Source organism: Geobacillus sp. FSL K6-3411 (assembly GCF_037965715.1).
GTDB classification, from domain to species: domain Bacteria; phylum Bacillota; class Bacilli; order Bacillales; family Anoxybacillaceae; genus Geobacillus; species Geobacillus thermodenitrificans.
In genome coordinates, this window is the sequence record NZ_CP150187.1 from 2,646,518 (window position 1) to 2,877,203 (window position 230,686).

At 50.5% G+C, this 230,686-nt stretch carries 213 protein-coding genes, 8 pseudogenes, 1 riboswitch and 7 other annotated features (1 of these 229 only partly in view); of the genes and pseudogenes, 40 read left to right on the forward strand and 181 right to left on the reverse strand.

Translation table 11 applies throughout. The annotated features are described in order from the left end of the window. On the reverse strand, nt 1-1,965 hold the 5' portion of the coding sequence (secDF, locus tag NSQ22_RS13495; protein WP_171355459.1) for a protein translocase subunit SecDF. 288 nt of this gene lie to the left of the window's left edge; the window shows 1,965 of its 2,253 coding nt (coding positions 1-1,965); it begins with the start codon at nt 1,963-1,965; its stop codon lies off the left edge, out of view. 119 nt (nt 1,966-2,084) lie between these two features. After that, complete coding sequence (locus NSQ22_RS13500) at nt 2,085-2,375, reverse strand: post-transcriptional regulator (protein ID WP_011887891.1); 291 nt, start codon at nt 2,373-2,375, stop codon at nt 2,085-2,087. A 107-nt stretch (nt 2,376-2,482) separates the two neighbouring features. Here NSQ22_RS13500 and spoVB point away from each other — a divergent pair, with 107 nt between their 5' ends. Then, complete coding sequence (gene spoVB / locus NSQ22_RS13505; protein WP_008881042.1) at nt 2,483-4,045, forward strand: stage V sporulation protein B; 1,563 nt, start codon at nt 2,483-2,485, stop codon at nt 4,043-4,045. Nucleotides 4,046-4,112: 67 nt separating this feature from the next. After that, the gene (locus NSQ22_RS13510) at nt 4,113-4,496 is read left to right on the forward strand and encodes a TIGR04086 family membrane protein (RefSeq protein ID WP_008881043.1); all 384 of its coding nucleotides are present in this window, start codon (nt 4,113-4,115) and stop codon (nt 4,494-4,496) included. Nucleotides 4,497-4,613: 117 nt separating this feature from the next. Here the strand turns inward: NSQ22_RS13510 and yajC are convergent, their stop codons facing one another. The 15 genes from yajC to nadB form a co-directional block, all read right to left on the reverse strand. Then, on the reverse strand, nt 4,614-4,889 hold the full coding sequence (gene yajC / locus NSQ22_RS13515; protein WP_008881044.1) for a preprotein translocase subunit YajC: 276 nt from the start codon (nt 4,887-4,889) through the stop codon (nt 4,614-4,616). A gap of 23 nt (nt 4,890-4,912) precedes the next feature. After that, the gene (gene tgt / locus NSQ22_RS13520; protein ID WP_008881045.1) at nt 4,913-6,055 is read right to left on the reverse strand and encodes a tRNA guanosine(34) transglycosylase Tgt; all 1,143 of its coding nucleotides are present in this window, start codon (nt 6,053-6,055) and stop codon (nt 4,913-4,915) included. Nucleotides 6,056-6,072: 17 nt separating this feature from the next. Further along, nucleotides 6,073-7,101, reverse strand: coding sequence for a tRNA preQ1(34) S-adenosylmethionine ribosyltransferase-isomerase QueA (gene queA, locus NSQ22_RS13525; RefSeq protein WP_008881046.1), 1,029 nt, complete (start codon nt 7,099-7,101; stop codon nt 6,073-6,075). A gap of 15 nt (nt 7,102-7,116) precedes the next feature. Beyond that, nucleotides 7,117-7,323: a DUF2905 domain-containing protein gene (locus tag NSQ22_RS13530; RefSeq protein WP_008881047.1), complete on the reverse strand. Its 207-nt coding sequence runs from the start codon at nt 7,321-7,323 to the stop codon at nt 7,117-7,119. Continuing rightward, nucleotides 7,320-8,321, reverse strand: a complete 1,002-nt coding sequence (ruvB, locus tag NSQ22_RS13535; RefSeq protein ID WP_011887894.1) for a Holliday junction branch migration DNA helicase RuvB — start codon at nt 8,319-8,321, stop codon at nt 7,320-7,322. Before ruvB ends, NSQ22_RS13530 begins: the two co-directional genes overlap by 4 nt. 37 nt (nt 8,322-8,358) lie before the next feature. Then, on the reverse strand, nt 8,359-8,943 hold the full coding sequence (ruvA, locus tag NSQ22_RS13540) for a Holliday junction branch migration protein RuvA (protein ID WP_011887895.1): 585 nt from the start codon (nt 8,941-8,943) through the stop codon (nt 8,359-8,361). Nucleotides 8,944-9,043: 100 nt separating this feature from the next. Continuing rightward, complete coding sequence (locus NSQ22_RS13545) at nt 9,044-9,526, reverse strand: intercompartmental signaling factor BofC (RefSeq protein ID WP_008881050.1); 483 nt, start codon at nt 9,524-9,526, stop codon at nt 9,044-9,046. 279 nt (nt 9,527-9,805) lie between these two features. Then, nucleotides 9,806-10,549 (reverse strand): YebC/PmpR family DNA-binding transcriptional regulator, encoded by a 744-nt coding sequence (locus tag NSQ22_RS13550; protein WP_029760665.1) that lies wholly within the window; start codon nt 10,547-10,549, stop codon nt 9,806-9,808. Between the two features lie 130 nt (nt 10,550-10,679). Beyond that, nucleotides 10,680-11,414 carry a YhcN/YlaJ family sporulation lipoprotein gene (locus NSQ22_RS13555; RefSeq protein WP_029760664.1) on the reverse strand — a complete coding sequence of 245 codons (735 nt, stop codon included), beginning with the start codon at nt 11,412-11,414 and terminating at the stop codon, nt 10,680-10,682. Nucleotides 11,415-11,530: 116 nt separating this feature from the next. Further along, on the reverse strand, nt 11,531-12,271 hold the full coding sequence (gene nadE / locus NSQ22_RS13560) for an NAD(+) synthase (RefSeq protein WP_029760663.1): 741 nt from the start codon (nt 12,269-12,271) through the stop codon (nt 11,531-11,533). A gap of 35 nt (nt 12,272-12,306) precedes the next feature. Further along, nucleotides 12,307-13,251, reverse strand: coding sequence for a phosphotransferase (locus tag NSQ22_RS13565; RefSeq protein ID WP_011887896.1), 945 nt, complete (start codon nt 13,249-13,251; stop codon nt 12,307-12,309). Further along, nucleotides 13,235-14,851, reverse strand: a complete 1,617-nt coding sequence (gene safA, locus NSQ22_RS13570) for a SafA/ExsA family spore coat assembly protein (RefSeq protein ID WP_339263633.1) — start codon at nt 14,849-14,851, stop codon at nt 13,235-13,237. The genes NSQ22_RS13565 and safA overlap by 17 nt, the downstream gene beginning before the upstream one ends. A 158-nt stretch (nt 14,852-15,009) precedes the next feature. Continuing rightward, on the reverse strand, nt 15,010-16,113 hold the full coding sequence (gene nadA / locus NSQ22_RS13575) for a quinolinate synthase NadA (RefSeq protein ID WP_029760660.1): 1,104 nt from the start codon (nt 16,111-16,113) through the stop codon (nt 15,010-15,012). Between the two features lie 14 nt (nt 16,114-16,127). Further along, on the reverse strand, nt 16,128-16,958 hold the full coding sequence (gene nadC, locus NSQ22_RS13580) for a carboxylating nicotinate-nucleotide diphosphorylase (protein ID WP_029760659.1): 831 nt from the start codon (nt 16,956-16,958) through the stop codon (nt 16,128-16,130). 32 nt (nt 16,959-16,990) lie between these two features. Then, the gene (nadB, locus tag NSQ22_RS13585) at nt 16,991-18,553 is read right to left on the reverse strand and encodes an L-aspartate oxidase (protein ID WP_029760658.1); all 1,563 of its coding nucleotides are present in this window, start codon (nt 18,551-18,553) and stop codon (nt 16,991-16,993) included. Between the two features lie 104 nt (nt 18,554-18,657). On the opposite strand from nadB, the gene NSQ22_RS13590 reads away from it, so the two are divergent. Together NSQ22_RS13590 and NSQ22_RS13595 are read left to right on the forward strand one after the other, a co-directional pair. Next, on the forward strand, nt 18,658-19,803 hold the full coding sequence (locus tag NSQ22_RS13590; protein WP_008881059.1) for an IscS subfamily cysteine desulfurase: 1,146 nt from the start codon (nt 18,658-18,660) through the stop codon (nt 19,801-19,803). After that, the gene (locus tag NSQ22_RS13595; protein ID WP_011887901.1) at nt 19,791-20,339 is read left to right on the forward strand and encodes a transcription repressor NadR; all 549 of its coding nucleotides are present in this window, start codon (nt 19,791-19,793) and stop codon (nt 20,337-20,339) included. Before NSQ22_RS13590 ends, NSQ22_RS13595 begins: the two co-directional genes overlap by 13 nt. 278 nt (nt 20,340-20,617) lie before the next feature. Here NSQ22_RS13595 and pheA read toward each other — a convergent pair whose 3' ends face one another. From pheA to NSQ22_RS13735, 28 genes are all read right to left on the reverse strand, one after another. After that, complete coding sequence (gene pheA, locus NSQ22_RS13600; RefSeq protein ID WP_011887902.1) at nt 20,618-21,466, reverse strand: prephenate dehydratase; 849 nt, start codon at nt 21,464-21,466, stop codon at nt 20,618-20,620. Between the two features lie 21 nt (nt 21,467-21,487). Next, nucleotides 21,488-21,931 (reverse strand): ACT domain-containing protein, encoded by a 444-nt coding sequence (locus tag NSQ22_RS13605; RefSeq protein ID WP_008881062.1) that lies wholly within the window; start codon nt 21,929-21,931, stop codon nt 21,488-21,490. A gap of 17 nt (nt 21,932-21,948) precedes the next feature. Next, complete coding sequence (obgE, locus tag NSQ22_RS13610; protein ID WP_011887904.1) at nt 21,949-23,250, reverse strand: GTPase ObgE; 1,302 nt, start codon at nt 23,248-23,250, stop codon at nt 21,949-21,951. 94 nt (nt 23,251-23,344) lie between these two features. After that, nucleotides 23,345-23,905: a sporulation initiation phosphotransferase B gene (locus NSQ22_RS13615; protein ID WP_008881064.1), complete on the reverse strand. Its 561-nt coding sequence runs from the start codon at nt 23,903-23,905 to the stop codon at nt 23,345-23,347. Nucleotides 23,906-24,082: 177 nt separating this feature from the next. Further along, the gene (rpmA, locus tag NSQ22_RS13620) at nt 24,083-24,373 is read right to left on the reverse strand and encodes a 50S ribosomal protein L27 (protein ID WP_008881065.1); all 291 of its coding nucleotides are present in this window, start codon (nt 24,371-24,373) and stop codon (nt 24,083-24,085) included. Between the two features lie 15 nt (nt 24,374-24,388). Then, complete coding sequence (locus NSQ22_RS13625; protein WP_011887906.1) at nt 24,389-24,721, reverse strand: ribosomal-processing cysteine protease Prp; 333 nt, start codon at nt 24,719-24,721, stop codon at nt 24,389-24,391. 3 nt (nt 24,722-24,724) lie between these two features. Next, complete coding sequence (gene rplU / locus NSQ22_RS13630; RefSeq protein ID WP_008881067.1) at nt 24,725-25,033, reverse strand: 50S ribosomal protein L21; 309 nt, start codon at nt 25,031-25,033, stop codon at nt 24,725-24,727. Between the two features lie 14 nt (nt 25,034-25,047). Continuing rightward, nucleotides 25,048-25,127: a sequence feature (ribosomal protein L21 leader region), on the reverse strand. A 151-nt stretch (nt 25,128-25,278) separates the two neighbouring features. Beyond that, entirely contained in the window at nt 25,279-26,139 is an 861-nt protein-coding gene (locus NSQ22_RS13635; protein WP_029760656.1) for a M50 family metallopeptidase, read from the reverse strand. Further along, nucleotides 26,132-26,899 carry a M23 family metallopeptidase gene (locus NSQ22_RS13640; protein ID WP_011887908.1) on the reverse strand — a complete coding sequence of 256 codons (768 nt, stop codon included), beginning with the start codon at nt 26,897-26,899 and terminating at the stop codon, nt 26,132-26,134. Before NSQ22_RS13640 ends, NSQ22_RS13635 begins: the two co-directional genes overlap by 8 nt. Before the next feature lie 434 nt (nt 26,900-27,333). Next, entirely contained in the window at nt 27,334-28,137 is an 804-nt protein-coding gene (gene minD, locus NSQ22_RS13645; protein ID WP_008881070.1) for a septum site-determining protein MinD, read from the reverse strand. Nucleotides 28,138-28,139: 2 nt separating this feature from the next. After that, a complete protein-coding gene (gene minC, locus NSQ22_RS13650; protein ID WP_008881071.1) occupies nt 28,140-28,832 on the reverse strand; it encodes a septum site-determining protein MinC in 693 nt (230 codons plus the stop codon). A gap of 40 nt (nt 28,833-28,872) precedes the next feature. Continuing rightward, entirely contained in the window at nt 28,873-29,391 is a 519-nt protein-coding gene (gene mreD / locus NSQ22_RS13655; protein ID WP_011887910.1) for a rod shape-determining protein MreD, read from the reverse strand. After that, on the reverse strand, nt 29,388-30,254 hold the full coding sequence (gene mreC / locus NSQ22_RS13660) for a rod shape-determining protein MreC (RefSeq protein WP_008881074.1): 867 nt from the start codon (nt 30,252-30,254) through the stop codon (nt 29,388-29,390). Before mreC ends, mreD begins: the two co-directional genes overlap by 4 nt. A gap of 20 nt (nt 30,255-30,274) precedes the next feature. Further along, complete coding sequence (locus tag NSQ22_RS13665) at nt 30,275-31,297, reverse strand: rod shape-determining protein (protein WP_008881075.1); 1,023 nt, start codon at nt 31,295-31,297, stop codon at nt 30,275-30,277. A 157-nt stretch (nt 31,298-31,454) separates the two neighbouring features. Then, nucleotides 31,455-32,135 (reverse strand): DNA repair protein RadC, encoded by a 681-nt coding sequence (radC, locus tag NSQ22_RS13670; RefSeq protein ID WP_008881076.1) that lies wholly within the window; start codon nt 32,133-32,135, stop codon nt 31,455-31,457. Between the two features lie 115 nt (nt 32,136-32,250). Beyond that, on the reverse strand, nt 32,251-32,832 hold the full coding sequence (locus NSQ22_RS13675; RefSeq protein WP_008881078.1) for a Maf family protein: 582 nt from the start codon (nt 32,830-32,832) through the stop codon (nt 32,251-32,253). A gap of 118 nt (nt 32,833-32,950) precedes the next feature. After that, entirely contained in the window at nt 32,951-34,117 is a 1,167-nt protein-coding gene (locus tag NSQ22_RS13680; protein WP_339263639.1) for a stage II sporulation protein D, read from the reverse strand. Between the two features lie 74 nt (nt 34,118-34,191). After that, nucleotides 34,192-34,626 carry a prepilin-type N-terminal cleavage/methylation domain-containing protein gene (locus NSQ22_RS13685; RefSeq protein WP_029760654.1) on the reverse strand — a complete coding sequence of 145 codons (435 nt, stop codon included), beginning with the start codon at nt 34,624-34,626 and terminating at the stop codon, nt 34,192-34,194. 18 nt (nt 34,627-34,644) lie between these two features. Next, nucleotides 34,645-35,313, reverse strand: a complete 669-nt coding sequence (locus tag NSQ22_RS13690; RefSeq protein WP_011887912.1) for a pilus assembly protein PilO — start codon at nt 35,311-35,313, stop codon at nt 34,645-34,647. Continuing rightward, nucleotides 35,310-35,885, reverse strand: a complete 576-nt coding sequence (locus NSQ22_RS13695) for a fimbrial protein (RefSeq protein WP_008881082.1) — start codon at nt 35,883-35,885, stop codon at nt 35,310-35,312. Before NSQ22_RS13695 ends, NSQ22_RS13690 begins: the two co-directional genes overlap by 4 nt. Then, entirely contained in the window at nt 35,875-36,807 is a 933-nt protein-coding gene (gene pilM, locus NSQ22_RS13700; RefSeq protein WP_008881083.1) for a pilus assembly protein PilM, read from the reverse strand. Before pilM ends, NSQ22_RS13695 begins: the two co-directional genes overlap by 11 nt. 25 nt (nt 36,808-36,832) lie before the next feature. Beyond that, complete coding sequence (locus NSQ22_RS13705) at nt 36,833-37,579, reverse strand: A24 family peptidase (RefSeq protein WP_011887913.1); 747 nt, start codon at nt 37,577-37,579, stop codon at nt 36,833-36,835. A 5-nt stretch (nt 37,580-37,584) separates the two neighbouring features. Further along, entirely contained in the window at nt 37,585-38,067 is a 483-nt protein-coding gene (locus NSQ22_RS13710) for a type II secretion system protein (RefSeq protein ID WP_171355523.1), read from the reverse strand. Nucleotides 38,068-38,153: 86 nt separating this feature from the next. Then, complete coding sequence (locus NSQ22_RS13715) at nt 38,154-39,365, reverse strand: type II secretion system F family protein (RefSeq protein ID WP_081156941.1); 1,212 nt, start codon at nt 39,363-39,365, stop codon at nt 38,154-38,156. Beyond that, nucleotides 39,352-40,407 (reverse strand): type IV pilus twitching motility protein PilT, encoded by a 1,056-nt coding sequence (locus NSQ22_RS13720; RefSeq protein WP_008881087.1) that lies wholly within the window; start codon nt 40,405-40,407, stop codon nt 39,352-39,354. The genes NSQ22_RS13715 and NSQ22_RS13720 overlap by 14 nt, the downstream gene beginning before the upstream one ends. Nucleotides 40,408-40,419: 12 nt before the next feature. Next, nucleotides 40,420-42,084 carry an ATPase, T2SS/T4P/T4SS family gene (locus tag NSQ22_RS13725; protein ID WP_008881088.1) on the reverse strand — a complete coding sequence of 555 codons (1,665 nt, stop codon included), beginning with the start codon at nt 42,082-42,084 and terminating at the stop codon, nt 40,420-40,422. Beyond that, nucleotides 42,081-43,448, reverse strand: a complete 1,368-nt coding sequence (locus tag NSQ22_RS13730) for a VanW family protein (protein WP_008881089.1) — start codon at nt 43,446-43,448, stop codon at nt 42,081-42,083. Before NSQ22_RS13730 ends, NSQ22_RS13725 begins: the two co-directional genes overlap by 4 nt. 369 nt (nt 43,449-43,817) lie before the next feature. Then, the gene (locus NSQ22_RS13735) at nt 43,818-45,164 is read right to left on the reverse strand and encodes a hypothetical protein (protein ID WP_011887916.1); all 1,347 of its coding nucleotides are present in this window, start codon (nt 45,162-45,164) and stop codon (nt 43,818-43,820) included. A 124-nt stretch (nt 45,165-45,288) separates the two neighbouring features. Here NSQ22_RS13735 and NSQ22_RS13740 point away from each other — a divergent pair, with 124 nt between their 5' ends. The 3 genes from NSQ22_RS13740 to NSQ22_RS13750 are packed head-to-tail and all read left to right on the forward strand — an operon-like array spanning nt 45,289 to nt 48,051. Then, nucleotides 45,289-45,900, forward strand: a complete 612-nt coding sequence (locus NSQ22_RS13740) for a hypothetical protein (RefSeq protein WP_008881091.1) — start codon at nt 45,289-45,291, stop codon at nt 45,898-45,900. Further along, on the forward strand, nt 45,884-46,459 hold the full coding sequence (locus NSQ22_RS13745; protein ID WP_008881092.1) for a prepilin-type N-terminal cleavage/methylation domain-containing protein: 576 nt from the start codon (nt 45,884-45,886) through the stop codon (nt 46,457-46,459). Before NSQ22_RS13740 ends, NSQ22_RS13745 begins: the two co-directional genes overlap by 17 nt. 14 nt (nt 46,460-46,473) lie before the next feature. Further along, the gene (locus NSQ22_RS13750) at nt 46,474-48,051 is read left to right on the forward strand and encodes a hypothetical protein (protein WP_008881093.1); all 1,578 of its coding nucleotides are present in this window, start codon (nt 46,474-46,476) and stop codon (nt 48,049-48,051) included. A 108-nt stretch (nt 48,052-48,159) separates the two neighbouring features. Here the strand turns inward: NSQ22_RS13750 and NSQ22_RS13755 are convergent, their stop codons facing one another. From NSQ22_RS13755 to NSQ22_RS13765, 3 genes are all read right to left on the reverse strand, one after another. After that, the gene (locus NSQ22_RS13755) at nt 48,160-50,166 is read right to left on the reverse strand and encodes a vWA domain-containing protein (protein WP_011887917.1); all 2,007 of its coding nucleotides are present in this window, start codon (nt 50,164-50,166) and stop codon (nt 48,160-48,162) included. 58 nt (nt 50,167-50,224) lie between these two features. Continuing rightward, nucleotides 50,225-51,529 (reverse strand): folylpolyglutamate synthase/dihydrofolate synthase family protein, encoded by a 1,305-nt coding sequence (locus tag NSQ22_RS13760; RefSeq protein WP_008881095.1) that lies wholly within the window; start codon nt 51,527-51,529, stop codon nt 50,225-50,227. A gap of 130 nt (nt 51,530-51,659) precedes the next feature. Beyond that, nucleotides 51,660-54,302 (reverse strand): valine--tRNA ligase, encoded by a 2,643-nt coding sequence (locus tag NSQ22_RS13765; protein ID WP_008881096.1) that lies wholly within the window; start codon nt 54,300-54,302, stop codon nt 51,660-51,662. Between the two features lie 89 nt (nt 54,303-54,391). Further along, nucleotides 54,392-54,746: a binding site (T-box leader), on the reverse strand. 136 nt (nt 54,747-54,882) lie between these two features. On the opposite strand from NSQ22_RS13765, the gene NSQ22_RS13770 reads away from it, so the two are divergent. Further along, on the forward strand, nt 54,883-55,071 hold the full coding sequence (locus tag NSQ22_RS13770; RefSeq protein ID WP_008881097.1) for a hypothetical protein: 189 nt from the start codon (nt 54,883-54,885) through the stop codon (nt 55,069-55,071). On the opposite strand, the gene ysxE is transcribed toward NSQ22_RS13770, so the two are convergent. The 8 genes from ysxE to hemA form a co-directional block, all read right to left on the reverse strand. Next, nucleotides 55,068-56,099 (reverse strand): spore coat protein YsxE, encoded by a 1,032-nt coding sequence (ysxE, locus tag NSQ22_RS13775; RefSeq protein WP_008881098.1) that lies wholly within the window; start codon nt 56,097-56,099, stop codon nt 55,068-55,070. The two genes, NSQ22_RS13770 and ysxE, sit on opposite strands and share 4 nt — an antisense overlap. A gap of 43 nt (nt 56,100-56,142) precedes the next feature. Beyond that, nucleotides 56,143-57,207 carry a stage VI sporulation protein D gene (gene spoVID / locus NSQ22_RS13780; RefSeq protein WP_008881099.1) on the reverse strand — a complete coding sequence of 355 codons (1,065 nt, stop codon included), beginning with the start codon at nt 57,205-57,207 and terminating at the stop codon, nt 56,143-56,145. A 118-nt stretch (nt 57,208-57,325) separates the two neighbouring features. Next, nucleotides 57,326-58,615, reverse strand: coding sequence for a glutamate-1-semialdehyde 2,1-aminomutase (gene hemL / locus NSQ22_RS13785; protein WP_008881100.1), 1,290 nt, complete (start codon nt 58,613-58,615; stop codon nt 57,326-57,328). A 15-nt stretch (nt 58,616-58,630) separates the two neighbouring features. Further along, nucleotides 58,631-59,605 (reverse strand): porphobilinogen synthase, encoded by a 975-nt coding sequence (gene hemB / locus NSQ22_RS13790; RefSeq protein WP_011887919.1) that lies wholly within the window; start codon nt 59,603-59,605, stop codon nt 58,631-58,633. Next, complete coding sequence (locus NSQ22_RS13795) at nt 59,606-60,376, reverse strand: uroporphyrinogen-III synthase (RefSeq protein ID WP_008881102.1); 771 nt, start codon at nt 60,374-60,376, stop codon at nt 59,606-59,608. Beyond that, nucleotides 60,376-61,305, reverse strand: a complete 930-nt coding sequence (gene hemC / locus NSQ22_RS13800) for a hydroxymethylbilane synthase (protein ID WP_008881103.1) — start codon at nt 61,303-61,305, stop codon at nt 60,376-60,378. Before hemC ends, NSQ22_RS13795 begins: the two co-directional genes overlap by 1 nt. Before the next feature lie 15 nt (nt 61,306-61,320). Continuing rightward, nucleotides 61,321-62,136: a cytochrome c biogenesis protein gene (locus tag NSQ22_RS13805; protein WP_008881104.1), complete on the reverse strand. Its 816-nt coding sequence runs from the start codon at nt 62,134-62,136 to the stop codon at nt 61,321-61,323. A 10-nt stretch (nt 62,137-62,146) separates the two neighbouring features. Continuing rightward, the gene (gene hemA / locus NSQ22_RS13810; RefSeq protein ID WP_011887920.1) at nt 62,147-63,514 is read right to left on the reverse strand and encodes a glutamyl-tRNA reductase; all 1,368 of its coding nucleotides are present in this window, start codon (nt 63,512-63,514) and stop codon (nt 62,147-62,149) included. Between the two features lie 164 nt (nt 63,515-63,678). On the opposite strand from hemA, the gene NSQ22_RS13815 reads away from it, so the two are divergent. After that, nucleotides 63,679-64,164 carry a hypothetical protein gene (locus tag NSQ22_RS13815; RefSeq protein ID WP_008881106.1) on the forward strand — a complete coding sequence of 162 codons (486 nt, stop codon included), beginning with the start codon at nt 63,679-63,681 and terminating at the stop codon, nt 64,162-64,164. A 73-nt stretch (nt 64,165-64,237) separates the two neighbouring features. Here NSQ22_RS13815 and yihA read toward each other — a convergent pair whose 3' ends face one another. From yihA to NSQ22_RS13940, 25 genes are all read right to left on the reverse strand, one after another. Next, entirely contained in the window at nt 64,238-64,825 is a 588-nt protein-coding gene (yihA, locus tag NSQ22_RS13820) for a ribosome biogenesis GTP-binding protein YihA/YsxC (protein WP_008881107.1), read from the reverse strand. Then, on the reverse strand, nt 64,822-67,164 hold the full coding sequence (lon, locus tag NSQ22_RS13825) for an endopeptidase La (protein ID WP_011887921.1): 2,343 nt from the start codon (nt 67,162-67,164) through the stop codon (nt 64,822-64,824). The genes yihA and lon overlap by 4 nt, the downstream gene beginning before the upstream one ends. 112 nt (nt 67,165-67,276) lie before the next feature. After that, nucleotides 67,277-67,420 carry a hypothetical protein gene (locus NSQ22_RS13830; RefSeq protein ID WP_158083257.1) on the reverse strand — a complete coding sequence of 48 codons (144 nt, stop codon included), beginning with the start codon at nt 67,418-67,420 and terminating at the stop codon, nt 67,277-67,279. Between the two features lie 13 nt (nt 67,421-67,433). After that, nucleotides 67,434-69,110 carry an ATP-dependent protease LonB gene (gene lonB, locus NSQ22_RS13835; protein ID WP_008881109.1) on the reverse strand — a complete coding sequence of 559 codons (1,677 nt, stop codon included), beginning with the start codon at nt 69,108-69,110 and terminating at the stop codon, nt 67,434-67,436. Between the two features lie 140 nt (nt 69,111-69,250). After that, complete coding sequence (gene clpX, locus NSQ22_RS13840; RefSeq protein ID WP_011887922.1) at nt 69,251-70,516, reverse strand: ATP-dependent protease ATP-binding subunit ClpX; 1,266 nt, start codon at nt 70,514-70,516, stop codon at nt 69,251-69,253. 229 nt (nt 70,517-70,745) lie between these two features. After that, nucleotides 70,746-72,032 (reverse strand): trigger factor, encoded by a 1,287-nt coding sequence (gene tig / locus NSQ22_RS13845; protein ID WP_008881112.1) that lies wholly within the window; start codon nt 72,030-72,032, stop codon nt 70,746-70,748. 165 nt (nt 72,033-72,197) lie between these two features. After that, nucleotides 72,198-73,181: a tetratricopeptide repeat protein gene (locus NSQ22_RS13850; protein ID WP_081156939.1), complete on the reverse strand. Its 984-nt coding sequence runs from the start codon at nt 73,179-73,181 to the stop codon at nt 72,198-72,200. Between the two features lie 354 nt (nt 73,182-73,535). Continuing rightward, nucleotides 73,536-74,129 carry a 3-isopropylmalate dehydratase small subunit gene (gene leuD / locus NSQ22_RS13855; protein ID WP_008881114.1) on the reverse strand — a complete coding sequence of 198 codons (594 nt, stop codon included), beginning with the start codon at nt 74,127-74,129 and terminating at the stop codon, nt 73,536-73,538. 88 nt (nt 74,130-74,217) lie between these two features. Next, on the reverse strand, nt 74,218-75,633 hold the full coding sequence (gene leuC, locus NSQ22_RS13860; RefSeq protein ID WP_008881115.1) for a 3-isopropylmalate dehydratase large subunit: 1,416 nt from the start codon (nt 75,631-75,633) through the stop codon (nt 74,218-74,220). Between the two features lie 19 nt (nt 75,634-75,652). Beyond that, nucleotides 75,653-76,768 (reverse strand): 3-isopropylmalate dehydrogenase, encoded by a 1,116-nt coding sequence (gene leuB / locus NSQ22_RS13865; RefSeq protein WP_008881116.1) that lies wholly within the window; start codon nt 76,766-76,768, stop codon nt 75,653-75,655. Nucleotides 76,769-76,784: 16 nt separating this feature from the next. Further along, a complete protein-coding gene (locus NSQ22_RS13870) occupies nt 76,785-78,332 on the reverse strand; it encodes a 2-isopropylmalate synthase (RefSeq protein ID WP_008881117.1) in 1,548 nt (515 codons plus the stop codon). Further along, a complete protein-coding gene (gene ilvC, locus NSQ22_RS13875) occupies nt 78,319-79,344 on the reverse strand; it encodes a ketol-acid reductoisomerase (protein WP_011887925.1) in 1,026 nt (341 codons plus the stop codon). The genes NSQ22_RS13870 and ilvC overlap by 14 nt, the downstream gene beginning before the upstream one ends. Before the next feature lie 33 nt (nt 79,345-79,377). After that, nucleotides 79,378-79,896, reverse strand: a complete 519-nt coding sequence (ilvN, locus tag NSQ22_RS13880) for an acetolactate synthase small subunit (protein ID WP_008881119.1) — start codon at nt 79,894-79,896, stop codon at nt 79,378-79,380. After that, complete coding sequence (ilvB, locus tag NSQ22_RS13885) at nt 79,875-81,608, reverse strand: acetolactate synthase large subunit (protein WP_029760640.1); 1,734 nt, start codon at nt 81,606-81,608, stop codon at nt 79,875-79,877. Before ilvB ends, ilvN begins: the two co-directional genes overlap by 22 nt. 72 nt (nt 81,609-81,680) lie before the next feature. Continuing rightward, nucleotides 81,681-81,947, reverse strand: a binding site (T-box leader). Nucleotides 81,948-81,969: 22 nt separating this feature from the next. Beyond that, nucleotides 81,970-82,869: a branched-chain-amino-acid transaminase gene (ilvE, locus tag NSQ22_RS13890; RefSeq protein WP_081156926.1), complete on the reverse strand. Its 900-nt coding sequence runs from the start codon at nt 82,867-82,869 to the stop codon at nt 81,970-81,972. 282 nt (nt 82,870-83,151) lie between these two features. Further along, a complete protein-coding gene (locus tag NSQ22_RS13895) occupies nt 83,152-83,661 on the reverse strand; it encodes a metallophosphoesterase (RefSeq protein WP_081156924.1) in 510 nt (169 codons plus the stop codon). Continuing rightward, nucleotides 83,658-84,272 carry an XTP/dITP diphosphatase gene (locus NSQ22_RS13900; RefSeq protein WP_060476089.1) on the reverse strand — a complete coding sequence of 205 codons (615 nt, stop codon included), beginning with the start codon at nt 84,270-84,272 and terminating at the stop codon, nt 83,658-83,660. The genes NSQ22_RS13895 and NSQ22_RS13900 overlap by 4 nt, the downstream gene beginning before the upstream one ends. Further along, a complete protein-coding gene (rph, locus tag NSQ22_RS13905; RefSeq protein ID WP_029760637.1) occupies nt 84,269-85,036 on the reverse strand; it encodes a ribonuclease PH in 768 nt (255 codons plus the stop codon). The genes NSQ22_RS13900 and rph overlap by 4 nt, the downstream gene beginning before the upstream one ends. A 228-nt stretch (nt 85,037-85,264) precedes the next feature. Beyond that, nucleotides 85,265-86,341, reverse strand: a complete 1,077-nt coding sequence (locus NSQ22_RS13910; RefSeq protein WP_011887928.1) for a GerMN domain-containing protein — start codon at nt 86,339-86,341, stop codon at nt 85,265-85,267. Between the two features lie 105 nt (nt 86,342-86,446). After that, the gene (racE, locus tag NSQ22_RS13915) at nt 86,447-87,241 is read right to left on the reverse strand and encodes a glutamate racemase (RefSeq protein ID WP_081156922.1); all 795 of its coding nucleotides are present in this window, start codon (nt 87,239-87,241) and stop codon (nt 86,447-86,449) included. Between the two features lie 9 nt (nt 87,242-87,250). Beyond that, a complete protein-coding gene (locus NSQ22_RS13920; RefSeq protein WP_008881128.1) occupies nt 87,251-87,694 on the reverse strand; it encodes a MarR family transcriptional regulator in 444 nt (147 codons plus the stop codon). Nucleotides 87,695-87,907: 213 nt separating this feature from the next. Further along, nucleotides 87,908-88,132, reverse strand: coding sequence for a response regulator transcription factor (locus NSQ22_RS13925; RefSeq protein WP_008881129.1), 225 nt, complete (start codon nt 88,130-88,132; stop codon nt 87,908-87,910). A gap of 259 nt (nt 88,133-88,391) precedes the next feature. Continuing rightward, entirely contained in the window at nt 88,392-89,153 is a 762-nt protein-coding gene (gene sdhB / locus NSQ22_RS13930; RefSeq protein WP_008881130.1) for a succinate dehydrogenase iron-sulfur subunit, read from the reverse strand. A 1-nt stretch (nt 89,154) separates the two neighbouring features. Next, complete coding sequence (gene sdhA, locus NSQ22_RS13935) at nt 89,155-90,912, reverse strand: succinate dehydrogenase flavoprotein subunit (RefSeq protein WP_008881131.1); 1,758 nt, start codon at nt 90,910-90,912, stop codon at nt 89,155-89,157. A 166-nt stretch (nt 90,913-91,078) separates the two neighbouring features. Beyond that, nucleotides 91,079-91,687: a succinate dehydrogenase cytochrome b558 subunit gene (locus NSQ22_RS13940; RefSeq protein ID WP_008881132.1), complete on the reverse strand. Its 609-nt coding sequence runs from the start codon at nt 91,685-91,687 to the stop codon at nt 91,079-91,081. A 245-nt stretch (nt 91,688-91,932) separates the two neighbouring features. Here NSQ22_RS13940 and NSQ22_RS13945 point away from each other — a divergent pair, with 245 nt between their 5' ends. Next, a complete protein-coding gene (locus NSQ22_RS13945; RefSeq protein ID WP_029760636.1) occupies nt 91,933-92,385 on the forward strand; it encodes a YslB family protein in 453 nt (150 codons plus the stop codon). Between the two features lie 99 nt (nt 92,386-92,484). Here the strand turns inward: NSQ22_RS13945 and uvrC are convergent, their stop codons facing one another. The 22 genes and pseudogenes from uvrC to zapA form a co-directional block, all read right to left on the reverse strand. Further along, nucleotides 92,485-94,257, reverse strand: coding sequence for an excinuclease ABC subunit UvrC (gene uvrC, locus NSQ22_RS13950; RefSeq protein ID WP_008881134.1), 1,773 nt, complete (start codon nt 94,255-94,257; stop codon nt 92,485-92,487). A 192-nt stretch (nt 94,258-94,449) separates the two neighbouring features. Further along, a complete protein-coding gene (locus NSQ22_RS13955; protein ID WP_157663127.1) occupies nt 94,450-94,590 on the reverse strand; it encodes a hypothetical protein in 141 nt (46 codons plus the stop codon). Nucleotides 94,591-94,666: 76 nt separating this feature from the next. Then, on the reverse strand, nt 94,667-94,819 hold the full coding sequence (locus tag NSQ22_RS13960; RefSeq protein ID WP_223812893.1) for a hypothetical protein: 153 nt from the start codon (nt 94,817-94,819) through the stop codon (nt 94,667-94,669). Nucleotides 94,820-94,830: 11 nt separating this feature from the next. Next, nucleotides 94,831-95,013 (reverse strand): hypothetical protein, encoded by a 183-nt coding sequence (locus NSQ22_RS13965; RefSeq protein WP_223812894.1) that lies wholly within the window; start codon nt 95,011-95,013, stop codon nt 94,831-94,833. A 205-nt stretch (nt 95,014-95,218) separates the two neighbouring features. Further along, nucleotides 95,219-96,343 (reverse strand): FMNH2-dependent alkanesulfonate monooxygenase, encoded by a 1,125-nt coding sequence (ssuD, locus tag NSQ22_RS13970; protein WP_029760634.1) that lies wholly within the window; start codon nt 96,341-96,343, stop codon nt 95,219-95,221. Nucleotides 96,344-96,385: 42 nt separating this feature from the next. Next, nucleotides 96,386-96,901 carry an NADPH-dependent FMN reductase gene (gene ssuE, locus NSQ22_RS13975; protein ID WP_008881136.1) on the reverse strand — a complete coding sequence of 172 codons (516 nt, stop codon included), beginning with the start codon at nt 96,899-96,901 and terminating at the stop codon, nt 96,386-96,388. Between the two features lie 22 nt (nt 96,902-96,923). Next, on the reverse strand, nt 96,924-97,904 hold the full coding sequence (locus NSQ22_RS13980; protein ID WP_081156920.1) for an aliphatic sulfonate ABC transporter substrate-binding protein: 981 nt from the start codon (nt 97,902-97,904) through the stop codon (nt 96,924-96,926). Nucleotides 97,905-97,907: 3 nt separating this feature from the next. Next, nucleotides 97,908-98,690 (reverse strand): ATP-binding cassette domain-containing protein, encoded by a 783-nt coding sequence (locus tag NSQ22_RS13985; protein WP_008881138.1) that lies wholly within the window; start codon nt 98,688-98,690, stop codon nt 97,908-97,910. Between the two features lie 34 nt (nt 98,691-98,724). Beyond that, the gene (ssuC, locus tag NSQ22_RS13990) at nt 98,725-99,510 is read right to left on the reverse strand and encodes an aliphatic sulfonate ABC transporter permease SsuC (protein ID WP_081156918.1); all 786 of its coding nucleotides are present in this window, start codon (nt 99,508-99,510) and stop codon (nt 98,725-98,727) included. Between the two features lie 286 nt (nt 99,511-99,796). After that, nucleotides 99,797-100,793, reverse strand: a pseudogene (locus NSQ22_RS13995) (sulfonate ABC transporter substrate-binding protein). 247 nt (nt 100,794-101,040) lie between these two features. After that, nucleotides 101,041-101,355 carry a thioredoxin gene (trxA, locus tag NSQ22_RS14000; protein WP_008881141.1) on the reverse strand — a complete coding sequence of 105 codons (315 nt, stop codon included), beginning with the start codon at nt 101,353-101,355 and terminating at the stop codon, nt 101,041-101,043. Nucleotides 101,356-101,512: 157 nt separating this feature from the next. Then, nucleotides 101,513-102,490, reverse strand: coding sequence for an electron transfer flavoprotein subunit alpha/FixB family protein (locus tag NSQ22_RS14005; protein ID WP_011887935.1), 978 nt, complete (start codon nt 102,488-102,490; stop codon nt 101,513-101,515). Nucleotides 102,491-102,564: 74 nt separating this feature from the next. Continuing rightward, nucleotides 102,565-103,341 (reverse strand): electron transfer flavoprotein subunit beta/FixA family protein, encoded by a 777-nt coding sequence (locus NSQ22_RS14010; RefSeq protein ID WP_008881143.1) that lies wholly within the window; start codon nt 103,339-103,341, stop codon nt 102,565-102,567. Between the two features lie 65 nt (nt 103,342-103,406). Continuing rightward, the gene (locus NSQ22_RS14015) at nt 103,407-104,180 is read right to left on the reverse strand and encodes an enoyl-CoA hydratase (protein ID WP_008881144.1); all 774 of its coding nucleotides are present in this window, start codon (nt 104,178-104,180) and stop codon (nt 103,407-103,409) included. A 26-nt stretch (nt 104,181-104,206) separates the two neighbouring features. Further along, nucleotides 104,207-104,794 carry a TetR/AcrR family transcriptional regulator gene (locus NSQ22_RS14020; RefSeq protein WP_008881145.1) on the reverse strand — a complete coding sequence of 196 codons (588 nt, stop codon included), beginning with the start codon at nt 104,792-104,794 and terminating at the stop codon, nt 104,207-104,209. A gap of 66 nt (nt 104,795-104,860) precedes the next feature. After that, nucleotides 104,861-106,555 carry a long-chain-fatty-acid--CoA ligase gene (locus tag NSQ22_RS14025; RefSeq protein WP_008881146.1) on the reverse strand — a complete coding sequence of 565 codons (1,695 nt, stop codon included), beginning with the start codon at nt 106,553-106,555 and terminating at the stop codon, nt 104,861-104,863. Between the two features lie 82 nt (nt 106,556-106,637). Next, complete coding sequence (locus NSQ22_RS14030; RefSeq protein ID WP_008881147.1) at nt 106,638-106,802, reverse strand: hypothetical protein; 165 nt, start codon at nt 106,800-106,802, stop codon at nt 106,638-106,640. A 15-nt stretch (nt 106,803-106,817) separates the two neighbouring features. Further along, a complete protein-coding gene (locus NSQ22_RS14035; protein WP_008881148.1) occupies nt 106,818-107,225 on the reverse strand; it encodes a DUF350 domain-containing protein in 408 nt (135 codons plus the stop codon). A 14-nt stretch (nt 107,226-107,239) separates the two neighbouring features. Beyond that, nucleotides 107,240-109,594, reverse strand: a complete 2,355-nt coding sequence (locus NSQ22_RS14040) for an endonuclease MutS2 (RefSeq protein WP_144038730.1) — start codon at nt 109,592-109,594, stop codon at nt 107,240-107,242. Between the two features lie 22 nt (nt 109,595-109,616). After that, on the reverse strand, nt 109,617-111,344 hold the full coding sequence (gene polX, locus NSQ22_RS14045) for a DNA polymerase/3'-5' exonuclease PolX (RefSeq protein WP_008881151.1): 1,728 nt from the start codon (nt 111,342-111,344) through the stop codon (nt 109,617-109,619). A 42-nt stretch (nt 111,345-111,386) separates the two neighbouring features. After that, the gene (locus tag NSQ22_RS14050) at nt 111,387-111,926 is read right to left on the reverse strand and encodes a CvpA family protein (protein WP_008881152.1); all 540 of its coding nucleotides are present in this window, start codon (nt 111,924-111,926) and stop codon (nt 111,387-111,389) included. After that, complete coding sequence (gene zapA, locus NSQ22_RS14055) at nt 111,919-112,194, reverse strand: cell division protein ZapA (RefSeq protein WP_008881153.1); 276 nt, start codon at nt 112,192-112,194, stop codon at nt 111,919-111,921. Before zapA ends, NSQ22_RS14050 begins: the two co-directional genes overlap by 8 nt. Before the next feature lie 102 nt (nt 112,195-112,296). On the opposite strand from zapA, the gene rnhC reads away from it, so the two are divergent. Beyond that, nucleotides 112,297-113,238, forward strand: a complete 942-nt coding sequence (gene rnhC / locus NSQ22_RS14060) for a ribonuclease HIII (protein WP_008881154.1) — start codon at nt 112,297-112,299, stop codon at nt 113,236-113,238. Nucleotides 113,239-114,130: 892 nt separating this feature from the next. Here the strand turns inward: rnhC and NSQ22_RS14065 are convergent. Both NSQ22_RS14065 and NSQ22_RS14070 read right to left on the reverse strand, forming a co-directional pair. After that, nucleotides 114,131-117,295: an MMPL family transporter gene (locus tag NSQ22_RS14065; protein WP_011887939.1), complete on the reverse strand. Its 3,165-nt coding sequence runs from the start codon at nt 117,293-117,295 to the stop codon at nt 114,131-114,133. After that, on the reverse strand, nt 117,292-117,744 hold the full coding sequence (locus tag NSQ22_RS14070) for a MarR family transcriptional regulator (RefSeq protein WP_008881156.1): 453 nt from the start codon (nt 117,742-117,744) through the stop codon (nt 117,292-117,294). Before NSQ22_RS14070 ends, NSQ22_RS14065 begins: the two co-directional genes overlap by 4 nt. A gap of 381 nt (nt 117,745-118,125) precedes the next feature. On the opposite strand from NSQ22_RS14070, the gene NSQ22_RS14075 reads away from it, so the two are divergent. Beyond that, nucleotides 118,126-119,400 (forward strand): alkaline phosphatase, encoded by a 1,275-nt coding sequence (locus tag NSQ22_RS14075; RefSeq protein ID WP_060476093.1) that lies wholly within the window; start codon nt 118,126-118,128, stop codon nt 119,398-119,400. Nucleotides 119,401-119,515: 115 nt separating this feature from the next. On the opposite strand, the gene crcB is transcribed toward NSQ22_RS14075, so the two are convergent. The 7 genes from crcB to msrA form a co-directional block, all read right to left on the reverse strand. After that, nucleotides 119,516-119,869 carry a fluoride efflux transporter CrcB gene (gene crcB, locus NSQ22_RS14080; protein ID WP_060476094.1) on the reverse strand — a complete coding sequence of 118 codons (354 nt, stop codon included), beginning with the start codon at nt 119,867-119,869 and terminating at the stop codon, nt 119,516-119,518. Further along, on the reverse strand, nt 119,866-120,267 hold the full coding sequence (locus tag NSQ22_RS14085) for a CrcB family protein (RefSeq protein WP_008881159.1): 402 nt from the start codon (nt 120,265-120,267) through the stop codon (nt 119,866-119,868). Before NSQ22_RS14085 ends, crcB begins: the two co-directional genes overlap by 4 nt. A 45-nt stretch (nt 120,268-120,312) precedes the next feature. Continuing rightward, nucleotides 120,313-120,375: riboswitch (Fluoride riboswitch) on the reverse strand. Between the two features lie 59 nt (nt 120,376-120,434). Continuing rightward, a complete protein-coding gene (gene modA, locus NSQ22_RS14090) occupies nt 120,435-121,214 on the reverse strand; it encodes a molybdate ABC transporter substrate-binding protein (RefSeq protein ID WP_081156916.1) in 780 nt (259 codons plus the stop codon). A gap of 81 nt (nt 121,215-121,295) precedes the next feature. Further along, nucleotides 121,296-123,710: a phenylalanine--tRNA ligase subunit beta gene (gene pheT, locus NSQ22_RS14095; RefSeq protein ID WP_060476096.1), complete on the reverse strand. Its 2,415-nt coding sequence runs from the start codon at nt 123,708-123,710 to the stop codon at nt 121,296-121,298. Nucleotides 123,711-123,731: 21 nt separating this feature from the next. Beyond that, a complete protein-coding gene (gene pheS / locus NSQ22_RS14100) occupies nt 123,732-124,766 on the reverse strand; it encodes a phenylalanine--tRNA ligase subunit alpha (RefSeq protein WP_008881162.1) in 1,035 nt (344 codons plus the stop codon). A gap of 40 nt (nt 124,767-124,806) precedes the next feature. Then, nucleotides 124,807-125,050, reverse strand: a binding site (T-box leader). Between the two features lie 69 nt (nt 125,051-125,119). Continuing rightward, nucleotides 125,120-125,875: an RNA methyltransferase gene (locus tag NSQ22_RS14105; RefSeq protein WP_029760623.1), complete on the reverse strand. Its 756-nt coding sequence runs from the start codon at nt 125,873-125,875 to the stop codon at nt 125,120-125,122. Continuing rightward, the gene (gene msrA / locus NSQ22_RS14110; protein ID WP_008881164.1) at nt 125,872-126,396 is read right to left on the reverse strand and encodes a peptide-methionine (S)-S-oxide reductase MsrA; all 525 of its coding nucleotides are present in this window, start codon (nt 126,394-126,396) and stop codon (nt 125,872-125,874) included. Before msrA ends, NSQ22_RS14105 begins: the two co-directional genes overlap by 4 nt. Before the next feature lie 141 nt (nt 126,397-126,537). On the opposite strand from msrA, the gene sspI reads away from it, so the two are divergent. After that, on the forward strand, nt 126,538-126,747 hold the full coding sequence (gene sspI, locus NSQ22_RS14115) for a small acid-soluble spore protein SspI (protein ID WP_008881165.1): 210 nt from the start codon (nt 126,538-126,540) through the stop codon (nt 126,745-126,747). Nucleotides 126,748-126,999: 252 nt separating this feature from the next. Next, nucleotides 127,000-127,182 carry a helix-turn-helix domain-containing protein gene (locus NSQ22_RS14120; RefSeq protein WP_223812937.1) on the forward strand — a complete coding sequence of 61 codons (183 nt, stop codon included), beginning with the start codon at nt 127,000-127,002 and terminating at the stop codon, nt 127,180-127,182. Between the two features lie 325 nt (nt 127,183-127,507). On the opposite strand, the gene NSQ22_RS14125 is transcribed toward NSQ22_RS14120, so the two are convergent. The 24 genes from NSQ22_RS14125 to NSQ22_RS14240 form a co-directional block, all read right to left on the reverse strand. Further along, nucleotides 127,508-128,593 carry a M42 family metallopeptidase gene (locus NSQ22_RS14125; protein ID WP_011887941.1) on the reverse strand — a complete coding sequence of 362 codons (1,086 nt, stop codon included), beginning with the start codon at nt 128,591-128,593 and terminating at the stop codon, nt 127,508-127,510. 92 nt (nt 128,594-128,685) lie between these two features. Then, nucleotides 128,686-129,171 (reverse strand): dUTP diphosphatase, encoded by a 486-nt coding sequence (locus NSQ22_RS14130; protein ID WP_011887942.1) that lies wholly within the window; start codon nt 129,169-129,171, stop codon nt 128,686-128,688. 15 nt (nt 129,172-129,186) lie between these two features. After that, nucleotides 129,187-129,438: a DUF1294 domain-containing protein gene (locus NSQ22_RS14135; RefSeq protein WP_011887943.1), complete on the reverse strand. Its 252-nt coding sequence runs from the start codon at nt 129,436-129,438 to the stop codon at nt 129,187-129,189. A gap of 70 nt (nt 129,439-129,508) precedes the next feature. After that, nucleotides 129,509-129,868 carry a 50S ribosomal protein L20 gene (gene rplT, locus NSQ22_RS14140; protein ID WP_011887944.1) on the reverse strand — a complete coding sequence of 120 codons (360 nt, stop codon included), beginning with the start codon at nt 129,866-129,868 and terminating at the stop codon, nt 129,509-129,511. A 26-nt stretch (nt 129,869-129,894) separates the two neighbouring features. Then, nucleotides 129,895-130,095 carry a 50S ribosomal protein L35 gene (gene rpmI / locus NSQ22_RS14145; protein WP_011887945.1) on the reverse strand — a complete coding sequence of 67 codons (201 nt, stop codon included), beginning with the start codon at nt 130,093-130,095 and terminating at the stop codon, nt 129,895-129,897. 12 nt (nt 130,096-130,107) lie between these two features. Continuing rightward, on the reverse strand, nt 130,108-130,629 hold the full coding sequence (gene infC / locus NSQ22_RS14150; RefSeq protein WP_078172646.1) for a translation initiation factor IF-3: 522 nt from the start codon (nt 130,627-130,629) through the stop codon (nt 130,108-130,110). Nucleotides 130,630-130,682: 53 nt separating this feature from the next. Next, nucleotides 130,683-130,814 (reverse strand) — a sequence feature (ribosomal protein L20 leader region). Nucleotides 130,815-131,058: 244 nt separating this feature from the next. Beyond that, on the reverse strand, nt 131,059-133,008 hold the full coding sequence (gene thrS / locus NSQ22_RS14155; protein ID WP_029760619.1) for a threonine--tRNA ligase: 1,950 nt from the start codon (nt 133,006-133,008) through the stop codon (nt 131,059-131,061). Between the two features lie 49 nt (nt 133,009-133,057). After that, nucleotides 133,058-133,284 (reverse strand) — a binding site (T-box leader). A 45-nt stretch (nt 133,285-133,329) separates the two neighbouring features. Then, a complete protein-coding gene (ytxC, locus tag NSQ22_RS14160; protein WP_060476097.1) occupies nt 133,330-134,205 on the reverse strand; it encodes a putative sporulation protein YtxC in 876 nt (291 codons plus the stop codon). 189 nt (nt 134,206-134,394) lie between these two features. After that, nucleotides 134,395-135,336, reverse strand: a complete 942-nt coding sequence (gene dnaI / locus NSQ22_RS14165) for a primosomal protein DnaI (RefSeq protein WP_008880842.1) — start codon at nt 135,334-135,336, stop codon at nt 134,395-134,397. Between the two features lie 11 nt (nt 135,337-135,347). After that, nucleotides 135,348-136,739 (reverse strand): replication initiation and membrane attachment family protein, encoded by a 1,392-nt coding sequence (locus NSQ22_RS14170; RefSeq protein ID WP_008880843.1) that lies wholly within the window; start codon nt 136,737-136,739, stop codon nt 135,348-135,350. A 104-nt stretch (nt 136,740-136,843) separates the two neighbouring features. Next, nucleotides 136,844-137,305: a transcriptional regulator NrdR gene (gene nrdR, locus NSQ22_RS14175; RefSeq protein ID WP_008880844.1), complete on the reverse strand. Its 462-nt coding sequence runs from the start codon at nt 137,303-137,305 to the stop codon at nt 136,844-136,846. Between the two features lie 67 nt (nt 137,306-137,372). Next, on the reverse strand, nt 137,373-137,771 hold the full coding sequence (locus NSQ22_RS14180; protein WP_008880845.1) for a hypothetical protein: 399 nt from the start codon (nt 137,769-137,771) through the stop codon (nt 137,373-137,375). Between the two features lie 123 nt (nt 137,772-137,894). Beyond that, nucleotides 137,895-138,269: an adenosylmethionine decarboxylase gene (gene speD, locus NSQ22_RS14185; protein ID WP_008880846.1), complete on the reverse strand. Its 375-nt coding sequence runs from the start codon at nt 138,267-138,269 to the stop codon at nt 137,895-137,897. 401 nt (nt 138,270-138,670) lie between these two features. Continuing rightward, nucleotides 138,671-139,699: a glyceraldehyde-3-phosphate dehydrogenase gene (locus NSQ22_RS14190; protein WP_008880847.1), complete on the reverse strand. Its 1,029-nt coding sequence runs from the start codon at nt 139,697-139,699 to the stop codon at nt 138,671-138,673. Nucleotides 139,700-139,815: 116 nt separating this feature from the next. Next, entirely contained in the window at nt 139,816-140,421 is a 606-nt protein-coding gene (gene coaE, locus NSQ22_RS14195; RefSeq protein ID WP_008880848.1) for a dephospho-CoA kinase, read from the reverse strand. A gap of 28 nt (nt 140,422-140,449) precedes the next feature. After that, a complete protein-coding gene (gene mutM / locus NSQ22_RS14200; RefSeq protein WP_008880849.1) occupies nt 140,450-141,274 on the reverse strand; it encodes a DNA-formamidopyrimidine glycosylase in 825 nt (274 codons plus the stop codon). Nucleotides 141,275-141,512: 238 nt separating this feature from the next. Then, nucleotides 141,513-144,149 carry a DNA polymerase I gene (gene polA / locus NSQ22_RS14205; protein ID WP_081156906.1) on the reverse strand — a complete coding sequence of 879 codons (2,637 nt, stop codon included), beginning with the start codon at nt 144,147-144,149 and terminating at the stop codon, nt 141,513-141,515. A 64-nt stretch (nt 144,150-144,213) separates the two neighbouring features. After that, entirely contained in the window at nt 144,214-145,965 is a 1,752-nt protein-coding gene (locus tag NSQ22_RS14210; RefSeq protein WP_011887955.1) for an ATP-binding protein, read from the reverse strand. Beyond that, nucleotides 145,962-146,666: a response regulator transcription factor gene (locus tag NSQ22_RS14215; protein WP_081156904.1), complete on the reverse strand. Its 705-nt coding sequence runs from the start codon at nt 146,664-146,666 to the stop codon at nt 145,962-145,964. The genes NSQ22_RS14210 and NSQ22_RS14215 overlap by 4 nt, the downstream gene beginning before the upstream one ends. Nucleotides 146,667-146,882: 216 nt before the next feature. Beyond that, on the reverse strand, nt 146,883-147,350 hold the full coding sequence (locus NSQ22_RS14220) for a MaoC/PaaZ C-terminal domain-containing protein (RefSeq protein ID WP_011887956.1): 468 nt from the start codon (nt 147,348-147,350) through the stop codon (nt 146,883-146,885). An 82-nt stretch (nt 147,351-147,432) separates the two neighbouring features. After that, nucleotides 147,433-148,371, reverse strand: coding sequence for a malate dehydrogenase (gene mdh, locus NSQ22_RS14225; protein WP_008880855.1), 939 nt, complete (start codon nt 148,369-148,371; stop codon nt 147,433-147,435). Nucleotides 148,372-148,396: 25 nt separating this feature from the next. Next, entirely contained in the window at nt 148,397-149,668 is a 1,272-nt protein-coding gene (gene icd / locus NSQ22_RS14230) for an NADP-dependent isocitrate dehydrogenase (RefSeq protein WP_008880856.1), read from the reverse strand. Between the two features lie 71 nt (nt 149,669-149,739). After that, on the reverse strand, nt 149,740-150,858 hold the full coding sequence (citZ, locus tag NSQ22_RS14235) for a citrate synthase (RefSeq protein WP_008880857.1): 1,119 nt from the start codon (nt 150,856-150,858) through the stop codon (nt 149,740-149,742). 266 nt (nt 150,859-151,124) lie between these two features. Beyond that, nucleotides 151,125-151,580 carry a DUF441 domain-containing protein gene (locus tag NSQ22_RS14240; protein WP_008880858.1) on the reverse strand — a complete coding sequence of 152 codons (456 nt, stop codon included), beginning with the start codon at nt 151,578-151,580 and terminating at the stop codon, nt 151,125-151,127. Nucleotides 151,581-151,673: 93 nt separating this feature from the next. Here NSQ22_RS14240 and ytvI point away from each other — a divergent pair, with 93 nt between their 5' ends. Together ytvI and NSQ22_RS14250 are read left to right on the forward strand one after the other, a co-directional pair. Continuing rightward, nucleotides 151,674-152,792: a sporulation integral membrane protein YtvI gene (ytvI, locus tag NSQ22_RS14245; protein WP_041264639.1), complete on the forward strand. Its 1,119-nt coding sequence runs from the start codon at nt 151,674-151,676 to the stop codon at nt 152,790-152,792. 101 nt (nt 152,793-152,893) lie between these two features. After that, nucleotides 152,894-154,230, forward strand: a pseudogene (locus tag NSQ22_RS14250) (IS1182 family transposase); the annotation flags it as partial. A 177-nt stretch (nt 154,231-154,407) separates the two neighbouring features. Here the strand turns inward: NSQ22_RS14250 and pyk are convergent. From pyk to dnaE, 6 genes are all read right to left on the reverse strand, one after another. Then, nucleotides 154,408-156,171, reverse strand: a complete 1,764-nt coding sequence (gene pyk / locus NSQ22_RS14255) for a pyruvate kinase (protein WP_060476099.1) — start codon at nt 156,169-156,171, stop codon at nt 154,408-154,410. 27 nt (nt 156,172-156,198) lie between these two features. Next, nucleotides 156,199-157,158, reverse strand: coding sequence for a 6-phosphofructokinase (gene pfkA, locus NSQ22_RS14260; protein WP_008880861.1), 960 nt, complete (start codon nt 157,156-157,158; stop codon nt 156,199-156,201). 185 nt (nt 157,159-157,343) lie between these two features. Then, entirely contained in the window at nt 157,344-158,321 is a 978-nt protein-coding gene (gene accA, locus NSQ22_RS14265; RefSeq protein WP_087960181.1) for an acetyl-CoA carboxylase carboxyl transferase subunit alpha, read from the reverse strand. After that, entirely contained in the window at nt 158,306-159,178 is an 873-nt protein-coding gene (gene accD, locus NSQ22_RS14270) for an acetyl-CoA carboxylase, carboxyltransferase subunit beta (protein WP_087960182.1), read from the reverse strand. The genes accA and accD overlap by 16 nt, the downstream gene beginning before the upstream one ends. A 75-nt stretch (nt 159,179-159,253) precedes the next feature. Beyond that, complete coding sequence (locus NSQ22_RS14275; protein ID WP_008880864.1) at nt 159,254-159,871, reverse strand: GntR family transcriptional regulator; 618 nt, start codon at nt 159,869-159,871, stop codon at nt 159,254-159,256. 183 nt (nt 159,872-160,054) lie between these two features. Next, nucleotides 160,055-163,336 carry a DNA polymerase III subunit alpha gene (gene dnaE / locus NSQ22_RS14280; protein WP_087960183.1) on the reverse strand — a complete coding sequence of 1,094 codons (3,282 nt, stop codon included), beginning with the start codon at nt 163,334-163,336 and terminating at the stop codon, nt 160,055-160,057. 113 nt (nt 163,337-163,449) lie between these two features. On the opposite strand from dnaE, the gene NSQ22_RS14285 reads away from it, so the two are divergent. Together NSQ22_RS14285 and ytrI are read left to right on the forward strand one after the other, a co-directional pair. Continuing rightward, entirely contained in the window at nt 163,450-163,791 is a 342-nt protein-coding gene (locus NSQ22_RS14285) for a YtrH family sporulation protein (protein ID WP_008880866.1), read from the forward strand. After that, entirely contained in the window at nt 163,788-164,291 is a 504-nt protein-coding gene (gene ytrI / locus NSQ22_RS14290; RefSeq protein ID WP_008880867.1) for a sporulation membrane protein YtrI, read from the forward strand. Before NSQ22_RS14285 ends, ytrI begins: the two co-directional genes overlap by 4 nt. A 125-nt stretch (nt 164,292-164,416) precedes the next feature. Here the strand turns inward: ytrI and NSQ22_RS14295 are convergent, their stop codons facing one another. Beyond that, nucleotides 164,417-165,364, reverse strand: a complete 948-nt coding sequence (locus tag NSQ22_RS14295; RefSeq protein ID WP_008880868.1) for a bifunctional oligoribonuclease/PAP phosphatase NrnA — start codon at nt 165,362-165,364, stop codon at nt 164,417-164,419. Between the two features lie 100 nt (nt 165,365-165,464). Between NSQ22_RS14295 and NSQ22_RS14300 the strand changes: the two genes are divergently transcribed. Continuing rightward, nucleotides 165,465-165,773 (forward strand): YtpI family protein, encoded by a 309-nt coding sequence (locus NSQ22_RS14300; protein ID WP_008880869.1) that lies wholly within the window; start codon nt 165,465-165,467, stop codon nt 165,771-165,773. Nucleotides 165,774-165,958: 185 nt separating this feature from the next. On the opposite strand, the gene NSQ22_RS14305 is transcribed toward NSQ22_RS14300, so the two are convergent. The 3 genes from NSQ22_RS14305 to NSQ22_RS14315 all read right to left on the reverse strand — a co-directional run bounded on the left by NSQ22_RS14305 (nt 165,959) and on the right by NSQ22_RS14315 (nt 168,771). Next, entirely contained in the window at nt 165,959-166,321 is a 363-nt protein-coding gene (locus NSQ22_RS14305; RefSeq protein WP_008880870.1) for a DUF4440 domain-containing protein, read from the reverse strand. A gap of 200 nt (nt 166,322-166,521) precedes the next feature. After that, complete coding sequence (locus NSQ22_RS14310; RefSeq protein ID WP_029760610.1) at nt 166,522-167,829, reverse strand: CBS domain-containing protein; 1,308 nt, start codon at nt 167,827-167,829, stop codon at nt 166,522-166,524. A 261-nt stretch (nt 167,830-168,090) separates the two neighbouring features. Next, nucleotides 168,091-168,771: a metal-dependent hydrolase gene (locus NSQ22_RS14315; RefSeq protein ID WP_008880872.1), complete on the reverse strand. Its 681-nt coding sequence runs from the start codon at nt 168,769-168,771 to the stop codon at nt 168,091-168,093. A 140-nt stretch (nt 168,772-168,911) separates the two neighbouring features. Here NSQ22_RS14315 and NSQ22_RS14320 point away from each other — a divergent pair, with 140 nt between their 5' ends. Continuing rightward, nucleotides 168,912-170,006 carry a Xaa-Pro peptidase family protein gene (locus NSQ22_RS14320; protein WP_060476103.1) on the forward strand — a complete coding sequence of 365 codons (1,095 nt, stop codon included), beginning with the start codon at nt 168,912-168,914 and terminating at the stop codon, nt 170,004-170,006. 152 nt (nt 170,007-170,158) lie between these two features. Here NSQ22_RS14320 and ald read toward each other — a convergent pair whose 3' ends face one another. The 3 genes from ald to NSQ22_RS14335 all read right to left on the reverse strand — a co-directional run bounded on the left by ald (nt 170,159) and on the right by NSQ22_RS14335 (nt 172,541). Further along, nucleotides 170,159-171,274: an alanine dehydrogenase gene (gene ald / locus NSQ22_RS14325; RefSeq protein WP_008880874.1), complete on the reverse strand. Its 1,116-nt coding sequence runs from the start codon at nt 171,272-171,274 to the stop codon at nt 170,159-170,161. 91 nt (nt 171,275-171,365) lie between these two features. After that, nucleotides 171,366-172,130 carry an SDR family oxidoreductase gene (locus NSQ22_RS14330; RefSeq protein WP_008880875.1) on the reverse strand — a complete coding sequence of 255 codons (765 nt, stop codon included), beginning with the start codon at nt 172,128-172,130 and terminating at the stop codon, nt 171,366-171,368. A 267-nt stretch (nt 172,131-172,397) separates the two neighbouring features. Next, on the reverse strand, nt 172,398-172,541 hold the full coding sequence (locus NSQ22_RS14335) for a hypothetical protein (protein ID WP_008880876.1): 144 nt from the start codon (nt 172,539-172,541) through the stop codon (nt 172,398-172,400). Nucleotides 172,542-172,652: 111 nt separating this feature from the next. Here NSQ22_RS14335 and NSQ22_RS14340 point away from each other — a divergent pair, with 111 nt between their 5' ends. After that, the gene (locus NSQ22_RS14340; protein WP_108438055.1) at nt 172,653-173,099 is read left to right on the forward strand and encodes a universal stress protein; all 447 of its coding nucleotides are present in this window, start codon (nt 172,653-172,655) and stop codon (nt 173,097-173,099) included. A 90-nt stretch (nt 173,100-173,189) separates the two neighbouring features. Here NSQ22_RS14340 and argH read toward each other — a convergent pair whose 3' ends face one another. Next, complete coding sequence (gene argH / locus NSQ22_RS14345; RefSeq protein WP_008880879.1) at nt 173,190-174,569, reverse strand: argininosuccinate lyase; 1,380 nt, start codon at nt 174,567-174,569, stop codon at nt 173,190-173,192. Nucleotides 174,570-174,618: 49 nt separating this feature from the next. Continuing rightward, complete coding sequence (locus tag NSQ22_RS14350) at nt 174,619-175,839, reverse strand: argininosuccinate synthase (protein WP_008880880.1); 1,221 nt, start codon at nt 175,837-175,839, stop codon at nt 174,619-174,621. Between the two features lie 177 nt (nt 175,840-176,016). Between NSQ22_RS14350 and NSQ22_RS14355 the strand changes: the two genes are divergently transcribed. Next, the gene (locus NSQ22_RS14355) at nt 176,017-176,349 is read left to right on the forward strand and encodes a hypothetical protein (protein WP_008880881.1); all 333 of its coding nucleotides are present in this window, start codon (nt 176,017-176,019) and stop codon (nt 176,347-176,349) included. Nucleotides 176,350-176,800: 451 nt separating this feature from the next. Next, complete coding sequence (locus NSQ22_RS14360; protein WP_015374614.1) at nt 176,801-177,934, forward strand: IS4-like element IS5377 family transposase; 1,134 nt, start codon at nt 176,801-176,803, stop codon at nt 177,932-177,934. A 300-nt stretch (nt 177,935-178,234) separates the two neighbouring features. Here NSQ22_RS14360 and NSQ22_RS14365 read toward each other — a convergent pair whose 3' ends face one another. After that, nucleotides 178,235-178,408: a hypothetical protein gene (locus tag NSQ22_RS14365; protein WP_011887970.1), complete on the reverse strand. Its 174-nt coding sequence runs from the start codon at nt 178,406-178,408 to the stop codon at nt 178,235-178,237. Between the two features lie 344 nt (nt 178,409-178,752). On the opposite strand from NSQ22_RS14365, the gene NSQ22_RS14370 reads away from it, so the two are divergent. Further along, nucleotides 178,753-180,414: an AMP-binding protein gene (locus tag NSQ22_RS14370; RefSeq protein ID WP_011887971.1), complete on the forward strand. Its 1,662-nt coding sequence runs from the start codon at nt 178,753-178,755 to the stop codon at nt 180,412-180,414. Nucleotides 180,415-180,456: 42 nt separating this feature from the next. On the opposite strand, the gene NSQ22_RS14375 is transcribed toward NSQ22_RS14370, so the two are convergent. The 8 genes from NSQ22_RS14375 to sppA form a co-directional block, all read right to left on the reverse strand. Then, complete coding sequence (locus NSQ22_RS14375; RefSeq protein ID WP_008880884.1) at nt 180,457-180,969, reverse strand: molybdenum cofactor biosynthesis protein B; 513 nt, start codon at nt 180,967-180,969, stop codon at nt 180,457-180,459. Nucleotides 180,970-181,119: 150 nt separating this feature from the next. Beyond that, nucleotides 181,120-182,310, reverse strand: a complete 1,191-nt coding sequence (locus NSQ22_RS14380) for an acetate kinase (RefSeq protein ID WP_008880885.1) — start codon at nt 182,308-182,310, stop codon at nt 181,120-181,122. A 196-nt stretch (nt 182,311-182,506) separates the two neighbouring features. Further along, nucleotides 182,507-183,496, reverse strand: a complete 990-nt coding sequence (locus NSQ22_RS14385) for a class I SAM-dependent methyltransferase (protein ID WP_008880886.1) — start codon at nt 183,494-183,496, stop codon at nt 182,507-182,509. Between the two features lie 120 nt (nt 183,497-183,616). Continuing rightward, entirely contained in the window at nt 183,617-184,117 is a 501-nt protein-coding gene (tpx, locus tag NSQ22_RS14390; RefSeq protein ID WP_087960185.1) for a thiol peroxidase, read from the reverse strand. Nucleotides 184,118-184,325: 208 nt separating this feature from the next. Beyond that, the gene (gene ytfJ, locus NSQ22_RS14395) at nt 184,326-184,814 is read right to left on the reverse strand and encodes a GerW family sporulation protein (protein WP_008880888.1); all 489 of its coding nucleotides are present in this window, start codon (nt 184,812-184,814) and stop codon (nt 184,326-184,328) included. A gap of 11 nt (nt 184,815-184,825) precedes the next feature. Then, complete coding sequence (locus tag NSQ22_RS14400) at nt 184,826-185,455, reverse strand: DUF2953 domain-containing protein (RefSeq protein ID WP_087960381.1); 630 nt, start codon at nt 185,453-185,455, stop codon at nt 184,826-184,828. Between the two features lie 169 nt (nt 185,456-185,624). Next, the gene (locus NSQ22_RS14405) at nt 185,625-186,077 is read right to left on the reverse strand and encodes an RDD family protein (RefSeq protein WP_253264525.1); all 453 of its coding nucleotides are present in this window, start codon (nt 186,075-186,077) and stop codon (nt 185,625-185,627) included. Between the two features lie 31 nt (nt 186,078-186,108). Further along, complete coding sequence (sppA, locus tag NSQ22_RS14410; protein WP_171355326.1) at nt 186,109-187,116, reverse strand: signal peptide peptidase SppA; 1,008 nt, start codon at nt 187,114-187,116, stop codon at nt 186,109-186,111. Between the two features lie 108 nt (nt 187,117-187,224). Here sppA and NSQ22_RS14415 point away from each other — a divergent pair, with 108 nt between their 5' ends. Then, a complete protein-coding gene (locus tag NSQ22_RS14415) occupies nt 187,225-188,028 on the forward strand; it encodes an NAD kinase (RefSeq protein ID WP_008880892.1) in 804 nt (267 codons plus the stop codon). Between the two features lie 201 nt (nt 188,029-188,229). On the opposite strand, the gene NSQ22_RS14420 is transcribed toward NSQ22_RS14415, so the two are convergent. The 5 genes from NSQ22_RS14420 to ezrA all read right to left on the reverse strand — a co-directional run bounded on the left by NSQ22_RS14420 (nt 188,230) and on the right by ezrA (nt 194,453). Beyond that, nucleotides 188,230-189,825 (reverse strand): acyl--CoA ligase, encoded by a 1,596-nt coding sequence (locus NSQ22_RS14420; RefSeq protein ID WP_008880893.1) that lies wholly within the window; start codon nt 189,823-189,825, stop codon nt 188,230-188,232. 135 nt (nt 189,826-189,960) lie between these two features. After that, nucleotides 189,961-190,167, reverse strand: coding sequence for an alpha/beta-type small acid-soluble spore protein (locus tag NSQ22_RS14425; RefSeq protein ID WP_008880894.1), 207 nt, complete (start codon nt 190,165-190,167; stop codon nt 189,961-189,963). Between the two features lie 81 nt (nt 190,168-190,248). Continuing rightward, entirely contained in the window at nt 190,249-191,454 is a 1,206-nt protein-coding gene (gene thiI / locus NSQ22_RS14430) for a tRNA uracil 4-sulfurtransferase ThiI (RefSeq protein ID WP_011887981.1), read from the reverse strand. A 7-nt stretch (nt 191,455-191,461) separates the two neighbouring features. Further along, nucleotides 191,462-192,607 (reverse strand): cysteine desulfurase family protein, encoded by a 1,146-nt coding sequence (locus NSQ22_RS14435; protein ID WP_008880896.1) that lies wholly within the window; start codon nt 192,605-192,607, stop codon nt 191,462-191,464. Nucleotides 192,608-192,749: 142 nt separating this feature from the next. Then, a complete protein-coding gene (ezrA, locus tag NSQ22_RS14440; RefSeq protein ID WP_008880897.1) occupies nt 192,750-194,453 on the reverse strand; it encodes a septation ring formation regulator EzrA in 1,704 nt (567 codons plus the stop codon). Between the two features lie 186 nt (nt 194,454-194,639). Between ezrA and hisJ the strand changes: the two genes are divergently transcribed. Together hisJ and NSQ22_RS14450 are read left to right on the forward strand one after the other, a co-directional pair. Continuing rightward, nucleotides 194,640-195,464, forward strand: coding sequence for a histidinol-phosphatase HisJ (hisJ, locus tag NSQ22_RS14445; RefSeq protein WP_081157357.1), 825 nt, complete (start codon nt 194,640-194,642; stop codon nt 195,462-195,464). 26 nt (nt 195,465-195,490) lie between these two features. After that, nucleotides 195,491-195,967, forward strand: coding sequence for a GAF domain-containing protein (locus NSQ22_RS14450; protein ID WP_008880899.1), 477 nt, complete (start codon nt 195,491-195,493; stop codon nt 195,965-195,967). Nucleotides 195,968-196,019: 52 nt separating this feature from the next. Here the strand turns inward: NSQ22_RS14450 and NSQ22_RS14455 are convergent, their stop codons facing one another. After that, nucleotides 196,020-197,855: a diguanylate cyclase gene (locus NSQ22_RS14455; protein ID WP_081157356.1), complete on the reverse strand. Its 1,836-nt coding sequence runs from the start codon at nt 197,853-197,855 to the stop codon at nt 196,020-196,022. A 332-nt stretch (nt 197,856-198,187) separates the two neighbouring features. Between NSQ22_RS14455 and rpsD the strand changes: the two genes are divergently transcribed. Together rpsD and NSQ22_RS14465 are read left to right on the forward strand one after the other, a co-directional pair. Continuing rightward, nucleotides 198,188-198,790 (forward strand): 30S ribosomal protein S4, encoded by a 603-nt coding sequence (rpsD, locus tag NSQ22_RS14460; protein WP_008880902.1) that lies wholly within the window; start codon nt 198,188-198,190, stop codon nt 198,788-198,790. Between the two features lie 348 nt (nt 198,791-199,138). Then, nucleotides 199,139-200,029 (forward strand): ISNCY family transposase, encoded by an 891-nt coding sequence (locus NSQ22_RS14465; RefSeq protein ID WP_011886641.1) that lies wholly within the window; start codon nt 199,139-199,141, stop codon nt 200,027-200,029. 52 nt (nt 200,030-200,081) lie between these two features. Here NSQ22_RS14465 and NSQ22_RS14470 read toward each other — a convergent pair whose 3' ends face one another. Beyond that, a complete protein-coding gene (locus NSQ22_RS14470) occupies nt 200,082-200,558 on the reverse strand; it encodes a DNA polymerase (RefSeq protein WP_223812939.1) in 477 nt (158 codons plus the stop codon). Between the two features lie 183 nt (nt 200,559-200,741). On the opposite strand from NSQ22_RS14470, the gene NSQ22_RS14475 reads away from it, so the two are divergent. Further along, the gene (locus NSQ22_RS14475; RefSeq protein ID WP_190300666.1) at nt 200,742-201,911 is read left to right on the forward strand and encodes an IS256 family transposase; all 1,170 of its coding nucleotides are present in this window, start codon (nt 200,742-200,744) and stop codon (nt 201,909-201,911) included. Nucleotides 201,912-202,135: 224 nt separating this feature from the next. Here the strand turns inward: NSQ22_RS14475 and NSQ22_RS14480 are convergent, their stop codons facing one another. The 3 genes from NSQ22_RS14480 to NSQ22_RS14490 are packed head-to-tail and all read right to left on the reverse strand — an operon-like array spanning nt 202,136 to nt 205,045. Next, complete coding sequence (locus NSQ22_RS14480) at nt 202,136-202,468, reverse strand: hypothetical protein (protein WP_087960191.1); 333 nt, start codon at nt 202,466-202,468, stop codon at nt 202,136-202,138. Between the two features lie 15 nt (nt 202,469-202,483). Beyond that, nucleotides 202,484-204,436, reverse strand: a complete 1,953-nt coding sequence (locus tag NSQ22_RS14485; protein WP_339263684.1) for a DUF6792 domain-containing protein — start codon at nt 204,434-204,436, stop codon at nt 202,484-202,486. A 24-nt stretch (nt 204,437-204,460) separates the two neighbouring features. Next, nucleotides 204,461-205,045: a hypothetical protein gene (locus NSQ22_RS14490; protein ID WP_171355772.1), complete on the reverse strand. Its 585-nt coding sequence runs from the start codon at nt 205,043-205,045 to the stop codon at nt 204,461-204,463. 510 nt (nt 205,046-205,555) lie between these two features. On the opposite strand from NSQ22_RS14490, the pseudogene NSQ22_RS14495 reads away from it, so the two are divergent. The 4 genes and pseudogenes from NSQ22_RS14495 to NSQ22_RS14510 all read left to right on the forward strand — a co-directional run bounded on the left by NSQ22_RS14495 (nt 205,556) and on the right by NSQ22_RS14510 (nt 209,816). Further along, a pseudogene (locus NSQ22_RS14495) lies at nt 205,556-206,433 on the forward strand (IS982 family transposase). Between the two features lie 311 nt (nt 206,434-206,744). Beyond that, complete coding sequence (locus NSQ22_RS14500; protein ID WP_013400931.1) at nt 206,745-207,980, forward strand: IS256 family transposase; 1,236 nt, start codon at nt 206,745-206,747, stop codon at nt 207,978-207,980. A 548-nt stretch (nt 207,981-208,528) separates the two neighbouring features. Beyond that, nucleotides 208,529-208,660 (forward strand): annotated as a pseudogene (locus NSQ22_RS14505) (transposase); the annotation flags it as partial. A 124-nt stretch (nt 208,661-208,784) separates the two neighbouring features. Further along, complete coding sequence (locus NSQ22_RS14510; RefSeq protein ID WP_339263687.1) at nt 208,785-209,816, forward strand: IS1182 family transposase; 1,032 nt, start codon at nt 208,785-208,787, stop codon at nt 209,814-209,816. Nucleotides 209,817-209,852: 36 nt separating this feature from the next. Here NSQ22_RS14510 and NSQ22_RS14515 read toward each other — a convergent pair whose 3' ends face one another. From NSQ22_RS14515 to NSQ22_RS14525, 3 genes and pseudogenes are all read right to left on the reverse strand, one after another. Further along, nucleotides 209,853-211,991: a heavy metal translocating P-type ATPase gene (locus tag NSQ22_RS14515; protein ID WP_011230089.1), complete on the reverse strand. Its 2,139-nt coding sequence runs from the start codon at nt 211,989-211,991 to the stop codon at nt 209,853-209,855. Next, nucleotides 211,984-212,352, reverse strand: coding sequence for a metalloregulator ArsR/SmtB family transcription factor (locus NSQ22_RS14520; RefSeq protein ID WP_011230088.1), 369 nt, complete (start codon nt 212,350-212,352; stop codon nt 211,984-211,986). Before NSQ22_RS14520 ends, NSQ22_RS14515 begins: the two co-directional genes overlap by 8 nt. A gap of 125 nt (nt 212,353-212,477) precedes the next feature. Next, nucleotides 212,478-213,038: pseudogene (locus NSQ22_RS14525) on the reverse strand (IS982 family transposase); the annotation flags it as partial. A 106-nt stretch (nt 213,039-213,144) separates the two neighbouring features. Between NSQ22_RS14525 and NSQ22_RS14530 the strand changes: the two are divergent. Next, nucleotides 213,145-213,789, forward strand: a pseudogene (locus NSQ22_RS14530) (transposase); the annotation flags it as partial. Between the two features lie 49 nt (nt 213,790-213,838). On the opposite strand, the gene istB reads toward NSQ22_RS14530, so the two are convergent. Both istB and istA read right to left on the reverse strand, forming a co-directional pair. Then, entirely contained in the window at nt 213,839-214,597 is a 759-nt protein-coding gene (istB, locus tag NSQ22_RS14535; RefSeq protein WP_060476369.1) for an IS21-like element helper ATPase IstB, read from the reverse strand. Next, nucleotides 214,590-215,879 (reverse strand): IS21 family transposase, encoded by a 1,290-nt coding sequence (gene istA, locus NSQ22_RS14540; protein ID WP_087960193.1) that lies wholly within the window; start codon nt 215,877-215,879, stop codon nt 214,590-214,592. The genes istB and istA overlap by 8 nt, the downstream gene beginning before the upstream one ends. Nucleotides 215,880-215,971: 92 nt before the next feature. On the opposite strand from istA, the pseudogene NSQ22_RS14545 reads away from it, so the two are divergent. Then, a pseudogene (locus NSQ22_RS14545) lies at nt 215,972-216,508 on the forward strand (transposase); the annotation flags it as partial. A 126-nt stretch (nt 216,509-216,634) separates the two neighbouring features. Here NSQ22_RS14545 and NSQ22_RS14550 read toward each other — a convergent pair. The 3 genes and pseudogenes from NSQ22_RS14550 to tyrS form a co-directional block, all read right to left on the reverse strand. After that, nucleotides 216,635-217,060, reverse strand: a complete 426-nt coding sequence (locus NSQ22_RS14550) for a PAS domain-containing protein (RefSeq protein ID WP_339263688.1) — start codon at nt 217,058-217,060, stop codon at nt 216,635-216,637. 186 nt (nt 217,061-217,246) lie between these two features. After that, a pseudogene (locus NSQ22_RS14555) lies at nt 217,247-218,046 on the reverse strand (IS982 family transposase). A gap of 87 nt (nt 218,047-218,133) precedes the next feature. Further along, a complete protein-coding gene (tyrS, locus tag NSQ22_RS14560; protein ID WP_081157600.1) occupies nt 218,134-219,393 on the reverse strand; it encodes a tyrosine--tRNA ligase in 1,260 nt (419 codons plus the stop codon). A 54-nt stretch (nt 219,394-219,447) separates the two neighbouring features. Further along, nucleotides 219,448-219,672 (reverse strand) — a binding site (T-box leader). 156 nt (nt 219,673-219,828) lie between these two features. On the opposite strand from tyrS, the gene NSQ22_RS14565 reads away from it, so the two are divergent. Further along, the gene (locus NSQ22_RS14565; RefSeq protein WP_081157601.1) at nt 219,829-222,588 is read left to right on the forward strand and encodes a transglycosylase domain-containing protein; all 2,760 of its coding nucleotides are present in this window, start codon (nt 219,829-219,831) and stop codon (nt 222,586-222,588) included. Nucleotides 222,589-222,886: 298 nt separating this feature from the next. Here the strand turns inward: NSQ22_RS14565 and acsA are convergent, their stop codons facing one another. Next, a complete protein-coding gene (acsA, locus tag NSQ22_RS14570) occupies nt 222,887-224,602 on the reverse strand; it encodes an acetate--CoA ligase (RefSeq protein ID WP_008880911.1) in 1,716 nt (571 codons plus the stop codon). Between the two features lie 175 nt (nt 224,603-224,777). Between acsA and NSQ22_RS14575 the strand changes: the two genes are divergently transcribed. Then, a complete protein-coding gene (locus tag NSQ22_RS14575; RefSeq protein WP_008880912.1) occupies nt 224,778-225,410 on the forward strand; it encodes a GNAT family N-acetyltransferase in 633 nt (210 codons plus the stop codon). A gap of 281 nt (nt 225,411-225,691) precedes the next feature. On the opposite strand, the gene NSQ22_RS14580 is transcribed toward NSQ22_RS14575, so the two are convergent. Then, complete coding sequence (locus NSQ22_RS14580) at nt 225,692-227,128, reverse strand: DDE-type integrase/transposase/recombinase (protein WP_081157677.1); 1,437 nt, start codon at nt 227,126-227,128, stop codon at nt 225,692-225,694. Nucleotides 227,129-227,296: 168 nt separating this feature from the next. On the opposite strand from NSQ22_RS14580, the gene NSQ22_RS14585 reads away from it, so the two are divergent. Both NSQ22_RS14585 and NSQ22_RS14590 read left to right on the forward strand, forming a co-directional pair. After that, nucleotides 227,297-227,941 carry an acetoin utilization AcuB family protein gene (locus NSQ22_RS14585; protein WP_008880913.1) on the forward strand — a complete coding sequence of 215 codons (645 nt, stop codon included), beginning with the start codon at nt 227,297-227,299 and terminating at the stop codon, nt 227,939-227,941. Beyond that, nucleotides 227,938-229,107 carry an acetoin utilization protein AcuC gene (locus NSQ22_RS14590; RefSeq protein ID WP_008880914.1) on the forward strand — a complete coding sequence of 390 codons (1,170 nt, stop codon included), beginning with the start codon at nt 227,938-227,940 and terminating at the stop codon, nt 229,105-229,107. Before NSQ22_RS14585 ends, NSQ22_RS14590 begins: the two co-directional genes overlap by 4 nt. A gap of 290 nt (nt 229,108-229,397) precedes the next feature. Here the strand turns inward: NSQ22_RS14590 and ccpA are convergent, their stop codons facing one another. After that, complete coding sequence (gene ccpA / locus NSQ22_RS14595; RefSeq protein ID WP_011887988.1) at nt 229,398-230,393, reverse strand: catabolite control protein A; 996 nt, start codon at nt 230,391-230,393, stop codon at nt 229,398-229,400. Nucleotides 230,394-230,686: the final 293 nt, after the last annotated feature.

The window sequence follows — 230,686 nt, forward strand, 5'->3', positions numbered from 1 at the left end:
TTTCCGTTTTTTCATGAGATCGCGAATGCGGTCAAACGTGACAATCGTATCATTGATCGAGTAACCAATGATCGTCAACACGGCGGCGATGAACGTCAAATCAACCTCAAGCCGCGTCAAGCTGAACACAGTAATGATGAAAAACGCATCGTGCAATAAGGCGATGATAGCAGCTAACGCCATCCGCCATTCAAAGCGGATCGTCACATAAAGAATGATCCCAATCGACGAAATGAGCACGGCAATGAGCGCGTTTCGCGCTAACTGCTTGCCGACAACGGGCGACACGGTGCTGATGTTGGGTTCATGCCCGTACGTCGTTTTCAGCTCACTTTTGATTTTCGCAATTTCCTGCTTGTCAAGCACTCCGATCAAGCGGACGACGCCTGTTTTCCCGTCCGTGCCAGATAAAACGACATCCTCCGGCTTGTGACCAAGCTGTTCAAAATAGTCGCTTAGCTCCTTGGCTTCAATCGGTTGACTGCTCGTCACCTCAATGCGCGTCCCGCTCGTGAAATCAATGCCGAGATTGAGCCCCATGGCAAAAAGTGAAATGACACCGGCAATCGTCAAGGCGATGGAGAACAGGAAAAACTTTTTGCTATGTTTGATAAAATCCCAACGGTCAAACTTCGTCGGCACTTCTGTCTCATCTGTCGTTTCGGCAATGTTTAAGATTTCCGATTTTTTCACGCCGAAATAACCCGGTTTCTTATCAAGCCAGCGGCTTGAGACGAGCAGCCCGAGCAAAAGGCGCGTGCCGTAGACAGCAGTGACAAAGCTGGCGACAATGCTGATAATGAGCATCGTCGCGAACCCTTTGACCGAGCTTGTTCCGTAAATGAACAGGACGACGCCGGCGATGATCGTCGTAATGTTGGCGTCAAAAATCGTTGCAAACGAACCTCGGTTGCCGGCGCGAAACGCCGACAGCATCGATTTGCCAAGCTTTAACTCTTCCTTGATTCGCTCATACGTAATAATGTTGGCGTCGACCGCCATCCCGACCCCTAAAATAAGGGCGGCAATGCCTGGCAACGTCAAGACGCCGTTCATCCAATCAAACAATAACAGAATCAAATAAATGTACACCGACAGTGTAATGACGGCAATCACGCCTGGCAATCGGTAAAACCAAATCATAAACAAGAAGATGGCAGCAACACCGATGATGCCAGCCAACATCGTTGTTTGCAGGGCGTTTTTCCCGAATTGGGCGCCAACAGACGTCGAGTAAATTTCATGCAATTCGACTGGAAGCGCGCCGGCGTTTAACAGATCAGCCAGCTGCTGTGCTTCTTTCACCGTAAAGTTGCCGACAATCGACACGTCTGTCTGATTGAAAACTTGGTTGACCGAAGCAGCGGAAATAAATTTCGGATCCGCTTTGCCCGCTTCTTTTTGGTACGAGTCAACCCCTTCTTCAAAATCAAGCCAAATGACCAAAATATTGTTCGGCGGCCCCATGTTGTACACTTTTTCCGTCACTTGGCGAAACTTATCGGCATCTTTCAATTTAATAGCGACACTCGGCTGGCCGTTCTCATCAAACGACAGCTTCGCTCCGCCTTGGACAAGATCGCTCCCGTCCATGAGCACGTTGTCATTGACGTCACGGAACGTCAACTTTGCCTGGGTGGCCAAAATTTCGCGTGCCTCGTTTTGATCCTTCACCCCGGCGAGCTGGACGCGAATACGGTTTTCGCCTTCGATGTCGACGCGCGGCTCGCTGACGCCGAGGACGTTAATCCGCTTGTTTAAGGCGCTGACCGTGCTTTGGAGCGTTTCCTGGTCAATTTTATCGCCTTTTTTCGCCGGCTTCACCTCATACAACACTTCAAAACCGCCTTGCAAATCAAGGCCGAGCTTGATATTATGTAAAATTCCTTGAATCGTCGGTCCGATCACTCCAGCCAATAGGAGCACGAGCAAAAAAAACGTGACGATGCGACTTCGTTTTACCATTCGTTGTAAAATCCTCCTTCGATTCATCTTGACGCCCGGCGGCTTCTACAGCACCATCGTTGAACACATCGGTTTCGACTTCCATTATGCGCCAGTCGGCCATTGGTGTCAATTTTTCGCTATAACAACTCTTTGAGAACGTTTTCTAAATCATCGCCGCCAGTTTCCCGCTGCTGTTCATACGAACGCATCGTCAAAAATGCCATGTATTCCCCCGGCGAAAGCGACAAAATGTCGCTGACAAGCTCATATAGTTTTTTTTCCGCCAGCGCGTTTTTCCACTTTCGAGCACACAAACATTCCCATAGCCCGTCGATCGTTACTTGTGTGTACCCGAGCAAACGAAACTCGTCATATTTGCATTCGAGCGCCGGCATGAGCTGTTCGCGCAGCCGTTTTTCCCCTTCCATCTCTCACCCTCCCGCGCCATGCCAGCTATGATCCTTGTCATGCTTGGCCATGTATCTAGCATATATTGTATAAAAGATTAAGGCATTTGAGAAGGCAGGGAAAGAAGATGTCTAAATTTTTGCAAGGGACGATCATTTTAATCGCCGCCGGTTTTATTACGAAAATTCTCGGTTTCATCAACCGTATCGTCGTCGCCCGGATGATCGGGGATGAAGGGGTCGGGCTGTACATGATGGCCGTACCGACGCTATCGTTAGCCATTACGGCGACCCAAATCGGGCTTCCTGTCGCCATTTCCAAACTCGTCGCTGAGGCGGAAGCGGCCGGCGACCGGCAGCGGGTGAAAAAAATTCTTGTCGTGTCGCTTACAACGACGGGAGTGCTGAGCACCGTATTTTTGCCAACGCTCATTGCTATTGCACCATGGCTTTCACAGACGATGTTCACCGACCCGCGCACATACTACCCGCTAATGGCCATCGCCCCGGTCGTGCCGATCGTGGCGATTTCCTCGGTGTTGCGCGGCTATTTTCAAGGGCGCCAACAAATGAAGCCGCACGCCTACTCGCTTTTGATTGAACAAATCGTCCGTATCAGCTTGATCGCTCTATGCACAAGGCCGCTCTTGCCGTATGGCGTTGAGTACGCCGCCGCCGGCGCCATGGCATCATCTGTCCTTGGTGAACTAGCCGCCTTATTGTATTTGTTGTTCTTATTTAAGTTTAAAAAGTCAATCCGTCTGCGGGCGAAATTTTTTCGCTACGTGCAAGCCGGTAAAGAGACGTTCATCCGTCTCATGCGGATCGCCTTGCCAACGACCGGCGGCCGCTTGATCGGCTCACTTTCTTGGTTTTTCGAACCGATCGTCGTCGCCAACAGCTTAGCTCTTGCCGGTGTAGCCTCCTCCGTCGCCACGAAGCAGTATGGCCAGCTCGTCGGTTACGCGCTGCCGTTGCTCACCTTGCCGTCATTCATTACATACGCGCTCTCGACAGCGCTTGTACCGGCCATTAGTGAGGCAATGGCGCAAAACAAGTTGGTTTTAGTTGAATACCGGATCGCCCAGGCAATGCGCCTATCGCTTGTCACTGGCGGTCTTTCCGCCGTCGTGCTATACATTTTTGCCGAACCGCTCATGTGGTGGATGTACGGCACAAGTGAAGCGGCCATCTTTATTCAAGTGATGGCTCCGTTCTTCTTATTTTATTATTTCCAAGGCCCGCTCCAAGCCGTATTGCAAGGACTCGACTTGGCGAACGCAGCCATGACGAACAGCTTGATCGGGGCAGTCGTCAAGCTCGCTTGTATCTTCACCCTCGCCTCACGTCCTAGTTTAGGCATTATGGGGGCGGCGCTTGCAACATCCATCGGCACGGTGCTTGTGACGTTTCTCCATTTCGCCACTGTCGTCAAAGCCGTCTCCTTTTCGATCCATGCGCGCGAGTATGCGAAAGCAACGATTGCCATCACTGTCACCGGTGTGGCCGGCTATGTGCTTTTCCACTATCCACCTATAGCCACACCTTCGTCATTATGGACACTGTTCGCCATGGTGGCGACGATCGTTTTATATATCACTGTCCTTCTGTTCTTTCGGCTCATCAAGCGCGAAGAGCTCGTCTATCTCCCGGGGCTTCATTGGCTAGCTGGGAAAAACGGACGAAAATAGACTTCTAAACATGTCCGGCAACGAATATATATGGTGGTAAAACGGTTGTGATCAGGGAGGGAACACGGTGTCACGACTTGGCAGCGCACTCGTATACGGGGTCTCCACCATTTTCGTTTTGGCAGCGCTCGTTAGCTTCATTTTTTCGTTGTTGCTTAAATGGACGGACATCCAGGAATCGTCGCTTACATGGATAATTTTTGCCGTCTCGGTCATTTCGATGTTCATCGGCGGCATCGTTGCTGGCGGAAAAAGTCAAGAAAAGGGATGGCTTGCCGGCGGACTGACCGGCTTCTTATTTACCGCGATCATCTTTTTGTTTCAATTTCTTGGCATCGAAAAGCCATTTACAGCCCAACAATGGCTGTATCATCTTCTCTTTTTTGTCTCTGCTGCCCTTGGCGGCATCGTCGGTGTCAACCTGTCACCGGCTCGCCGCGAGCGGACATAAGCGAGTGTCTCAATGTGAAAGCGGCTGTTTCCAAACGAAACAGCCGCTTTTTTGTCGTCAGTATTCATCTTTTCGATGACAGCTCCATTTCTAACGCTGTCAGCCGTTGCTTTCCATTTAGGTTATGCGTTGCTTTCCGACAACTTCACGCACCGCAGAACGGTCGTATGTAAGCCGCGTGCCGTCACCGGCGCGGATGATGATTTTATCTTCATCGACCGAGTCGATGATGCCATGCAAACCGCCAATCGTGACGATTTTATCGCCTTTTTTCAAATTCGCCTGCATTTGTTGGACGGCGCGCTGCCGCTTTTGCTGTGGGCGAATAAGCAAAAAGTAGAAAATGACGAAAAACAGCACGATCGGCAATAAATTCGCAATCGTCGCGTTCATTCAATCCCCCTCCTTTCTAATGACTAAAAGTTTTTCGCGTTTGGCTTGTTAAAGCCGTAACGCTCAAAAAATTCCTCACGGAAATCGGCGAGTCGATCTTCACGAATCGCTTGTCTCACCTGCTCCATTAATTTTATCAAAAAATAGACGTTATGGTAAGACGTGAGCCGGATACCAAATGTTTCATCACATTTAATGAGATGGCGAATATAGGCGCGCGTGTAGTTTCGACACGTATAGCAATCGCAGTTCGGATCAAGCGGTGTGAAGTCACGGGCGTACTGGGCGTTTTTAATGACAACCCGCCCCTCACTCGTCATAACCGTTCCGTTGCGGCCGATGCGCGTCGGCAAGACGCAGTCAAACATGTCGATGCCGCGGATCGCACCGTCAATGAGTGAATCGGGTGAACCGACGCCCATTAAATAGCGGGGCTTGTCCGTCGGCAAAAGTGGCGTTGTAAACTCAAGCACCCGATTCATCACATCTTTCGGCTCGCCGACCGACAACCCACCGACGGCATAGCCAGGAAAATCGAGCGACACTAAATCGCGCGCGCTTTGCCGGCGTAAGTCCTCATATTCACCGCCTTGGACGATGCCAAACAGCCCTTGTTCATTCGAGCGTCGATGGGCTTTCAGGCAGCGCTCCGCCCAGCGGCTCGTCCGCTCGACCGACCGTTTCATATAGTCATACGTCGCCGGATACGGCGGACATTCGTCAAACGCCATGATGATGTCAGCACCGAGCGCATTTTGGATTTCAGTCGCTTTTTCCGGCGATAAAAACAGCTTGTCGCCGTTTAAATGGTTGCGGAAATAGACACCTTCTTCCTCAATCCGGCGAAATTCGCTCAAGCTAAACACTTGGAATCCACCGGAATCCGTCAAAATGCCGCGATCCCAGTTCATAAAAGCGTGGAGGCCGCCCGCCTCAGCGACAATGTCATGGCCTGGGCGCAGCCAAAGATGGTACGTATTGCTTAAAATGACGCCTGCCCCCATTTCCTTCAACTCTTCTGGCGATAGCGTTTTGACCGTCGCAAGCGTCCCGACTGGCATAAACATCGGTGTTTCAAACGAGCCGTGCGGCGTGTGGAGAATGCCAAGGCGCGCTCCTGTCTGCCGACACGTTTTGATCAGTTCAAAGCGAATCGGTGTCGTCAACGTGCTGTTCTCCTTTCTTAAATGATGAGCATCGCATCGCCGAAGCTGAAAAAGCGGTACTGCTCTTTGACCGCCACTTCATACGCGTGCAAAATATGCTCGCGTCCGGCGAATGCACTCACTAACATAATGAGTGTCGATTTCGGCAAATGGAAGTTCGTCACGAGCCCATCAATGGCTTTAAACTCATAGCCTGGATAAATGAAAATGTCCGTCCAACCGCTCTCAGCGGCAAACCGGCCATCATGCCGATTGGCGATCGTCTCAAGTGTCCTCGTCGATGTCGTACCGACGGCGATAATGCGGCCGCCGTTCGCACGCACGCGGTTCAATATCGCCGCCGTTTCCTCACTCATTTGATAAAACTCAGCGTGCATATTGTGTTTTTCGACGTCATCCACTTGCACCGGCCGGAATGTACCGAGCCCAACATGAAGCGTAATAAAGGCGATATGTATCCCTTTTTCCCGAATGGCGTCAAGCAGCTCCTCAGTGAAATGAAGGCCGGCTGTTGGCGCTGCCGCTGAGCCGATTTCACGAGCGTACACCGTCTGATACCTCTCCGGATTATCGAGCTTTTCTTTAATATACGGCGGGAGCGGCATTTCGCCAAGTTCAGCCAATACTTGATAAAACAGCCCTTCGTACGAAAATTCAAGCACCCGGCCGCCATGCTCAAGCGTATCAAGACAAACGGCTTGAAGTTTCCCGCCGCCAAAGACGAGCTTCGTTCCCGGTCTGACCCGTTTGCCTGGCTTGACGAGCGTCTCCCAACGGTCGCCGTCTAACTGTTTTAACAAGAGCACCTCGACCATCCCGCCCGTTTCCGCTTTTTCCCCGTACAGACGCGCCGGCATGACACGGGTGTCGTTTAAGACGAGACAATCGCCAGGGTGTAAATACGAAATAATGTTGCGAAATGTTTCATGACGGATGGCCCCTGTTTGTTTATCGAGCACCATCAGCCGCGACGCCGCCCGATCCGGGAGCGGCGTTTGTGCAATGAGTTCCTCAGGCAAATGGAAATCAAACAAGTCAACTTTCATAAAGTTCTCCTTTCTTTAGCGAAATCGCCCGAGCACGTAAAAAATCAATGATAATACGACGCTTAGCAATATCGATGTGACGATCGGAAAATAAAAGGTCATGTTTCCTTTGCGGATGACGATATCCCCCGGCAAGCGGCCGAGTTTGACAAACTGCATAACAAACCCAACGATGATAAGCACAACGCCGATTATCATAATCAACTTAGGCAAGCTGTTCACCGCTTCGGAACCTCCATTCCTAAATGGGCATACGCCGCCGGCGTGGCGACACGCCCGCGCGGCGTTCGCTGCAATAAGCCGATTTGCAGCAAATACGGCTCATATACTTCCTCGATCGTTTGCGCTTCTTCTCCGATCACGGCTGCCATCGTTTCGAGTCCAACCGGACCGCCGGCAAACTTTTCAATGATCGCTAAAAGCAGCTTATGGTCAATGTGATCAAGCCCGAGTCGATCGACTTGCAGCCGCTCAAGTGCCTCGACGGCGAGCGGCAGCGTAATTTCCCCGTCCCCACGCACTTGAGCAAAGTCGCGAACACGGCGGAGCAGACGGTTGGCAATACGCGGCGTGCCACGCGCCCGGCGTGCCAGTTCAAGCGCCGCCTCATTGTTGATGATAATATGCAAAATAGCAGCCGCCCGCTCAATAATTTGCGCTAGTTGGTCCACTTGATAATATTCAAGCCGGCTGATGACACCAAATCGGTCGCGCAGCGGTGCGGACAGCGCTCCGGCCCTTGTTGTCGCTCCAACAAGCGTAAACGGCGGCAAATCTAGACGAAGCGAGCGCGCTTCAGGCCCTTTGCCGACCGTAATGTCCAAACAGTAATCTTCCATCGCGGGATAGAGAACTTCCTCAACCGTCCGCGGCAACCGATGAATTTCGTCAATAAACAACACATCCCCGGGCTCAAGCGATGTCAACAGCGCCGCTAAGTCACCGGGCCTCTCAAGTGCGGGCCCGGATGTCGCCCGCATCTTGACGCCCATTTCGTTCGCAATGATGGCGGCGAGCGTCGTTTTCCCGAGCCCCGGCGGGCCGTACAACAAGACGTGGTCAAGTGTTTCTTCACGCAGCTTGGCCGCTTCAATAAACACTTGCAAGTTTTCTTTTACCTTATCTTGCCCGATATATTCATGCAAATATTGCGGGCGCAAGGTTGGTTCGAACGCCGCCTCGCCGCCTAAAGCTGATCCAGATACAAGCCGTTCGTCCACCGTCGTCCCTCCCTTTTGGCTCGTTGCCAACAGCCATTTATTTCAGTAACATGGCCAACGCCCGCTTCACGTACTGTTCCGTCGACATCGTTTCTTCGCGGAGCGCCGGAATAATTTTTTCAATTTCTCGTTCCGCATAGCCAAGCGCCTTGAGCGCAGCAATCGCCTCAGCAAGCTCCCCAGACAGAGAAGCGGCCGGTCGTGGAGCCGTTGGCATTGAAAACATCGTAAGCTTTCCTTTTAAGTCTAAAATCATTTGCCGTGCCGTTTTTTTTCCAACACCCGGGAACTTACATAAAAATGCTTCATTTTCTTCCTCAATCGCCCGTGCCAGCTCATCCGGACGCCCCGCTGCCAAAATAGCGAGCCCCCCTTTTGGTCCAATGCCGGACACTTGGAGCAGCTTGGCGAACAAGTTCCGCTCTTCACGCGTTAGAAATCCGTATAAAGCGTGCACATCTTCACGCACGTATTCGTATGTATATACCGTTACCGCTGCCTCACGACTCTCCTCAAAGGCAAACGGGTTGGGAGTAAAAATTTCGTAGCCGATGCCGTTATGGTCGATCACAATATATTCGGGACAGATGTAATCGACATATCCGCGGATAAACTCGATCAATGCCTACTCCTCTCCTTTTCTCGTCCTTTCATTGTATCATACGATTTCATTATAGCAAAAAACAAATCCCGTGATGCGCTTCACACCACGGGATTCCGTTTTAATGCACGACCGCAAAATGGCGATACATTTCGATCACTTGTTCATATTGTTCTTTCGAGAGGACGCGGATGCCTTGTTTTAATTTCGCCTGCTGATGGCTTTCTAGTTTTTGTACATCGATTTGAAAAAACGACTGGATAATTTTCCCCGACTGATTCGGTTTACCGTTAAAAATAGATAATGTACCATCATCGGTGAGCCCGAAATAGCCGTTTGTTTTTAACAACGGGGAAATGTCGTTAATCGTTTTGCGAAAGACGATCGTCTGTCCATCGAGATCAATCAGCTGCCAGTCGCGGTACTTTTTCCATATTTCTGTTAACGAAACAACCGTTTCCGTTCTTTTCTCCTCGCTCATCTCTCCGTCTAAGTATTGCTGCTGCAATACAATCGTCATGTTCACCGGCGTTGGTGCGGCGAACGCCGAATGAGTCGGCAACACGACTGCAGCAACCAACAACATGATGGAAAGAATTCGCATTGTCCGTTCCTCTCTTCCAAAATGATAGTTTTCTTACATCATTAGTTTCGCCGCCAGTCGCCATTTTATTACTGTTTCGTTAGCTTTTTTTGTAAAAACAAGCTGCTGCCGAGCCAAAGTCAGCAAACAGGTGACGATGCTGTCATTGATAGATGCGCGCCAACGATTTGACACTTTGACGTTTGTTCGATGGAGCAACATTTCTATCTGTTGTTTCCCCCGTTATGATGTTTCGCCACCTCGATCTATAAAAAATCGCCAGCGTGCCGCCGACGATTGTTATTGTTCCTCAATCACTGATTCATCCAAGTTATGGTATACTTCTTGCACATCGTCATCATCTTCAAGCGTATCAATTAACTTCAACATCTTTTTCAATTCATCGCCTGATAACGTTGTATATGTTTGCGGAATCATCGTAATTTCCGCGCTCGCAAACGTTAATCCTTGCTGTTCAAGCTGTTCTTTTACCGTCTCAAACGACTCGGGCGTTGTATAAATTTCGAACGATTCGTCCGTCGTTTCCATCTCCTCCGCCCCTGCCTCAATCGCCAAAAGCAGCAACTCATCTTCCTCCATGTTGTGCTGCTCACGATCGATGACGAGCAATCCTTTGCGCTCAAACAAGTAAGAGACGCAACCTGTTTCCCCCAAGTTGCCGCCGTTTTTCGAAAATGCTGAACGCACGTTGGCAGCGGTCCGGTTTTTATTATCGGTCAAGCAGACAACCATGACAGCGACGCCGCCCGGTCCGTATCCTTCATAACGGATTTCCTCATAATTGGTATGTTCTTGGTTCCCCGTTGCCTTTTTAATCGCCCGTTCAATGTTTTCACCCGGCATATTAGCCGCCTTTGCCTTCTCAATGACAAGACGCAGGCTCGGGTTGGCCGCCGGGTCACCACCGCCGGTTTTTGCGGCAACATAAATTTCTTTCGCCAGTTTCATAAATAGTTTGCCGCGCTTAGCATCTTGAGCATTTTTCCGCCGTTGGATATTTTTCCACTTCGAATGTCCAGCCATCAAACTTTCTCCTCTCATCACAACGGAATGTTCCGATATTACTATAGCAAAAACCGCAGAAAATGTCAGCTGCGCCTAGCTGAAAGCGGAAAACGAGTAAAGGGGATGCCAATGGCACCCCCTTGCCGAACTACCGATTGTTTTCCGGCCGTTCTTGAATCGTACCGTCGATAAAAATAGTACGCAAATCGCGGCGAATTTCTTCCATGCTGATCGGCGCACCGCGACGAATTGTGTTGTCAATCGTGCGGATGCGGTTGTACATGCTCGGATTGGACGTGACACGTACCCGTTTGCCGTTGGCGTACGGAGCCACTGCTTTGGCAACACGCTCTTCCAGCCGACCTGGATGGCGGGTATCAGTCGCAATGGCGATGAGCGCTTGATCGCCGTAAACGACCGTACGAGCATCATCTACTCCACTTACCGCTGCAGCGCGGCGGGAAAGCTCTTCAACCAAAGCACCGTCATAGCTACGGTAGTACGATGGATGCGGAGCAACATTCAGCGAATGTAAATGCCCGTGGTAGTTGTAATCGCCGTTGCCAAAATCGACTCCGCGCGGAAGAGCTGGGACGTCCGCATCCAACCGGGGCGCCGCCGACCGACCAAGGCGGTCACCGTCCGTCAAAAAGTCAGTCACCGGTCCGCGGCGTGCCCACATATAGTTGTTATCGTAGTTGAGCGCATTCGTTCCGTAACGACCGTAGCGGAAATCATCGTTCCGTTCTGTTGAGTAATAGCCGATCGGTCTCTCCGCATTGTTATAGCGCTGGGCTCCTTCGTCATTGGTCCCATAATTGGTGCATGAAGCGAGCAAGCCGGCTACCGACAATACACCGATCCATTTGACCGCGTACCTCAATGGAAAACCCCCCCTTGGTTTCCTTCGCCCAAGGCTGGCGCAAAGCCAGCCTTACATTTAGCTTGCGGAAAAAGCAGGGGGGTTATCGCTGTTAGTTCAAACCAACAAGACGACGGTTAAAACTTTGGTGGCGCAATGGCCAGCTGCCGTTTATGGTGCGAACGTTCATGCAGCCGTTCAATAATTTTCCGGTCTTGCTCTGGAATGTCTTCACCTTTTAAATATTTATCAATCATATCATACGTCGTGCCCATTTCGCTTTCATCCGTCTGTCCTTCCCATAATCCGGCGCTCGGCGCTTTCGTGATAATTTCTTCCGGAACACCAAGCAGACGAGCCATTTCACGCACTTCGCCTTTTGTGAAATGAATGAGCGGCACTAAATCAACCCCGCCATCGCCATATTTCGTAAAGTAGCCGGTGTGCCACTCCGCCGCATTGTCCGTACCGACAACGAGGTAGCCATAGTTGTTGGCGACAGCGTACAACGTCGTCATGCGCAGACGCGCCCTCGTGTTCGCATCGCCAAGCCGCGCCTTTTCTTCATTCCACTCACCGATGGCTTTCAACTCGGCTTCCACCGCGCCGAACAACGATTTATGCACCTCGGTCAAATCAATGACAAGATATTGAATGCCGCAGCTTTCCACCACTTTGAGGGCATCTTCCATATCTTTTGCATGACTTTTGCACGGCATGATGAGGCCAAGCGAGTTATCTGGAAACGCCCGCTTGATCAAATGGGCGACAACGGCAGAGTCGATGCCACCGCTAATGCCGACTACTGCCCCGTTTAAGCCAGCCGACGCCACTTGTTCCCGCAGCCATTGGACAAGCTTGTCAATTTTTTCTTGCATCCGCCTTCGACTCCTTTTTCCAAAGATTTTACTCTTTATTTTAGCATAGCGAAAAGACGACGGACAAACCATTCCCGCTTCTTCCGATCCAATACGAGCGGGCGGCGTCGCGCGGCCGCCTGTCGCCACTCACGAAATACATCAGCAGGGAACAAAAGCGCATGCAAAAACCAACTTTTTTCCAGCCAACGACCAAGCGGAACAAAACGGGCGAGCGCCGAATACGACCAGCCGATATGCGGCAAAATACGGTTTGCGTATTGCCAATAATCAAGACCGGGCGAGGCGAGGGCGGCCGCATCGTAGTCGATCATATATACATCTCCACCGGCAGTGCGCAAAAAATTATGGGGCGCTACATCCCCATGAATGATGACGACAGGCTCCGCCGCTAACTCTTGGGCGTAATCGCCGCACGTTGCCAAGCAGTAATGCGCCCAGCGAAGCGTAAATAAAATATCCTCTTTTTCCATCGCTGTCTCAATGAACGGCAAATGTCGACAAAACTCATCGTAACAGCGCCGCCATTTTTCATACAGCTGCACAGACGGCAGCCGCATGGCTGCCCGTTTGTCACATACGATCCTTGCCGTTGCCACATGGTAGCTATGTAACGCTTGAAGCCCATCTTTGATGTCGCACTCGTTGACAAATACAAATGGGCGCGCACTAGCTACATATTCTGTCAGCAGCCAATGTCGCCCTCCGGCAGTGATGACACCTCCATGGCCGATCGGGACAACGGCTGGAGCGGCGAAAAAGCCGGAGCGGCGGAGAGCGGCAAGAAGCCAAGCTTGCCGTTCAGCCGCCACTAACGAATGGTACGCTTTCGCGACAAATGATCCGTGCGAAGTGGCGATGGCAATGACATTTGGTTTCAGCGCCACAGCCTGCCGAATAACAATCCGGTACTGGCGGCTAAGAAGAAAAAAGAGACGGCCAACGGCGTCTCTTTCTGTCAGGTTACTGTTCTTCCCCATGCTCGCTCTCCTCATCCGGCGGTCCGGCAAACAGGCGCGAACCGGCGGCGGGTGGGCTTACCGGGTAAACGGCACCGGGCCACGGGATCGCCTGCGCAGCTTGTTGCGGCGCGTACCCGTATGGAGCCGGCTGGGCGTACACTCCCGGAGGGGCATATCCCCCGTAGTACGGAGTCGGTGGATACACAGGCACATACCCAAAAGGCGGATATCCGGCTAGCGGCGCGTACACTCCAGATGGTGCATATCCCGGTGCGGCAGGACCGGACGCAGCGAAAGCGGCACCAGCTGGCGGTGCAAGCGGAGCAGCAGCCCCGTGTTTCCCCGGTTCAGAAAACTGCGGAGACTCTAAAGAATCATTGCTCCCTTCGCTAATGCCCGGAAATGGAGCCGGGTTATTTTCCGGGCCGCCCCCTAACGAACCCGGCGGCGGAGAATAAGATGGCATGGCTGGCGGCGGAGACATGTAAAACCCCGCTCCTGGCAAAATAGGCGTCACTGGCACACATCCTTGGTCAACACCGAAAACTGGTGCCGTCATCGGTGCAATTGGAACATGCGGAATGTTCGGCAACGGTGGCGGGGTTTCCTCGCTTTCGTCTGCTATTTCTGTTTGTTCCCCTTTCAGTTCAGTTGGGCTTTCATCCATCTCCTCTTTCATCATGCCAGGCAAAATGTTGCTCGGCTTCGGTGGAATCGGTGGCAGATTCGGCAACGATTTGGCAAACGAAACGTGAGGGGTCGGAACGACCGGCGGAATCGTATGTGTAAGCGGCGGTGTATAGGCTGTCGGTGCTTTCGGCGCCTCGTTCGCCGGTACGTTCGGTGTTTCATTCACCGGCACGTTCGGCGCTTCGTTCACTGGTACGTTCGGTGTCTCGTTCACCGGCACATTCGGGGCTTCGTTCACTGACACATTCGCCTTCTTGTTCTCCATTCCCTTCGATGTCCCGCTTATCGGCGCCTTTGCTGTTCCTTTCCCCTCTGCCTTTGGCGCTTCGACCGCCGGCGCCTTCGGTTTTTCTTTCACTTCCGCTTTCGGCGCTTTGGCCGCTGGTGCTTTCGGTTTTTCTTTCGCCTCCGCTTTCGGTGCTTCGACCGCTGGCGCTTTCGGTTTTTCTTTCACCTCCGCTTTCGGTGCTTCGACCGCTGGCGCTTTCGGTTTTTCTTTCGCCTCCGCTTTCGGTGCTTCGACCGCTGGTGCTTTCGGTTTTTCTTTCACTTCCGCTTTCGGCGCTTTGGCCGCTGGCGCCTTCGGTTTTTCTTTTTCCACTGCTTTCGGCGCCTCGTTCACTGGTATTTCATTTTCCAAGACGGAGCCGCTAGCTGTGTCCATCTCCGCATCAATATTGAATGAAACGAACGGTTTCGTCTCCGCGTACGGATGTTCTCCCACTTTCGGCTTTTTTGACGGTGCATACGTTTTTGTTTCTTTTTTTATTGGCACTCCTGCTGTCGGCACTTTAATTTTCATGCCAGGCATAATCATATTCGGATCGCTCAAATGCCCATTTATCTTTTTCAATTGTTCAAAATCAACCCCATATTTTTGGGCAATTTTCCAAAGGGTATCGCCCTTTTGAACAATATGGATTTTCACGCGGTTCCCCTCCTAAACCGAGACTGTTTGCGCTCTATCCAACCGATGCTTGTTTCTTGTTATCATCTTTCAACACAATGTATGACGATGGTTGTTGATTTATGATAAAAAAATCCCTGGCCGGACGGAAGCGATCCCGTCTTCGCCAGGGAGGAGAACTAGGCAAGGGCAAGCATGCGCTCGAGTGCTAGCTTTGCTTCGAACGCTACTTCCCTTGGAACGGTAATGCGGTTGACGACTGTTCCTTCACTGAGCGATTCCAACGCCCAAACGAAATGCGGCAAATCGATCCGGTTCATCGTCAAACACGGGCACATATACGGATTAAGAGAAATGATTTCTTTGTCCGGATGCTCATGCATAAGGCGATTCACCAAATTCATTTCTGTTCCGATCGCCCATCGGCTACCGGGTGAGGCGTTGCGAATCGTTTCGATAATGTATTTTGTTGAACCGGCGTAATCGGCTTGCTGGACGACGTCCCAGCTGCATTCCGGATGGACGATTACCTTTGTTTCCGGTTTCGTCTGCCGAATATGCTCGATTTGCCGGACATTGAAGTTTTCATGCACCGAGCAATGGCCCTTCCAAAGAATGACTTTCACCTTGTCAAGGTCACCGTTGCCTTGCAATGTTTCCTCATATGGATCCCAGACGGCCATCTCGTCAAGGCCAACGCCGAGTGCATAGGCCGTATTTCGGCCTAAATGCTGGTCCGGTAAAAAGAAGATCCGTTCTTTTTGTGAAAACGCCCACGCTACCATCTTTTGCGCGTTGGACGACGTAACCGTCGCCCCTCCATTTCGGCCGACAAACGCTTTAATCGCCGCTGTGGAATTGACGTATACAAGCGGCAGAATCGTCTCGCCAAATCGATCCGTCAATGCCGCCCATGCCCGCTCAACTTGAAAAATATCGGCCATATCGGCCATCGAACAGCCAGCGCGCAAGTCCGGCAAAATAACTGCCTGCTCCTCACTCGTTAAAATGTCCGCGGTTTCCGCCATGAAATGGACGCCGCAAAACACAATATATTCCGCTTCGTTGTTTTTCGCCGCCAGTTGGGCGAGCTGAAGCGAGTCGCCGGTGGCATCAGCGAACTGAATGACCTCATCTTTTTGGTAATGATGTCCAGGGATAAAAAGACGCCGCCCGAGCTGCTCCTTCACCGCGCGGGCGCGCGCTTCGAGCTCATCTCTGTCCATCGTTTTATACTGTTCCGGCATATTATCGAGCTGTTTGAACTGTTCGAGTACGTTCATCATTCTCTCCTCCGTCATTGTAAATAAAAACTAATGTCCAACGCTGCAGCTGAATGCGTTAAAAACCCAAGTGAAATGTAGTCGACTCCGGTCGCACCGTATGCTGCTACATTGGCGAGCGTAATACCGCCGGACGCCTCCGTGATGATCGGTTTCGGCACGAGCCGGACGAACGACCGCACTTCATCCGGCGTCCGATTGTCAAACATAATAATGTCAGCCCCGGCTTCGACCGCCTCGAGCACCTGAGCTTCCGTTTCCGTTTCGACTTCGATTTTCACCATATGGCCGAGCCGCTCTCTCACCGCTTTGACAGCGGCGGCAATCGACCCACAAAAGGCGATATGATTGTCTTTAATCATCACACCATCGTACAAGCCAAAGCGGTGATTGTAGCCGCCACCGCAAGTAACCGCATATTTTTCCAACATGCGCAAACCCGGTGTCGTTTTTCGCGTATCGCAAAGGCGAGTATGGCTGTCACCAAGCAGGTCAACCGCCTGCCGCGTCATAGTCGCAATGCCGCTCAAACGCTGAAGCAAATTCAAAATGACGCGCTCACCAGACAACAGTGGACGGACAGGCCCAGAAACGGCGGCGATCGTTTCACCAGCTGCAATCCGTTCGCCGTCCCGTTTCATGATCGATACCTCGATATGCGGATCAAGCAGTTGATAGCCAGTGGCAATAAGGTCGACGCCAGCCACAACCCCGTCCTCTTTCGCCGTAAACACCCCCGTCGCACGTTCGTTAGCCGGAAAAATCGTGTCGCTTGTCACATCCCCATCGCCGATATCTTCAAGAAAAAACTGCCTCAACAACTGTTCGAGTTTTAACCGATTCATCGCCTCATCCTCCTTTTGATCTTATTCCCGCTTTACCGTCCAACTGGTGCATGCTCCCACTCTTCTTTCGTCCGCACGAGGCGTCGGCCTTTCCAGTCCGGATGATCATACGGAAAATCACTTCGGTAGTGGCCGCCACGGCTTTCCGTGCGGCGAAGCGCAGACGAGGCGACAAGCCAACCGGTAAGGAGCATATACCCTGTTTCAATCTCCTCTGCCGACAAGCATTCAAGATCGCCATCCAACCAATCTGGCAAGGAAAATTGTTCGAACCAGCGAACCGCCTCACAAAGCCGCCCTTTTTCACGGACGATACCGACAAATGTGGACAATCGCTCACGGATGCACGACCGTTCCGGAAGCGGAGGCACCAAAAGACGACGCGAGTGGCCAAACGATCGGGCAGCGCGGTATACTGACGTCGGCCACTCCTCCCGGCGATTGATAGAGTGGGCCACACGGGCTCCAAAGACGATCGCTTCAAGCAACGAATTGCTTGCCAACCGGTTGGCACCGTGCACACCGGTGCACGCCACTTCCCCAACGGCATACAAGCCCGGCACGGTCGTCTGCCCCCATTCATTGACCATAATGCCGCCCATTAAAAAGTGGGCGCCTGGCACAACCGGGAGGCGGCCGGCCTCAAGATCAACGCCATGCGCCTCGCATAACGCCGCAATCGTCGGAAAACGGCGGTGGAAATGAGGAACGGCGGAAATATTTAAGTAGACGCGGCCGCCTCGCTCCGTTTCCGCGGCGATCGCGCGGGCGACAACATCACGCGGTGCCAAATCACGAAGTGGGTGAACGCCATTCATTAAGCGCCGCCCGTCTTCCGTCTCAAGCACCGCTCCTTCTCCGCGCACCGCTTCCGATACTAATCCGACCGCTTTTCCTCCGACAGCCAGCATCGTCGGATGAAATTGGATAAATTCCATGTCGGCGACTGCCGCGCCGGCGCGATACGCCATGGCAATGCCATCACCAGTCACGGTCGGCGCGTTGGAAGTGAACGTATACAGCCCGGCGCAGCCGCCGGTCGCTAGGACGACTGCCGCCGCCCGCCAAACGGAGACAGCACCGTCTTTTCGCTTCGTTTTCACCCCGACACAGCGGCCGTCTTCCATCAAAAGTTCGATGACTTGTTCACCTTCCACCACTGATACGCGCCCTTTCACCTGCTGAAGCAAAAATGTAACGATCTCCTTGCCCGTTTGGTCGCCGCCAGCGTGTAAAATGCGGCGGTGGCTATGCCCGCCTTCAAGGCCGAAGCAAAGCTGTCCATGTTCATCTGCATCGAACGCCATCCCAGCGTCCATCCATTCTTGCAGCCGCTTCGGCCCTTCACGAACGAGCAACTCAACCATTCGCACATCGTTATGATGGCAGCCGGCCGTAAGCGTGTCGTGGAAATGAACGCGCCAATCATCGTCGGGGGCTAACGCTGCCGCCACCCCACCTTGCGCCCGCCAAGAGTTGCAGTCCGTTTTCCCTTTTTTTGTGAAAACAATCACATTTTCTTGCACCTGTAAATAATAAGCCACTGTTAAAGCGGCCAATCCGCTACCAACAATAATGATGCCGTTTTCCCCCACAACCGCTCACCTCTCTTTTCACCTGTCTTGACATCTATATTTACACATATTTAAACTAATGACAAGAGGTTGATTGAAAAAAGTGAAAGAAAAGGCGGGAGAATATGATTTATTTGGACTACGCAGCGACGACACCAATGTGCAAAGAAGCCATCGAGGCTTATGCTGAGGCAGCGGCCGTTTATTTTGGCAATGAAAGTAGCCTGCACGACGTCGGCACGAAAGCGAAGCAATTGCTGACGCTATGCCGGCGTGAGCTTGCCGCTATGATCAACGGGGAAGCAGAAGGGATTTATTTCACAAGCGGCGGCACGGAGGCAAATGTGCTCGCCATTCGGTCGCTCATTGCCGCCCACCGCCACAAAGGGAATCATTTAATCACTACCGAAGTCGAACACGCCTCACTTTATCATTTGTTTCAACAGCTTGAAACGGAAGGATATGCGGTGACGTATTTGCCCGTCGATCGATTCGGTCGCATCCGTCTCGCTGATTTGGAACGGGCCATCACACCGCAGACGATCCTCGCTTCCATCCAGCATGCCAACTCGGAAATCGGCACCATCCAGCCGCTTGCTGACATCGGTCGCCTGTTGCGAGCGCGCGGCATCCTTTTTCATAGCGACTGCGTGCAAACTTTTGCTAAAATACAGCTAGACGTTAAGGCGATGGCGATTGACAGCGTATCGATTTCCGCTCATAAAGTGTACGGTCCAAAAGGCGTCGGAGCCGTCTACATCGACCCGCACCTTCATTGGAAACCCGTTTTTCCAGGGACGACACACGAATCCGGCTTCCGACCCGGAACAGTCAATGTGCCGGGGATCGTTGCCTTCCTCACTGCCGCTAAGCAGCTTTACGAACGGATGGAAGGTGAACAGACACGATTTGAACAGCTGCGCCGCCGGCTGCTTGACGCCATAGCAGCCAAACAGCTGCCGATTGCCGTTGAAGGCCATCCTAGCTGTCGACTTGCCCATATTGTCGGGTTGTCTGTTACCGGTTTTGAAGGGCAGCTCGTCATGCTGGAATGCAACCGTGCCGGTATTGCCATTTCAACTGGCAGCGCCTGCCAAGTCGGATTGCAGGCGCCGTCGCGCACCATGCTTGCCGTCGGCAAAACCCCAGAGGAGGCAAAGCAGTTCGTCCGTGTATCACTTGGTACGTCCACGCGGGAAATAGAGATCGATCAATTGATCTCCACATTAGAACAGTTTATCCGAACGCGAAAGGAGGTATGGACAAGGTGAAAGAAGAAAAGAAAATTTTAGGAGAAGCGCGGCGCCAGCTCATTTTGCAATGGCTGAAAGAAAGCGAGACACCGCTCACCGGGGCAGAATTGGCAGCAAAAACGAACGTCAGCCGCCAAGTAATCGTCCAAGATATTTCGCTGTTAAAGGCACGCAACGAACCTATTATCGCGACAAGCCAAGGATATTTGTATTTAAAGCCGGCCGAACCGACGCAAACGTATACGCGAACCATCGCCTGCTCCCATACACCGGAACAGACAAAAGAAGAACTGTATTTGCTTGTCGACTGTGGTGTAACGGTAAAAGATGTCAAAATTGAACATCCGGTCTATGGCGATTTAATTGCATCGGTCATGGTCAGCAACCGCTTCGAAGTCGACCAGTTTATCGCCAAAATTGAAGCGACAAAATCAGCATATTTATTGCAGCTGACCGATGGGACGCATTTGCATACGCTCGAAGCTGACTCACCAGAAAAGCTCGACGCCGCCTGCCGTGCCTTAAAACAAGCGGGATTTTTAATCGAGGCCTAACCCCTCTTCATTTGCACGCTCCTGTCCCGCCACCAAAACGGGCGTTCCACAGCAGCTAAACAGAACGTGCAGCATTTTTCACCTAAGCAAAGCGGGCAATAGGAGATAAGAGAGCGATGAAAAAAAGAAGTGTAGCAGCGGTGGAAGGCAAAAGAGGCTGATTCAAAAGGTATCGTTCTTTACGAGGGAGATAACATCTCGTCTCTCATAAAATGACCTAGTACACATATGCCATGATAGGAAAGGGTGTCCTCCTAGTTTTGGGACACCCTGGTGTTTTAGACAAAGTAATATGGATAGCTGCCTAACAGTTGCACCGTACAGCCGAGCGCTTCGATTTCGGCGATCGCTCCCGGGATGAGGACATCATCCATCGGTGCGTCAATATCAATGATAAAAAAGTAGTTGCCAAGCCCTGTTTTCGCTGGGCGCGACTCGATTTTCGTCAAGTTCAGCCGCCGCCAAGCAAACGCCGACAGCACTTGGTGGAGCGCACCAGGCTGATCTTGCGGCAACATGACAACAATGGTCGTTTTGTCGCCGGCATAAAGCGGCGAATCAGGCGAAAGCGGCTGCCTGCTTCGGCTGACGACGATAAAGCGCGTATGGTTGTAATCATAATCATGAATATTTTCCTGCACAATCGTCAAGCCGTATTCGCTCGCTGCGAGCCGATTGGCAATCGCCGCCACTGGCAAGTGCGGATGTTCGCTGACAAATTTGGCAGCGGCGCTCGTTGACGTCGTGGGCACTTGCTTTGCGCCTTTGAGCACCGTATGTAAAAATTTGCGGCACTGAGCAATGGCATGCGAATGTGAATACACTTCTTTAATCTCCCGCCAATGCGGTGCATAGTACGGATGCACCATGAAATGCTGCTCAATCGGAACAACGATTTCACCGATGATCGGCAACGGCTGTTCATGGATTAAATAATCGAGCGTTAAATTGACCGACCCTTCCAACGCATTCTCAAGCGGCACAACCGCTGCCTCAATTTCCCCAGCAGCGACAGCATCGATGCAGTCGGGAATCGTGGCGTACGGCTGTCGCGGCTCTGATGGAAATAGCGCCGCAACGGCCGCTTCAGTAAACGTCGCCTTCGGTCCTAAATAGCCGATTCTCATCTCGTTTGCCTCTCCCTTGCTTTAATACACTCCCGAGCCGACAATTTCAACTTTTTCGACAAATTCAAGCCCCCTAAGTTTTGCCAACAGTTCATCAATGTCTTCATGCATATCGTTTGTGCTGACGGAAAGCGTCACGTTCGCCCGTCCTTGCAGTGGGATCGTCTGGTGGATCGTCAGCACATTGCAGCCTGCCGCTGCTACGACGCTAAGCAGCTGTGACAACGTGCCCGAGCGGTCTTCCAAATGAAAAAACAACGTGACGATATTTTCTTTCGTCACCGCCTGAAACGGAAAAATGGCATCGCGGTATTTATAAAAGACGCCGCGGCTAATGTTGGCGAGCTGAGCCGCCTCGGCAACCGAGGCGGCTTTTTTCCGCTCAAGCAGCTGTTTCGCCAGCACGACTTTTTTCATCGCTTCCGGCAAGATGTCTTCGCGCACTAAATAAAATTTTTTCTCCACCGCACCTTCCTCCGCTTTTATCGTTCATCCCAGTCATCGACAAACTCAAATTCGTAATCGAGCAGCCGGACGGTGTCGCCGTCTTTCGCTCCGCGCTCGCGCAACGCGTCGTCGACTCCCATGGCACGCAGTTGGCGGGCGAAGCGGCGCACCGATTCTTCACGCGAGAAGTCGGTCATTTTAAACAGTTTCTCAATTTTTTCACCCGACAAAATGAACGCCCCATCGCTGCCGCGGGTAATGGTAAACGGCAGCTCCTCTTTTTCGTATTTGTACACGACGCGCTGCACTGCCGGCTCTTCCAGTTCATGGAGCGGAAACTCCGGCGTTGTTTCGAGCAAATCAGCAATGGCAAACAGCAACTCGCGCACCCCTTGCCTTGTCGCTGCTGAAATCGGAAAGACGGGCACTGCCTCGCCGACTTTCTCTTTAAAGCGGCGCAAATTTTCTTCGGCGTTTGGCATGTCCATTTTATTAGCTGCGACAATTTGCGGCCGTTCAGTCAAGCGCAAATTGTATTGCTTCAACTCCTCGTTGATGACGACATAGTCGTCATACGGATCACGCCCTTCCACCGCGGCCATATCGATGACATGGACGATCACGCGAGTCCGTTCAATATGCCGCAAAAACTGATGTCCTAAGCCGACCCCCTCATGGGCGCCTTCGATGAGCCCCGGCAAGTCAGCCATGACAAAGCTGCGGCCGTCTTCCGTTTCGACGACGCCCAAATTCGGCACGAGTGTCGTAAAGTGGTACTCAGCAATTTTCGGTCTTGCTGCTGAAACGACGGACAATAACGTCGATTTGCCGACACTTGGGAACCCGACAAGGCCAACATCAGCGAGCAGTTTTAATTCCAAAATGACGTTCCGCTCCTCGCCTGGCTCGCCGTTTTCCGCGATCTCTGGCGCCGGATTAGCCGCGGTCGCAAACCGGGTGTTTCCTCGCCCGCCTCGCCCTCCTTTGGCGACGACAAACCGCTGTCCTTGTTCGGTCAAATCGGCGAGCACTTCGTTTGTATCGGCATCGATGACAACCGTCCCCGGCGGCACTTTGACAAGCAAGTCTTCAGCATTTTTGCCGTGCTGATTTTTCGACATGCCGTTTTCGCCGCGCGGCGCTTTAAAATGGCGTTGGTAGCGGAAATCCATTAACGTCCGCAGCCCTTCGTCGACGACGAACACAACGTCGCCGCCTTTACCGCCGTCTCCGCCAGCCGGCCCGCCTTTTGGGACATATTTTTCACGGCGAAACGCGACCATACCGTTGCCGCCGTCCCCACCTTTGACGTAAATTTTCACTTGATCGACAAACATAGCTGTTCCTCCGATTCGCTTCCATCATGGCGAAATTAGTGTAACTAATACTTATTATTGTATACAGAGCCAATTCAATGCTGTCAATATGTGCTCAAGAATAAGTCATTTCAGAGCGGATCAGCAGCTCAAGCTCCACGGTCAACTCTTCCGCACCGACAGCAAACGATACAAGCCGAAGCGGCGGCGCCGGCTCGCATCGTTCCAACCAAGCACGAACCGCTTCCTCGTCCTGCCATGCGCCACGATAATCAAAAAACAACAAGGCCCGCCCGTAAGACAGCTCGATCGACAAGCACACATGGTTTTCCGTCCGTCTATCGGCCTGCATCTCAAGCAAGCGAAGAAACTCGCGACACCATTCGGTCAACCGTTTGTCATACAATGACAAATCCGCTTCGCCGCCCGTGATTTCATACTCAAGACTAACCGGGCGCGGCTCCCAATTGTAAGTCATGACAAGTTCGGCGAATCGCTCGGCCTTCAAGTTCGTCAGCCGGGTTTCCTGCTGCATCTCACCGATAATGCCATTAATGACTTCCTGCACCCGTTCGATTTTATTGAGCGCCAAATGACCTTTAATGAGCTGAATTTTATTCAGCCAGTCATGGCGGGCATGGCGCATCACTTCAACGACCGTCCATCGCTTTTCCATTCACTGCTCCCCTATTCATGCGGCGCAGTTTCCCACACCGTCTTTTCTTCAGCCTCTTCTTCATCAAGAGGCCATTCACTTTTACTATAACATTTTCTGACATTAAACGGGAACGATTTTTCAAGGACAAAAAGAAAAACCCTAACCGGAATGGTTAGAGTTTTTCTCCGAAACAAATTACGCTTCTTGGCTAACCGGGTAGACGCTGACACGTTTCCGGTCGCGGCCGAGCCGCTCGAAACGAACGATGCCGTCGATTTTCGCGTACAGCGTGTCATCGCCGCCGCGGCCAACGTTCAAGCCCGGATGAACTTTCGTTCCGCGTTGGCGGTACAAAATCGAGCCGCCAGTGACGAATTGACCGTCAGCGCGTTTCGCACCAAGACGTTTTGCGATCGAATCACGGCCGTTTTTTGTCGAACCGACCCCTTTTTTCGAAGCGAAAAATTGCAAGTCGAGTCTCAGCATAGCAGTCACCTCCTGCTAGATAGATGTCACGCGGATAAACTTCCCGTAATCGCGTTCGATCGTCTTTAACGAGACGACCATCGCTTCCAACAATAATTGCACTTTCTCTGCCGTCGCTGCTTCTTCCAACTTCGGAAGCTCACAGCGAAGATAGCCTCCGTCTTGGCCAAGCGAAACGTGCGGGCGAACGCCGGTGAGCGCCTCGATGGCATTGATGGTGCCAAACGAGACGGCCGAAGCGCCGGCACATACGATATCTTGCCCGCGCTTGGCAAACTCGGCGTGCCCATCCATCGTAAACGCGCGAATGCGGCCGTCCGCTTCCCGTTCAATCGTGACGCGGATCATCGCTTACGCGTTGATTTTTTCGATGACGACTTTCGTATATGGCTGACGGTGGCCTTGTTTGCGGCGATAGTTCTTTTTCGCTTTATATTTGAAGACGATAATTTTCTTTTGTCGGCCGTGCTTTTGCACTTTCGCCGTAACCGTCGCACCTTCGACTGTCGGATTTCCGATTTTCACCGTTTCCCCGCCGACGAACAGCACTTTGTCAAACGTCACCGTATCGCCTTCATTAGCATCCAATTTTTCAATGTAAATTTCTTGGCCTTCTTGTACTTTCAATTGTTTACCGCCAGTTTCGATAATTGCGTACATGCCTCGCACCTCCTTTATGAACTCAGACTCGCCAGCGTCAAGGCGGTTCCAACCGGAACACTTCACAACCCGCGCTGAGCGGTTGTAGTACGGGTGCGTCTTTTTGCGACAGCCGCCCTCTTTTGTCCCTGCTATTAAGGGACAAAAAGTCTACAACGTTAACTATAGTAACATACAAACGACCGGCCGTCAACCGCAATCTTCTCCCCAGAGGGGAATGAAACGGTTCAAACGGCCAGCCGTCATCAATAAATGAGAGCGCCAAGCGGCGCATCAGTCCGCTTTTCAGCAAAAAATGCGTGCAACAGTTCGTTTTCATCAAGCGCCGTCCGTTCGCGTCCATTGCGGACGACGACGATCGCATGTTTTTGGCCGCGATAAAAGCGTTGCAGCACAGCAGAGATGCGCTCGTCCGCTGGGGCGGTGATCGTCTGCAGCCTTGCGTAATCCCCCTTTTTCCCGTAATACCGCTCAAGCAAAAAGCGCATAACAATATATGGATGTTGTTTTTTCTCTTGCCAAAGCGCATACGCCAAAAAGACTGCAATCGTCCATAAATCAAGCTGACGTGGCATGAATACAAGCAAAAGGATGATACTGGCCGCCAGCACAGCCGCTGATATCGCAACCATCTTCCGGTGCGCCTCGCTGAACGGACGGTGATACGACAACAGCAAAAACAGCAGTTTACCGCCGTCAAGCGGCCAGATCGGCAGCAAATTTAAACTAAAAACAGCCACGTTATAACGGAAAAACAATTCCCAACTCCCGTCATCCATCCAGCCCGCCTTCCACAAAAAAAACGCAGCCGTTGTCAACCAAAGATGCTGTGCCGGTCCGGCGAGCGTGACAATCCATTCTTCGCGGAATGGACGGTTTCCATGCTCTTCTACTTCTGCCACTCCGCCGAACGGCAGCAACAAAATCCTCTTTATCCGCCAAGAAAAAAACGCCGCTGCCACCGCATGGCCAAGTTCATGGACAAGAACGATAAAAAACAGCAAACAAAGCTGCTTAAAATGGGCAGTCAATACCGCCATGCCGCCGATCAGCCATAATAACGGATGAACGTGCAACTTTCCAAGCAGCCCTAGATACTTATTCAAAGGAGATCACCTGGATCGGATCGATAAATTGCTCCCCTTGCTTAATGGCAAAATAAAACAACCCTTTCTGTTTTTCTTTATCACTCGCCTGGGCGGTACCGACTTCTTTTCCCATCTCGATAAAATCGTACAGCTTCACCGAAATGGTGCCTAAATGGCCATACCACGTCTCACTGCCATCCGCATGCTGAATGATGACCGTTTTTCCGAGCTTCTCCTTCGTGCCGGCAAACGTGACGATCCCTTCTTTCATCGCTTCGACTTTCGCCTCACTCTCTGTTTCGATCATCACCCCTTGACCATTTTCGTCAAAGCTTTCAAGCACTCGACCGGAAACTGGCACCGCGTATGAGGACGCTATTTCCGTTTTTGTCCCTTTTTTTGGCGCAAAAAAGGCGAGCGGCTCGCCGAACATGTTTTCATACCAAGCCGAAACAGCCGCAAACTGAAATTCTGTTTCCATCGTCCGCACGACAAACTGCCGTGCCGGTTCAAGCGAAGCGGATGGATGCCTGAACAAAATGGCGGTCACTAACACGAGACAGGCGGCGATGAGCGTTTTAAAAAGAAACCACTCTTTGCGGAACAGCGGATGGGACTCTGATTCAAACGAATAGCGGTCATACGTGACGACCGGCAGCCCGTACCGTTCCTCGTCCGCTATCCCCCACACCGGCTCCTTTCGCTTTTTTGATTGATATTGGCGCTCTTTTCGCCGCTTTTCAATTCGCTTTTTCATCTCTCGAATGCGTCGGTCCATATGTCCCCCCTCCACCTTTCTAACAACGTTTGTACTAATTTATGAGACAACCTCATTGAATATGAACAAGCGTTTTTCACCGAGCCCATCTCTATGGCCAAGGCTCCTCGCTTCCAAAGACGGACGTGTTTACATCCTAACTATTTTCTAAGAAGCCTTGTTTGCATCAGGTTCCCCATCCACCTTACTAAAATACTTGCAGCATTATAAAAAAGAGGGCGTCTCTAAAGCAACGAGACACCCTTTCTACCACCATATACACATATCAAACGAATCCGTCAGTCTATATCTGATGTTTTGTTGAGGGCAAACGGCCTTTTGGGTTTTCCTTTTACCCCCATATTCTCTCATGCTGAGCCGCTGTATGCCGGAGCCTTCCTCGAACGATGAGCAAAACAAAAAGGGCAATTTCCCCTCGGAATTGCCCCATTCCTCTATTTCAAACTAAAGATTTTCCGAATCTTAGAGAACAGTCCTTTCTCTTCTTCCTCAAGTGGCGGCAACGGCACTGACTCGCCAAGAATACGGCGCGCGATGTTGCGGTAAGCGATTGACGCTTTGCTGTTCGGGTCAAGGACGATCGGCTCGCCGCGGTTAGACGCTTTGATCACGTTTTCATCGTCGACGATAATGCCGAGCAGCTCAATCGATAAGTGCATGACAATTTCATCAACATCCAACATATCTCCGTTTTTCACCATATTGCTGCGAATGCGATTGATGATGAGGCGTGGCGGCTTGACGTGCTCTTCCGCTTCAAGCAGGCCGATGATGCGATCCGCATCGCGAACGGCCGATACTTCCGGTGTCGTGACGACGATCGCCTCATCCGCACCGGCGACGGCATTGCGGTAGCCTTGCTCAATGCCGGCTGGACAGTCGATGAGCACATAATCGTATTCTTGCTTCAGCTGCTCGATCATCTCTTTCATCTGTTCCGGATTGACCGCCGACTTATCGCTCGTTTGCGCCGCCGGCAGCAAATACAAATGGTTATCGAACCGCTTATCTTTGACAAGCGCTTTTTGTACCGTACAGCGTCCTTCAACGACATCCACTAAATCATAAATAATTCGGTTTTCAAGCCCCAACACGACATCAAGGTTGCGCAGCCCGATGTCCGTATCGACGAGGCACACCCGCTTCCCCAAAATGGCGAGGGCCGTCCCAAGGTTCGCGGTCGTCGTCGTTTTGCCGACACCGCCCTTCCCGGAAGTAATGACGATCGCTTCTCCCACGGTTACATTCTCCTTTCTAAGCGCGTCAAATTCGGCCGCAAATGCATGAGCAGCTGCAGGCGGTCAACAACAATTTGATTATGTTCATTAATATAAGCACATTCCATTTCATTTCTTTCGTCCGTTTTGTAATCGGGAGCACGATTCATGACATCGCCGATGCGCAGCTGCATCGGCTTCATCACTGACGCGGCAATGATCGCCTCTTTATTCCCAGCGTATCCAGCATGGGCGATGCCGCGCAAGGCGCCGAGGATGAAAATGTTGCCTCCGGCAATCACCGTTCCACCGGGGTTCACATCACCGAGCAGCAGCAAATCCCCCTCGACGTGAAGCACTTGCCCGGAACGAACAATGCGCGAGACAGTGACGATTTCCGTTTTCTGTACCCATTCGATCGCTTCTGCTTTCGATATCACATTGCTCTCGATCGAATCGACGACCAAGTTTTTCGAACGGCGGATGAGCGCTCGCAACTCCTCCTCTTGGGCGGGCGTTAAGTAGCGATTTCCAACTTTCAGATGAACGGAGACGAGCGGGCTGTTGGCCGCGACGCTGGAGCGTTTGACGAGACGCTCCTCAATTTCTTTCATTAAATCATCGTACGAGCAGCGGTCATCAAGATACAGCGTCAGCCCATCTTTCGTCCCTTTAATCGTCACGTACTGCTGCTTTTGTTTTGCCACAACGTTCACCCCAACGAATAATTCTACAGAACGGGCCGTTTTTCCTCTTTTATTCTTCCTGCTCCAATCGGCGAATTTTGGTCAGCCACCGTCCGAGCGGGTACGAGAAGATGAGCAAAAATGCGATGTTTAACAGCAGCGTCGGCCATAACCGGCGATCCCAAAAAACAGAAAACGACCAATCTGTCCGCCCGATCAACAGCTGAATGCCGTACACATAACTGTCAAGCAGGGCAATAGCCAACACCGATAACAAAAACGCAACCGCCCAGCTCTGGTGAAACCATTTTGTTGCTTTGCCCGCTATATAGGCGATGAGCGTATAGGCAAAGGCGTTAACACCGAGCAGTTCCGTATAGATGCAATCATATAGGAACCCGAAAATGAAGCCGTAGCCCATCGCCCGCGTCCCGCCAAGGTAAACAGCCATTAGCACTAAAAAAACGAGAAAAAAACGGGGCACAAAAAAATAGCGAATATATAAGTCACCCTTCGGCCATACATCAACAAAAATGCTTTCGCTGACAAAACATAACACCGCAAGGAAAGGGAGCTGCCACTTTTTCACTTTGCCTCCTCCTCTTCTTGCAGTGTCTTATCGATTTTTCGTTTCACAATCATTACATCGTCAATATCATACAAGTTGGCAAACGGTTTGACATAGACGATTTGCGTCAGTCCGTACTGATCTGGTTTGACCTCGGTCACTTCGCCGATCGGCAATCCTTTCGGAAACACACCACCGAGGCCGGAAGTCAACACTTTTTGCTTTTTTTTCACTTCGGCATCAATCGGAATTTCGCCGAGCACTAGTTCACGCCGCTTTTCATCGTACCCTTCGATTAACCCAAATACATTTTCATTCCCTTGGACGTAGGCGGAAATGCGGTTGTTTTGATCAAGCGCGCTTAACAGTTGCACCGTGGACGTAAATTGGGAAGCGTGCTGCACCTTGCCGACAAGCCCGGCCGGGGTAATGACCGCCATATCTTTTTTGACCCCATGCTGAATTCCTTTGTTGACAATGATCGTCTCCCGCCAACGCTCCGGGTTTCTCCCGATCACTGTTGCCTGAATCGGAATAAAGTCGCGCAAGCTCTCCTTTTTATCAAGCAGCTCGCGCAGCCGCTCATTTTCCTGGCGCAGCGCCTCGACCTCTGTCTGCAGTGCCGTATATTCCTCAAGCCTTGCTTTCAATACCTCGTTTTCCTCATATGTATGGCGGAGGTCGTTCACATTTTCAAAGAAGCCCGCGACAAACTGTGCGGGCTTCTCAAACAGAAGCTGAATACCCCCAGCAGTGTCTTTAATAAACTGCTCTGGCCATGTCAGTTCCTCACGGTTGCGCAACGAAAAACCGATCAACATGACAAGAATGACAATGCTGACAAGCAAAAAAATGAGGCGCTTATTTCCAAAAAACTGTGACATGCGTCAGCACCTTCTTACTGTCAGCGATGGTCTCTCGCCTTGTTTTTGAACAAGTCAATATGGTCAAGCGCTTTGCCGGTGCCTATCGCCACGCAATCCAATGGATTCTCAGCCACGATGACCGGCATGTCCGTTTCCTTGCTGATGACCTTGTCCAAATTGCGCAACAAAGCCCCACCGCCCGTCAATACAATGCCGCGATCCATAATGTCGGCAGCCAGCTCCGGCGGCGTTTTTTCAAGCGTATTTTTCACCGAATCGACGATCGCATAAACGGTATCATGCAACGCCTCTGCTACTTCTTCCGCGCTAATTTCAATCGTTTTCGGCAACCCAGTCAATAAGTCGCGGCCGCGAATTTCCATTTTGCCGATTCCTTCTACATCTCCAGCTGAACCGATTTCCATTTTGATCGCTTCCGCCGTCCGCTCGCCGATCATCAAATTGTACATTTTGCGGATATATTGGATGATCGCCTCATCCATTTCATCACCGGCAACGCGAATCGACTGGCTTGTCACGATGCCGCCGAGCGAAATAACCGCCACTTCGGTCGTGCCGCCGCCAATATCAACAACCATGCTGCCGGTCGGCTCCCATACCGGCAAGTTGGCACCGATTGCCGCCGCAAACGGTTCTTCAATCGTATACGCATCGCGCGCTCCAGCCTGGCGTGTCGCATCAACGACCGCCCGCTCTTCGACCGCTGTGATGCCATACGGTACACATACCATCACATACGGCTTGCTCGCAAATATCCCTTTCGTTTTGATGGCCTTGCGGATGTAGTACTTCATCATGGTCGCTGTCGTCTCATAATCAGCGATGACGCCGTCCTTCATCGGCCGCAGCGCCACAATGTTGCCCGGCGTGCGCCCGATCATGTTTTTCGCTTCATTGCCAACGGCGACAATTTGCTTTGTATCGCGCTGAATAGCAACGACTGACGGCTCTCTGAGCACGATGCCCTTTCCTTTTACGTAAACAAGTGTATTCGCTGTCCCTAAGTCGATTCCAAGATCTTTTGTTCCAAACCCAAGCATATTGTCGATCTTCCTTTCCGAAACGAAATGCGTATCATCTTTATATTGGCAAAATTGGTCGGATGTCAGTCATTTATAAGTTGTACAGCACCGCCCAAGCAGATTCAGAAAAACTCATAATTGATATTATACCTGATTCGACAAAAAATGAGAACCGTTAGACGTATCCTTTTTCTTTCAAACTGATGAATTTTTGGTCGCCGATAATGAGATGATCCAAGAGTTCGATGCCGATAATGCGTCCGCATTCAGCGAGCCGTTTTGTGACATCGATGTCTTCACGGCTTGGGGTCGGATCGCCAGAGGGGTGATTATGCACGCAAATGACCGAGGCGGCGGATCGTTTGATCGCCTCTTTAAACACTTCGCGTGGATGGACAATTGAGGCGTTTAAACTTCCGATGAATACCGTTTTGCGGTGGATGACTTGGTTTTTCGTATTCAAATAAATGGCAACAAAATGTTCTTGCGATAAAAAGCGCATATCTTCCATCACGTATTTGGCTCCGTCCTCCGGACAACGGATGACATAGCGGTCATTGTAGCCGGACTGGTGAATGCGCCGGCCAAGCTCAAGCGCGGCTAAAATTTGCACCGCTTTCGTCGGGCCAATTCCTTTAATGCTGGTCATTTCTTCAACCGTCGCGTCTTTCAGCAGCCTCAGCCCTTCAAAATGCTGGAGAACACGCTGGGCGAGCTGCACGACTGACTCGTCTTTCGTCCCGGTGCGCAGCAAAATCGCCAATAACTCATGATCGGATAAGCTTTCCGGCCCGGATGCCAGCAACCGTTCACGCGGCCGGCTGTCTTTCGGCACGTCACGAATCATCCACGTCATCGTATCTCCCCTTTTTTTGTGATCATCGTCTCCCCTTCAATTGAGGAGCAAACACCGCTTAGGGACGCTTTTTGGGCCTGCCCAAAGAGCGGCCAGCCGCCCACGTTTTGCACGCCTACGCTCCCGACGACGGCCACCCGAATCGGCGCAGTTCTCTTACCGTCCGCGACAGCGGCAGGCCAACGACATTGAAATAATCGCCTTCAATCCGTTTGACAAACAGGGCGGCCTGTCCTTGAATACCGTACGCCCCTGCCTTGTCCATCGGCTCCCCGGTCGCAATGTAGGCGGCGATCTCTTCTTCGCTTAACTCCCAAAACGTCACCGCCGTTTTTTCAGCGAACGACACCACTTCTCCATTCGGCGTTGCAATGGCGACACCAGTCCACACATCATGCGTCCGCCCAGACAAAAGGCGCAATATATCAAATGCTTCTTCGGCGGTATGCGGCTTCCCTAAAAAGCGATCACCGTACACAACCATCGTGTCAGCCCCGAGAATGTAAGCATCGGGTATCGACGGCATGACCGCCTCGACTTTCCGGCGGGCAAGCATTTGAACAGCTTCTTCAGGAGGTGTTCCAGGAGCGATCGTTTCATCGGCTTGGCTTTCTTGCACATCGAACGGCCAACCGGTCATCTCGAGGAGCTGTTTGCGGCGCGGGGAGCGGGAAGCAAGTACTAACCGTGGGGGCATGAACCATTCTCCTTTCCTTCGCTTCGGTTCGGAAGATTCATTTGTATCGTAGCAAATTTTTCACCGGAAGACAATTTTCCACAGTCAAGAAGCAAAAAAGAAAAAACGGAGCCTGTTTTTAGCTCCGCAACGGCACGAGTTCCATATACGTGCTTAGCGCCTCAAGCAGCTGTTGTTGGGCTTTGCTAAGCAGCGCTTCGTCTTGATTTTCTTTGTAGGCGGCAAGCGCCAAATACGCCTGCTTTAGCGCTTCGACATAGTTTTGAACCGTTTTGTCGTTTGATACTTTGCTTTTTTCCAACGAACCGTACGCCTTGCTCAACGCTTGCCATTCCTCTTTGCTTGCATCCTTGCCGGCAAGCAAAGCGGCAGAGAGCGCTGCCATATTTCCGTACAATTTCTCTCCTTTTTGTACGATATCCGACCGCGCCTTCGTTTCGGCAGCAAACGCCAGCTCCTTCACGTACGTGCTTGGCACAGCCTCACGATATTTGTTGTTGACCGCCCGCAACCCTTCCTTATCCGTGCCGACCGCAATATAGAGCGCCGCCGGCTTCTGGCCGGCAATGACGACCGGCACGCCCGCTTCTTGAATCGATTTGGCTGCTCGTGCGGCTGCCTTAGAGTCGGAATAAACCCCGGCTTGAATCACTGCGATCGAAAATGGCGCAGGTATCGTACTTTCCTCACGTTCTCCATCCGTCGCTGTTCCAGCTTCGGCGAGTTCCGTCATCGCTTCAGCTGCCGGCGACGGCTCTGCTTTTTCCTTCGGAATCAGGCGAAGCATCGTCATACCAAACGCCATGCCAACGAAAGCGGCAATCGCCGCCGCTAGAAACAGTGACTTGGCATGCGGAGGCAATCGCCACGCCCACCGCTTTTGGCCGGCTTTCTTCTTTTTTTGAATCGCTTCTGAAATCGAGATGGTTTGTTCGTCCACCTCTTCCAGGGCGGCCGCTTCTTCCTCTTTGACCGTTTCAAACGCCTGCTTTTCCGCCTTTTGTTCACCGATTTGCCGACCGTTTCTTTGATTTTCATCCGTTTGTCGACCGTCCGCTTGAGACGAACACGCTTGATGACGATCGGCCGGTTTTCCATCATTGGCGGGAGTTGCAGAAGGGCGCTCTTCAGATCGGTGCTCCCTAGGCTCGTCCGGCTGATTCCCTTCCGATGGGCGCCTGATCGTAAACGGCTGCGGATGTCCGTTAATGTTCACCGTAATGCCCGAGCGCTGCTTGTCCATTTTGTCACCACCCTTCTTCGTGCTTCGATTTCTTTCGCCCATCTTACCATAAATGAAAAAAAAAAGAACAAGACATTTGTCGTCTTGTTCCCGCTTCTTTTCTTCATTTTCCGACATTACCGGTCACGAATCGCTTCGCTTGTTAACGCCTCGACAGGAATCGGCTGTTCGCGTCCCCGGTAATCGCAAAGCTGCTTCGTCTCCTCTTTCAAACAAACGGCATAGTCGATCCCGTCGCCTTCCTGTTTCGTCACGAGCACGTACGACGGATTCGTCTCTATGGATAGTACGTTCCCGGTAAACGGATCTTGGATCGGGTGAAGCAAGCCGTGTTTCACCAGTTCACTATAGGACAATACCGCCGATGAACGAGCCGGCAAAAACTCGACGCTTTCTGCGCCGACATACAGCCGCGCCACCTCATACAAGCCATACGCATCGGAAACAAACGCCCGCTCGCGCGCCTTTTCAATCACAGCGACAATACCGACAATCGCCAACACAACAAGGAGCTCGATGAGCGTCATTCCACGCTTTACCCGCCCCAATATGGTCGCCCCTCCGACTAGCTACGGACTCACCGATGGCGCGATTTCTGTCAGCGGGTTATCCTTGTCGCCTGGCGGCGGAACATCCCGTGCCGGCAGGAGCTGTTTCCATTTTTCAAGCTTCGGTGCATAAAAGGCGCGAACTGTTAGCGAATACGTCAACGGATGGATATCCGTTGACGTTGAGGTCAACTCTGGCGGCCCGGTAAACGTGAGCGACTCAATGGCCATAATGCGCTCAGCCCGCTCTAACGTTTCTAAAAATCGTTCAAGCTGGTAATACGATGGCGACTGAACCGTCAGCTGCGCACTCACCGTCTCAATACTAGTTGGTGGAGCACCCGTTTCATCTCTGCTTACCTGCTCCTTTTCGGAAAAGCGAATATTTACCAATAAGCTGTCCGAGACGTACTCCGCCTTTTGAAACTCAAGCAACAGTTGGTCGATGAGCGGGCGGGTCGGCACTTTTTTTTGCAGCGCGGCGAGGCTTTCCAACGCCTCTCCTTCCTTTGGCGAAACGTTTTGCTCCATGGCAGCGAGCACTTTTTTCTCGCTTTGCACCATGGCGGCGAGCCGGTCAATTTCCTGGTAGCGCGGCGCTAACAAGAGAAAATAAAACGCGGTGCCGACAGCGGCAACAAGCAGCAATACAATGGAAACTGCTAGCCATTTGTTTACGCGACCGGTCATGGCGATGTCTCCTTTTTTTCGGCTTGGCCGATTTTTAGCTCATATTGCGCCATATAGCGCGGCACGATCATTTCCGTCTCAACTTCACCGCTTTGGCTGCTGGCAGAAACCTCTGTCAGCTTCACCTCTTTGACTATGTCCACCGCCTCTAACCGGGCTAAATAATAGGCCGCTTCTTCGGCGGTATCAAACTGAACCGTCATCGTCACCGTCTGCCGGTCGGCATAGGAAAATTTCATGATAAAGCCGCGCTCAGGCAACTCTTTTGTCAACGCGCGCAACAGTGGCACTGTTTTAAACGGATAGCGGTTCGCCCACTCCACCGCCTTGGACAGCTCTTGCCTCCCTTGCTGTTGCTCGGCATCCTTCTGTTTGGCGGCCGTCGCGGCCTGCAGGGCGCGCACTTGCTTCAATTCCGCTTCAAGCGCCGCTTGACGGCTGTTGGCACGTTCCATCAGCCAGTATCCCCCGGCGGCGCCGATGAGGAGAAGAAGGATGACCAAGACCGTCAACACGACGCCGAACGTATGGCGCGGCTCTTTCCGCGGCAATAAGTTGATGTCAACGATCATCGTCAGTCATTCCCTCTTTCAACGCCAGCCCCCAGGCGAGATGATACCGGTCCGGCAGCGGATCGAGTGAATAGGAAAGCCGCTCGGGCGGTACGTCAAGCCGCTCCGCCAAGGCAGCGAAGGCATCGGCAAGCTGCGGGTGATCACCGATGAGGAACAGGCGCGTAATTTGCTGTTTTCCTTGTTGGAGAGAAAATGAATAAAAGTTCATCATCCGCTCGATTTCCTTATACACATCCACAAACGGGTCAACGATCGGCACGGTTCGCTCCTCGAGCATCTCAAGCGGCAAATGGCGCATAAACAGCGGCAAATGGCGGTGAAAGGCACTTACATTCACCGCCGAGCGATCAAGCTGCACGAGCAAAATATGATCATCTGCCGCTGCTTGTCCGGCGGCATAAAACGGACGGTAAGCGCAAAGCGGCGACACGTCGGCCGCCACCGGCCGCAAATCAGCATCCTCAAGGAGCGCCGCATATTCCGCCACCGCTTCCTCCGGTGCAGCAAACAATAGCACGTTTAGCGCCTCTTCCGTCCGTTCGACCACCGCGTAGTCGAACACCGGATCGGCAAACGGAAGCGGGATCGATTCACCAAGTTCCATAAACAAATATCCGCGAATGTCATCGTCCGGCAAATGAGGAGGAAGCGACACGGTGCGGATCATGACAAACGGATCGGGGACGACAAAGCGGACGCGCCGCCCGCCAAGCTTCCATTCGTCGACGCATTCCTCTAAAATCATCGCCAATGTTTCCGCATCAACGATTTTTCCGTCGCGAATGAGGCCAGGCGGTAGTTCGCGCTCACCCCACCGCTTCGCCTCCGGCGGATTCCCCGGCTTCGCTTCCACACAACGGACGACATGGTCTTTAATGACAATATTCGCTTGTTTTGCCTTTCGCCGCCATAACGCCATGGTTGTCTGCTTCCTTTCTACCGTCCTACATCATAAGCGAAAGATACGCACGCACCATCGCCTCGCCAAAGAAAAACGCTGTCAGCGTCCCGAGCGCAATAGCCGGCGCAAACGGCATCGGCACGCCGCGTCGCACATGGCCGAGCGCCATGCCGACCAACCCGATCACTGTACCATACAATGCCGCCAAGAAAAACGCGAGCAACACCATTTTCCAGCCAAGCACAAATCCAAGCACGGCAAACAGTTTTACATCGCCGCCGCCCATCCCGCCTTTTGATAGCACGGCAATCAGCAGTAACAACAAAAACCCCACCGCCGCACCAATGAGCATGTCCATCCACGGCAAAAACGGAATGAAGAGCCGTTCTATCAAAAACAAGGCGGCAAATACCACAAGCACCCGGTCCGGGATGAGCATATAGCGAAGGTCAGAAACAACGATAATGGCAAAAAGCGCAATCAACGTCCAAACGATAATAAGCCGTCCACCCCAACCGACCCACGTTGGTGCAGCGGTAAACAAGATAGCCGTCGCGAGCTCCATCGCCGGGTAAAGGGGGGAAATGCGCCCCCCGCACCCTTTGCACCGCCCGCGCTGCACAACATACGACACAACCGGAACCAACTCCCTCGCCGACAACGTCCGCCCGCACGCCGGACAATGCGACCGCGGCCGGACGATCGACTTCCCGACCGGCACCCGCAGCCCGACGACGTTAAAAAAGGAGGCGAGGAGAAGGGAAATAATAAATAAATAGCTTAAGACCATGGTCCTCATAAGGAGTTATTTTCAGGATTTTGAGATGAATTGTTTCTAACTTGTTTACGATCTAATTTATTTTCATTGACAGCTTCTCCATTATCATTCTGAACGCCCCGTTTATCATTAATCAATTTAACGCTGTAAGACAATTTATTATTATCATTGCTAATCATGACATACGAGTCAGTTTTATTATAAGTTCCTCCATCTGGATCTTTTACTTTTTCTAGATATCCATTGCTCTCTAGTTTCTTCAGTTCAATTTTTACGGGCTTACTGCCATCAGGTATAAGACTTTTATCCGCCGTCACTGCAATTTTCGCTGCATTGATCATTTGCTGCGCATTGGCGACATGCGCATCCTTTTTCGAATTGTCAATCAATCCCCCAATCGATGGAACCGCAATCGCCGAGATAATCCCTAAAATGACGACGACGGCGAGCAGTTCGATGAGTGTCAAACCACGCTCGTTTTTGATGATTCGCTTCAACATCATTCCCTCTCCCTTTCTGTTAAATTAGAATGTTGCCCCTACTATTCTATAACGAGGAAATAAAAATAAGAATATATTCTTATTGACTATTGTTGGACACGACCGAAAATATCATACATCGGTATGATGATGGAGGTGACGATAGTCCCGACAACACCAGCAAGCAGCACGATCATGATCGGTTCGATGAGCGATTTGAGGCGATCGGTGCCGGCGTCGACTTCCGCTTCGTAAAAGTCGGCGACTTTGCCGAGCATGGCGTCAAGTGCCCCCGTCCGTTCGCCGATGGCGATCATTTGCGCCACAAGCGGCGGAAACGCCCAATGGCGACGGAGTGGCTCGGCGAGCGACTGGCCGCGCTCAAGGGCGGTGCGTGCTTCATCAAGGACGGAAGCGATCACTTCATTTTCAACGACGCGCCCGACGATGGCCAGCGCCTCTAAAATCGGCACCGAGCTCGAGACGAGCGAGCTAAGCGTTCGCGTCATACGGGCGAGCGCCGCCTTTTGCACAAGTTTGCCAAAAATCGGCAGCCGCATCGCTGCGTAATCGAAATAATACTTCACCTCCTTTCGCTGCCGGAGAGCGATGAACAATACGTATACGCCCATGATCAGCAGCACCATCGCCCACCAGTAATGTTGCATCACGTTGCTTGTTTTGAGCACAAACTTCGTAATCGCCGGCAGCTCGGCGTGAAAATCGGCAAACATCTCCACAAACGCCGGCACGACAGCCACAAGCAAAAAGATGACGACCGCCGTGGCGATGATGGCAATAGCGATCGGATAAGCGAGCGCCGAGACGATTTTTTGCCGCGTCCGGTGCATTTTTTCAAAATGATCAGCAAGACGGTCGAGCGTCTCGTCAAGCGTTCCGCTCGCCTCTCCAGCGCGCACCATGTTGACAAACAGCGACGGAAACAGGCGTGGATGGCGCGCCGCGGCCGTCGAGAGCGGATTCCCGCCGCGCAATGACTGTTCGATGTCCGAAAGCGCCCGAGCAAGCGACTTGCTCTCGGTCTGCTCGGCTAAAATATGAACCGAGTCAACAATCGTCACCCCTGCGCGCACGAGCGTCGCAAACTGGCGCAAAAAAATGACAAAGTGCTGCGGCTTCACAGCGCGGCCGAACGAAATTTCTTTGTTCCATATCGATGGCGGCACTTCAGTAAGCACCATCGGGCGAATCCCTTTTTCCCGCAGTTTGATGGCTGCCTCGCGCCGCGAGACGGCGGTGATCATCCCCGCCTTTTTTCGCCCGCTCCGATCGCGCCCCTCGTACTTAAATTGTGCCATGTTCGCCACGCTCCCCTACCAAATACGCCTCGGCTGCACGTGGATCGATGCGCCCGTCGGCCACAAGCTCTTTGATGCTCATTTCCATCGTCTGCATGCCAACGTTTTTGCTTGTTTGCATCACGTTAACGATTTGATGTTCTTTTTCATTACGAATTAAGTTGGCGACCGCGGAATTATTGATTAAAATTTCGAACGCTGCCACTCGTCCGTTCCCCCGGCTATTCGGAAACAGACGTTGGGCGATGACTGCGACAAGAACGGAAGCGAGCTGCAAGCGAATTTGCGTCTGCTGGGCCGACGGAAAAACGTCAATCATCCGCTCGATCGCCGCCGGCGCGCTTGCCGTATGCAGCGTGCCTAATACGAAATGCCCCGTTTCCGCGGCGGTGATCGCCGTTTGAATCGTCTCCAAATCGCGCATTTCCCCGACTAAAATGACATCCGGATCTTGGCGAAGTGCAGCGCGCAAACCAGCGGCAAAGCTGCCGGTGTCAAACCCGATTTCACGCTGGTCGATGATCGATTTTCCATGTTTATGTAAATATTCGATCGGATCTTCGAGCGTAATGATATGTTTGGACATCGTTTTGTTCATATAGTCGATCATGGCTGCCAATGTCGTCGATTTACCACTGCCGGTCGGCCCGGTGACAAGCACGAGCCCATGCGGCCTTTCGGCGATGCGTTTTAAGACGGCCGGCATGCCAAGCTCCTCAAGTGTCGGGATGCGCATCGGAATGAGGCGCACAGCTAAAGAAACACACGACCGCTGTTTAAACACATTTAAACGGAAGCGGGAAACTCCGGTTATGCCGTACGAAAAGTCGAGCTCCCCTGTTTCTTGAAACTGCTGCCAAAGCGGCGGTGGAATGATGGCTTTTGCCATTTGTTCGGTCTCTTCCGGACGAAGCCGCTCATGGCCGTATGCTTTCAGTTCCCCGTCTACACGAAAAATCGGCGGTGCGCCGACAGTTAAATGCACATCGGACGCACGGCATTCAAAGGCGGCACGTAATAACGCCTCAAGTTTTTCTTTCATGGATCTCACCTATCAATGCAAAATGGCTACTTTCAGCACTTCTTCGAGTGTCGTTATCCCTTGCTTCACTTTCAATAGCCCGTCATCAAGCAAAAAAATCATTTTGCTTTGAATAGCGAGCTCGCGCAATTTCGAAAACGGTTCATTATTTAAAATGACGCGCCGCATCTCATCGGTCACGACGAGCAGCTCATGAATCGCCAGCCGGCCGCGGTAACCAGTCATATTGCACATCGGACAGCCGCGACCGCGGGCGAGTGTTTGCACCTCGATTCCACGGCGGGCGAAAATTTCTTTCTCCCGCTTTGTCGGTTCATACGTTTCTTGACAGTCGCGACAGACGCGGCGCACGAGCCGCTGTGACACGACACCAACGAGTGATGTCGCCACTAAAAACGGTTCAATCCCCATGTCGATCAAGCGGGTGATCGTGCTTAACGCATCGTTCGTATGAAGCGTACTTAACACTAAATGCCCAGTGAGCGAGGCGCGAATCGCCACTTCGGCCGTCTCGCGGTCGCGAATTTCCCCGACCATGATGATGTTCGGGTCTTGACGTAAAATCGAGCGAAGCCCTTGAGCGAACGTCAAGCCGACGTTCGGGTTCACTTGAATTTGGTTAACCCCTTCAATTTGGTATTCGACCGGATCCTCAATCGTAATGATGTTCACTTCTTCTCGGTTTAAATGGTTTAAGGCGGCATATAACGTCGACGATTTTCCTGAACCGGTCGGCCCAGTGATCAGCACGATGCCGTTTGGCCGTTCAATTAAGCGGATGAAACGCTCCAAATTCACCGAATTAAAGCCGAGTTTATGAATGTCATTCAAGGCTGCCCCTAGATCGAGGACACGCATAACGATCTTCTCGCCGTACACCGTTGGCAGTGTGGAAACACGCAAATCGACGGGGTGGAAATCGATATCCATTTTCATCCGGCCGTCTTGCGGAATGCGATGTTCCGTGATATCCATATTGGCTAAAATTTTAATCCTCGCTGTTAACATGCTTTGCATATGTTTCGGCAACGCCCGCTCGGTGCGGAGGAGACCATCGATCCGGTAGCGAATGAGCACTTTCGTCTCCTGCGGATCGATATGAATATCGCTTGCCCGCTGCTCAACGGCAAGCTGCAAAATTTGATTCACCAACCGAACAATCGGGGAATCATCGTCATCGGCCTGTTCGTCTTCGCGCACCTCCAGCGGCGATGCCTGCACAAAATCAGCAAACACCTCATCAATGTCGTAATATTTATTAATGGCTCTTAAAATATCGTCTTTCGAGGCGATCGCCGTCTCGATTTGAAACCCGGTTGAAAGACGCAGATCGTCAATGACGAAAAAGTCCATCGGATCAGCCATAGCGACGAGCAGCCGCTCGCCTTCGACTTTGAGCGGCATCACCATATGGCGGCGGGCGAATTCTTTCGGCACAAGGCTTGTTGCTTTCGGATCGATCGGATAGCGGTATAAGCTGACATGGGGAATGCCAAGCTGGAACTCAAGCACTTCAATCAGCTGCTGCTCGGTAATGTAGCCGCGCTGCAACAAGGCATCGCCAAGCTTTTGTCCGGGCACCCTCTCACGTAGCGCTTCGGCGAGCTGCTCTTTCGTAATTAATCCCGCTTCGACAAGCAAATCGCCAAGCCGTTTCCGTTCTTGCTTTTTGCTCATTTTTCTCCCCCTCCGCTCGCTTCCGTCTCCCCTTTACCGCTGGCAGTAGGCGCATTTTCACGGCTGTCCGCTTCATCGCCTTCTTTTGGCACCGGTTTGTCCCTTGTATTCTCTTCGCTATTTTCTGTTGCTGTCGGGTTCGGTGATTCCATCGATTCACCGTTTTCGCTTTCCGTTGATTCGCCGCTTTCGCCTTCCTCATCACTGCTTGGCTCGACGCTGCTTTTCGGGATCTCGAGACCGCGCACTTCAATCGTGTATGTCGGTGGATAAAAATCTTCACTGACCGTTTCCTTGCGGACGAGACGCGGCCCGTCGCGCACCTCGCGCGTCACCTCGACAAACAGCCCCAAGCGGCCCATTTGTTTCGTTTGCTTATCCCCCGGCGCCAAGCGCGCATCATATTGAACAACTGTGCGCGGTTCGATGTTCACCGCTTCACCGGTGCGAATGATATATTGATAGACAAATGGCAAGCCGGAGATCTCAGCGTGTACGCTTTGCCCGTCATACCGAAGCCAAAGCGTGTAATCAGTTGTGTTTGGATTGAGCCATTCCAAATCGCGGCCATTGCTGATGGCCGCTTCAAAACCGGGCGTTACTCCGTCGGGCAGCGTGCGGCTCGTGTAGCGCTCGGCAATAGCAAAATTCGTTTTTAGCACCGCTTGATAAACCGCCGAAGCGATCAAATCGGCCGCTCCATCACTGAAATCCGCCTTTTCCTTTTTAAGCCAATCATCAAGCGAAAACAGCTGCCCCGCTTTGATCGTCGCACGCCGCTCCGTCGACAGCCAGAGGGCAGCCGCCGCATCAGACAACGGTACAGCTGCTTCACTGACAACCGGCTCGTTCCCGTCCGGAAACGATATGTAGCCTGCTAAGTCAATGGGGGAAGACGGCGACTGCAGCTGAGCCGCCCGTTTCTCTAAGTCCTCCCCAAGCCGCTTGACATCCAGCGCCTCGAGCGGCGCTAGCGGAACGACAGCTTCCACTGCTTTGAGACACTTTTCCAAATCCATGATGACAAAAAGCGGGGTGTGCTTCCCATCAATGAGCCGCTTCATACTTTCTTCGAGACGGAACGTAAAAACATCCGCCGACAGGTCGATCTGTTTTTCTTGATATCGCAACGGAATGGATGCGGTCGCCTTCCATTGGTTCACTCGGCTAGTCACCGCCTCATGGGCTTCGGGCACTGTCATATTCGCCAATGAAACCGGTCCGACTGCCGTTCCCGCACTTAAGCGGCCGTCATCCGGAATTAACGCATTATAGGCAAAGGTGCCGAAATGCGAAAAAGTAATAAAATAGATCGTACAAACGGCCATCACAGCGAACAATTTCCACGGGGTCGCTTTTTCCACTGCCGACCCTCCTCCTGTTATGCTTCCATATTCATTGAGATATTGACGATGACACCCGGACCTGCTTCTTGCAACTTGTGCACACCCTCTTTGTGAAGCGTTGTTCTGACAACGAATAATAGGCGTGCATCTGCATCATAACTTGTCGACCCGTCGTTCTATTACATAATGTTCCATTCACAAACGAGCCAATATGTAATAATCGCAATCGGAAAGCAGCGCGCTCAAGTGTCGATAAAGACAGCGAGCGTAGACGGCAGCATTAAAACAGCGGTAATTAAGACACCATTGCAAGATACCCAGCGGCACGCCTTCTGTGCGCACCGTTTTCCGGTTCAGCCGTCTGTCTTCTTCCTATTGCTCTTCAGGTTATTCGCTCCCTCTCTTCCTGCCGGTTCGCCTATCTTCCTCGAGCTCGCAGTATCCGACCCCAGCTTGTCGGTTCTGCTTTGTTTGTCGCTCTCCTTGTTGCTCAAACAGTGCGTTTTCCTCATCCGTTTCCCCTATTTGCTCAGTAACGCTACCCACTTCCGACAGCGAAACTTGTGTTATGTCCGGCGGCGCATCTTTCACAGACGTCCACTCAAGCAACGCTTCCTGCTCGGAAATGAGCTCGCTTTCATCGCCATAGTCGTTATCTGCTTCAAAAAAAGTCAACAGGGAAGCGGCGTCACTCCGATCGATTGCCTGCAACAAATCGCAGTCATCGTGATCATTCGCTAGGGAGCCAGCGGCTGCTTCCGCCTGCAACGCCGCTGCTTCGATATCTGGCGTCATAGCGACCGGCAGCTCATCGAGCCAGTCATGCGAGGGGCGTGCCGGCTCATCAGCTGCAATGACCGACTCAAAAGCGGAATCGGAAGGTTGCTCCTCATCGTCCACCTGCATCGGAAGCAAGGCAGGCGAAAAGGCGGAGCGCTCTTCTTCACGCTCAACCGCCCTGCGATCTTCCCCCAAGGCAATGGACTCCAAAGAGAAAGGCACACGTTGTTCCGCATGGCTTGCCAATTCCGACAGCAGCGCGGCAGAACGTTCCGTACGCTCTTTTTCCCGTTCGAAGTCCTCAGCATGTTTGACCGCTGCCCCTAGCTCACCTAAAGCTGTCCCTAGGTCATCTAACCTTAACATCGATTCATCTGAAGACAGCCTCGGCTCATCGACAGCGGTCGTCGGTTCGTTCAACGCTGAAGCCGAATCTTTCAGCGCTGGTTCAAGCCCGTCTGAAGCGGGTTCGTCCGCTTCCAAACCGTCATGAAGGCGCACCGCTGCATTTGGCAAAGCAACCTCAGGAGCGACATGTCCGTGTTCCTGCCTGAACGCTGTTTGCTGGCGTCCGTCGTTCAAGTCATTTGCCTCACGCTGATCCGCTTCTTTGTCGTTATGGTCTATCGGCTTCATCAAGCGCACCGTTTTTTCTATCCGAGCATCATTCGTCTCGTCATCTTCTTCCTTTTCCGTTACCGACCGATAGAGGACCGTGCCAAACCGGCGGTCGAATAAATACGAAACCGCAGCCAGCAAGAGCCCGAGCAACAGCACGATTTGCCAAAGCGGCACGACCGATTCGGCCAGTCGAGCTAATACCGCGATGAGAAACGCAACTGCGACAACTACTGCACCCCCGGCTCGACTGAACCCAAGCGGCAACAACCAAATCGCCAAAAGAGCCAGTATGAATGCCGCAAGATAAATAACCGCCTCTTTCCACATGCCCATCCGTTCCTTCCCGGCGCAACGATTACAAATGTATGACTTATCACCCTATTACCCTAAAAATCTACATAGTAATTTTAACTTATTGTATAATAAAATTACATATTTTGAAAGAAGGTTGTGACGAATGTATTGGTACAATTTTCGTACATTTTATCAAAAAGAGGGATTCACCCTCATCGAAACACTGCTCGCCATCACCCTATTATCAGGCGTGGTGATCGGCTTGTTCTACTTTTTTACGAACGCGATGACATATACGTCCTACAACCAAGGGCGCACGGTCGCGATCAATATCGCCCGCGGCGTCGCTGTATATATGGGAAAATTGAACTTCTCTGCGCTCGAACAACATGTCCGCCAATCGACCAACGAACAAACGCCATTTGTAAAACTGACGGGGGTCGATTGTGAACATGCGGCCATTTTCCCTGAGCCGGACGTATGCCGAGCCCAATTCTCCCCGATGATCAATAATGTCATTTACGATAACGGGCGGGTCGCTGTTTTTCTCATTCCGTATGAACGAACACTCTGGGAACAACTCACCTCATCCCCTCCTGAGGAGTTCCCACGTTCACTGCGCGAACGGATCAGCGAAGAAGCGGAAAAAGTGCGGCAGTCTGAACTTGGCTTGGAACAGTATGCGTTGAAAATGTATGTGATCGTCCGCTGGGGCGATCGGTCCGAAGAGGCGGAGTGGGTGGAAGGAGTAATCACTGATGAGACGATCCGCTAAAGCCCAAGCTGGGATGACGCTTGTTGAGCTGCTTGCTGCCGTCTCCATTTCGCTGCTCATCATCGGCGCCATTTATACCGTCTTTCTGACCGGCATTCGCGCCTATCAACGGATCGGCATCGAGAACGAACTGCGCAGTGAGGCGGACTATGCCGTCGCCATGATGATGAACAAGCTGTACGAACTCGCTCCCGATGGCGTTGATCTAAGCGTAAGCAATGAACAGACGTTAACCTTCATTGAGGACCGACAACAATGGATTGACACCTTGTCTGGATTTGTTGCTGAACAAAAAAAGGACGGTGCCGCACTGACGATTTCGATTGAAGACGGGGCGCTTGCGATCAATGGGGAAGCCATTTCCTCATCACGCCTGTCGCTGGCCGCCGATTCCACACTTTCGCTCCGTTGCCTGCGCGAAGAAAAAAAGGGGGAAGCGCATATTTGCCGCAGCGGTGTGGTCACGATGAAGCTCACCGTGCAAGACCGCAAACACGCCGATCCGGATAGCTGGCTGTATGTACAACCGTTTACATTAAAAACGGAGTTCGGCTTTTAAGGGGGGGAAGCTCGATGAACCGCCTGCGTCTAAACGAGGCCGGCTACAGTTTAGTGACAACGATGCTTGTCATCACCATCTTCTTTTTGCTCGGCTTAACGATTTTAGCGGTTGCCGCTCAACAGGCGCGATTTACTGACGTGCGCGTCGAAGATATCGAATCGTTTCACGAAGCCGCCAACGCCATCGACGAAACGGTCGCCTCCTTAAAAGCGACCATCGCCAAGCCGGATTTTGTCCTTTCTACGCCGGTGCGCTTTGACGATGATTTAAGCCGTTGGCTGTCCGCATTTGAACAGCGATATGGAGTCACTATCCACGATGCGACTGAGGAAGAAGGGATCGACCGGCAAAAGCTGTTTACCCGCGTTTTCTATATTTCGAAGCCGCATGGGAGCAAAACGGTCACGCGGCGCGTCATTATCTCCAACACGCCAAGTTTTTTAAAATACGCCCTCGGCTCGGCGGAGGACTTGGCTGTCAACGGCGGCGCATATATCGACGGACATGTGTATGCGGGCAACGATGCCTATGTCACGAACGCCGCCAACTATATCGACCATTCACAACGCCGGACCGAACCGACTTCTTTTCCTTCCCTTTCGGCCGACAATGCCTGGCTTGTTCAAGGAGAGATGTTCTCTTGCAAAAGCGGAGCTGACTGCTATCAAAGGGCGTCAGGAACGTTTCTTCGACAGTCAATTCACTTTTCCTTTGGTTTAGAGGGAGCGACCGTACAAAAAGAAACAGACGATTTTATTGACGTTGATTTTAACTGGACGGTGAAAGATAAGCTGCTTAATGCGGCAGGTATCGAAACGTTTAGCGATGAATACGAACAATGGATTGATAAGGGCATTCCAGACATGCTTTCGATGCTCGAAGACCGCCTAACGTTGGTGGATGACATTGAGCCACTGCTCGACGGTTCGTGGCATCAGTCTGTCCTGCTTTATCATCCAGAAGTTTCCTCGTTTTTTGTTGATCATGGGGAAATTGACCTAAAGAAACATTGGCTCATCGTCAACGGCGATTTGTTTTTAGGCAATACGGCACAGACGCCGACAAAAGTGCGCGGCAATTTGATCGTGCTCGGTGATTTAACGATTCAAGGAAATGTCGCGTTTGACGCCTCTGTATATGTCACCGGGCGCACGCTCATTTATGACGCTGACATTAGCGATTGGGACGGAAAAGAGCTTGTCCTGTTATCCGACGGTCCGCTTGAGCTGGCGCGCATTAATGAGTTTCATAATTCGTTTCCGCGGCAGCCGAACTTAAAAGGCTATTTTTACACGAGCAGCAATGCCACAGTCTATGCGGTTGGCTCGTACATTCATATTCAAGGCGGCTTGTTCGCACGCGGCGATGCATCCAAACACGCACCGGATGCTGACATATCCGGCCTTGTCGTCAACGCTTATCGCGGCCGGGCGGAAAACGGATTGTCGTTCATTCCAGCTCCGGATGACGACATCGGCCAGTCGCGTCTCGTCATCCGTCACGACCCGCAAGTGCTGATCGACCGCGGGGAAGGTCTTCCGTTTGTCAAACGGTTGTCCCTCGTTGTAGACCGGTTGAAAGTAGAATAAAGAAAAAGGCGGCTAGGTCGATCTGGCCGCCCTTTTTTACGGAAAAACCTCCACTAATTTGTCGATATCATTTGATCTCGTCAACAAGCTTAGTTGTGTTGATGTCGATTACCATCGGTTTCGCCCGTCGTTATCACCGTGATCTTCCGGTTCGCGAACAATCACCGTCACGCTCGCCCGAATCGGCTGATGATCGCTCGTTTTCGCATTAGCAGTCGCCGTCACCGTCGCATAACCGACATCGTTGGCAACCAAAACCCACTCGCCGTTTTCACGGACAACCTCGACATACTCCGGTGCGGACGATTCAACGGAGCGAAGCGTTTGATCGGTCGCATTGTCTGGAATGAAGCGAAGCTGCGGCATTACTTCAAGCCGTTCGCCAACTTCCATGTACAGCACCCGGGGAAACTCCATCCGTTCGAGCGGCACGTATGCATCTTTCACTATGACCGTCGCAGTTTTGGTCACTGCCGGCTGCAACTGCCCGTATACATCACGGTACGTTAGTTCGGCCGTAAACGTATATGTCCCTTTTTGCTTAAAGGAGACGGAAACCGGAATCGTAATCGGCGCCGGCGCTGGCTTCCCGACTTCATACGGAATCGAAAACGAAATATACGCGTTTTGTTTGTCTTCATCTAGCCATACTTGGCCGTTTTCTGTAATGGTCACATTGCCTCCAAAGGAAGCAAGCGGAATACGAACCGTTCCCGTTAAAGTCGGATCGGTGGGCATTTGTGAAAACCGTTGAAACAGCTCAGTCAAGTTTTGCGGTGTTCCTTGCCGCACTTCCCCTCCTGCTGTCGTCGACAGTGCTCGCAAATAGTCCATATCGACCTCGTGATTGTTGCCAAAACCGATCGAATACAGCGTGATGTTGTTCATGACAAGCGTTTTTGCCACATTGACGGCATCACCGTAAGCCTTCCCTTCACCCCAGGCATAAGTGAACGAATAGCCGTTATCGTTGGAAAACAGCCACCCATTCACATAATCGATATGATTGTTGTAAAATAGCCGGTCATAACCGTCCTTATCGGTAAAGCTGATGCTCGTCATTTTTCCGTCGCTGTACAATCCATATATGAGCGGTAGGGAAGCGGTGATTTTTTCACCATCATCTTTAAAACCTTTCTTAATTTCCTTATGTGTAATCGAACTCGTTGTGTTTAGCACAGTCGGCATTCCATCAGTCAAAAAGATAATGTACTTTTTCCGCTCTGGATCGTTAAAATACGACTGAGCCAACGACAAGGCAGCCGAGTAGTTCGTCCCGCCGTTGGCCGTCAAACGGTTTCCTTCATCAAGTATGGCGTCTAATTGACTGATAACATTTGATTTCGATCCGAACGGAACAACACTTGTTGCCTTCACGTCATCAGAAAACGGAATCAGAGCAAACCGATCATTTGGATGATAATTGGTTTTGAAATAATTCACCGCTGCCTGCAAAGCGGATTTGGCGCTTTGCAGCTTCATCGTCGTCATGGAGCCTGACACGTCCATCACAAACACGACATCGATCGGCGGGCGAACAGGCGCCGGAACCCCACCTTGCGGGATGAGCGTCACATCGAGTCGTCCTTGGGCATCGCCGTCTGGCGGCTTGGCGTATTCTGGCTGTGAAAATGAGAGGGAAAAATCCAATTTCGCCGTGCTCGTCTCCGTTTGCCTCGTATATTCATAAGGCGGCTGCGGAAATGAAAAATACACCTCTTCTTGTCCGTTTCCTAACACCCGGTAAGCATCGACAACGATTTCATAAGTGGCCGTTGTTCCCGGAGCCGATGGCCATTTGCCGCGCATATCGAGCGAAAATGTATACTTTTTCTCGCCGTTCCGATCCGGCTCTACTTCCACCGCTTCCGTCCGGTAGCTGACAGCAGTGCCGTTTTGTCCTTTCAGCTGAATGCGAACCTCAAAAAAGCGAATGCTGTTGCCTTTTCCATCACCTTCTCCCGGAGCGGTCGCCCATCCTTCAATTTTCTCCTCGGAAACGGAAGTGATCGCTCCCTTTTTTGGGTCGGCATAAACGACATCTGCGGTGTTCGGCCATATACTTGCCATCAGCCAGAACAACATCCCCCATAACAGCCATCTTCGTCGCCGCATGCGCCTCCCCTCCCGTGCCAAAAGAACTATTTTTCTTTCATTATATCAATTCTTTTCATCAATTGGCATCGGTTTTTAAAAGTTTCCGCACTTCCGATAGAAAATAAAGCGATCCGGTGACAAGCAGCAGCTCATCATCCCCTATTTGTTTTTTCTTCTCACGGATCCAGCCGGTCCAATCGTCCGTGACCGCTTTCTGTGGATGAGAAGAAAGGGCGGCAAGTGCATCAGCCGCTGCGGCGCGTGGGAAATCAAACGTCGTAAACGTAATTGTCTCAGCCAGCTCGTCAAGCAGACGGATCATTCGTTCAAGCGGCTTGTCGGCCAACGCAGCAAACAACACATGCACCCGCTTGTCCGAGTAATGGGTGCGCACCGTGTCAACAAGAGCGCGAATACCGGCTTCGTTATGGGCGCCGTCGATAATGACAAGCGGATCATCGCTCACCCGCTCAAACCGGCCCGGCCAAGCAGCCATAGCGAGTCCGTCGTGAATGTGCTCCGGTTCAATCAAAAACGAATAGTTCAGCCGAAGCAATTCAGCCGCCATGACGGCCGTCGCCGCGTTTTCAATTTGGTGGGCTCCCGGCATGTGAATGCGTAAGTCACGATACTCAGCAAACGGCGTTGTGATGGAAAATTGCTCCCCTTCAGCGGTCGTTTGCTGGTGGGAAACGGAAAAATCAACGCCAAGCCAGTATGTTTTCGCTTTCCGCTCCGCCGCCGTCTTAGCGATGACCTCCCGTGCTTCCGGCTCATTCACCGCTGTCACAAGCGGAACCCCCGATTTGATGATTCCTGCTTTTTCGGCCGCAATTTGCGCGAGCGTATCGCCTAAAATGTTCATATGGTCGTAGCTGACGTTCGTAATGACGGAAACGAGCGGATAAATCACATTCGTCGAGTCCAATCGTCCGCCAAGCCCGACTTCAATAAGTACAATATCTTGAATCCGTTTTTTGCCGAAGTAATAGAGCATCATAGCGGTGATCACTTCAAATTCGGTCGGTCCACCAAGTTCTGTTCGTTCGAGTTCGTCCGAGAGCGGTTGAATGACTTGCACAAGCTCAACGATTTCTTCATCGCGAATCGGTTCGCCGTTGATGCTGATCCGTTCGTTAAATTGCTCAACGTACGGTGAGGTGAACGTACCGACCGAATAACCGGCCGCCTGCAAAATCGAACGCAAATACGCCACTGTCGACCCTTTGCCGTTCGTTCCGCCGATATGGACAGCACGGACGCGGCGTTCCGGATGGCCGAGCTTTTCCATCATCCATTCCATCCGGGCCAACCCCGGCTTCATGCCAAGACGTAGCCGCTCATGAATCCAAGTGACGGCTTCTTCATATGTCCGGATCATGCTGATGACTCCTCCCTCGAGAAGATGGATATAAGAAATTAGCGATTGACTAGGTGTTTCGCTAGCGAAAAAGACGAACCCGCATGATAGCGGATTCGTCTTCATCATAATCAACAAAAGAATTGTTTGTCTACCGTTTCAACTCGGCAAGACGCGCTTTCACTGCTTCGCGTTTTTCGATGTAATCTTGCCGCTTGCGCCGCTCTTCCTCGACGACATGAGCCGGCGCTTTTGCCAAAAAGCCTTCGTTCGCCAGTTTCTTTTCGACACGCTCGACTTCTTTGTTCCATTTGTCGAGCTCTTTCTCAAGCCGCTTGATTTCTTCTTCGATATTGATGAGTCCTTCAAGCGGCAAAATGAGCTCTGCCCCTGTGACGACAGCAGTCATCGCTTTTTCTGGCGCCGGAACATCCGTGTCAATGATCAATTCGCTCGGATTGCAGAACCGTTCGAGATAAGCGCGGTTTTTCATAAGCGCTGCGCGCACTTGTTCGTCTTTTGTCTTAATGTAGAGCGCAATCGGTTTGCTCGGCGGCGTATTGACTTCGGCACGAACGTTTCGGACCGCGCGGATAATGTCAACGAGCATCCGCATTTCTTCCGCCGCTTCTTCGTTTGACAGCTCCGGACGCACTTGCGGCCACGAGGCAACGGTAATCGATTCGCCGTCATGCGGCAAGTTTTGCCAAATTTCCTCGGTAATGAACGGCATGAATGGATGCAACAAGCGCATCGTATTGTCAAGCACATACGCTAAAACTGAACGCGTCGTCTTTTTCGCTGTCTCATCATCGCCGTAAAGCGGCAGCTTCGCCATTTCAATGTACCAGTCGCACAAATCGTCCCAAATAAAGTTGTACAACGTGCGACCGACTTCACCAAACTCGTATTTGTCGGCGAGCTTCGTCACCGTGTCGATCGTTTCATTTAAGCGCGTTAAAATCCAATGGTCGGCGACCGTTTTTTCGCCGCTCAAATCGAGCTCCTCATATGTCATGCCGCCCATGTTCATTAAGGCGAAACGTGAAGCGTTCCAAATTTTGTTAGCAAAATTCCACGTCGCCTCAACTTTTTCCGTGCTAAAGCGCAAATCTTGTCCTGGCGAGCTACCGGTCGCTAGGAAGTAGCGGAGCGCATCGGCGCCGTATTGGTCAATGACATCCATCGGGTCGACACCGTTGCCGAGCGACTTGCTCATTTTTCTTCCTTGAGCGTCGCGGACGAGGCCGTGGATCAACACATCTTTAAACGGTCTCTTCCCAGTGAACTCAAGCCCTTGGAAAATCATGCGCGACACCCAGAAGAAAATGATGTCATAGCCGGTGACAAGCACATCGGTCGGGTAATAGCGCTTGTAGTCCGGCGCTTCCGTATCCGGCCACCCCATTGTGGAGAACGGCCAGAGTGCCGAGCTGAACCATGTATCAAGCACATCCGGGTCTTGCTCCCAATTTTCAATGTCTGCCGGCGGCTCGTGGTCGACGTAAATTTCACCCGTTTCTTTATGGTACCACGCCGGAATGCGGTGCCCCCACCAAAGCTGACGCGAAATGCACCAGTCGCGAATGTTCTCAAGCCAGTGCAAGTACGTTTTTTCAAACCGCTCCGGCACAAATTGCACTTTTCCTTCTGTTTGCTGCATCTTGATGGCAGCTTCCGCGAGCGGCTTCATTTTTACGAACCATTGTGTCGACAAATACGGTTCAACAACGGCGCCGCTCCGTTCACTGTGCCCGACCGAGTGGACGTGTTCCTCAATTTTAAAGAGGACGCCTTGCTCTTGTAAATCACGGACGATTTGCTTCCGGCATTCAAACCGGTCAAGCCCTTGATATTGCAATGCGTTTTCGTTCATTGTACCGTCTTCGTTCATGACGAGAATGCGCGGCAAGTTGTGGCGGTTGCCAACTTCAAAGTCGTTCGGATCGTGTGCCGGTGTAATTTTCACCGCGCCGGAACCGAATTCCATATCGACATACTCATCAGCGATGATCGGAATTTCCCGGCCAACGATTGGCAATTTCACCATCTTGCCGATCAAGTGTTTATACCGCTCGTCATCCGGATGAACCGCGACGGCCGTGTCACCGAGCATCGTTTCTGGACGGGTTGTCGCTACTTCAATGTAGCCCGAGCCGTCAGCGAGCGGATAGCGCAAATGATAAAGCGCACCTTTCACTTCCTTGTAAATGACCTCGATGTCGGACAAGGCGGTTTTGGTCGCCGGATCCCAGTTGATAATGTATTCACCGCGGTAAATGAGCCCTTTCCGGTAAAGCGAGACGAACACTTCGCGTACGGCTTTTGACAGCCCTTCATCAAGCGTAAACCGCTCGCGCGTGTAATCGAGGCCGAGCCCTAATTTTGCCCATTGGCTGCGGATATGGCCGGCATATTCTTCTTTCCATTTCCACGTTTCTTCCAAAAATTTTTCCCGTCCTAAATCGTAGCGGGACAGTCCTTGTTGGCGCAATTTTTCTTCCACTTTCGCCTGGGTGGCGATGCCGGCATGGTCCATACCCGGAAGCCATAGGACATCATACCCTTGCATCCGCTTCATGCGCGTAATGATGTCTTGCAGCGTCGTATCCCACGCATGGCCCAAATGCAGTTTGCCTGTGACGTTCGGCGGTGGGATAACGATCGTAAACGGTTGTTTGTCCGGATCGCCGGTCGTTTCAAAAAACTTGCCTTTCAGCCACCAGTCATAGCGCCCCGCTTCAACAGCGCGGTGATCGTATTTTGGCGGCATCGACACTTCATGCTGTGCCACTTTTATTCCCTCCTTCATGTGATAAACAATGGCTGTGTTGCCTACAGGATCAACCGTCCGATAGGCAAGCAAAAAAGCCCCTTTCATCCAAAAAGGACGAAAGGAGCTGCTTTCGCGGTACCACCTTTTTTCTTAAGCCTAGAAGAACGGTGAAAAGGTGCCATTTTCCGAGCATCGGGCAATATTCCATCAGGAGCGGCCGCAAGGTTTCTCGACTTGCGTCTTTCAACGACATTCTCCTTTCAATCACCCGTCTCCTAGAGGCTTAAGCACTTCATTAGCATAACGGCATCAAGCCGGCTTCCCCTACTCAGCGGTTTCGCCTTTCAACGAAGCAGCTCAAGGGCGACCTTCCAACAGTCGACATCCTAGGAAATCTCGCAGCTTATGATTTCCCTCTCTGCAGGAGCGAACTGTTGTACTCCTCCCCGTCTTCGCTTTTTTCATCATTATTCGATTATTATACTACCATTGTCCATCATCTTTGCCAAGTTTTTATTTATTTATTCCAATTGCCTTAGGTGACAAATAATGGACCTTTTCATATTGTATAGTAAACCGGAGAAGGAGGGAAGTGCCGATGCGGCGATTTAACCCATATTCATGGCCGCCGTGGCTGAGGCAAGTGCGCGCCGTCTGCGCCCAAGTGATCATTCCGCTCACTATTTTTCAAGCCATTCGCACCATTTTTTTGCCAACGACGTTCGATGTCATTTTATTAGCCATCTTTGTTTTGATTGCTGTGGCGCTCCATTTGGAATGGATTTAACCGCTGTCGTCCCCTTGTTCTGGCTCTTCATGCTTGATCGCCTCTTCTTGCTGCCGCGCAGCGTCGCGTTGGACAAGATGCATCACAATCGCTTCCATGTTTTTGAAGGCAAAATAGCAGCGTTGCAAGGCGGCAACATATTTCCGCTCGTTCCGTTCCTTTCTCGGCGCAGCTTCATATTGTTCAAGGCAGCGGACAAACCCGCGCGGTTCGGCTAAATGGCTGTATAAAAATGCCCGTTCCCCGGCGGATAATGGGAGTTCCTTTTCGTATTCATCCATCCCCCTCATCCACTCCTGTCCAAGCGGCGGAAGCGTTTGGACATGAACGCGAAGTGCAGCGATCAAATCATATACTGGCGAATTCCAGTGCGCTCGCTCCCAGCTGATCCAATACGGTGCTACGTAATGAGAAAGACGCGCTTTTCCGTGCACCCAAGCAACTCGCCATTGTTTCGTTTCTTGGAGTGCCTCCTCCCAAGCGGTCAGCTGGTCCTCAGCAAACAAATAAGCGCGCATCACCTCATGAAAATACGTACAGCACTGCAGCTGAAACGGTGACATGTACCAGGCAGTTTCATACTGCTCGATCCGCTCTTCCCAAACCGTCCGCTCCCGCTGCCATTCCTCTTTTTTTTGTTTTCGATAAGCGGCGACCTCTTCCTCGCTCACTTCGACGGTGCGAACGGTAGCGCGATGGAGACGAGACAGTCCGTGAAAAAAGGCACGCACTGTTTCCTCCCTTGCTCTCGCTTCTCCATCCTGCCATGCGTGTAAATAATAAAGGCGGCCCCCCTCCGCCGCAAACAGCGACCGATGCCTCGTCCAATAAACCGGAGGGCAATGGCGGCCATAATAGTGAAGCGACTGCCAAATGGCGGCCGCCTCCTGCTCGCCGTCGAGCATTTTTAAGGCAAAAATACCGCGATCAGTGTACACTTTCGCCGCTTTGCCCCGCTGTTCGATGCGCTGTGGTTGAAGCCCATACTGATGAAGTACGGCGCGGTACGTTTCAGACCGTATGGCCATTGTTACGCCCCCTCACCGGCAAAAGAAACGGAAAGCGTTCCTTTCACGAGAAAGGACGGCTTCCCGCCAAGGCCGGAATATATAACAGCTGCCCTTCATGCACGTCCTCCGCGCTTTCCAAATCGTTGGCGCGCAAAAGTTGGGAGATCGTCACATCATACCGTTCAGCAATCTTGTCCAACGAATCTCCTTGTTGGACGATGCAAATTTTGACGGTTGTAAACTCTTCCGCTCCACTTTTGGCAAACAGCTTCGTTAAGTAAAGGGCGTTTTCACTTTTCACTTCCGTTTGTTGTTCTTCCTCGTCCTCTTCATCCATCGCTTTTTTGGCTGCGCCAATCGATACTTTCGCCTCCGTTGGCGGCGACAGATTATCAAGTTCCTCTTCTGCTTCCGCACTGACAGCTTTCGTTTCCGTCTCAATTGGCAAAAATGGCTCTTTTACGTCCTCTTTTTGATCAGACGGCGTTTCTTCATGGCGCACAGCCGCCAGTTCAAGCTCGGAAGACGGCGTTTCACTGACTGCAGCAATAGGCTGTTCGTTCACCTCATTAGCGGGGCGATCTTCCGATGCGAATGCTTCATCGTCGGTTGCCTCTTTGCGGGCGATTGACTCAAATGGGGTAAACAGCGGCTCCTCATCTTCGTCATCATCCGGTAAGTCATCGACGAGCGGCGCCTCACTAATCCCGCTGATCGAAATGTCTGCAGTCACAAGCAGCCTTCCGTTGTCACCTAAATCATAGTCGAATGATTCGACTGTCACGTATACATCGTCAAGTTCGCGAATACGGTTTTTCGGAATCGTAATATCAATTGGAAAACGGTGCAACAGTTCGCTAATGCCGTCTTCACGCACCGAAATGTGTTGAATGAATCGATAGCTTGCCGATTCAAACGTATCATCATCCACGTCCCTCTGCGGCGATTCGTCCGCTTGACGGAATTCTCCGCTTAACTCGAGCGCGCCGCGAATCGTAATATATTGGTCGTACTCGTCGACGGAAATGACCGGATCAAGAGAGATGGACAAAAACTCGGCGACTTCCTGTCCGCTTTTAAACCAGACTGATTCTTCCAATGAAAAACGCAAATACGATTGCTCCAACCGGGCTTCCTCCTTCCGTCCCCTCGACAAATAGTTTCTATGACATTATCCATTGTATGAACGGAAAAGAGGCGGTATGATAAAAAAATCGGGCTGCCCATACAGCAGCCCGATGGATTTAGCCGCGCAGACGAGCAAATACCCGCTCGGCAGCGGCGATCGTATATTCAATGTCTTCATCGCTATGAGCAGTCGACAAAAACAGCCCTTCAAATTGTGACGGCGGCAAGAAAATGCCTTCGTTCGCCATCTCCCGGTAATAGGCGGCAAACAGTTCCAAATCCGACGTTTTTGCCGTCTCGTAATTGATGACCGGCTCGTTCGTAAAGAAAAAGCCAATCATCGATCCAGCGCGGTTGATGGTATGCGGAATCTCATATTTTTCGGCAGCTTGATGCAGCCCTTCTTCAAGGCGCGCTGCCTTCCGACGAAACTCTTTATACGTTTCCGGTGTCAGTTGGCGAAGCGTTTCATAACCGGCTGTCATGGCAAGCGGGTTGCCGGACAACGTACCGGCCTGATACACCGGCCCGCTCGGTGCAACTTGCTCCATAATTTCTGCTTTACCGCCATACGCTCCAACCGGCAGGCCGCCGCCGATCACTTTGCCGAGGCACGTCAAATCCGGTTCAACGCCGTAATACCCTTGTGCACAATGGTAATCGACACGGAATCCGGTCATCACCTCGTCAAAAATCAATAGAGCGCCGTATTGTTTTGTCACGTCGCGCAGCCCTTCCAAAAAGCCAGGGACTGGCGGAACAACGCCCATATTGCCGGCTACCGGCTCGACAATCACCGCCGCAATGTCTTCACCAAACCGCTCAAATGCATAGCGCACGCTGTCCAAATCATTGTACGGAACGGTGATGGTATGCTGAGCGACTGATTGCGGTACGCCTGGACTATCCGGTAAGCCGAGCGTCGCCACACCGGAGCCAGCTTTAATAAGCAACGAATCACCATGACCATGGTAGCTGCCTTCAAACTTGATGATTTTGTTGCGCTTCGTGTAGCCACGCGCCAAACGGAGGGCGCTCATCGTTGCTTCCGTTCCGGAGTTGACCATTCGTACGATCTCGACGGAAGGCACCCGCTCGATCACGAGTTTGGCCAACTCGTTCTCAAGCAACGTCGGAGCGCCGAAGCTCGTCCCTTGTTCGGCTACCCGTTTTAACGCTTCAACAACTTGTGGATCGGCATGCCCTAAAATGAGCGGTCCCCATGACAACACATAATCGATATATTCGTTGCCGTCAATATCGTAAATTTTCGCACCTTGGCCGCGCGCCATAAAAATCGGCGTCATCCCGACCGATTTGAAGGCGCGAACCGGGCTGTTTACCCCACCTGGCATTAATGTCACTGCTTCTTCATAAGCCGCTTTCGACCGTTCATAACTTCGCACGATTCCGCCCCCTCTCTATTCAGCCAGCCAGCGAGCAACATCTTTCGCAAAATATGTGATGATTAAATCAGCGCCGGCTCGCTTCATTCCTGTCAGCATTTCCATCACAACTGATTTTTCGTCAATCCAACCGTTTTGCGCTGCCGCTTTCACCATCGAATACTCACCGCTCACGTTATAGGCAACAAGCGGAAGCGGAAACCGGTTTTTGATGTCGCGAATAATGTCCATATAGGCAAGCGCCGGTTTGACCATTAAGAAATCAGCGCCTTCTTTTATATCGGATTCTGCCTCGCGAAACGCCTCAAGACGATTGGCCGGATCCATTTGGTACGTTTTCCGGTCGCCAAATTGCGGTGCGCTGTCCGCTGCATCGCGGAACGGGCCGTAAAATGCCGAGGCGTACTTAATTGCATAGGACATGATCGGCACGTTCTCAAACCCCGCTTCATCAAGCCCATGGCGAATGGCGGCGACAAACCCGTCCATCATGTTCGACGGTGCGATGATGTCGGCACCAGCTTGCGCTTGGCTCACTGCCGTTTTGACGAGCAACTCGAGCGACGGGTCGTTGAGTACTTGCTCATTTTCGACGACGCCGCAATGACCATGGCTCGTATATTCGCATAAACATGTATCGGCAATGACGACCATCTCCGAACGTTCAGCCTTGATTTGCCGGATTGCTCGCTGGACGATCCCAGTTTCGCAATACGCCTGCGAACCGACTTCATCTTTTTCGTCCGGCACACCAAACACCATGACCGCCCGGATGCCAAGCTTCGCGATTTCATCGATTTCTTCCGTTAGACGATCAAGCGATAAATGGTATACCCCAGGCATCGATGGCACTTCGCGGCGAATGCCGCTTCCTTCGACGACAAACAGCGGATAAATAAGATCATCAACGCGAAGATGCGTCTCGCGTACCATCGCCCGAATGGCGGCTGTTTGCCGCAGGCGACGATGGCGGTCAAATGACAATGACATTTATCGTCCCTCCGTGGAAAAATATTGTTCCATCGCTTTCATTATACCATCAGCCGTGTAATCAGCTGGACAAATATGTACTGCTATGCCTTCCTGCTCGGCTGCCTTTTTTGTCACCGGTCCGATGCAGGCGACGGTGACTCCGGAGAGAAGCTCGTTCGCTTCTCCGCCAAGAAGACGGGCAAGGCTGCGGACTGCTGATGGGCTCATCAAAGTGAGTACATCCAACTTCCGTTCGCGCAGCAGTGTCAACAACTGCTCTTCTCCGCTCGTATCCGGCATGGTGCGATACACAATAAACTCATCAACTGTTGCCCCAGCCTCTCTTAACGCCTCAGGCAGCGTCGGGCTCGCCAAGTCCCCCTTGACAAACAGCACCCGTTCGCCCTGTTTCAAGCGCGGTGCAAGCATGGCAGCGAGCCGTTCAGCGGTGAAATCATCCGGCACGAGCACCGGTGAAACACCGTACTCAGCGAGGGCAGCTGCCGTCTTCCGTCCGACGACAGCGATATTCGGCAACGGCCGCGACAACGAAACGTGCGGAAAAAAGAAGCGAATGGCGTTCGCGCTCGTCAAGACGAGCCATCGGTATTCCTCAAGCCGTTCGGCGAGCGCGGCAATCGCTTCCGGTGTCGCCGCTGGCCGGATAGCTATGAGTGGGATTTCGATCGGCACCGCACCAGCGTCGCGCAGCTTGGCGGAAAACGATGCCGCCTGCTCCTTGTCACGGGTTACAAGCACTGTCTTGCCAGCCAGCGCACGATTGGTCATTAGTTGCCCAGCTCCTTTTTTACGCGCTCGATCAGCTCTTTGGCCCCTTGCTCACTCAGGAGGGCAGCTGCCTGTCGGCCGACCTCTTCCGGATCAGCGCCAATGACGATTTCTTTGTATTTCTCTTTGCCGTCTGGGGAGGCAACAAGCGCAGTAAGATGCACCATTCCCTCCTTCACTTCCGCATAGCCGGCAATCGGCACTTGGCATCCACCTTCCATCTGCTGCAAAAAGGCGCGCTCCGCCCGAACTGCTCGTTCCGTCTGTTCATCATTCAGACGGCTCAGCCACTCGCGCAACTCCACATCATCTTCACGGCATTCGACAGCAAGCGCTCCTTGGCCAACCGCCGGGACGCACACATCCGGCGACAAATATTCGCTGATCACGTCATCGCTCCAGCCCATACGCGCCAAGCCGGCAGCCGCCAGCACGATGGCGTCATAATCTTCGTTTTTCAGCTTCGCCAGCCTTGTGTCAATGTTGCCGCGGATCCATTTGATCGTCACATCCGGCCGATAGGCGAGCAACTGTGCCGAGCGGCGCAGACTGCTCGTACCGATGACCGCCCCGCTTGGCAAATCGGAAAGCGACAGATTCCCCTTGCTGACGAGCACATCACGCACATCCTCACGCCGCGGAACCGAGCCGATCACCAATCCGCTCGGCAGTACTGCCGGCATGTCTTTCATACTGTGGACGGCCATATCGATGCCGCCGGTCAGCATTTCATGCTCAATTTCTTTCACAAACAGCCCTTTGCCTCCTACTTTGGAGAGCGTGACATCGAGCACGCGATCTCCTTTCGTGACGATTTCTTTTACCTCAAACGTAAACGGCGCCCCGAGCCGCTTCAATTCGTTAATGACCCAGTTCGTCTGAGTCAAAGCAAGCTTGCTGCGCCGCGAGCCAACGACGATGTTTCGCATTTCGCTCCTCCTCAATTACGCATACCAAAAATGGAATTCTGACAAACTGCCAAACAAGAAAAAGTTGATAAGCAAAAATAAAAATGAACCGATATTCCATAGCGCGATCGTCTTCCCTTGCACCTGTCGGACGATCCGTTTGTAAAAATAGACGCCATAAACGAGAAGAACGACAAATGATCCAAGCACTTTCGCGTCATACCAATGGAAATAATCGATTTGAATATACGCCCAAATCATACCGAGAATAAGCCCTAATAACAACATAGGCAAACCGAGCAAATTTAAAACATACGACGAAAAATCGAGCTTCGACAAATCAGCCATCCGCCAAAGACGAGCGTTCCACTTTTTCTTTTTCAACAGACTGTATTGCAACATGTAAAGCACCGAGAAAAGAAATGACAGTGTAAACGCTGCATATGCCCCGAAGGAAAGGGTAATATGGATGACCAGCAGTTCGGAGACAAGCCGTTTGGCGACAGCCGGCGATTGCGAGGACGGCACGAACGTATGAATGGCCAAAATAAAAAAAGCGAGTACGTTCGTAAAAAAGACGATAAAATCAACACGCAACAGCCGGTTGATGACAAGCGACAGCGTGATAAGCAGCCAGGCGTAAAAATAAAGCCCTTCCGACATCGTTAAAATCGGAAAGCGCTTTGTTTCCATGATGCGGAAGGCGAATGTCAATGTTTGCAACAGCCAAACGACAGAAAGCAACCAGAAGGCGGTTTCATTCGCCTTCCGGTTTTGCTGCAAAAAATCGATAAAATAGAAAAGAATCGAAGCAATGTAGAGCAAAATAGACAGTTCATACAACGCCACCATCTATCCCACCTTACAGCTGCCATGATGGGCGGGCGGCGCGAACCGCTTCCGCTTGCTGTTCATCCCTCAACTGCACTTCTGCTCGCTGCGCGCTCCGTTGCTCTGCTTTGACTGCATCTTCGATATTAAAAATTTTCATAAACAGCTGAAGCGCTTCGTCAGCGTTCGGACCAGCGGCAAGTTCCTTCACCTGCAAAATCGGGTCGCGGAGCAGCTGGTTAATAATGCTTTTCGTATGTTTGTTCAACACTTTCCGATCGCGCTCCGACAAATGCGGCAACTTTCGCTCCAAGCTTTTCATCGTTTCCGCCTGAATGGCGAGCGCTTTTTCCCGCAGCGCCGCGATGACTGGCACAACGCCGAGCGTCTGCAACCATTGGCCAAACGCCACTAGCTCCCCTTCAATCATCTCCTCAATGAGGGCGGCAGCTTTTTGCCGTTCCGCCAAATTCGCTGCGACGACGTCTTGCAAGTCATCAATGTCGTACAAAAAGACCGTCTCTAGTTCAGCGAGCGCCGGGTCTAAATCGCGCGGCACGGCAATATCGACCATAAACAACGGGCGGCCTTTACGCATTTTCTCAAGCGGAGCCATCTCCTCTTTCGTTAACATGTAGCCTTTCGCTCCCGTCGAGCTGATGACGATATCCGCTTCAAGCAGTGCACATGACAATTCGCCAAGCGACTTCGCCTCACCGTCAAACTGCGCCGCGAGCTGCTTCGCTTTTTCAAGCGTCCGGTTGACGACGGTCACTTTACCGACACCGTTGCCGTACAAGTTTTGCGCCGCCAACGTCCCCATTTTGCCGGCACCGATAATCAAAACATGCTTGCCGTTGAGATGGCCGAAAATTTTCTTCGCCAACTCGACAGCTGCATAACTGACCGACACGGCATGCGCACCGATCCCGGTTTCCGAATGGGCGCGTTTGGCAAACGTCACTGCCTGTTTAAACAGGTGGTTCAAAATCGTGCCGCTCGTTCCAATCTCTTGAGCGAGCAAATAGCTCCCTTTCACTTGTCCTAAAATTTGCGTTTCTCCAAGCACCATGGAGTCAAGGCCGGCTGCTACGCGGAACAAATGCCCCGCGGCCGCTTCCCCTTCGAGCACGCGCAAATACGGGGCGATCGCCTCCGCTTCGATGTCAAACCATTCGGCTAAAAATGCTTTTATATAGTAACGGCCGGTATGCAGTTGATCGACGACCGCGTAAATTTCCGTCCGATTGCATGTGGAAACGATGACGTTTTCGAGGATGCTTTTTTGCTTGGCGAGCTGTTTCATCGCCTCGCCGAGCTCTGCCTCACCAAACGCCAACTTTTCACGAATTTCTACAGGGGCAGTTTTATAATTGACGCCAACTACGATGATCTGCACGGTGCAATCCCCCCTTCTTAGCCCAATCCCTTCCACTATTATACCATAAACGTCTATCATTCCGATTTGAAAAAATTGTGAACATCCCTCACGAGCTATGTTAAACTGTATACAGTGAACATTCTATCATAAACATGTCTAAATGGGAAACGGGGGGCACGATCGTGAAAAACAGAGCTGCTTTCTCCGGCATATTGTTCATCGGCCTCGGATTATATTTTCTTGCCGGACAGTTAGCCATTCCATTGCTCCGCTTCCTTCAAGGATGGCCGGCTTTGCTCGCCATTTGCGGCGCCGCCTTGCTTGGGCAGGCGTATTCGGCGCGCGAGTACCATTATGTTTTCCCGGGCTTTCTTTTGCTCGGCTTCGGTGTTGAGCTTTTGCTTGCCAGTGCCTTTCCGTCTTGGCCCCATGGCACAAACATCTTTTTTTTCATCATTGCACTCTCTTTTTTCGCCAGCAGTCGCAAGCAAAAAAGCGGAGCCGGCTTCGGCGCATTTTTTTTGCTTCTTGCTATTGTGCTGTCGTTTTCCGACCGCGGCCAGCCGCTGTTCCATCTCGTCCAAACCGGCCTTTCTTCCATCTGGAAGTTTTGGCCGCTCGGACTCATCGCCATCGGCATTTACGTATTATGGGCCAAACGGAGGTAGTTGGAGGTGAACAAAAGGTGTCTCGAAGGATCGAGACACCTTTTTCATCACCAAATATGAGAACACTTTTTTATCACTCGGTCAAAAACGGCAAGAGCGCCGCCCACGCTTCCTCTTTTCCTTGCCCGGTCTCGGAGGAAAACAAAATGAGGGAGTCACCGGCTGCCAGACGCAACGTTTCGCGTGCGATTTTCGCATGCTTTTGCTGCTTGCCACGCGGGACTTTATCCGCTTTCGTCGCAATGACGATCACAGGAATCTCGTAATGTTTGAAAAACTCATACATCATGACATCGTCTTTGGTTGGCGGGTGGCGCAAATCGACAAGCAACAGCGCCGCTTTGAGCGTCTCGCGCGTCGTGAAATACGTCTCCATCATTTTTCCCCATTTTTGCCGCTCCTGCTTCGACACGCGGGCAAAACCATAGCCAGGCACGTCTACAAAGTAAAACGAATCGTTAATCAAATAAAAGTTCAACGTCTGCGTTTTCCCTGGCTTTGATGAGGTGCGCGCCAAGTTCTTCCGATTGATCATTTTGTTGATAAATGACGATTTGCCGACGTTTGAGCGACCAGCAAGCGCCACTTCCGGCCGCCCACTATCCGGATATTGCTCGGGTTTGACAGCACTGATGACGAGCTCTGCTTTTGTGATGTTCATCGTTCCCACCCCACCAACGCATGTGGCAGCACCTCATCGAGATGGGAGACGAGCACAAAGCGCAAGTCGCGCTTTACTGTATCCGGAATGTCGGCCAAATCTTTTTCATTATCTTTCGGTAAAATGACCGTTTTCAGTCCGGCGCGGTGGGCGCTTAGCGTTTTCTCTTTTAAGCCGCCGATCGGGAGCACACGGCCACGCAGCGTAATTTCCCCGGTCATACCGACAAACCGGCTGACCGGCTTACCTGTTAAAGCGGAAATGAGCGCAGTCGCGATCGTAATACCAGCAGACGGTCCGTCTTTTGGCACCGCTCCTTCTGGAACGTGAATATGGATATCGTACGTTTCATGAAATTTCGGGTCAATGCCGAGCTCCTCGGCGCGTGAACGCACATAGCTGAACGCTGCTTGTGCCGACTCTTTCATTACATCTCCGAGTTTTCCGGTCAAGACAAGTTTGCCGTTGCCTTTCGCAAGCGACACTTCGATGGCGAGCGTATCACCGCCAAACGCGGTATACGCAAGACCGGTGGCTACCCCAATTTGATCTTCTGCCTCCGCCTGACCATAGCGGTATTTTCGTTTCCCTAAAAATTCTTCGATATTATTTTGTGTAACCACAACCCGCTTTTTCTCCCCAGAGACGATGAGGCGAGCCGCTTTCCGGCAAATGGCGGCAAGTTGCCGTTCAAGCTCCCGAACGCCGGCTTCGCGCGTATAATGACGGATGATATCCAACATCGCATCATCCCGAACCTGGAGCGCTGCCTTTTTCAGTCCATGCTCCGCCAGCTGCTTCGGCAGCAAATGCCGTTTGGCGATATGCAGCTTTTCGACCTCTGTATAGCCTGGAATGTGAATGATTTCCATCCGGTCCAACAACGGCTGCGGAATCGTCGCCAAATTGTTAGCGGTAGCGATAAACATTACTTTCGATAAATCGTACGGCTCTTCGATATAATGATCGCTGAACGTATGGTTTTGTTCCGGATCGAGCACCTCAAGCATAGCCGCGGATGGGTCGCCACGGAAATCGCTTGACATTTTGTCGATCTCATCAAGCAAAAAGACCGGATTGATCGTGCCTGCTTTTTTCATGCCTTGAATGATGCGACCCGGCATCGCTCCAACGTACGTGCGACGATGGCCGCGAATTTCCGATTCGTCGCGCACGCCGCCAAGCGACATGCGAACGAAACGACGGCCGAGTGCTTTGGCAATCGAGCGGGCAAGCGATGTTTTTCCGACCCCCGGCGGTCCGGCAAGGCAAAGAATCGGTCCTTTTAACGATTGGGTCAACTGCTGCACGGACAAAAATTCAAGCACCCGCTCTTTCACCTTATCAAGCCCGTAATGCTCCTCGTTTAAAATCGTTTCCGCGCGTTTAATATCGTGGATGTCTTTCGTTTCTTTTGACCATGGCAAAGCAATGAGCCAGTCTAAGTAGTTGCGGATGACCGCACTTTCCGCTGATGTTGCCGGAATTTTTTCATAGCGGTCGAGCTCCTTGAGGGCCGTCTCTTTCACATGTTCTGGCATGCCGGCTGCCTCGATTTTCTCTTTGAGCGCCTCGACTTCACCCGTTTTTCCTTCCTTTTCACCGAGCTCTTTTTGAATGGCTTTCATTTGCTCGCGCAAATAATACTCTTTTTGCGTCCGCTCCATTGACTGTTTGACGCGAGCGCTAATTTTTTTCTCGAGCTGGAGCACTTCTTTCTCGTTGTGCAAAATTTGAATAATTTTATTCAGCCGTTCTTTCACATCGATCGTTTCTAAAATACGCTGTTTTTCTTCGAGCTTAAGCGGCAAATGCGAAGCGATAATATCGGCCATCCGCCCCGGCTCATCAATGTCGACAATCGAGGCATAAATGTCCGCCGACAGCCGCTTGGATAAATTTATGTATTGCTCAAAATATTCGAGCATCGTCCGCTTGAGCGCCTCATCTTCCAAGTCTTTCGATGCCCGATCAGCGAATTTTTCCACCTTGACGGAAAAATACGGCTCCTCGCTGACGACTTCGGTGATGAGCGCCCGGGCAATGCCTTCGACAAGCACACGGAACGTGCCGTTCGGCAATTTCAACAACTGCTTAACGCGCGCAATCGTCCCCATTTTATATAAGTCGTCCATGTCCGGTTCGTCGATGGCGACATCTTTTTGCGATGTCAGCAAAATGATATGGTCCTCGACCATCGCCTGTTCGAGTGCTTTCACCGATTTCTCGCGCCCGACGTCCAAATGGAGTACCATCGTCGGAAACACAAGCAACCCCCGCAGCGGCAAAAGCGGAACGATCGTCTCCTTTTTCTTTCCGTTCACGCCGAACACCTCCATATCTCGCTTCTATTCGTTTATTGTATAGTACGACAGCCAGATTTGTAAAATTTGATGAATACCAAAGAGAACAGCATCTTATTTGCAGACAAAGAAAAATCGACTCCGGCGATCATCCGCTTGCGCCGAAGCCGTACACTGACAACTGGTAAAACCGTTGATCTGTCTCATAGTCGGCCGCACAATGCAGCGAGCCGTACACGAAACGGTATATTCCACAGCGGCAAAAACGGGCGGCTGCGCTCCTCTTTGCCATCGCTCCCCCTTTGTTACACGAGCTTTTTCCCTGAACGATCGGCGGCAGCAGCCGGCAAAAATGCAGTGCCTCGACGGAGTGTTTCTTCACCGAACACGTGGATGAGCGCTTCTTCAAGGCGGCGGACAGCGATAATTTGAATACCGCTCACTTCCCGCAACAGCGATTGCATGTTTTCAATCGGAATAATGACTTTTTTCGCTCCGGCTTGCTTGGCCGCTTTAATTTTAGCAAACACGCCACCGACCGGTTTGACGTAGCCGTGGATGCTAATTTCTCCAGTCATTGCGACGGTATGATCGACCGGCAGCTGATAAATGGCCGAATAAATCCCAACCGCGATCGCCACCCCGGCTGAAGGACCGTCGACTGGCACACCGCCTGGAAAATTGACGTGAATATCGTAACGGTCCGCCGGTACCCCCATCGCACGAAGCACGGTAATCACGTTTTCCGCCGAGCCGCGCGCCATACTTTTGCGGCGCACCGATTTTTCCGGACTACCAATGCTTTCTTCCTCGACAATGCCGGTCACATTGATTGATCCTTTTCCTTTCGCTGGCAAGGCAGTCACTTCAATTTCGAGAAGCGCGCCGGTGTTCGGTCCGTATACCGCCAGCCCATTGACAACACCGACTGCCGGAGCGGATCCAATTTTCTTTTCATAGCGCGGAGCCATTTGGCTTGAGTGAATGACCCATTCAATATCTTTATCCAAAATTTTCTCCCGGTTTTCCGTAATGGCAAGCCCGGCCGCAATTTGCATCATGTTCACCGCTTCCCGACCGTTGCGCGCATAAGCGGCAAGGAGACGAATGCCGCTTTCGGAAACATTCAAGCGGATTTTTTCCGCTGCTTTTTTGGCGATCAAGGCGATTTCGTCTTGATCCAATTCGCGGAAAAACACTTCTAAACAACGGGAACGAATGGCCGGAGGAATCTCGTTTGGCGTTCGTGTCGTTGCACCGACAAGGCGAAAATCGGCCGGCAGCCCGTTTTGGAAAATGTCATGGATATGGCTTGGAATTTGTGGGTTTTCTTTGCTGTAATAGGCGCTTTCAAAAAACACTTTCCGATCCTCAAGCACTTTGAGCAGCTTGTTCATTTGGATGGGATGGAGTTCGCCAATTTCATCAATAAACAAAACGCCGCCATGAGCGTTCGTCACCGCCCCTTGTTTCGGCTGGGGGATACCGGCTTGTCCCATCGCCCCGGCCCCTTGGTAAATCGGGTCATGCACCGAGCCAATGAGCGGATCGGCGATGCCGCGCTCGTCAAAGCGCGCCGTCGTCGCATCGAGCTCAACAAATACAGCATTTTTCTTAAACGGGGAGAGCGGATTTTTCTTCGCTTCTTCAAGTACCAACCGGGCTGCGGCTGTTTTGCCGACGCCAGGTGGTCCATAAATGATGACATGTTGCGGGTTCGGCCCGCACAGTGCTGCTTTCAATGCCTTGATGCCGTCTTCCTGACCTACGATATCGTCAAAACTTTTCGGGCGTACTTTTTCGGCAAGCGGCTCAGTGAGTGAAATAGAGCGCAGCTTGCGGAGCTGCTCCATCTCTTTGCGCGATTCTTTATCAATCGATACTTTTTGCACACGCTGTCCTTTTAACAAATTCCAAAAATAAAGGCCGATGACGACCCCAAAAAACAACTGAATTACAAGCACGATATTCGTCCAATTCATGCCCCGATATCCTCCTGCCTTCAAGTAGTATGTAGTATAATAGTATCTCCGCGAATTGGCGGGAATAAACAAAAAAAGCGCCGACTGGCGCCTAGGGCATGCAACAAAAAAGAAACCGCCGTAAAAGGCGGTTTCCCTCATTAAGCGGACGTTTTCCGTTCGTGCTCGACCACCGTGCCGTCATGGCGAATGAGTTTCGGTGGTTTTTTGCCGCACACGGTATCGACAGTAATGATACATTTTTGCACATCTTCGCGCGACGGAAGCTCAAACATGACATCGAGCATAATGCCTTCGATGATCGAACGGAGACCGCGCGCTCCCGTTTTCCGTTCAATTGCTTTTTTCGCGATTTCACGGAGTGCGGCTTCTTCAAACTCAAGCTCAACGCCGTCAAGCTCGAGCATTTTTTTGTATTGCTTCACAATGGCGTTTTTCGGCTTCGTCAAAATATCAATCAACGCTTGTTCATCGAGCGGTTCAAGCGTAGTAATGACCGGCAGGCGGCCGATGAACTCCGGAATGAGACCAAACTTGAGCAAGTCTTCCGGCAACACTTTCGACAGCAAGTTTTTCTCATCAACGTCAGCTTGGTTCATTTCAGCACCAAACCCGATCACTTTTTTGCCGAGGCGGCGCTTGATGATCGGCTCAATTCCGTCAAACGCCCCGCCGCAAATAAACAAAATGTTCGTCGTATCAATTTGAATAAACTCTTGATGCGGATGTTTGCGGCCACCCTGCGGCGGAACGCTGGCGATCGTGCCTTCCAAAATTTTCAACAGGGCCTGCTGCACCCCTTCACCCGAAACATCGCGGGTAATGGAAGGGTTTTCCGACTTGCGGGCAATTTTATCGATTTCGTCGATGTAAATAATGCCTTTTTCTGCCCGTTCGACGTCGTAGTCAGCCGCTTGAATAAGCTTCAGCAAAATGTTTTCGACGTCCTCGCCAACATAGCCCGCTTCCGTGAGCGATGTCGCATCAGCAATGGCAAACGGTACGTTTAAAATGCGTGCCAATGTTTGCGCCAAGAGCGTTTTCCCGCTTCCAGTCGGCCCGATCATCAAAATGTTGCTTTTCGACAGCTCTACATCGTCAATTTTGCTGCCGGAGTTAATCCGTTTATAATGATTATAAACGGCAACGGCAAGCGATTTTTTCGCCTCGTCCTGGCCGATGACGTATTCATCTAGAATTTCACGGATTTCCACCGGCTTTGGCACATCTTTAAACTCGAACTCTTCCTCATTGCCAAGCTCTTCTTCGACGATCTCCGTGCATAGCTCGATGCACTCATCGCAAATGTACACACCCGGCCCAGCGACCAACTTGCGCACTTGGTCTTGTGTTTTGCCACAAAACGAACATTTCAACTGCCCTTTTTCATCGTTAAATTTAAACATGTTATTCACCCCTTGTTAACGGAATCACGCCTGCGTTATGTATCGTGTGTCGCCATCCTTCGTTGCAAAAACGTATGTATTCGCTATTTTACCATAAGTGTTCCCGAAAAAGCGAATGAAAAAACTAAAATGTGTTAGAAAAGTTTGAAAACTCATCCTCCAATCGCCATTGATGAGATAAAGAACAAGGCACGAACGTTTCGCGCCTTGTTCCTTCCCTACTTCAGTATTATGCCGCAACCGTGCTGTGCTCTACAAGAAAATCGACCGTTTTTCGCCATTTTAAATCTTCTTTGACGCCGTCGAGGTTGCCGATCAGCTCTTTTAACTTGTCAACGCTCAAGTTGTAGGATGCGGCCATTTTTTCAAGCTCTTCATTCACTTCTTCGTCAGTCACGTCGATATTTTCTGCTTTGGCGATCGCTTCAAGCGTCAGTGCTGCGCGCACCCGCTTTTCAGCATCTTCTTTCATTTGTTCACGCAACGCTGCTTCGTCCTGGCCGGAGAATTGATAGTACAACTGCAAGTTCATTCCTTGCATTTGCAGACGTTGGTCAAATTCGCGAAGCATCCGGTCAGTCTCATTTTGCACCATGACAGCCGGAATATCGATTTCCGCGTTGGCCGCTGCTTTCTCAACAACTGCGTTGCGAACGGCCGCTTCTGCCTCGTTCTTCTTCGCTTCTTCTAAACGAGTGCGGATTTTCGACTTCAGTTCGTCAAGCGTTTCGACTTCTTCATCGACATCTTTTGCGAATTCATCGTCAAGCGCCGGCAGTTGTTTCGCTTTCACTTCGTGTACTTTCACTTTGAACGTCGCCGGTTTGCCCGCCAGTTGTTCAGCATGATACTCTTCCGGGAAGGTGACTTGAATTTCTTTTTCTTCTCCCGCTTTCATGCCGACAAGCTGATCTTCAAACCCAGGAATGAACGTTCCGGAGCCGATTTCGAGCGAATAGTTTTCTGCTTTGCCACCTTCAAACGGTTCACCGTCGACAAATCCTTCAAAGTCGATGACGGCCGTATCACCGTTTTCCACTGTCCCCTCTTCTTTGACGACCAGTTCAGCATAGTTTTCTTGCAGGCGCTTCAGCTCATTTTCGACATCTTCATCCGTTACCGTCGTATCGATTTTTTCAACCTCAAGTCCTTTGTATTGACCGAGTTTTACTTCCGGTTTAACAGTGACTTTCGCTTTAAAAATTAAGCTTTTGCCTTTTTCCATTTGCTCAATGTCGATTTCCGGCATCGATACCGGCTCAATGCCTGCTTCTTCGACCGCTTTCGCATACGCTTCCGGCAGCAAAATGTCGAGCGCATCTTGATAGAGCGCTTCAACGCCAAAGCGTTTTTCAAACAAGACGCGCGGTACTTTCCCTTTACGGAAGCCCGGAAGCGAGACGTTTTTCACCACTTTTTTGAATGCGGCGTCCAAGCCTTTGTTCACTTGTTCAGCGTCGACCTCAACGGTCAATACGCCTTCGTTGCCTTCAAGCTTTTCCCATTTGACTGACATACTGTTCCCTCCACCTAAAATCATTGCTAGGATCATGGCGCAATCTGCTTGTCCATTATCCTTTTATTATGTCCATATTATGTAGCCAAGTATGCGAAAACAGATACATAGCACAGCCATTATATTATAACATACAAAAGCTATGTTTCAATACAGAACCATCCATCAGAGGTAGGAAAGTTTCTCTATTTCGTTCAACTTTTTGCAAAGCTTCGCCATCTCCTCCACCGCTACACCGTAGCGGGCAGCCAACATACTCATATCAGCGTCCATACCTTGAAGCCGGCTTGCCATCCAATGAAGGGCAGCAAGCCATACGTCGGCATCGGCCGGCTCTGGCGGGAACGGATACAAGATGTACGCATAGCGAAGCCATATTTCCGCCGCCGTTTCATACAAGCTCGGGCTCTCCACCGTAAGTCGCTGCTCAAGCAGGCGCAACAGCGTTGAAGCGAATTCCGTTTCCGCCTGTTCGTTTAATGCAGATGGGACGACATCGATACGCTGGCCAAACTTCTCAACCGTCACTGTCTCATCAATCTGTTTCACCGTCAGAAGCCGAAGCAACATCGTTTTTGCTATCGGGCTTTTTTTCGGTTCACTTAAATATTGACTCAACAGTGACAGTACTGGAGCGATATCTTCTTTTTCCAGCTGTTTAATGAGCTGCATTTGCTCGGCGATATCCTCCGATTCAAGCAACCGTTTCACCCGCTTCCATTCCGCGGGCGGCAATGGGCGGACGTTCATTTTTTCACTGAATCGGAGCAGCTGGCGAAGCTGTTCACGCAATGAAACTGGCAGTGTCTGGCGACGCAAAGCGGAGCGGATGAACGTTTCCGCCTCCCGATATCGGTTCGTCTGTAACAGCAGGGCAACATACATTTGCAACAGTTCGCCATTGTTCGGTTGTTCATCAAGCAATGCGGCCAGGCGCCATTCCGCCTCATCGTAATCTCCCAGCTCGTAGCAGCAAACCGCAAGCCCGAGCCGGATCGGAAAGCTGCCGTCACCAAGCTGTTCGGCGGCACGCAAAAAACGGAGTGCTTCCTTGTACTGCTTCGCCTCGAGTGCTGTGAACGCCGCTTCGATCAGCCGTTCTTTCGTTTGTGGAAACATAATGATTTTTCCTTTTTTTCCGTTCCCCATCTTTGCCTGCTCCTATTTGCATTTACCACAAGTGTAGCAAGTTTTCCCTGGCGAAACAAGCCGCAGCAACATCATGACAGCCCACTCATCCCTCTACTGTTTGGTCAAAAACGGGGACTGACTGAAAGGGACGACTGTCTTCAAAAGAGGGAAGCTATAGCCTAAAAAACTGACAAAAACCATTACTCCTTCCATCCATCATTTTTCTCTCTCAATGAGCGAAACGCCTTTTTTGCTCCGTCACCAGCTCTAAAAGAACGATTCAGCGCATGTATACAGTGATGAAAAAGGGTGTCCCTTTTCTTTTAGGACACCCTCAGTTCGCCTTACATTGCCGTTCCGAACGCCAAGCGCTTACGGCCGCGGACAATGTTTTTGCTCGTAGGCAGCAATATGCGATTCGTATACAAACGTTAAATCAATTTCGTCCCAGCCTTTTAAGAGCAACTTCTTCCGGTACGGGTCGATGTCAAACGGGCGTGAAAACCCTTCGTCATCAAACACCCGCTGTTCTTCAAGCGAAACGGTCAGCTCGTAGTCAGCACGCTCGCTCTGTTGTAATAAATAGCGGACATCTTCCTGATCAAGCCGAATGGGCAGCAGTCCGTTTTTTAAGCAGTTATTGTAAAAGATATCGGCAAATGAAGGAGCAATGATCGCACGAAATCCATAATCCTGAAGCGCCCACGGGGCATGTTCGCGCGATGAACCACAGCCAAAATTGTCACCGGCGACCAAAATCGTTGCCCCTTCATTTTCCGGACGGTTGAGCTCAAACTCCGGATTCGGCGTACCATCGCTTAAATAGCGCCAGTCGTAAAACAGAAATTGGCCAAATCCGGTACGCTCGATCCGTTTTAAAAACTGTTTCGGAATGATTTGGTCGGTATCGATGTTCACCCGGTCGATGCCAGCAGTTTTTCCGCGGTGAATCGTAAACGGCTTCATCGTCTCTCCCCTTCCATCAGATGTATCAGTCACCGTTCCAAAAGCGGATGGCCCTAAGGTGGGATGCTGCGGATTCAAGAAGCATCCCTTACCGGACCGGTTCAGCTTCGAGCTGACGCACATCGACAAAGCGGCCGTAAATGGCAGCGGCAGCAGCCATCGCCGGGCTGACAAGATGGGTGCGCGCTCCTTTTCCTTGACGCCCTTCAAAGTTGCGGTTCGACGTCGACGCACAATGCTCGCCTTCCGGAATGATGTCCGGGTTCATGCCCAAACAGGCGCTGCAGCCAGCATCGCGCCATTCAAAGCCGGCATCAAGGAAAATTTGCGCGAGTCCTTCTTCTTCAGCCTGTTTTTTTACTTGCTGCGACCCGGGTACAACAAGCGCTCTGACACCAGGAGCTACTTTTTGGCCCTTGACGATTTTCGCCGCTTCGCGCAAATCGCTGATGCGTGAGTTCGTACAGGAACCGATAAATACATGCTGCACCGGAATTTCGGTAATCGACATGCCCGGCTTCAGCCCCATATACTCAAGCGCCCGGCGCACCGCGTTTCGCTCTGTTTCGCTTTCAAACTGTTCCGGGTCGGGCACCGTTCCATCAACCGATGTGCTCATCGATGGGTTCGTGCCCCACGTTACCATCGGGGCAATGGTTGAGGCGTCAATTTCGATCGTTTTGTCATACTCGGCCCCTTCGTCGCTGGCAAGCGCACGCCACCGTTCAACCGCTTGGTCAAACTCCTCTCCTTTTGGTGCATATTTGCGTCCTCGCAAATAGGCAAATGTCGTTTCATCCGGACTGATGAGGCCGGCGCGCGCCCCGGCTTCGATCGACATGTTGCAAATCGTCATCCGCTCTTCCATCGACATCCGACGGATCGCCTCACCGGTAAACTCGATAATATAACCGGTGCCGACGCCGACGCCGTAGCGGCCAATGATAGCCAAAATGACGTCTTTCGCCGTCACTCCTTTGCCGAGCTGGCCGTTGATGCGGATTTGCAACGTTTTCGGTTTATGCTGCCAAAGCGTTTGTGTCGCCAATACGTGCTCGACTTCACTTGTTCCGATGCCAAACGCCAAGGCGCCAAACGCTCCGTGCGTCGATGTATGACTGTCGCCGCAGACGATCGTTTTTCCTGGCTGAGTCAAGCCAAGTTCCGGACCAATCACATGAACGATTCCTTGTTCTTCGCTGTGCAAGTCAGCAAGCGGGATGCCAAACTCGCGGCAGTTGCGCTCAAGCGCAGCGATTTGGTTGCGTGCCACTTCATCAGTAATGACAAACCGGTTGACAGTCGGCACGTTATGGTCCATCGTCGCAAACGTCAAATCCGGACGCCGAACTTTGCGCCCGTTTTGGCGCAGCCCTTCAAATGCCTGCGGCGATGTCACTTCATGCACTAAATGCAAATCGATATACAGCAAATCCGGCTTTCCTTCTTCTCGATAAACGACATGGTTTTCCCATATTTTCTCGATGATCGTTTTTGGTTTCATTGCCTTCACCTCGCTCGTCTCATGCATAAACGGTCATGATTTGCGCGATCGCTGTATAGTCCAGTACAGCTGTTTTGATTTCCTCGATCATTTCATCTGTCGATACGACACGACCGTTGCTTTGCGCTAGATCAGCCGTTCGCAAGCCCGCAGTGAGCGCCTGCTGCACCGCATGCTCGATCGCTTCCGCCTCGGCGGTGAGCCCAAACGACAGGCGAAGCATCATGGCAGCCGACAAAATAGCAGCAATCGGATTCGCCTTTCGCATGCCAGCGATATCGGGCGCCGAACCGTGCACCGGCTCATACAAGCTCGGTCCGGAAGCCGACAAGCTAGCTGATGGCAACATCCCGAGCGAGCCGGACAACATCGATGCTTCATCGCTTAAAATGTCGCCAAACATATTTTCAGTGACGATCACGTCAAACTGCTTAGGCGCGCGGATCAGTTGCATCGCTGCATTGTCGACCAGCATATGTTCAAGCTCTACATCCGGGAATTGTTTAGCCACCTCTTCGGCCACTTCCCGCCATAAACGGCTTGAGGAGAGCACGTTCGCCTTATCGACCGATGTCACTTTTTTCTTCCGCCCACGTGCCAGCGTAAACGCCATGCGCACAATCCGTTCAATCTCTTCCTTTTTATATAAGAGTGTGTCAACGGCTTTTTCTTCCCCATTTTCAACAACGCGGCCGCTCGGTTGGCCGAAGTAAATGCCGCCGGTCAATTCACGAACGATGATAAAATCTACCCCTTGCACGAGATCGGATTTTAACGGCGAAGCGGAATCCAAACTGTCATAGCAGACGACCGGCCGCAAGTTCGCGTACAGCCCAAGCTGTTGACGGATAGCAAGCAACCCTTTTTCCGGGCGCAAGTGCGGAGGATTTTGGTCCCACTTCGGACCGCCGACCGCCCCAAGCAAGACAGCATCGCTTTGTTGGCAAAGGCGAAGCGTTTCTTCTGGAAGCGGCGTCCCTACTTCATCGATCGCCGCTCCGCCAATCAACCCGTATTCGAATGTAAACTCGTGGCCAAACCGGATTCCGACCGCTTTTAATACTTCCACCGCTCCAGACGTCACTTCTTTGCCGATACCATCTCCCGGCAAGACGGCAATCCGATAGTTTCCCATGCTCGATCCCCCCGTTTTATGGTGTTGTCACTTTTTCGTTTTCAGCACGCATCGCTTCGATCATAAACATGCGGTTCATCGCGTTAATGTACGCTTTAGCTGAAGCTTCCAACACATCTTGCGCCGTTCCGCGGCCGCTCGTTTCCACATCGTTGACGCGCACTTTGACAAACACTTGTGCTAGCGCATCACGGCCGCCTCCGACCGATTCAATCCGGTAATCTAACAGCGTCACCGCCGTTTGGAAACAGCGCTCCAATGTGTTGTACAACGCCTCGACGCTGCCAGCTCCAGTCGCTGCTTCTTGAATGGTGTTTCCTTTCCCATCTTTCAGTACAACAACTGCTGTCGGGATTTGATTTGTCCCGTATTGCACTTGAATCGATGACAATTGGTAGAAGTCTTTGAAATGGTCGAACTTCTCTTCGAAAATTAAAGCGATCAAATCGTCGTCCGTAACATCTTTCTTTTTGTCTGCCAACTCTTTAAAGCGGACGAACAGCTGGTTGATCTCTTCCTCTGATAGCGTATAGCCGAGCTCTTCGACCCGGTTGCGGAGCGCATGGCGCCCGGAATGTTTGCCAAGTACCATCGAATTCGACGACACACCGACGAGCTCTGGCGAGATGATTTCATACGTCGTTTTTTCTTTTAAAACGCCGTCTTGATGGATGCCTGATTCGTGAGCAAAAGCATTTTTGCCGACAACTGCTTTGTTCGGCGGAACGACCATGCCGGTCAGCTTGCTGACTAGATTGCTCGTGCGCTTAATTTCTTGCAAATTGAGACGCGTTTCCACTTGGTAATAGTCTTTGCGAATGTGAAGGGCGACGGCAATCTCCTCAAGCGCCGCGTTGCCGGCCCGCTCACCGATGCCGTTGATCGTGCATTCAACTTGCGTCGCCCCATGTTCGATGGCCGACAGTGAGTTGATGACCGCCATGCCTAAGTCGTCATGACAATGGGCGGACAAAGAAATGTTTTCAATATTCGGAACATTATTTCGTAAATAGAGGAAGATCTCCCCATACTCTTTTGGTGTAATATAGCCGACCGTATCCGGGATATTGATCACTGAAGCGCCGGCCTTGATCACTTCGGTCACGATTTTGGCTAAAAACGGAAGCTCGCTCCGACATGCATCTTCTGCCGACCATTGAACGATCGGGAAGAAGCGTTTGGCATATTTCACCGCTTCCACCGCCGCTTCAATCACTTGCTCCGGAGTCATCCGCAACTTGTGCACCATATGGATCGGCGAAGTGGCGATGAACAGATGCAACCGCGGTTCAGCGCCGCCTTTTAATGCCTCCCACGCTGCGTCAATATCACTTCGGACCGAGCGCGACAGCCCGGTGACCGAACATGTTCTCACCGTCTCAGCGATTTGTTTGACTGCTTCAAAATCGCCTTTGGACGAGGCGGGGAAGCCCGCCTCGATAATGTCGACTTGCAGACGCTCGAGCTGGCGGGCGATCTCCAATTTTTCTTGCAAGTTCAAGTTGACACCAGCCGATTGTTCCCCGTCGCGCAAGGTCGTATCAAAAAACTTAATTTTTCGCACCTGGCACCACCACCTCTTTTTGTTTTGCCTTCACAAACGGCATCATGCTCCGCAATTCGCGTCCGACGACCTCGATCAAATGCTCATTTTCGCGCTGGTTGATGGCGTTGAATTCTGGACGATTCGCCTGATTTTCTAAAATCCAGCCTTTTGCAAATTTGCCGGTTTGAATGTCATGCAAGATGTTTTTCATTTCTGCTTTTACTGCTTCGTTAATGACACGCGGTCCGGATGTAAAGTCACCCCATTGTGCCGTATCAGAAATCGAGTAGCGCATCCACGACAGTCCGCCCTCATAAAGGAGATCGACGATGAGCTTCATCTCATGCAAACATTCGAAATACGCGACTTCCGGCTGATATCCAGCTTCAACAAGCGTTTCAAATCCGGCTTTAATGAGTGCCGTCAATCCGCCGCAAAGTACCGCCTGTTCGCCGAATAAGTCAGTTTCTGTTTCTTCTTTGAACGTTGTCTCAAGCACTCCAGCCCGAGCGGCACCGATCGCTTTGGCATAGGCGAGCGCCGTTTCCTTGGCATGGCCGGTCACATCTTGGTAGACGGCGATGAGTGCTGGTACGCCCGCCCCTTCGACGTATGTGCGACGCACGAGGTGGCCTGGGCCTTTTGGTGCGACTAAAAAGACGTCAACGTGCTCCGGCGGGACGATTTGGCTGAAATGAATATTAAAGCCATGGGCGAAGACAAGCGCGTTGCCCGGTTTCAGTTCTGGTTCAATTTCTTCCTTGTAAACAGCAGGCTGCTTTTCATCTGGCAGCAGCACCATCACGATATCAGCTTTTTTCGACGCTTCACGCACCGAATATACATCAAAGCCGTCTTGTTCCGCTTGTTCCCATGATCTGCCTTTCCGCAATCCGATAATGACGTGAACACCGCTGTCACGCAAATTTTGCGCATGGGCATGGCCTTGCGAACCATAGCCGATGATAGCAACTGTTTTTCCTTGCAAGTATTGTTCGTTTGCATCTCCGTTATAGTAAACTTTTGCCATGATTACCCTCTCCTTTTATTAGTGTAATAATTGTTAAATGATGAATGCTGTTTTCTGATTGGATCCCGCTTTTTGCGCCCCGCGGGTAAACGCAGTCGTTCCGGTGCGTGCGACTTCTTTGATGCCGTACGGACGGAGCAGTTCGATTAACGCCTCGACTTTTTCCGGCTCGCCGGTCACTTGAATGACGAGGCTGTCTTTGCTCACATCCACGATCGAGGCACGGAACGGTTCGATGAGCGTATAAATTTCTTGGCGGGTCGCCGGGGCGGCCGCTACTTTTACGAGTGCCAGCTCTCGTGCGACGATGGCTTGGTCAGTAATGTCACTTACTTTTAGCACATCGATTTGCTTGTTTAGCTGCTTAATAATTTGCTCAGCGATCCGTTCATCATCAACATTGACGACGAACGTCATCCGCGATACCCCATCGATTTCCGTATGGCCGACGGTGATGCTTTCAATGTTGTAATGCCGCTTCGTAAACAGCCCGGTGATGCGATTTAATACGCCTGGACGGTTGTTGACGGTCATTGTGATAATTCTTCGCATGCTTTCACCCCCACCATTTCATGAAGCCCTTTTCCGGGCGCGACCATCGGATAGACGTTTTCGTCGGCGCAGACATGGAAGTCAAGCAGCACCGGACCGTCGATGGCAAATGCTTGTTTTAATACTTCGGCGGCTTCCGCTTCCGTCTTCGCCCGTAGCCCCGGCATGCCGTAAGCTTCGGCTAATTTCACGAAATCCGGCTGGTTCGGAATGAGTGAATGGGAGTACCGTTTGTCATAAAACAGTTCCTGCCATTGCCGCACCATGCCGAGCGCCTGGTTGTTGACGATGACGACTTTGATCGGCAGCTGCAGCTCTTGAATGACCGACAGCTCTTGGCATGTCATTTGGAAGCCACCGTCGCCGACGATCGAAACGACCGTGGCACTCCGGTCAGCAAGCTGGGCACCGATGGCCGCTGGAAGCCCGAAGCCCATTGTGCCGAGTCCCCCGGATGTGACCCAGCGGTTCGGCCGATTAAACTTGTAATATTGCGCCGCCCACATTTGATGTTGGCCGACATCGGTCGTGACGATCGCTTCGCCGCCCGTTACCTCATAAATCATCTCAATGAGCTTTTGCGGTTTGATCGCCCCGGCTTCCGGCTCGTAATGAAGCGGGAAGCGCCGCTTCCATTCATTAAGCTGCGCGAGCCATGCCGCGTTGTCAGCCGGTTTGCCTTGCTGTTCAATCAGCTCTTGCAAGGCCGCCTTCGCATCGCTGACGATCGGGATTTTCGTTGGTACGTTTTTGCCGATTTCCGCTGGATCGATGTCAATATGAGCGACCGTCGCCTTTGGTGCAAAATATTTTAAATTGCCGGTGACCCGGTCATCGAAGCGGGCGCCGATGTTAATAAGCAAGTCGCACTCATACAGCGCCATATTCGCCGCATACGTGCCGTGCATGCCGGCCATGCCAAGGAAAAGCGGATGATCAGCTGGGAAACCACCGAGGCCAAGGAGCGTATGGGCGACCGGAATGTTTTGTTGTTCTGCATATTGCTGCAATTCATCGGCTGCGTTGGCGTGCAAGACGCCGGCACCGGCTAAAATGACCGGCCGCTTCGACTGGCTGACCGCCTCGACGAGCCGGCGGATTTGCCAATGGTTTGGCTGCGTCGTCGGTTGATAACCTGGCAGATGGACATCTTGGTTGTAGTCAAATTCCCCTTCGGCGATCGTCACATCTTTTGGAATGTCAATCAACACCGGCCCTGGCCGCCCGGTCGTCGCAATATGAAACGCTTCTTTGATGATTTTCGGAAGTTCGCTGATGTCACGCACTTGGTAGTTATGTTTTGTGATCGGCATCGTAATCCCGACAACGTCTGCTTCCTGAAACGCATCCGAACCGATGACGTTCGTCGCCACTTGCCCGGTAAAGACAACGAGCGGCAGCGAATCCATCATCGCATCCGTCAGCCCTGTGACGATGTTTGTCGCTCCCGGGCCAGAAGTGGCGATGACAACCCCAGGTTTTCCGGAAATGCGCGCGTACCCTTCCGCCGCATGGATGGCGCCTTGCTCATGGCGCGTCAACACGTGAAACACACCGGCTTTGTACAGCTCGTCGTAAAGCGGCAACACCGCACCGCCCGGATAGCCGAAAATGACTTCGACATTTTCCGCCTTGAGCGCTTCAATCAACATCAGCGACCCGCTCATTCTCGCCTTCGTCTTCGCTTGTTCCTCCACCTTCATCTTTGCCATCGTCGATCCTCCCCGTTGTTTGTCATCCATAATAAAAAACCTTTTCCCCCTCCATGGCCGGCCTTACCCAGCCAAAGGGGCGAAAAGGTTTCCTTTCCGCGGTACCACCCTTCTTCACGGCCATTACGGCCGCCTCAGGAGCAGCTAGCCAAAGCCAGCCGCTCATTTTCGTAACGAGTGAAGCGCGCGTCTCCACCCGTCCAACCCTACTAGCCGTTTGGCGTTCAGGCTGGCGCTCAGAGGTGAGTTCATCAAGCGGCAACATCACCGGTTCCCAGCTCCCCCGGCTCTCTGTGGATGTTGGCCCCGCTGATTACTTGTCCTCATCAACGCTTTTTCCCTATGCAGTTGTCATTGTCTCTCAACCGACATTGGCTTTGGTCGGATATACTTTGACTCCTTCCGCGATCACGCGGCGCCGGAATTCTTCAAGAAGCCGCTTCGTATGCGAACCAGGTGTTCCATCGCCGATCGTCCGGCCGTCCACTTTAATGACGGAAATGACTTCAGCCGCCGTCCCGGTTAAAAACACCTCATCAGCGACATATACATCATGGCGGGTAAATGGCTCTTCTTTGACCGTATAGCCAAGCTCCTCAGCAATTTCGATAATCGCTTGGCGCGTAATGCCTTCAAGCGCTCCGACATATCCCGGCGGGGTGTAAACGACGCCGTTTTTGACGATGAAGATGTTGTCCCCGGAACCTTCCGCTACATACCCTTGATCGTTTAAAATAAGAGCTTCACTAACATTGGCCAAATGCGCCTCGATCTTCACAAGAACATTGTTCAAATAGTTGAGCGACTTGACTTTTGGGCTCAACACGTCAGAGCGGTTGCGACGTGTTGCCACTGTCACGACTTCGATACCCGTTTCATATAAATGTTTCGGGAAGAGCGCCAGCGGCTCAACGATAATCACGACTTGCGGTGATTTGCATTTATACGGGTCAAGCCCCAAATCGCCAACCCCGCGCGAAACGACAAGGCGGATGTACGCATCTTGATATCCATTGCGACGGACGGTTTCGAGCACGTGGTTGATCATTTCATCTTTCGTGTATGGAATGTTCAGCATAATGGACTTAGCTGAGTTATACAGACGATCTATATGTTCTTCTAGGCGGAATACGTTGCCGCTATAGACGCGAATACCTTCAAACACGCCGTCCCCATACAAAAATCCATGATCATAAACTGATATTTTTGCGTTTTCTTTTGTTACAAATTCTCCGTTTAAAAAAATCCATTGTTCTCCCATTTCGGTTCCCCTCTTCCTTGATCAGTCAATGGTTGCTTTGAACGGCTTGATGATGAATTTAAGTCGTTCCTCTTATTTGAAAATTATAATAATCCTAAACCTTCTTGGCGTCAATAATGTTTTTTGAAAATTTTGATTGGTCAAAATAATTGTATACGCTTACAATGTGATAGAATCAAGGGTTTGCTGATTTTAAAAAAATTTTTTCTTCTCGCAACAAATCGGGGGAGTTGGAGAGGAGGAAGGGGCACGAATGCATAAAAAAAGCGGACATTTGTCCGCCTAGAAGGAAAACGTTTGTGCCAAGCCGGGGATTGGATGACCCGTGACATCATAAAATTGAACAAAGGCCTGGTCTTTGTCAATCGTCAGCACCGCATATGTTTTTTCTTTTCTTCCCCGCGGCAAGGCGATGCTGCCGGGATTGATGAACAACACCCCATTGATTTGCTCAGCACCAGCAAGGTGGGAGTGGCCGAAGCAAACGACGTTGGCTTCTGTTTCTTTCGCCCGGTAGTATAAACGTAAAAGCGACGTTTTCACGCCGTATAAATGGCCGTGGGTGACAAAGAAGCGGACGCCATCCGCCTCCTCGATCCGCTCATCGGGAAACGCGGCTTTCCAATCACAATTGCCGCGCACGACTACAAACGGAGCAAGCTCATCCGCTTCCGCCGGCAGCTCGGAATCACCGCAATGAATGAACAAATCCGCTTCATGGCGATGACGCGACACAATTTGAGCGAGTTCGGCAGTCAGCCCGTGGCTGTCACTGACAATGACGACGTTCATTCCGTCCGCCCCTTTTCGCCCATGATCTCGTCCCATTGCTCATTTAACTTCTCCAGCGCCTTCGCTCGATGGCTGATGGCATTTTTCTCTTCTGGCGTGAGCTCAGCCATCGTTTTCCCACGCTCCGGAAGATAAAAGACAGGGTCGTATCCAAAACCACCCTCCCCGCGCGGCGCTTCGGCGATATAGCCGTCACACGTTCCCTCGACGATGGCAGTCGACTGCCCGGGAATGGCGACAGCCAACGCACAATGAAAGCGGGCGGTCCGTTTCTCCATCGGCACTCCGTCAAGCTCATGAAGCAGTTTGGCGATGTTGCGTGCATCATTTTTGTCTTCACCGGCGTAGCGGGCTGAATGAACACCCGGTCGGCCCCCGAGCGCATCGACGGCAAGTCCGGAATCATCAGCGATGACTGGCCGCTGCAAACGTTGGCATACCGCTTCAGCTTTTAATTTAGCATTTTCGACAAAGGTGCTTCCTGTTTCTTCGACATCGGGGACATCCGGAAAATCGAGCAGCGATTTCACTTCGATGCCTCGCTTGGCAAACATGGCGGCAAACTCGCGCACCTTGCCTGCGTTTTTCGTGGCAATGACAATTTCCTTCACTCTGATTTCCCCTCCTGTTCTACTTTCTCTCCGATGAGGGCTGCCTGCTCCCCCAATACACGGCGCTGAATGGTGATGAGCTGTTCAATACCTAGTTGGGCCGTCTCGAGTAATTCCTCCAGCTCAGCGCGCGAAAAAGACGCTTCTTCCCCGGTGCCTTGAATTTCGACAAACCGGCCGGCTCCGGTCATGACGACGTTCATGTCGACTTTCGCCCGTGCGTCCTCGCTGTAATTTAAATCGAGAATAACCCCGTGTTCAGGATCGATGCCGACTGACGTGGCAGCGAGAAAATCGCGAACCGGGAGCGACTCAAGCTTCCCTTCTGCAACCAGTTTGGAGAGCGCCAACACGAGCGCCACATACGCACCAGTGATCGACGCCGTTCGTGTTCCACCGTCCGCCTGAATGACGTCACAGTCAATCCAGACGGTCCGCTCGCCGAGCTGTTCCAACTCAACGACCGAACGGAGCGCCCGGCCGATCAGACGCTGAATTTCCATCGTGCGTCCCGACACTTTCCCTTTGCTTGCTTCCCTCGCATTCCGTTGTTCTGTCGCTCTTGGCAACATCCCATATTCGGCCGTAATCCATCCTTTCCCGCCACCGCGCATAAACGGCGGTACTTTGTCTTCAACCGTCGCCGTGCAAATCACTCTCGTGTCGCCGATTTCAATCAGCACCGAACCTTCAGCATGCTTGATATAATGCGGTTGTATATGTACAGGGCGCAGCTCGCGGTTATTTCGTCCGTCCGTTCTCATCGACAGTCCTCCTTTTTCCTCCTTGGATGGCTTCCGCTTGACAGCCAAGTGTCAGCCTGCTCCTTCAAGCGAATCCCAAGTGGTCCCAAACATCGTTCCTGCTTTTATCGCACTCCCTAGCAGAAGCTTCCACCGCTTTGATAAAAAATAAAGGGGCGGAATACGTTTCCACCCCTTTGTTATACCACAAACAGTCTCTTCGTTTCCAGCTTGCCCAACGTCAACTGGTTAAAATGCTCCAGTATTGACGTTTTGCGGCCGAGTAACCGGCTTTGTGAGTGGTTTCCCATCCTCGGTGACGAGATCGGCTTTGCCGTTGACGGTGATTGCCACGCTGTCAACTCCGTTTTGCTCGGTGAGCGATAGCACAAGCGAATTTAACACGACATCAGAAATGACATTTTTCTTGTTACTGCCATAAATGCCTTCGTTAAAGTTAAGTGTCACTTTGCCGTCTTCATATTTCGGGGCATCGACAAGTTTTGCATCCGGCTGGAAGGCGCCAACAAGCCCGCTGCCGTGGTCCGGCCCTTGAATGAGCTCATTGACCGCTGCAGCGATATTGTCCTTCTCTTTATTGGGGACGCGTCTTGTCACCGGTACGTAATACGTATGATCTCCCTGCTGTGCGACGAAATAAACCGTAACCGGGTGTGTATTCGTAATGTCCGGTACACCACTCGCCTCGATATTGATGCCGTCCGCACGGCTGACTCCATCTTGGATCGGTGTTTTATTGACCGGCATCACCTCTTGGTCATAGCCGTTAATCCGAATTTTGACACGCTTAATATTGTCAAATTGGGTCAATGTCCACGTAATGGCTTGCAAAATCCGCTTTTCATCTTCTGGTTTGTATTGCTTAAATTCCGGCGAAAAATCGGCGATTAGCGTCCCATCTTTTTCTAATTTTGTTCCAAGCACAGTCGTTCCCGCTGGAATGACGGCGCGGAAGCCTGTTGGCAAAATTTCGGACACAGGGCCGTCCTCAATCAAATATTCGAGCACTTGTTTCGCAACCGCCTGCGTTTTCGGCAACTCTACTGTTTGTGGCACGACAAAGCCATTTTTGTCAATTAAGTATAATTCCCTCTTCACCGTCTCAGTAGCCTTTGCTTTCTCTTTCTCTTCTTTCTTGTCTCCCGTTGCCTCTTGAAGCGCCTGGCCGTCTTTAACGTAGTTCGTTTCTTGCGGCGGATCGATCTCCTTCACCGCTTCATCATTGCCAAACAAACCGCAACCGCCAAGCAGCAAAAGAGAAGCAAGCACTGGTGCTGTCCATCTATGAGCCGTCCGTTTGCCCATTGACGTTCCCTCCTACTCGTAGTTTGTACTACTATGTATACGAGCTGGTTGCCAAAATAGAATAAAAAAATCCTTTAGCGTCCACACGCTAAAGGATTTTTTTGGTCACAAGCGAATCGCCTCGACTGTGCCGATCGATTTGCCAAACCATTTTCGTGAAATCTTTTCAAACAATTCTTTTGATCCGGTTGTGAAAAACAAATGTTCCGGTTCACATCCGCCAGTGTAAAGAAGGTGGCTATGATGCAAAATCGCGCTCACTTCACGGGCTGTTTCATCCCCGGAGCAAATCAGTTTCACCTTTTTGCCCATATACTCACGAATGAGCGGGGCAAGCAACGGGTAATGCGTACAGCCTAAAATGAGCACATCAATGGGTCGCGGACGCAGCGGAGCAAGCGATTCGGCGACAATCGCCAACGCCTTCTCCCCTTCAAAATCGCCGCTTTCGACAAGCGGAACGAACTTCGGACAGGCCAAACTTTCGACATGAACGTGCGGGTTGATCGATTGAAGTGCTTTTTCATACGCTTTGCTTCTGACTGTCCCGACAGTGCCGATCACGCCGATGTGCCCGTTTTTCGTCGCCTTTAGGGCAGCGCGGGCGCCAGGATGAACGACACCAAGAACAGGGATGTCAAGCTTCGCACGCACCTCGTCAAGCACGACAGCTGTCGCCGTGTTGCAAGCGATAACGAGCATTTTCAGCGGGTATTGTTGCAAATAATGAATCATTTGCCACGTAAACTGGCGGATTTCTTCGATCGGACGTGGCCCGTATGGGCAACGGGCGGTGTCGCCGAGGTAAATGATTCGCTCTTTCGGTAACTGACGAATAATTTCCTTGGCAACTGTTAAGCCGCCAACTCCTGAATCAATAACACCAATTGCTCTTTCCAAGTGATCGCCTCATTCTTTGTTCATTTCTTGATGTAACTTGCGTAAACAGCGTTCCAAAAAGACGATTTCCTCGTCCGAAAAGTTCTCCAATACTCTTGCCAAATCACGTTGGCGTTTTTCAATGACTTCCTCGATGATGCGCTCGCCTTTTTCCAACAGATGGATGCGGACGACACGGCGGTCGTGTTCATCCCGGACTCTGCTGACAAGGCCGTTCCGTTCCATACGGTCAATCAAATCGGTCGTCGTGCTGCACGCCAAATACATTTTGTTCGATAATTCGCCGACCGTCAAGTCCCCTTCTTCAAGTAACCATTGCAAAGCGACAAACTGCGGGGGGGTAATCGGATAATTGGTTAAAATTTCACGGCCGCGCTGCTTTAAGTTAGCGGCGATATAGCGAAGCAATTTTTCTAATTCGGCAACCGTTTTTTCGTTCATCGCAGACGGCATACAATCTCCCCTTGATCATTTTCGCGGCCTAGCCATGAATCACCGGCTTGTGCCAATACGATATTCTATTTTTCATTTTACAACACCCCGGGACATAATCAATACAAAAATGCGGCTTCCACTACAGACGAAGGCTGGACGGGCAACAAAGCCTCGTCCGGCCACAAAAGGAGATAACAAACAGCCATTCGAAAAGGGAACATCGGCATCGTTTTATAGTTCAAGTTCGCCCATTCGAAGCAATTCGATGACAGCCTGTGAGCGCCCCTTGACTCCAAGCTTTTGCATCGCATTCGAAATATGGTTGCGAACGGTTTTCTCGCTGATAAACAGCTCTTTAGCGATTTCTTTCGTCGTCTTATCTTGGACGAGCAATTCAAAAACTTCTTTCTCTCTCTTTGTCAACAGCGGCTTCGATTGAAACGATTTATCCTTCAACGGTTGTAACCCTCCTTGCTCTCAATGGGCCCGAACTGCCGGATGGGTATTTACTCACCATATAGTATGTGAGAGCAAGGGCGGCGGTGACGAAAATTTGCTTATCTAATAGAAAAATGGGTCTTTTTTCTTCACTTTTTCCATGCGCTAGGACAAACGATCAGCAGGCTGCATCCGCCCGACAGGCGGTATCCATCCGGCACCTAGGACAAGAAATCCCCTTCATGGCTGACCATGAAGGGGATGGATATCGTCCTCATTATACTTCGTCGCTGCCGAAGAAATCGCGGAACATTTGAATCGTCGTATCACGGTTTAAAGCGGCGATCGATGTTGTCAGCGGAATGCCTTTCGGGCATGATTGCACACAGTTTTGTGAGTTGCCGCAGTTCGCCAAGCCGCCGTCGCCCATAATAGTCCGCAGCCGTTCCGCTTTATGCATCGCTCCGGTCGGATGGGCGTTGAACAGCCGCACTTGCGACAGCGGCGCCGGGCCGATAAAGTTCGACTTGCTGTTGACATTCGGACACGCCTCAAGGCACACGCCGCACGTCATGCATTTTGACAACTCGTATGCCCACTGCCGTTTCCGCTCCGGCATGCGCGGGCCAGGACCTAAGTCATACGTCCCGTCGATCGGGATCCACGCTTTTACTCTCTTTAAGGCGTCAAACATCCGGCTACGGTCGATCGCCAAGTCACGGATGACTGGGAACGTGCGCATCGGCTCGAGGCGGATCGGCTGCTCAAGCTGGTCGATCAAGGCCGCACACGCTTGGCGCGGCTTGCCGTTAATCACCATCGAACATGCTCCGCACACTTCTTCCAAACAGTTCATTTCCCAAACGACTGGTGTTGTTTTTTCCCCTTTGGCGTTAACCGGATTGCGGCGAATTTCCATGAGCGCCGAAATGACGTTCATGTTCGGACGGTACGGGATGACAAACTCTTCTTCATATGGTGCAGAGTCCGGACGATCTTGGCGCGTAATGATGAATCGAACCGTTTTGTTCTCGCTCATCTTACTTCACTTCCTCTTTCTTTTTGCTGTAGTCGCGTTTGCGCGGCTTAATCAACGAAACATCGACGTCTTCGTAATGGAACGACGGACCGTCTGGCGTATAGCGAGCCATCGTCGTTTTCAGCCACTCTTTGTCATTGCGCTCCGGAAACTCCGGTTTGTAGTGCGCTCCGCGGCTTTCATTGCGATTGTACGCGCCAAGTGTAATGACACGGGCGAGTTGCAGCATGTTGTACAGCTGACGGATAAATGTTGCCCCTTGGTTGCTCCATTTTGCCGTGTCAGTGACGCTAATGTTTTTATACCGCTCCATCAGCTCTTGAATTTTTTCGTCCGTCTTCAGCAGCCGGTCGTTGTAGCGGACGATCGTCACGTTCGCTGTCATCCATTCGCCGAGTTCTTTATGCAGCACATAAGCGTTTTCCGTGCCGTCCATCGACAGGATGTTTTCCCATTTTTCTTGTTCTTGTTTGACATAGCTGTCAAAGAGCGTCGACGGCAACGCATCGGCCGATTTTTCAAGGCCGCGGATGTAACGAACAGCATTCGGGCCGGCGACCATTCCGCCATAAATAGCTGAGAGCAGCGAGTTCGCACCAAGGCGGTTCGCGCCGTGAATAGAATAATCGCACTCACCTGCGGCAAACAACCCTTTAATGTTCGTCATTTGATCATAATCGACCCATAAACCGCCCATCGAATAGTGAACGGCCGGGAACACTTTCATCGGCACTTTGCGCGGATCTTCGCCCATGAATTTCTCATAAATTTCAATAATACCGCCAAGCTTAACATCCAGCTCTTTCGGATCTTTATGGGAAAGATCCAAATACACCATGTTTTCGCCGTTAATGCCAAGCTTCAAGTCGACGCACACATGGAAAATTTCCCGAGCGGCGATGTCGCGTGGCACTAAGTTTCCGTAAGCCGGATACTTTTCTTCGAGGAAGTACCACGGTTTTCCGTCTTTGTACGTCCAGACGCGTCCGCCCTCTCCGCGCGCCGATTCGCTCATCAACCGAAGCTTGTCATCGCCCGGAATCGCGGTCGGATGAATTTGGATAAACTCACCGTTTGCGTAATAGACACCTTGTTGGTAAGCGATCGATGCGGCCGAACCAGTATTGATGACCGAGTTCGTCGATTTTCCAAAGATGATCCCCGGACCACCGGTCGCCAAAATGACCGCATCAGCCGGAAACGCTTTAATTTCCATGGACCGCAAGTCTTGTGCGACGATGCCGCGGCAAATTTGTTCATCATCTAAAACAACACCCAAAAATTCCCAATGCTCATATTTCGTGACAAGGCCTGCTACTTCATGGCGACGCACTTGCTCATCAAGCGCATACAAAATTTGCTGACCAGTCGTTGCTCCAGCGTAAGCAGTGCGGTGATGCTGCGTTCCCCCGAAACGACGGAAATCGAGCAATCCTTCCGGCGTGCGGTTGAACATGACACCCATCCGATCGAGCATGTAAATGATGCCCGGCGCCGCCTCACACATCGCTTTGACCGGAGGCTGGTTCGCCAAAAAGTCGCCGCCGTAGACGGTATCGTCAAAATGTTCCCACGGCGAGTCACCCTCACCTTTCGTATTGACCGCTCCGTTAATGCCTCCTTGGGCACAGACGGAGTGAGAACGCTTTACTGGAACGAGTGAAAACAACTCGACAGGCACTCCTGCTTCGGCGATTTTAATCGTGGCCATCAAGCCGGCCAATCCGCCGCCAACAACGATGATTTTTCCTTTTTTCATGGCTACTCACTCCCTAGAAAATTGCTGCTTTTGCTTCAATATCCACGGTTTGCTCCGCCGATTCGCCCCATCGACCAAGCGGTCGTTCGACGAACGGCTGCAACGCGATCCGTTATCAGCCAACGCAGCGGTTCATCATCAAAACGTCTCGAATGAAAGGATTGTCCTACGCAAATGCTAAAATGGCGCGAATACCGATAATCGAAATTGCGAAAAAGATAATCATCGTAATGTACGTAAACACTTGTTGTGAACGAGGAGACACGATTAACCCCCAGCTGACAAAGAACGACCATAAACCGTTAGCGAAGTGAAACACGGTTGATAAAATTCCGACAATATAAAACCAAAGCATGATCGGATTATCGACGATATTCGCCATCATATCATAGTTCACTTCGGCACCAAAGGCAGCTTGCACCCTTGTTTCATACACATGCCAGACGACAAAAATCAACGTAATAATCCCTGTGATCCGCTGAAGCATAAACATCCAGTTACGGAAATAGCCGTACTGACGGGTGTTGAATTTGGCTGTAAACGCAATATAAATACCGTATACAGCGTGGAACACCAATGGAAGAAGAATAACAAAAATTTCTAAGAAAATACGGAACGGCAAATTCTCCATAAATGCAGCCGCTCGGTTAAACGCTTCCGGCCCACGCGTCGCAAAATGGTTGACGATCAAGTGCTGCACTAAAAAAATGCCAACGGGAATAACCCCAAGCAGCGAATGGAGCCGGCGGTAATAAAACTCGCGATTCCCTGCCATATGTAAGCCCCCTTTTGACTAGTAATAAAATGCGTGCCCCCTCGCTAAAGAATGGAAACAGAAACGCCTTCCATTTCCATATTCGCTTTGTCACATTCATTGTACTCCCACATCGTACAAGCGTCAAGAAAACATCGTCACAAAATGTTCAAACATTCTCATATTTATCCTTTCTTTAAGAAAGGGCGTGCACGCCGCCATCAGTTCAGCTATAATGAGGAAATGGATAGAAAGAGGGGAAGATGATGAAACAGCCATCATTAGACGAACAGTATCAAGCATTTGAATCCATCGCGCTTTCCGCATTTGGCACCGAGCTGCTCCGCCATTCACTTCTTCCCGAGCTGTTCGGCAAAGATAGCGCAGGGCTTTTGTATTGGGCCGGCAAGCAGCTGGCGCGCCGCTATCCACTTGCTACCCTAGAAGACATCGCCGCTTTTTTTGAACGGGCCGGCTGGGGAACGATATCGATTGGCGAAGAGCGGAAAGATGAACTGCATATCGAGCTGTCCGGTCCGATTATCTCTGCCCGCCTTTCCTTATACGACGACTGCACATTTCAGCTGGAAGCCGGATTTCTCGCCCAGCAAATTGAGCAGCAAAAACGGTTCGTCACCGAAGCAGTCGAAATGCCATCAAAGCAGGCCGGCAAGGCGCGCATTTTAGTAAAATGGGATCGAAAGCAATCGATTGATTGATTGCCTCACGTTTTCGACAACAAACACAAAAGGCTTCTCCGACAAGGAGAATCAAGTGAACAAAGGGCGTCCCAACCCTCTGGGACGCCCTTTGCGCCATTATTCGTGCAGTTTTTCATAAATTTTCTCCGCCACCGACCGCGGGATGTTTGCCCGCTGCAGCTCTTCCACCGTCGCCTCTTTCATTTTTTTCACGGAGCCAAAATAGTTTAATAACGCCTTTTTTCGCTTTGCCCCGACACCAGGGATGTCATCAAGAATGGAATGGAGCATCGTTTTTTGCCGCGTCTGACGGTGGAACGTCACCGCAAACCGGTGCACTTCATCTTGAATGCGTTGCAGCAAATAAAACTCTTGGCTTTGCCTGTCAAGCGGCACAACGGCTGGCGGGTCACCAGCAATAAGCTCCGATGTGCGATGTTTTTCGTCTTTCGCCAGCCCGGCGAGCGGTACATCGAGGCCGAGTTCGTTTTCAAGTACATCGCGCACTGCGGACAAATGGCCTTTTCCGCCATCGATAATGATCAAATCAGGAAGCGGCAGTCTTTCTTTCAGCACGCGTGTATAGCGTCGGCGCACGACTTCGCGCATCGACTCATAGTCGTTCGGCCCCTCGACCGTTTTCACCTTATATTTCCGGTACTCTTTTTTCGCCGGCTTGCCGTCAAGGAAGACAACGAGCGCTGAGACCGGATCGGCTCCGTATATGTTCGAGTTATCAAACGCCTCAATGCGGCGCGGCGTCGGAATGCCGAGCAGCTCCCCGAGCCGTTCGATCGCTTTAATCGTCCTTTCTTCATCGCGTTCAATAAAATAAAACTTTTCTTTCAAGGCGATGGCAGCATTTTTGTTCGCCAGCTCGATCAGTTCTTTTTTCTTCCCTTTTTTCGGCTGAACGACATGGACGCCAAGCAGCTCGCGGACGAGCTCACCGTCGATGTCGGTCGGCAAGACAACTTCTTTTGGCTTTAAATGGTGTGCCTTCGTATAAAACTGACCTAAAAATGTGAGCATTTCCTCATCCGGGTCTTGGTAAAGAGGGAAAATGGACACATCGCGCTCAATCAGCTTCCCTTGGCGAAGGAAAAACACTTGTACGCACATCCAACCTTTGTCATATGCATAGCCGAACACATCGCGATCGATGAAATCGTTGAACACGATTTTTTGTTTTTCCATCGTCATCTCAATCGCCGCGATTTGGTCACGGTATTCTTTCGCCCGCTCAAACTCGAGCGCTTCGGCCGCCTGATGCATTTTTTCCGTCAGCTCCCGCTTTACCTCTTGATAGCCACCGTTTAAAAAACGAACGACTTGCTCGACCATGGCTTTGTTTTGCTCATCCGACACCGGGTAAACGCACGGAGCAAGACACTGTCCCATATGGTAATATAAGCAAACACGCGAAGGCAGCGTCGAGCATTTGCGGAGCGGATATAAACGGTCGAGCAACTTTTTCGTTTCGCGGGCCGCCTGCACGTTCGGGTACGGACCGAAATATTTGCCGCCGTCTTTTTTCACTTTGCGGGTAATAAGCAATCGCGGATGCTTTTCTGCGGTAATTTTAATAAATGGATAACTTTCATCGCCTTTCAGCATGACGTTGTATTTCGGGTCATGCTTTTTAATCAAGTTCATTTCCAAAATGAGCGCCTCGGCATTTGATGAGGTAACAATATATTCAAAATCGGCAATTTCCTCGACAAGTCGCTGCGTCTTGCCTTCGTGCGTCCCGGTAAAATACGAGCGGACGCGCGCTTTCAGCGACTTCGCCTTGCCGACGTAAATGACCGTTCCGTGTTTGTCTTTCATTAAATAGCAGCCCGGCTGCTCTGGCAGCACGGACAGCTTTTCTTTCAGCCGGTCGTTCATGGTCATCACTCCATCCTATTCCTCGACCCATTCGCCCAGCGTAATCGTCCCATACACCGGATCGTCGAGCGAACTTGAACGATACGTTTTCCCTCTCCGCACATAGCTGGATAGGTCGGCCCTCTGGACGCGAAACCTGCCCACAACATGGTTTGCTATATCAATTGTAGCATGGCGACCGTTCTCTTTGTCTTACAAATAATAGAAGAAAAAATGGAATACATATTTATACGGAAACAGCACGCCAAATCGTCGAATATAATCGTATCTTCCCATATACATACCACAAACGGCTGTGTCATGCACGTCATAAGCGGCACACCGATCGCTCATGTTCGTGCGCCTACGCCATCGCCCGCGTCCGGGCCAACCCTTCGACAAACGGCGCCCTCGAATCGTAGCCAAACGCTCATTTCGCCTTCGTAATATTCGCCCACGTCACTTTCCCTTCGCCTTTTCGTTCCAGCATCCGCACAATTTTCATGTCCGGGAAATGCTGTCGCAGCTCGATGAGCAGTGCATGACGGACTCTCGATTCTCCAGCTGCAGTGACGTTTCTCATAATCAATATGCTTAAGCCAATACAGCACGCCTGGCAGCGCGGCCAAATGAAAGACGATATCGGGGGAAACTTTTCGTCTGTTCCCCATCAAGCAAGTCCAAGCGAACTCGCGGCACCCAGCCACTGGTAAGCACTTGAAACTGCCGCTCTTTCCTTTCAACAGAATAGTATGGATGGAAACTATCAATTTCCATTATTCTTGCAAACATGCGGCCAAATGGCTGCCGATAAATTCCGTTCCTCCGGTCACCGCCGCTTTCGTTGATTTCATCTCGTTATTCATTTCTATCATCCATTAGCATCGTACCATAAGCCACTAGAGAAAGTCGCGAAGAATCCGTAAAAAACAAAAAGATGGAGGAATTCTCGACTTGAGAATCCCTCCATTCTGAAAAATGCTCACACTTTAATAAACGTCGGAAAAAACTCATTCCCTACCACTTCACCTTGGATCGCAGAACTGGTGCGACGAGACGTCAGCGGCAACAGCGGGAAGAGCAGTTCTGCTACCCGATACGCTTCCTCTAAATGTGGGTAGCCAGATAAAATGAAATACCGGATTCCCAACTGCTCGTACTCACGCAGTCGAGCAGCCACTGTTTCCGGATCGCCGACGAGAGCCGTGCCCGCACCCCCGCGCACCAATCCTACCCCAGCCCATAGATTTGGACTGATCTCCAACGAATCCCGCTTTCCGCCGTGCAGCTGCCGCATCCGTTGCTGTCCCACCGAATCGTAGCGAGCAAATACCCGTTGCGCCTCTTCAATCGTCCGGTCATCGACATATCGAATCAATCGCTCTGCCGCTTCCCATGCTTCTTTTTCCGTCTCACGAACGATGATATGGAGACGAACGCCAAATTCGATTTTTCTGCCTTCTTGACGAGCAAGCTCCCTTACCCGTTCGATTTTGTCTTTCACCTGTTCAGGAGGCTCGCCCCAGGTCAAATACACATCCGCATGGCGCGCCGCAACCCGTTGGCCGGCATCCGACGATCCGCCAAAAAAGATGGGCGGATACGGCTTTTGCACCGCTGGAAATAGCAGTTTGGCTCCCTTGACCGACACATGTTTTCCACTCAACGTCACTTCTTCTCCTGCAAGCAATCGGCGCCAAACCGTCAAAAATTCATCGGTTGCCTCATACCGCTCATCATGGGATAAAAATAACCCATCACCTGCGAGCTCAACAGGATCTCCCCCCGCCACAACGTTAATGAGCAGCCGCCCATCCGAAATGCGGTCCAATGTAGACGCCATGCGGGCAGCCAACGTCGGCGTCATCAATCCGGGACGGACAGCGACAAGAAAGCGCAAACGGTTGGTTTCAGCCGCCAATGCCGAAGCGAGCAGCCAAGGATCTTCGCACGATTTGCCGGTTGGAATGAGCACGCCCGTATATCCTAAGCGGTCGGCTGCTTGGGCGACTTGTTTGAAATAACTGTACTCAGGAGAGCGACCGCCTTTAGTCGTTCCTAAATATCGCCCATCACCATGAGAAGGAATGAACCACAGCAACTCCATCATTGGTTTCCCCCTTATTTAAATAACCGTTTTTTCGTTTATCTAAGAAACGGAATGAATGACTTCTTCCATCCGCGATAGTAAGTCATCAGAAAGAACAAGGCGTCCTTCGCTATCGTGCCCCAACGTCCAATCTAAAATAAAGACCCCATGCAGAATTTCCCGCGCACCTAAAATCGAGAAAATCGGCTTGAGTGCGTATTCGATCGCCAACAGATGCGCAATCGTTCCCCCAGTCACAATCGGTACAATGAGCTTCCCGGCAAATGCTTTTTCCGGCAGCAAATCCAAATACGCTTTTAAAATGCCCGTGTAACTTCCTTTATAGACCGGACTAAGCACAATGACCGCTTTGGACTGGTGGATCCATTGATGCGTTTGGGCAATCGGGTCACTCGATGAGCGAGCATAGAGCAAGTCCTCAGCAGGCAAATCGCGCAAGCGAATGAAATGCACCGTGTGACCGAGCTGTTGCAATTGCCCCTTCACCCATTCGGCCACCTGATTCGTTTTCGACGTGTGTGACGGGCTGCCAGAAACAATCGTTACCACTGCCATTCCGTTTTCCTCCCATCGTTTTTTATTGCTCGGCAATGACCGCATCCCGCACCTTGATTGTTTTCGGAATAAGCCCGAGTTCATAAAATCGATCAGCGATACGCTGTTGGGCATCGATCACCTCCTTTGTCAGCGGAAACACCCCGTATCCTCTCCGACTTAATGTTTTTTTCCAAATGTCTTCACCGATTTTTGTTTCTTTGGCCAGTAGACGGGCCGCTTCATCCGGGGAGGATTGAATCTCTTGATGGACTTTTCCTAACTCCTTGATAACCACATCCGCCACTTTCCGATATTGCTTGACATACTCTTTCCGTCCAACAATCAATCCGTATTGCTTCGGCAACCCATTTGCATCAATCAAAACACGCGCTCCGCCATTCACTTCCGCATCAGCCAAAAACGGATCCCAGATGGCCCAAGCATCAACATCACCACGCTCAAACGCCGTACGCGCCTCAGCCGGTTGCAAATATACCTGGGAAATATCATCCAACGTGAGCCCGGCTGTTTCCAATGCAGTCAACAGCGTATAATGGGCGCTAGATCCTTTTCCAAAGGCCACTCTTTTCCCTTTCAAGTCCGCCACTGTACGAATCGGTGATGTTTTCGGCACAATAATCGCCCGCGCCACTTCTGGTTCATATGCAATATAAACCAATTTTGAACCTGGATTTGCCTGCGCCAACACAGCGGGTGCTCCTCCGACATAGCCGATGTCGATTTGCCCAGCATTTAATGCCTCGAGCAACGGAGGGCCAGATTGGAATTCAAACCATTTCACTTGCACCCCATGCTTTTGCAGTTGTTTTTCCAAGTACCCCTTCTCTTTCAAAAAGAGAGAAAATGATGATTTTTGAAAGCCGACGTGCAATTCTTTCGGCCAAGAATCCGTCGATGCCGACTGTTTAGGAGAAGACAAGGAAGCAGAACGTTCTTGGCCGCAAGCTACCAACAACAGGAATGCACTCAACACCGAAAACAAAAGGAGCCTTCTTTTCACTGTCTATAGCGCCCTCCTTTTCTCACTCATCGAAGACGCGGCGATGACTTTCTCATCAGATTCTGTGCTTAAAATGCGGCGCAAAATTGTATCGACCAAATCAGCAAACGCCGCATCGCCGCGCTGACGCGGTCGCGGCAAGCGCACAGGCAAATCAAGCGCGCATTCCCCGTCCTCAATGAGCACGACGCGGTCCGCCAACATCACTGCTTCATCAACATCATGCGTGACCAACAAAGCCGTAAAGCGTTGTTCTCTCCATAATCGTTCGATCAGCCGCTGCATTTCAATTCTCGTCAACGCGTCAAGCGCACCGAGCGGTTCATCAAGCAATAACAACTGTGGACGGCTGATCAATGCGCGGGCGAGCGCCACCCGTTGACGCTGGCCGCCGGATAACACCGATGGCCAATCCTTCGCGCGGTCTGCCAAACCGACTTGTTCGAGCACTGTGATCGCTTGTTCTTTCCAGTCACCTTTCAACCCGAGGCCGACATTGTCGATGACGCGCCGCCATGGCAACAGACGAGCATCTTGAAACATGACGCGAGCTGCTGTATTCAACCCATGAAGCAACTGTCCATCCAGCTGAATCATGCCGGAAGTCGGCGTCTCCAATCCGGCAGCCAAGCGCAATAGTGTGCTTTTTCCGCAGCCGCTGCGACCAATAATGGCGATAAACTCCCCCGGTTTGACCGTTAAATCAATGCGGCGCAACACTTGTTGATCGCCAAACTGTTTGGCCACTTGCACAAATACGAGCTCTGCTCCTCGTCCTGTTTCCATCTCTCGCTCTCCTTTCCCACTCCGTTTGTGTCAGTTACCGATTTTGATAGTTGACATTCCAGCGAAGCCAGCGTTTTTCCAAAAAGCGGGCAATGCTGTCTGCGAGCTTGCCAAACAGCGCGTAAAGCAAAATACTGAACACAACGACATCCGTTTGCATAAATTCACGTGCATTCATGGCCAAATACCCGATGCCGCGGTCAGCAGCGATCGTCTCCGCTACGATTAACGTCAACCACATAATGCCCAGCGCATAGCGCAGACCGACCAAAATCGACGATAACGCGCCCGGCAGCCAAATACGCCAAAACAACTGCCACGGGCGAAGCCCATAGACACGACCCATTTCCAACAATCCCGCATCCACATTGCGAATGCCATGTAATGTATTGACATAAATTGGAAAAAGCACCCCGATGGCAACGAGAAACACTTTCGCTTCTTCCCCAATGCCAAACCATAAAATGACGAGCGGAATCATCGCCAAATGCGGAATATTTCGAATCATCTGGATTGAAGTATCCAACAATCGTTCGGCCGGCCGAACGACCCCGTTGAGCAAGCCAAGAACAAAGCCGAGTGACCCGCCGATAGCAAATCCAATCAATGCACGCCCAAAACTGATCGATAAATGTTGCCATAACTCTCCTTTTTCTAAGAGATCCCAAGCAGCCGCCACCACGTCAGTCGGAGCCGGCAGCACTCTTGAAGATAGCCATCCCGCCTCCACTGCCCCCTGCCATGCAACGAGCAAGACGATCGGCAGTCCCCATGGTACCACCTTTTCATGAATCCATTTCACCTTCTTGGACTCTTTCATTCTTCCATCACTCCCTTTCCTCTTCTCATCCAGCCCCCATCCTACGAAACCTTAAAAGGCTAGTGAAAAACAGCCATTTCCCCCAATAAAGTGCTCTCGTGTAAAGATGAGTCATCATTTTTAATAAGGGCTGATCAGCATTGTCTACTAAAATCACCTACTTTTAGGTGGAAAAACCGTCATAAAGTGATGTTCAAGGAAAGCGAAAGTCACGGTTTCTTTATGTTGATAAGCTGCATTCCCCGCTCATTCATTAACCCTTTTAGGCGCACGAAGATGCTTTCGTTCAACGGCTGTCATGCCAAACTGCGTCCTTTACCATCAGCTTTTTGGGCAACAGGCCGAGTGTATGAAACTCGTCGGCGATGATTTGCTGTTGGGAAATCACTTCATTCGTGATCGGTTCAATCCCATAAACGTGGCGTCTCGAGGCCGTTTCCAGCGCCTGTTCATCAATGCCGAGTTCGGGCGCTAAAAATTCAGCCACACCTTTCGGATCATTGTTTGCCCACTGCTCTACTTTTTTCAATTCTTCGAGCAAGACTTGAATCAACTCTGGCTCGCGTTTGGCGAATGAACGTGAAGCGAAGAAAAATTCACGGTTCGCTACCAATCCTTGGCCGTCAGCGAGCACTCGAGCCTTTCCTCCCTTTTCAGCGGCGGCGTAAAACGGGTCCCAAATGGCCCACGCATCAACGCTCCCCTGCTCAAATGCAGCGCGAGCATCGGCTGGTGGCAAATAGACCGGCTGAATGTCAGAAAGTGTCAATCCCGCTTTTTTGAGCACCTGCACAAGCAAATAATGGACATTCGATCCTTTGTTTAACGCCACCTTTTTCCCTTTCAAATCCGCCACTGTCTGAATGGACGAGTCCTTTTTGACTAAAATGGCCTCGGACACAGGATTGGGAGGTGACGTCGCTACATACAAGAGCGGTGTACCAGCCGCTTGAGCAAATACTGGCGGCGCTTCACCGGTATGGCCAAAATCGAGGCTTCCGGCATTCATCGCTTCCAACAGTTGAGGACCTCCCGGAAATAACGCCCATTGTACGGTGTAGCCTAATTTTTTCAGCCGTTTTTCCAAGTCACCACGCGCTTTTAACATGTTGAGTGTCCCGTATTTTTGATAGCCGATGCGGATGACTTTGCTAGATGGCGGAGAGGATGACGATGATTTGGCGTTCGCAGACTCGTTATGTATTGCATCCAGATGCCATCGCCAGCCATAAAGCGACCGCTAACATTCCACCCAATGTTTTCCAGAACACTTTGTTTTTCATGATCGCTTTTCCCTCCTTTGTTCATTTCTTGCAATGCTTTCACACACGTACGTGATCGTCATTCTTGATCTCCCTCTTAATTAGAACTAAATAGATAGAAAAAGTATGAATAACAGGCGTAAAACAAACTTAACCACTAGGAATTGTTGGTTATAAATATAAAGAATTATCTGCCATCTGTCAACCATTTTTCAGCAAAAAATAAAAATCCAGAGGAAGAGGCCTCTGGATTTTTCCTATGCCATCACTACACATGTTTGCCGACAAGCTGAGCAAGTGCTTCTTTCGGTTGGTAGCCGACGGCTTTATCAACGAGTTCGCCGTTTTTAAACACGAGCAGCGTCGGAATGCTCATCACCCCGAACTTTGCTGCTGTTTCTTGGTTTTCATCAACGTTGACTTTGACAATTTTCACTTTGTCGCCCATTTCTTGATCAAGCTCCTCAAGCACCGGGGCGATCATACGGCATGGACCGCACCATGGCGCCCAAAAGTCGACAAGAGTGACGCCGTCTTTCGTTTCCGCGGCGAACGTTTGGTCTGTCGCATTGATAATGGCCATGCGAATTCCCTCCCATATTCTAGAATGCTGTAAGCACAGTATACCATGGAAATTTAAAACGACGCGAATATTTTGCCTCGTTTCTAATATTCGCTTCGCGGTTCAATTTATCCAAGAAAAAACGGGCAGCGCATACCACGCTACCCGTTTGAATCGATTACGAATGCACTTTCAGCTTTTTAAACTCTTCCGTGAGGAGAGGAACGACTTCAAACAAATCGCCGACAATGCCGTAATCAGCGACTTTAAAGATATTGGCTTCCGGGTCTTTGTTAATGGCGACGATCACTTTTGAGTTCGACATGCCTGCCAAATGCTGAATAGCACCTGAGATACCGCAGGCGATGTAAAGATCTGGTGTTACGACTTTCCCGGTTTGCCCGATTTGCAGCGAGTAGTCACAATAGCCGGCATCGCACGCTCCACGTGACGCACCGACTGCGCCGCCCAACACTTCCGCCAGCTCTTGGAGCGGCTTGAAGCCTTCCGCGCTTTTCACACCGCGGCCGCCAGCGACAATCACTTTCGCTTCCGTCAGGTCGACCCCTTCAGCGGTTTTGCGGACGACTTCTTTGACGATCGCGCGCAAATCTTTAATTTCGACCGCCAATGATTCAACGCTGCCGGAGCGCGATTCGTCACGCTCAAGCGATGCGATGTTGTTCGGACGCACCGTCACAAACATGATGCCGTCGGTGACGATTTTCTTTTCAAACGCTTTACCGGAGTAGATCGGGCGCGTGAACACAATGTTGCCGCCTACTTCTTCGACTGCCACCACGTCGGAAACAAGACCGGCGTCAAGTTTAACGGCCAGCTTCGGCGACAGGTCTTTGCCAAGCGCTGTATGACCAAAGACAATGGCTTCTGGCTGTTCTTTATCGATCACCGCTTTTAACGCTTGCGAATAGCCGTCGGACGTATAAAATTTCAAGTTCGGATGCTCAACGACAACGACGCGATCCGCCCCGCGGAAAATCAGCTCATTTGCATGCGCTTGCACTTGATCGCCGACAAGTGCCGCTACGACTTCCCCGCCTTCAGCGATCGTTTTGGCTGCTGCGATCGCTTCAAACGAAACGTTCCGCAGCGATCCGTCGCGAACTTCTGCTAATGTTAATACTTTGCGTGCCATGTTTCAGTCCCCCTACCCTTTTGTTCATGTTTTCCGTCCGTTAGAGAGCGCTAACAACCATACCGTCTGCCGCTTTAAACGACTTTCGCTTCGGAACGGAGCAGCCCGACAAGCTCTTTGACTTGATCGGCAATCTCACCTTGCAAAATTTTGCCCGCTTCCCGCTTCGGCGGCAAGAACACTTCGATCGTTTTCGTTTTCGCCTCGACATCGTCCTCGTCAAGATCCAAGTCATCGAGCTCGAGCTCGTCAAGCGGTTTCTTTTTCGCTTTCATAATGCCTGGTAACGACGGATAGCGCGGCTCATTCAGCCCTTGTTGAGCGGTAACAAGGAGCGGCAGCGACGTTTCGATCACTTCCTCATCCCCCTCGACGTCACGCACAACGGTCACTTTACCGCCATCGGCAATGTCAAGCTTCGTAATCGTCGTCACGTATGGAATGCCAAGCAATTCAGCCACGCGCGGTCCGACTTGCCCCGAGCCGCCGTCAATCGCCACATTACCAGCTAAAATCAAATCCGGGTTTTTATCTTTCAAATATTCAGCGAGCACTTTCGCCGTTGTATATTGATCTTGCTCTTCGACGTCATCCTCAATATTGATGAGCACCGCTTTGTCGCAGCCCATGGCGAGCGCTGTGCGCAACTCTTTTTCCGCTTCCTCGCTGCCGACGGTGACGACCGTCACTTCACCGCCATGTTTGTCGCGCACTTGGATCGCCTCTTCAATGGCGTATTCATCGTACGGGTTGATGATGAATTCAGCACCTTCCTCATTGATTTTGCCGTTATTGATGGTAATTTTCTCCTCGGTGTCGAACGTGCGTTTCATCAAAACAAAAATGTTCATGTCATTCCCCTCCTCAGTTTGATCCAACATTATTTCAGTTGCCAAGATTCCGACATTTATAGCGATTATTTCCCTTGAAAGACGGGGGGACGTTTTTCTAAAAACGCCTGCACACCTTCTCTCCCATCCTCGGAAACAAACACACGGCCAAACCATTCCGCTTCGTCGCGCACCGCCTCAGCGAACGATTTTTCTTTCGCCGCATTGAGAAGCTCAATCGTGGCGCGAACGGAAAGCGGGCTTTTTGCAGCGATTTTGTGCGCTAACTGTTTCGCTTCATCAAGAAGCCGCTCTTCAGGCACCGCCTTGTTGGCCAGCCCCCACTGCACAGCCTCTAAGCCGGTGATCGGCTCGCCTGTCCACATCATTTCCGCCGCCTTGCCGAACCCAACGTAGCGCACGAGCCGCTGCGTGCCGGCAAACCCTGGAATGATGCCAAGCTGCAGCTCTGGCAGGCCAAGCTTCGCATTTTCTGTCACCAAACGAATATGGCAGCTCATCGCCAACTCAAGTCCTCCACCCAACGCGGCGCCATGAATAGCAGCAATCACCGGCTTGGAAAACCGCTCAATCCGCTCTACAACCAGCTGGCCGTTGCGCGACAAAGCGGACGCTTCCTCGGCAGAAGCGACGGACGTAAACTCTTTAATATCCGCGCCAGCCGAGAAAAACCGGCCTTCACCATGCAACAGCACGACACGCACGTCCGAGTCGGCCTCGAGCTCATCCAAGATATTTGAAAGCTCTTTCAAAACAGCAGATGAAAGAGCATTCGCCGGCGGCCGCGAAAACGTCACGACAGCGACGAATTCCTCTTTTGTCAAGCGAAAATGCTCCATGATGCCTCTCCCCTTTCTGCCTTCCATCAACGCCCAGCAGCGCACCCTTTGGCAAGCAATTCGTACACTGGCTCGGCGAGCGCAGCCAAGTCGTATTTTTGCTCATTCATGACCCATGTCGTCACCGTCTCGTCGATCGTGCCGAAGATCATTTGCCGGGTGAGCCGGACGTCTAGATCATTTCGGAATTCTCCTTTTTCCATTCCCTCGATGATGATGCTGTCGATGAGCCGCAAATATCCTTTCAGCACCTCATTGATGCGTTGGCGCAGCTCTTTGTTCGACTGGCGCAGCTCAAGCTGCGTCACGACCGCCATATGCGGATCATCAGCCAGGGCGGAAAAATGAGTTCTCACCAATACATACAATTTCTCTAGCGGACTCGAAATTCCTTCTATTTCTTGCTCGATTTTCTCGATAAACGACCCCATTTTTTCTTGGAAAAGCGAGATTAAAATATCTTCTTTGTTTTTGAAATAAAGGTAGATCGTGCCGTCGGCGACACCAGCCTGCTTCGCGATTTTCGACACTTGCGCCTGATGATAGCCATGTTCGGCGATGACGACGACGGCTGCATCAATAATTTGCTTAAACTTCGGTTTCTCCCTACGCAATCGTCATTCTCCTTTTCTCAACATCACCTGTCACCAACTGAATGAATAATCATTCACAATCCTATTTTACGGACTGTTCTGTCGATTTGTCAAGCTCTTTTTTTCTTCCTCCACCAGAACGCGCCGTAAAATTTTTCCGACCGCAGTTTTCGGCAGCTCGCTTCGGAACTCATATAGGCGCGGCACTTTATACGCGGCTAGGCGCTCGCGCATAAATGCATCTAGCTCTTGTTCGCTGCACTCCTCTCCTGGTTTCAAAACGATGAACGCTTTTACCGTCTCACCGCGATATGGATCAGGAACGCCAATAACGGCCGCTTCCTGCACTTTCGGGTGTTCATACAGCACTTCCTCGACTTCGCGCGGATAAATGTTGTAGCCACCGGCGATAATAACATCTTTTTTCCGGTCGACAATATAAAAATAACCGCGCTCATCCATGTAGCCGATATCGCCAGTGTACAGCCAACCATCACGCAGCACTTGCTCGGTCTCTTCCGGCCGATTCCAATAGCCTTTCATCACTTGCGGACCGCGCACAACAAGTTCCCCTATCTCCCCCGGCTTTACCTCCTCACCGGTTTCCAATGAAACGATTTTCGCTTCGGTATCCGGCCAAGGCACACCAATGCTTCCTTTGACCCGCTCGCCATCCCAAAGAAAATTACTGTGAGTGACGGGTGATGCTTCTGTCAGACCATATCCTTCAATCAATTTTCCGCCAGTCACCCGCTCAAACTGCTCCTGCACTTCGACAGGCAACGGCGCAGAACCGCTAATACATACATTAATGGAGGATAAATCATATTTCGATAAATCCGGGTCGTTCAGCAGCGCAATATACATCGTCGGTGCACCTGGAAACATCGTTGGCCGCGTGCGCTCAATCGTTTTCAATGTTTGTTTTACGTCGAATCGAGGCAGCAGCACCATTTTGCTTGCTTGCATGATAGCCAAATTCATCACCGTCGTCATCCCATATACGTGGAAAAACGGCAAGATACCAAGCACTGTTTCTTTTCCTTTTTCACATTTATACACCCAATGGGCGCACATCAATGTATTTGCGATCAAATTGTGATGCGTCAGCATGGCCGCTTTCGGATGACCTGTCGTGCCACCTGTATATTGAAGCAAGGCGATATCTTCCATCGGATCAATCGCGACCTGAAGAGGCGCTGTCTCAAGACGACTGACGATGGAACGGAACAAGTGAACCGACTCTCCCTCATCCACCCGCACTGACGGCATCTTTTGCTTCCACCGAACGAGCGGATATAACCATTTTTTGATCGTCGGCAAATAATCTTGCATTCTTGTCACAATCCAATGTTTGACCGCCGTTTTTCCTTTCATAGCTATCGCTTTCGGATAAAGCAAATCCATCGTCACCAACACGGATGCGCCGCTATCATTCAGCTGATACTCCAGTTCATATTCGGTGTAGAGCGGATTTGTCTGCACGACGATGCCGCCGGCCAGGAGCGTCCCGTAATAGCTGATCACTGCCTGAGGGCAGTTCGGCAGCATCACCGCTACCCGATCGCCTTCCTTGACACCTAGCCCCCGCAAATAGTGGGCAAACGTCATTGCCTGCTCATACAGCTCGCGAAACGTCACCGTCTTCCCTAAAAAATCGATCGCTATTCGGTCCCCAAACTGTTCCGCTGTCTCTCGCAAATAATCAGGAAGCGTTTTCATCGGATAATCCAAGGTGTGTGGGATTTCCGGTGGGTAATGAGCGAGCCATCGTTTTTCCATCACAATCCCCCCTTACTCCTATTTTATTTTATTATTTTTAATTTTTCATCAAAAAAAAAGAACGCCAGAACTACGTCTGGCGTCACCAAAACCAATACATCAACCCCATCAAAAGAAAACACGCACAGATGGCAAACAAAATTTTTGCCAGCACATCCATCGATCGGTTGCGAACCGCCATATAAACAATGCCGGCGACCAGCAGCAGACCGACTATGATTAACAGCCCTTTCACTACTGCGTCCATCGCTTTTGTTCCCCTTTACTGAATGCCTTCACCGATCACAAACGACAAGCCAACGGAAATCACCATCGAAATAAAGCCGACTGCTCGGTTGTCATTGGCAATTTCTTCATCAATATCAAACTTTGGCGTCAAAAACTCATAGATAAAGTACGCCGCCAATAAAAGTAAAAATCCATATAAGCCCCAGCCAATCATCGATAACAGCGACTCATGGCGGTCAAGCGCATAGCGGAAAATGTTGGAAATCCCAAAAATCTTTCCGCCTGTCGCCATCGCGACCGCCACATTGCCGTTGCGGATTTCCTCCCAATTTTTATATTTCGTCACTAGCTCAAACAAGGCTAAAAACACGACGATGCACAATACTGCGACGCTAAAATTGGCTGCCGTCCTCACCATGTCGTGCTCCCAAAACGGCATCATCGCTCTCTCCCCTATCATTTCAGTTCGACGACCGTCACCCCGGTACCGCCCTCATTCGCCGCACCGAACCGGAAGCTTTTTACCGCCCGGTGCTGTTTTAAAAACTGCTGGACTCCTTGGCGAAGCGCGCCTGTTCCTTTACCGTGGATGATCGAGACGCGCGGATAGCCGGCAAGCACGGCGTCATCAATATATTTTTCCAGTCGGACAAGGGCGTCTTCGTAGCGCTCACCGCGCAAATCAAGCTCTAGGCTGACGTGGGCGTCCTTGCCTTTTACAGTCGCAATCGGCGTCACTTCTTTGGCCGGTGCGCTGCCAATATACTCCAAGTCGCGCTCATGAATTTTCATTTTTAAAATGCCAAGCTGCACTTGCCATTCATCCTCTGACACTTTTTCGAGCAAATACCCCTTTTGGTTTAAGCTTGTCACTTTCACTTCATCACCCGATTGGAACGCATGGCGTGCAGTCGCTTTTTTTGTTTTTTTCCGTTTTTCAACTACGGGCACAGCGGCAGCAAGTCGCTGTTTCGCGGCAATGAGCTCATGCTCCTTCACTTCTGCCTGCTTTTCTTTTTGCAGACGACGCAACTCGTTGATAATCCGCTCAGCCTCGCGCTCGGCAGCGCGGATGATGTCGGTTGCCTTTTGCGCCGCTTCCGCGAGCTGCTCTGCTTTTTTGTCTTCCAGCTCTTCAAGTTTTTGTTCCCACTCAGCCCGCAATCGTTCCGCTTCTTCACGTGCCGAGTGCGCCCTTGCCTCATCTTCCTCTGCTTGCTTTTTGCTTCGTTCCAGTGAAGCGATCATGTTTTCCACGCTATGGCTTTCTGCGCTTACTTGCACTTTCGCCCGCTCGATAATCCGCTCATCGAGCCCAAGACGGCGCGAGATGTCAAAGGCGTTGCTGCGGCCGGGAATGCCGATCAACAATTTATACGTCGGACGAAGCGTTTCGGTGTCAAATTCGACGCTGGCATTTACCACTCCGGGACGATTGTAACCGTACGCTTTCAACTCCGGATAATGCGTCGTCGCTACCGTCCGCGCCCCGCGTCCGTGTACTTCATCCAAAATAGCGATAGCCAGCGCGGCTCCCTCTTGTGGATCGGTACCGGCCCCCAGCTCATCAAAGAGCACGAGGCTTTCCTCATCAACATGACGCAAAATATCAACAATATTCACCATATGGGAAGAGAACGTACTCAAACTTTGTTCGATTGACTGCTCGTCACCGATATCGGCGAAAACAGAGCGGAACACTGCTGCCTCCGACCCGTCCGCCGCCGGGATAAACAGCCCGGCTTGCGCCATGATGGTCAACAGGCCGACTGTTTTTAACGTCACCGTTTTCCCACCGGTGTTCGGCCCGGTAATAACGATCGTCGTGTAATCGCCGCCCAACACAATATCATTCGGCACCGCTTTATCTTGGTCAATAAGCGGATGGCGCGCTTGCAAAAAGCGGAGGTAGCCGCGGTTGTTGACCGCTGGCTTTGCCGCTTGCTGCCGGCGCGCGTATTTCGCCTTGGCAAATAAGAAATCAAAATGGGCAAGCGCCTCCACAGCTCGTTTGAGCGGTTCATCGTGTTCAGCCACTTTGGCTGAGAGTTCGCGCAAAATGCGTTCGATTTCTTGCTTTTCTTTCGCCCGCGCCTCGCGCAGTGCATTATTCAGCTCAACGACCACCTGCGGCTCGATAAACAGAGTCGCTCCGGAGGCTGACTGGTCATGGACGATGCCGCCGTAAGCGCTGCGGTATTCTTGCTTGACCGGGATGACATACCGATCGTTGCGGATCGTAATGATCGCGTCCGACAGCCGCTTTTGCGCTGATGGCGAGCGGATAATGCTTTCAAGCTTCTCGCGGATGCGCGCTTCAGCCGCCCGGATTTGCCCGCGCAGCGAACGAAGACGGTCGCTGGCTGTGTCCAACACCTCGCCGTGATCATCGATCGAGCGGCGGATGTCCTCTTCAAGCGCCGGCACCTCGGCAAGCTCATCCGCATAGTCGGCCAGCCGCGCGAGCCCGCCGTGCTCATCGTGAAGCGACATGATCAACTGCTTCATTTGGCGGCTTGCGGCAGCCGTCGCCGCGACTTCCAACAGCTCAATCGGACTGAGCACACCGCCGATGGCCGCCCGTTTCAAATGCGAACGGATGTCGACCACCCCGTCCAGCGGAACGTAGCCGCGCAGCCGCAACACCGCAGCCGCCTCATCTGTTTCCTCAAGCCAAACCGCCACTTCATCCAAATCAGACGATGGAACGAGAGCGGCGATTTTCTCTAAACCGAGCGCGGATGACGCATGCTCGGCCAACTGTTCTTTCACTTTATCGAACTCTAGGATACGAAGCATTTTTTGCTGCACGTATTCAAACCCCCATGCCTCATCATGTTTGCTTTCGTTTGTCGCGCAAAAACTGTTGTAACTTCTCAAGCGGCCATGTATTGATCACCGTCTCTTTTTTGATCCATCCTTTCCTTGCCGTCGTCACACCAATGACCATATCATCAAGCATGTCCAAATGGTGGGCGTCCGTATGAATGGCAATATAAGCACCTGCTTCTTGCGCTTTTTTCACGTAAACAGCCGACAAATCGAGGCGGTTCGGATTCGCGTTGAGCTCGAGCACCGTGTTCGTCTCGACCGCCAACTCGATTAATCGTTCAACGTCGACGTCATAGCCGTCACGCTGGCCGATGAGCCGGCCGGTCGGATGGGCGATGACATCCACATACGGGTGGCGAAGCGCCGCTTCGAGCCGCTTCATAATTACCTCGCGCGGCTGTTTGAACGCAGAATGAATGGCGGCAATGACAAAATCAAGCTCCTTGAGCACGTCATCATCGTAATCGAGCGTCCCGTCAGGCAAAATATCCATCTCGATGCCAGCTAAGATCGTAAAATCAGAATAGCGTGCATTCAACCGCTCAATCTCCTCGCGTTGACGCCGCAATCGATCTGGCGTCAAGCCGTTGGCGACTTTCAAATATTGAGAATGATCCGTAATGGCCATATACTGGTAGCCGCGGCGACGGCACGCCTCAGCGAGCTCCTCGAGCGAACACGCCCCGTCGCTCCATGCCGAGTGCATATGCAAATCGCCTCGGATATCGTCAAGATGGACAAGCGGATAATCCGAAGAATATCGCTCAACTTCCGTGCCGTCTTCGCGCAGTTCAGGCGGAATGTACGGCAACCCGAAGTAAGCATAAAACGCCGGTTCATCCGAGAACGTTTTTACATCCCCTGTTGTTTGGTCTTCAACGCCGTATTCGCTAATTTTCTCCCCACGTTCTTTGGCAAGCTGGCGCATGCGGACATTATGTTCTTTCGATCCAGTGAAATGATGAAGCGCTGTCGCAAACTCAGCCGCACTGACGAGCCGGAAGTCGGCGGCGATTTCATCCTCATACTTGAAAAGAAGCGACACTTTCGTTTCCCCGGCAGCGATGACTTCACGGATGCGCGAAAGACGAAGGAGTGCCTCGCGCACCTCGGCCGGGCGATCGGTAGCGATGACATAATCCAAATCTTTCACCGTTTCTTTCAAACGCCGCAAACTGCCTGCTCGCGCGAAGCGGATGATGCCATCGATCTCTTGCAGTTGACGTTCAATGTCCTCGGCGAGCGGCAATACCCGAGCGAGCGGCAGCCGCTCAGGACGTTTTCCCGCCTCTTCGAGAGCCATAAGCAGCTTCTCTTCCGTTTTCACCCCAAATCCAGGAAGCTCCCGCACCTTTCCGGAAAGACATGCTTCCTTCAATCCATTCATATCCACAATGCCAAGCTCCTGATGCAGCTTCGCGATTTTTTTGCCGCCAAGCCCCGGGAGCTTAAGCAAAGCAAGCAATGTCTCCGGAATGTCGCGCCTTAATTCCTCTAGCACCGACGATGAACCGGTTTGGACAAACTCGGTGATAATCGCCGCCGTGCTTTTGCCGATGCCCGGGATGGCAGTGAACTCTTCGATTTCCGACAAACTCCGTTCATCTGTTTCCAGCGCGGCCGCCGCCTTGCGAAACGCTGTCACTTTAAACGGATTTTCTCCTTTGATCTCCATATATAAGGCGATCGTCTCTAACAGGCGGATGACATCTTTTTTGTTCACGTTCATGCCGTCCCCTCCCTTTTCCGAAACACCGCGGGCCGCGCTCCGTTAGATGCGGCCATGAATCCACCAGTTGCTAAGCATCTCCGACAAGATTGGTGTATGTTTCACGATGACCGTCGCCATGAGCGACTGCTGCAACTGCTCTTGCACGCTATCGATCGGCACGAGCGCGCTCACATACAAAAGCAAAAACACAAACAAATACACTTCAGCGAATCCGAGCGCTGCCCCCGCTACACGGTTGACGCTGCGCAACAGCGGCAGTTGGGCGACAAAGTCGAGCATCGAACCGACGATTTGAAGCACAATTTTCACGGCAAAAAATAAGAGTGCAAACGAAATCGCCCGATAATACGCATCATCTAAATGCGTGCTTTGAAACAACAACTTCACTGTCTCCGGATCGCCAAACGTCGGATACGGAATCCAAAGGCGCAATGTCGGCACAAATCGATCATAATACTTATAAGCGACAAAAAAGGCGATGAGAAACCCTGCCATATGGATAAATTGAAGAATAAAACCGCGCTTTAGTCCGATCATCGCGCCTAACAGCAGGACAAATAAAAGCACGACATCAATCATCGTCTTCCCCACCCTTTTCCCGTCTCAACTTGGCTGCAAGCCGATCGTATTCTTCCTTCAGCTTTAAGTATTCATTGGCGATATTGACTGCCGTCAACACAGCCAACTTCGGCACATCAAGCACCGGGTTCCTTTCGCTGAACTCGTGCATTTTATCATCAACGAACGCCGCCACGAGCCGGATATGAGCCGGGCTTTCCGTGCCGACGATCGTGTAATCTTGACCGTAGATGCGGACGCTTACCCGCGTTTTTGGCTCGTCTGTCAACCTGCTTCCCCCATTTCGCAAAATCCTACTGTTTATCATATCATGAATGCTGGTATAATGGAAAGATGCGGCCCAAAGAGACAATAAAGGAGCGATCAAACGTTGTCAAACTATGTGATTCACGCCGACCAAAAATTGCTTGCTACGTTGCGCGCCTACTATAAAGACGCCTTATCCGACCGGCTTCCGGCCGGGGCGCTGTTTGCTGCAAAGCGCCCGGATGTCACGATCACTGCCTACCGCTCAGGCAAAGTGCTGTTTCAAGGGAAAGCGGCAGAACAAGAGGCGGCAAAATGGATGGAGAATCACACAGCGCCTGAAAACAAACAAAAGGATCAGAACCGAGCAAAAACAACCGCCCTGTCGGAACAAGAACTCGGGAGTCTTTCCGCCATCGGCTCCGATGAAGTCGGAACCGGCGACTATTTCGGCCCAATCGTCGTTGCCGCCGCTTACGTTGACCGGGGTCATCTCGATCGAATCGCGGCGCTTGGCGTCAAAGATTCAAAGCAATTGAATGACGAAACGATCACGCGAATCGCACCGACCATCATGGAAACCGTGCCTTACGCCGTCACCGTGCTCACCAACGCCGAATACAACCGCTGGCAGCAAAGCGGCATGCCGCAGACGAAAATGAAAGCGTTGCTCCATAACCGGACGCTCGCGAAACTCATTGACGACATCGCGCCCATCGAACCAGAAGCGATCATCATCGATCAGTTTTTGGAACGCAATTCATATTTCCGCTACCTCGAAGATGAAACGCGCATCGTCCGCGAGCGGGTGCACTGCCTGCCAAAAGCAGAAGGGGTGCACGTCGCCGTCGCCGCCGCCTCGATCATCGCCCGCTATATGTTTTTAGCGGAGATGGACAAACTATCCCGCACCGTCGGCCTTCCGCTCCCGAAAGGCGCGGGCGCTATTGTCGATGAAGCCGCCGCCCAGCTTATCCGCCAACAAGGGGTTGGGGCGCTTGAGACGTGTGCCAAGCTTCATTTCGCGAATACAAAAAAAGCGCTCGACATCGCCAAACACTCGTAATGGTTCGCCCCTTCCCTTCCTCCGATTGCCAAGGGCAAAAGCGAAACCATCATCTTATGCCCCCACTCGTCTCGCTACATGTCAAGGTGGGGGCTTCTGTGTAAGAGACATTCCTTTCTCTTTCCATGAAATGAATGGTCAAATTAGCGTTTCTGTTCTCATGAAGAAACAAATCGATGAAAATAACGTTTACTGATGACGATGGTTGTTAAGAAAAGAAAACAAGCCCGTAAACAAGAAAATAGCTCCTACTGTTTTATAAGCATTGATATATTCTTTTAACATCTGCCAATACTCTTACGAACCTACAGAACCGCCTGCAGACCGAACCTATGATGAGACGGAATCACTCCCTCATTCAGGGCTGTTTAGAATGAACCACAACCCAATGATAGAAATAGCAAGCGAAACAACCTTCATTCTGTTTGTAGCTTTGAAAAAACTCATTTTTTCTCTCCCTCCCCAAGTCAACACTATCCCTTTCTGTTTATCAGCTATGAGGAAAATGGATAGAACCGCACACGAAACGTCTCAAACATCACCAAGATCATGGAGCATAAAATCAAAAAGATCCGTCTCCACTAATAGGTTATGGCACATTCATGAATGTCCGGAAAAAATAGTATGGAAGATGGGACGGCGCAACCGAAAAGTGAACTTTTCAAGGTGCATTTATGTAGATAGTAGCGAAAGCAACAATCATATTCAATATATTACCAAACATATATCCTCTATCTCTTCCCTTATGTCAATCCAAAAGAGTATGTATATCCGCCAACTAGAGGCAGTCATTCAGCACATTGATGTTGGTTGAATGTGCCGACTTGTTTTTATTTCCTGACTCTAAAAAGGAACGCCGCCCTCAAGCAACATGAGGGCGACGCAAGCTAGCTTAACTCATTCTCTCTTGTTCAAGTCCATCTGCTCCACCCGCAGGCTGCCGGAATGGCCACCAATTCGCGCGTCCGAACGTGCGAACCATGACTGGGACAAACAACGGCAGCACAACGAGCGCATAAAGCAGCAGCCCGGTTAAGACAATGGTTGCGATTTGCAAAAGCGACAAAACGCCGGACGGGTACATAGCGGCAAATGTTCCACCTAAAATGACAGCCGCTGAGATGATGACCGTACCCATATGCCCCATCGCCGAAAGCATCGCTTCTCTCACTGGACGGTCACGATATTCATTGAACCGGTCCATGAGGAAAATGCTGTAGTCGATGCCGAGCGCCATAAGCAGGACGAAAGCGAAAAACGACACCGCCCAGTTCAAGCCGGCATAGCCGAGGCCGTTGACGAAAATAAGTTCCGTGACGGCCATGGACGTGAAATAGGTCAACACGAGCGACAGCATCAAATAAAGCGGCATGATGAGCGAACGGAGCAGCACCGCCAACACAATAGCGATACCAATGATCATCAGCACCGCGGTACGCTGATAGTCGGCGTTCGAAATCGCCTGCAAATCGGCATACGTGCTCGTGACGCCACCAATCGCAATCGTCACGCCTTCCCATTTCGTTCCTTTCACCGCCCGTTCAGCGGCGGCGCGAATATCATCAATGCGGCCAAGCGCGGAGATGGAATACGGATTTTCGTCTAAAATGACGTCAAATGTGACGATGCGTCCATCTTTTGACATGTACGCGTCTTTCGCCTGCGCAAAGTCTTTGCTTTCGAGCGCTTCTTTCGGCATGTGCCAACCGGCCATTTCCTTCACCGGCGCTGATGACAAATCAGCCAAATACGTTTCCGCCGTTCCAAGACCGTCGGCCACTTGGCGCAAACCGGACGCGCTTTGGTCCAAGCCGTTGACAAGCTGGCCGAGCTGGCCGCCAAGTGCGGAGAAATGTTCGAGCAATTGTCGCTGGCCGCCGTTGACTTGCTCAAGACCGGCTGAGAATTGCGGCAGTTTATCAACCGCTTGTTTTTGGCCGTCGGCTGCTTTCTTTAAACCATCCTCAAGTTCACCAAGCCCGGCGATCACGTTGTCTAAACCGCCGTTGACGGCTGCCTGACCGTTGTTGAGTTGGGCAAACGACTCATTCGCTTTCACCAATCCAGCGCGCGCTTGATCAAGTGCCCCATTCAACTGCGTGAGGCCGGCCGCCATTTGCTTCACTTGATCAGATAAAGCAGCGACTGTCATTTTCGCCCGTTGATATGTCTCGTCTTGACGGAGCTCTGCATGCGACTGCTCGACTTGCTCGAGCATCATTTGTACGGCTGCGAGCTGATCGGCGACCGCCTTTAATCCCGTTTCAACTTGCTGGTATTGGCTGCTGATCGTCGACAGACCTTGTTCGGCCTGTTTGTAACCGCTAAGCAGCTGATTTGCGCCGGCTTGCAGCTTTTTCGCATTGTCGCGGAGCGTAGACACCCCTTTTTTCAGCTCGCCGGCCCCCATCGCTCCTTGGCGCACACCTTGTTCGATTTGGGTAAGGCCGTTTTGCAGCTCAACGATGCCGTTTTTTAACTGCTCCGTTCCCTCGACAAGTTCGCCAATGCCGGATGAAGCCTGCTTAAGCTGCGGCGCGGAAGCGGAGAGCTTATTGCTCGCTGTTTCGAGCCCAGCGCCGATTTTTTCGATACCGTCTTTGCCGGCGCCAAGACCGTCTTTCAGCTGTTTGGCCTGTTCGGTGACAAGCAACTGTTCAATCGGCTCTCCAGTCGGGCGTGTTGCCGAGCGGACGCTTGCCACACCGTTGACTTTCTCAACTTCGCGGCTGATCGTTTCGATTAACGCCAACCCTTCTTTAGAATCGAGTGTTTGCTTGCCTTTTAGCACGATTTGCGTCGGCATTGCGTCTCCTGGATTGAAGTGGTCAGCGATGATACGAAACGCTTTTACCGAGCGATAATGATCGCCAATTTCTTCCATTGAATCAAACGACAGCTTGCCTTCGTACGTCGCCAGCACCGGCACGGTCACCGCTGCGACGATAATGAGCGCCAACAGCGGGCGGGCGAACGCAAATCGGCCAGCCGCCAGCCAAAGCCGGCTTTGCCCGTGCTCAAGCTTTCCTCGAACCGGCCAAAACAATTTTTCGCCAAGCACGGCCATAAAAAACGGCACGAGCGTCACGAGCGCCACAAGCAACACCGCTACTCCAACGGCGACAGCTGCTGCCGATTGGTATAACTTAAACGTTGACAAGCCGATTGACGCAAAACCGATCATCACCGCCAATCCGCTCGCCAACACCGTTTTCCCGGCTGTTCGGTACGTCACAACAATCGCTTCCGTCCGATCGCCGAGTTTCGCTAACTCTTCTTTAAACCGGCTCAGCAGCAAAATGCAATAGTCGGTTCCAATCCCAAACAAAACGGCGACTAAAAAGATTTGCGTAAACGTCGATAGCGGAAAATCGACTTTGTCAACCAAAAAGGCGACGACCGACTGTGAAACGGCGTATGTCGCCCCGACCGCCACCAATGGAATCAGCGGCGCTACTGGTGAACGGAACACGGCGAGCAGAACAATTAAAATGAAGACGATCGTAATCCCTTCCGTTTTCTTCACGCCTTCAAGCGAGCTTGTCACCACATCTTCATCGATCATCCACCCGCCGGTGAAATAATGCTCAACCTTGACGCCATCCAACGCTTCATATAACGCATCGGTCAACTGTTTCGCCGTCCGCCCGTCCGGATCGATACTGACCGAAACGAGCATCGTCGTTTTGTCTTTAGAGATCAACTCTTTTTCTAACTCCGGGTTGGCAAACGGGGAAATGATATTCGTGATATGAAGGTCGCTTTTCTTCTTTTCGAGCGCGTTCACTGCTCGCTCAATTTCTTTTTTGTCTTCCGCCGTCAATCCGTCTTTCTGATAAAAGACGAGCACGGTAGAGAGCTCATTTTCTTTGTTTTCTTGCTTATTTGCTTCTTTGATCAATTCTGCTGCCACCGACGACGAATAGCCGTCCGGCACGCTCAGCTGCCCTTTTTCACGGACGAGCTCGCCCATGTTCGGCGCGGTCATCACGAGTACCGCCGCCACGGCAATCCACGTCAAAAGCACCAACCATCTTCCTCTGATGATCGCTCTCATTTCGCCTCTTCCACCTCCTGCAATACGCGGGCCAATTTCTCATACGTACGGATGAACGCTTCAATTTCTTCTTCTGGAAAACGAGCGATCACCTCTTCCACAAGTCGGTAGACGTTGCGATCCGTCTCGGCCACCCATTCCTCTCCTTGTGGCGTCAACGATAAGGCCACAACGCGCCGGTCGTTCTGATCACGGTCGCGGCGCAGCCAGCCTTTGTCGACGAGACGGTTCGTCATCGCTGTCACCGCGCTTTTATTGACACCAAACACCGTCGAGAGCTCCGTCGATGTGCACGTCCCCCGCCGGCGAATGTAGCGAAGCAAATAATATTGGTCATGCGTCATTTCCTCGTCAAGCCCGACTTTCACGAGCGCCGCTCCACGTTTTATCACGAGAAATGACACAGACAAATAGCGGTCGATCCAATCATCCACGTTCCGCTTCTTCACGATTTCACCTCCATTGGTTCACGAATTGAACTATTAGTCCGCTATACTCCTCACACGGCATTCATTGTCCATTTAGTTCAACTATTGAACTATTAATCAATTTATCAAGCGAAAAAGAAAAAGTCAATGAGGAAGACAGGCAAAACCTTACTGGTTGATAGACTGTTTTCATGCCTTGAAATTAAGAACGGTTGCAAATGGAGCCGCGGTCATCTTCATCCGTTTTCGTCCTCTTCCCGAAAACACACTGCTCAATGAGCAGATAGGAAAAAGAAAATACTGGTTTATTTGCAAAACGATTACATAGAATTCACATTCTCTTCATCTCGAGCTTGTACGATAAACATGACAAAATGAATTTGAAAAAAGGAGAGGAGAACGATGTTCAAATCGAAACGCTGCGCTGCTCTACTTATCGCTACGCTAAGTGTCGGACTCACGCTCAACCATGGCGGACAAGCAGTATCGGCTGCACCGTCCAAGCCCGCAAAGCCACCTGTCGTGAAAAATGTCATCATGCTCGTCGGCGACGGTATGGGAATAGCCCAGCGCAATGCCATTCGCCTAGCGACGAAAGGGATAGACGGGGAACTAGAAATGGACAGCATGCCATACAGCGGGCTCATTCATACAAACTCCGCCGACCCCAAATCATTCATCACCGACTCCGCTGCGGCTGCCAGCGCGATAGCGACAGGTGTGAAAACGTATAACGGCGCCATCTCCGTTGACTTACAAGGAAAACCGGTGAAAACGATTTTGGAACAAGCGAAAAAAGCCGGGAAAGCGACCGGGCTTGTCACGACTGCCCAAGTAACCGATGCTACCCCAGCGGCATTCGCTGCTCACACCGCCAATCGCTCCGCACAAAGCGACATCGCCAAGCAATACATCGAAAAAACCAAAGTTGACGTCATTTTGGGCGGCGGGGAAGACTACTGGTATCCAGCTGGACATCCTGGCTATTACCCAGATACGGCTGAAGATGCAGAAGAAGGAAGCAAAGGCACGCAAGGAAACTTAGTTGAACGCGCCAAGAAGCTCGGTTACACCTATGTCCGCACCGCCGATGAGCTGAAACGGGCAAAGGGGCGCAAACTGCTTGGATTATTCGCCAATGAAGAAATGTTCCAAAAACGTTCCGAAGGAGAAGGTAAGTACAACCCCGTCGTATCGCTGCCTGATATGACAAAAAAAGCGATTGATGTGTTGTCGAAAAACAAAAAAGGCTTTTTCCTTGTCGTCGAAGAGGAAGCGATTGATGAAATGAGCCATGACAATAACGGTTCGCTCATGATCAAAGCGGGGCAACAGTTTGATCAAGCAGTCGCCGTGGCGAAACGGTACGCCAAGCACCATCCAGACACACTCGTTCTTGTGCTCGCCGACCACGAATCCGGCGGCCTGACGATTGAAACGCCGGGCGACGCAGATGAATCAGAAGACAGTAACACGCTCTCTGACGAAAACGGCCCGTTTGTCGTCGCCCATTCTAAACAAACATTCACCTTAAACTGGACGACAACAGGCCACACTGCTGCCGGTGTGCCACTGACCGCCATGGGTCCGGGAGCGAAACGGTTTGCTGGCGTGTATGAAAATACGCACATTCATGACATTCTTGAGACGTTATTGTTTGGAAAAAGAGAAAGATAACCGATGCGTTATTTCCATCGTTCCCCTTCATCCGCTCTCTCTTCCCCGCCAATGTGTCGTTGACGGGGAGAGAGTTTTTGTCGATTTCTCCAGTCTTCGATCGGATGTCATGTCATTATGAACGTCCAAATTGATAGCCTAGCCATGCCAACCATATTCCAAATGAGTAGGTGACAGCCAAATAAGCCAGCGATTTTCCCCATTGTTTTTGCTGCATCATTTGCACACTCTCCCACTTTAAGGTGGAAAAAGTCGTGAACGCTCCCATAAACCCCGTGCCGATGAGCAGTTTTTCTGCATTGGCGGCACCGCTTCCTGCAAGCCAACCCAGCAAAAACGAGCCAAGCAAATTGACAAAGAGCGTCCCGAACGGAACATGTGGCATGCAGCGAGCGAACCACCGACTGACGGCATAGCGAGCCACAGCACCGAAAAAGCCGCCAAGCATCACCAACCATGGCGCTATCATGATTCCACTCCTTCCTTTCGTCCCCCATCACTCCGTTGGGCTGCAGCGTACCCAGCCCATGAGGCGAACAGACCGCCAAACAAACTAGCCGCAATATAAACAGCCGCCGCTCCCCATGCCCCTTGCTCCATCAATTCGACACACTCAACGCTAAGCGTAGAAAACGTTGTATACGAGCCGACAAAACCGGTCGTCATCGCCGTTTTCCACCACGTCGGCCACGTGGGGCGACAGGTGAAAACAACCGTCAGCCAGCTAAGCAAAAATGCGCCTGTCCAGTTCATTAACAGTGTCCCGAGCGGAAAACCGCCGACGGCGGCAGCGGGAACAGCCAATCCGAGCGCATAGCGGACAAGTGCGCCGATCATGCCAGCGATGCCGACAGCGACATACACCATAAGACATCCCTCCTCTGCAAAACAAGCAAACTCCTGCCACTCACAAACGCAGCAGGAGTCATCAGCAGGAAGCCGGTGGTTATGGCGAACCCCATCGCCTAGTATGTTGATATGTCTTTTATTTTACAATGATGGCCTGTTCGTGTGAAGACAAGTGCGTTTGGATGCTAGTGGGCACGGCGGAACCCGTACTGTTCAAATTGCTTCAACGCTTGTTCACTCGTCAAATAGGCATAAAACTGGCGCGCTTCTTGCAGATGTTTGCTCGTCTTGACCACACCGAGCGGATAGACGATCGGTTCGTGCATCTCATCAGGCACCGCAGCGGCGATGTGCACGTTGCCCGAGACAAGCGCGTCCGTCCGATATACAAAGCCGGCGTCGACGTTGCCCGTTTCGACATACGTCAATACTTGGCGAACGTCTTTGGCAAGAACAAGGCGCGGCTCGACGTTTTCCCAAAGCCCGGCGCGCTCAAGTGTTTGTTTCGCGTATATGCCGGCCGGCACCGACTCAGGGATGCCAATGGCCACCCGTTTCGCGCGAGTGATGTCATCGAGCGACTGAATCGCTCCTTCTTCCTGTTTTGGCACAATGAGCACGAGTTCGTTGGCAACCACCGTTTTTTCATGCGTGGAATCGATCAGCCCTTCCTTTTTCAGTTCTTCAAACGGCAGGACGGCGGCAGAGAAAAACAAGTCGACCGGCGCTCCTTGAGCGATTTGTTTTTGCAAGGCGCCGGATGACCCAAAATTATAGTGAATGCGGATATTCGGATGTTCATGCTCGAAGGCGGTTTTCACTTCCTTTAGCGCGTCTTGCAAACTGGCAGCCGCTGAGACGGTGAGCTCAACCGGTTGTTTTCCACCTTCTGATCGACCTGCGTCACACCCGTGCAACCCGACAAGTAAAACCATCGCAATGATCACAGCTCGAACGCTTCGCATCGTTCTCCCCCTTTTTTCGCGATGGGCGCGAATAGAAAAACAGGGAGCTGCCTACGCTCCCTGCCTAACACAGCCGCGGCATTACCCGCGCAACACCGCGCCAAACTGCTCCTCGACCGCTGCCAAAACCCGTTCATGGACGGCAGTAACTTCTTCATCAGTGAGCGTCCGTTCCGGATCGTAGTAGCGGAGCGAGAAGGCGAGCGATTTTTTCCCGGCCGGCAGACGGTCGCCTTTATAGACGTCAAAGAGGGCCACGTCTTTTAATAGCGGGTTCCCCGCTTCGGCGATCGCCTGCTTGAGAGCACCTGCTTCGACATTGTCGTCGACGACTAAAGCGATGTCGCGCACGACTGACGGGAAGCGCGGAATCGACTCGTAACGGATCGTTTCGCCTTCTGTATTCAGTAGCTCAGCGAAGGCGAGTTCAAAGACATACGTTTCTTTCAAATCGTACTCTTTTTGTACAGCCGGATGGAGCTGGCCGACAAAGCCGATCTCTTTGCCGTCAAGCACAATCTCCGCCGTCCGCCCCGGATGCAAATCAGCACGCTTCGCCGGACGGTAGCTGATGCGATCAGACAGCCCAAGCAGGGCGAACAAGCCGTCAAGCACGCCTTTTGCAACATAGAAATCAGCTGCTTTTTTCTCTCCTTGCCAAAGGTGGGCATGCCATAAACCGGTGATGACGCCGGCGAGCCGTTCTTTTTCCGCCGGTTGGACGTTTTCCCCCTTGGACAAATAGACAGAGCCGATTTCATATAGCGCGACGTTCTCAACTTGGCGGGCACGGTTGTAGCTCGCCGCTTCGAGCAAATGCGGCACCAAGCTTTGCCGGAGAACGCTCCGCTCCTCACTCATCGGCAACGCCAAGCGGACTGGTTCGGTTGTCTCCAAAGCAAACCGCGTCGCTTTGTCCGGACTAGTAAGCGAATACGTGATCGCCTGGAACAAGCCCGCGCCTTCGAAATAGCGGCGGACACGGCGGCGTTTCGCTTGGTACGGTGTCAACTCGCCCGGTTTTGCTTCGGCCACCGGCAAAGTCGCTGGCAAATGGTCGTAGCCATACAAACGGGCGACTTCCTCGATAATATCTTCTTCGATCGTAATATCGCGGCGGCGCGATGGAACATGGATTGTAAACGTTCCATTATCTTCCGTAAACGAGAATTGCAAGTTTGAAAGAATGCCAGCTACTTCCTCTTTCGTCATCGCTGTGCCGAGGACGCCGTTGATGCGTTCCAGCGCCACCGTTACAACAACCGGCTCTTCTTTCCATGTATTAGCTTCCACGATACCGCTGACGACCTCGCCGCCGGCGTATTCTGCCATCAAAGCAGCAGCGCGCTCGAGCGCTTCTTTCGTCCGCGCCGGATCAATCCCTTTTTCAAACCGGGTGCTCGCTTCGCTGCGCAACCCGTGGTCTTTCACCGCCTGGCGGATGACCGGGCTCGTAAAATACGCGGCTTCGATGAACACTGTTTTCGTGTCATCCTGCACTTCCGAGTTCGCTCCGCCCATCACACCGGCTAAGGCGACCGGCTCACGGCCGTTTGTGATGACGAGATGATCTTCAGTCAGCTTCCGCTCGACATCGTCAAGCGTCACGATCATTTCTCCCGCCTTGGCACGACGAACGACGATCTCCTTCGAACCGAGACGGTCGTAGTCAAACGCGTGAAGCGGCTGGCCGTACTCAAGCAAAATGTAGTTGGTGATATCGACAACATTGTTGTGTGGACGAATGCCGGCCGCCATCAAGCGCGCTTGCATCCAAAGCGGCGACGGGCCGATTTGGACGTTTTTCACGATCCGTCCGGCGTACAGCGGATTGTCTTCCGGCGCCTCGACACGGACAGAAATGTAGTCATGGACGCTTTCTTCATTTTCGTTCACCGCCGTTTCCGGCAACTTCACATCGCGGCCGAGAATCGCAGCGACTTCGTAGGCAACGCCAAGCATGCTTAAGCAATCGGCGCGATTCGGCGTCAAGGCGAGTTCGAGCACTTCATCGTGCAAGCCGAGCCATTCAAGCGCATCAGCGCCGACCGGCGCGTCGCTTGGGAAGACGAAAATGCCTTCGGCGTATTCTTTCGGCACGACTTTTGTTTCAACACCGAGTTCTTGGAGCGAGCAAATCATGCCGTTCGACTCTTCGCCGCGCAGCTTCGCCCGTTTGATTTTAAAATTGCCCGGCAGTCTCGCCCCAACTTTCGCTACAGCAACTTTTTGCCCCTTGGCGACGTTCGGGGCGCCGCAAATGATTTGCACCGGCTCTCCTTCGCCAAGATCAACAAGACATTTCCGCAGTTTATCGGCGTTTGGGTGTGGCTCGCATTCGAGCACATGGCCGATGACGACTCCTTTCATTCCCCGCTCAAGCGCTTCAACCCGCTCGACTTCAATGCCACTTTTTGTAATGCGATCAGCGAGTTGTTCCGCCGTCACGCCCGTCAAATCGACGTATTCGCCTAGCCAACGATAAGAAACGAGCATTCCCAACTCCTCCTTTTTCTTTTAGACACGCAAAAATTGTTGCAAGAAACGAAGATCGTTCTGATAGAAATGGCGGATGTCATCAATGCCGTATTTCAACATCGCGATCCGCTCCGGCCCCATGCCGAACGCAAATCCGGTATACGTTTTCGAATCAAAGCCGGCCATCTCAAGCACGTTCGGGTGCACCATGCCAGCGCCTAAAATTTCAATCCAGCCCGTACCTTTGCAAACGCTGCAGCCGTGCCCTTCGCAGCGGAAGCAGGACACATCGACCTCGACTGAAGGCTCGGTAAACGGGAAAAAGCTCGGACGAAAACGGATGTCGCGCCCTTCACCGAACAGCTTGCGGGCAAATTCGCGCAGCGTCCCTTTTAAATCGCTCATCCGGATGTTGCGGTCAACAACCAATCCTTCAATTTGCGTAAACTGATGTGAATGGGTCGCATCATCGGTATCGCGGCGATACACTTTCCCCGGGCAAATGATTTTTACCGGACCGCGCCCGCGATGTTTTTCCATCGTCCGTGCCTGCATCGGCGACGTGTGGGTGCGAAGCAGAATTTCTTCCGTAATATAAAACGAATCTTGCATATCGCGGGCCGGGTGTCCTTTCGGCAAATTGAGCGCCTCAAAATTGTAATAATCGGTCTCGACTTCCGGACCTTCGGCGACCGTATAGCCCATGCCGATAAACAAATCTTCAATTTCCTCGATGACGCGCGTCAGCGGATGAGGATTCCCCAGTTTCACCGGACGGCCCGGAAGCGTCACATCGATCGCTTCAGCCGCCAACTTCCGCTCGACTTCTTCTTCTTCCAGTTTCGTTTGTTTTGCTTCGAGCGCCTTTTGGATCGCCTCTCTTACCTCATTGGCAAGCGCACCAATTTTCGGACGCTCTTCTGGCGGCAATGCTCCCATGCCGCGCAGCACTTCGGTAATCGGCCCTTTTTTGCCTAAATAGGCGACACGCACATCGTTGAGCGCTTTTAAATCGCCAGCTTGTTCAATTTTTTCAAGCGCTTCTCGTTCAAGCTCATGCAACCGTTCTTTCACGCCAATCCCTCCTCTAACAAAATAAAAAAACCCGTCCCTCATAAGGGACGAGTTGTTGCTCGCGGTACCACCCTTGTTAACAGCGCAAACGAAGACGCACTGTTCCCTTCATTGCTATAACGGCCCGAAGCCGGATCACCTTTACATCCTGCCTGAGAGGATGGTCCCGGTGTCAACTCGGGAGGTGAACTTCACTTGCGTCGGCCATAAAAACGCTCCCAGTCTATGGCGTTTTCTCCCTGGATGGCGAGCAGCAAGCTACTCTTCTCCGTCATCGTTGTTATCGATATGGGAAATGTCGCTATTCATTATACGCAAACCAAGAGACAAAGGCAAGGTAAGTCAGAAATTTTTTACTGCGCCGTCTGCAAGGAGTAAAGTAAAATTCCAGCTGCAACGGCAACGTTGAGTGACTCGGCTTGGCCGTAAATCGGAATGTAGACATTTTCCGTTGTCATCTTGAGCAGCTCGCGCCGGACGCCGCTTCCTTCATTGCCAACTAAAAGCGCAAATGAGGATGATTGCGGGATGGCACGGTAGTCGACCGCATTCTCCAAGGCGGTGCCGTACACTGGAACACCTTGCTCTTTCAAGCGCGTGATCCATTCTGCCACATCGCCTTTGACAACCGGAAGATGAAACAACGACCCTTGGGTTGCGCGGATCACTTTCGGATTGTACAAGTCAGCACATCCTTCTCCTAAAATGACAGCATCAATGCCGGCTGCGTCGGCAGTGCGAATCATTGTGCCAAGATTGCCTGGGTCTTGCACGGCATCAATGAGCAACGCCGTTTTCACACCTGTAAGCTCATGCGGCCGCTGACGACAGATGGCAGCGATCCCTTGCGGCGTTTCCGTGCTGCTGATCGCCTTCATCACCGTCTCGGTCACGATCACTACCGGAACATCGCTGACGTCCCAGCCGGGCGGGATCGTCGTCCGTTCATCCACAATCAACTCGACAAGCGGCGCTTGGCTTTTGACTGCCTCTTCAACGAGATGAAATCCTTCTAGCAAAAAGCACCCGGTTTCCTCGCGTCCTTTTTTCGTCAATAACTTTTTCCAATGCTTTACACGTGCATTTTTCGGCGATTCGATCCGCTTCACCGCTTCGCCCCCCAATGTTTGGCGATAAACTCGTCGCGCCCGGAAGCGGCACGATCTTGCTTGTAATGCTCCGGATTTTTCTTATGGTAGTTTTGATGGTGCTCTTCCGCCGGGTAAAACGTTGTAGCTGGCAAAATTTTTGTCACAATCGGCTTTGAGAAACGCCCACTTTCTTCTAACGCCCGCTTTGACTGCTCAGCGAGCCGGCGCTGTGTTTCGTTATGGTAAAAAATCGCCGTCCGGTATTGCGGTCCACGGTCATGAAACTGACCGCCGTCATCGGTCGGGTCAATTTGGCACCAATACAGCTCTAAAAGCCGCTCATATGGGAACACGTCCGGGTCAAACGTGATTTGCACCGCTTCATAATGGCCGGTCGTCCCTGTTTTCACTTGCTCATACGTCGGATTTTCAACATGCCCACCCGTATAGCCAGAGACGATGCCGTAAATGCCGTCCAGCTCTTCAAACGGCGTCACCATGCACCAAAAGCAACCTCCAGCGAATGTCGCTTTTTCCATTGTGTCGTCACCTCATACGTCAAGTTTCTTCATTTTGATATTTGCTCCCCATTATACCATAGACGTGAACCACCGATGTATAAATCTGCTGCCATTGGCAAACGATAACGTTGTACAACAACGGCAAACGAGGTGATGACAATGAATTTAAATCTTCGCCATGCGATTATGCACAATGTCGCAAACAATTCGAAAGACCAGCTCGAAAATACGATTGAAGACGCGATTCAACGTGGTGAGGAAAAGTATTTGCCCGGCCTTGGCGTCCTCTTTGAAGCCATTTGGACAAACGCCAATGAGCAGCAAAAAGACATGATGCTCTCCACGCTCGAGCAAGCAGTCAAACAGTAAGCAGTCGCTGGCGCTGCGGTCCACCCTTCCCGCCTAGAAGGCTGATGAAACACAATGACTATGGGAAAAGGGAAACGTATTTCAACTTGAGAACGCCTACTATGAAGCTACATGCTCTGTTTCATCGCACGCCTTCTAAACAGCGCCACCCCCCAACACCTCGCCTCAACGAAAAAAGCCCGCCCGACTAGGGCGGCTTTTCCATTTTGATATAATAGGTAATCATAACAAATTGGAAGGGGAAAAACACTGCTGGTAAACAAAGCATATCCATTTAGAATCTATCCAAACAAAACATTTGGTTGTTCTCGATTCGTCCTTAACTTCTTTTTGAACAAGCAAAAAGAAAAAATAGCTATTAGTCTGAGGGATCCCTCAGTGTTCGCAGGAATCTCCCACTTCAAACAAACTGTAAGGCGGTTAAGCGGTGAGTAGTTCAACTCTCTTTCGGCCAATCATATCCCTCTGCTTACTAAAATAACTGCCCTGAGGCACGGCTCAACTAGTGAGACCGTTTTACTGCCGTCAATGCAAAAGCGGGTTGGAATACATCCGCCGGCAAAGCGAAAAACGGTCACAACATGTTGACCAATCAAGAAATTGGATAACAAGCGCCGCATACAAACCAGCACAATAAGTAGCGCTGTTTCTACCAAGAAGAAGGTGTCCCAAAACGTTCGGGACACCTGTTTCCTTCTGTATATACGCAAATCCTTTTCGTTAAAAGAGGCTGCCTTTTCAGGCAACCTCCTTACGCTCGTTATTCAAATGTAATTTGGTTCACTTTATCAGCATCAAGCCGTTTAATGACTTCAACTAATAGCTTGACCGTGTTTTCATAGTCATCGCGATGCAAAATGGAAGCATGCGAATGGATGTAGCGGGTTGGAATGGCAATCGTCAGTGACGGGACACCGCTGCCGGTTAAATGAATCGCCCCCGCGTCCGTGCCGCCGCCTGGCATGGCGTCAAAGTGATACGGAATGTTCAGCTCTTCCGCCACTTCGATGACAAATTCGCGCAAACCGCGATGCGACACCATCGTTGCATCGTATAGGACAATGTGCGGGCCGGCGCCGAGCTTGCCCATCGCTTCTTTTTCCGAGACACCTGGCGTATCGCCTGCCACGCCGACGTCAACGGCAAAAGCGATGTCCGGTTGAATGAATTGGGCAGCCGTGCGCGCCCCGCGCAAACCGACTTCTTCCTGTACCGTGCCGACACCATACACCGTGTTCGGGTGGTCAACGCCTTTCAGCTGCTTGAGCACATCAATGGCGATCGCACAGCCGATCCGGTTGTCCCACGCTTTGGCTAACAGCATTTTTTCATTGTTCAACACGGTAAACTCAAAATACGGTACGATCATATCGCCTGGGCGGACGCCCCACTCCATCGCTTCGTCACGGCTCTTCGCACCGATGTCAATGAACATATCTTTAATATCAACCGGTTTTTTGCGCGCCTCCGGCGGCAAAATGTGCGGCGGCTTCGAACCGATCACACCGGTGATGTCGCCCTTTTTCGTTACGATGGTCACTCGTTGGGCGAGCATCACTTGGCTCCACCAGCCGCCGAGCGTTTGGAAGCGGATGAATCCTTTATCATCGATTTGCGTGACCATAAAGCCGACTTCGTCCAAATGGCCGGCAATCATGACTTTCGGTCCGCCAGCTTTTCCTTCTTTTTTGGCGATCAAGCTGCCGAGACCGTCGGTCGTTACTTCGTCCGCATATGGGGCTATGTATGTTTTCATCACTTCGCGCGCTTCCCGTTCATTGCCCGGGACACCTTTTGCATCCGTCAACGCTTTCAGCATTGTTAACGTTTCGTCCAATTTTGCCATCTTGACACCCCTTTCCGTTTTTGTCCACTTTTTCATTATACCTGAAAAAGCTGGCGGTTGGCAAAATTCAATCATTTGCTCTCCAAAAAAGCTTAATACCGTTCGTTTTGCCGTTGATGGTTCACTTCATTTTTTCGACGGTACGCGGCGGTGATTTCATCTGGCGAAAAACCGAGCGCCGCGCCAAGGCACAAATATTCGGTAAACAGCTCGTGATAATCCGCACTCGCTTTCGTCATCCCGAACCGGTCAGCGGCGCGAAACACGGCGAGAAACTGTTCAACTAGCGGCCGTTGTGCCGAAGGAGACGTTTCACTTTCATAGAACAACCCGCATTCGAGTCCGAGCGACAAAAGGAAGTGCAACCCATCGACGTACTCTTCAAGCACTTTCTCTGCCGGTGAAGACGGCTTAACGCTCCAAAACTTAAAACAGCGTGTCTCGTTCGCCAGCTCACCAAGTTCAACAAGAAAAGCAAGATGCTTGCGCGCAAACAAATCTTCAGCCTCTAGGCCGTGCTGCGTTTCAATGCGTGTGTCTAACTCGCGTTGCATGTCGTAAAGCAAAGGCCAGTTCATTCTCTTCTCCCCTTTCTACCTCATCCACAGCCAATAAACAACGAACTCCGCCGCTGCCAACAGCGGCAAGCCGTATCGAAACACGCGATGGCGCGTTTTATGGCGAAACGTATACATGCCCGCCATAGCTCCGAAAGCTCCACCCAACCACGCCAGCAGCCAAAGCGTCCGCTCAGCGATGCGAAAACGATGGCGTCTCGCCTTATATTTATCAAGCCCCATGGCAAAAAAAGCGAGAAGATTGACGGCTATTGCATATTGTATCATAAGGCCCCTCCCTCACTCCATTTCCTATGTAAATAAAAACGGCCATCCCCGTTCAGGATGGCCATTCGTATTACTTATTCAAGTTCGCTTTTGCCAAGTCAGCGAGTTGAGCGAACGCTGCTTGGTCGTTTACCGCCAAGTCAGCAAGCATTTTCCGGTTTACTTCTACACCGGCCAGTTTCAAGCCGTGCATGAGGCGGCTGTAGGACAAGCCGTTTTGGCGAGCTGCCGCGTTGATACGCGCGATCCATAATTTACGGAAATCGCGCTTCCGTTGACGACGGTCGCGATACGCGTACATGAGAGATTTCATAACTTGTTGGTTAGCAACTCTATATAACGCGTGTTTCGCGCCGAAATACCCTTTCGCAAGCTTTAATACTTTTTTGCGACGTCTGCGCGTCACTGGTCCACCTTTTACGCGTGGCATAATTTTTCCCTCCTACTGATCGGTCATTATTTCAAGTTGTCAAGCATTTGACGAATGCGTTTGAAATCGCCAGGCGAAACGAGCGCCGCTTTGCGAAGATGACGTTTTTGCTTTTTCGTTTTGTTAGCAAACAAGTGGCTCGTATACGCATGACCGCGTTTTAATTTGCCGCTCGCCGTTTTTTTGAACCGTTTGGCCGAGCCGCGGTGAGTTTTCATTTTTGGCATCGTAGTTCCTCCTTACTTGTTGTCATTTTTCGGTGCCAGCACTAAAAACATGTTGCGCCCTTCCAATTTCGGCGCCGTTTCGACGACCGCGATATCAGCGCATGCTTCCGAGAAGCGGTCAAGGACGCGCTGCCCGATTTCTTTATGGGTGATCGCCCGCCCTTTAAAGCGGATCGTCGCCTTCACTTTATCGCCTTTTTCTAAAAACTTGCGCGCATTGCGTAGTTTCGTATTAAAGTCGTGTTCCTCAATCGTCGGGCTGAGGCGCACCTCTTTAATGTTGATCACCTTTTGCTTTTTGCGCGCTTCTTTTTCTTTCTTTTGCTGCTCAAAGCGGAATTTGCCGTAGTCCATGATACGGCAAACAGGCGGTTTGGCGTTCGGGGCGACAAGCACAAGGTCCAAGTTGCGTCTTGCCGCGATCTCGAGCGCTTCCTGCTTCGACTTAATGCCGAGCTGATCGCCGTTTTGATCGATTAAGCGCACTTCGCGGGCACGAATTTGTTCGTTGATAATAAAATCTTTGCTAATAATGAGCCACCTCCAAGGTTTTTTCCGACTGTCTTGTTTGTCGGCAGAATCCCGCTCCTAACAAAAAAGCGCGGATGCACAAGGCACCCGCGCACGATGTTCGAATAAACCATTGACGAACCGTAACAACCTGCCAACAGCCACTTAAGCGTCGGTCAGGTGAGAAGCGGGTGCTTCTGCTTTCGTTACAAACAAGCAATCATTTCACTTTATACACTATACCACCTTGGTGATGGCATGTCAAGGATCCATTCTTGATAAACACAACGTCCTTTATTATAGCGGATCATTGTTTCGTTGACAAGAGAAAACTTTTGATTTGTGACAAAAAGTTTTGTTGCCCTTCGTGTTCCCGTTTCTGAGGCAGCGCAGCTGTTCACCTGAAAAAAGCAGCCCGGCAGGCGGGCATGCCGCCTACGGGCCGCTGTTGGCTCATCGTTTTTTCACTCGTTTTTGCCGCACATCTTCTTCTAGCATCGCGATAAACTTGTCAAGCGCCACAGTCTCGCTTTCTTTTTCACCGTAGCGGCGGACGTTGACCGCTCGCTCGGCCGCTTCTTTGTCGCCGACAACGAGCATATAAGGAATTTTTTGCATTTGCGCTTCGCGGATTTTATAGCCGATTTTTTCATCCCGTTCGTCGACTTCGACGCGGAAGCCGTTTACTTGCAGCGCTTGTTTCACTTCATACGCATAATCGAGATGGGCTTCCGACGATACCGGGATGACTTCCACTTGCACCGGGGCGAGCCACGTTGGAAATGCCCCTTTGTATTCTTCGATCAAGAAGGCGACAAACCGTTCCATCGTGGAAACAACGCCGCGGTGGATGACGACCGGGCGGTGCGGTTTTCCATCTTCGCCGATATATGTTAAGTCAAACCGCTCCGGCAAGAGGAAGTCAAGCTGTACAGTCGACAGCGTCTCATCTTTGCCGAGTGCCGTGCGCACTTGCACATCGAGCTTCGGTCCGTAAAACGCTGCTTCCCCTTCCGCTTCGTAGTAATCGAGGCCAAGTTCATCCATCGCCTCGCGCAGCATGCGTTGCGCCTTTTCCCACATCTCGTCGTCGTCGTAATATTTTTCTTTATCTTGTGGGTCGCGGTACGACAGGCGGAACGAATATTCGTCCAGCCCAAAGTCTTTGTATACTTCCAAAATCAAATTAACGACGCGCTTAAACTCGTCTTTAATTTGATCCGGGCGCACGAAAATATGGGCGTCGTTGAGCGTCATGCCGCGGACACGCTGCAGTCCAGTAAGCGCCCCGGACATTTCGTAGCGATGCATCGTGCCGAGCTCGGCGATGCGGATCGGCAGCTCACGGTAGCTATGAAGCTTGCTTTTATAAATCATCATATGGTGCGGGCAGTTCATCGGCCGCAGCACGAGCTCTTCGTTATCCATTTCCATCGGTGGGAACATGTTTTCTTTATAATGGTCCCAGTGTCCTGAGGTTTTATACAGCTCCACACTACCGAGCACCGGCGTATATACATGATCATAACCAAGGGCGATTTCTTTATCGACAATGTACCGTTCAATCAAGCGACGGATCGTCGCCCCTTTCGGCAACCAAAGCGGCAGTCCTTGTCCGACTTTTTGTGATGTCGTAAATAGCTCAAGCTCTTTGCCCAATTTGCGATGATCGCGCTCTTTCGCCTCTTCGAGCAACTGCAAATAATGGTCCAGATCTTCTTTTTTGAAAAACGCCGTACCGTAAATACGCTGCAGCATTTTGTTGTTGCTGTCACCGCGCCAGTAGGCCCCCGAGATGCTGAGCAGCTTGAACTCTTTGATTTTCCCGGTCGACGGCACGTGCACACCCCGACAAAGATCGAAAAACTCGCCTTGCTCGTAAATGGAAATCGTCTCGCCTTCCGGAATATCGTTGATGAGCTCCAGTTTCAAGTGATCACCAATTTTTTCATACAGGCGAATCGCCTCGTCGCGGCTCACTTCTTTGCGAACAACGTCAAGATTTTCCTTTACGATTTTGCGCATTTCCGCCTCAATTTTCGGCAAATCATCCGGCGTCAGCTTATGTTCCATATCAATATCATAGTAGAAGCCGTTTTCAATGACCGGGCCGACGCCAAGCTTGACGTTGTCATACAGCCGCTTGATCGCTTGCGCCATTAAATGGGCGGTGCTATGACGCAAAATATCAAGTGCCTCAGGCATGTCCTGGGTAATAATGACAAGCTCGCCGTCTTCTTGAAGCGGCGTGCGTAAATCAACAAACCGGCCGTTCAGTTTCCCGGCAATCGCTTTTTTCTTCAATCCCGGACTGATCGAGGCAGCGATGTCCTCAGTTGACGTTCCGCTCGGAAACTCCTTTTTCGCCCCGTCCGGGAACGTAATGCGAATAACGTCTGGCATGAAGTTCACTCCTTTACCTTAATGTCAAAATAAAAAAACTCCTCCCTCATAAAGGGACGAGTTTTTGTCGTGGTTCCACCCTTCTTCCCATGGCAAAAACAAAGCCATGGCTCAACACATATAACGGCCGTCGACCGGCGGCAACTACTAGACGTCGCGTTCGCTACCGCAGCTCTGAGGGGGTAAGCACATTTTTCGTGTTAGGAAGGTTCCAGCCAACGCCTTCCCTCTCTGGAAACCGTAAAAATGCGCCCATGTCCTCATCATCGCTTGTTTTCGTTCACTTTTATGACGTCATTATAGCGAAAACAACAGGAAAAATCAAGATTCTTCTCGATTTCCAGCGTTAGCGGTAAACAGATGGGCAAAATCAGCGCGACGCCGAAGGCGAAGCCGCTCTTGGAACACGTTTTGCATCGTCTGCACCATGCCATCATCCGGATGATCCGTGTACAGCTCGATTTCAGCCGGAGCAAGCGAAATAAGCGGCGCCAGAACGGAAGAATCGATATACATCGGCTGGCTGAAGACGAGATGGCGATCAATCATTTGTTTTACTTCAGCCATCGACAATTCCCGTCGGCTGCTGTCATAAAACAAAAAGTGTGGCGGGTCATGTACTAAGTAGAGGCGCGGCCATTGCGGCGTCCGGGTGGCAAGGCAGTCACGCAGCATTTGCACAAAGTTTTGGTATTCCTGTTCTAGTTTGTATTCATCAATCGCCAGCTCGACGTAATGCTGGAGGCGCTCCATATACGACTTTAAGCGGAATGTAACGAATGAAGAAAACGAAAACGATAATCCGTCACGCAAAAAGGAAGCGAATGCGCTGCGCAGAAGCACTGCACGCGAAGCGGCAAACTCCCCGCCTTTCCGGTAGTCGCGCCGCTCACCTTCTAAAAACGAATGGGCGAGCGCTAAAATTTGCTGTTGCTCCTCCACATCACGGAAATAAAAGACGTCGGAGATGATCGATAAGAGCAACCTGTCTTCCACAACCCTCCTCACAAACGCCGTCATGGCTGGTATGATATGCTCCTCAAGCACGTGCTTCTCCTCGCCATGTATGTAAACCGCCACGGTTTTGCGTCCATCGTAAGCGGCGTGAAACAGCGGACAGGCATCCTGTTTCCGTTTGTTCAGCAGCCAAAACAGTTTCTCCGCCTCGCTTGCCTCGTCAAAATGGATTTCGATCACCCGCTGTCCCCCCTTAATTCGAGATCAATGCTTGGTTTATATATATGGGGACAACCAGCTGTTTAGACTAAAAAAAGAGCCAAGCTTAACGGCGTTTCACCTGAAGGGCGGCAAGACAAAAAAAAATCGGCGTCCTACTTTTGGAAGCCGATCGTAAGAGAACGTTGCTGCGGGATCCTAGTACGCCTATTAACCGTTTTGCTCGCGACGGTTTGGCCCGGTCAGCTCAATCGGGTATGCCAAATAGCGAATCCGTTCCATAATGCGCGCCGCCTTCACTTTCTCTTCCTCGCCGCGCTGCGAATACGTTAAATGATGGGCAAGCTGCTGCATATCAAAGTTGGATGTAAAAAAGGTCGGCAAGTTTTCAAACATCCGGTATTGCAAAATCGGACCGAGCACGTCATCGCGCACCCAGCTTGACATCGACTCAGCACCAAGATCATCAAGCATCAAAATCGGCACTTTTTTCACGTAATCCAGCTTTTCGTTCATCGTCTGATCTTGGAGCGAATGTTTCAGTTCACGAAACAGCTCCGGTACATAGACAATGAGCGATGGGATGTTTCGTTTGGCAAGCTCGTTGGCGATCGCGCCAAGCAAATACGTTTTGCCGACACCAAACGATCCGTGCAAATATAACCCTTTCATTTTTTTTCCTGGCTGGTATTCTGTCACAAACTTCTCGGCGAACTTGATCGCTTTAATCCGCCCATTATCGCTAAGATCAATATCAGACAGCGAGGCGTGCAAAATTTCACGCGGTACGAACATGCTTTGAATCAGCGATTCTTGCTGTCTTCGCTCGTCATCCTGCACCTTTTTCGGGCAGCGGTCATACTCGGTGTCAATCCGTCCACCGGTGACCACCAAATTCGGACGGTATCCCGGCAGCATGTTCGGGCATTGCTCGAGCCCTGGGCATTGGCGGCAGTGCTGGCTTTGCTCAATAAATTCATACAGCTTCATCAAACTGCGGTCAACCATGTCGTTTGACAACTGCCGCTCGTGTGCCCGCAAAAACGGCTGCACGTCCGGATGTGTCAAAATATAGGTCCTCATTTGTTCATAACGCTGCTTAAACCCTTGGTTGCCAAGCAACCGCTGCAACAAGTGGTTTACTCGTTCCATTGCTTTTACACCTACGATCCATCACGATATTTTTTCAGCCGTTCTTCAAGCTCTTTGCGCGCCTGTTCCACATCAAAATCGTCATCGTCCGGTTGACTGTAATCCATCTTCAGCCAGTCAGGAACAATTTCTGTGCGCACGACTTTTCGCACTGGCCGTACCCCTTTTTCTTTTTCATTCGCCCACTGTTGGTATGTCTTTGCTTCCTCTTTGGCTAACTCCATGGCCTCTTTGACCGTCCGCACTTTTTTGCGCGCCCAATGACTGGCGATTTTTTCGACATATTTTTTTGATAGTTTCATATTCGTCCGCAGCATAACGTAATAAATCAACACGTTGACAACACCAGGAAGAAGCTGCTGCTGAAACATAACGTCTTCAATCAACTGCAAATCCCCTAGCGACGGTTCAGCACCACCTGAAATTTCTTTCAACAGCTGACGTGGAGAAATCGTTTCGAGCTGCTTCATCAGCTGCTCTTCCTTCGTGCGTGGTTCAACATTCTCCATCGTCCGATGGGCGAGCGGCTGCACCCGCTCGACAAGCCGTGGTGCGGCACCGCCATGCTCAAGCTCATACCATTCACGCGCCGCTTGACGCAACGCATCAATATCGATATGGTAAGCGGGATCGATGACACCAAGAACGATTTTTTGCATTTCAAGCGGCGGAATGCCGTATAAAAATGCCAACTTTTTAATTGCTTCTTTCACTTTTGCCGTCACTGCTCGACGCGGCACCAATTGTTTCGACAGTCCAGCAAAAAACAGTTCAAAATCAAACACGTCGTCATCGAGCGTATACGATGCCCCGTCCCGCCCAATATGCACCTTTCCGTCCGGCGGCTCGAGTTCATGTCCGGCTTCTTCGCTAAAACCGGCGACGATTTGTTCAGCTTGGACGGCTGAAAAGACGTCAGAAAACGAACGTGTCACTCGGGTAAACTTCGTCTCGTCAATCGAGGGGCGGGCAAAAAACTCGTTCAGTTGGGCAAACAAATGGCGACCGACTTGCCGATACAAAAAGACACCGAGCATTTCGTCGCGGAAAAACTGATCGGGCGCCAGCGGCGGACGCAATTCATAAAGAAACTGTTTCGGCTCTTCCGTTTCCCAAACACGGACGTATGTATTCAACAGTCCGATTCCTTCAAGTTTGAGCCGTTCACTATAAATGTCCGGCAGCCCGCATTGCATAAGCGCCATCAGCCGATGGTGAGTCGCTTCCCGGCCGCCGAGCAGCTCAAGTTCCCCCCAAAGCGTCATATAAAGCGCGAGCGCGCGATAGCCAATGAGCGGCTGATAGAGCATCGTCAACACTTTTCGATCCACATCATGCAATACTCCACGGCTTTGTACCATGTACCGGTCGACGGCAATCAGTTCTTTCCAATGATGTTCCATCGTCCCAACCTTCCATTTCGTCGTATTCGTTTCAACCCGCCTCTCTCCTTTCCTGCCCGAAAAAACGTTGAAAAAAGGGCTTGCTGCCTAACGCGAAAGCCCTTTTACCGCTGTCCTTTTTTAATCAACTCTTTTAGTTCTTCAATAAATACATTAATATCTTTAAACTGGCGATAGACGGAAGCAAAACGGACATAAGCCACTTCATCGATGCGCGACAGCCGTTCCATGACCATTTCACCGATCGTTTCGCTTTTCACTTCCGATACGCCTTGATTACGCAACTCTCGTTCGATTTCTTGCGTCACTTTTTCCAGTTCTTCCAACGCCACCGGCCGTTTTTCACACGCTTTAATCAAGCCACGCAAAATTTTTTCCCGGCTGAATTCTTCGCGCGTCCCTTCTTTTTTCACGACAATGAGCGGCGGCTCCTCGATCCGCTCAAACGTCGTAAACCGATAATGGCACCGTTCACACTCCCGCCGACGACGGATCGAACGGCCTTCCTCGGCTGGACGCGAATCAAGCACGCGCGTGCCTTGATGATGGCATGACGGACACCGCATAACATTCACTCCGTTTGTCTTCTTATTTTCTATCATACCGGAATGGAGAAAAGCAGACAAGCCATAGTTAGCCGTTTAACCCGGAGCCGATATACGGCAGACGGGCATCAAGCTTCCGGTACAATTCGAGGATCACTGCCCGGCTGGAGCCAAAATCAAACGGCAACACCTTCGTCTCCGTCGTCACTGAAAAGTCGACCGCTGTTTCAAACGGACGAACCGAAACGACGGTAGCAACAATAAACAACTTTTTGCCCCGCCGTGTCTGAGCACAAAGCTCGCCTCGCTCCTCGGAAACGGAAAGCAGCTCGGCGTTAGGTAACGACGAAAGCAGCTCTTTGACTGCTTCGATGACAGCACGGTTGGTCGCCTTGTAATAATGGCTGCGCAGCTCGGAATCTTCATGGGTTTCCCGCGTTTCACAATGGTTCGTCAACGCATACTTCAACTTCTTCCACACGCTCATAGCCACGTCTCCCTAGTCGTTCTTTTTCTTCCATCATACCATGATTTTCACCGCTGTTGTACCGTCGAAGAATAAAAAAAGGAGCGTTCCGCTTACGCTCCTTTCGGTTCCGTCGTTATGGAATTACAGCGCGTGCGCCTTTTTCACTTCGATTGGACGCATGCCGCGCGGAAGTTCAATCGTTTCTCGCGTTTGTGCGCCGAGCTGTTCTGCGATGTAGTCAGCGGCAATCGTCGGGTCTAAATGGCCGCATGTATACACATCAATACTCGCATAGCCATGTTCAGGGAACGTGTGAATTGTTAAATGAGATTCCGAAATAATGACAACTCCGCTTACGCCTTGTGGAGCGAATTTATGGAACGCGACTTCACGAATTTCCGCCCCCGATTTTAGTGCGGCGTCAACAAATGTTTTTTCAATAAAATCGATATCATTCAGTTTGTCAAAGTCGCATCCCCAGAGTTCCGAGATAACGTGACGACCCATCGTATCCATGCAAAGAATCCCCCTTTTAACCAATTTTCTCAAATAAAAAACAGATTGTCGTTTGCAAAATGGCATGTATAACTACCACGGGGGAAAGTTAGTCCTAAGAGGTCCTAACCCTTTAAGTAGTCACATTACCTTTGCCGTTAAGAAGTTCACGAGACATAGTATACTTTGTTTAGGGGTTTTTTGCAACAGCCTTTTTTAATTTTTTTACATGAGAAAAACAAGAAACGCCCAAGCCGCTCAACATCGGCTTGGGCGCTTTTTGGAAACGGATTGGATAAGCCTTGCGGCGAATGTTCAAGCAACCAGTCAGCGAACGCCCTCCTACGTACCATCACACTGAGAAGCGGGGATACCTTGACTCAAGGTGATAAAATAACGCCGGCGGATGGCCGGCGAAGTGGTTACGCATTGACGTGAAGATGTTCGTTCATCTTAGCAGCGACAAGATGCGCTAAGTCGACGACGCGGCACGAATAGCCCCATTCGTTGTCATACCAAGCGAGCACTTTCACTTTCCGTCCATCGATCACCATCGTCGACAAACCATCAATGATCGCTGAATGCGGATTCGTGTTGAAGTCGATCGACACAAGCGGTTCCATCGTGAATTCTAAAATTCCTTTCAGCGGTCCGTTAGCCGCGCGAAGCAACGCCTCGTTCACTTCATCAATCGTTACATCCCGTTTGACATCGACGACCAAATCGACAAGCGAGACGTTTGGCGTCGGGACGCGCAGCGCCATGCCGTGAAGTTTTCCTTTCAAATGCGGTAACACTAAGCCAAGCGCTTTCGCCGCCCCAGTCGTCGTCGGAATGATCGATTGTGCGCATGAGCGGGCGCGGCGCAAATCTTTATGCGGATTGTCAATATTTTTTTGGTCGTTCGTATAGGCGTGAACGGTCGTCATCAGCCCGTTTTCAATTCCGAACGCCTCATCAAGCACTTTCACGACAGGAGCGAGACAGTTCGTCGTGCACGAAGCGTTCGAAATGATGAAATGACGTTCGATATCAAGCATCTGTTCGTTGACGCCAACGACGATTGTGACATCCTCATTTTTGCCCGGAGCGGTTAAAATGACACGCTTCGCCCCAGCGTCTAAGTGGAGGCTCGCTTTCTCACGAGAATTAAATTTTCCAGTTGCTTCAATGACGATATCGATATCAAGCTCTTTCCACGGCAGTTGCTGCGGATCGCGCGAGTTCAATAGCTTCACTTTTTTTCCGTTGACAAGCAGGCCGTCTTCTAAGGCGGTGACGTCCCCGTCAAATTTGCCGTGGTTCGAGTCGTATTTCACTAAATGGGCTAACGTTTCGGGCGGATAGCTGGCATTGACCGCCACAATATCGAGATCAGGAGAATTGATGGCTCTCCGGAAAACCATCCGTCCAATTCGTCCGAATCCGTTAATCGCCACTTTCGCCTTCATTCACCTTGTTCTCCTCTCATATATGTTATACTATTTATCGCAATCTGTATAAATAGTATATCATATTTTTCAAGAATGTGGAGAGCAAAATGACAAAAAACAAACAAAAAAGACGCCTATTTTTCCAAGGCGTCCCATTGTTGTAAAATCGACAATAACTGTCGACGCGTCTGTTCCACCGTTCCGTTATTGTCGATAACTGCATCAGCACGTTTTACTTTTTCTTCGAGCGGCCACTGAGCGCGGATGCGGGCGATCGCTTCCTCCTCGGTGAAGCCGTTTCGCGCCATGAGGCGACGAAGCTGAACGTCATCATCAACGTAAACGACGAGCACTTTATCAACCCAATCGGTCAGTCCGCTTTCAAATAAGAGAGGAATATCCAAGACGACCGTTTTTGCTCCGGAACGAATGAGCTCCTCTTTTTCCGCAAGCATTTTCCGGCGCACAGCCGGATGGACGATGGCGTTCAGCTTTTTCCGCTCTTGTTCGTTGTTAAAGACGATCGCTCCGAGTTTTGCCCGGTCGATCTCGCCGTTCATCTGCAAAATGTCCGGACCGAAGGTAGCGACGATTTGTCGATACGCCTCTTCTCCTGGTTCAACGACAGCTCGCGCCGCCTCATCCGCGTCAATGACCGGAAGGCCGAGTTCGCGCATCATGGCACTGACCGTACTTTTCCCGCTCGCGATTCCCCCAGTCAACCCGATGGTTACTGCCATTTGATTTCTCTCCTTTTTCGTTTGTCGCCTACCGCTGACAGTGCGGGCAATAGTGCGTGCCGCGGCCGGCGACGACCGTTTTTTCAATCGGGGTTCCGCACCGTTTGCACGGCTCCCCTTTGCGGCCATATACGAACAAGCTATGTTGGAACGTACCCGTTTCCCCTTGCGTGTTGACGTACGTTCGCACCGTGCTTCCCCCCTTCATGATGGCCTCACCGATGGTGGCGACCATCTGTTCATGCAGCCGCTTGATTTCTTCGTCTGTCAGTGAAGCGGCCTGCCGCTCGGGAAGAATGCCAGCGCGAAACAGTGATTCATCGACGTAAATGTTGCCAAATCCAGCGACGACGGTTTGGTCAAGCAGCAACGCTTTCACAGTCCGTTTCGTTTTCGCGGCCCGCTCCGCCAATACGGCTGGAGAAAACGCCGGGGAAAGCGGCTCCGGCCCCAATTGATCAAGCGGCGGCTGGCGGTCTCCCTCCTCCTTGGCATACACATGCATCGTTCCGAACTTGCGCACATCGCGATAACGGAGTTCACTATCGTCAGTGAAGCGGAACACGACGTGCGTGTGCGGGTCAAGCGGTTCGTGTGCATCAGCAACGGTGTAACGCCCTTCCATGCGCAAATGGGAAACAAGCATATCTTGGTCAAACAAAAACTTCAAAAATTTCCCTCGCCGATCGATGCCGCGCACCGTCTGTCCAACAAGCCTTGCGGCAAATGCCTCCGGATCTTGTGGATGACGAATGATGTTCGGCCAAAAAATTTGCACATCCCCGACCGTTTTGCCAACAATAAGCGGCAGCAACGTGCGGCGGATCGTTTCCACTTCCGGCAATTCTGGCATCACGTTCCCTCCTTTCTTTGCTCGTTTGCCTGTACAATCACAAAATGCAGGCTGGCCGGGCAGAGAGCCTTTTTCTTCCCTGTCGTTCACCGGCGTCCCGACTCAAGCCAAGACGACTTCTCTTTGTTGATGTCGACTTGCCCCGCAACCGGGCAAAAGCTTTTTCCCATTCGCATCAGCCCGGCTGGGAGAAGTTCTTTTTCTATGATTGGCCGGCCCGTTTCCGCCCCCGTACCCCTTATTTGGCATCATACCATGTTGGGCCGTAATGGTAGTCGACTTTCAGCGGCACGCGGAGCGTAACGGCCTGCTCCATCACTTCCGGAACAAGCTCACATAATCGCTCAATTTCCTCTTTTGGCGCTTCCAAAATGAGCTCGTCATGCACTTGCAGCAAAAGACGAGCCTGAAGCTGCTCTTCTTTCAGCCGTGCCGCTAAATCAATCATCGCTTTTTTAATAATGTCAGCGGCGCTTCCTTGAATTGGCGTGTTCATGGCCGTCCGCTCTGCAAAACTGCGGACGTTGAAATTGCGGCTTGTAATATCAGGCAAATAGCGGCGCCGATGCAACAGCGTTGTCACATATCCTTTCTGTTTCGCTTCTTGCACAATGTTTTCCATATACTGCTTTACGCCCGGAAAGCTGGCGAAGTAACGTTCGATAAATTCGGCAGCTTCTTTGCGCGTAATGTTCAAGTTTTGCGCCAATCCGTAATCGCTAATTCCGTAAACGATACCGAAGTTAACGGCCTTTGCCTGGCGGCGCATGTTGGCCGTGACTTCCTCTTCGCTCACATGGAAAATGTCCATCGCCGTTTTTGTGTGAATATCCAAATCGCGTTGGAACGCTTCAATTAGATTGTCGTCATCGGCGATATGGGCGAGGACGCGCAATTCAATTTGTGAGTAATCGGCGGCGAAAATGAGCCAGTCCGGCTCTGACGGGACGAACGCTTGGCGGATTTTCCGCCCCTCTTCGAGCCGAATCGGAATGTTTTGCAAGTTCGGCTCGGCCGAGCTGAGCCGCCCAGTTTGCGTCAGCGCTTGGTTGAACATCGTATGCACTTTGCCGGTATCAGGGCGCACAACTTTCAACAATCCTTCAATATACGTTGATTGCAGTTTGCCAAGCTGGCGGTAATGCAAAATGTTTTCGACGATTTCATGATGCGGCGCAAGCTTCTCAAGCACATCAGCCGAAGTCGAATAGCCTGTTTTCGTCTTCTTCAGCACCGGTAGCTGCAGCTTTTCAAATAAAATGACTCCGAGCTGTTTTGGTGAGTTAATGTTGAACTCTTGGCCGGCTAGCTCGTAAATGCGCTGCTCGATGGCACGCAGTTGTTCGGCGAGCTCCGAACCCATCTGTTCAAGCCGCTTTGTATCCACGTTCACCCCAGTGAATTCCATTTCAGCCAAAATCGCCGCCAGCGGCTGCTCAAGCTTCGTTAATAATTGATCTTGTTCGTTGTTCCGCAAATCGTCCATAAACGGCTGCTCAAGCGCCCAAATGGCTGCCGCTTTGCGAACGAGATGCTCAGCAAGCGTCTGTTCGTCCGGCAGCGACCGCTTGGCGCCTTTGCCATAGACCGCTTCATCCGACCGCACCGCTTCATATTGTTTCATTTTCGCCACCGCAGCGATATCGCCGGCATCTTGAGCCGGATTGAGCAAATAGGCAGCGAGCAATAAATCAAAGGCGACGCCGCGAAGCTCAATTCCTTTCCACTTTAAGGCAACGACTGCCCGCTTGGCGTCAAACATGCTTTTTTTCTTCGTTTCATCGGCAAGCCATGCTAAAAATTGCGAATCAGCCAGCGCGGTCTCCGGGCGCATAAAAAATCGCCCATGCTCGTTCACTAGTGCGATTCCGACAATCGGGGCATCGTGGTAGTTTTCTTCCATCACCTCAACGACAAGCGCTGCCTTGTCGGCAAGCATCTCTTCGGTAATGACGTCAACGATGGCAAACTCCATCTCCTCAAGCGGTTTCTCCCCTTCGGCTGCCGGCGCGGCCATTTTTTCCAAGAACGACTGAAACCCGAGTTCTTTAAATAACGCGATGACTTTTTCGCGGTCTTGTCCTTCGTAGACGATGTCATCTAACGACAGCTCAACCGGGGCGTCGCGGCAAATGGACGCCAGCTGTTTGCTCAAGAGAGCTAAATCCCGGTGTTGGCGCAAGTTTTCTTTCAGTTTTTCCCCTTTCACCTCATCGATCGATGCGAGCACATTTTCCACCGTACCAAATTGCTTCAGCAGCTTGACCGCCGTTTTTTCCCCGATGCCGGGCACGCCCGGGATGTTGTCGGATTTATCGCCCATCAATCCTTTTAAATCCACTATTTGCTCCGGAGTCAGGCCGTATTTTTCGTGAACGGTCTCTGGCGTATACGGCTCAATGTCGGTAATCCCTTTTTTCGTAATATCGACCGTCACATGACGGGAGGCGAGCTGGGTTAAATCGCGGTCGCCGGAAATGATTTTCACTTCAAACCCTTCTTGCTCAGCGCGGGCAGCGAGCGTCCCGATAATATCGTCCGCTTCGTAATGATCAAGTTCATAAGCGGGAATGCGGTACGCTTTTAATAACTCGCGCAACAGCGGAAACTGCTCGGACAGTTCCGGGGGAGTTTGTTGCCGTCCGCCTTTATACTCTTGAAACGTTTCATGCCGGAACGTCGTTTTTCCGGCGTCAAACGCTACAAGTAAATGGGTCGGTTGTTCTTCCGCCAAAATTTTGTTCAACATCATCGTAAACCCGTAAACCGCATTCGTATGAATGCCTTTGTCGTTATGCAAAAGTGGCAAGGCAAAAAAGGCGCGGTATGCCACGCTGTTGCCATCAATTAAGACGAGTTTTTTCTTCAATCTCATCCCTCCTCGAACGCTCCTTGTTCTATTGTACCATGCAAACCGCTTCTCATAAAAAAGAAGCCGGCTACCGCTCCGGCTTTGGAAAATGGATCGTAAACACTGTGCCGCGCCCCACTTCGCTTGCTACTGTAATATAGCCGTGATGAGCCTCCACCAAATGTTTGACGATCGAAAGGCCTAGGCCTGTTCCGCCGGAATCACGACTGCGCGCTTTGTCAATGCGATAAAAGCGCTCAAAAATACGAGGAATTTCCTTCTCCTCGATACCAATACCGGTATCTTTCACATGAATGAGCACTTCCTTCTCTTTTTCTTCCGCTTCGACGGCGACTTGTCCATGTTCTGGCGTATAAGCGAGAGCGTTGGCAAGCAAGTTAATCAAAATCTGCTTCAACCGATTTCGATCGCCGCGGATGACAAGCCCGGGCAACGCCTCAACGCGCAAGTCAATTTGCTTTTCCTCCGCCTTTTGACGAAACACGGCTGCCGCCTCGGCAATCACTTCGGCCACGTCCACGTCTTCGAGCTGCAATTGAAATCCGTGCTGCTCAATTTTTGACAAATCAAGCAATTCTTCAACGAGTGTTTGCAGCCGCTCGCTTTCCTTTAAAATGATCGTCAAAAAATGCTCTAACGCCTCTTCGTCTTTCATCGCTCCGTCAAGCAGCGTCTCGGCAAACCCTTTAATGGAGGTGACCGGCGTTTTCAGCTCGTGTGAAACGTTGGCGACAAAGTCTTTGCGAATTTGCTCCAGACGCTTCAATTCCGTAATGTCATGGAACACTACGACGATCCCTTTCCACTCGGCATTCGTTCCGATAATCGGAGCGCCGTATACATCAAAATGCTTCCGCTCAATGCCAATCGTCAACCGCATGTGCCGGCGCATCGCCGTTTCGGTGATAAAAATATCGTCGATCAATTTGATGATGTCACGGTGCGGCAACACATCGGCATATGGACGGTACAAGCAATCGGACGAATCAAGATGAAAATACGTTTGGAACGCGCGGTTGATCAAATGGATATGCCCGCGATGGTCGATAAACAACAAGCCGCTGCCGACATTTTCGATAAGCGTATGGAGCCGGTCGGTTTGGATTTCCCGCGCCCGGCTCATTTCCTGCAAGTTGCGGGCAAGCCGGTTGATCGAACGGACAAGCATGCCGGCTTCTTTATACTCGCCATCGGGAACCCTGGCAGCATAATTGCCTTTTTCGAGCTCAAACGCCACTTTTGTGGCCGCCTCAATCGGCCTCATATATTGGTTGGCGATTTTCCAGCCCAAAGCGACAATAACGATGAGCGCCATGCCGAGGCTGCTCACGAGCACTCCCCAAATTTGCTGACTCACTTTTTTCAGCGAACTCGTCGGCGTGCTTAAAATGACATACCCGCCTCGCTCGCTGCCGTGCCCGTACGGGGCAATATAGTAGTACACATCGTTCGCTTTTTCGATCACCGAAAAGCGAGGGAACTGCTTTTTACGCAAAATGGTGCGGATAATGCGCTCGTGGTCTTCGTCGCTGATCGCCGCGATGCGCCCGCTGTCAAACTGCAACCGCTGGTGTCGATCAAGCACAGTGATGCGCGACGACAGCTCATCCCCCATTTCCTTCAAATCGAGGCGAATTCGCTCAAGTGGTTCGTTTTCAAGCAAAATGGCGAGCGCTTTTGCCTCCTTTTCCATCCGTTTGTTCATCGTCTCAGCATAAAAGTCTTTCAGCAATTGACCGAGCAAAAGGCCAAGGGCGATCAAGACGGTGACAATAAGTGTTACGAGCCAAAACAGCAACCGGTTGCGGAAGCTATTCATACCCGCCTCGGTTCCTCCAATTTATAGCCGAGACCGCGCACCGTTTTAATGTATACTGGCTTTTTCGTATCTTCCTCAATTTTCTCGCGCAAATGGCTGATATGGACATCGACAATGCGTGTATCGCCGGCAAAATCGTAGTTCCATACCGCGCTGAGGAGTTGATCGCGCGTCAACACCCGCCCTTTATGCCGCGCTAAGTGAAGGAGCAACTCAAATTCTTTCGGCGTCAGCTCAAGCGGCTTGTCGCCGACTGTCGCTTCGTAACGCTCTGGGAAAATCTCCAGCTCGCCGATGACAAGTCGTTCGCTCGGTTCAGCGGCCGGTTGAGCAAGATCCGTGCGGCGCAAAATCGCCTTCACACGCGCAACGACTTCGCGAGGGCTGAACGGTTTCGTCATGTAATCATCTGCGCCAAGCTCAAGGCCGAGCACCTTGTCAAATTCATCGTCCCGTGCCGTCAACATTAAAATCGGCGTCATGATTTGCTGCTGGCGAAGCCGTTTGCATACTTCGACACCGTCAAGCTTTGGCAGCATCAAGTCCAAAATGATCAGCGCCGGCTGCTCAAACGCCACTTTCTCCAGCGCCTCTTCGCCGTCATAGGCGGCTACGACTTGAAAACCGGCTTTCTCCAAATTGTAAGACAAAAGAGTCACAATCGGCTGCTCGTCATCGACAACTAAAATTTTTTTGCCCATGCCACGCCTCCATCTCGTCCAATGTTTCTCATTTTTATCATACCATAACTCACGCTTTTACTCGGCAAAAAATGAAAGAGGCTGTTCTTCCAACGGTCGGTTCACCCGTGAAGAACAGCCCCTGGCATTTGGTTTGCCTCTTTGACAGAAGATAAATATCGTTTGCTACCAAGAATGATACGGCCTAGAAAAACAGTCCTAGCGACGCCTTTTTTATCAAAAATTTTCTAGCACACGGCCATCGAAGCGCGGAAGTGCGTGCGGCGGACAGACGGACAACGTGCCATCAAGCACCGTCTCCGCACCGCGCGTCGCTGTCACGTTCAATGTGACACAATGCCCCGCCTCATCCACCTCTGCCACTTCAAGCAAAAATTCGAGCGTTTCATAATGATACACCGGACGGAGAAAACGAAGATCCTGCCGCGTAATGTAGCTTCCCGGACCCGGCAAATATTTGGAGACTGCTGACGTAATCATCCCCGTCAACATGACGGTCGGAACGATCGGCTTCCCGAGCGGTGTTTGTGAGGCGTAGTCATGCTGAATGTAAAGCGGATTCGCATCATCGGTCAGCCCGAGATAAAGAAGCAAATCTTTATCTTCAATGGCCGCCTGGAAGACAAGCTTTTCTCCAGGTTGGATTTCCCTGATTGTTCTCCCCAACTTCCGTTTTTTTAACACGTTCCCACCCCCTTGATTTGGAAAACGCTTTCAAAATGAAGGTGCAAAAATTCGGGACAACGCCCGAATTTTTGCCTTGCGGTTATTCTAATACGCGCATGACGTTTTTGACCGACTCAACCGATTTGGCGAGTGCCGCTTTTTCATCCTCGGTCAGCTCGAGCTCAATCACTTTCTCGATGCCGTTGCCACCTAGGATCGTTGGCACCCCCAAATAAATGCCTTCATAGCCGTATTCGCCTTCAAGGTAGGCGATCGCCGGCAAAATGCGGCGTTGATCTTTGACAATCGCCTCGACCATTTCGGCAAGCGAGGCAGCCGGCGCATAGTAGGCGCTGCCATTGCCAAGCAGGTTGACGATTTCGCCGCCGCCTTTGCGCGTCCGCTCAACGATGGCGTCAAGACGGTCTTTTGGAATAAGTTTTTCAAGCGGAATGCCGCCGGCGTACGAGTAGCGGACGAGCGGCACCATGTCATCGCCATGGCCGCCCAACACAAACCCGGTGACGTCTTTCACCGAAATGTTCAGCTCCTGGGCGACGAACGTACGGAAGCGTGCCGTATCGAGGACGCCCGATTGACCGATGACGCGGTTTTTCGGGAATCCGGATTCCTTAAAGACCGTATACGTCATCGCATCGACTGGGTTCGTCAAGACGATGATGTAGCAGTTTGGCGAGTATTTGACGACTTCTTTCGTCACTTGTTTCATGATTTTTTGGTTTGTCGTCACTAAGTCGTCGCGGCTCATTCCCGGCTTGCGGGCGATGCCCGCCGTAATGACGACGATGTCAGAATCAGCCGTGTCGGCGTAATCCGACGTACCGACGATGTTCGCGTCAAAGCCGAGTACCGGGCTTGACTCGAGCATATCGAGCGCTTTCCCTTTCGTCGGGTTCTCAAGCTGCGGAATGTCGACAAGCACGATGTCGCCAAGCTCTTTTTGCGCCAAAAGGAACGCCGTCGTCGCTCCCGTAAATCCGGCGCCAATGACCGAAATTTTTTTCCGTTTCATCGCCATCGTTTGCCATCCCCTTCGTTAAAGGTTAGTCCATATTGCGGATGAGCGCATCAGCAAATTCCGAACATTTCACTTCGGTTGCCCCTTCCATCAGACGGGCGAAATCGTACGTGACCACTTTGGACGCGATCGTTTTTTCCATTGCTTGAATGATCAATTGAGCTGCTTCGTTCCAGCCGAGATGCTCAAACATCATGACGCCGGACAAAATAACCGACGACGGATTGACTTTGTCCAAACCAGCATATTTCGGCGCCGTGCCGTGCGTCGCTTCGAAAATGGCGTGACCGGTTTCATAGTTGATGTTCGCTCCTGGTGCGATGCCGATACCGCCGACTTGGGCTGCGAGTGCATCGGAAATGTAATCGCCATTTAAGTTCATCGTCGCGATGACATCAAATTCGCGCGGACGCGTCAAAATTTGCTGCAGGAAGATGTCGGCGATGGCGTCTTTAATGATGATTTTACCGGTCGCTTCCGCGTCAGCAAGCGCTTTGTTCGCCGCTTCTTTTCCTTCTGCTTCAACGATCCGGTCATATTGTGCCCACGTGAACACTTTGTCGCCGAACTCTTGTTCAGCCAGCTCATAACCCCAGTTTTTAAACGCCCCTTCAGTGAACTTCATAATGTTCCCTTTATGGACGAGCGTAACCGACTTGCGGCCGTGTTCGATCGCATAGTTGATTGCCGCGCGCACGAGCCGTTTCGTTCCTTCTTCAGAAATCGGTTTGATGCCGATACCGGACGTTTCCGGGAAGCGGATTTTGCGCACGCCCATTTCGTTTTGCAAAAAGTCAATCACTTTTTTCACTTCTGGGGTCCCTTTTGCATACTCAATACCGGCGTAAATGTCTTCCGTATTTTCGCGGAAAATGACCATGTCGGTATCTTCCGGACGTTTTACCGGCGACGGAACACCTTGGAAGTAACGAACCGGACGCAGGCAGACGAACAAGTCCAGCTCTTGGCGGAGCGCAACGTTCAACGAACGGATGCCACCGCCAACCGGCGTCGTCAACGGCCCTTTAATAGCGATTATGTATTCGCGGATCGTCTCAAGCGTTTCATCTGGAAGCCAGTTGCCCGTCAGCTTGTACGCTTTTTCACCAGCAAGCACTTCCTTCCAGACGATTTTCTTCTCGCCTTTGTACGCTTTTTCAACGGCTGCTTCGAGCACGCGCGAAGCGGCTGCCCAAATGTCCGGACCCGTTCCGTCCCCTTCAATGAACGGGATGATCGGGTTGTTTGGAACGTTGAGAACACCATTGGTGACAGTAATTTTTTCCCCTTGCGTCACGAGTAAAACCCCCAATGCCATTTTTTATTGAAAAGGCGTGAAGGTTGGCCTTCAGCGCCTTGTCCACTTGTTTAACCGCGCTGTTCAATCGGCACGTACACTTGCTTGCTCGGGCCGGTGTACTCCGCACGCGGACGGATGAGACGGTTGTTGTCATATTGCTCTAAAATGTGGGCTAACCATCCCGATGTCCGGCTGACGGCAAAAATCGGCGTAAATAAATCATGGTCGATTCCTAAACAATGGTAAACCGAGGCGGAATAAAAGTCAACGTTCGGCGGCAACGCTTTTTCCGATGTGACGATTTCTTCAATCTTCGTCGACATTTCATACCAGTGCGGTTCACCAACAAGCTTCGTCAGTTTTTCCGACATTTTTTTCAAATGCTTGGCGCGCGGGTCGCCTTTCCGGTAGACGCGGTGGCCAAACCCCATAATTTTCTCTTTATTGGCCAGTTTTCCGCGGATGTACGGCTCAACGTTGTCGATCGTGCCGATTTCCGTCAACATTTTCATGACCGCTTCGTTCGCCCCGCCGTGAAGCGGCCCTTTCAAGGCGCCGATCGCTGCAGTAATGCCAGAATAAATGTCCGACAGCGTCGCCACGCAGACACGCGCCGTGAACGTCGATGCGTTCAGCTCATGGTCAGCATGCAGCACGAGTGCCTTGTTGAACGCTTCCTCCGCAATTTCATTCGGCTCCTCACCGGTGAGCATATACAAGAAATTCGCAGCAAAGCTTAAATCTTTGCGCGGCGCAACCGGTTCCAATCCTTTGCGCACGCGGGCAAATGCGGTGACGATCGTCGGGATTTTCGCCTGCAGGCGGATTGCTTTCCGGTAGTTTGCCTCTTTCGTCATAACATCCGCCTCTTCATCATACAGGCCGAGGAGCGAAATCGCCGTGCGCAACGCGGCCATCGGATGCACTTTATCGATCGGGTATAATTTAAAATGCTCAATGATTTCGTTCGGAATCTCCGCATTCTCCGCAAGCTGCTGCTTCAGTTCCGCCAGCTGCTCTTTTGTTGGCAGCACCCGATGCCAAAGCAAATAAATGACCTCTTCGAAGGAAGCGTTTTCGGCTAAATCATCAATGTTATAGCCGACATACGTCAATGTATCATCGATGATCGAGCTGATGCTTGAGGTTGTCGCCACAACCCCTTCTAAACCGCGGGTTACTGTCATACGAATCTCCCCTTTTCTTCATAATTCCTGCCTTGCCACTAGACGGCTGGTGAGCGCTTGCTCGAAATGGATGCAAAAACAGACATACACAAGAAAGTGCTTACATTGACACATCGGCTGCCGCCTTGTTGTGACAACGCTATATGTCGCTTGGGCCGAAAACTAGCTTACGCCTATTATTATAAACAATTATCAGATTTTTGTGAACGGTAATGCATCCATTTGTCAAAAGATTATTACACAGGAATAATGATCCTCGCCCAGCTTCAAAAATATTCTACCATTTTTATAACCACATAGGCAATTCCTGCGCCAATTAATGGTCCGACTGCCACCCCGTGAAACAGCGATACGGCAATGACCGTACCCAACACAAGTGAAGCGGTGATGTGCGGGTCACTGGCCAAAAGCGTCACCCCTCCTTTGGCAATTAACGCCACAAAAATGCCAGATAAGAGGGCAATCCAGGCCGACGCCGACTGCAGCGAGCCGATGAGCTGCTTAAACCCGATCTCTCCGGTGGCAATCGGCGCCAACACTGCAACCGTAATGACCGTAACCCCCCAGTTGATTCCTTTCGCCTGAATGGCCGGCAACAGCCGCGCTTCCAACCCGAACAGTTTGATGGCCAACAGCACCGCAATGGCGATGATGAGCGACTGATTTTTTGCGATCACCCCGATCGCCAAAAGCAAAAGCAAAAATAATACTGGTTCATTCATAAGCGTCCGTCCTTTCCTATGAAACTTGTCTTTTTGCTTCTTCGTAAAGAAACATGTAATATATCAGTATGGAAAACCGTTGGGGGTGAAACATTGTCCCGAGTCTATATCGACCGTTTTTTGCGCTTTCTCATTGTCATCGCCGTCGTTGTGTTGGGCCTCATGGCCGCCTATTATGTCTCGACGGTGACGTACCCGTTTATTATTGCCTTTTTTATCGCTCTTCTCATCAATCCGCTCGTCAATTTTTTGGAACGAAAGACGAAAATGCCGCGCTGGCTCGCCGTCAGCGTGACGCTGATCGTCCTGTTTGCCGCTGTTGCGGGAATCGTGATTCTGTTAATTGCCGAAATCGTTTCGGGAACGCAATACTTGGCCGACGTCGTGCCGGAAAAATTCCAGGCGCTCATCGCGTACATGGAGTCGTTTGCGGCCAATCAGCTCATCCCACTCTATCAAGACTTAGCCGTCCTGTTTAAAAGTTTAAATGATAATCAGCAGGATACAATCATGCAAAACATCCAGGCGGTCGGAACGCAAATTGCGACGACAGTCGGCGAATTCATCCAGCGCGTGTTGCAAAACATTCCGCAGCTCCTCGCCTGGCTGCCGAACGCGGCGACAGTTTTTATTTTTTCGCTGCTCGCCACCTTTTTCATCAGCAAAGACTGGCACCGTCTCATGCGGATGATACAGCAATGGCTGCCCGCGAAAGCCCGCACAAGCGGAAAAACGGTGTTTCTTGACTTGAAGCGGGCGCTGTTTGGCTTTATTAAAGCACAGGCGACGCTCATTTCGATTACGACCGTCATCGTGTTGATCGGCTTGCTCATTTTGCGCGTCGATTACGCTATTACAATCGCCTTAATCATCGGATTCGTCGATATTTTGCCTTACTTAGGGACGGGGATTGTGTTCGTGCCTTGGATTATTTACGCGGCGGTCAGCGGCGACATCCCGTTTGCGATCGGGCTTGGCGTTTTGTATATCGTCGTGCTCGTCCAGCGGCAAATTATGGAGCCAAAAGTTCTTTCCTCATCGATCGGTCTCGACCCGCTCGCGACGCTCATTGCCTTGTTTGTTGGTTTCAAGCTGCTCGGCTTTCTCGGCTTGATCGCTGGCCCGGTCATTCTCGTCATTATCCGCACGCTCCATAGTGCCAACGTCTTTCACGACATTTGGCGTTTTATCATCGGTAAACCCTCCTCATAAAAACAGCCTTGGCTTTATGGCCAAGGCTGCAGCTTGTCGACAAAGTCGACAAGCTGTTTTATTATGAAGGTAAGACGAGGGAGAAATGGAGGAAAGGAACGATGCTTCGGCCACACCAAGAAGATGGGCGCTATACCGAAACCACGGTGAAACTGGATGATCTGGTTCCAGAGGATCACTTGGTAAGAAAGCTGGATGCGGCCATTGATTTTTCTTTTATCTATGATGTGGTGAAAGATCTCTACTCTCCTGATCATGGACGTCCGAGCATTGATCCAGTGATGTTGTTTAAAATGTATTTGATTCAGTATGTATTTGGGATTCGCTCCATGCGTGAAACCGTCGAACAAATCCGAACCAACGTCGCCTACCGTTGGTTTTTAGGACTTAGTCTTCATGATCCCGTTCCTCATCACTCGACGCCAAGTAAAAACTATGCGCGTCGTTTCGCTGGAACGGATGTATTCCATCAAATTTTTTCACGGATTTTAAAAGAAGCCTTTGAACACGGATTGGTAGATTCGAGTGTCTTGTACGTAGACTCCACTCATGTCAAAGCAAGCGCCAATAAAAAGAAGTTTACAACGGAAATGGCAGAAGTCGAAGCCAAAGCCTACCAACAGGAACTCGAAAAAGAAATCGAACGGGATCGGATCGCTCATGGAAAATCGCCGTTGCCATCTGAGAAAAAAAAAAACGGGAAGTAAAAGTAAGCAAAACGGATCCGGAGAGCGGACTGTTGGTGAAAAATGAACGGGAGCGAGTGTTTGCCTATTCGTATCATACAGCTTGTGATCGCAACGGATGGATTCTACAGACCTACGTGACGGCAGCCAACGTCCATGACAGTCAAGCGTTTTTTGTGCTGTTCGAACGAGTGAAACGGGAAATCCAATCATGTCCGGAAGCCGTGTGTGTAGACGCAGGATATAAAACTCCTGCCATTGCCAAGTATTTACTCGAACAAGGGGTAAAGCCGATTTGGCCGTACACTCGCCCGAAAACAAAAGATGGATTCTTTCGGAAATCAGATTTTGTGTATGACGAATATTTTGATTGTTATCTATGCCCCAATGATCAAGTTCTATCTTACTCTACTACGAATCGGGAAGGGTACCGGGAATACAAATCGGACCCGGCGGTGTGCCGAAGCTGTCCGTATCTTCATCAGTGCACGCAAAGCAAGAGCTACACCAAAGTAGTCACTCGCCACGTATGGCAGGACTACTATGAAGAAGCAGAGCATTTGCGGTATGTTCCGGAATACCGGGAACTCTATGCCCTCCGAAAAGAGACGATTGAACGGGATTTCGCCGATATGAAAGAGAAGCATGGTCTGCGCTGGACGCATTACCGGGGATTGGAAAAAAATGAGGCGCAGGCGATGCTTGTTTGTGCTGCCATGAATTTAAAAAAACTGGCGAATTACCTATGGAAGGCGAAGCACCGCCCTTTCTTTTCCTTTGCATGGCTTCCCATCCTACCCACTTTTTTTGAAAACATAGTCTATTTATGGAACAAAATGGGTTTCAGACATTCGTCTGAAACCCATTTTGTCAACAGTCTGCAGCCTTGGCTTTATGGCCAAGGCTGTTTTTTCGATCATAAAACGATATTACAAGACGCTTGCGTGGCCGCGGTAGACAGCACCAAACCCTCCGTCGACCGTAATTTCTTGCCCGTCTTTAAACAAGCTTGTTGCATTGTTCACCCCGACAACGACAGGAATGCCAAGGCTTAGGCCAACAACCGCGGCATGGCTTGTCAATCCGCCTTCCTCGGTAATGATCGCCGACGCCTTTTCAATTGCCGGCATCATATCGGCATCGGTGTTGATGGTGACTAAAATGCCACCCTCCACCATTTTTTGACACGCTTCTTCCGCTGTTTTCGCCACAACGGCCTTGCCAAACGCCGACTTGCGACCGATGCCTTGTCCTTTCGCGATCAAGTCGCTGATGACGTGCACTTTCATTAAGTTCGTCGAACCGGTCTCACCGACCGGAACCCCGGCGGTGATGACGACTAAATCACCGTGCTTCACCAAACCGGAACGCACCGCGGCATCGACGGCGACATCGAGCATTTCATCCGTCGTGTTCACATGTCGCGCTTCTTTCGTATAGACGCCCCATACGAGCGCCAACCGGCGCGATACCGCTTCGTTTGAGGTGACAGCAATAATCGGCGCTTTCGGGCGGTATTTCGCCACCATTTGCGGCGTTTTCCCGCTCACCGTCGGCGTAACGATCGCTGCTACATCTAAATTTAAGGCTGTATGAGCGACTGACTGCCCGATGGCATCGGTAATCGTCGTCGCGCTTTCTTTTGTGCGCTGGGACAAAATATCGTGGTGCTCAAGCGCCTGTTCGGTGCGGAGTGCAATTTGGTGCATCGTTCTGACCGCTTCGACTGGATATTGGCCAGCCGCCGTTTCCCCAGAAAGCATGACAGCATCCGTGCCGTCAAAAATAGCGTTGGCGACGTCGCTTGCTTCCGCCCGCGTCGGCCGCGGGTTGCGCTGCATCGAATCAAGCATTTGCGTCGCTGTAATGACCGGCTTGCCGAGCATATTGCACTTTTTGATCAACAGCTTTTGGATGAGCGGCACTTCCTCAGCCGGAATTTCGACGCCTAAATCACCGCGGGCCACCATGAGGCCGTCGGCTGCTTCTAAAATTTCGTCGATGTTGTCGACGCCTTCTTCATTCTCAATTTTGGCGATAATTTGGATATGGAGGGCATCGTTCGCTTCAAGCAGCTCGCGAATTTCGAGCACATCGGACGCTCGGCGAACGAACGAGGCAGCGATAAAGTCGATTCCTTGACGAATGCCAAACAAAATATCGGCCCGGTCTTTCTCGGTAATCCCCGGCAAGTTGACGCGCACCCCCGGGACGTTGACCCCTTTTTTGTTTTTCAACACGCCGCCGTTTAAAACGGTCGTGATAATTTCTCCGGCTTGCTTGTCAACTGCATTGACCTCAAGGGCGATCAACCCATCGTCGAGCAAAATTTTCGAACCGACAGATACGTCATCGATCAATCCCGGATAAGTGACCGAGATCTTTTCTGGCGTGCCGAGCACTTCGCTCATCGAAATGACCAGCTTCGCTCCTTCTCTCAGTTCGATCGCGCCGTTTTCCATATTGTGCGTCCGGATTTCCGGGCCTTTCGTATCAAGCAAAATGGCGACCGTTTTGCCCGTTCGCTGCGCTGCCTCACGAATGTTGGCAATGCGCCGTCCATGTTCCTCGTAATCGCCATGCGAAAAATTCAGGCGTGCTACGTTCATTCCCGCTTCAATCAGTTGTTCAAGCTTGTCCACACTTTCACTTGCCGGCCCAATGGTACAGACGATTTTCGTTTTCCGCTTCATCGTTTCCTCTTCCTTTCCCCTCGGGAATTAGATGGACAATTCTTTCGACAGTAAGTACATCCGCTGATCGACGGTATGTTTCTGCGCTAACGCTTCGGCAATGTCATGGTCGACAAGCTGGTTTTGTTGAATGCCGACGCAGCGTCCTCCTTTTCCTTCCAACAGCAACTCTACCGCACGGGCGCCAAGACGGCTAGCTAGCACACGGTCAAACGCTGTCGGCGACCCGCCGCGCTGCACATGGCCTAAAACAGTGACGCGCGTTTCAAATCCGGTCGCCTCTTGAATTTGCCGGCCGAAGTCAACACCGCTGCCAACCCCTTCAGCAACGATGATAATGCTATGTTTCTTGCCACGCTCATGGCCGCGTTTCAACCGGGCGATGACGTCGTTCATATCGTAGTCCGCTTCTGGAATTAAAATCGTTTCCGCCCCGCCAGCAAGACCGGACCATAAGGCGATGTCGCCGGCATGACGACCCATGACTTCGATGACGTACGTCCGTTCATGTGAGGTTGCCGTATCACGAATTTTGTCAATGGCATCAATGACTGTATTCAGCGCCGTATCAAAACCGATCGTAAAATCCGTACCTGGAATGTCGTTATCAATCGTTCCTGGTACCCCAACGCACGGAAAACCATGTTCAGTCAGCTTTTTTGCCCCTTGGTACGAACCGTCGCCACCGATGACGACAAGCCCTTCAATGCCGTGCTTTTTCAACTGTTCAATCCCTTTTTTCTGCCCTTCTTCTGTTTTAAACTCCGGACAGCGAGCCGTATATAACATGGTGCCGCCGCGATGGATAATATCACCGACATCGCCGACTTCCAACTTTTTAATGTTGCCGGCAATCAGCCCCGCATAGCCGTAGTAGACGCCATACACTTCCACGCCGTGATAAATCGCCTTGCGGACGACGGCACGAATGGCGGCGTTCATCCCCGGCGAGTCGCCGCCGCTTGTCAATACACCAATCCGTTTCATGATTTTCCACCTCATTTACATGGAATTCAACACGTCCGACCTCATACGTCTGTCGCTCTTGAACATTCCTAATGTACCATGAACATCTAAGGAACACAATATCGAAGCCCTCACTGAAACGGCTTACATTAATGAATTTTTCTAGACAGAATAAAGCTGTCCCACAGATGGAGACAGCTTTTTCCTTATCTTGCCCGAATCGTTTCTTGTAAAAACGATACTTGGCCCATTTGTTTAAATTTTTCATAGCGCTGTTCAACGAGCGCCTCACCGTCGAGCGCCAACAGCTGCTTCAGCGAAGCGCGCAGCACGCGGTCAATTTCTTTCGCCTGCTCGTCGGCATTGCGATGGGCGCCGCCTTTCACTTCTGGAATGATTTCGTCAATGACGCCGAGCGTCTTTAAGTCATGAGCGGTAATTTTCATCGTTTCCGCTGCCCGTTGGGCTAATGACGCATCTTTCCATAAGATAGCGGCCGCTCCTTCCGGTGAAATGACCGAGTACGTTGAGTTTTCAAGCATATGAATGTGGTTACCGACACCAAGCGCCAGCGCTCCGCCGCTTCCGCCCTCACCGATGACGATGCAGACGACCGGTACCGTCAATCCTGCCATTTCAAACAAGTTGCGAGCGATCGCTTCGCTTTGGCCGCGCTCTTCAGCCGCTTTACCTGGATAGGCACCTTTTGTATCAATAAAGCAAATGATCGGCCGGGAAAATTTTTCCGCTTGTTTCATGAGCCGAAGCGCCTTCCGGTAGCCTTCCGGATGCGGCATGCCGAAATTGCGGCGCAAGTTTTCTTTCGTATCTTTACCGCGCTGGTGACCAATCACCGTCACCGGAAGCCCATCATAATCCGCAATGCCGCCGACGATCGCCCCATCATCACCAAAACAGCGGTCGCCATGGCATTCGAAAAAGTTCGTAAACAGCCGCTCAATATAATCAAGCGTCGTTGGCCGTTGCGGATGGCGGGCGATTTGCACGCGATCCCACGGCGTCAAATTCGCGTACACTTCGTTCTCAAGCTTGGTGAGGCGCGCCTCCAGCTTTTCAATTTCCGACGACAAATCGACGTCTGCCGTTTTCATAAACTCTTTCAGCTCTTGAATTTTGCGGCGCAACTCGACGAGCGGCTTTTCAAATTCTAATTCCGCCACCATCCTGATTCCCCTCCTCCTGCGTGAATCGCCAACACGACGGCGAGCTTCTCCTTCAGCTCATGCCGATGAATGACGGCATCCAACTGCCCGTGCTTTAACAAAAACTCCGCTGTCTGGAAGTCTTCCGGCAGCTCTTCGCGCACCGTCTGTTCGATGACGCGGCGGCCGGCAAAACCGATGAGCGCGCCAGGTTCGGCGAAGTTGTAATCGCCAAGCGAGGCGAAGCTTGCCGATACGCCGCCCGTCGTTGGGTGGGTCATGACGGAAATAAACAAGCCCCCGTCGTTGCTGAATCGTTTGAGCGCCGCGCTCGTTTTCGCCATTTGCATCAGGCTTAGCACTCCTTCTTGCATGCGGGCGCCGCCGGAAGCGGTAAAAATGAGAAACGGCATCCGCTGTTCGTGCGCCTGTTCGACGGCGCGGGCGATTTTTTCACCGACAACCGATCCCATGCTGCCCATGCGGAACGATGAGTCCATCACCGCGATGGCAAGCGGATGGCCTTCAAGCGTTCCCTCGCCGGTGACGACCGCCTCGTTCAATCCGGATTTGCGCCGATCTGCTTCCAGTTTTTCTATATAACCCGGGAACCCGAGCGGGTTGACCGATGTCATGCCGGCGTCATACTCGCGAAAGCTGCCTTCATCAAGTACGCTTTCAATCCGTTCGCGCGCCGGCATGGGATGATGGTAGCCACAGCTTAAGCAAACGCGCAAGTTTTTCACTAATTCTTTTGTATACATGATCTTTTTGCATTGCGGGCATTTCGTCATTACGCCTTCCGGCACTTCAGGCCTCAACGGCTCGGAAGGGATTGCCGCATATTTTTTCTTTTTCACAAATAAATCTTTCCACACGAGGGAGCCCCTCCTTTGCGTTTTCGCCTCTCTACTACTTTATCGAAAATACGTACGATTGTTTGTCAAACGGTGTCAGCTCTTTTTCGACAATGGCCAGGGCCGGTGCGCCTCCCATACGGCGATGGCTTCCGCCGAATCACGCTTTTTCAATGCTGCTAGCAGCTGGTCATAAAATGAATCCGCAAGCGACGGCTTCGGTGCAAAGGCGGCCGCAAACGCGGACAACGCCCGCCAAATGCGGACAAGCAAGTAATTTCCAGCTGCTTCGGCGATCGTCTGAAAAAACCGCTCGAAATCGATCGGTTTTTGACGAACGGTTTTTTCAAGCCTTCCTATGGCTTCCTCACCTTGACGCTGACAGAAGAGTTCAAGCAACAGCCGTTCGACAAGCCATTTCGTTTCCGCCAAATCGGCTTTTGCCCGTTCATTTTCAAGCAAAAACATCGCCAGTAAATCGACTAGCTGATGGCTGCCGATCTCACACATATAGGTTCCTTCGCCGCGCCGCGTTTCAATCAGGCCGAGAAATTCGAGCGCCCGCAGCGCCTCGCGCACTGACGAACGACCGACTCCAAGCCGTTCGGCCAACTCCCGCTCCGACGGCAGCTTATCGCCGGGGGCGAGGCCATCCTGAACAATGAGACGGTGAATATGTTTCAACGTCTCAGCATACACTTTCTCGTCGTTCAACGAAGATCCCTCCCGGCGATTTACTAGCAAAAAGATTTCTCAAGTCGAAAACTGAATCTTTACCGACCTTGGGAACGATGGGTGACGAGAATCGGCGGCTTTTCCTCACTTCTCAATTCCATACTGGTCTGACCACCTAATGGTTATACGATATAATAAAATAGCGAAATAGTAAAGGGCGATTTATTTAACAGCTAGGCGACGAGCGCCAAACAAGGCGATCAGTTCATCGATCAGCGGCGCAGTCAAAGCGACGCCATACCGCTCCGGCAGGCGGAGGAGCGACCGCTTCGTCTCATCGTACAAATAAACCGGAGTGCTGCCGCGATGCTGCTCAAGCAACAGCTTCAGCGCGGAAAGCCGAGATCTGTCTGCAAGGCTCGCATGAATGTACAGCGCCGACACCGGCAGGCGTTCCGCCCGGCGGAGGACGAGCTGGCGCCGTCCGGCGCGCATGTCCACCGTTCCGGCGAGCAGCACAAAATTCCCTTCTTCAAGCTCACCAGCCGCACGGGCATAGACGGATGGGAAAGCGACCGCCTCCAATTCTCCACTTTCATCGCTCACCGTTATAAATGCCATTTCTTCTCCAAATTTCGTTCTCGTTTTCCGTAACTCGGCGATGCAGCCGCCAACAACGACCGGCGAACCGTGCACCTCAGCCGCAGGCACCGCCCGGACCGCTTGAAATAAAGGGCGGCAGACGGCGGCTGGATGCGGAGTGACAGCGAAGCCAAGCAGTTCTTTTTCCCGCTGCCGCCGCTCGTCCGGTGACAACGGCGGCGCATCCGCATATTTCGGCTTGAGCGACAGCCCTCCGGCTTCTAAATATGGCCGCATCAGTTGCACGTGTTCGATGGCGATCTCAATACTAGCCAAAAGTGAACCCCGCTCCTCACCCAACTCGTCAAACGCACCGGCGGAAATGAGCGCCTCGAGCGCCGAACGCGCCAACCCTTTTGGCAACAGACGAACGGCAAAATCAAAAAAGTCCGCAAACGGCCCGTTCTCCTTCCGCTCATCAATGATGAGCTTCGCCGCCGAGCCGACATGCTTCACCGTTGCCAATCCCGCACGGATCGCCTCCCCTTCAACGGCGAACCGGTAGCCGCTTCGATTGACCGACGGCGGCAAAAGTGCGATGCCTTTTCGCGCCGCCTCGTAGCTATAAAGCACCATTTTTTCCCGGTCACCGGAAGCGTTCGAGAGCATGACCGCATAAAAGCAAAGCGGATAATGGGCTTTTATATACGCCAACGCATACGACAGCAGCGTATAACTGACGGCATGGCTCCGGTTGAAACCGTAATCGGCAAAGCGAACGATTTGCCGGTACAACTCTTCGGCCATCGGCGCTGGATAGCCGTTCGCTACGCAGCCGGCCACAAACGCCTCCCGGTGTTCAGCGAGCAGCGCTTTTTCCTTTTTCGCCACCGCCCGCCGGAGCACATCCGCTTTGCCAAGCGAAAATCCAGCAATCCGGGCAGCGATTTGCATAATTTGTTCTTGATAAATGAGAACACCGTATGTCGGCGCTAAAATTGGCTCAAGGTCCGGATGGAGATACGAAATCGCCTCTTCGCCGCGCTTGCGCCGGATATAAGTAGGGATCATGTTCATCGGCCCCGGCCGGTACAGCGCATTGACGGCGACGATCTCTTCCAATGTCGACGGCCGCAATTCGGCAAGTACGCGCTTCATCCCACTTGATTCAAGCTGAAAAACGCCGCTTGTATCCCCGGCACTAAGCAGGGCGTACGTTTTTTCATCATCAAGCGGCAACGTGCGCACATCAAACGGCTTTCCCGTCTGCCTTTCGATCAGGCGCACCATTTGCCCGAGCAGAGTCAACGTGCGCAAGCCGAGAAAGTCAATCTTCAATAAACCGAGTGCTTCCAATGCCCCCATGGCGTATTGCGTGAGCGGCCACTCGCCATGGCTCGGCTGCAGCGGCACATGACGCATAAGCGGATCTGGACTGATAATGACGCCTGCAGCATGGATGGACGTATGGCGTGGCAATCCTTCCAACTTTTTCGCGATCGTAAGCCATCGCTCTCCGTCAGGGAGGGCACGGAGCGCACGGCGGAAAGCAGCGGATTCACGATGCCATTGGCTGATGGTCACGCCTTGTTTGTTCGGCAACAGCGCCATAACTCGTTCCGCTTCGCGCCCAGAGACGCCAAGCACCTTCGCCGTCTCGCGGAGCGCCGCTTTGGCGCCGAACGTGCCGAACGTAATAATTTGCGCGACGTGATCACGCCCGTATGTTTCCACGACATAGCGAATCACTTCTTCACGGCGATCATCAGGGAAATCTAAGTCGATATCCGGCACCGACACCCGTTCCGGGTTTAAAAACCGTTCAAACAAGAGCCCGTATTCGATCGGATCGACATCGGTAATCGACAAAGCGTAGGCGACGAGCGATCCGGCCGCCGAACCGCGGCCCGGGCCGGTCAAAATGCCGCGTTGACGAGCGTAGGCGAGCACATCAGCGACGATCAAAAAATAGTCGCTAAACCGCATCGTTTGAATGATGTGCAGCTCATGCTCAAGCCGCTCCCGGTAGCGCGCATCCGCCGATGGCACGCGGCGGGCGAGCCCTTGTTCGCACAAGCGGCGCAAATAGCTATCCGCCGTCTCTCCGTCCGGCACCGGAAACTTCGGCAGCCGCCAGCGGCCGAACTCGATATGGAGCTCACACTGATTGGCGATATTCATACTGTTTTCAAGCGCCTCTGGCAAGTCGGCAAACCGGCGAGCCATCTCATCCAGCGCGGCTAAATACCGCTCATCCTCTTCCGGAATATGCGCAAGCGGCACACCGTCACCAATCGCCTGCAAGCAGCGCCATGCGAGCGCATCTTCGCGCTCAACGTAGCGAACCTCGTTCGTCGCAACCACCGGGACACCGGTCTCTTCAGCCAGCCTCAACAGCGCACTTTCATACGGAGCGCGCGTCCGCTCGCCGCGCTGGATGGCTATATATAAACGGCCGGCAAACAGCTGTCGATAGCGAAGCAACGTTTCTTTGGCCTGCGCAACTTCTCCGGCTGCGAGAAACGATTCAACCCGCCCGTTCAGCCCCGGAGTGATGGCAATGATTCCACCGCTCAAGCGGCGGAGGGCGGCCTCATGAACATGCTTTTCTTCCCCCATTTGAACCGCTGTGCTTATCTCAATTAAATGGCGGTATCCTTCCTCATTGGCCGCGAGCAAGACGAGCGGAAACGCCCCGCTGTCCCCGTCAAGGACAACATCAGCCATCATGCCGATGATCGGTCGGAGCCCGTGGCGCTGACACTCCCGATAAAACGGAATGGCACCATACAACACCTGATGGTCGGTGAGCGCTAAAGCCCGGTAGCCTAGCTGTTTTGCTTTTGCCACAAGCGCCTCGACCGTGGCCGTACTTTGAAACAAGCTATATCCGCTTAACACGTGCAAGTGGACGAACGTCATTGCCATCCCTCCTTCATCCGTACACTTTACGGGCGAAAACTTCTCTTTCAGCTACATACTCCGTCCAACTTGTTGATATACATAGTAAAAGAAAAGAAAGGGCGGGGAAACAGATGAACGAAAAAGTGGCCTTTTTGCCAGCGTTTATTCAAAGCTATTTCATCGCGGTCGGCGTGCTGCTCGGCGGCGCCATCATCGGCGCGCTCGGCGCTTTTTTGAGCGGCGGCCAGCCGCTGACAGCCATGTATCGGTTCGCCGGCGATTTGCGCATTTGGGCGGTGGTGGCCGCCATCGGCGGGACGTTTGATACGTTTTATGTCGTCGAGCGGGGGCTGTTTCTTGGGGAAACGAAAGACATCGTACGGCAATTTTTGTTGATTTTGTCTGCCATGGGCGGCGCGCAAACAGGGGTAGCGATCATTACGTGGCTGACGCAGGAGCACATTTCGCCATGAGAATTTCTCCGCATTACCAATCCCCATCATGGCAGCGCTTTTTCGCCGGCGCAGCGATCGGAGCGCTGATTAGTTGGTTTGTCTTTTTATATATTTTCGGCGTCCTGCAGGAAAAACAAGCGCGGCATGTCAACGAGCTCAATGAGCAGATTGCTGATTTACAAAATGAAATTCGCATTTGGCAAGAGGACTATATCCATTACAACAAAGAAATGAAAAAAAAGCTGACCGTACAAGACGTTTCCGTCCATCTCGCCAACGCTAAGCAGTACAAGCTTGACTCGTACACGACGTTTCGCATCGAAGACAGCGTCAAAGAAGACTTGTCCCATTTAATTACAAAGGACATTGAAACAGTGTACAACAGCCGTGATTTGATCAAACGGGCCATCGAAAACAAAACGTATACGATCCACGAAAAACCATACCGTCTTCAAATTCATACACTCACGATTTTCACCATCTTAGCGGTCGAAGTCAAATTAACGCCGCTCCCGTAATCAATCTCCTGGTGGCGCGCCATTGTCCGCCGGCGGCAAAAGAGGGTGTCCCCAAAGGTCGGGACACCTTTTCTCATGACCATATCGGCGCATATGGGCTTTTTCCGGAAGAACAACTCCTTCCTTTACCGCTCGGCCCGACAGACGGCTTTCACATCTTCAACAATACGGTCAGCTTCTTCCCATGAAGCGATGGAAGCACCGGCCGCAAGCGGATGGCCTCCGCCGCCGTACTGTTTGGCGACAACATTAATGATCGGTCCTTTTGACCGGAAGCGGACGCGAATCTCCTTCTCTTCCTCAATGAAAAACACCCAGGCAACAATGCCATCGATATTGCCGAGCAATCCGACAAGCTGCGACGCTTCAAGCGGAGCAACGCCGTACTCCTCAAGAAGCGCCCGCGGCATTTTCACCGCCGCCACTCCTTCGTCGATCGTGAAATTCGACAGCACGTAACCGCTCAAACGCGCGAGCGGCAAGCTTGTTCGATACAGCCCGTCATACAACTCTGAGAGCGAAAAGCCGTACGAAATGAGCTCCCCGGCGTAACGGAACGTTTTTTCACTCGTGCGCGGAAACAAAAAGCGGCCCGTATCCCCGACAATACCGGCGTAGATTAAGCGTGCCGCCTCCACCGTCATCGTCAGCCCGTGATCTTTCCCCGCCAAATAGAACTCGTAAATCATTTCGCTTGTCGAGCTGGCTGTGGTATCGACCCACATCATATCACCGTACGGCGTGTCGTTCGGGTGGTGGTCGATTTTGATGAGTTTCCGTCCAAGCCGGTAGCGGCCGTCACAAATCCGCTCCTCATTGGCCGTATCGCAGACGATCACAAGCGCCTGTTCATACACATCGTCGTCAATGACATCCATTTTCCGCAAAAATGACAATGACGGATCATCTGTCCCGACTGCATACACCCGTTTTTCCGGAAATGACGCTTGAAGCAGCGCCGCCAATCCACCTTGCGACCCGTACGCATCCGGATCTGGACGCACATGGCGGTGAATGATGATCGTGTCAAATTGGCGAATCGCATCTAAAATTTGTCGGCATTGTTCTCTCATCGTTCTTCCCCTTTTGGATTACCTGTCATTTTCAACCGCTGGCCTTTTTTTCCGTTTCTATGTACAATGGGAAAAGAAATGGACAACGGAGGGATCATCTATGCCAGCACTGGTTATTTTCATTATATTTTCCTTTTCGTTTTACGTCTATTATAAAATCCGCTATGTCCGTGCGCAGCGCCCGATGGAGCGCCAGTTTTACTCAGCAAAATCGAGCATGGCACTTGGATTGTTTGTCGCATTGTTCGGCATCAACCAACTGTTTTTGTATTCAACAACATTAACGTACATCATCTCCGCCATTTTTATCGCCTTAGGCTTGGGCAGCGCTTGGGCCGGCTACCGCGCTTACCGTCATTATTTGCCGCAGGCGGCGCAAGAGGCGGAAGAAGCGGCGAAACGGGGATAAAAATCAAGGAGTGCACCGCAGACAGCATGGTCTAGGCGTGCGCTCCTTTTTCTCAAAAAGGTCGATGGTTGTGCAAAATGAGCGAGTTTTTCCGTTTGCCCCTCTCACTGTGCTTTTGCTGCGATTGGTTCCATAGAGTGCGATGTTTTCATCAATCTAAAGCACGTGTTCGTTTCATCGGACGGCTACCACGATTGTATGATCGTTCCTTGATGGAAAAACATTTGCCATCTCCCATCTACCTGCTTCCAAATGGAACTGCGCAACGTATGTTGCCTTCTTGTTTCATCTTTGACACGATATGTTGTTAGCACCACATGTTCTGTTAAAGGGTGTATATGAAAATCATAAAGAGTCATTTCTGTTGCACTAAGTCCACCCTCGCCAACGAAATCTTTTTTATACCAGACATTCCCCGAACTTCCGAATTCAAAAAAATCATCTGCAAGCAGCTTTTCCAACTCTGCTGGTGTTGTGCGAATGTTCGGGTCTAACAATCGTTCCTCTAATTGCTGTAAATGCTCTTTTAAGGCGAAATGATTTTCCAATTTTTTACTCCTCTCCCCCGTCTTCCATCGGTGGCGCTAAATCGTTGAGATGCCTCACTCTAGGAGCAACAGCTCCTCTCCTTCATCCTCTGGCAACATACAAACCGATATCCTCGCCTTGCTTTGCGTCCTTTCTCAGAAGTAAAAAGGGATGGTCGAATCGTTGGCATCGCCTCATCCCCTTCGTTTGCCTTCACCGTCTATCGGTCGATCAGCTGGCACATCATCATCGCCTTGCCGACGATCGCCCCTTCGTTATACACCTCGACATCTACTTTCCCGAATTTGCGCCCGAGTTCAAGCAACTTCGCCTTCACATCGACCGTGCTGTCGATTTGCACTGGCTTGATGAAGTAAATGGTTATGTTTTCCATCACTAAATCCCCGCGTTTGTACGCCCTCAGCATCCGTGCCGCCGCTTCGGTGACGATCGTCGTAAACACACCATACGAGAGCGTCCCTAAATAGCTTGTCATTTGCGGGGTGATCGCGCAGCGAAACAACGTCTCTTTGTCGCCTGACTCACGAAACTGGGCGGTGATAAGGTCTTCGATCGTCTCGCCGACTTGCGGCTGACGCTGTGCCATCTGCAGCGCTTTCAACACATCCTGTCGGCTAATAATCCCTTGCAGCCGGTGGTGATCATCCACAACCGGAAGAAGTTCGATCCCTTCCCACACCATAATGTGGGAAGCAAAAGCGACCGACGTTTTTCCATTCACCGTAATCGGCTGCTTCGTCATCACTTTTTCGATCGGCAGCTGGCGATCCATATCAAGTACGTCTTTCGCCGTCACAATCCCTTGTACTTTCCAATCGTCATCGACAACCGGGAAGCGGCTATGGCGCGTTTCCTTGTTTAATACATACCACCGCTCAATAGGGTCGTTGACGCGCAAGTACGCGGTTTTTTCCAGCGGGATAATAATATCCTCGACGAGCACAATTTCTTTTTTAATCAACTGGTCGTAAATGGCACGGTTGATCATCGTCGCCACGGTAAACGTATCGTAGCTCGTCGAGATGATCGGCAGCTGCCGCTCGTCGGCAAGTTTTTTGACGTGATCGGCCGTATCAAACCCTCCGGTGATGAGCACTGCCGCCCCAGCTTGAAGCGCCAGCTCATGCGCTTTTGTCCGGTTGCCGACAATCAACAAATCGCCCGCCCCGGTATAGCGCATCATCGCTTCCAGCTGCATCGCACCGATGACAAAGCGGTTGAGCGTCTTATACAATCCTTCTCTCCCGCCGAGCACTTGTCCGTCGACGATGTTAACAACTTCCGCATACGTCAACTTTTCAATGTTTTCCTTTCGCTTTTTCTCGATCCGAATCGTGCCGACGCGCTCAATCGTGCTCACATATCCTTTGTTTTCCGCATCCTTAATCGCTCGATACGCTGTGCCTTCGCTCACGCCCATTTCTTTGGCGATCTGGCGGACAGAAATTTTCTCGCCAATCGGCAACTGATGGATGTATTGCAAAATTTGCTCATGTTTTGTCGCCAACGGTCCTTCACCCTTTGCATATTGTTACTTTCATTATAACGGGCACAACGGCAGCGATTCAACGGGAAGGGGCTATGCGAAGGATGTGGCTCATCAAAAAACACAACCGGCAATCACCAATCACTCCAACCGCATCACCGCGCATCCACCCGTTTGACCAAAGGGGCATGTCGTCCTGTTGACAAAAAGAGAGGAAAGGTCAATTCCTTTCCCCTCAATGAACAGCGGCTAAAAGCGGTTTGTACTGCAAGGAACAGGCGGTTACAGCTCGATGCTTTCGCCCGGCTGCAAGGCGCGTCCGACGCCCGGCGGGAGAAGCGACACGAACTGTTGTGGATCTTGTGCGATCGGCGGGAACGTGTTGTAATGGATCGGCACGACCAGCTTCGCCCCAAGCCATTCGGCAGCCACCGCCGCATCTTCCGGTCCCATCGTGAAGCTGTCGCCGATCGGCAAAAACGCCACATCGATCGAATGACGCTCGCCGATCAGTTTCATGTCAGAAAACAGTCCGGTGTCACCGGCATGGTAGATCGTTTTGCCTTCGGCGGTGAACAAAATGCCAGTCGGCATGCCTAAATAAATGATTTGTTTGTCTTCTGTCACAAAGCCGGAGCTGTGAAATGCCTGTGTGAACTTCACCGTGCCAAAGTCAAATTCGCGCGCCCCACCGATGTTCATACCGAACGTCTCGACCCCTTGCCAGCTTAAATACGTCGCCAGCTCGAACGTCGCTACGACGAGCGCATTGTTCCGCTTCGCAATCTCGACCGTATCACCCACATGGTCGCCGTGCCCGTGCGTCAACAAAATGACGTCCGCTTTCACATCGGCTGCGTTCAAGTCGGTCGTTGTGTTGCCGGTGATGAACGGGTCGATCAAAATCGTTTTTCCGTTTGTTTCAATGCGAACAACTGAATGGCCATGGTAGCTGATTTTCATAGTCACATCTCTCCTTTCCACTTAAACATGGTTCGCCGCCGCGCGTTCATTTCCTTCTTTTCCCGCTTATCCATTTACAATTTGCCCGTTTCTTGGTACGCTCAAAATGAACGATAGCGAAAAAAGGAAGGAATGGAACGATGAATCAACGGCTGAAATCGTTATCATTATGGCTTCAACATCATGATGATTCATTTGCCTTCATCACGTCAAGCGCCAACGTCTTTTATTTAAGCGGATTTTGGTGCGACCCGCACGAGCGGCTGCTCGCGCTTCTCGTTTTTCCTGACGGCGAGCCCGTGCTCGTCTGCCCGCAAATGGAAACCGCCCGCGCCCGCCGGGCTGGTTGGGGGTATGCGGTGATCGGCTATGATGACAGCACCGACCCGTGGGAAGAAATTCACCGCCATCTGCAAGGACGAGCGATTAAAGCAAACACCATCGCCGTCGAGAAAAGCCATTTGTCATTCGCGCGTTTCGAGCGGCTTTCGGCGCTGTTTCCCAACGTCCAATGGCTCGACGCTGAAGAAACACTGCGTCAGCTTCGCCTTATCAAAGACGAGCAAGAAATGAAACGGTTGCGCCAGGCAGCCGAACTCGCCGACCGAGCGATTGAAATCGGCGTATCGGCCATCCGCCCCGGCGTAACAGAGCTCGAGCTCGTCGCTGTGATCGAATATGAACTGAAAAAGCTCGGCGTGGAAGGAATGTCGTTTCCGACAACCGTGCTGACAGGCGCGCGCACGGCCGATCCGCACGGCGTGCCGGGATCGGCAGCGGTCGCTTCGGGCGATTTCGTCTTATTCGATTTGGGAGTCATCGTTGACGGCTATTGTTCGGACATCACCCGCACTGTCGTCTGTCAAACGGCAAGCGACGAACAACGACTCATTTACGACACCGTCCTGCGCGCCCAACAAGCGGCGATTGATGCTTGCCGCCCGCAAACAGCTTTGGGCGCCATCGATCGCGCCGCCCGCAGCGTCATCGAACAGGCCGGCTATGGTCCGTACTTCACCCATCGCGTCGGCCACGGCTTAGGGATTGAGGTCCACGAACACCCATCCCTCCATGGCGCAAACGAAGAGCTTCTTGTCCCAGGGATGGTGTTTACAATCGAACCAGGCATTTACGTCCCCGCAATCGGCGGCGTGCGCATTGAGGATGACATCGCTGTCACCGACAGCGGGGGTCAGGTGCTGACATCGTTTTCAAAAGAACTGATCATCGTTTAACGTGCGGAGTTTAGAAACTGATTCTCTTGTCTAAACAGCGAAAGCTGCCCGCCGGCCTGCTGCAAGGCCGAGTTGGGCAGCTTTGCGGTTTATTGGCTTTGTTTCTTGCACCTTCTCCTTCGGGAATCACTGGGCGCCCCGCCACCATTTCATTACCCTAATACCTGATGAACATCCATATACGGCATATTGTGAGCCGCCGCTACCGCTTCGTACACGATGTGCCCGTCTAGCGTGTTGATTCCTTTTAACAATGCCGGATTGTCAAGACTCGCAGCGCGGTAGCCTTTGTTGGCGATCTGCAAGGCGTATGGGATCGTGACGTTCGTAAGCGCAAACGTCGAGGTGCGCGGGACAGCGCCCGGCATGTTGGCGACGGCGTAATGGACGATGCCGTGCTTGACGTATGTCGGGTTGTCATGCGTCGTCACTCGGTCGGTTGTTTCAAAAATGCCCCCTTGGTCGATCGCAATATCGACAAGTACCGAGCCCGGGGCCATCGAGCGAACCATCTCTTCGGTAACGAGCTTTGGCGCTTTCGCCCCCGGGATCAAGACCGCGCCGACGACCAAATCTGATTCGCGCACACATTCCGCGATATGGTATGGGTTGGACATTAACGTCGTCACATGGTCGCCAAACAAATCATCCAACTCACGCAGCCGATCGGCGTTGATGTCCAAAATCGTCACGTCCGCCCCGAGGCCGACGGCGATTTTTGCTGCGTTCGTCCCAGCCGTTCCGCCACCGATGATTGTCACTTTGCCGCGTCGCACTCCGGGTACACCGCCAAGCAAAATCCCTTTGCCGCCGTGCGGTTTCTCCAAAAACTGGGCACCGACTTGCACCGACATGCGACCTGCGACTTCACTCATCGGGGTTAATAGCGGCAGGGAGCCATTCTCCAACTGCACCGTCTCATAGGCGATGCCGACAACTTTTTGTTCAACGAGCGCTTTTGTTAGCTCTTCGGCCGCTGCCAAATGCAAATACGTAAACAAAATCAACCCAGGCCGAAAATAACGGAATTCCTCAGGCAGCGGTTCTTTCACTTTCAACACCATCTCCGCCGCCCACGCGTCTTCGGCGTTCGGTACGATCACCGCTCCGGCTTGTTCATATTCGGCATCTGAAAAGCCCGATCCGGCGCCGGCATTCGTTTCAACATAGACGTCATGCCCGGCTTTCACAAGCGTCATGACGCCAGCCGGTGTAATGGCGACACGGTTTTCATTATTTTTGATTTCTTTTGGAACGCCAATTTTCACCGTTCATTTTCCTCCTTTTTCCTTGCCACTTCCTCTTTTATTGTTCCCTGTTCAACCGGAAAGCAAACAGCAAAAGAAGACGGCATTGCGATCACCGGAAAAAGTGGCGATAGATGACGTTCGCTCCGCCGGTGACATCAATGACAGCGCCGGTGATGAAGTCCGAATCGTCTTCGCACAAAAAGGCGATGACACGAGCGATATCCTCTCCCGTCCCAGGCCGTCCGATGGGCGTTTCCTCATCACGCTTGGTGCGGGCATCTTGAATGTCCGCTTCTTTCATGTCGCCAACGATGTTGCCTGGACAGACCATGTTGGCGGTGATGCCGTATTCCGCCTCTTCGAGAGCGATCGTTTTCGTCAATGACACAAGCCCGACCTTCGCAGCGCTAAAGGCCGAACGATGCACCCATCCCGGGGCATCGGCCGCTCCTTGGAACCCATACGTAATGATGCGACCGAACCGTTGTTTCCGCATAATCGGAATCGTCCGCCTTACCAAATGGAACACCGAGCTCAAGTTGCCTTCCACCATCTCGTACCATTCATCTTCCGTATAATCGGCCAGCTTTTTCCGTTCAAAAATGTATGGTCCCGCGTTGTTAATGAGGAAATCAATGCGGCCGAACCGTTCCATGGCCGCGTCAACCAACGCCGCCAAATCGTCTTTGTTGGTCACATCGCCGCGCACAAATTGGAGACGATCGCTCGCGTCCTTATACCGTTCTTGAAGCAAGTGCACTGCCCGCTCATCGCTCCGGTAGTTAACCGTCACTGAATAACCTTTGTCCAGCAGCAGCTCCGTCACTTTTCGACCCAGCCCTTTCGCTCCAGCCGTGATTAAGGCGTGCCGCACTGTTCTCCCTCCTTGCCGCTATTCGCCTGTCTCATTTTTACTTTACTACAAACAGGAGAGAATTGGAACGCTCTGCCACCGACGTTTACGCTTAGAGAGGAGAGTGTCGGGAACACCCGTCCCACGGCAGGCTGTCAACCACGCCAGCCTCGTGCGCTCCACAGTGGGTGATGACGGATTCATCTCCCACTTATCCTCATGCGGTCGAAGTGAGGTCTTCCCGGGGCACGATGATAAAAAAATAACCATAGCGCGTTGTCGCTATGGTTATTCGCCGACTTCCCGGCGCGGGTCATAATACGATGCATCGTCATCATCAATCATACCGCTCTCATACGACTCAGTAATTTGCTGCGTAATCGTCCGTACTTCCTCCTCATCGTATGACCAGCCGTTGTACCGCTTTTCCATCATTTTTCCTCCTTGTTCACAAAATCGAAATATATGGTCTAGTTTCCCGCTAGAACGAGGAGGGTATACTACATATAGAAGTAACATTTATATCCAAGGGGAGTGGAGAACGTGACGACAACATACAAAACGATTGTCGTTGCTGTTGACGGCTCGAAAGAAGCAGAATGGGCGTTGAAAAAAGCGATCGAAATTGCGAAACGAAACAAAGCGAAGCTCATTTTATCCCATATTATCGATTTGCGCGGCTTTACGACTGTCGAGGCGCATGATTATTCTCTTGCCGAACGGTCGGAGCAGTACGCCAACGACCTGCTCGAACGTTATAAAAATGCGGTCATCGCCGCAGGACTCAACGACGTGGAGACCGACATTGAGTTTGGCTCGCCGAAAGTGAAAATCGCCAAGGACGTCGCTCTCAAATACAAAGCCGACTTAATCATTTGCGGGGCGACGGGTCTGAACGCGGTCGAGCGGTTCTTAATCGGCAGCGTATCGGAAAACATCGTCCGCTATGCAAAATGCGATGTGTTGGTCGTTCGGACACCAAAAGAATAGTATTCTCATCCGGTACGAACAAAGCTCATGCACATAGAAAAGAACCACACATGTTCCGTCCCTGTCCAAAAAAAAGAGCACCCCGTCATGTTACAGGGTGCCTAGTCTCTCTTTCACTTTGGCGAGCGTCGCGCGCACTTCCGCAAAACCGGTTCCGCCGGCGCTGTTGCGGCGATTGACCGCCGTACGCGGATTCAACGCGTCATAAATGTCTTCTTCAAACAGCGGCGACGCTTCCTTATACACCTCAAGCGGCAAATCGGCCAAAAAAACGCCTTGTTCGATGCAATGCAAGACGAGCTTGCCGACGACCTCATGCGCTTCGCGGAACGGCATGCCTTTGGCCGCCAGATAATCGGCGAGCTCCGTAGCGTTCGAAAAGTCTTGTTTTGTCGCCTTCTCCATCGCATCCACGCGCACATTCATCGTCTTGATCATGCCGGTGAAAATTTTCAACGAACCGATGACCGTCTTCACCGTATCGAACATGCCTTCTTTATCTTCTTGCATATCTTTGTTGTAGGCAAGCGGCAGCCCTTTCATCACCGTCAACAAGGCCATTAGGTGCCCGTAGACCCGCCCGGTTTTGCCGCGGATAAGCTCGGCCATGTCCGGGTTTTTCTTTTGCGGCATGATGCTGCTGCCGGTCGCAAACGCGTCATCAAGCTCAACGAACTGAAACTCTTGGCTTGACCAAAGGATGAGCTCCTCCGCCAGCCGCGATAAGTGCATCATGAGCATCGAGCTGTTGCTTAGAAATTCGATGATAAAATCGCGATCGCTTACAGCATCTAAGCTGTTTTCGTAAATGCCTTCAAAACCAAGGAGCTCCGCCGTCCGATGCCGGTTGATCGGGAACGTCGTGCCGGCGAGCGCCCCGGCGCCAAGCGGCGAGCGGTTGATCCGTTTCAGCGACTCGGAAAAGCGCTCATAGTCACGTTCTAACATCCACACATACGCAAGCAGATGATGGGCGAACGAAATCGGCTGCGCCCGCTGCAAATGCGTATACCCCGGCATGATCGTTTCGACATGCTTCTCGGCTTGAGACACAAGCGCCCGCTGCAGCCCGCGGATCAAGCTGAGAATCTCTTTGACGCGCTTGCGCAAGTATAGATGCATATCGGTCGCCACTTGGTCGTTCCGGCTCCGTCCGGTATGCAACTTGCCGCCGACTGAGCCGATGTCATCGATCAACATTTTTTCGATGTTTAAGTGAATGTCTTCATACGCGACCGAAAACTCCAGCTCTCCCCGCTTCGCTTTTTCGAGCAAGCGCAGAAGCCCGTCTTTTATTTTTTCGACGTCCTCGGCCGGCAAAATGCCGCACTCGCCGAGCATCGTCACATGAGCGAGGCTGCCTTCAATATCTTCTTCAACGAGCTCTTGGTCGAACGGGATCGATGCGCCAAACTCATCGACCCATTCTTCCGCTGTTTTTGTAAATCGTCCACCCCAAAGCTTTTTCACACATCACGCCGCAGAGGAATGCGACTTCCTCCTTCCTTTTCCCGATGTTTTATTGACCCGTCGACACCGATGATTTGTTTTGCTTATTCACAATGCTGTTGACTTTCGTCGGCAAGCCGTACAGCGAAATGAAGCCAACGGCTGCTTGATGATCAAATTCGTCTTCTGAAGTATACGTTGCCAATTTTTCATCATAGAGCGAGAATGGCGATTTGCGCCCTTCGACGATCGCATGGCCTTTAAACAGCTTCACACGCACAACGCCGGTCACGTTTTTCTGCGTCTCTTTCAAAAACGCGACCAACGCATCTTTGAGCGGCGAGAACCAGAGGCCGTTGTAAATGACTTCGGCGATTTTTTGCTCGATGAGCGGCTTGAAATGGGCAACTTCCCGCACAAGCGTCAAGTCTTCCAACTCTTTATGCGCTTTGATCAATGTCATGGCGCCTGGGCATTCGTACACTTCACGCGACTTAATGCCAACAAGGCGATTCTCGACATGGTCGATGCGGCCGACACCATGCTTGCCGGCGATGGCGTTCAGCTCCAAAATCATCTGTGCAAGCGGGTACGCTTTCCCGTTTAGCGTCACCGGTACGCCTTGCTCAAAGCCGATCTCGATAACATCCGGCACGTCCGGCGCATTCTCAAGCGAAGCTGTCAGCTCGTACGCCTCTTCCGGTGGTGCAGCCCACGGATCTTCCAAAATGCCGCATTCGTTGCTGCGTCCCCATAAGTTTTGGTCGATCGAAAACGGGCTATCAAGGTCAACCGGGATCGGAATGCCGTGTTTTTTCGCGTATTCGATTTCTTCCTCACGCGACCAGCTCCATTCACGAACGGGCGCGATCACGTCCAAATCCGGATTCAATGCTTTGATTGACACTTCAAAGCGCACTTGGTCGTTCCCTTTCCCCGTGCAGCCGTGAGCCACTGCCACCGCGCCTTCAAGCTCGGCGATTTCCACCAATTTTTTCGCAATGAGCGGGCGGGACAGCGCCGAGACGAGCGGATATTTTCCTTCATACAGCGCGTTTGCTTGCAAGGCGATGAGCGCGTACTCGTTCGCAAACTCGTCTTTGACGTCGATGACGTATGACTTGATCGCTCCGACTTTGAGCGCTTTTTCTTTCACAAAATCGAGGTCTTTCCCTTCTCCAAGGTCCAAGCAGCACGCGATCACATCATACCCGCGCTCCTGCAACCACTTAATCGCCACCGATGTATCTAAACCGCCGGAATACGCCAGCACTAATTTTGGATTTGCCATGGTTGTTCCCCTTTCTTTTCACATAAATATACTTAAACATAAATAAATATTCAATCTAATACACTATCACTTTATCAGCTTTCCAATGATTTTTCAATACTTATTCAAATAAAAGCATAAAAATTCGACTCCGAGCTGTCGTATGTTTTCGTATAATAGAAACAGGGAGGGGATAAGATGAACCGCCAATTTATCGATGACAAACGGCTCGGCATCCGCGTGCCGCAGTTGGACAAACGTTGGGAAGACTACAGCGCCGAAGAACAGGAAGCGATTTTGCTCGAGTGGGAAGCCATCCGTGGCTCCATCCCTGACCGCATCGCGACGCTGGAGCGGCAAATCAATGAAAAACAAGATGCGCTTAGCCACGAAGCCGATTTTGCGCGCTCGTGCCAGCTCAATGCTGACATCGCCGAACTCGCCTCGATTATCAACGATTTGTGGATTTGGTATCGCACCGTGCCATCCGTTTCATCACTCACAGAAGAAAAACAAGGTGAAAAACGGTGACATGCCCTCACGAATGAGTGCCAAGACCGTTTGGTGTTCTTTTAAAGACAGCAGACAAGCGTAACGGAAAGAGAAGTGAACAGATGTAGCGGATTTCGCTGCGCTGACAGAGAATACGTTGGTACAAATAAAATTTTAGTCATGCCTGAAAGACGAGGAGGAGTGCTCAAATTAGGGAACTCCTCTTCAGCGTTTTTATCCCACTCGCCAAGAGCCTATCAAAGTCCTTTCTACTATTTGAAGTTCTCCAGCATCAATGACGCCAAGAAACAGCGATTTTCATCAGCCTTCCATAGCAATCATATTAGTGGATCAAGAGCTTTTATGTATAAAAAATATAGCAAGCAACAGGCGTGTTGATTATCCAATAAAATCCAAAGGGTATAGAAAAAAGAGCACCTTTCCTGTAGAATGTGAGTAGCGACACAAACAAACCCAGGAGGTGCTCTCTATGAACAAGCATACCACACTCCCGAATTTGATGCAAAAACTTGTTTCGGATGAAGAGATTCAACTGATTGCCGAAGCGGTTGGGTATCGTGATTCGTCTCGAACCTTTACGTTGCGCGAGTTGATTCACTTCTTCCTGCTGGCCGCCATGCATCAATGGAAAAGCTTTCGCCACGGAGCCGATGTGGGGCCTCTGTATGGATTGCCGCGATTCCATTATTCAACTGTATCCAAGAAAGCGAAAGAAGTTCCCTATGACATCATGAAACGCTTGTTGGCGTTGATCATTTCCAAGTGCAACCGCCAAACCCGCCGTTCGCTTCGGTTTCCCAAACCGCTTCGGGTGGTGGATTCGACGACCGTCACGGTCGGGAAAAACCGCCTGCCATGGGCGCCGTATCACGGCGAACGCGCCGGAGTGAAGCTGCACGTCGCGTATTCGCCGGAATCCTCGTTGCCGGCAGACGTGGTGGAAACCATCGGACTGCGTCATGATGGCCCGGTGGGAGAACAGTTGACGAACGCTCAACAAGTGCTGGTGGAAGACCGGGCGTATTTCAAAATCGAACGCCTCGATCGATTTGTGGAGCAGCATCAGCTCTTTGTCATTCGGATGAAGGACAACATCGAACTTCATCAGAAAAAAAGCTTGAAACGCCTTTCCAGCACATCCTCATCGGTTCAAGCCGACTTCACGTGCCAGTTGGGGACGAAACAATGCCGCTCCACCAAGCGTCACCGGGTGGTGATCTTTCGAGATGCGAATGGCCGCGACATTCGGGTCGTGACGAACCTCTTCCATGCGTCTGCGGAAACCATTGCCGACATGTACCAACAACGTTGGACTGTTGAGGTCTTTTTCCGTTGGGTGAAGCAATATCTGAATGTCCCGACCTTGTTTGGCACGACGGAAAATGCGGTATACAACCAACTGTTTGCGGCGTTCATCGCGTATGTGTTGCTGCGATGGCTGTATGATCAAACCAAAAAACAGACGAACGTCTCTCTTTCCTTCATTTCGTTCGTTCGCCGTTTTTTCTCTGGGCAGCTTCCTCTCGATTGGAAATCCGGGATGGCCGCTGCTTTGTTTGAGTATGCCCAAATTTATGGAAGGCGTATGTCTAATTTTGGATAATCAACACTCGTGAGCAAGCAACAATGGGAACATAGGATAAAACATCAGGCACTTGAACGCATTCTCCGCTCCGCTGAAATAATACGCAATCGGTAAAAATAATAAGGCACTACTTACCAAATGAATCGCCCTTTTTCTCAGCCCTCCCCAAATGAGAAGGAAAATTGAGGCTCCGATGAATAACCAAAATAGAAATCCCACCCAAAAAAAGCTCATTTCCCCATTCCCCGTCTCTCTAATTTTACTATATCATTACCCGGTTTTGTGTGAAAATTCGGTTATCATTGCTCGTCTACCATTTCATTTGTTTTGATCGCTCCCTTTCACTTCACCATTTTCTAATTCCCTACCTGCAATACTAGCTCCGTTAACGATGACGTATTCTTTCTTATTGTCGGTGATTACTACAATCGCTTGCTCAAATCCATCATCATTTCCTTGATGACTTCCCTTCCAACGTCCTGACTGATTCATTCATCACTACCAAATCGGTAAGAACGCCGTTTTCTTTTCGCATCCTCCGATAAAAATCGGAGAATTTTTTTATCCTCGAAATCCAAGAGGAAGCAAAAAGGAGGAGCTTCCAGCATCATCGTTCGAAATGTTGCTTATGCAAAGAAGGAACGAGACGCTAGGGACACCAGCCTAGAAATGAATACCCCCCTCATTGGTTCTGCCAAGTTCAGCACCCTAACACAAATTGTTCCTAAACAGATTCTCTTATTACTATCGGTGTTATCTAACAATAATATATTGAATTTTATATATTTTTCTATTATTATTAATTTAAGTCTTTTTCAAACAACGGAGGGATCAAGATGGTTAACAACGTATCACCAGTCTCACTCATCCAATCGTTTTCCTGGGATCACGTATTTGCTCATTATGATGGAGATCCCCACAGCCGATTCAACGTCGCCCATGAAGTATGCGACCGCTATGCCAATGATCCGAATCGCATTGCGCTCTTTTATGAAAACGCTTTAGGAGAGCAGAAAACGATCACGTATCGACAATTACGCGATTGGTCCAACCAAATGGCGAATGTGTTCCGCAAACTAGGAGTGAAAAAAGGGGATCGCGTCTGCGCGCTCATGCCGAAAAACCCTGCGCTTGTCGTTTATATTTTGGCAGCTTGGAAAGTCGGCGCCGTGTACGTGCCGCTCTTTACCGCGTTTGGCCCACAGGCGATCGAATATCGCATCAACCATGCCGAGGCGAAAGTGATTTTGACGAACAAGGAACAACGCGCCAAACTACCGGCAAAGGAAAAAATGCCGACTCTCGAACACATTTTTGTCGTCGATGATGAGCGCGAAGATAGCCAAGATTCCCCATTTTGGAAAACGCTTTCGAAAGAATCGACCGAGCACTCGCTCGAAGAAACGACGGCCGATGATCTGCTTGCCATCCAATATACGTCCGGATCGACTGGAATGCCAAAAGGCACCATGTGGCCGCATAACGTGCTGATCAATATTTATCCATACATGCGCTATGCCATCGATTTGCGGGATGATGATGTCTTTTTCGGTGGGGCCGACCCAGGTTGGGCGTACGGGTTGATTTTCTGCACCTTTGCCCCGATGGCGTTTGGGGTGCCGATCGTCTTTTATGAGGGACCGTTTAAACCAGAAACATGCTATTCACTGATGGAAAAATACGGCGTCACGAACTTTGCGTACGCTCCGACCGCCTACCGGGCGATGGCCGCAGCCGGTGCCGATGTCATCGGCCGCTATCACCTGAAAGTGCGCGCGATGAGCTCAGCCGGCGAGCCGCTCAATCCGGAAGTCATTCGCTTTTTCCAAGAGCACTTAGGTGTCACGATCCACGACCATTATGGCTTATCGGAAACGTTGATGCTGATTGGAAATCTCAACGCTGCTGCGATGGACATCCGCCCGGGCTCGATGGGGTGCCCGCTTCCGGGCTTTGACATCGCCTTGCTCGGTGAAGATGGAACCCCGGTCGCTGACGGCGAAGTTGGGCAAATTGCCTTTAACATCGATTCCATTCCGAACGTCTTTAAAGGATATTGGAAAGATCCTGAAAAGACAGCCGAACGGCTTGTCGGCCGGTGGTTTTTGACCGGTGACTTGGCGAACAAAGACGAAGACGGGTATTTTTGGTTCCAAGGGCGGGCTGACGATATCATCTCAAGCGCCGGCTACCGCATCGGACCGTTCGAAATTGAAAGCTGCCTCCTTGAGCATCCAGCCGTCGTCGAAGCAGCCGCCGTCGGCAAACCGGATCCTATTAAAGGGGAAATCGTCAAAGCGTTTGTCGTGCTGAAAGAGGGCTATGCTCCATCGGACGAGCTGGCCGAAGAGCTGTCATTGTTCGTCAAAACACGCTTATCGAAGCACGAATACCCGCGCGAAGTCGAATTTGTCACCGAACTTCCGAAAACGCCGAGCGGAAAAATCCAGCGGTTTATCCTTCGCAATCAAGAAAGGGAAAAACAGAAAAACGTGTGATTAAACTTCGTGTCCGTTCTTACCGAACGGACACGTTTTCCTTTACCGGTCTTTTCGAATCTCCCTCATGACATGTCCAAGTTCCGGCAAGATGAGCTTCGTCATCGCAAGGCGCACCGCTCCGGTTGAGCCAGGAGTGCAAAAGATGGCGGTATCCATCGCCACACCGGCGATGGCGCGCGACAGCATCGCCGCCGAGCCAATGTCTTCCGTATAACTTAAAAAGCGGAACAATTCGCCAAAGCCGACGATCTCCTTCTCGAGCAGCGCACTCACCGTTTCGATCGTCACGTCGCGCTTGGCGATGCCAGTGCCGCCGTTTGTGAGCACTGCGTCGACATCAGTGCGACGGCAGCCGTCGAGCACCGCCTCGCGAATGGCGGCTTCCTCATCTTTCACAATGTCATAGCCAACAACGTCATGCCCCGCCTCGGTCAGCAACTCGATCATCAGCCGGCCGCTCCGGTCGGTTTCTTCCGTTCTCGTATCGCTGATCGTCACGACTTTGCAGCGGACGGTTTTCGGGGCTTCTTGCTTATGTTCGATCGTGCTCATCGTTCGTCTCTCCTTCGCTTATCGTCTTCATCCATAAGTATAGCAAAAAACAGCAGGTATCCTGCCAAACGCTTCGACCAACGAAAAAGCGGCTCCCTCCTAGAAGCTAGGAGAGAGCCGCTTCATTTTATTTTGCGCTATCCGGCTCTATTACAAATGCGCCAACCGCATCACATCACGGGCAATCATAACCTCTTCGTTCGTCGGGATGACGAGCACTTTCACCGGCGAGTGCGGGTAGCTGATGAACGCTTCTTTGCCGCGCACTTTGTTTAATGCCGGATCCCAGTAAACCCCCATGAATTCGAGACCGCGCAACACTTTCGCGCGCACGACATCACTGTTTTCGCCGATGCCGGCGGTGAAAATGATGGCGTCGACACCGCACATGCGCGCAGCATACGAACCGATATATTTATGAATTCGGCTAGCAAACACTTCAAGCGCCAGCTCTGCCCGTTCATTCCCTTCCGATGCCGCTTTTTCGAGGTCGCGCAAGTCGCTTGAAAGGCCAGATAAGCCGAGCATGCCGCTTCGTTTGTTCAGCACTTCAATCACTTCATCCGCCGTCATTCCCGTTTTCTCCATAATATACGGGATAAGCGCCGGGTCGATGTTACCAGAACGCGTTCCCATCGCTACGCCCGCTAATGGAGTGAAGCCCATCGACGTGTCAATCGATTTTCCTGCTTCCACCGCCGCGATGCTCGCGCCGTTTCCTAAATGGCACGAGATGAGGCGCAGCTGTTCGATCGGCCGGCCGAGCAATTCGGCGGCACGATGGGTGACGTATTTATGCGACGTGCCGTGGAATCCATATTTTCGAATACCGAATTTCGTATAATACTCATACGGCAAGCTATACAAAAATGATTGTTCCGGCATCGTTTGGTGGAACGCCGTATCAAACACGGCCACCGCCGGCACGTTCGGCAACACTTCCTGGAACGCCCGAATGCCAACGAGGTTGGCTGGATTATGGAGCGGGGCGAGCTCGGAAACTTCCTCGATTTGTTTCATGACTTCATCGGTAATTAACACGGAGTCGCTGAACTTCTCCCCGCCGTGAACGACACGATGGCCAATGCCGTCGATTTCCTCAAACGACCGAATAATGCCGTAGCGAATCAATTTATCCAACAGCATTTTCACCGCCACGGCATGGTTCGGGATGGCGGTCACTTCCTGTTGTTTTTCCCCGTTCACAACAATGGTGAAAATCGCGTCGTCAAAACCGATGCGCTCGACGACCCCTTTCGTCAACACCGTTTCCGCCGGCATCTCAAACAATTGGAATTTCAACGATGAACTACCTGCGTTAATGGCTAACACTTTCGCCATATATCCAAACAGCTCCTTTTTACGAAATCCGATCGCACCCATCTTTAGTGTGCGCGCTTGGGCGCTATTTCACTATGCCTTTTTCATTGTATGCCCCCCTTGTTTTTCTTTCAAGCGCTTCCCCCTTCAGTAATCGGTTGCAACAAAAAGTTTTTATGTTGCGAAAAATGAAAACGGCCTCCCTTTTTGGAGGCCGTCAACTTCCCTTCTCGTTGGCGATCCACGCCTCGATTTTTTCCATCATTGCCTGCATCGCCGTCTTGTTCGAAAAGCGCGGCAGCTCGGCAAGCAGCACGTTTTTTGGCGGCTTGGCCATCGGTCCTTTCTTTTGCAAAATAAATACACTTTTCGCTGCTTGTTCATGTTTAAACATCGACAACGGCAACTGCAGCACGCCTTGGACGATGGCCGTCTCTTTTAGAAACTGGTTCAGCTGTTCTGCTTGCGGGCTCGAAAATAACGTATTAGGAATAAGGAAAAACAAATAACCGCCGTCTTTTGTGTACCGCAAGCTTTGTTCAATCAACAAATGGTGCGCGTATGACTGCCCTTCTTCCGCTTTTAGAGCAAAACGAGACGCATTGTCATCATCCGGGTAATAGCCGACCGGCAAATCACAGACGATGACGTCGGCCGGTTCGACAAAAAGAGGGCGTAAGCTGTCTTGGTTAAACAGCTGCAGCGAGTGTTTTTGCAAGTTCGCGTTGACATACGCGAGTTTGACGAGCAAGTCGTCCACATCGACGCCATAACTTTTCACCTGTTTGCCACTAAGACCGTTGAGCACCGCCGTCAATAAATTCGCCGTGCCAACGGCCGGGTCAAGGATGGTAAGCGCCAAATGCGGGCGTGTAAACCGACGGACTAAATACGCCAAAAATAAACTGACCGCATCCGGGGTCATTTGGTGGTGCGGCTGGATATGTTGGCGCATCCCTTTTAAGACGGCGAGCTGGAACGCCTTGCGGATTTCCTCATTTTGAAACCGGTCGAGCATGAGTTCGCGATATTGTTTTTTCAACCGTTTAGCATTTAATTCACTCACTTCGTCTTGCAACACGTCGCCGTGAAACAAATTTTCTCCTGTTTCGGCGACCGCTTCTAAATACGTGCATTGCAATTCTTCCTGCAAAATATGAGCTGTTTCATCCAATACAGTGAACAGCCGCTCAACTGGCGTCATCATTCCGTATATCCCACCTTTCTGGCCATTTCCTTTTGCTATTGTACGCCGGATTCCCCCTGTGCGGCAAGAAAAGCGTCGGCAGGAAAGAAAAGACCCCGAACGGATCGGGGCCTTTTTCCATTATTTCGCTGCTTTTGCTGCTTCAATCGCGGCTTCGTAGTTCGGATGGTTCGTCACTTCCGGCACGTATTCTACGTACGTCACCGTATCATTGCTGTCGATGACAAACACCGCGCGGGCGAGCAAGCGCAGTTCTTTGATCAAGACGCCGTACGCTTGTCCGAACGAAACGTCACGATGGTCGGACAATACTTGGACGTTGTCAATGCCGGCAGCGCCGCACCACCGTTTTTGTGCAAACGGCAAATCGACGCTGATGGTTAACACTTTCACATTGTCAAGCTTCGCCGCTTCTTCGTTAAATCGGCGCGTCTGCGCATCACAAACCCCAGTGTCAAGCGACGGAACGACGCTGATTAAGCGGACGTGTCCTTTCGTATCGGCGAGCGTTACTTCTTGCAAGTTTTGGTCAAGCACCGTAAAATCCGGCGCCTTGTCACCGACGTTCACTTCGCTGCCGACGAGCGTGACCGGATTTCCTTTAAACGTCACATTAGCCATCATTTCTCTCCCCTTAAGAAAAAATATGTACTATTTCCATATTAGAACACGGAAAAGATTTTTGCAATCGTTTTGCCTTCGCTAGAAAGTTAATTTGAATGAACATTCAAAAAAATAGTTTGTAGCATCTGATGAAACAACAGAGACTGTTGTTTTCGGTTTCCACAACTTAGAAAAAGCGCCGGACAAAAACATGTCCAGCGCCCAGCTAAATGTCAAAGTCATTTGCCGAAGCAGAGGATGCCTCGTCTTTCTTGTTTTTCTTCAACATCGCTTGAATTTTCTCAAACGCCTGCGGGGCGACATCAAGTAGTTTCTCGTATAAGTGCGTGCTTTCATCCAAATGGAGAAGTTTGACCCCTGACGAATTGACGACAAGAAACGCAATCGGGGTAATGGAGACACCACCGCCGCTGCCGCCGCCAAACGGATGCCCGCTCCCTTGGGCTTGTCCGTTTTGTCCGTTTTGCCCGCTTTGCCCGTTTGCGCCAGCTTGAGCTCCTTGGCCGTTTTGCTGGCCGTCGAGCATAAACTCGCTGCCGCCGGCAGCAAACCCAAACCCGACTTTCGACACGGTTAAAATAACGCTGCCATCAGGCGTCTCGACCGGATCGCCGATAATCGTATTGACGTCAATCATTTGTTTTAAGTTTTCCATCGCTGTTGTCATTAACCCTTGGATTGGATGGTTCGTCATGCTCATTCCTCCTAATAGCCTTCATTTGCCTGTTTGGCCGCAAGCGGCTTTCGTTTCGGCAAGCGCCGTCCGTTCCAATGTTTGACCACTCGCAATCCTGCTAACATAGCATGCCCGATTCGAAACTGAAACATACATAAAAACGCTGTTTCCGAAACCGCTCGGTCATACGAAGGAACGATCATAATCACTGGTACCGTTTTCATCTTCGTGTAGCGGCTCACCACACCAATGATGGTGTATTTCAACGACCAACCAAGCCCGGCGATCAATCCGGTTGACGCTGCATCACCGGTGCCGATCGTTGTTCTCCATTCCCATTTGGTAATCGTTACATGACGGTAAAACTGTTTCATAATTTCATGCAAGTCGACGACTTGCTTGAGAAATTGCTTGACTTGACGAAAGAAATGAGCAATGTCTCTCGGTGTCCATTTGCTTTTCTTCTCCTTTTTCGTTCGCGTCCCCCCAACACCTTCTTTATGAACAAACGTCACACCGGGCGACTCCGATTCGGTTTCGAGCTTAATGAGCGGTATGCGAATCGTGTAACGAATGAGACCAAATAGCGTGCGCACAACAATTTTATACTCATCATCGTCTTTGGCATGGCGGAAGACAACCGTCACCGCGACTTTCATCCATGCGACAAGAAGGAGAAAAAGAGCAACCACCACGACAGCTATGATTATTCCTCTCAATGTCCGCACTTCCTTTCACCATATCATTGTCACCATATGGAAAAAAAATAAACCTGCCGGAGCGGCAGGTCGATATCATTGATGATCAGCCGATACAAACCAAAGACCGTCAATCGCGAATGACGATCGTATCGGCAAACTGATCATGCATCCCTTTTTTCTTTTCCGAAAAAGCGACAAACAAAAAACCGATGAACAACAGTTTTTTCGAAATAAACTTGCCAACCACTTCGCGGAACAGCACCGTCAGCCATGTAAGCGGCACGCCCCGCTCATCGACGACTTTTAAGCCGAACACCATTTTGCCAAGCGTCTGTCCGAACGTTTTCGTCATTAAGACAAAATAAGCGTAAAAAACGATCGCCGCCACCACCGCAGCCGGCGCAAACAAATGATCTCTCTCTAACGGCCAGTCGAACAAGCGAAACAGCGGCCAAACGATCAGCCGGTTGATGCTTGAAACGACGATGATGTCAAGCAAATATGCCCAAAAGCGAAGCCAAAACCCGCCGTAGCGGGGGGCTGTTTCCACCGGCAGGCTTTCGGCTGCAGACGGCGCCATGGCTTGCGTATCAGTCATCTTCCCACTTCCTTTACTCACTAAATAAATACATAAGCCGTGGCGATGACGGACGCGACAACAAGCGAATGAGCTCGGACGCTTCCGTTTCTGGCTTAGCATTGTTCGATATCACGCCAAACAATGAACTCCACGGAGTATCACTGACATATTTCACGACTTGAGCATCGGCAAGCCGATGTTCTTTTTTCAGTGCTGCAATGGTATCATCCAAATAGCCAAACTCATCAATCAACTGGAGCGCTTTCGCTTGGCGGCCGTCGTAAATGCGGCCATCAGCCAGTTTGCGCACCGCTTCTTCCGACAACTTTCTTCCTTCAACAATGACATCGACAAACCCCTCATACGATTGGTTGATCAGCCGTTGCAAAATCTCCTGCTCCGCATCCGTCATTTTGCGCGCTGGATTCATGATGTCTTTGTATGGGCCGCTTTTGATCGTGACGAGTTCGACGCCGTATTTTTTCGCCAATCCTTCGTAATTGATGCTCTGCATAATGACGCCGATCGAACCCGTGATCGTCTCCGGGCTGGCAAAAAGTTTATCACCCGCTGTGGCGATGTAATAGCCACCGGAGGCTGCCATCGCTCCCATCGACACATAAATAGGCTTCTTCGTCTCTTTTTTCAATTTCAACAGCTGGTTATGAACTTCCGCGCTTTCAACGACCCCGCCGCCCGGCGAGTTGATGCGCAATACGATCGCCTTGACGCTGTCATCTTCTTTCACCTGTTTAATCATTTTCAAAAACGCTTGATGATTATAAAACGACGAGGAAAAGAATGTTTCCGCTTCGCCCGTATCTTCAATGACACCGTTCACCTCCAAGACAACGATTTTTTTCAACGGATCGCCGTCTTCGATCACTTCCTCGTTAAATGAATCTTCCATAAGCGACAACCAATTTTTCGACCATGTTTCGGACTTATCAGACAGCAAGATACCAACGGCATTAACAAGCACAGAAATAATAAATAACGCGGCAGCAATCGCCAACGCCGTCCACCGTTTTCGATTCATTTTCTTCCCCCTTTGCATGGACTGTCCATATTTTTATAATCATGGAAAACGTGGTACAATATTCATTGTACATCGGTTTAAGCATGATGCCAATAGGAGGGCGCAAAGATGGACATGGAACGTAATCGCCTTTATTTTTTTTATAAGCGGGATGACGAGTTGGTCGAACGGGTAAAGCCGCTCATTGAACGGGCGGAACGCGGGCCGTTTGTCGTGGTCGACGACGCTCAAGAAGCGAATATTATCGTCAGCATCGGCGATGATGGAGCTTTTTTGCAGGCGGTCCGGCAAACCGGGTTCCACCCCGACCGTTTATACGTCGGTGTGTCAACGTTACCGACACGCGGATTTTATTGTGATTTCCAAATTGATCATATCGATCATATCGTTGAAGCGGCGAGAAACTGGAAATTAGAAGTACGACGTTACCCAATCATCGAAGTGACGATCGATGGCACCGCCTCCTTTTTCTGCCTAAACGAATGTTCCATTCGTTCGCAAATCATTAAAACGATGGCCATCGATGTCTTTATTGACGACTTGCATTTTGAAACCTTCCGCGGCGATGGCATTATTGTCTCAACCCCAACCGGCAGCACCGGCTACAATAAGTCGGTGCACGGAGCAGTGGTTGATCCGCTCTTGCCGTGTTTCCAAGTGAGCGAGCTCGCTTCGCTCAACAGTAACCGCTACCGGACGCTCGGTTCGCCGTTCATTTTAAGCGGCGAGCGGAAACTGACGCTGAAAATGTCGGAAGAAACGAGCCATTTTCCGATCATCGGCCTCGACAACGAGGCGCTTAGCATCCAACATATCGAACAAATCGACATCCGCCTGAGCGATCGGGTCATCAAAACCGTACGGCTGAAAGACAATTCGTTCTGGGATAAAGTGAAGCGCGTCTTTTTATAAACCGCGGGAAAGGTCTCCAAGATCAGATCTGTGGAAGTGTTCGGTGCAAATAGAGAGGGTGTCCCCGTTGCTTTCGGGACACCCTCTCTTTCATTTGGCGGATGGCTTCAAGACGCCCTGCTTCCCCTTCATCCTTTAGGAAGACAGGCAGTTCTGACGTCTTTTCGTTAAGCTCGTGTTTCACACGCCTTCTCACGGTGTTTAAGAAGAGCGGCCTGCAAGGCGCGCTTCCCGCTCGCGAAGCTCGACGCGGCGGATTTTTCCCGACACGGTTTTCGGCAAGTCATCGACGAACTCAATTTTGCGCGGATATTTGTATGGAGCGGTCAATTGTTTGACATGTTCCTGCAGCGCCGGAATGAGCGATGGATCGTTTGGATCGACTCCATCACGGAGCACGACGAACGCTTTGACGACATGACCGCGCACTTCATCCGGGCTGGCGACAACCGCGCATTCTTTTACCGCCGGATGCTTGACGAGCGCATCTTCCACTTCAAACGGGCCGATCGTATAACCGGAGCTGATGATGATATCATCGCCGCGGCCTTCAAACCAGAAATAACCGTCTTCGTCTTTTCTCGCCTTATCGCCGGTAATGTAATAGTCACCGCGGAACTGCATCGCCGTCCGTTCCGGATCTTTATAGTAATATTTAAATAAGGCTGGCGTTTCTACATGAACAGCGATATCTCCCACAACGCCGACTGGGCACGGTTCGCCGTTTTCGTCGATAATTTCGACACGGTTGCCCGGCGTCGGTTTCCCCATCGATCCCGGTTTGATGTCCATCCCCTTCATGACACCGACAAGCAATGTATTTTCCGTCTGTCCATAACCGTCGCGCACTTGGATGCCAAAATGTTTGGCAAACGTGTCGATCACTTCACGGTTGAGCGGCTCACCAGCCGAGACGGCGCTGTGCAAATGCGATAAGTCGTAGCGGCCGATATCCGGCACTTTCGCCATCAGACGGTACTCGGTCGGTGTGCAGCAAAGCACGTTGACCTGATATTTTTCTAACAGCTGCAAATATTTTTCCGGCTCAAAGCGGCCGTAATAGACAAACCCGGTCGCTCCCGAACCGAGCACCGATAAAAATGGGCTCCAAATCCATTTTTGCCACCCTGGTCCAGCGGTCGCCCAAACGAGATCCGTCTCTTCAATGCACAGCCAGTTTTTCGCCGCCGTGCGCAAATGGGCGTACGCCCAGCCGTGGCAATGGACGACCCCTTTCGGATTGCCGGTCGTTCCAGATGTGTAAGATAAAAACGCCATATCGTCGCGCGATGTGTCGGCCGCTGCGAGTGTTTCGCTTTCCGCCGCCATCGCCGCGTCCAACCGAACCCAACCGTCATGCTCGTGTTCACCGATCGAAAATTTCAACAACTTGTCCACGCCATCGATCGGAGCGAATTCGTCGAGATACGGTTCATAGGCAACGATTGCCTTCACTTCTCCATGGGACAATCGGTATTCCAAGTCTTTGGTCCGCAGCATCTCCGAGCTTGGGATGACGACAAGCCCGGCTTTGAGCGCCCCTAAATATACTTCATACGCTTCAATCAGCCGCGGAACCATGACAAGCACTTTATCCCCTTTTTCCAGCCTGCGCGATAAGAAAGCGTTTCCAATTTGGTTAGCGCGCGCCATGAGGCGACCGTATGTAATCTCTTTCGTTTCGCCGCGCTCATTCTCCCATTTTAAAGCAATTCGCTCCGGATGTGCTGCCGCATGCCGTTCCATTTCGGACGTTAAATTGTAGCGCTCAGGAGCGATCAGTTCTTCCCGCTTCATCGTTCCTCTCCCCCTCTTCTGTTCATTTTGCCGTCTCCGACACCTTTTATTATACAAAATAATTATTATATTTTGAATACTTTTGTCATAACAAACGGCGGGGAGCTCCCCGCCGCGTAAGCCATCATTATAAAATTAGAATTGACGTGCACCGCCCAATTGTTGTTGCGCCATAGCGACAAGACGTTTCGTAATCTCGCCGCCGACCGAACCGTTAGCGCGCGATGTCGTGTCAGCGCCTAAGTTGACGCCGAATTCTTGGGCGATTTCATATTTCATTTGCTCAAGCGCTTGTTGTGCGCCCGGAACAAGCAATTGATTGCTGTTGTTGTTGCGTGCCATCTGTTTTCACCTCCTTTGTACGTATAGAATGTGTGAAAACAGACAGCAATATGCAACAACATGTTTGGTAAATTTTGAGATTTAAAACAGCGCAGTGAACTCGTCAGCCTGTCCAGCTTCTTCATCAATCACGATGGTTTCCGTCTCATTGATCGCTTTTTCAAGAAGCGGAGCGAGATCAAGCTGGCTCTCGTGCTGAAGCACTTTCTCTTTTTTCGGCTTTGTTTTTGGCGCCCGCGGCGTAAAAATGGTGCAACAGTCTTCATATGGAAGAATGGAAATATCATGGGTGTCGATTTGCTTAGCAATCTCGATGATTTCCATTTTATCCATCGAAATGAGCGGGCGCAAAACCGGTGTGTTGGTCACTTCGTTAATCACATACATGCTTTCAAGCGTTTGGCTCGCAACTTGGCCGAGGCTTTCACCGGTGACGATCGCCAACCCCCGCTGGCGGCGGCGCAAGGCGTCTGTAATTTTTAGCATTGCCCTCCGAGTGGAAATCAGCGAATATTCGTTTGGAACCCCTTGATAAATGGCTTGCTGCACTTCGGTAAACGGTACGATATGCAACTTGATTTTTCCACCGTACGCGGTCAGTTTCCGCACCAAATCGATCACTTTTTGCTTTGCCCGCTCGCTTGTAAACGGCGGACTGAAAAAGTGAACGGCTTCGATTTCGAGACCGCGCTTCATCGCCAAATACCCGGCGACCGGGCTGTCGATGCCGCCTGAGAGCATGAGCATCGCCTTGCCGCTCGTCCCCACCGGCAAGCCGCCAGCGCCGAAAATGTCATGGCACGTAACATAGGTTCCGTCTTGGCGTACTTCGATGCGCACATCAATATCCGGTTGGCGCACATTGACCGTTAAGTCTTCCGTCTGCCGCAAAATATGTGCCCCAACTTCATGATTAAGCTCATCACTTCGGTACGGAAACTGTTTATCGACGCGGCGGGCGCTCACTTTAAACGTTTTTCCTTTGTATGGAAGCTGCCGGACAGCAGCGAGCGCCGTCTCTTTAATAGCCGCTAAATCGTTTTCGCACTTCATCGCCAAGCTGAACGAGTGGATGCCAAACACCGTTTTCAGCTTGTCGATAATCGGTTCATGCGGCTCACCGTTTAATAAAATGTACATTCGGTCACGCATATATTCAATTTTGATCCGAGGAAACGCCTGCAGTTTGCGGGCGATGTTGTTTTTTAGCCGTCGAACAAAAATATTGCGGTTTTTTCCTTTTGTCGTCATTTCCCCATAACGGATTAAAATGCGGTCATACTTCATTTCCATGTTATCCCGTTACCTCGCTTAATGTTTTGATCGCCTGTTTCATGGCAGCCACTGCCGGTGCGATTTCTTCGCTTGTGTTGTCAAACGATAAGCTGACGCGGATGCCGCGCTCAGCACGGTCTTCCCCAAGCCCCATCGCCACCAGCGTTTTGCTCGGCGCCTTTTTCTTCGACGAACAAGCCGATGTTGTCGAGACGTAAATGCCGCTTTTCGCCAGTTCGTGGACGAACACTTCCGGCTTCATGCCGCGCTTTAAGGAAAAGTTAATAATATGAGGCGCAGCACCGTCGCGCGGCGTGTTGATCTCAATCTCCGGAATGGCGGAAAGAGCGGTTCGCCACTCGTCTTTTAACGCCTTGAGCCGGTCGATCTCCCGCTCGTATCTCTCCATAGCGAGGCGCAGCGCTTTCGCCATCGCGACAATGGCGGCCACATTTTCCGTTCCGGACCGGAGCCGCATTTCCTGCCCGCCGCCGGCAATCAACGACGTCAAGCGGACACCTTCGCGGACGTAAAGCACTCCGGCACCGCGCAATCCGTGAAACTTATGAGCCGATATCGTGCTTAAATCGACGCCGGCCTTTTTCAAATCAAGCGGCACTTTGCTGATGCCTTGCACCCGGTCGACATGAAACAGCGTCTTCGGGTAGCGGGCAAGAAGCGCACCGATTTCCTCAATCGGTTGCACCGTGCCGACTTCGTTATTGACGTGCATGATTGAAACAAGAATCGTATCATCGCGCAGCGCGCGCTCGACTTGCTCCGCCGACACTCTCCCGTTGCGGTCGACCGGCAAATACGTCACCTCAAAGCCGAGCTCCTCAAGCTGACGGCACGGCTCAGCAACGGACGGATGCTCGATCTCCGTCGTAATAATATGCCGGCCGCGCCGCCGATATTGCCAAGCCACTCCTTTAATGGCGAAATTGTTGGCTTCCGTTCCACCGGACGTGAACACGACCTCGTTCGCTTTGACCCGCAGCATGGCAGCGATTTGTTCGCGCGCCTGCGCGAGCAGCCGCTCCGCCTTCATGCCCAGTTCATGAAGCGAAGACGGATTGGCAAAATAGTCCGTCGCGACCTTGACAAACGAATCGATCACTTCTGGAAACGGTTTGGTCGTCGCACTGTTATCAAGGTAAATCATTGTTTCCATCCTCCGCTCATGATCGGCAAATGTACATACATAGTATAATAACATAAAACCGAGCTGAAAACACACACGTACTTACAGTATTCACCAAAAACCCGATAAATATCGGTTTTCACCGATAATTATCGGGTTTTGATCATTGTTCGTCCTCGTTGTCCGCCTGCCAAAGCTTCTGCACGCGGTCAAACGCGCCTGGCTCGACACTTTCAATCGTGGCCACCGCCTGCCGGAGCGCCTCTTCGTAATCGTAATGACGGAACAAAAACTCGGCCTCCTCAAGCCCTTTGTGAACCGCCGGATAACGGCGGCGGTAGCGGTTGCCATATTGAATCGCCCGTTCAGCCAAGGACGCCTGTTCAATCATTTCGACTGTTCGCTCATAAAGACGTTCAACCGAAACTTTCGCTTCTTCGAGCGCCCGGTCGACCGCCGGCATGTCGAGCGGCTTTTCTTCGAGGCGGGCGGCCACATTTTGCAAGCTGTTTTTCGCTTCCGTCAGCTCAAGCGCATACGGCTCAGGCAGCCCCGGCAGTCGGCTTTTTTGCACGAGGCGAAGCGATTCGGACAATTTTTTTCTCATGTCGTCGAGCTTTTCACGGGCAATTAATTCGTCTTTGCGCAGCGCCTGCAGCATCAACCGAAACTGTTCATGCTCTTCTTTCATCATGTCAATTTGCCCGACGAGCTGTTCCAGCTCCTCTCTGAGCAAAGAATAGGCAGTTTTCGCCTCAGCGACGCGGTCTTCGATCAGCAAAAACCGCTTCTGCAACTGATGCATCTGTTTTTCAATGCTTCGATATTTTTCAAGGTCGCTTGGCGGCAGATGGTAGCTTTGTTGAACAAACATCGCTTCAGCGCTCGTTTCTTTTGCCTCGGCAGCCAACTCCGTAAGCATGCCGCCAATGCGCGGCATTTCCGTTTGCACGTATTGATTAGCGAGCACTTCTTTTTCCAGCAAGTCGTATAGCGTATCAATTTCTTCTTTCAGCTCAGCGACGGTTTGCTTCGCTTCTTCGATGCGCAGCTCGCCAATCATCGCTAAGCATTGTCCGATTTTCTCCTGTTTTTCTGCCAATGTGCGTTCGATGTGCAAATGGTCGAGTATGTACCCGCTTTGCTCCATTTCCCGATAGCCGTCAGCAAGCTCGGCCAACTGGGCGGGAAGAGAGGTTTGGCACTCGCTAAGCAGCGCCGGAATCTCTTCCATCATCGTCGCCAGGCTGTCAAGCTCCTGCTTCAGCTCCTGGACGACACCGCGCGCTGCCAAATAGTTGCCGGCTTCCGTCAATTTGGCAAACGACTCAAACTGCTTTTCGGCCTCGGTTAGGCGGACGTCAAGCAAATCGGCAGCCGCCCCAAACGTATACCGATAAGCAAGCAGCGTTTTCTTCGCCTCCCGATGGACAGCGCGCAGCTCTTCGATTTCCGTCCGGCTTTGCTCTTCGCTTCCGATCAGCTCGTTAACTTCATCAATGATTTGATGCACCTCTTCCTCAAGGCGACGCAACCCATCCTCAATTTGCCCAATCAACTTGCGTGCCTGCCGGTACCGGTATTTGTCCAGAAACGTCTCGGTATCAAACAGCTGTTCTTCGACATTCGGCAGCTTCACGGCTACGATCTCATCCCATTGTTGGCGCCACCGTTCAAACAGCTGCTCCGTTTCCCCGGTCATGTTCAGCTGTTTCACTTTCGCTAACTCATCCGGCACCGGCCGGTTCATCAGTTCGATTTTCCATGCCTCAAGCCGGTCGATTTCCCGGTACATCTTCTTCCGATACATATGATTGTATATGATTACTCCTGCGCCGAGGAGCAGAACGATCCATACGATTTCCATGCACGAATGCCCCCTTGCACTCAAGCTACTCCGAAATGAATGAATACGGCGGAGAAGGCAAAAATATATGTTTTTCAATGTTTTTATGATACCATGTTAACGACATTTTTTGACCAAAATTTTTATTTTTTTTACAAGAATCTTCAAGATTTTTGCTATGATACAAGGGAAAGGGGGAAAACCGCCTTGCGTGACGGCCATATTCATACACCGTTTTGTCCACACGGAAGTCCTGACCCACTTGAGCAATATGTGGAACGGGCGATTGTGCTCGGCTATACCGACATTTCCTTCACTGAACATGCCCCGCTGCCAGAGCGGTTTGTTGATCCGACGCCGGATCGGGATAGCGCGATGGAGCGCCGTCAGCTTGAACGCTATTTAGCCGCTGTGGCTGATGTAAAAGCGCGCTACCGAAACGACATCACGATCCGCGTCGGACTTGAGGTCGACTTTATCCCCGGCTGGGAGGAAGAAACGGTTCGATTGCTCGATGAAGTTGGACCGCTGCTTGATGACAGCATTTTATCGGTCCATTTTTTAGCGCACAAAGGTCAATATGTATGCATTGACTACAGTGCTGACATGTTCGCCGACATCGTCCACCTGTTCGGTTCCGTCGAACATGTTCACCGCACCTATTACGAAACGGTGCGCCAGTCGATCCGCACCGACATGGGCCGCTATAAGCCGAAACGCATCGGCCATCTAACGCTTGTGCGGAAGTTTTGGCGTCGCTTTCCGTGCCCAGATCCGATGACTGACCTCGTTCTCGCCATTCTCGATGACATAGAGCAGTTCGGCTATGAGATCGACTATAACGGCGCCGGCGCTGCCAAACCGCTCTGCCTCGAGCCATACCCGCCCAATCACCTCATCACTGAAGCGCGGCGGCGTGGCATTCCGATCGTTTACGGCTCGGACGCTCATCGTGCAGCCGACCTGCATCAAGGGCGGGACGTGATGGATCACGAGGCGCTTTCGATTGACAATCGCCAAGCGTCGTCATAAAATGGGTCAAAAAGGAGGGCGAACAAATGTTTCATCAACTAACCTACAACGGGACACGCGAAGAAAACTATGCGCTCGTCATTGAGCAGCTGAAGGCGCTCATCGCCGGCGAACCGAACATGATCGCCAACTTGGCGAACGCTTCCGCCCTGCTCAACCAGTTTCTCACCGACATCAACTGGGTCGGGTTTTATTTGGCAGATGGCGATGAGCTTGTGCTCGGTCCGTTCCAAGGATTGCCAGCATGCGTGCGCATTCCGTTCGGCAAAGGCGTGTGCGGCACAGCGGCTGCCGAGCGGCGGACGGTCGTCGTTCCCGATGTGCACCAATTCCCAGGCCATATCGCCTGTGATGCCGCATCCCAATCGGAAATCGTCGTGCCGCTCATTAAGGAAGGTCGCGTCATCGGTGTCCTTGATATCGACAGCCCGATCAAGAACCGCTTTGATGACATTGACCGCCGCTATTTAGAGCAATTCGCCAGCGTGCTCGTTTCAGAATAAGCGAAAATAGCGGTGAGCGCGAAGAAGGAATCCGCCTGTCCGGATTCCTTTTTCACCCTCTATATAGATGGTCACCATCATGAACGAAGATGGCGTTTTTCCCTGTTTCTTTTGCCATATACAGCGCCGCATCAGCCCGTTTGAACAGCTGTTCTGCATCATCATGATCCTGTCGTCTCCACGATGAAAGACCGCATGAAACGGTCACTGACGGGACCGTATGCTCTCTCACTTTTTCAACGATGCGGCGCGCAATCGCTATCGCATCCAAAAGCGCCACCTTTGGCAAATAGACGGCGAGCTCTTCTCCTCCCCAGCGCGCCGCTATATCGCCATCGCGAATGTTAGTGCGGATCATCTTCGCCACTTGAACGAGCACATCATCGCCGGTTTGGTGGCCATAAGTATCGTTGATCTGCTTAAAATTATCGATATCGATTAAAAGAAACGACCCTAACGCATCCTCTTCCATCGATTTTTGGATCGCCTCATCTAAATAACGGCGCGTATACAGCTTCGTCAAATAATCGGTGACAACCAATTTCTCAAGTTCTTCGCGCAAAATCGCATTCATAAACGCCAGTGTCGAGTGTTGGACGAGCGATTGCAGCAGTTTAAACATCTCAAAGGTGAATCGATACGTCTCATAGGCAAGCACGATACAGACGCCTTTCATTTCTTTATTTTGCATCATTGGCGCCGCCATAATGGAACGAAACGGTCCGAAATCGGACGTGCGTACATCGCCGGCAAATAGAATATCATTTCCGCTTAGAAGCCGTGCTTCGACCCATTCGACATACAGCGCCGACAAGTCATTATAAAAAAATGGTGTGCTTCCTCGAAGAAGCTCACGTTTGCCGTCAGCAAACAAGAAAAAGCCGACCTCGTCCGCGCCAAACGATTCTTTGATTTGCGACACCATATACTCGATCGCTTCACACAGCCGCGGCCGGGCATTCAGCTGACGCATCGTATCGTTAATGAGTTGCAAATCGGCAACGAGCCGGCGCGATTGCTCATACAGTTTGGCGTTTTCCAACGCCCTTCCCGCCGTTCCCGCCAACAACGAAATAAAATTGATTTCCCGCTTTGGAAATGGGGCGGCATACGGAGCAATGATTTGAATCACCCCGTATACGGCCTGCACCCCTTTAATGGGGGCATATAGCACTGAACGCGGCGGTGCGGCTGTCTCCTCACATTGCACCTGTCCGGTCAAAAACGCCCGCAGTGCCGCCGGTTGCCCCTCGCTTTCATCCAAGGCAAGCGTTTTAATCGGCAAATTCCCGCACACATGGTTATCATGCGATAAGAGGAGATGGTATGTAAACGCTGGGTAAACATTTTGCAGCGTGCGGATAATTTCTTCAAGCACATCGTCAATTTGCATGGTGGAATGGATTTTCGCTGCAAAACGGTGCAACTGCTCATACCGATTCTCCTCGCTCGTTCGTTGCGAAAGCGCACTCAACTTACGGAACAATGAAGACAAATCCGTTCTCAGCACTTTCAACCATTCACGGTCGATGTGGCGCTCTTTTCCATACATAAGCTCAAGCATCGCTCGTGTTTCTTCAGAAAGCAGGAAAAAGAGGCGGACAACTATACACGGCCCGCCATCATCTATCACGACGATCTCCTGCTTTTCCTCTGCCACGATCAATTCTGCCGCCGGCATCCTGCCTGCCGCTGCTTCTGGGCAAAAGGCGTCACAGGATGGGTCAAACAAATACAATACGGCTTGTTGCAACGCCAACTCTTCTTTTAACATCACAAGCAGCTCGCCCGCCGCCACAGAAAACGGCTCATCCCCCGAAAACGCTAAAAACCAGTGGAAAAATTCCCGCTTAAACGATTCATATCGTTTCGTTTCTTCCTGTTTCATTGTCTTTCCACCTGAACTGATATCATCACTTTAAAGCGAAAGAATGAGTAGCATTTTTTTCTAAAAATTTCATCTTTTATTATATCATATAAGCAGCAAAGAAGGAAATTAAAATATTGACTTTGCCCTTTAAAAATCATATAATAGCCTTTGTGTAAAATATAGCAGCCTTTGTGCACACCTTTATGGTTCATTTTGTTCCTCGGTGCTCCGAGGTGTATCGTGTAACTCTTAGCTGCTAGAGCGAGGATACATGAAAACAAAATGGCCATAATTGTTGGCGCACGTCTGCTTTTATTTTACGGGAATAAAAGCATAAGGAGGAGCAAAACATGGCTCGTTATACTGGCCCAACATGGAAAATTTCCCGCCGCCTCGGCATCTCGTTAAGCGGCACGGGGAAAGAATTGCAAAAACGTCCGTATCCGCCTGGTCAACATGGCCCAGGCCAACGGAGAAAATTGTCGGAGTACGGTTTGCAGCTCCAAGAAAAACAAAAGCTGCGCCATATGTACGGCGTCAACGAGCGCCAATTCCGCAAAACGTTTGACGAAGCGGGCAAAATGCCGGGTAAACACGGCGAAAACTTCATGATTTTGCTTGAATCGCGCTTGGACAACCTCGTTTATCGTTTAGGGTTGGCTCGTACGCGCCGTCAAGCTCGTCAGCTCGTGACGCACGGTCACATTTTAGTTGACGGCAGCCGCGTCAACATCCCGTCTTACCGCGTAAAACCGGGACAAACGATCGCTGTCCGCGAAAAATCGCGCAACTTGCAAGTCATTAAAGAAGCGATCGAAGTGAACAACTTCGTTCCAGATTATTTGACGTTCGATCCAGAAAAACTGGAAGGCACGTACACTCGCTTGCCGGAGCGTTCTGAACTGCCGGCAGAAATTAACGAAGCGCTCATCGTTGAGTTCTACTCGCGTTAATAAAGCCAGGTTCTATAGTTCAACATGTAAAAACCCCAAAACCCTTGAACTACAAAGGTTTTGGGGTTTTTCGTTTATATTCATTTTTACGAAATAATGTTTTTAGAACCAACGCGATAGATTTAAGCTAAAATTTTATGTGGACAGCTGTTGATTTAAATATAAATTTTTATCCACTGATACCATTGAGGCCTAAATAACCAACTCAGATACGATGTTCTTCGGTTAAAGTTGGAAGAACGTGTTGCAAAACGCATAACGAATGCATAAATGCACATAAAAAATCCACCACCTTGGAAATCATATACAGTGACCAAAAAAACAACTCTCCAAGGGGTGGACACTATTATGATTTCCAATTGGAACAGCGAACATGCATGGACTTATGAAATTGACCCAATTTTAGAAGCATTATTTCGGTATATCGACTCGCTATCATTGCCGGAAACACCGTATGTGACAGGAAGACCGCCGGTGTCGAAAAAATCGTTGTTGAAATGTTTCTTTTTGAAAACCTATTTTTCCATTGATTCCTTGCGAAAATTAGTGCGCATCCTGCAGCGTTTTCGCTGTTTTCAACGGGCCTGTGGGCTTGGTGAAGTCCCTCACCTTTCTACGTTTTCCCGTGCGGCGAAGTGGTTCCGGGAACAAGGATTTCCTGTTTTTCATGCACAGCTGCTCAAAGATCTAGAAGTACGTTATCCGCAAATCGTGCTGATCGACAGCACGGCCCTTCGAAGCAGTCTTTACGATTCACAGGCGAAGTGGGGAGTGTCCACCCGATATCACTGGTTTAAAGGATATAAACTCCATCTCTGCACCACCGCCGAGGGAATCATTTTATCTCATGTGTTGACCACAGCGAATCGAAATGATGCGGCAGTAGCACCAGAATTGCTTGTTTCTTTAAAGCAGTGGGATATCGAATTTGTATTGGGCGATGCCGCGTATGACAGTGAAAAGGTTCGTCAAACAGCAGAGCAGTCAGGAATCCTATTCATTTCCCCTATCAACCGCCGCAATAGCGAGGAACGAAAAGATGCCTATGGCCGGGTTCTTCCTGTCTTTTTGAAAACGAGATTTGGCCAATGGCTGTTTGGACTTCGTCGTGAGATTGAACGAGTATTTAATGAGTTAAAGAGTGACGGGTTGGAACAGCCAAGATGGTATGGATTTCATCGATATGTACTGCATGTGTTATGTTGCATCCTTATGCATAACTTCGAGTTTTTACTCTAGTTTTGCAACACCATCAAGGGAGAATATTTGATGATTCCTCGATCGCGATGGTTCATGACTGATGTCCTCCTATATAGCCGTTGCGGATGCGGGCGACGCTTCCAGGCGTGTAACTGACGGCACGCAATAGCGCGTTGGGACCAAATTTATCGCGGATTGCGTCCATTGCTTTGGCAAGGGCGCGTTCTTTTGTTCTGTCTTCAAAAAGGGACAGCTGCAAACTTTCCTCATCCATCAAGTTTTCAAGGGATACATGAATGACGCGCACGCTTCGTCCGTCATAAAACTTATGGAAAATCCGCTTGCAGACGCGGTAGATGTCCATCGTTAAGTTTGTAGCGGTATCAAGGGTGACGGACTGATGGAATCCTCCTTCATTATGCGAATAGCGCACGCTAAACGAAACGGTGCGTCCTACTTTACCGATTTCACGCGCCTGTTTTGCCACTTCCTCGCAAAGTTCCAACACAACTGTTAAAATTTCGTTTTCCCGCCAGTAGTCGCGCAGTAATGTAATTCCTTTTCCGATGCTTTTTTAACTATACTATAATGATTAGAGGATATTATGTTCAGTATAAGGACATATATCCTCTTTTTTCATACGATGATGTATAAAATTTTGTGTAAAGCATTTTGCTAGAACAAAAGAAAAAAGGTAGGGTATTCTCTGATTTGGACCACAACACATTCCAGAGAAAGGAGTACCCTACCTATGTCTAAAAGAAGTATACCGAATGTCGACTGGGCAAATCAACTGGAAAATGCCATTCGTCAGTTTGTAAAAGAAAAATTAGAGCTGATTATGCGGGAAGAAATTAAACATTTCCTCGAAATCGAACAGGCTGGAACGCCAAATATGAGAAACGGCTACTATCAGCGAAATCTAGATACGCAATATGGCCGGATTGAGGGTCTTTTGGTTCCAAGAGACCGAAACGGGGAATTTCAAACACAGTTGTTTGCCCCTTATCAACGCCACACCGGCTGGCTGGAGGAAGCCATCATTAGGATGTATCAAAGTGGCATGAGTACGCGTGAAATTGGCAAGTTTATCGAACGAATTCTAGGAAGCACCTATTCTCCTGCGACGATCAGCCGGATTACCGATGTCGTGAAGGAAGACATCGAGAAATGGCACGCTCGTCCACTACACCAGCGTTATTCGGTCTTATATTTGGACGGCTTGTACGTGAAACTTCGCCGGGATACGGTAGAGAAAGAAGTTATTTATGTGGTATTGGGGGTGAACGAAGAAGGGTATCGTGAAATTCTTGATTTCTTCGTAGGAGGACAAGAAAGCGCCTATGTATGGCAGGAGATTCTCCAACAGCTCTACAAAAGAGGCGTCAAGGAAGTGCTTCTTGGCGTCTTCGATGGCCTTCCGGGGTTGGAGGAAGCCTTTAAGGCGGTGTATCCGAAAGCCGATGTGCAGCGCTGTGTCGTGCACAAAGTCCGCAACACCCTCAGCCGTGTTCGGAAAAAAGATCAATTCGAAATGGCGGAGGACCTGAAACTCATTTATCGTTCTCCGAATAAAGAAATCGCATTGGAGATGTTTCAACAGTTTCAATCCAAATGGTCTCACAAATACCCAAGGGAAGTCCAATCTTGGGCAAATGAGTTGGATGTCCTTCTCACCTTTATGGACTATCCAAGCAGTATTCGAAGTGTGATTTATACGACCAATGCCATCGAACGAACGATCAAGGAGATTCGGAAACGCCTAAAACCGATGAACAGTTTGAGCAGTTTAGAAGCCGCTGAAAAAGTCGTATATTTGACGATACAGGACTTTAACGAGAAATGGGCAGGGCGAAAGTTGCGAGGATTTGCCGAAGCGCATGAAGCTCTTCAACGAATGTTTGAAGAACGTTATTGTTAACCAAATATTGTAAATAAACAAAATAAGGGGATTCTCCCTTTCCACACAAGAGACTGAATATTCAGTCTCTTGTGTGAAGGAAACCGGTTCCCTATCCATTCCAAATCCATTTCAGAGATACCCTATCTATCTTACATTACACAAAATTCTTGACGGTACCAGAAAATGGAATATAGGAGAAATGTATGAGAATAGGCAGGGCTGATGTTCATTAATCCCCTAGTTTACCTTTTCTTTTCCCGTGTGACGACATCATAATACAAGGTGATATTTTGTCCTCTCATGTCGTTAATCATGTGTGTGTACCGCCAAGCAGCGGTGCGCATGGAGTTTTTATACATATCATTGTGCGATTGATTGTTTTTTTGATACTGTTCTATCGCTTCATTGGTTTTGTTGATGATTTGTCCCCTATCATCTTTCATTTCATGATGAATCAAATGAACCAATTCCGCATCCAATTCACTCATTCTATTTAATTGTTGAATAAACGTGTTCGCTTTATACATGAAATCCTGCTCTACATCAAAATGATAGAACATATTCAATTGTCCCATACAAAATATCCCTCTTTATCCATATCGCAAATCAAATATCTTGGACACATTTTGGTCCTGCTCAAAAAACTCCTCAAACGATTTTTTGATGGTTGCAATGAGTTCTTTTCCTTTGGAAATTTCCAGTTCATAGTACGAGAACATCGTTTCAAAGATATGCGGAATCATCGGATCCAACGGCGGAATAAACTCATGGACATCAATGCGGCGTAACACATACACTTGGTCGGCATCGTAGGTAAAATGCCCCAATAAATGCTGATAGGCCCACGGGTTTTGTTCCATGTCCTCGATTTTCTTCATCAGTTTTCGTTTTTGCATTTCAAAATCTTCTACATATTCATCGAAATAACGCTGCTTCATCTCATGTAATACCGCTTCTTTTTCTTCCAAGATTTGTAGTCCTTTCTGATATATTCTTACGGCGGAGGAAAGATTCATCCGGATCTCGTGTTCTCCCACTTTCTTGATGAAGATTAAATTTCCATACTCATCATACGTTCTGCCTTTCGAACGGGCGAGAGCCGTGATGACTTCGTTCAAGGTATGGGCATCCACGCTCATGGTGATGGCTTTTTGAAGATTCGCCGTATTTTCTTGGATGATTTGAAGGCGTTTTAAGATGTCCAATACCTTATCCCGAATCTGGAATAACACCTCAATACTAGCTTTCCATTGAAGCATGTCATCAGTTACCAATGGAGTAAGGAATGGAATGGCCATTCTCCAATTCCATGTTTTGCGAAGCAGTTGTTGAATCGATGCGACATCCTTTTCAATTCCCTTGACTTCGCTCAAAACCGTTTTCTTTTCTTCTGGAGTAACATAGCCCAACTCCACGAAAACGCTGAATATTGGATCCAAATTTTTATACAAAATCGCCACGTTCTTCATGAGTTCCGGAATTTTCACTTTCATATCGTCGAGCATATGATTCGCTTTCGAGACAATGTCTCCTGCATGCCACACGTAGTCCATGCTATCATAGCCCTGAAGCGACTCAATAAAAGCGATATCGACCCCCGTCATCGCCTGAACGATCCCATCAAACCCTTTTTCATTGTAAACATCGGAATATTGCGATAAATACACTTGAATGGCCCTAACATCTTTATCTGATATTTTTGAAACCAAATCTTTGATACTAGTAAAATCCTTGTTCGTATCAATGACCCGGCGGCTTCCGATATCGATGAACCCCCGCACCCCGCTCACCGCATACAATAGATCCTCTTGGGCGGTCAGATGATGAATCGAACGCTCGTCGATTTGCTTTTTGTAGTACTCTTCCGCAAAGGCTTTGAGCTCGGAAGGGGGAAGGGTGTATATAGAGTTGTAGTTCAAAGGATTTAAGTTAAATCTTTCGGCTAAATCATACCAAAAATCAACATCTATTTTTGCTAATTGATAATAACTAGGCGGAGCATCATTAATTACATATACTTGCTCATACTCCTTTGTTGTTAACTGGATAGTAGCAATTAAGTTTCCACCCAAAGAATGTCCTAGTCCTATTTTCTTTAACTTTACTTTTTTATCACATTTATTCTTTTCCAAGTCTTCATCTATTTTTTTAGTTACTATTTCGTCGAAATGCATGGCATCTCTATATTGGCTTTTGTCTTGCCCCACGAAAATACCAAAAGTATTATAAAACCAATCAAGGGGTTTCCATGTATCTTTCTCTGATGCTTCGCTTCCTCTTGTAATGATATACGCTTGATTGATTCCCTTCTCCTCATCATAAAAATGAATCGCTGTTCCATCAAAACCAGAATCAATATGCCTGAAATCTTTAAAATCATCAGAGCGATAAATAGCAATGTGAGCGGGCGGCTCTTTTCCCGTCTCTTCGATATAAATTCTTTTGATTTCTCTTTTGATTTCTCCAATGGTAAGATTTTGATATTCTACATTCATAATCCGCGCACGCAATATATCCGTATTTAGTACTTCTTCATTTGACACAACTCCTTCGCCCCCCAGGTTCACTTAATGCAGGAATTCAATGGATTTCATTAACTTCTTAGCATTTTTTTCTTCCTTTGTTAGGTCAATATTACATTTTTGTTTAAAATTCAAACATGACACTCCGTAAATAAACTCTATTCCTTGATTACTTTTATTAGACTTTATATAACTAAAAAATGTATAAGCTTTACTTTTTCCATTACTTAGAAGTTTTTCATTTTTAGCATAGTAGAATATCTTATCTTCATATTGAAATTCTGTATAATGCCCATTGTAGTTAACAGAATTAGATAATAATTTTAAATTCGTATCAATGTTATTAGTTATTGCTTTATTTTCATATGTTATCCTTACAAAATAAGCAATATTCTCTTTCTTGTTACTTTCTCCGAAATTAATATCTTCGAAATAATCTTTATGTTTTTCATAATACATTTTGTCCATTATTGCATTTTTCGGATACAGCATCGTAAATCCGCCGGTTTTCGACTTGAATAAGTAATACCCTTCCTTCACTTCTTTTGGCGAGACCATAAATCCTCGAGTAAACTCGTCTTGAAATGCCACCGTGTTCGGCAACTTCTCCGGATGAGCCTTCGAATCCATCTCACACCCCCCTATTAATATCAACGTCAATAGCAACAAGTTCCTCCATCTCTTAAGCAAATGATGTTCCCCTTTCCCAATTATCTCCATTCTCTCTATACGTATCATATGATGACAAAATGTTCAATAAAAAATGTAATTATATCCAAATTTAAGTAAAAAGAACTAGAAAATCAGTGCGTTTTAGGCAGGAATGCAGATATTTTATGACTTTAGACCTCGTTGATGAATTGGAAAAATAATGTGGAGACTGGCTCTATATGTTTTATTGAAGGGCGGTACACGTGGATCTAGAAAGAAAAGGCTCACTGTCTGCCTCTTTGATTTCCTCTGCTGCGAAGATAAAATCACAAAATTTACTTTTTATATATCCAAACGAATTCATGAAATTAAGTAAGTATTATATTATACCCGTGGTGCTAGATAAACTCAAACAAGCATAAAAATAGCCCTTGCATGAGGATCTCCTTAAAATGAAAGTGCGATCAAACATTGAAAAGGAGAATCCCTATGCAAGAGCACTTTCATTTTACTACAGATCGAGCCAAGATTCAAAAGCAATATGCCGCCATTTTCTTTTTTGTCTCTGCCCAACTGTCATCGATTCAGATGTACCTGCAGCGCCGCAACCGCCATTTGGTCAAACAGGAAGACGCCGTGGTCATCGCGATTCATATTTAGGAAAGTTGCTCGGTTTTACATCCGAACGGGCATGGCATCGCTTTGTCACTGGAAATTTGTTCACAAACGGCTCGTTTCTCGAACGTTCCCGATACAACCGCCGTTGTCGAGCGCTGCGCTTCGCCATCAAATGGATCCGCCATGAGCTGGCAAAACGCGGCCAACATCATGCCTATGCCGTCGTCGACAGCTTGCCGCTCCCGTTGTGCCATACCGCAAGAATGCATCGCGTCAAACGGTTTCAAGAGATCGCAGACATCGAGTATTGCGCTTCAAAAAAACAATGGTACTATGGGTTGAAGCTGCACCTTCAAGTGACCGATCAAGGGTTGCCCATGGGCTATGTGGTGACGGAAGCATCCTGCCATGATCGTATCGCCGCTGAAAGCGTGATGACTCAAATTCCTCATCCCTATAACTTCGGGGACAAAGGATTCATTAGCCGTGAGTTGCAAAAAAGGCTGTACGAAGAGTACCAAATGGCGCTTTGGACTCCGTCTCGAAAAAACCAGAAACATTACTCGTCCGAGGCATGGGAGAAATGGATCCAACAAAAACGCAAAGTGATCGAGACGGTGTTCTCGGTTCTGGTTAACCAATACCGGATCACAGAGATTCGAGCGAATTCCATGATCGGATTTGAAGTAGCGCTCGACGGCATATTGTTAGCCTATTCGCTGGTCACACTAGGGCTAGTTGAGTTCTAACGCTCAACTAGCACCACGGGTATAATAGTAATTTTTTTAAGATACTGCCCCCCTTACTTATACTTAATTTCTTCCCCTTGCTTAAATTCGCAACAATAGAATATCAATAAAATGTAACAATTATGTTTCATAGAATTAGTAATTATATTACAAAATGAAAACATAATTGTTTCTTGACTTTTAGTTCCTCAAGCATCGAGTTAAGTCCATATAATTGTGTAAAAAGGGAAATAGAAAAAGAGCCATGTTGCTTCCCCTTTGGTAGAATAAACAGTGGACCAAAAACACCAAACATAAGGAGGAATGCAACCATGGCTCAATATCATATTACCCTAAATGATGAACTTTTGCACGGGTTATTCACCAGAGATGAGGGATTAGCTAAGCTATTGGAACAAGTCCTCAATCAAATCCTCGAGGCACAAGTAGAAGAACAGCTGGGAGCTCGCCGTTATGAACGAACGGAAGAACGAAAAGGCTATCGAAACGGTTCGTATCCACGCCAGCTGACGACCCGGGTGGGACGGTTGACCTTGCGCGTTCCACGGACAAGAGATGGGGAGTTCTCTACGGAACTGTTCCAACGGTATCAACGGAGCGAACAAGCACTGGTACTGGCACTAATGGAAATGGTGGTAAACGGGGTGTCTACCCGAAAAATCACTCAAATCACGGAGGAATTATGCGGCACTTCGTTTTCCAAATCCACGGTCTCCTCACTGTGCAAGGGACTGGATCCGATTATCCAAGACTGGAATTATCGTTCCCTTCATGAACACGTGTATCCGTTTGTGCTAGTAGATGCTATTTATACGAAAGTCCGGGAGGATGGACGAGTACGCTCCAGAGCCGTGTTGATCGCTACAGGAGTGAATGAGGAAGGATATCGAGAAATTCTTGGCCTGCAAATCGGAAACAGTGAATCGGAGTCCAGCTGGAGCGAGTTCTTCGGATGGCTGAAAGACCGGGGACTCCGGGGAGTGGACTTGATCATCTCGGATCAGCACGGTGGGCTGGTGCAAGCCATTGAAAAGCATTTCCAAGGCGCTACATGGCAACGATGCCAGACACATTTTATTCGTAATATCCTCGATGCCGCACCAAAGTATATGCAGGATGCCTTGCTCGAGGAGATTCGTGGGATTCTTCATGCTCCAAATAAGCAAACGGCCCGGCTGTTATTGGAACAAGTGCTGGCCAAATGGGAAGAAAAAGCCCCAAAAGCCATGCAAATCCTCGAAGAGGGATTCGAAGACGCCACCGCCGTATTGGACTATCCGGACCGTTACCGGCGGCGCCTGCGCACGACCAACGGAGTGGAACGGCTGAACGAAGAAATTCGCCGCAGAGAACGGGTCATCCGCATCTTTCCGAACCGGGAATCGGTGTATCGCCTCGTTGGTGCCGTGTTGATCGAAATCGATGAAAAATGGATGTCAGGGCGCAAATACTTGGATATGGCTGAATATTGGAAGTGGCGGAAAACGAAAGAGCAAGGAGTCCGATCGGTGAATCAGGAGGCTCCGGCGATCAAGAGAGTGGGATAACCTCTACGCCGTGTCAAGGAGAACGTGGAATACCGGAGCGAAGCGAGGATATGCCGCGAAAGCTCCTTGACACGCCTGTTCCTTGACAACATGATCATTTGTCCGGGAAGGCGACCGGCAGGGAGACTTTCCGGTCTTACCTACCATACGTCAAGTCATCAGGTCCATGTTGTCTATCAAAGGGGAATTTACACAATAATTTGGACTTTACCTTTAATCAGGGCTTTGTTAAATTTCAATGTTGATTTTTAAACCACACAAAAAGACCGAAATAAATTCGGTCTCAGCTTGTCGACAAAGTCGACAAGCTGTTTTATTATGAAGGTAAGACGAGGGAGAAATGGAGGAAAGGAACGATGCTTCGGCCACACCAAGAAGATGGGCGCTATACCGAAACCACGGTGAAACTGGATGATCTGGTTCCAGAGGATCACTTGGTAAGAAAGCTGGATGCGGCCATTGATTTTTCTTTTATCTATGATGTGGTGAAAGATCTCTACTCTCCTGATCATGGACGTCCGAGCATTGATCCAGTGATGTTGTTTAAAATGTATTTGATTCAGTATGTATTTGGGATTCGCTCCATGCGTGAAACCGTCGAACAAATCCGAACCAACGTCGCCTACCGTTGGTTTTTAGGACTTAGTCTTCATGATCCCGTTCCTCATCACTCGACGCCAAGTAAAAACTATGCGCGTCGTTTCGCTGGAACGGATGTATTCCATCAAATTTTTTCACGGATTTTAAAAGAAGCCTTTGAACACGGATTGGTAGATTCGAGTGTCTTGTACGTAGACTCCACTCATGTCAAAGCAAGCGCCAATAAAAAGAAGTTTACAACGGAAATGGCAGAAGTCGAAGCCAAAGCCTACCAACAGGAACTCGAAAAAGAAATCGAACGGGATCGGATCGCTCATGGAAAATCGCCGTTGCCATCTGAGAAAAAAAAAAAAACGGGAAGTAAAAGTAAGCAAAACGGATCCGGAGAGCGGACTGTTGGTGAAAAATGAACGGGAGCGAGTGTTTGCCTATTCGTATCATACAGCTTGTGATCGCAACGGATGGATTCTACAGACCTACGTGACGGCAGCCAACGTCCATGACAGTCAAGCGTTTTTTGTGCTGTTCGAACGAGTGAAACGGGAAATCCAATCATGTCCGGAAGCCGTGTGTGTAGACGCAGGATATAAAACTCCTGCCATTGCCAAGTATTTACTCGAACAAGGGGTAAAGCCGATTTGGCCGTACACTCGCCCGAAAACAAAAGATGGATTCTTTCGGAAATCAGATTTTGTGTATGACGAATATTTTGATTGTTATCTATGCCCCAATGATCAAGTTCTATCTTACTCTACTACGAATCGGGAAGGGTACCGGGAATACAAATCGGACCCGGCGGTGTGCCGAAGCTGTCCGTATCTTCATCAGTGCACGCAAAGCAAGAGCTACACCAAAGTAGTCACTCGCCACGTATGGCAGGACTACTATGAAGAAGCAGAGCATTTGCGGTATGTTCCGGAATACCGGGAACTCTATGCCCTCCGAAAAGAGACGATTGAACGGGATTTCGCCGATATGAAAGAGAAGCATGGTCTGCGCTGGACGCATTACCGGGGATTGGAAAAAAATGAGGCGCAGGCGATGCTTGTTTGTGCTGCCATGAATTTAAAAAAACTGGCGAATTACCTATGGAAGGCGAAGCACCGCCCTTTCTTTTCCTTTGCATGGCTTCCCATCCTACCCACTTTTTTTGAAAACATAGTCTATTTATGGAACAAAATGGGTTTCAGACATTCGTCTGAAACCCATTTTGTCAACAGTCTGAGACCGAAATAAATTCGGTCTTTTTGTGTGTCTTCTTCAACTATTGCATTATTCTTTCACATTTAGCAATCGCATGCTGTTTAATGTTACGATTAATGTTGCTCCCATATCCGCAAATATCGCTAACCATAACGTTAACCAACCAGGTACAATTAACAATAACGCCAGCACCTTAATGCCCAAAGAGAAGGTAATGTTTTGCTTAATAATTGCTAAAGCCTTGCGGCTCAATTTAATCGTATATGGCAATTTACTTAAATCATCAGACATTAAAGCAATATCGGCTGTTTCAAGGGCTGTATCGGTTCCAGCACCACCCATTGCCACACCAACGGTTGAAGCTGCAAGAGCTGGTGCATCGTTCACACCATCTCCAACCATCGCAACACTTCGATACTTGTCGCGAAGCTCTTTGATGAAATTCAGTTTATCTTCTGGAAGTAAATCGGCTTTAATATCGGAAACACCGACTTGTTTTCCGATGGCTTCGGCTGTTCTTTGGTTATCTCCCGTCAGCATCACCGTTTTTTCAATACCGACTTGATGAAGTTTTCGAATAACCTCTTTGGATGATTCTCTTATTTCGTCTGCCACGGCAATTAACGCCAGAATTTCTTTTTCCGTTCCTAATGCCATGACCGTTTTCCCTTGTATTTGAAGGGTTGTAATTTGTTCTTTTATTTCTGATTGGATGCCATTTGGAAGAAGTTCTTCAAAAAGACCTGGACTTCCGACATAATACATTGCGTTATTTACTTTGGCTTTGACCCCTTTACCTGTAATGGATTGGAATTCTTCAACCGATACATCATTAAAATTCAATCCATCTTCTTCTGCTTTTCTTATAATGGCGGAAGCAAGTGGATGTTGTGAGCCTTTTTCAATGGCTGCTGTAATGGTCATTAGTTCATTTTCATTGCCATTATAAGTGACTACATCGGTGACGGAAGGAATACCTTTTGTTAATGTTCCTGTTTTATCAAAAGCAATCACTTTTAAGTTTCCTGCTTCCTCTAAATAAATACCACCTTTAATTAACACACCGTTTTTCGCTGCATTTCCAATGGCAGTTACAATCGAAACAGGCGTGGAAATAACCAGCGCACACGGACAACCAACCACTAATACAGCTAGACCTCGATAAATCCATTCGCTCCAATCAGCACCCATAAATAATGGAGGAATAACGGCTAGTAAAAGAGCAAAAATGATAATGGCTGGTGTATAGTATTTGGCAAAACGATCTACAAACGCTTGAGAAGGTGCTCGTTCTGCTTGAGCTTCTTCCACTAAATGGATGATTTTCGAAAGAGTTGTATCTTCCACTCGTTTTGTAACTTTTACTTCCAATAACCCTTCTTCATTCAATGTTCCTGCAAAGACTTCATCACCGACTGTTTTGGTTACTGGAACACTTTCTCCCGTAATGGCAGCCTGATTTAGCGTAGATGTACCCTTGATGACGATTCCATCCATCGCTAATTTCTGACCAGGCTTTACGATCATAATATCTCCGACTTGAATATCGTCAACAGGGACCATCATTTCTTCATTTCCGCGACGAATTAATGCTTCTTTTGGAGCAATATCCATCAACGATTCAATGGATTGACGAGCTTTATCCATGGAATAACGCTCTAAGGCTTCGCTAATGGCGAATAGAATAACAACCGTTGCACCTTCTCCCCATTCACCAATCGCTGCAGCTCCTAAAATCGCCACTGTCATCAGCGTATTCATATCAAAATTCAATCGAACTAGGTTTTTGAAACCTTTTATAAATAACGAATATCCACCGATTAAAATTGCTGCAGCATATCCAATTGTCGCAAAGATATGCTCTTCTCCGTATTGCTTCCCTAAAAACCAACTGATCACAAGCAAAACGGCGGAAATATACACTTTAATGTTCTCTTTTTGCTTCCAAAAAGGTTCACGCTTGACTGCTTTTTCTTTATCTTCCCGAACCTTTAAGTTTTCAAAAGCTCCTGCTTTTTCTAATTCTTCGATGGTTGTTGTACCCCAAACGGTAATTTTAGATGCTCCAAAGTTTACTTTAGCATCTTGAACACCTGGCAATGATTTTACATTATTTTCAAACTTTGCCGCACAGTTTGCACAAGTAAATCCTTGAACACGGTAGGTTTTCGCTTCTGATTTAGATAATTTTGCTTGTTGTTCAGACACGGACTTTCACCTCTTTATCATGTGCTAACGCAATCATGATTAACTGCTTAATATGGTCATCATCCAGCGAATAAAATGCTAGCTTTCCTTCTTTTCGATACTTTACAATCCCTTGTTTATAAAGAGTCCGTAAATGATGGGAAGTGGTTGCAACAGAAGCCCCAATGATATTGGCAATATCACATACACATAACTCTTCATCTTGGCAAAGTGAATAGGCAATTTTTGCCCTATTTTCATCTGCCAGTGCTTTAAACAACAGGACAACACTGGATATATCTTCTTTTTGCAATTCCCCTTGTATTCGATTGACTTTTTCTTCGTCATAACAATAAATTTCACATGTATCTTTCTTACTCATTCATTATCCCCCTTTCATATTCAAATTTCCGTTTGAATATATTATACCTCATTTCTTTTATTATTCAAACATTTATTTGAATGAAAAACAAAAAAGAATTGGATACCCGTGGTGCTAGTTGAGCGTCAACGCTCCACTAGCCCAAGAACAACGAGAGAATGGGCCAATAAAATGCCATCAAGCGCTGTTTCAAATCCAGAAACCGAATTGGCACGAATTTCCGTAATCCGAAATGAATCCACTAAAACCGAGAACGCAGTTTCGACGATTTTGCGTTTTTGCTTCATCCATTGTTTCCATTTTTTTGATTGCGCAACTCGTTGATTTTTCCGAGCAGGCGTCCAAAAAGCGATTTTGTATTCATCGTATAGTTTCTTTTGCAAGGCTTGGCTCACATATCCTTTGTCGCCAAGTGTATACGGATGAGGAAGTTGGGCCATCACGGTTTCCGCAGCTGTCCGGTCGTGGCAGGATGCTTCGGTCAGGACATATCCCATCGGAAGCGCTTGGTCGGTAATCTGAAGATGAAGCTTAAATCCATAGTAAGCCATCTTTTTGGATGCACAATACCCAATATCTGCGATTCCTTGAAATCGTTTGACGCGATACATTCGTGCGTGGTGGCAGAGTTCAATGGGTAAGCTATCCACCACCGCATAAGCGTGATGTTGTCCACGTTTGGCGATGATGTATAAAATTTTGTGTAAAGCATTTTGCTAGAACAAAAGAAAAAAGGTAGGGTATTCTCTGATTTGGACCACAACACATTCCAGAGAAAGGAGTACCCTACCTATGTCTAAAAGAAGTATACCGAATGTCGACTGGGCAAATCAACTGGAAAATGCCATTCGTCAGTTTGTAAAAGAAAAATTAGAACTGATTATGCGGGAAGAAATCAAAAATTTCCTCGAAATCGAACAGGCTGGAACGCCGAATATGAGAAACGGCTACTATCAGCGAAATCTAGATACACAATATGGCCGGATTGAGGGTCTTTTGGTTCCAAGAGACCGAAACGGGGAATTTCAAACACAGTTGTTTGCCCCTTACCAACGGCACACGGGCTGGCTGGAGGAAGCAATCATTAGGATGTACCAAAGTGGCATGAGCACGCGTGAAATTGGCAAGTTTATCGAACGAATTCTAGGAAGCACCTATTCTCCTGCGACGATCAGCCGGATTACCGATGTCGTGAAGGAAGACATCGAGAAATGGCACGCTCGTCCACTACACCAGCGTTATTCGGTCTTATATTTGGACGGCTTGTACGTGAAACTTCGCCGGGATACGGTAGAGAAAGAAGTTATTTATGTGGTATTGGGGGTGAACGAAGAAGGGTATCGTGAAATTCTTGATTTCTTCGTAGGAGGACAAGAAAGCGCCTATGTATGGCAGGAGATTCTCCAACAGCTCTACAAAAGAGGCGTCAAGGATGTAAATGTCAAGATAAACATGTACACTTTTGACTGTTTAAGAATGTACATTTTTACTCGTTTTCTTTTTCTCTTTCTAAGTGATTTTTTATTCGATATGAATCCCCTACAATATTAATCACGGTCGCGTGATGTAAAATACGATCTAGGATGGCATTGGCTAGCTTTGAATCTTGAAATACCTCCCCCCAATCCTTAAAATTGGCATTGGTAGTAAATATCGTGCTTTTCTTTTCATACCGTAAATCAATCAACTGGAAAAACAATTTTGCATCTTCTCTGTCAATCGGCAAATAGCCAATCTCATCAATGATTAATAGCTTGTATTTTCCATAATGTTTTAAACGATTGTCTAAACGATTTTCCATTTTCGCTTTCTTCAATTGTAAAATCAGTTCGTGACATTTAATGAAATACGTACTTGTCCGCTTTTTGGCAGCTGCGATTCCAATCGCAGTCGCCAAGTGGGTTTTTCCAACGCCACTTGGACCTAAAAAAACAATATTTTCATTCTCTTCAATAAACCGTAATGTCGTAAAATCTAGAATCTGTTGTTTATTGATTGAAGGCTGAAAGTCAAAATCGAAATCTTTTAATTCCTTTAGGTGAGGGAAAGCCCCCACCTTAACCATCGAGTTAATCATATTTCTTTCACGCATATCAATTTCATAATTCGTTAATTTTACTAGTGTATCAACGAACGACAGCTGATTTTTCGTACTAAAATCAATGGTTTCATTCAGGTGACAAATCATTTGTTTTAACTTGAGATACTCTAAGTTTTGAATTAATTGTTGATAACTACTATTCATTTTTATACACCTCATGAATCGCAAGTAAATTCTTCTTGGCTAGCTCATCAATATCCGGGTGATGAGGTAATCCCCTCGACAAGATTTCGATGTAATGTTCTTGTTTATAATTCAGTTTTATTGAACTAATCCTATGTTGAGTAATCAAATGCATGTTATAATAAACGTAAATATGGTCATCATACACTTGTAATCCAACTGTTTTTCCTTTGTATTCAGCAGGGACGGAATATTGATTCCCTTTATAGGTAACCATTCCCGCTGAATTGACTTTTACAAGTGTATGTTTGATTTTGTAAGAATCTCTTATTTCATTCCTTGGCAGGGGTTGTAAGAGATTCTTTTCTTGTTCAAAGGCTAAGATAGGGATTTTTCCCGTTCCTTGATGATAGCTATGATTGATCCGTTCACAAAGGGATTGAACAAAATTCTGAAGTTCCTCATATGAAAATTGACCTTGATAGGCATGAATTTCATCGATTAGCTTCATCGTGGCTTCCACTTTCCCTTTGGTATAAGGCCTACCGGCTTTACACGGATGAATGTCAAATCCGCAATCTTTGGCAAATTGATCAAACCGTTCATTGACCACCCCTTTCGAATACTCCGTTCTCGCTTCATCCATGACGGTCTTCATATTGTCAAAGACAATGGTTTTCGGCACGCCTCCAATCTTTTCAAACGTCTCCATCAAAAAGGACATCAACACACTCTGCGATTTTGAAAGTGTTAATAAAAAAGTTCGAAATCGTGAATGAGACAGAAGAAATACCCCTATATTAACGTTTAATATTTCCCCTTCTTTCGTTACGTATCGAATATTTTCTTTCCAATCAAATTGCGCTTGTTCTCCAGGTTCCGTTTCATAACGAACGACCTGACCAACCGGTTTTGTCCGTTTACCCTCAGAAAAATATGCTTGAAACTCTGGTTTCCGAGAAATATAGGCCCGAAAGGCTGATTGGGAACATTCTAAGCCGTGATTGTCTTTCAAGTACTGCCAAAGAACCCGTTTATAATAAAAAATTTGTTTCGATTCTTTTGAAAGCAATTGAGAAATCACATCGTAGTATTTATCAATCTTAGACCCTCTTTTTCGTGTCTTTTTTGGGATAAGACCATTCAAATATTTATCAATCGTCCTCCTATCTACATTGAGATCTCGTGCTAATTGACTCTTATTAATTTTCATTCCCAAACTCTCCATAAGGGTTTTAAATTTTGGCAAATCTGATAAACTATGAATTTCAATCTCTGTTGTGATTTTCAAATTTACATGCACACCATTTCACCTCGAAATCAGTATGCATGTTAAAATCAAAATTGTACATTCTTATCCAATCACTTTTGTACATTCTTAAACTAGCATTTATAGTCAAGGAAGTGCTTCTTGGCGTCTTCGATGGCCTTCCGGGGTTGGAGGAAGCCTTTAAGGCGGTGTATCCGAAAGCCGATGTGCAGCGCTGTGTCGTGCACAAAGTCCGCAACACCCTCAGCCGTGTTCGGAAAAAAGATCAATTCGAAATGGCGGAGGACCTGAAACTCATTTATCGTTCTCCGAATAAAGAAATCGCATTGGAGATGTTTCAACAGTTTCAATCCAAATGGTCTCACAAATACCCAAGGGAAGTCCAATCTTGGGCAAATGAGTTGGATGTCCTTCTCACCTTTATGGACTATCCAAGCAGTATTCGAAGTGTGATTTATACGACCAATGCCATCGAACGAACGATCAAGGAGATTCGGAAACGCCTAAAACCGATGAACAGTTTGAGCAGTTTAGAAGCCGCTGAAAAAGTCGTATATTTGACGATACAGGACTTTAACGAGAAATGGGCAGGGCGAAAGTTGCGAGGATTTGCCGAAGCGCAAGAAGCCCTTCAACGAATGTTTGAAGAACGTTATTGTTAACCAAATATTGTAAATAAACAAAATAAGGGGATTTTCCCTTTCCACACAAGAGACTGAATATTCAGTCTCTTGTGTGGAGGAAACCGGTTCCCTATCCATTCCAAATCCATTTCAGAGATACCCTATCTATCTTACATTACACAAAATTCTTGACGGTACCACTACTGCCATTTTGTTTTCTGTTACTATTAATTTTTGCCTCATAATTTCTAAATCAGAAATATCCCTCTGATTAACCACTACATAGATGAGTTCATTGTTTTCATCATATATCGGTTTTCCTGTAATTAACATTTCTACTCCATCTTTTGCCTTTCCAATGGAACTAATAATCTTGTTTTCCCTTCGAACATGAGGTGAAGTAGAATTTTTAAATATACCTTTTGCTTCTAAATCATCCACATAATGGCCGACAACATCTTCATATTTAAGACCTGACATTTTTGTATACGCTTCATTAACGTAAAGAATTTTACATTCGTTGTCTGTAATGAAAACACCATCGTATAAATGATCTAATGCTATTTTGTAAACACATTCATGCTGTAGCATATGTTGATTATTCATTGGAAACCGATTGATATGTTTAAGGTCTGGAACCATTTACATCCCCCACTTTTAATCAATGTATTCTAATGTGCATTCTCTTGAACAATATTATATCATTTATTTTAGTAATAATATTAATTTTCTCAATATTATAACCATTATTTATATCCCCCTGGTGCTAGTGGAGCGTTAACACTCAACTAACCGAAGAACAACAAAGGAGTAAGCCAGTAAAATCCCATCTAGTGCCGTTTCAAATCTCGAAATCGAGTTCGCTCGAATCTCGATGAGCCAATACAAATCGCTGAAAATCGAAAACACGGTTTCAATCACTTTGCATTTTCATTTCATCCGCTGTTTCCATGAGATGGATTGGCGAATTCGCTCATTTTTTCGAACGGGCATTCAAAAAGCAACTCGATGCTCTTTGTACAGCTCCTTTTGTAGTTTTTGGCTGATGTACTCTTTGTCCACCTAGGTTTATGGATGTAGAATTTGCACTATGATGGTTTCAGCGGCACCCGATCATACACAAGATGCTTCATTGATGGCGTATCCCATCGGAACTCCTTAATTGGTGATCTGCGGATAAAGTTTGAAAACGATCTTTTTCGAAGCACAATAGCCAATATCCGCTTCTCTACGAAACCGTTTGGTGCGATCCATTCGGAATGGATGACATAGCTTAAGCGGCAAACTGTCCACGATCGCATACACACGGTGTTGTCCACGCTTGGCCAGCTGGTGCTGCCCCACTTGATGGCAAAGTCAAGTGCTCGACAACGACAGTTGTGTCAAGAACATTCAGGGAACAAGCCCTTGGAAAACTAATTCCTGATCACAAACTGGTGCCAAACCTGTTCGGAAGTGAAGCCTAACAACTTTCCAAGTGCACGAATCGTGATGATAACTTCTTCTTTCTGTTTCAACAAATGGAGAAAATGAATTTGATTGAGGTAATTTTTAAGAAGGTTTTTAAACACTGATATATCAAGTGAGATGAAACAATTGAGTTCTACTCGCGTTAATGCGCAAAAAAAGCTCCGAAATGCCGATGCATTTCGGAGCTTTTTTGTTTAAGCGTAGCGGATTAAATAATACTTCTTCTTGCCTCGGCGGATCACGGTAAACCGCCCTTCCAAACGGTGTTCGGCCGTTAAGACAGCGCCGACATCTTGGATGCGCTCGCCGTTAACATAAATCGCACCGTTTTGAACATCTTCGCGCGCCTGCCGCTTCGATGGCGAGATGCCGGCAGCTACGAGCAGCTCGACGAGCGGGACGTCGCCTCCTTCATGGACAAACGACGGCACGTTTTTAAACCCTTGCTCGATTTCCACAGCCGTCAGCTCGGCAATGTCGCCGCTAAAGAGTGCTTCTGAAATACGAATCGCTTGATTGAGCGCCTCTTCGCCATGCACGAGCTTCGTCACTTCGGAAGCAAGCGTTTTTTGCGCCACCCGCTTCTCCGGCGCTTCGCGCAGCTCTTGTTCAAGCGCGTCGATCTCTTCTTTTGTCAAGAACGTGAAATATTTTAAGTAACGGATCACATCGCGGTCATCGGTGTTGATCCAGAACTGGTAAAACTCATACGGCGACGTTTTTTCCGGATCGAGCCAAACCGCGCCGCTTTCCGTTTTTCCAAACTTCGTCCCATCGGCTTTCGTCACGAGCGGAACCGTCAAACCGAATGCTTTCGCCTCACCTTTCGTTCTGCGGATGAGCTCAAGCCCCGCCGTGATGTTGCCCCATTGGTCGCTGCCACCGATTTGTAGTCGGCAACCTTCCGTTTCGTACAAGTTGAGGAAGTCGTACGCCTGCAGCATCATATAGCTGAACTCGGTAAACGAAATGCCCATTTCAATGCGCGACTGCACCGATTCTTTCGCAAGCATGTAATTGACGCTGAAATGCTTGCCGATGTCACGCAAAAACGAAATGACATCAAGCGGCCCGATCCAGTCGTAGTTGTTTTTGATTTTCGCTGGATTGCTCTCAGCCTCAAAATCAAGAAACCGCTCGAGTTGCGCTTTGATTCGGGCGCTCCACGTCTCGACCGTCTCCTTGGCGTTGAGCGTGCGCTCGCTTTTTCTGCCACTCGGATCGCCGATCAAACCGGTGGCGCCGCCGACTAAGGCGATCGGTTGATGCCCCGCCTGTTGGAAGCGACGCAAGGTCATGATCGTGACCAAATGGCCGATATGCAAGCTGTCTGCTGTCGGGTCAAACCCGCAATAAAGCGTCACCTTCTCCTCATTCAGGAGCTTTCGAAGCCCATCCTCATCCGTCGTTTGATTGACAAGTCCGCGCCATTGCAGTTCTTCAAGCAGGTTCATGTTTTTCTCACCTCTTTAATGAATGTCGTCAAAAAAGAAAACACCCGCCCTGCATGAAGGGGCGAGTGTTCGTCGCGGTACCACCCTACTTAGAAAGCATGTTGCTTTCTCGCTCATTTCGGTAACGGCGCATGCCGGCAGACGGCTACTAGGCGACAAAGCCGTTCACCATCGCTGCTCGGGGAGGTAATTCACGTTTGCCTATGGACTGGCTCGCACCACCCGCCAGCTCTCTGCACCAGGGAGACAACCGCTACTTGTTCCCGTCATCGCTTTGTCGGTATGAATATATACATTCTTTTACCATACCAGCACACTCACTGTCAACTCCGGCTTTTTTCGCCACAAATGGCGAAAAAGCGACAAAATCCCGCAACAGAACATGCGAGTATGCTATACTTTATATATATGATTTGCCATTATAGGGGGCCCGATATGGAACAAAAACGGTTTCGAGCTTCTTTACAAAAAGTGTGGTACTATTTTTCCCTTACATATGACGTCGTCTGGAATGTCATCCTTATTTTGCTCATCGCCACACTCTGTCTTGTTTGTTTTGCCGTGGGCATCGGTGCCGGCTATTTTGCCTTTTTGGTGAAAGATATGGAGGTTCCGTCCCATGACCAACTGAAAAATGAGATTTACAGCTATGAAGAAACGAGCCATATGTATTTTGCTGACGGCATCTATTTAGGCCAATTCCGATCTGATCTCGACCGCGAGTCGGTGCGCCTTGCCGACGTCTCCCCGTACGTTGTGCAGGCGGTGATCGCCACGGAAGATGAGCATTTTTACGAGCATGACGGCGTCGTTCCCAAGGCTGTCATTCGCGCTATATTTCAAGAAGTGACCAATTCACCGATCAAAAGCGGCGGCAGTACACTTACGCAGCAACTCGTCAAAAACCAGCTGCTGACCAGTGAAGTGTCGTTTGAACGCAAGGCGAAGGAAATGTTATTGGCGATGCGCTTGGAACGGTTTTTTTCCAAGGAAGAAATTTTAGAGGCCTACTTAAACGTTGTTCCGTTCGGCCGCAGTTCATCGGGCCGCAACATCGCCGGCATCCAAGCCGCTGCCCAAGGAGTGTTTGGCGTTGACGCCAAAGAACTCAATCTCGCCCAAGCGGCGTTTTTAGCCGGCTTGCCGCAAAACCCGTTCGTCTATACACCGTTTACCGCTGATGGGAGCCGCAAACAAGATATATCGGCCGGATTGGAACGGATGAAAACAGTGCTCTACCGGATGAAGCGCGCTGGTTATATTTCTGATAAGCAGTATAAAGAAGCGCTCGCCTACGATGTGACGAAGCATTTCGCCGCTCCGAAACCGACACCGTTTGAGCGCTATCCGTTTTTAACAATGGAAATCGAAAGACGAGCCAAAGACGTGCTTGCGGAAACGTTCGCTAAACGCGATGGCCACAAGCCGGAAGAGCTGAAACGCGATGCTGCTTTATACAGCCGCTATGTCGGTGAAGCGGAAAAAATGTTGCGGCAAGGAGGCTTGCACATCCATACGACGATCGACAAAGCGATTTATGAGCAAATGCAGCGTGTGGCCGCCAACTACCCGTATTACGGCAACGAGCGGTTGTATTATGTGACAGACACAAAAACAGGGAAACGGATCGCCAAGCGCCAGCCGGTCGAAGTCGGGGCGATGCTCATCGAAAACAAAACCGGCAAAATCATCAGCTTTGTCGGCGGCCGTGATTACAAGCGCGAGCAGTTAAATCACGCCACCCAGGCGTACCGTTCGAACGGTTCAACGATGAAGCCGCTTTTAGTGTACGCACCGGCGATGGAGATGGGCGTCATTCAGCCCGGCTCGATCATTCCTGATCTTCCGCTTTCGATCGGTTCGTATAAGCCAAAAAATGCGGATGGAAAAACGCACGGCCTTGTCACAGCGCGGCGCGCGCTTCAACATTCGTACAACATCCCGGCTGTTCGGGTCTATACGAAAATCCAAAACCGCCATCCGGTCGACTATTTGCACAAAATGGGGATCACCAGCGTCGCTAAGGAAGAAGAAAAACATCCGGCTTTAGCGATCGGCGGGACGAATATCGGTGTCACCGTCGAAGAAAACGTGAATGCGTATGCGACGTTTGCCAATTACGGCTCATTTGTCGATGCGTATATGATCGAAAAGATTACCGACAAAGACGGAAAAGTCATTTATCAACATACAAGCAAACCGGTTCGCGTCTTTTCTCCGCAAACATCGTATTTAATGATCGATATGATGCGTGACGTGCTGCGCGGTGGAACCGCCTCTTCAGTGCGGCGTTACTTGACGTTTTCTGCTGACTGGGCCGGTAAAACGGGAACATCGCAAGACAATCGCGATTCATGGTTTGTTGCCACTAATCCGAACGTCACGTTCGGCGTTTGGATCGGTTACGATCGTCCAGCGTCTCTTGAGTCGCGCTACAAAGGGTTTTCCTACGGCCAACGCACTCAGCTATTATGGGCGCAATTGATGAATGCTGCCCATCGTGTGAAACCGAAACTCATCAATCCGTCGGAACGGTTTTTAATGCCAGGCGGCATCGTTCGCCGCGCGTATTGTGCCACGAGTGGATTCAGCCCGTCATCGGCATGTAAAAAAGCTGGACTCGTTCGCTATGATTTATACAATACAAAGTTTACGCCGCGGCAAGGAAGCGATGACTATTTGACCGAGGGGCGGGTTGTCGTCATTGGCGAGCATCGATATGCAGCGCTCGAGACGACGCCGGAAGAGTTTGTCACCCGCGAGGTCGTTGTCAATCCAAAATTGCTCGATCAGTGGGGAATCAATAGAAAGACATCGGTTGGCGATGCGTTCGTTGTTTCCACCTTAAAAGACAATGGACGCGTGCCCGCCCCACCGGCCGCCCGCCTGAATGACAATCAGCTCGTCTGGGCTCGCCACGGAGAACGCGATGTCATCGGCTACCGCGTCTATCAGGTAAGCGAAACCGGAAAGCGGCAAATCGTCGCCATCATCAAAGCGGAGGAAGCGACTGCCTTTTCCGATCTCAAACCGGGAGCAACATATTACGTCACCGCTGTCGATATTGCTGGCCGGGAATCAGCACCATCAAGCAAAGTCGCACTGCCGGCCGCCCAGTCCTCCCCGCCGGCCAATTCGCCCGCTAGTGCGGACAACGCGGAAAATAGCGAAGCTCCCCCATCTTCTTCTAGATAAATATTATGAGGCTTTCCAACCAAACAGTTGGAAAGCCTTTTTTTATGAGCGGGCACCTATTTTTCGACCGGCAGGAGAACCTCCTTTCGCCGCCTATATACTCGTGGTCGTTCGTTCCACTTCCTCTCGCTCGTCTTTTATGCCTTGTCATCCCACTTTTTCAACCGTTACGTCTCCCGTTATCTTTTTCCGTCACGGAGTTGTATGAATGGCGAACAACTGACGGAGCATTGCATCATCTGACGCTATAAGAAAAAGCGCCCGGAAAGCGCAACATTCCGGGCGCCTATGTTCGTGTTTAGTCTTCCATGGTCGATAAGTCGCCGGTCGGCAAGTTGAGCTCCCACGCTTTTAAGACGCGGCGCATAATTTTTCCGCTTCGCGTTTTCGGCAGTTTGTCGCGGAACTCGATCTCGCGCGGCGCGGCATGGGCAGCAAGCCCTTTTTTCACAAACTGGCGAATGTCTTCTTTCAGCTCTTCTGACGGCGCGTATCCTTCACGGAGCGCGATGAACGCCTTGATGATTTCTCCGCGCACCGGGTCCGGCTTGCCGATGACACCGGCTTCAGCAACAGCCGGGTGCTCGACGAGCTTGCTTTCGACTTCAAACGGGCCGACGCGCTCGCCCGATGTATTGATCACATCGTCCACGCGCCCTTGGAACCAGAAATAGCCGTCTTCGTCCATGTAAGCCGAGTCGCCGGACACATACCAATCGCCGATAAAGTACGATTCGTATTTTTGCGGGTTGTTCCAAATCGTTTTCATCATCGACGGCCAACCTTTTTTGATGGCTAAGTTGCCCATCCGATACGGCGGCAGGACGTTCCCTTGATCATCGATGATTGCTGCCTGCACGCCTGGAATGGGTTTCCCCATCGAACCAGGCTTAATTTCCATGCACGGGTAGTTGCAAATGAGATGACCACCTGTTTCCGTCATCCACCACGTATCATGAATGCGGCGGCCGAACACTTTCAGTCCCCAGCGGATGACTTCCGGGTTGAGCGGCTCACCGACGCTTAACACATGGCGGAGCGAGCTTAAGTCGTATTTTTTCACCACTTCATCGCCCGCGCCCATCAGCATGCGGAACGCCGTCGGTGCGCTGTACCAGACGGTGACACCGAAGTCTTGAATCGTTTGATACCAAGCGTCCGGGCTGAAGCGGCCTCCGACGATCACACTCGATGCTCCGCACAGCCACGGACCGAAAATGCCGTATGACGTCCCGGTCACCCAACCCGGATCGGCTGTGCACCAATAAATGTCATCTTCTTTTAAATCAAGCACCCATTTCGCTGTTTGATAGTGTTGGATCATCGCATTATGGACGTGCAAAACGCCTTTCGGCTTGCCGGTCGAGCCGGACGTATAGTGCAAAATCAGGCCGTCTTGACGATCCACCCATTGGATGTCAAAGTGTTTGCTCGCCTCATTCATCCGCTTTTTCAAATCGATGTACGGCCCTTCTTCAACAATATCGTCACCAACTAAAAAGACGTACTTCAGTTCCGGAAGGTCGCCGACCGGCACACGCGGCAACAGCTCCGGCGTCGTGACGATCGCTTTCGCTCCGCTATCTTCTAGACGGTCGCGTACCGCTCCTTCCATAAACGCTTCAAACAGCGGTCCGACGATGGCGCCGGTTTTAATGATGCCAAGCACCGTAAAATACAGTTCCGGCAAACGCGGCATAAACACAAACACGCGGTCGCCTTTTTCAATGTCGGCCACCTGCTTTAAGACGTTGGCAACTTTGTTGGACAGCTCCTTCATTTCTTTGAACGTATATTTCTCGTTCCGCACAGCGTCACGGTAGTAAAGTGCCACCTTATTTTTTCGGAACGACTCGGCATGGCGGTCGATCGCTTCGTACGCCATGTTGACTCGTCCAGTTTCATACCAAGAAAACGCCTTTTCCGTTTCCGTCCATTCAAATTGTTCGTATGCTTCCTCGTAGTTTTTCAAGTTGTAATCCCCTTGTACGACGGGTAGCAGTTCCGTTTTCATTCTCCGATCCCCCTTATGTAAGTGGTTACATTACTTATTATAGTAGATAATAATTGATTTCTCAATTTTTAAAATATTCCCGTCGCCTATTTTTTTGAAATTTTTTTGAACTGCGATTACTAAGGCCATTTTTATGTATAATGAAAGAAGATTGAGTGATTCAGGTGGTGACCGAATGGAACATAAAAAAACGTATAACGCCAAAGAGCTGAAAACACCGAAAGGGACGCTTCTCATCGAAGGACCGGTAACACCGGAAGCATTGGCCAGCTACGAATTTCACCCTGACTTAACTTCATTCCGCCAGCCCTCCAAACAACACGAAGCATTAATCGAGATCGCCAAGCTGCCGGAAGGGCGGATCATTATCGCCCGTCGCGGTGGAACCATCGTCGGTTATGTCACGTTTTTATATCCAGATCCGCTTGAACGTTGGTCCGAAGGAAAGATGGAAAATTTAATCGAGCTCGGTGCCATTGAAGTAATCCCTGAATTTCGTGGTTTTGGTGTTGGAAAAAATTTATTGATCGTCTCCATGATGGACGATGCGATGGAAGATTATATTATCATTACAACTGAGTATTACTGGCATTGGGATTTAAAAGGAACCGGGCTAAACGTATGGGAATACCGAAAAGTAATGGAGAAAATGATGAACGCCGGCGGGCTCGTCTGGTACGCGACCGACGACCCGGAAATTTGTTCTCATCCGGCGAACTGCCTAATGGTCCGCATCGGCAAACGAGTCGATCCGGAATCGATTCAACGGTTTGACCGGCTTCGCTTTATGAACCGGTATATGTACTAAACACGCGATACACAAAGGTAGCGTCAAAAGTTTTATGAAAACTCCACATCCGCCATCCCATGGAGCATCGTAAGGCATCCTTGGAGCCGGATTCGCCCTTGACCAACACCCCGCCAAAGGTGTGAAAGGGACGTCAAGGGCGACGGGGACAAAAAAGAGGGCATAGGAAAGCCGCCCTTGCCCTTACCGAATTTTACCTTTGACGAGGTTCGGTTGGTCAAGGGTTCGCTTCGCCGAATCCGGCTGTTCTTCTGATCCATGGGCTCCGGCGGACAAAAAAGTTAGGCTGCCTCTTGTTGGAGGAAATCTTGAGCCATGGCGATCAGCTTCGTCCACCGGGCCGGCATATGGGGCAGATCGGCGAGCTCCGGGATGACGACAGGAACCCGGCCTTCGAGTGCACCGTGCGGGCGCAGGAAGTTGAAATACGCCACAAACAGCGTGACAAAGGAGACCGATCCTTCTTCCGCGCCAAATCCGTGAGTCGGCCGATAGTTGCCTTTAAACGTCCGGTTGAATCGCTCGATGATTTGTTTGAGCGCGCGGAACTCTTCGGACACCGGATCCTCATTGGTCAGTCCGATCACTTGGCGGACGTCAAACGGAATCCCGTGCTGGGCAAAAAAGTGCTGCGCCAGCAGGTAAATGGGATTGCCGTCGACGACGAACGACAAATCGTCCGGGATGGACGACAGCTTTCGCAGGACGTCATCGATGGCCCGGATGGCCGACAACGCATCCCGGTGGGGCGAGACGCGATACGACAACACCACTTTTTTCACGGCATCAAACATAAAAAACAGGTAATGCCAGCGTCCTTTCACGCGAATATACGTCTCATCCCCACAGAACGAGCCGGACAGCTCGTACGGGAACTGGTCGACAAATGGCTGAATCATGAGCGCGACGCTATTGGCGTAGTTGAGTACCGTCTGATGGGAGATCGACACGCCATGCACATCCTTCATGATTCCGGCTGTCTGTCTGGAGGACATCCCATAGTTAACGTAGTACGTCAACACGAGTCCGAGGGTGTGCGACGACACCGCCAGACGAGACAAATCGACCTTTGGCTTTTTCGGCGACGATGGGGCCAATGGTTGAAAGTCAAACAAAAACTCACGGAACAGATACCGCACCTTGAAGGCTTGAGGGTTCTGCTGGAACCGTTGGCGTTCTTTTTGGCTCATCCGGCGAAGGTTCTTTTGGTAAAACGGGCAGTCGTTGTTCTTGCATTTGTAGATGTAGTAGTCCTTGCGTTCTTTGATTTTCTCAAGCGTTTGGAAGCAGTGCGGGCAACGAAAGACCGCTTGCTTTTTGAACCGATTTCGATGGTTGAACCGGCATTGGCACACTTTGCATTGGTACTGCCCTTTTCCGCCGTTGTTGGTGTACAGGTAGGATGACGGCGCCTGGCAACGGGGACACGTCAACGAATCCGGAACACGGTGTTTAGCGTTGTCCCGGCGTTGGATCGGCGGCAACGGACGGCCGTGCCGGGCTTCGTAGTCGGCTAAAAGCTGCCGGTAGTCGAGTGTTTCTGGGACATCGATGATGGGAAGGTCATCGACTTGAAGTTTTCGGTACGGTTTTCGAACCGGTTCGTCCATGTCTTTGCGGCTTAAGGATTTTCCTAATAAGGCACCAATTAAATAGACAATGATTTGATGTTGGGACTTGATTATTTCGAGCAAATAGGCTAATAATTGAGGTAACAAGCTTGTCACTCCTTTGTTTTGGGTGTTGGGTGTGGGGTTACCTCAATGATGGCCTAAAACAACGGGGGTGGCAAGCTTTTTTTATTCTCACCGTTGAAACTCAATGAAAAACAGTGAGTGTGGAGGATAAACTTTTGACAATACCTACACAAAGGGGAGGGGAGACATATGATTGTTGAACAAGTCATGAAAACATCGGTGATCACGCTCCGTGCCACGAATACGATCGCCGAAGCGCTGCAGTTGCTTCGCCATCATCGCATCCGCCATCTCCCGGTCATCGACGAGGAAGGACATTTAATCGGCCTTGTGACAGACCGCGATTTGCGCGACGCCAGCCCATCGATTTTTCATCTTCACCAACATCTTGAAGACTTGCAAAAACCGGTCAGCACCATTATGAAAACAGACATCATCGTCGGCCACCCGCTCGATTTCGTCGAAGAAGTCGCCGCACTCTTTTACGAGCACCGGATCGGCTGCCTGCCGATCGTCAACGGGGGTAAGCTCGTTGGCATTATAACCGAAACAGATTTATTGCACACGCTCATTCAGCTGACCGGCGCCCACCAGCCTGGGTCGCAAATCGAAATCAAAGTGCCGAACGAAGCCGGCATGTTGAGCAAGGCGGCAAGCATCATCTCCAACCGCCACGTCAATATCGCCAGCGTCCTTCTTTATCCAGACAGCGACCCTAACTATAAAATCTTAGTGTTTCGCGTGCAAACGATGAACCCGATCAACTTAATCCATGATTTGAAAAAGGCTGGTTATACGGTGTTATGGCCGAACTTGCCGGGGGTTACATCATGAGCGACAAGTGCGTATTTGTTTATAGCGAACAATTTCTCCGTTATAAGTTTCATGATGACCACCCGTTTAACCAGCTGCGGGTCAAGCTGACCTACGATTTATTGCGAACCATCGGCGCGTTGGACGACCGTCACGTCGTCCCTCCGCGCATGGCGACGGATGAGGAGCTGACCCTCATCCACGATCGGGCATACATCGAAGCGGTCAAGGCAGCCGGGCGCGGCGAGCTTTCGGAAACCGCCGCGGCAAACTACGGCCTCGGCACCGAAGACACGCCGATATTTCCGAACATGCATGAGGCGAGCGCCCTCCTTGTTGGCAGCACGCTGACGGCTGTGGATTACGTCTTATCTGGACAGGCCGACCATGCGCTCAACCTTGGCGGCGGCTTACATCATGGATTCCGTGGCAAGGCGTCGGGCTTTTGCGTCTACAATGACAGCGCGGTCGCCATTCAATACATTCGCGAAAAATACGGATTGCGCGTCTTGTATGTCGACACCGACGCCCACCATGGCGATGGGGTGCAATGGGCGTTTTATGACGATCCAAACGTCTGCACGTTCTCCATTCATGAGACAGGCCGCTACTTGTTTCCGGGGACAGGAAATGTCAATGAACGTGGCCATGGAGCGGGTTACGGCTATTCGTTCAACATTCCGGTCGACGCCTTTACAGAAGACGAGTCATGGCTTTATGCCTACACGATGGCACTCCGGGAAATCGCTGACTTTTTCCGCCCCGATGTCATCGTGACGCAAAATGGGGTGGATGCCCATTATTACGATCCGCTTACCCATTTGTCGGTAACGATGAAAACGTATCGCGCCATTCCGAAGCTCGCCCACCAAATCGCCCATGAATATTGCGGCGGGCGCTGGATCGCCGTCGGCGGCGGTGGCTACGACATTTGGCGCGTTGTCCCACGGGCATGGGCGCTTCTTTGGTTAGAAATGACGGAACAATCCGATATTTCTGGCCCTCTGCCGGCCGCTTGGCGCGAGCGATGGCAGCCACTTTCCCCGGTCTCCTTGCCGCTCGAATGGGACGATCCGGACAATTTGTATGCACCGATCCCACGCAAAGCGGAAATTAGCGAAAAAAATGCCCAGACGGTGGAAAAAGCGTTGTATTTCATCCGCAGCCAGCGGCGCGCGGGCACTTGATCCTTACTTCCTGCTACAGACGTGCGGGGATTCGCGGTTTCCATTGGCCAAACAAGAGGCGGTGCAGAGAAAGCACCTCCTCTTATTTTGCTTCAAGAAGTGGACACATAGCCCAATGCCATGTGTTTTCAAACCGAGAAACTTCACAATCGTTCATCTCGTCTTCCCGCCAGCCTCATCTTTGCCTACTGTGCTCGTGGAGCAGCTTCATGATGTGGCAGTTTTTCACCCGTTTTTTCTGCTCACAAGACAATTAAAAAAGCGCCCATCCGGGCGCTTTTTCTTGTTGTTTATTTCGTCGACTCGCGCACTTCCAACCGATGCGGCAAGACGACGATATGGTTGTCGACGTGTTCCTTGTTCATATATTTCGTCAGCAACCGCATCGCCACCGCGCCGATGTCATACATCGGCTGCACGACGGTCGTCAGCCGCGGCCGCACCATCGTCGCCAGCCTTGTGTTGTCAAAGCCGACGACTTCGAGCTCATCCGGCACACGCACCCCTTGATCTTGGGCGCTATGGATGATGCCGAGCGCCATTTCGTCCGTGCCGGCAAATACCGCCGTCGGCCGCTCGGCGAGCTCAGCAATTTTTTCATATGCTTCTAAACCGGAATCATATGAGTTGTCGCCTTCAACAACGAGTTCTTCGTCGTACGGCACTCCGTGCTCCTCAAGCGCACGACGATAGCCGGCCAGTTTCCGCTGGTTGATCGGATCGTCGGTCGGACCGGTGACATACGCCACGCGACGATTTCCTCTTTCGAGCAAATACGTCACGGCTTCAAACGCCGCCTGCTCGTAGTCAATGTTGACTGATGGAATCGTCTCGTTTGGCTCTATCGTTGCGGCAAGCACGATCGGCACAGACGATTTTTGAAACTCGGCGACGTGCTCCTCGGTGATCGTCCCACCCATAAACAAAATGCCGTCTACTTGCTTTGCAAGCATCGTATTAAGCAAATGCAGCTCTTTGTCTTTGTTTTGGTCGGAGTTGCTTAAAATAATGTTGTATTTATACATTGTCGCAATATCTTCAATGCCGCGTGCCAACTCAGCAAAGAAGATGCTCGAAATATCCGGGATGATCACCCCGACCGTCGTTGTTTTTTTGCTAGCGAGGCCGCGAGCGACTGCATTCGGACGATAGCCGAGCCGCTCAATCGCTTCCAATACTTTTTTTCTTGTTGACGGCTTGACGTTCGGGTTGCCGTTCACAACGCGCGAGACCGTCGCCATCGAGACGTTCGCCTCTCGCGCCACATCATAAATCGTTACGGTCATTCCGTTCACTCCTTTTTACTCAATCCGGTAACCTACCAGAGTTCCGATATATATATGTACAACTATCATACGATACATTATCTCCAACTCGCAACGAAATGGCAATGATTTTGCTGTTTTGTTCACAAACCGTTCATGGATAGTTTACCCAAAAAGCGTTTGAACAATCTCGATAAAAAGCAAATTTCATCGCAAAAATGAAAGAAAAGCGAGCACGTCTCAGCCGCCCATGTGTTCACACACAAAACGGGGGCTGCTTTTCGACTGCCCCGCTTCTAATCGACGTTTCTGTT

Excerpts from the sequence above, each read along its gene's own strand:
- NSQ22_RS14480 (WP_087960191.1), bottom strand. The coding sequence starts at position 202,468 with ATGGGACAATTGAATATGTTCTATCATTTTGATGTAGAGCAGGATTTC.
- sspI (WP_008881165.1), top strand. The coding sequence starts at position 126,538 with ATGAATTTAAATCTTCGCCATGCGATTATGCACAATGTCGCAAACAAT.
- tig (WP_008881112.1), bottom strand. The coding sequence starts at position 72,032 with ATGTCAGTCAAATGGGAAAAGCTTGAAGGCAACGAAGGCGTATTGACC.
- NSQ22_RS13910 (WP_011887928.1), bottom strand. The coding sequence starts at position 86,341 with ATGGGCAAACGGACGGCTCATAGATGGACAGCACCAGTGCTTGCTTCT.
- leuB (WP_008881116.1), bottom strand. The coding sequence starts at position 76,768 with ATGGGAAACTATCGGATTGCCGTCTTGCCGGGAGATGGTATCGGCAAA.
- NSQ22_RS13565 (WP_011887896.1), bottom strand. The coding sequence starts at position 13,251 with ATGGGGAAGAACAGTAACCTGACAGAAAGAGACGCCGTTGGCCGTCTC.
- NSQ22_RS14465 (WP_011886641.1), top strand. The coding sequence starts at position 199,139 with ATGATTTCCAATTGGAACAGCGAACATGCATGGACTTATGAAATTGAC.
- NSQ22_RS13955 (WP_157663127.1), bottom strand. The coding sequence starts at position 94,590 with ATGAGCGATCGGTGTGCCGCTTATGACGTGCATGACACAGCCGTTTGT.
- NSQ22_RS14125 (WP_011887941.1), bottom strand. The coding sequence starts at position 128,593 with ATGGCAAAATTGGACGAAACGTTAACAATGCTGAAAGCGTTGACGGAT.
- uvrC (WP_008881134.1), bottom strand. The coding sequence starts at position 94,257 with ATGAACGACCGGCTGAAAGAAAAGCTGTCCGTGCTGCCAGAGCAGCCG.
- modA (WP_081156916.1), bottom strand. The coding sequence starts at position 121,214 with ATGCGAAGCGTTCGAGCTGTGATCATTGCGATGGTTTTACTTGTCGGG.
- NSQ22_RS14135 (WP_011887943.1), bottom strand. The coding sequence starts at position 129,438 with ATGATACAATATGCAATAGCCGTCAATCTTCTCGCTTTTTTTGCCATG.
- ssuC (WP_081156918.1), bottom strand. The coding sequence starts at position 99,510 with ATGAAAGAGTCCAAGAAGGTGAAATGGATTCATGAAAAGGTGGTACCA.
- citZ (WP_008880857.1), bottom strand. The coding sequence starts at position 150,858 with ATGACAGTAACCCGCGGTTTAGAAGGGGTTGTGGCGACAACCTCAAGC.
- crcB (WP_060476094.1), bottom strand. The coding sequence starts at position 119,869 with ATGATAGCGCCATGGTTGGTGATGCTTGGCGGCTTTTTCGGTGCTGTG.
- pilM (WP_008881083.1), bottom strand. The coding sequence starts at position 36,807 with ATGGCGTTATGGCGGCGAAAGGCAAAACAAGCGAATATTGTCATTAAA.
- NSQ22_RS13695 (WP_008881082.1), bottom strand. The coding sequence starts at position 35,885 with ATGATCGTTGACATCAACTTATTGCCGCGGAAAGAGCCGCGCCATACG.
- NSQ22_RS13795 (WP_008881102.1), bottom strand. The coding sequence starts at position 60,376 with ATGACCAATCGTGCGCTGGCTGGCAAGACAGTGCTTGTAACCCGTGAC.
- tpx (WP_087960185.1), bottom strand. The coding sequence starts at position 184,117 with ATGGCTAATGTGACGTTTAAAGGAAATCCGGTCACGCTCGTCGGCAGC.
- NSQ22_RS13940 (WP_008881132.1), bottom strand. The coding sequence starts at position 91,687 with ATGGCAGGGAATCGCGAGTTTTATTACCGCCGGCTCCATTCGCTGCTT.
- NSQ22_RS14335 (WP_008880876.1), bottom strand. The coding sequence starts at position 172,541 with ATGGAAAAGCGGTACAACGGCTGGTCATACGATGAGGAGGAAGTACGG.
- NSQ22_RS14375 (WP_008880884.1), bottom strand. The coding sequence starts at position 180,969 with ATGAGCACGATCGAACATAAGCAAGAAGCCCCGAAAACCGTCCGCTGC.
- ssuE (WP_008881136.1), bottom strand. The coding sequence starts at position 96,901 with ATGGCAGTGGTAACGATTGTTTCTGGCAGCCCGTCACACACGTCGAAA.
- NSQ22_RS13595 (WP_011887901.1), top strand. The coding sequence starts at position 19,791 with ATGGACAAGGTGAAAGAAGAAAAGAAAATTTTAGGAGAAGCGCGGCGC.
- NSQ22_RS13770 (WP_008881097.1), top strand. The coding sequence starts at position 54,883 with ATGCGGCGATTTAACCCATATTCATGGCCGCCGTGGCTGAGGCAAGTG.
- NSQ22_RS14005 (WP_011887935.1), bottom strand. The coding sequence starts at position 102,490 with ATGGCACGCAAAGTATTAACATTAGCAGAAGTTCGCGACGGATCGCTG.
- NSQ22_RS14385 (WP_008880886.1), bottom strand. The coding sequence starts at position 183,496 with ATGATGACGCCAGTTGAGCGGCTGTTCACTGTATTGGATGAAACAGCT.
- NSQ22_RS13755 (WP_011887917.1), bottom strand. The coding sequence starts at position 50,166 with ATGCGGCGACGAAGATGGCTGTTATGGGGGATGTTGTTCTGGCTGATG.
- NSQ22_RS14415 (WP_008880892.1), top strand. The coding sequence starts at position 187,225 with ATGGACATGGAACGTAATCGCCTTTATTTTTTTTATAAGCGGGATGAC.
- NSQ22_RS13745 (WP_008881092.1), top strand. The coding sequence starts at position 45,884 with ATGAGACGATCCGCTAAAGCCCAAGCTGGGATGACGCTTGTTGAGCTG.
- NSQ22_RS14590 (WP_008880914.1), top strand. The coding sequence starts at position 227,938 with ATGAGCGACAAGTGCGTATTTGTTTATAGCGAACAATTTCTCCGTTAT.
- rpmA (WP_008881065.1), bottom strand. The coding sequence starts at position 24,373 with ATGCTGAGACTCGACTTGCAATTTTTCGCTTCGAAAAAAGGGGTCGGT.
- coaE (WP_008880848.1), bottom strand. The coding sequence starts at position 140,421 with ATGGCAGTAACCATCGGGTTGACTGGGGGAATCGCGAGCGGGAAAAGT.
- pfkA (WP_008880861.1), bottom strand. The coding sequence starts at position 157,158 with ATGAAACGGATTGGTGTATTGACAAGCGGCGGCGACTCGCCGGGGATG.
- NSQ22_RS14550 (WP_339263688.1), bottom strand. The coding sequence starts at position 217,060 with ATGCTACAGCATGAATGTGTTTACAAAATAGCATTAGATCATTTATAC.
- NSQ22_RS14030 (WP_008881147.1), bottom strand. The coding sequence starts at position 106,802 with ATGGACGCAGTAGTGAAAGGGCTGTTAATCATAGTCGGTCTGCTGCTG.
- speD (WP_008880846.1), bottom strand. The coding sequence starts at position 138,269 with ATGGATACGATGGGTCGTCACGTTATCTCGGAACTCTGGGGATGCGAC.
- ysxE (WP_008881098.1), bottom strand. The coding sequence starts at position 56,099 with ATGGCCATACGGTCTGAAACGTACCGCGCCGTACTTCATCAGTATGGG.
- mutM (WP_008880849.1), bottom strand. The coding sequence starts at position 141,274 with ATGCCAGAATTGCCGGAAGTGGAAACGATCCGCCGCACGTTGCTGCCG.
- NSQ22_RS14405 (WP_253264525.1), bottom strand. The coding sequence starts at position 186,077 with ATGGCGCCGTCTGCAGCCGAAAGCCTGCCGGTGGAAACAGCCCCCCGC.
- NSQ22_RS14435 (WP_008880896.1), bottom strand. The coding sequence starts at position 192,607 with ATGATTTACCTTGATAACAGTGCGACGACCAAACCGTTTCCAGAAGTG.
- pheA (WP_011887902.1), bottom strand. The coding sequence starts at position 21,466 with ATGAGAATCGGCTATTTAGGACCGAAGGCGACGTTTACTGAAGCGGCC.
- NSQ22_RS13710 (WP_171355523.1), bottom strand. The coding sequence starts at position 38,067 with ATGTTGAAGCGAATCATCAAAAACGAGCGTGGTTTGACACTCATCGAA.
- NSQ22_RS13500 (WP_011887891.1), bottom strand. The coding sequence starts at position 2,375 with ATGGAAGGGGAAAAACGGCTGCGCGAACAGCTCATGCCGGCGCTCGAA.
- ilvE (WP_081156926.1), bottom strand. The coding sequence starts at position 82,869 with ATGGGAGAACAATGGATTTTTTTAAACGGAGAATTTGTAACAAAAGAA.
- NSQ22_RS13705 (WP_011887913.1), bottom strand. The coding sequence starts at position 37,579 with ATGGTCTTAAGCTATTTATTTATTATTTCCCTTCTCCTCGCCTCCTTT.
- NSQ22_RS13985 (WP_008881138.1), bottom strand. The coding sequence starts at position 98,690 with ATGGAAACAGGACGAGGAGCAGAGCTCGTATTTGTGCAAGTGGCCAAA.
- NSQ22_RS14180 (WP_008880845.1), bottom strand. The coding sequence starts at position 137,771 with ATGAGCGTGTGGAAGAAGTTGAAGTATGCGTTGACGAACCATTGTGAA.
- NSQ22_RS13640 (WP_011887908.1), bottom strand. The coding sequence starts at position 26,899 with ATGGACCGACGCATTCGAGAGATGAAAAAGCGAATTGAAAAGCGGCGA.
- ilvC (WP_011887925.1), bottom strand. The coding sequence starts at position 79,344 with ATGGCAAAAGTTTACTATAACGGAGATGCAAACGAACAATACTTGCAA.
- hemB (WP_011887919.1), bottom strand. The coding sequence starts at position 59,605 with ATGTCATTGTCATTTGACCGCCATCGTCGCCTGCGGCAAACAGCCGCC.
- rph (WP_029760637.1), bottom strand. The coding sequence starts at position 85,036 with ATGAGAACGGACGGACGAAATAACCGCGAGCTGCGCCCTGTACATATA.
- NSQ22_RS14370 (WP_011887971.1), top strand. The coding sequence starts at position 178,753 with ATGGTTAACAACGTATCACCAGTCTCACTCATCCAATCGTTTTCCTGG.
- obgE (WP_011887904.1), bottom strand. The coding sequence starts at position 23,250 with ATGTTTGTCGATCAAGTGAAAATTTACGTCAAAGGTGGGGACGGCGGC.
- leuC (WP_008881115.1), bottom strand. The coding sequence starts at position 75,633 with ATGAAACCAAAAACGATCATCGAGAAAATATGGGAAAACCATGTCGTT.
- NSQ22_RS14425 (WP_008880894.1), bottom strand. The coding sequence starts at position 190,167 with ATGGCACGCAACAACAACAGCAATCAATTGCTTGTTCCGGGCGCACAA.
- mreC (WP_008881074.1), bottom strand. The coding sequence starts at position 30,254 with ATGTCACAGTTTTTTGGAAATAAGCGCCTCATTTTTTTGCTTGTCAGC.
- NSQ22_RS13690 (WP_011887912.1), bottom strand. The coding sequence starts at position 35,313 with ATGACCGGTCGCGTAAACAAATGGCTAGCAGTTTCCATTGTATTGCTG.
- NSQ22_RS14490 (WP_171355772.1), bottom strand. The coding sequence starts at position 205,045 with ATGGATTCGAAGGCTCATCCGGAGAAGTTGCCGAACACGGTGGCATTT.
- NSQ22_RS13920 (WP_008881128.1), bottom strand. The coding sequence starts at position 87,694 with ATGCCGTCTGCGATGAACGAAAAAACGGTTGCCGAATTAGAAAAATTG.
- NSQ22_RS13680 (WP_339263639.1), bottom strand. The coding sequence starts at position 34,117 with ATGGGCGAAAGAAATCGAAGCACGAAGAAGGGTGGTGACAAAATGGAC.
- yihA (WP_008881107.1), bottom strand. The coding sequence starts at position 64,825 with ATGAACATCACAAAAGCAGAGCTCGTCATCAGTGCTGTCAAACCCGAG.
- NSQ22_RS14130 (WP_011887942.1), bottom strand. The coding sequence starts at position 129,171 with ATGAACTGGCCTTTGCTTTACGACATGCAACGCGAGTTAGACACACGC.
- NSQ22_RS13590 (WP_008881059.1), top strand. The coding sequence starts at position 18,658 with ATGATTTATTTGGACTACGCAGCGACGACACCAATGTGCAAAGAAGCC.
- NSQ22_RS14010 (WP_008881143.1), bottom strand. The coding sequence starts at position 103,341 with ATGAACATTTTTGTTTTGATGAAACGCACGTTCGACACCGAGGAGAAA.
- ilvB (WP_029760640.1), bottom strand. The coding sequence starts at position 81,608 with ATGGCAAAGATGAAGGTGGAGGAACAAGCGAAGACGAAGGCGAGAATG.
- NSQ22_RS14035 (WP_008881148.1), bottom strand. The coding sequence starts at position 107,225 with ATGATGCCGTTTTGGGAGCACGACATGGTGAGGACGGCAGCCAATTTT.
- NSQ22_RS13805 (WP_008881104.1), bottom strand. The coding sequence starts at position 62,136 with ATGGTGGCGTTGTATGAACTGTCTATTTTGCTCTACATTGCTTCGATT.
- polX (WP_008881151.1), bottom strand. The coding sequence starts at position 111,344 with ATGAACGTGAACAAAAAAGATGTCATCCGCCTGTTAGAGACGATCGCC.
- NSQ22_RS13725 (WP_008881088.1), bottom strand. The coding sequence starts at position 42,084 with ATGAGCAAAAAGCAAGAACGGAAACGGCTTGGCGATTTGCTTGTCGAA.
- pheT (WP_060476096.1), bottom strand. The coding sequence starts at position 123,710 with ATGCTCGTTTCTTATCGTTGGCTAGGCGAATACGTCGATTTGACGGGC.
- lon (WP_011887921.1), bottom strand. The coding sequence starts at position 67,164 with ATGGAGGTGTTCGGCGTGAACGGAAAGAAAAAGGAGACGATCGTTCCG.
- NSQ22_RS14295 (WP_008880868.1), bottom strand. The coding sequence starts at position 165,364 with ATGAGAGAACAATGCCGACAAATTTTAGATGCGATTCGCCAATTTGAC.
- msrA (WP_008881164.1), bottom strand. The coding sequence starts at position 126,396 with ATGGAAAAAGCGACATTCGCTGGAGGTTGCTTTTGGTGCATGGTGACG.
- NSQ22_RS13960 (WP_223812893.1), bottom strand. The coding sequence starts at position 94,819 with ATGAGAAACGTCACTGCAGCTGGAGAATCGAGAGTCCGTCATGCACTG.
- ssuD (WP_029760634.1), bottom strand. The coding sequence starts at position 96,343 with ATGGAGTTGCTGTGGTTCATTCCTTCTCATGGTGATGGGCGATATTTA.
- thrS (WP_029760619.1), bottom strand. The coding sequence starts at position 133,008 with ATGCCAGACGTTATTCGCATTACGTTCCCGGACGGGGCGAAAAAGGAG.
- hemC (WP_008881103.1), bottom strand. The coding sequence starts at position 61,305 with ATGCGAAACATCGTCGTTGGCTCGCGGCGCAGCAAGCTTGCTTTGACT.
- NSQ22_RS14050 (WP_008881152.1), bottom strand. The coding sequence starts at position 111,926 with ATGATTGATGTCGTGCTTTTATTTGTCCTGCTGTTAGGCGCGATGATC.
- NSQ22_RS14475 (WP_190300666.1), top strand. The coding sequence starts at position 200,742 with ATGTCTAAAAGAAGTATACCGAATGTCGACTGGGCAAATCAACTGGAA.
- clpX (WP_011887922.1), bottom strand. The coding sequence starts at position 70,516 with ATGTTTAAATTTAACGATGAAAAAGGGCAGTTGAAATGTTCGTTTTGT.
- NSQ22_RS14300 (WP_008880869.1), top strand. The coding sequence starts at position 165,465 with ATGCCAGCACTGGTTATTTTCATTATATTTTCCTTTTCGTTTTACGTC.
- NSQ22_RS13675 (WP_008881078.1), bottom strand. The coding sequence starts at position 32,832 with ATGCCCCCACGGTTAGTACTTGCTTCCCGCTCCCCGCGCCGCAAACAG.
- NSQ22_RS13850 (WP_081156939.1), bottom strand. The coding sequence starts at position 73,181 with ATGGGGAACGGAAAAAAAGGAAAAATCATTATGTTTCCACAAACGAAA.
- sdhA (WP_008881131.1), bottom strand. The coding sequence starts at position 90,912 with ATGAAAAAAGGAAAAATCATCGTTGTTGGCGGCGGATTGGCCGGCTTG.
- NSQ22_RS14015 (WP_008881144.1), bottom strand. The coding sequence starts at position 104,180 with ATGGAGCATTTTCGCTTGACAAAAGAGGAATTCGTCGCTGTCGTGACG.
- NSQ22_RS14320 (WP_060476103.1), top strand. The coding sequence starts at position 168,912 with ATGAATCAACGGCTGAAATCGTTATCATTATGGCTTCAACATCATGAT.
- ezrA (WP_008880897.1), bottom strand. The coding sequence starts at position 194,453 with ATGGAAATCGTATGGATCGTTCTGCTCCTCGGCGCAGGAGTAATCATA.
- NSQ22_RS14190 (WP_008880847.1), bottom strand. The coding sequence starts at position 139,699 with ATGAAGGCGAAAGTGGCGATTAACGGATTCGGACGAATTGGACGGATG.
- rpmI (WP_011887945.1), bottom strand. The coding sequence starts at position 130,095 with ATGCCAAAAATGAAAACTCACCGCGGCTCGGCCAAACGGTTCAAAAAA.
- NSQ22_RS14215 (WP_081156904.1), bottom strand. The coding sequence starts at position 146,666 with ATGGGCAAAAAAATTTTAGTTGTCGATGACGAGCAGCCGATTGTGACT.
- NSQ22_RS13760 (WP_008881095.1), bottom strand. The coding sequence starts at position 51,529 with ATGATCCGGACATATGAAGAAGCCGTCACTTGGATTCATGAGCGGCTA.
- mdh (WP_008880855.1), bottom strand. The coding sequence starts at position 148,371 with ATGGCGATGAAACGGAAAAAAATTTCGGTCATTGGCGCCGGATTTACG.
- ilvN (WP_008881119.1), bottom strand. The coding sequence starts at position 79,896 with ATGCGAAGAATTATCACAATGACCGTCAACAACCGTCCAGGCGTATTA.
- lonB (WP_008881109.1), bottom strand. The coding sequence starts at position 69,110 with ATGAATTGGACGAATATCGTGCTTGTAATTCAGTTGTTTTTTGGGGTC.
- thiI (WP_011887981.1), bottom strand. The coding sequence starts at position 191,454 with ATGAAGTATGACCGCATTTTAATCCGTTATGGGGAAATGACGACAAAA.
- NSQ22_RS14315 (WP_008880872.1), bottom strand. The coding sequence starts at position 168,771 with ATGAAAATCAGCTACCATGGCCATTCAGTTGTTCGCATTGAAACAAAC.
- NSQ22_RS13720 (WP_008881087.1), bottom strand. The coding sequence starts at position 40,407 with ATGAAAGAAAAACTTGAGGCGTTATTACGTGCCGCCTTTGAATGCCGT.
- NSQ22_RS13740 (WP_008881091.1), top strand. The coding sequence starts at position 45,289 with ATGTATTGGTACAATTTTCGTACATTTTATCAAAAAGAGGGATTCACC.
- spoVB (WP_008881042.1), top strand. The coding sequence starts at position 2,483 with ATGTCTAAATTTTTGCAAGGGACGATCATTTTAATCGCCGCCGGTTTT.
- NSQ22_RS14365 (WP_011887970.1), bottom strand. The coding sequence starts at position 178,408 with ATGAATCAGTCAGGACGTTGGAAGGGAAGTCATCAAGGAAATGATGAT.
- NSQ22_RS14065 (WP_011887939.1), bottom strand. The coding sequence starts at position 117,295 with ATGAGAGCGATCATCAGAGGAAGATGGTTGGTGCTTTTGACGTGGATT.
- dnaI (WP_008880842.1), bottom strand. The coding sequence starts at position 135,336 with ATGGAACGAGTAAACCACTTGTTGCAGCGGTTGCTTGGCAACCAAGGG.
- NSQ22_RS14510 (WP_339263687.1), top strand. The coding sequence starts at position 208,785 with ATGTCAAAGCAAGCGCCAATAAAAAGAAGTTTACAACGGAAATGGCAG.
- NSQ22_RS14350 (WP_008880880.1), bottom strand. The coding sequence starts at position 175,839 with ATGGCAAATCCAAAATTAGTGCTGGCGTATTCCGGCGGTTTAGATACA.
- NSQ22_RS14585 (WP_008880913.1), top strand. The coding sequence starts at position 227,297 with ATGATTGTTGAACAAGTCATGAAAACATCGGTGATCACGCTCCGTGCC.
- NSQ22_RS13750 (WP_008881093.1), top strand. The coding sequence starts at position 46,474 with ATGAACCGCCTGCGTCTAAACGAGGCCGGCTACAGTTTAGTGACAACG.
- ccpA (WP_011887988.1), bottom strand. The coding sequence starts at position 230,393 with ATGACCGTAACGATTTATGATGTGGCGCGAGAGGCGAACGTCTCGATG.
- NSQ22_RS14420 (WP_008880893.1), bottom strand. The coding sequence starts at position 189,825 with ATGAAGCGGGAAGAACTGATCGCTCCTGAGCGCTACAATTTAACGTCC.
- NSQ22_RS14520 (WP_011230088.1), bottom strand. The coding sequence starts at position 212,352 with ATGAGTAAGAAAGATACATGTGAAATTTATTGTTATGACGAAGAAAAA.
- leuD (WP_008881114.1), bottom strand. The coding sequence starts at position 74,129 with ATGAAGCCGTTTACGATTCACCGCGGAAAAACTGCTGGCATCGACCGG.
- NSQ22_RS13665 (WP_008881075.1), bottom strand. The coding sequence starts at position 31,297 with ATGCTTGGGTTTGGAACAAAAGATCTTGGAATCGACTTAGGGACAGCG.
- polA (WP_081156906.1), bottom strand. The coding sequence starts at position 144,149 with ATGAGATTGAAGAAAAAACTCGTCTTAATTGATGGCAACAGCGTGGCA.
- NSQ22_RS13715 (WP_081156941.1), bottom strand. The coding sequence starts at position 39,365 with ATGGCACAATTTAAGTACGAGGGGCGCGATCGGAGCGGGCGAAAAAAG.
- NSQ22_RS14210 (WP_011887955.1), bottom strand. The coding sequence starts at position 145,965 with ATGAATAGCTTCCGCAACCGGTTGCTGTTTTGGCTCGTAACACTTATT.
- ytrI (WP_008880867.1), top strand. The coding sequence starts at position 163,788 with ATGAGAATTTCTCCGCATTACCAATCCCCATCATGGCAGCGCTTTTTC.
- ytfJ (WP_008880888.1), bottom strand. The coding sequence starts at position 184,814 with ATGACGAACCATCCAATCCAAGGGTTAATGACAACAGCGATGGAAAAC.
- NSQ22_RS14285 (WP_008880866.1), top strand. The coding sequence starts at position 163,450 with ATGAACGAAAAAGTGGCCTTTTTGCCAGCGTTTATTCAAAGCTATTTC.
- queA (WP_008881046.1), bottom strand. The coding sequence starts at position 7,101 with ATGAAAGTTGACTTGTTTGATTTCCATTTGCCTGAGGAACTCATTGCA.
- NSQ22_RS14355 (WP_008880881.1), top strand. The coding sequence starts at position 176,017 with ATGAACCGCCAATTTATCGATGACAAACGGCTCGGCATCCGCGTGCCG.
- yajC (WP_008881044.1), bottom strand. The coding sequence starts at position 4,889 with ATGAACGCGACGATTGCGAATTTATTGCCGATCGTGCTGTTTTTCGTC.
- NSQ22_RS14400 (WP_087960381.1), bottom strand. The coding sequence starts at position 185,455 with ATGAAAGTCGCGGTGACGGTTGTCTTCCGCCATGCCAAAGACGATGAT.
- accA (WP_087960181.1), bottom strand. The coding sequence starts at position 158,321 with ATGGTGGCGGAATTAGAATTTGAAAAGCCGCTCGTCGAGTTGCGCCGC.
- NSQ22_RS13830 (WP_158083257.1), bottom strand. The coding sequence starts at position 67,420 with ATGGCAAAGAGGAGCGCAGCCGCCCGTTTTTGCCGCTGTGGAATATAC.
- NSQ22_RS14170 (WP_008880843.1), bottom strand. The coding sequence starts at position 136,739 with ATGGAACATCATTGGAAAGAACTGATTGCCGTCGACCGGTACATGGTA.
- radC (WP_008881076.1), bottom strand. The coding sequence starts at position 32,135 with ATGACGTGGATGATTCGTGACGTGCCGAAAGACAGCCGGCCGCGTGAA.
- tyrS (WP_081157600.1), bottom strand. The coding sequence starts at position 219,393 with ATGAACCTGCTTGAAGAACTGCAATGGCGCGGACTTGTCAATCAAACG.
- NSQ22_RS13545 (WP_008881050.1), bottom strand. The coding sequence starts at position 9,526 with ATGCGAATTCTTTCCATCATGTTGTTGGTTGCTGCAGTCGTGTTGCCG.
- NSQ22_RS14085 (WP_008881159.1), bottom strand. The coding sequence starts at position 120,267 with ATGGTGTATGTCGCTGTCGGCATCGCTGGCATGATCGGCGCACTTGTC.
- NSQ22_RS14240 (WP_008880858.1), bottom strand. The coding sequence starts at position 151,580 with ATGAATGAACCAGTATTATTTTTGCTTTTGCTTTTGGCGATCGGGGTG.
- NSQ22_RS14380 (WP_008880885.1), bottom strand. The coding sequence starts at position 182,310 with ATGGCGAAAGTGTTAGCCATTAACGCAGGTAGTTCATCGTTGAAATTC.
- NSQ22_RS13615 (WP_008881064.1), bottom strand. The coding sequence starts at position 23,905 with ATGGAAAAGCGATGGACGGTCGTTGAAGTGATGCGCCATGCCCGCCAT.
- NSQ22_RS14455 (WP_081157356.1), bottom strand. The coding sequence starts at position 197,855 with ATGAAACAGGAAGAAACGAAACGATATGAATCGTTTAAGCGGGAATTT.
- NSQ22_RS14575 (WP_008880912.1), top strand. The coding sequence starts at position 224,778 with ATGGAACATAAAAAAACGTATAACGCCAAAGAGCTGAAAACACCGAAA.
- NSQ22_RS13550 (WP_029760665.1), bottom strand. The coding sequence starts at position 10,549 with ATGGCTGGACATTCGAAGTGGAAAAATATCCAACGGCGGAAAAATGCT.
- nadA (WP_029760660.1), bottom strand. The coding sequence starts at position 16,113 with ATGAACGTACTCGAACAGTTCAAACAGCTCGATAATATGCCGGAACAG.
- pyk (WP_060476099.1), bottom strand. The coding sequence starts at position 156,171 with ATGAAGCGGAAAACGAAAATCGTCTGTACCATTGGGCCGGCAAGTGAA.
- nadC (WP_029760659.1), bottom strand. The coding sequence starts at position 16,958 with ATGAATCGGTTAAAACTCGAACAGTTGTTGAGGCAGTTTTTTCTTGAA.
- rplU (WP_008881067.1), bottom strand. The coding sequence starts at position 25,033 with ATGTACGCAATTATCGAAACTGGCGGTAAACAATTGAAAGTACAAGAA.
- dnaE (WP_087960183.1), bottom strand. The coding sequence starts at position 163,336 with ATGACGTTCGTCCACTTGCACGTGTTAAGCGGATATAGCTTGTTTCAA.
- NSQ22_RS14500 (WP_013400931.1), top strand. The coding sequence starts at position 206,745 with ATGGCTCAATATCATATTACCCTAAATGATGAACTTTTGCACGGGTTA.
- NSQ22_RS13625 (WP_011887906.1), bottom strand. The coding sequence starts at position 24,721 with ATGATCCGCGTCACGATTGAACGGGAAGCGGACGGCCGCATTCGCGCG.
- acsA (WP_008880911.1), bottom strand. The coding sequence starts at position 224,602 with ATGAAAACGGAACTGCTACCCGTCGTACAAGGGGATTACAACTTGAAA.
- NSQ22_RS13735 (WP_011887916.1), bottom strand. The coding sequence starts at position 45,164 with ATGGGCATGTGGAAAGAGGCGGTTATTTATCTTGCGGCATTCATACTG.
- nrdR (WP_008880844.1), bottom strand. The coding sequence starts at position 137,305 with ATGCGGTGTCCGTCATGCCATCATCAAGGCACGCGCGTGCTTGATTCG.
- nadE (WP_029760663.1), bottom strand. The coding sequence starts at position 12,271 with ATGCAAGAAAAAATTGACAAGCTTGTCCAATGGCTGCGGGAACAAGTG.
- trxA (WP_008881141.1), bottom strand. The coding sequence starts at position 101,355 with ATGGCCATTATCAATGCGACAGACCAAACGTTCGCCGCGGAAACGAAA.
- NSQ22_RS14360 (WP_015374614.1), top strand. The coding sequence starts at position 176,801 with ATGAACAAGCATACCACACTCCCGAATTTGATGCAAAAACTTGTTTCG.
- NSQ22_RS14450 (WP_008880899.1), top strand. The coding sequence starts at position 195,491 with ATGTTTCATCAACTAACCTACAACGGGACACGCGAAGAAAACTATGCG.
- NSQ22_RS14565 (WP_081157601.1), top strand. The coding sequence starts at position 219,829 with ATGGAACAAAAACGGTTTCGAGCTTCTTTACAAAAAGTGTGGTACTAT.
- NSQ22_RS14025 (WP_008881146.1), bottom strand. The coding sequence starts at position 106,555 with ATGGAAAAACGATGGCTCGCTCATTACCCACCGGAAATCCCACACACC.
- NSQ22_RS13945 (WP_029760636.1), top strand. The coding sequence starts at position 91,933 with ATGAAACAGCCATCATTAGACGAACAGTATCAAGCATTTGAATCCATC.
- NSQ22_RS13965 (WP_223812894.1), bottom strand. The coding sequence starts at position 95,013 with ATGGAAATTGATAGTTTCCATCCATACTATTCTGTTGAAAGGAAAGAG.
- sdhB (WP_008881130.1), bottom strand. The coding sequence starts at position 89,153 with ATGAGCGAGAACAAAACGGTTCGATTCATCATTACGCGCCAAGATCGT.
- NSQ22_RS13895 (WP_081156924.1), bottom strand. The coding sequence starts at position 83,661 with ATGAACGTCGTCATTGTCAGTGACAGCCACGGGCTGACTGCCGAACTC.
- NSQ22_RS14075 (WP_060476093.1), top strand. The coding sequence starts at position 118,126 with ATGTTCAAATCGAAACGCTGCGCTGCTCTACTTATCGCTACGCTAAGT.
- istB (WP_060476369.1), bottom strand. The coding sequence starts at position 214,597 with ATGAATAGTAGTTATCAACAATTAATTCAAAACTTAGAGTATCTCAAG.
- rpsD (WP_008880902.1), top strand. The coding sequence starts at position 198,188 with ATGGCTCGTTATACTGGCCCAACATGGAAAATTTCCCGCCGCCTCGGC.
- rplT (WP_011887944.1), bottom strand. The coding sequence starts at position 129,868 with ATGCCACGCGTAAAAGGTGGACCAGTGACGCGCAGACGTCGCAAAAAA.
- sppA (WP_171355326.1), bottom strand. The coding sequence starts at position 187,116 with ATGAATCGAAAACGGTGGACGGCGTTGGCGATTGCTGCCGCGTTATTT.